At 65.9% G+C, this 163,846-nt stretch carries 122 protein-coding genes, 2 pseudogenes and 1 riboswitch; of the genes and pseudogenes, 46 read left to right on the plus strand and 78 right to left on the minus strand.

The features are described from left to right. Positions 1 to 219 precede the first annotated feature (219 nt). The 7 genes from infB to EVC45_RS02580 all read right to left on the minus strand — a co-directional run bounded on the left by infB (position 220) and on the right by EVC45_RS02580 (position 11,407). Positions 220 to 3,141: a translation initiation factor IF-2 gene (gene infB / locus EVC45_RS02550; protein WP_129956466.1), complete on the minus strand. Its 2,922-nt coding sequence runs from the start codon at positions 3,139 to 3,141 to the stop codon at positions 220 to 222. A gap of 94 nt (positions 3,142 to 3,235) precedes the next feature. Continuing rightward, entirely contained in the window at positions 3,236 to 4,711 is a 1,476-nt protein-coding gene (gene nusA / locus EVC45_RS02555) for a transcription termination factor NusA (protein WP_129956467.1), read from the minus strand. Continuing rightward, positions 4,708 to 5,166: a ribosome maturation factor RimP gene (gene rimP / locus EVC45_RS02560; protein WP_006052964.1), complete on the minus strand. Its 459-nt coding sequence runs from the start codon at positions 5,164 to 5,166 to the stop codon at positions 4,708 to 4,710. The genes nusA and rimP overlap by 4 nt, the downstream gene beginning before the upstream one ends. Positions 5,167 to 5,807: 641 nt before the next feature. Further along, positions 5,808 to 7,610 (minus strand): 23S rRNA pseudouridine(2605) synthase RluB, encoded by a 1,803-nt coding sequence (gene rluB, locus EVC45_RS02565; RefSeq protein WP_129956468.1) that lies wholly within the window; start codon positions 7,608 to 7,610, stop codon positions 5,808 to 5,810. Between the two features lie 63 nt (positions 7,611 to 7,673). After that, the gene (scpB, locus tag EVC45_RS02570) at positions 7,674 to 8,720 is read right to left on the minus strand and encodes an SMC-Scp complex subunit ScpB (protein WP_129956469.1); all 1,047 of its coding nucleotides are present in this window, start codon (positions 8,718 to 8,720) and stop codon (positions 7,674 to 7,676) included. A gap of 374 nt (positions 8,721 to 9,094) precedes the next feature. Next, positions 9,095 to 10,315 carry a pyridoxal phosphate-dependent aminotransferase gene (locus tag EVC45_RS02575; protein WP_129956470.1) on the minus strand — a complete coding sequence of 407 codons (1,221 nt, stop codon included), beginning with the start codon at positions 10,313 to 10,315 and terminating at the stop codon, positions 9,095 to 9,097. Positions 10,316 to 10,504: 189 nt separating this feature from the next. After that, a complete protein-coding gene (locus EVC45_RS02580; RefSeq protein WP_129956471.1) occupies positions 10,505 to 11,407 on the minus strand; it encodes a LysR family transcriptional regulator in 903 nt (300 codons plus the stop codon). A 410-nt stretch (positions 11,408 to 11,817) separates the two neighbouring features. On the opposite strand from EVC45_RS02580, the pseudogene EVC45_RS02585 reads away from it, so the two are divergent. Together EVC45_RS02585 and EVC45_RS02590 are read left to right on the plus strand one after the other, a co-directional pair. Beyond that, positions 11,818 to 12,213, plus strand: a pseudogene (locus EVC45_RS02585) (transposase); the annotation flags it as partial. A gap of 337 nt (positions 12,214 to 12,550) precedes the next feature. Beyond that, positions 12,551 to 12,802, plus strand: a complete 252-nt coding sequence (locus EVC45_RS02590; protein ID WP_129956472.1) for a hypothetical protein — start codon at positions 12,551 to 12,553, stop codon at positions 12,800 to 12,802. A gap of 367 nt (positions 12,803 to 13,169) precedes the next feature. Here EVC45_RS02590 and EVC45_RS02595 read toward each other — a convergent pair whose 3' ends face one another. Beyond that, positions 13,170 to 13,493 (minus strand): hypothetical protein, encoded by a 324-nt coding sequence (locus EVC45_RS02595; RefSeq protein ID WP_129956473.1) that lies wholly within the window; start codon positions 13,491 to 13,493, stop codon positions 13,170 to 13,172. A gap of 265 nt (positions 13,494 to 13,758) precedes the next feature. Between EVC45_RS02595 and EVC45_RS02600 the strand changes: the two genes are divergently transcribed. From EVC45_RS02600 to EVC45_RS02610, 3 genes are all read left to right on the plus strand, one after another. After that, positions 13,759 to 14,478 carry a YdcF family protein gene (locus EVC45_RS02600; RefSeq protein ID WP_373682972.1) on the plus strand — a complete coding sequence of 240 codons (720 nt, stop codon included), beginning with the start codon at positions 13,759 to 13,761 and terminating at the stop codon, positions 14,476 to 14,478. A gap of 295 nt (positions 14,479 to 14,773) precedes the next feature. Further along, positions 14,774 to 15,013, plus strand: a complete 240-nt coding sequence (locus EVC45_RS02605) for a hypothetical protein (protein WP_129956474.1) — start codon at positions 14,774 to 14,776, stop codon at positions 15,011 to 15,013. Positions 15,014 to 15,251: 238 nt separating this feature from the next. Beyond that, entirely contained in the window at positions 15,252 to 15,509 is a 258-nt protein-coding gene (locus tag EVC45_RS02610) for a hypothetical protein (protein ID WP_008923870.1), read from the plus strand. An 80-nt stretch (positions 15,510 to 15,589) separates the two neighbouring features. On the opposite strand, the gene EVC45_RS02615 is transcribed toward EVC45_RS02610, so the two are convergent. Next, positions 15,590 to 15,880 (minus strand): putative quinol monooxygenase, encoded by a 291-nt coding sequence (locus EVC45_RS02615; protein ID WP_129956583.1) that lies wholly within the window; start codon positions 15,878 to 15,880, stop codon positions 15,590 to 15,592. 634 nt (positions 15,881 to 16,514) lie between these two features. On the opposite strand from EVC45_RS02615, the gene EVC45_RS02620 reads away from it, so the two are divergent. Next, positions 16,515 to 17,810 (plus strand): EAL domain-containing protein, encoded by a 1,296-nt coding sequence (locus tag EVC45_RS02620; RefSeq protein ID WP_129956584.1) that lies wholly within the window; start codon positions 16,515 to 16,517, stop codon positions 17,808 to 17,810. Positions 17,811 to 17,820: 10 nt separating this feature from the next. Here the strand turns inward: EVC45_RS02620 and arfB are convergent, their stop codons facing one another. Then, positions 17,821 to 18,225 carry an alternative ribosome rescue aminoacyl-tRNA hydrolase ArfB gene (arfB, locus tag EVC45_RS02625; RefSeq protein WP_129956475.1) on the minus strand — a complete coding sequence of 135 codons (405 nt, stop codon included), beginning with the start codon at positions 18,223 to 18,225 and terminating at the stop codon, positions 17,821 to 17,823. A gap of 178 nt (positions 18,226 to 18,403) precedes the next feature. Between arfB and EVC45_RS02630 the strand changes: the two genes are divergently transcribed. After that, complete coding sequence (locus tag EVC45_RS02630; protein WP_129956476.1) at positions 18,404 to 19,045, plus strand: VC0807 family protein; 642 nt, start codon at positions 18,404 to 18,406, stop codon at positions 19,043 to 19,045. A gap of 55 nt (positions 19,046 to 19,100) precedes the next feature. Here EVC45_RS02630 and EVC45_RS02635 read toward each other — a convergent pair whose 3' ends face one another. Genes EVC45_RS02635 through recC form a run of 3 tightly spaced genes read right to left on the minus strand, consistent with a single transcriptional unit; the run spans position 19,101 to position 28,311 of the window. Next, a complete protein-coding gene (locus EVC45_RS02635; protein ID WP_129956477.1) occupies positions 19,101 to 21,200 on the minus strand; it encodes an AAA family ATPase in 2,100 nt (699 codons plus the stop codon). After that, on the minus strand, positions 21,197 to 24,922 hold the full coding sequence (recB, locus tag EVC45_RS02640) for an exodeoxyribonuclease V subunit beta (RefSeq protein ID WP_129956478.1): 3,726 nt from the start codon (positions 24,920 to 24,922) through the stop codon (positions 21,197 to 21,199). Before recB ends, EVC45_RS02635 begins: the two co-directional genes overlap by 4 nt. After that, on the minus strand, positions 24,919 to 28,311 hold the full coding sequence (recC, locus tag EVC45_RS02645) for an exodeoxyribonuclease V subunit gamma (protein WP_129956479.1): 3,393 nt from the start codon (positions 28,309 to 28,311) through the stop codon (positions 24,919 to 24,921). Before recC ends, recB begins: the two co-directional genes overlap by 4 nt. 213 nt (positions 28,312 to 28,524) lie before the next feature. On the opposite strand from recC, the gene EVC45_RS02650 reads away from it, so the two are divergent. Beyond that, on the plus strand, positions 28,525 to 31,041 hold the full coding sequence (locus EVC45_RS02650) for an FUSC family membrane protein (protein ID WP_129956480.1): 2,517 nt from the start codon (positions 28,525 to 28,527) through the stop codon (positions 31,039 to 31,041). Between the two features lie 20 nt (positions 31,042 to 31,061). On the opposite strand, the gene EVC45_RS02655 is transcribed toward EVC45_RS02650, so the two are convergent. Together EVC45_RS02655 and EVC45_RS02660 are read right to left on the minus strand one after the other, a co-directional pair. Next, positions 31,062 to 31,271, minus strand: a complete 210-nt coding sequence (locus EVC45_RS02655) for a hypothetical protein (RefSeq protein WP_129956481.1) — start codon at positions 31,269 to 31,271, stop codon at positions 31,062 to 31,064. A 333-nt stretch (positions 31,272 to 31,604) separates the two neighbouring features. Then, positions 31,605 to 32,090: an Lrp/AsnC family transcriptional regulator gene (locus tag EVC45_RS02660; protein ID WP_129956482.1), complete on the minus strand. Its 486-nt coding sequence runs from the start codon at positions 32,088 to 32,090 to the stop codon at positions 31,605 to 31,607. Between the two features lie 138 nt (positions 32,091 to 32,228). On the opposite strand from EVC45_RS02660, the gene EVC45_RS02665 reads away from it, so the two are divergent. Then, a complete protein-coding gene (locus EVC45_RS02665) occupies positions 32,229 to 32,897 on the plus strand; it encodes a cysteine dioxygenase family protein (protein WP_129956483.1) in 669 nt (222 codons plus the stop codon). Between the two features lie 150 nt (positions 32,898 to 33,047). Here EVC45_RS02665 and EVC45_RS02670 read toward each other — a convergent pair whose 3' ends face one another. From EVC45_RS02670 to EVC45_RS02690, 5 genes are all read right to left on the minus strand, one after another. Continuing rightward, complete coding sequence (locus EVC45_RS02670) at positions 33,048 to 35,852, minus strand: mechanosensitive ion channel family protein (protein ID WP_129956484.1); 2,805 nt, start codon at positions 35,850 to 35,852, stop codon at positions 33,048 to 33,050. Between the two features lie 152 nt (positions 35,853 to 36,004). Further along, positions 36,005 to 36,652, minus strand: coding sequence for an NAD(P)-dependent oxidoreductase (locus EVC45_RS02675; RefSeq protein WP_129956485.1), 648 nt, complete (start codon positions 36,650 to 36,652; stop codon positions 36,005 to 36,007). A gap of 180 nt (positions 36,653 to 36,832) precedes the next feature. Beyond that, complete coding sequence (locus EVC45_RS02680; protein ID WP_129956486.1) at positions 36,833 to 37,282, minus strand: Rrf2 family transcriptional regulator; 450 nt, start codon at positions 37,280 to 37,282, stop codon at positions 36,833 to 36,835. A 93-nt stretch (positions 37,283 to 37,375) separates the two neighbouring features. Further along, positions 37,376 to 37,840, minus strand: coding sequence for a hypothetical protein (locus tag EVC45_RS02685; RefSeq protein WP_168991388.1), 465 nt, complete (start codon positions 37,838 to 37,840; stop codon positions 37,376 to 37,378). Positions 37,841 to 38,061: 221 nt separating this feature from the next. Further along, positions 38,062 to 39,825: an ATP-binding protein gene (locus tag EVC45_RS02690; protein WP_129956487.1), complete on the minus strand. Its 1,764-nt coding sequence runs from the start codon at positions 39,823 to 39,825 to the stop codon at positions 38,062 to 38,064. Positions 39,826 to 40,257: 432 nt separating this feature from the next. On the opposite strand from EVC45_RS02690, the gene EVC45_RS02695 reads away from it, so the two are divergent. After that, positions 40,258 to 41,445 (plus strand): ammonium transporter, encoded by a 1,188-nt coding sequence (locus EVC45_RS02695; protein ID WP_129956488.1) that lies wholly within the window; start codon positions 40,258 to 40,260, stop codon positions 41,443 to 41,445. 77 nt (positions 41,446 to 41,522) lie between these two features. After that, positions 41,523 to 41,584, plus strand: a riboswitch (Fluoride riboswitch). A 72-nt stretch (positions 41,585 to 41,656) separates the two neighbouring features. After that, positions 41,657 to 42,037, plus strand: coding sequence for a fluoride efflux transporter CrcB (gene crcB / locus EVC45_RS02700; RefSeq protein WP_129956489.1), 381 nt, complete (start codon positions 41,657 to 41,659; stop codon positions 42,035 to 42,037). A 16-nt stretch (positions 42,038 to 42,053) separates the two neighbouring features. Here crcB and EVC45_RS02705 read toward each other — a convergent pair whose 3' ends face one another. Next, complete coding sequence (locus EVC45_RS02705) at positions 42,054 to 43,457, minus strand: amidase family protein (protein ID WP_129956490.1); 1,404 nt, start codon at positions 43,455 to 43,457, stop codon at positions 42,054 to 42,056. A gap of 274 nt (positions 43,458 to 43,731) precedes the next feature. Here EVC45_RS02705 and EVC45_RS02710 point away from each other — a divergent pair, with 274 nt between their 5' ends. The 5 genes from EVC45_RS02710 (at position 43,732) to EVC45_RS02730 (ending at position 55,022) form a co-directional block, all read left to right on the plus strand. Continuing rightward, complete coding sequence (locus EVC45_RS02710; RefSeq protein WP_129956491.1) at positions 43,732 to 44,898, plus strand: MFS transporter; 1,167 nt, start codon at positions 43,732 to 43,734, stop codon at positions 44,896 to 44,898. 972 nt (positions 44,899 to 45,870) lie between these two features. Continuing rightward, positions 45,871 to 46,716, plus strand: a complete 846-nt coding sequence (locus tag EVC45_RS02715; RefSeq protein ID WP_129956492.1) for an IclR family transcriptional regulator — start codon at positions 45,871 to 45,873, stop codon at positions 46,714 to 46,716. Positions 46,717 to 47,127: 411 nt separating this feature from the next. Next, a complete protein-coding gene (locus tag EVC45_RS02720) occupies positions 47,128 to 48,525 on the plus strand; it encodes an MdtA/MuxA family multidrug efflux RND transporter periplasmic adaptor subunit (RefSeq protein WP_129956493.1) in 1,398 nt (465 codons plus the stop codon). A 23-nt stretch (positions 48,526 to 48,548) separates the two neighbouring features. Further along, positions 48,549 to 51,683 carry an MdtB/MuxB family multidrug efflux RND transporter permease subunit gene (locus tag EVC45_RS02725; protein ID WP_129956494.1) on the plus strand — a complete coding sequence of 1,045 codons (3,135 nt, stop codon included), beginning with the start codon at positions 48,549 to 48,551 and terminating at the stop codon, positions 51,681 to 51,683. A gap of 3 nt (positions 51,684 to 51,686) precedes the next feature. Next, positions 51,687 to 55,022 (plus strand): efflux RND transporter permease subunit, encoded by a 3,336-nt coding sequence (locus EVC45_RS02730; RefSeq protein WP_129956495.1) that lies wholly within the window; start codon positions 51,687 to 51,689, stop codon positions 55,020 to 55,022. Positions 55,023 to 55,039: 17 nt separating this feature from the next. On the opposite strand, the gene EVC45_RS02735 is transcribed toward EVC45_RS02730, so the two are convergent. The 3 genes from EVC45_RS02735 to EVC45_RS02745 all read right to left on the minus strand — a co-directional run bounded on the left by EVC45_RS02735 (position 55,040) and on the right by EVC45_RS02745 (position 57,620). Beyond that, positions 55,040 to 55,504 carry a hypothetical protein gene (locus tag EVC45_RS02735; RefSeq protein ID WP_129956496.1) on the minus strand — a complete coding sequence of 155 codons (465 nt, stop codon included), beginning with the start codon at positions 55,502 to 55,504 and terminating at the stop codon, positions 55,040 to 55,042. A 78-nt stretch (positions 55,505 to 55,582) separates the two neighbouring features. After that, positions 55,583 to 56,146, minus strand: a complete 564-nt coding sequence (locus EVC45_RS02740) for a peroxiredoxin (protein ID WP_129956497.1) — start codon at positions 56,144 to 56,146, stop codon at positions 55,583 to 55,585. A gap of 172 nt (positions 56,147 to 56,318) precedes the next feature. Then, positions 56,319 to 57,620: an EAL and HDOD domain-containing protein gene (locus tag EVC45_RS02745; RefSeq protein ID WP_129956498.1), complete on the minus strand. Its 1,302-nt coding sequence runs from the start codon at positions 57,618 to 57,620 to the stop codon at positions 56,319 to 56,321. Between the two features lie 354 nt (positions 57,621 to 57,974). On the opposite strand from EVC45_RS02745, the gene EVC45_RS02750 reads away from it, so the two are divergent. After that, a complete protein-coding gene (locus tag EVC45_RS02750) occupies positions 57,975 to 59,789 on the plus strand; it encodes a bifunctional diguanylate cyclase/phosphodiesterase (protein WP_129956499.1) in 1,815 nt (604 codons plus the stop codon). Positions 59,790 to 59,884: 95 nt separating this feature from the next. Continuing rightward, positions 59,885 to 61,342, plus strand: coding sequence for an HDOD domain-containing protein (locus EVC45_RS02755; RefSeq protein ID WP_129956500.1), 1,458 nt, complete (start codon positions 59,885 to 59,887; stop codon positions 61,340 to 61,342). Between the two features lie 100 nt (positions 61,343 to 61,442). Here EVC45_RS02755 and EVC45_RS02760 read toward each other — a convergent pair whose 3' ends face one another. The 15 genes from EVC45_RS02760 to EVC45_RS02830 form a co-directional block, all read right to left on the minus strand. Continuing rightward, complete coding sequence (locus EVC45_RS02760; RefSeq protein WP_129956501.1) at positions 61,443 to 62,819, minus strand: EAL and HDOD domain-containing protein; 1,377 nt, start codon at positions 62,817 to 62,819, stop codon at positions 61,443 to 61,445. A 302-nt stretch (positions 62,820 to 63,121) separates the two neighbouring features. Then, complete coding sequence (locus EVC45_RS02765; RefSeq protein WP_129956502.1) at positions 63,122 to 63,916, minus strand: ABC transporter substrate-binding protein; 795 nt, start codon at positions 63,914 to 63,916, stop codon at positions 63,122 to 63,124. 146 nt (positions 63,917 to 64,062) lie between these two features. After that, the gene (gene astE / locus EVC45_RS02770) at positions 64,063 to 65,145 is read right to left on the minus strand and encodes a succinylglutamate desuccinylase (RefSeq protein WP_129956503.1); all 1,083 of its coding nucleotides are present in this window, start codon (positions 65,143 to 65,145) and stop codon (positions 64,063 to 64,065) included. Next, positions 65,129 to 66,469 carry an N-succinylarginine dihydrolase gene (astB, locus tag EVC45_RS02775; protein ID WP_129956586.1) on the minus strand — a complete coding sequence of 447 codons (1,341 nt, stop codon included), beginning with the start codon at positions 66,467 to 66,469 and terminating at the stop codon, positions 65,129 to 65,131. The genes astE and astB overlap by 17 nt, the downstream gene beginning before the upstream one ends. A gap of 12 nt (positions 66,470 to 66,481) precedes the next feature. Next, positions 66,482 to 67,945 (minus strand): succinylglutamate-semialdehyde dehydrogenase, encoded by a 1,464-nt coding sequence (astD, locus tag EVC45_RS02780; RefSeq protein WP_129956504.1) that lies wholly within the window; start codon positions 67,943 to 67,945, stop codon positions 66,482 to 66,484. A gap of 2 nt (positions 67,946 to 67,947) precedes the next feature. Then, on the minus strand, positions 67,948 to 68,985 hold the full coding sequence (gene astA / locus EVC45_RS02785; protein WP_129956505.1) for an arginine N-succinyltransferase: 1,038 nt from the start codon (positions 68,983 to 68,985) through the stop codon (positions 67,948 to 67,950). Next, complete coding sequence (aruF, locus tag EVC45_RS02790; protein WP_129956506.1) at positions 68,982 to 70,034, minus strand: arginine/ornithine succinyltransferase subunit alpha; 1,053 nt, start codon at positions 70,032 to 70,034, stop codon at positions 68,982 to 68,984. The genes astA and aruF overlap by 4 nt, the downstream gene beginning before the upstream one ends. Before the next feature lie 76 nt (positions 70,035 to 70,110). Then, positions 70,111 to 71,346: an aspartate aminotransferase family protein gene (locus tag EVC45_RS02795; protein WP_129956507.1), complete on the minus strand. Its 1,236-nt coding sequence runs from the start codon at positions 71,344 to 71,346 to the stop codon at positions 70,111 to 70,113. Positions 71,347 to 71,663: 317 nt separating this feature from the next. Continuing rightward, positions 71,664 to 72,707 carry a GlxA family transcriptional regulator gene (locus tag EVC45_RS02800; protein ID WP_129956508.1) on the minus strand — a complete coding sequence of 348 codons (1,044 nt, stop codon included), beginning with the start codon at positions 72,705 to 72,707 and terminating at the stop codon, positions 71,664 to 71,666. Between the two features lie 26 nt (positions 72,708 to 72,733). Then, on the minus strand, positions 72,734 to 73,525 hold the full coding sequence (locus tag EVC45_RS02805) for an ABC transporter ATP-binding protein (RefSeq protein ID WP_129956509.1): 792 nt from the start codon (positions 73,523 to 73,525) through the stop codon (positions 72,734 to 72,736). 88 nt (positions 73,526 to 73,613) lie between these two features. Beyond that, entirely contained in the window at positions 73,614 to 74,327 is a 714-nt protein-coding gene (locus tag EVC45_RS02810) for an ABC transporter permease (RefSeq protein WP_129956510.1), read from the minus strand. A 5-nt stretch (positions 74,328 to 74,332) separates the two neighbouring features. Beyond that, positions 74,333 to 75,022, minus strand: coding sequence for an ABC transporter permease (locus tag EVC45_RS02815; RefSeq protein ID WP_129956511.1), 690 nt, complete (start codon positions 75,020 to 75,022; stop codon positions 74,333 to 74,335). Between the two features lie 381 nt (positions 75,023 to 75,403). Further along, a complete protein-coding gene (locus tag EVC45_RS02820) occupies positions 75,404 to 76,357 on the minus strand; it encodes a patatin-like phospholipase family protein (protein ID WP_129956512.1) in 954 nt (317 codons plus the stop codon). Positions 76,358 to 76,416: 59 nt separating this feature from the next. Next, positions 76,417 to 76,968 (minus strand): outer membrane protein assembly factor BamE, encoded by a 552-nt coding sequence (gene bamE, locus EVC45_RS02825; RefSeq protein WP_129956513.1) that lies wholly within the window; start codon positions 76,966 to 76,968, stop codon positions 76,417 to 76,419. Between the two features lie 538 nt (positions 76,969 to 77,506). Beyond that, positions 77,507 to 79,108 (minus strand): rhodanese-related sulfurtransferase, encoded by a 1,602-nt coding sequence (locus tag EVC45_RS02830; protein WP_129956514.1) that lies wholly within the window; start codon positions 79,106 to 79,108, stop codon positions 77,507 to 77,509. 317 nt (positions 79,109 to 79,425) lie between these two features. On the opposite strand from EVC45_RS02830, the gene EVC45_RS02835 reads away from it, so the two are divergent. Then, on the plus strand, positions 79,426 to 80,421 hold the full coding sequence (locus tag EVC45_RS02835; protein WP_129956515.1) for an LLM class flavin-dependent oxidoreductase: 996 nt from the start codon (positions 79,426 to 79,428) through the stop codon (positions 80,419 to 80,421). A 122-nt stretch (positions 80,422 to 80,543) separates the two neighbouring features. Here EVC45_RS02835 and EVC45_RS02840 read toward each other — a convergent pair whose 3' ends face one another. Next, positions 80,544 to 81,335 carry an SDR family NAD(P)-dependent oxidoreductase gene (locus tag EVC45_RS02840; protein ID WP_129956587.1) on the minus strand — a complete coding sequence of 264 codons (792 nt, stop codon included), beginning with the start codon at positions 81,333 to 81,335 and terminating at the stop codon, positions 80,544 to 80,546. Between the two features lie 73 nt (positions 81,336 to 81,408). Further along, a complete protein-coding gene (locus tag EVC45_RS02845; protein ID WP_129956516.1) occupies positions 81,409 to 82,173 on the minus strand; it encodes an SDR family oxidoreductase in 765 nt (254 codons plus the stop codon). A gap of 140 nt (positions 82,174 to 82,313) precedes the next feature. Between EVC45_RS02845 and EVC45_RS02850 the strand changes: the two genes are divergently transcribed. Next, positions 82,314 to 83,237, plus strand: coding sequence for a LysR family transcriptional regulator (locus EVC45_RS02850; protein ID WP_129956517.1), 924 nt, complete (start codon positions 82,314 to 82,316; stop codon positions 83,235 to 83,237). Position 83,238: 1 nt separating this feature from the next. On the opposite strand, the gene EVC45_RS02855 is transcribed toward EVC45_RS02850, so the two are convergent. After that, positions 83,239 to 84,363: a sensor histidine kinase gene (locus EVC45_RS02855; RefSeq protein ID WP_129956518.1), complete on the minus strand. Its 1,125-nt coding sequence runs from the start codon at positions 84,361 to 84,363 to the stop codon at positions 83,239 to 83,241. A 241-nt stretch (positions 84,364 to 84,604) separates the two neighbouring features. On the opposite strand from EVC45_RS02855, the gene EVC45_RS02860 reads away from it, so the two are divergent. Continuing rightward, complete coding sequence (locus EVC45_RS02860) at positions 84,605 to 85,105, plus strand: DUF305 domain-containing protein (protein WP_129956519.1); 501 nt, start codon at positions 84,605 to 84,607, stop codon at positions 85,103 to 85,105. After that, positions 85,102 to 86,580, plus strand: coding sequence for a YncE family protein (locus tag EVC45_RS02865; protein ID WP_129956520.1), 1,479 nt, complete (start codon positions 85,102 to 85,104; stop codon positions 86,578 to 86,580). The genes EVC45_RS02860 and EVC45_RS02865 overlap by 4 nt, the downstream gene beginning before the upstream one ends. Positions 86,581 to 86,661: 81 nt before the next feature. On the opposite strand, the gene EVC45_RS02870 is transcribed toward EVC45_RS02865, so the two are convergent. After that, entirely contained in the window at positions 86,662 to 86,883 is a 222-nt protein-coding gene (locus EVC45_RS02870) for a DUF3079 domain-containing protein (protein ID WP_129956521.1), read from the minus strand. 310 nt (positions 86,884 to 87,193) lie between these two features. On the opposite strand from EVC45_RS02870, the gene EVC45_RS02875 reads away from it, so the two are divergent. Beyond that, entirely contained in the window at positions 87,194 to 87,394 is a 201-nt protein-coding gene (locus EVC45_RS02875) for a hypothetical protein (protein ID WP_129956522.1), read from the plus strand. A gap of 37 nt (positions 87,395 to 87,431) precedes the next feature. Here EVC45_RS02875 and EVC45_RS02880 read toward each other — a convergent pair whose 3' ends face one another. Further along, positions 87,432 to 88,985 carry a phospholipase D family protein gene (locus EVC45_RS02880; RefSeq protein ID WP_129956523.1) on the minus strand — a complete coding sequence of 518 codons (1,554 nt, stop codon included), beginning with the start codon at positions 88,983 to 88,985 and terminating at the stop codon, positions 87,432 to 87,434. A 468-nt stretch (positions 88,986 to 89,453) separates the two neighbouring features. Here EVC45_RS02880 and EVC45_RS02885 point away from each other — a divergent pair, with 468 nt between their 5' ends. Further along, positions 89,454 to 91,115 (plus strand): sialidase family protein, encoded by a 1,662-nt coding sequence (locus EVC45_RS02885; RefSeq protein ID WP_129956524.1) that lies wholly within the window; start codon positions 89,454 to 89,456, stop codon positions 91,113 to 91,115. 160 nt (positions 91,116 to 91,275) lie between these two features. Here the strand turns inward: EVC45_RS02885 and EVC45_RS02890 are convergent, their stop codons facing one another. Next, the gene (locus EVC45_RS02890; RefSeq protein WP_129956525.1) at positions 91,276 to 92,376 is read right to left on the minus strand and encodes an alpha/beta fold hydrolase; all 1,101 of its coding nucleotides are present in this window, start codon (positions 92,374 to 92,376) and stop codon (positions 91,276 to 91,278) included. Positions 92,377 to 92,844: 468 nt separating this feature from the next. Here EVC45_RS02890 and glgC point away from each other — a divergent pair, with 468 nt between their 5' ends. The 5 genes from glgC to EVC45_RS02915 all read left to right on the plus strand — a co-directional run bounded on the left by glgC (position 92,845) and on the right by EVC45_RS02915 (position 99,039). After that, entirely contained in the window at positions 92,845 to 94,110 is a 1,266-nt protein-coding gene (gene glgC / locus EVC45_RS02895; RefSeq protein WP_129956526.1) for a glucose-1-phosphate adenylyltransferase, read from the plus strand. A 137-nt stretch (positions 94,111 to 94,247) separates the two neighbouring features. After that, positions 94,248 to 95,708 (plus strand): glycogen synthase GlgA, encoded by a 1,461-nt coding sequence (gene glgA, locus EVC45_RS02900; RefSeq protein ID WP_129956527.1) that lies wholly within the window; start codon positions 94,248 to 94,250, stop codon positions 95,706 to 95,708. A gap of 266 nt (positions 95,709 to 95,974) precedes the next feature. Continuing rightward, positions 95,975 to 96,841, plus strand: a complete 867-nt coding sequence (pdxY, locus tag EVC45_RS02905) for a pyridoxal kinase PdxY (protein WP_129956528.1) — start codon at positions 95,975 to 95,977, stop codon at positions 96,839 to 96,841. 144 nt (positions 96,842 to 96,985) lie between these two features. Then, a complete protein-coding gene (locus EVC45_RS02910) occupies positions 96,986 to 97,447 on the plus strand; it encodes a hypothetical protein (RefSeq protein ID WP_129956529.1) in 462 nt (153 codons plus the stop codon). Between the two features lie 440 nt (positions 97,448 to 97,887). Then, positions 97,888 to 99,039: a branched-chain amino acid ABC transporter substrate-binding protein gene (locus EVC45_RS02915; protein WP_129956530.1), complete on the plus strand. Its 1,152-nt coding sequence runs from the start codon at positions 97,888 to 97,890 to the stop codon at positions 99,037 to 99,039. 58 nt (positions 99,040 to 99,097) lie between these two features. Here EVC45_RS02915 and EVC45_RS02920 read toward each other — a convergent pair whose 3' ends face one another. Both EVC45_RS02920 and EVC45_RS02925 read right to left on the minus strand, forming a co-directional pair. Continuing rightward, positions 99,098 to 101,056 (minus strand): DUF3857 and transglutaminase domain-containing protein, encoded by a 1,959-nt coding sequence (locus tag EVC45_RS02920; RefSeq protein ID WP_129956531.1) that lies wholly within the window; start codon positions 101,054 to 101,056, stop codon positions 99,098 to 99,100. A 241-nt stretch (positions 101,057 to 101,297) separates the two neighbouring features. Further along, a complete protein-coding gene (locus EVC45_RS02925) occupies positions 101,298 to 101,960 on the minus strand; it encodes a hypothetical protein (RefSeq protein WP_129956532.1) in 663 nt (220 codons plus the stop codon). A 341-nt stretch (positions 101,961 to 102,301) separates the two neighbouring features. Here EVC45_RS02925 and EVC45_RS47560 point away from each other — a divergent pair, with 341 nt between their 5' ends. After that, positions 102,302 to 102,436 carry a hypothetical protein gene (locus EVC45_RS47560; protein WP_267939618.1) on the plus strand — a complete coding sequence of 45 codons (135 nt, stop codon included), beginning with the start codon at positions 102,302 to 102,304 and terminating at the stop codon, positions 102,434 to 102,436. 338 nt (positions 102,437 to 102,774) lie between these two features. Here the strand turns inward: EVC45_RS47560 and hutG are convergent, their stop codons facing one another. The 8 genes from hutG to EVC45_RS02965 all read right to left on the minus strand — a co-directional run bounded on the left by hutG (position 102,775) and on the right by EVC45_RS02965 (position 112,279). Further along, on the minus strand, positions 102,775 to 103,587 hold the full coding sequence (hutG, locus tag EVC45_RS02930; protein ID WP_129956533.1) for an N-formylglutamate deformylase: 813 nt from the start codon (positions 103,585 to 103,587) through the stop codon (positions 102,775 to 102,777). Between the two features lie 59 nt (positions 103,588 to 103,646). Next, on the minus strand, positions 103,647 to 105,032 hold the full coding sequence (locus tag EVC45_RS02935; protein WP_129956534.1) for a formimidoylglutamate deiminase: 1,386 nt from the start codon (positions 105,030 to 105,032) through the stop codon (positions 103,647 to 103,649). 15 nt (positions 105,033 to 105,047) lie between these two features. After that, positions 105,048 to 106,277: an imidazolonepropionase gene (gene hutI, locus EVC45_RS02940; RefSeq protein ID WP_129956535.1), complete on the minus strand. Its 1,230-nt coding sequence runs from the start codon at positions 106,275 to 106,277 to the stop codon at positions 105,048 to 105,050. Between the two features lie 84 nt (positions 106,278 to 106,361). Beyond that, a complete protein-coding gene (locus tag EVC45_RS02945) occupies positions 106,362 to 107,006 on the minus strand; it encodes a HutD family protein (protein ID WP_129956588.1) in 645 nt (214 codons plus the stop codon). A 29-nt stretch (positions 107,007 to 107,035) separates the two neighbouring features. Then, positions 107,036 to 108,724, minus strand: coding sequence for a urocanate hydratase (gene hutU, locus EVC45_RS02950; protein WP_129956536.1), 1,689 nt, complete (start codon positions 108,722 to 108,724; stop codon positions 107,036 to 107,038). Between the two features lie 61 nt (positions 108,725 to 108,785). Further along, positions 108,786 to 109,481, minus strand: coding sequence for a histidine utilization repressor (gene hutC / locus EVC45_RS02955; protein ID WP_129956537.1), 696 nt, complete (start codon positions 109,479 to 109,481; stop codon positions 108,786 to 108,788). A gap of 25 nt (positions 109,482 to 109,506) precedes the next feature. After that, positions 109,507 to 111,027, minus strand: coding sequence for a histidine ammonia-lyase (hutH, locus tag EVC45_RS02960; RefSeq protein ID WP_129956538.1), 1,521 nt, complete (start codon positions 111,025 to 111,027; stop codon positions 109,507 to 109,509). Positions 111,028 to 111,355: 328 nt separating this feature from the next. Further along, positions 111,356 to 112,279, minus strand: a complete 924-nt coding sequence (locus tag EVC45_RS02965; protein ID WP_129956539.1) for a LysR family transcriptional regulator — start codon at positions 112,277 to 112,279, stop codon at positions 111,356 to 111,358. 221 nt (positions 112,280 to 112,500) lie between these two features. Between EVC45_RS02965 and EVC45_RS02970 the strand changes: the two genes are divergently transcribed. Next, positions 112,501 to 113,415 (plus strand): NAD-dependent epimerase/dehydratase family protein, encoded by a 915-nt coding sequence (locus EVC45_RS02970; protein ID WP_129956540.1) that lies wholly within the window; start codon positions 112,501 to 112,503, stop codon positions 113,413 to 113,415. Between the two features lie 131 nt (positions 113,416 to 113,546). Further along, a complete protein-coding gene (locus tag EVC45_RS02975) occupies positions 113,547 to 113,729 on the plus strand; it encodes a hypothetical protein (RefSeq protein ID WP_129956541.1) in 183 nt (60 codons plus the stop codon). A 102-nt stretch (positions 113,730 to 113,831) separates the two neighbouring features. On the opposite strand, the gene EVC45_RS02980 is transcribed toward EVC45_RS02975, so the two are convergent. Together EVC45_RS02980 and EVC45_RS02985 are read right to left on the minus strand one after the other, a co-directional pair. Beyond that, positions 113,832 to 114,578, minus strand: a complete 747-nt coding sequence (locus EVC45_RS02980) for a thioredoxin family protein (protein WP_129956542.1) — start codon at positions 114,576 to 114,578, stop codon at positions 113,832 to 113,834. 208 nt (positions 114,579 to 114,786) lie between these two features. Further along, positions 114,787 to 116,112 (minus strand): annotated as a pseudogene (locus EVC45_RS02985) (NCS2 family permease); the annotation flags it as partial. A 514-nt stretch (positions 116,113 to 116,626) separates the two neighbouring features. Here EVC45_RS02985 and EVC45_RS02990 point away from each other — a divergent pair. The 7 genes from EVC45_RS02990 (at position 116,627) to EVC45_RS03025 (ending at position 122,796) form a co-directional block, all read left to right on the plus strand. Next, positions 116,627 to 117,715, plus strand: coding sequence for a PRC-barrel domain-containing protein (locus EVC45_RS02990; protein WP_248295014.1), 1,089 nt, complete (start codon positions 116,627 to 116,629; stop codon positions 117,713 to 117,715). Continuing rightward, on the plus strand, positions 117,712 to 118,980 hold the full coding sequence (locus EVC45_RS02995) for an MFS transporter (protein ID WP_129956544.1): 1,269 nt from the start codon (positions 117,712 to 117,714) through the stop codon (positions 118,978 to 118,980). Before EVC45_RS02990 ends, EVC45_RS02995 begins: the two co-directional genes overlap by 4 nt. Positions 118,981 to 119,294: 314 nt before the next feature. Next, positions 119,295 to 119,669, plus strand: coding sequence for a hypothetical protein (locus EVC45_RS03000; RefSeq protein ID WP_129956545.1), 375 nt, complete (start codon positions 119,295 to 119,297; stop codon positions 119,667 to 119,669). Positions 119,670 to 119,673: 4 nt separating this feature from the next. Next, a complete protein-coding gene (locus EVC45_RS03005) occupies positions 119,674 to 120,021 on the plus strand; it encodes a hypothetical protein (protein WP_129956546.1) in 348 nt (115 codons plus the stop codon). 24 nt (positions 120,022 to 120,045) lie between these two features. Continuing rightward, complete coding sequence (locus EVC45_RS03010; RefSeq protein ID WP_129956547.1) at positions 120,046 to 120,537, plus strand: lytic transglycosylase domain-containing protein; 492 nt, start codon at positions 120,046 to 120,048, stop codon at positions 120,535 to 120,537. 389 nt (positions 120,538 to 120,926) lie between these two features. Then, the gene (locus tag EVC45_RS03015) at positions 120,927 to 121,535 is read left to right on the plus strand and encodes a TetR/AcrR family transcriptional regulator (RefSeq protein WP_129956548.1); all 609 of its coding nucleotides are present in this window, start codon (positions 120,927 to 120,929) and stop codon (positions 121,533 to 121,535) included. A gap of 259 nt (positions 121,536 to 121,794) precedes the next feature. Continuing rightward, a complete protein-coding gene (locus EVC45_RS03025; protein WP_129956590.1) occupies positions 121,795 to 122,796 on the plus strand; it encodes an NADP-dependent oxidoreductase in 1,002 nt (333 codons plus the stop codon). A 179-nt stretch (positions 122,797 to 122,975) separates the two neighbouring features. Here EVC45_RS03025 and EVC45_RS03030 read toward each other — a convergent pair whose 3' ends face one another. Next, positions 122,976 to 123,620 carry a hypothetical protein gene (locus EVC45_RS03030; protein WP_129956549.1) on the minus strand — a complete coding sequence of 215 codons (645 nt, stop codon included), beginning with the start codon at positions 123,618 to 123,620 and terminating at the stop codon, positions 122,976 to 122,978. Positions 123,621 to 123,829: 209 nt separating this feature from the next. Here EVC45_RS03030 and EVC45_RS03035 point away from each other — a divergent pair, with 209 nt between their 5' ends. Continuing rightward, positions 123,830 to 124,144, plus strand: coding sequence for a helicase (locus EVC45_RS03035; RefSeq protein WP_129956550.1), 315 nt, complete (start codon positions 123,830 to 123,832; stop codon positions 124,142 to 124,144). 450 nt (positions 124,145 to 124,594) lie between these two features. Here the strand turns inward: EVC45_RS03035 and EVC45_RS03040 are convergent, their stop codons facing one another. Further along, on the minus strand, positions 124,595 to 126,010 hold the full coding sequence (locus EVC45_RS03040; RefSeq protein WP_129956551.1) for an MFS transporter: 1,416 nt from the start codon (positions 126,008 to 126,010) through the stop codon (positions 124,595 to 124,597). A gap of 60 nt (positions 126,011 to 126,070) precedes the next feature. Further along, the gene (locus EVC45_RS03045; RefSeq protein ID WP_129956552.1) at positions 126,071 to 127,243 is read right to left on the minus strand and encodes a M20 aminoacylase family protein; all 1,173 of its coding nucleotides are present in this window, start codon (positions 127,241 to 127,243) and stop codon (positions 126,071 to 126,073) included. A gap of 118 nt (positions 127,244 to 127,361) precedes the next feature. On the opposite strand from EVC45_RS03045, the gene EVC45_RS03050 reads away from it, so the two are divergent. Next, a complete protein-coding gene (locus EVC45_RS03050; protein ID WP_129956553.1) occupies positions 127,362 to 128,312 on the plus strand; it encodes a LysR substrate-binding domain-containing protein in 951 nt (316 codons plus the stop codon). Between the two features lie 41 nt (positions 128,313 to 128,353). Here the strand turns inward: EVC45_RS03050 and EVC45_RS03055 are convergent, their stop codons facing one another. After that, positions 128,354 to 129,247 (minus strand): LysR family transcriptional regulator ArgP, encoded by an 894-nt coding sequence (locus tag EVC45_RS03055; RefSeq protein WP_129956554.1) that lies wholly within the window; start codon positions 129,245 to 129,247, stop codon positions 128,354 to 128,356. A 117-nt stretch (positions 129,248 to 129,364) separates the two neighbouring features. Here EVC45_RS03055 and EVC45_RS03060 point away from each other — a divergent pair, with 117 nt between their 5' ends. Continuing rightward, positions 129,365 to 129,994, plus strand: coding sequence for a LysE/ArgO family amino acid transporter (locus EVC45_RS03060; protein ID WP_129956555.1), 630 nt, complete (start codon positions 129,365 to 129,367; stop codon positions 129,992 to 129,994). Positions 129,995 to 130,010: 16 nt separating this feature from the next. On the opposite strand, the gene EVC45_RS03065 is transcribed toward EVC45_RS03060, so the two are convergent. The 9 genes from EVC45_RS03065 to bcsB all read right to left on the minus strand — a co-directional run bounded on the left by EVC45_RS03065 (position 130,011) and on the right by bcsB (position 145,153). Then, positions 130,011 to 130,256, minus strand: a complete 246-nt coding sequence (locus tag EVC45_RS03065; RefSeq protein WP_129956556.1) for a hypothetical protein — start codon at positions 130,254 to 130,256, stop codon at positions 130,011 to 130,013. Then, positions 130,253 to 131,824 (minus strand): cellulose biosynthesis protein BcsG, encoded by a 1,572-nt coding sequence (gene bcsG / locus EVC45_RS03070; RefSeq protein ID WP_129956557.1) that lies wholly within the window; start codon positions 131,822 to 131,824, stop codon positions 130,253 to 130,255. The genes EVC45_RS03065 and bcsG overlap by 4 nt, the downstream gene beginning before the upstream one ends. A gap of 50 nt (positions 131,825 to 131,874) precedes the next feature. Then, positions 131,875 to 134,406: a UDP-forming cellulose synthase catalytic subunit gene (bcsA, locus tag EVC45_RS03075; RefSeq protein ID WP_129956558.1), complete on the minus strand. Its 2,532-nt coding sequence runs from the start codon at positions 134,404 to 134,406 to the stop codon at positions 131,875 to 131,877. Continuing rightward, the gene (bcsQ, locus tag EVC45_RS03080) at positions 134,406 to 135,188 is read right to left on the minus strand and encodes a cellulose biosynthesis protein BcsQ (RefSeq protein ID WP_129956559.1); all 783 of its coding nucleotides are present in this window, start codon (positions 135,186 to 135,188) and stop codon (positions 134,406 to 134,408) included. The genes bcsA and bcsQ overlap by 1 nt, the downstream gene beginning before the upstream one ends. Continuing rightward, positions 135,185 to 135,397, minus strand: coding sequence for a hypothetical protein (locus EVC45_RS03085; protein WP_129956560.1), 213 nt, complete (start codon positions 135,395 to 135,397; stop codon positions 135,185 to 135,187). Before EVC45_RS03085 ends, bcsQ begins: the two co-directional genes overlap by 4 nt. Further along, the gene (gene bcsE / locus EVC45_RS03090) at positions 135,394 to 137,424 is read right to left on the minus strand and encodes a cellulose biosynthesis protein BcsE (RefSeq protein ID WP_129956592.1); all 2,031 of its coding nucleotides are present in this window, start codon (positions 137,422 to 137,424) and stop codon (positions 135,394 to 135,396) included. Before bcsE ends, EVC45_RS03085 begins: the two co-directional genes overlap by 4 nt. 77 nt (positions 137,425 to 137,501) lie before the next feature. Beyond that, positions 137,502 to 141,449, minus strand: coding sequence for a cellulose synthase subunit BcsC-related outer membrane protein (locus EVC45_RS03095; RefSeq protein WP_129956561.1), 3,948 nt, complete (start codon positions 141,447 to 141,449; stop codon positions 137,502 to 137,504). After that, positions 141,428 to 142,768 (minus strand): cellulose synthase complex periplasmic endoglucanase BcsZ, encoded by a 1,341-nt coding sequence (bcsZ, locus tag EVC45_RS03100; protein WP_248295015.1) that lies wholly within the window; start codon positions 142,766 to 142,768, stop codon positions 141,428 to 141,430. Before bcsZ ends, EVC45_RS03095 begins: the two co-directional genes overlap by 22 nt. Positions 142,769 to 142,771: 3 nt before the next feature. Further along, positions 142,772 to 145,153 (minus strand): cellulose biosynthesis cyclic di-GMP-binding regulatory protein BcsB, encoded by a 2,382-nt coding sequence (bcsB, locus tag EVC45_RS03105; protein ID WP_129956562.1) that lies wholly within the window; start codon positions 145,151 to 145,153, stop codon positions 142,772 to 142,774. 395 nt (positions 145,154 to 145,548) lie between these two features. On the opposite strand from bcsB, the gene EVC45_RS03110 reads away from it, so the two are divergent. Both EVC45_RS03110 and EVC45_RS03115 read left to right on the plus strand, forming a co-directional pair. Continuing rightward, positions 145,549 to 145,998 carry a diacylglycerol kinase gene (locus EVC45_RS03110; protein WP_129956563.1) on the plus strand — a complete coding sequence of 150 codons (450 nt, stop codon included), beginning with the start codon at positions 145,549 to 145,551 and terminating at the stop codon, positions 145,996 to 145,998. Positions 145,999 to 146,213: 215 nt separating this feature from the next. Beyond that, positions 146,214 to 146,375: a DUF1328 domain-containing protein gene (locus EVC45_RS03115; protein ID WP_013089029.1), complete on the plus strand. Its 162-nt coding sequence runs from the start codon at positions 146,214 to 146,216 to the stop codon at positions 146,373 to 146,375. 210 nt (positions 146,376 to 146,585) lie between these two features. On the opposite strand, the gene EVC45_RS03120 is transcribed toward EVC45_RS03115, so the two are convergent. From EVC45_RS03120 to EVC45_RS03155, 8 genes are all read right to left on the minus strand, one after another. Beyond that, positions 146,586 to 147,215 carry a GNAT family N-acetyltransferase gene (locus EVC45_RS03120; protein WP_168991386.1) on the minus strand — a complete coding sequence of 210 codons (630 nt, stop codon included), beginning with the start codon at positions 147,213 to 147,215 and terminating at the stop codon, positions 146,586 to 146,588. A gap of 99 nt (positions 147,216 to 147,314) precedes the next feature. Beyond that, complete coding sequence (gene rfbC / locus EVC45_RS03125; RefSeq protein WP_129956564.1) at positions 147,315 to 147,866, minus strand: dTDP-4-dehydrorhamnose 3,5-epimerase; 552 nt, start codon at positions 147,864 to 147,866, stop codon at positions 147,315 to 147,317. A 116-nt stretch (positions 147,867 to 147,982) separates the two neighbouring features. After that, entirely contained in the window at positions 147,983 to 148,975 is a 993-nt protein-coding gene (locus tag EVC45_RS03130; RefSeq protein WP_129956565.1) for a GlxA family transcriptional regulator, read from the minus strand. Between the two features lie 792 nt (positions 148,976 to 149,767). Next, positions 149,768 to 155,704, minus strand: a complete 5,937-nt coding sequence (gene uvrA / locus EVC45_RS03135; RefSeq protein ID WP_129956566.1) for an excinuclease ABC subunit UvrA — start codon at positions 155,702 to 155,704, stop codon at positions 149,768 to 149,770. Positions 155,705 to 155,923: 219 nt separating this feature from the next. Then, positions 155,924 to 157,441 carry an amino acid racemase gene (locus tag EVC45_RS03140; RefSeq protein ID WP_129956567.1) on the minus strand — a complete coding sequence of 506 codons (1,518 nt, stop codon included), beginning with the start codon at positions 157,439 to 157,441 and terminating at the stop codon, positions 155,924 to 155,926. 180 nt (positions 157,442 to 157,621) lie between these two features. Beyond that, entirely contained in the window at positions 157,622 to 159,046 is a 1,425-nt protein-coding gene (locus tag EVC45_RS03145; RefSeq protein WP_248295016.1) for an MFS transporter, read from the minus strand. Between the two features lie 108 nt (positions 159,047 to 159,154). Continuing rightward, on the minus strand, positions 159,155 to 160,414 hold the full coding sequence (locus tag EVC45_RS03150; RefSeq protein WP_129956568.1) for a CaiB/BaiF CoA-transferase family protein: 1,260 nt from the start codon (positions 160,412 to 160,414) through the stop codon (positions 159,155 to 159,157). Then, entirely contained in the window at positions 160,411 to 162,177 is a 1,767-nt protein-coding gene (locus EVC45_RS03155; RefSeq protein WP_129956569.1) for an acyl-CoA dehydrogenase family protein, read from the minus strand. The genes EVC45_RS03150 and EVC45_RS03155 overlap by 4 nt, the downstream gene beginning before the upstream one ends. Before the next feature lie 110 nt (positions 162,178 to 162,287). On the opposite strand from EVC45_RS03155, the gene EVC45_RS03160 reads away from it, so the two are divergent. Then, the gene (locus EVC45_RS03160) at positions 162,288 to 163,190 is read left to right on the plus strand and encodes a LysR family transcriptional regulator (protein WP_129956570.1); all 903 of its coding nucleotides are present in this window, start codon (positions 162,288 to 162,290) and stop codon (positions 163,188 to 163,190) included. A 429-nt stretch (positions 163,191 to 163,619) separates the two neighbouring features. Next, positions 163,620 to 163,846: hypothetical protein (locus tag EVC45_RS03165; protein WP_129956571.1), on the plus strand; the 227-nt coding region annotated here is incomplete at its 3' end.

The raw sequence follows: 163,846 nt of genomic DNA on the forward strand, positions 1-163,846 counted from the left end.
GTGTTGTGTGCTCCGCTATGACGGATGCAAAAAATGGTTCGCGCGAGCCGTGTTTGTTATCCATTCGATACGACGGCGTCGCGATCGTCGCGGCCTGTGAGGGCCGATTCACGACGAACGCGGCAACGAAGCCATCGACAAACTCGACGCAGCGGGCTCAAAAACAACGGGCGGAGCGGGCGTCAAGCCCGTTCCGCCCGCTGTGCCGTGCCGCGTGAATTACAGCGTACGCGCGACTTCGGTGACCTCGAAGACTTCGAACTGATCGCCTTCGACGATGTCGTTGAAGTTCTTGATCGACATACCGCACTCGAAGCCCTGACGGACTTCCTTCACGTCGTCCTTGAAGCGCTTGAGCGAATCGAGTTCGCCCGTAAAGATGACGACGTTGTTGCGCAGCACGCGCACCGACGACGAGCGCTTGACGAAACCGTCCGTGACCATACAACCGGCCACCGAGCCGACCTTCGGCACCTTGAATACCTGGCGCACTTCGACCGTACCCGTCACGACTTCGCGCTTCTCCGGCGCCAGCATGCCCGACATCGCCGCCTTCACGTCATCCACGGCGTCGTAGATGATGTTGTAGTAGCGGATATCGACGCCATTGGCTTCCGCGAGCTTGCGAGCCTGCGCATCCGCGCGGGTGTTGAAGCCGATGATGACAGCCTTCGACGCCGTCGCGAGGTTGACGTCCGACTCGCTGATGCCGCCGACCGCGCCGTGCACGATCTGCACGCGCACTTCGTCGGTGGAGAGCTTCTGCAGCGACTGCACCAGCGCTTCCTGCGAACCCTGCACGTCGGCCTTGACGATGAGCGGCATGTACTGCACTTCGCCTTCGCCCATCTGCTCGAGCATGGTCTCGAGCTTCGCGGCCTGCTGCTTCGCGAGCTTGACGTCGCGGAACTTGCCCTGACGGAACAGGGCAACCTCACGCGCCTTGCGCTCGTCCGGCATCACGATCACTTCTTCGCCAGCCTGCGGCACTTCCGACAGACCCTGGATTTCGACCGGGATCGACGGGCCAGCGGACTTGGTCGGCTTGCCGGTTTCGTCGAGCATTGCACGCACGCGACCGTAGGCGCTGCCTGCCAGCACGACGTCGCCGCGGTTCAGCGTACCCGACTGGACGAGAATCGTTGCGACCGGACCCTTACCCTTGTCGAGCTTCGCTTCGATCACGAGGCCCTTGGCAGGCGATTCGACCGGCGCCTTCAACTCCAGCACTTCGGCCTGCAGCAGCACGTTTTCGAGCAGATCGTCGATACCCGCGCCGGTCTTCGCCGACACCGGCACGAACGGCGAATCGCCGCCGTACTCTTCCGGCACCACGCCTTCGGCGACGAGTTCCTGCTTTACGCGCTCCGGATTCGCATCCGGCTTGTCGATCTTGTTGATCGCGACGACGAGCGGCACGCCGCCGGCCTTCGCGTGGGAGATCGCTTCCTTCGTCTGCGGCATCACGCCGTCGTCGGCGGCGACCACCAGAATCACGATGTCGGTTGCCTTCGCACCGCGGGCACGCATGGCCGTAAAGGCTTCGTGACCCGGCGTATCGAGGAAGGTGATCACGCCACGCGGCGTTTCGACGTGGTAAGCGCCGATGTGCTGCGTAATGCCGCCCGCTTCGCCCGCGGCGACCTTGGCGCGGCGGACGTAGTCGAGCAGCGAGGTCTTGCCGTGGTCGACGTGACCCATCACGGTGACGACCGGCGGACGCGGCAGCGCTTCGGCGTCGGTTACTTCGCCCTCGACCAGCATCGCTTCGGGATCGTCCAGCTTCGCCGCAACCGCACGGTGGCCCAGTTCCTCGACGATGATCATCGCCGTTTCCTGGTCCAGCATCTGGTTAATCGTGACCATCTGGCCGAGCTTCATCATCACCTTGATGACTTCCGAAGCCTTCACCGCCATCTTGTGCGCGAGATCCGCGACCGTGATGGTTTCCGGCACGTGCACTTCACGCACGATCGGTTCGGTCGGCGCCTGGAACGTGGTGGCCTGTTCCTGATGCTTGCCACGACCCTTCGGACCGCCACGCCAGCCGCGGTCGACACCGCCACTCGAATCGCCGCGCGTCTTGATGCCACGGCGCTTCGCTGCGTCGTCCTGCCAGCCGCTCTTACCGCCGCCCGGCTTCTTCTTGTCGCCCACAGACGGCGCGCTCGCGGGCGCCGGAGCCGCGGCGGTCGCCGGCTTCCTGGCAGCCGGCCGTGCCGGTGCTTCGCCAGCCGGACGCGCCGGCTTGTGCAGCGTACCCTTGGCTTCCGCCGCCTTCGCCGGCTCGGCGGGCTTCGGTGCCGGTTCCGGCGCCTTCACCTGCGCCTTGCGCGGCGTGTTCATCATTTCGCGAATCGCGCGCGCTTCGGCTTCGGCCGCCGCACGGCGCTTGGCGATTTCTTCCTGTTCGGCGCGCGCCTTTTCGGCAGCCACACGTGCAGCGTCTTCCGCTTTCTTCGCGGCTTCGCGTTGCGCGGCGCGTTCCGCTGCCGCGCGTTCGTCGTCCTGCTCGCTTGACTTCGCGGCAGCCGGTGCGGCAGCTTGCGCCGCCGCCTGCTGGGCCTTCTCGCGAGCCGCCGCCTCGGCCGCAGCCGCTGCGCGCTTCTTCGCTTCACCCTCAGCACGCTGACGCTCGGCTTCTGCAGCCTGCTCGCGCGCCTGACGCTCGGCCTCTTCGCGCTCGAGCTGGTCCTGGCGCGCCTTCAGCTCCTGTGCCTGCTTTTCGAGCAGTTCAGCTTCGTGACGTGCTTCTTCCTCACGACGCTGCAATTCGAGATCTTCGGCGTCCGCGTTTTCGGCCACATGATTCGATGCATCCCCGCCTTCCGCGACGGCCTCGTCGCGGCGGACGAACGTGCGCTTCTTGCGCACCTCGACCTGAATGGTGCGAGCTTTACCCGTCGCATCGGACTGCTTGATTTCCGACGTATGCCGTTTCGTCAGCGTGATCTTGCGCTTGTCCGCGTCAGTCGAGCCGTGAGACTTGCGCAAGTGGTCGAGCAGACGCGCCTTGTCCGCCTCGGACAGGTTGTCGTCTTCGCTCGCTTTTGTGACGCCCGCCGCCTGCAGCTGCTCGAGCAGCACGCCTGCAGGCATTTTCAGTTCCGCGGCAAATTGGGCTACGTTGTTACTCGCCATTCATTCCTCTTAATGCAAGGACCGATTCCTTGCGGTTAGCATCGTGTCATGCGGCCTAACGGCCGCGTTCAATTTAGTGCGCCATGGTCATTTCTCACTGGAACCAGTGTTCACGTGCTTTCATGATCAACGCCTTAGCGGCATCCTCTTCCACTCCGGTCATCTCGACCAGTTCATCCACGGCCAGCTCGGCGAGTTCGTCGCGCGTCTGGATCTGATGTTCGGCAAGCTTCGAGAGCAGGTCGGCGTCCATGCCGTCCAGGCTCTTCAGGTCGAGCGCTACATTTTCGACCTTTTCTTCGTTCGCGATCGCCATCGTCAACAGCGCGTCGCGCGAGCGGTTGCGCAGTTCGTGAACGGTGTCTTCGTCGAATGCCTCGATTTCGAGCATTTCGTTGAGCGGCACGTAGGCGATCTCTTCGAGGCTCGTGAAGCCTTCGTCGATCAGGATGTCGGCGACTTCCTCGTCGACATCGAGACGCGCCATGAACAGGTCGCGCAGGACACCGCGCTCCTGATTCTGCTTCTGCGCAGATTCGTCCGGCGTCATGATGTTGATCTGCCAGCCGGTGAGCTCGCTGGCCAGCCGCACGTTCTGGCCGCTGCGGCCGATCGCGACCGCGAGTTCGTTCTCGTCGACGACGACGTCCATCGAATGCTTTTCTTCATCGACGACGATCGACTGCACGGCTGCCGGCGCGAGCGCGCCGATCACGAACTGGGCGGGGTCTTCTGACCATAGCACGATGTCGACGTTTTCGCCACCGAGCTCGTTACGCACGGCCTGCACGCGCGAGCCACGAATACCGACGCAAGTGCCGATTGGATCGATGCGCTTGTCATACGCGACCACGCCGATCTTGGCACGCACGCCCGGGTCGCGCGCCGCCGCTTTGATCTCGAGCAGGCCCTGCTCGATTTCCGGCACTTCCATCTCGAACAGCTTCATCAGGAATTCCGGCGCCGTACGCGACAACTCGATCTGCGGGCCACGCGCGGTGCGATCGACCTTCGCGATGTAGGCGCGCACTCGGTCGCCGACGCGCAGGTTTTCCTTAGGAATCAGCTGGTCGCGGCGCAGCAGCGCTTCGACGCGCCCCGATTCGACGATGAAGTTGCCCTTGTCGACGCGCTTCACCGAGCCGGTCATGATGTGTTCGCCGCGCTCGAGGAAGTCGTTCAGGATCTGCTCGCGCTCAGCGTCGCGCACCTTCTGCAGGATCACCTGCTTGGCTGCCTGCGCGCCGATACGGCCGAATTCGATCGAAGGCACCGGCTCCTCGATGAACTCGTCGAGCTGGATATTGGGCTGCTGCTCGCGAGCCTCGAACAGCAGGATTTCCTGATCCGGCTCCTGCAAACCAGCCTCGTCCGGCACCACCTTCCAGCGGCGAAACGTTTCGTGCTCACCGCTTTCACGGTCGATGTGGACGCGGATATCCGCATCTTCTTCGAAGAGTTTCTTGGAGGCCGAAGCGAGAGCCGCTTCGAGCGCGGCAAATACCACGTCCTTGTCGACATTCTTCTCGCGTGCCAGCGCATCCACCAGCATCAACACTTCGCGACTCATTGTTTGCGGCTCCTAAAGTCAACTTTCGGAACAAGGCGCGCCTTGTCCATGTCCGCGAGCGTGAAATCGAGCATCGCGGCGCCTTCTTTTCCTTCAAATTCCAGACCGATCGTCTCGCCCTGCGGGGCATGCAAGATACCCCGGTACGATTTCCGACCGTCCAATGGCTTTTTCAGTGTGATAACCGCTTCGCTGCCCGCGAAACGTTCAAAATCCGCCAGTTTTTTCAGCGGGCGGTCGAGACCGGGCGACGACACTTCGAGCCGCTCGTAGTCGATATTTTCAACCGTCAGAACGTGCTGGAGCTGACGCGTGACCTTCTCGCAGTCTTCGATTGCGATGCCGGCCGGCTGGTCGATATAGATACACAACATGCCGCGCCCGGTGCGCTCGAGATCGACGAGCTCGTAGCCGAGTCCCACGACCGTGGTTTCAATCAGTTCCGTCAGTTGCACAGTGCCCTCTTAGATGTTCGCGCAGCGAGCCTCGCCTCTTCTGCAAACAACCAATGCGGGCCGCGCGCCAAGCCGGCGCACGTTGGTGCGAACCCGAGATGCCGAACCACGATGAACTGAGCGGCAAAAAAAAATGGGCTGAACGCCCATCATCTTATTGCCGGTGGTCGCACCTGAGCCGCACATGAAAACCGTACGCCCAGCGACTTCGCGATTGTAGCCATTTTTCGGCCCAAACGCAATCCGCAGAACGCCGGGCGATACGCATTTCCGCTTGATTTGATAGGAATCTTTCGACGATGTGGCGGCAAATCCGGGCTTTTGCACGGTCGCCCAGGCGATCCAAAAAGGGAGCCGGACGGGCTACATCGACACTTTGCGGCGAATCGTCGGTTTACTTTTCGTCGCCGCTTCGCACGGTGTTTGACGCGTCGGAAAGCCACTCGAACGCGGAAAACGCGAGGTGGCACGAGTCATCAAAAACGATCAACGGCTCGCCGGCAAGCGCTCGGCATTGATGATGCGCGTCGCGATTGCTGAACGAGCCGTCTGGCTCGACCGCTAGCCTGGCAGGTCATGCGAACTTCACAAAGCGTATCGCCGTTCAACGGCCGCCCGTCAACCCCGGTTGAGCACCCCGCTCAACGGCCACGCGAGCGACCGCGCGCCGAACCGCCACCACGATTCGCACCGCCCGGACCCGCGTTACCGCCGGCACGGTTGGCGTTGCCGCCACGATTGCCGCCCGGCCCGCGATTGCCGCCGCCGGTGCCCGCCGGCGCGCCGGCACGCTTGCCGCCAGTGCGCGCACGGTTACCGTTGGGCGACGGCGCGCGATTGCCGTCGACGTCGCGGCCGCGCTGCCCCCCGGTGCCACGATTGCCCGCGCCGGCCCCGAAACCAGTGCCACTCCCCATGCCCGCGCCGAAGCCGCCGCCCGCCGCGCCGCGGCGGCCCTGTCCGCGCGGCTGCTGCTCGAAGCGGCTGTGCGACATCAGCACCGGCTCGCGGTTGATAAAGCCCATCGACGTCTGCATCGGATCCGGCTGACGACGCTCCGGCGCCGCATTGCGGCTGCCGCGCTCCTCGGTCGGCGCCTTCAGGCCGACCGATGCCATCAGCGCGCGCACCTGATTGTCCTCGAGCTCTTCCCAGCGGCCACGCTTCAGACCACGCGGCAGCGAGATCGGGCCGTGGCGCGTGCGAATCAGCCGGCTGACCATCAGGCCGGCCGCTTCGAACATGCGGCGCACTTCGCGATTCCGCCCTTCGGCGAGCGCGACGTGGTACCAGTGATTGGTGCCTTCGCCACCGCCGTCGCGGATACGCAGGAAGTTGGCCGGACCGTCCTCGAGTTCGACGCCATGCAACAGCTTCTGACGCATACCCTCGGCGAGTTCGCCGACGACGCGCACCGCGTATTCGCGCTCGACGCTATAACGCGGATGCATGAAGCGGTTTGCGAGATCGCCCGAGGTGGTCAGCATCAGCAGACCTTCAGTGTTGAAGTCGAGACGGCCGACCGCGAGCCACTTGGCGGTCTTCATCGGCGGCAGCTTGTCGAACACCGACGGACGGCCTTCCGGGTCCGCGTGGCTGACGATCTCGCCGGTCGGCTTGTGGTACAGCAGCACGCGCGGCGGCTTGCTGGCGAGCTTGCGCTTGACCGGCTTGCCGTTGATGCGAACCTGGTCGGTCGGCATGATGCGCTGGCCAATGTGTGCCGGTTCGCCGTTCACCGATACGCGGCCGGCGATGATCAGCTCTTCCATGTCGCGGCGCGAGCCCATGCCCGCCTCGGCGAGCACCTTGTGCAGTTTCGGCGCGTCCTCATCGGGCGACAGCACGCGCTTCGGGCCCGCTGCCTTGCCACGGCGCAGCATCGGCGCGCGTACGCCGCCAGTCGTGGTGTTGTCGGCATCGAATGCGGGCGACGTCACGTACGAGAACAGATCGTCCTGAGCCGACTCCGGGGCTGCGGCCGCATCGGCGCCGCGACGGTTCTGGCGCTGGCCCTCACGCTGACCTTCACGCTTGCCGTCGCGCGGCTGACGCTCGCGCTGGCCTTCGCGTGACGCACCCTCGCCCTCGCGCTTCGCACCTCCGGCATTGCGACGGCCGCCCTGTTTCGCGCCCGCGTCCTTGCGCGGTGCGCGTACCTGGCCGACGACCTCACCGTCCGGCGGGGTTTCGGCGACCACCGGCGCGCCTTGCTCGGGCGTGCCTTCGGCTGCCTTCGTCTTCGCGCCGGCGCGGCGTCGCGCGATCAGGCTGCGCGGCCCGCGACGCAGACCGCGACGGGGGCGCTCTTCGCCCTCTGCTTCGGCGCCATGAGCCGGGCGCTCGCGCTCGCCTGCCGACGCTTGCGTAGTGCGTTCGTCGGTCCGCGCCGACGGCACGGGGCGCTCGGATTCGGACGAATCGGTGTCGTGGGTATGTGTCAAAACAACCTCAAAATGTCAGGTCGCGCGCGCCCATTGCGGGCGCGGCAAAAAAGTTCGGTTACGTCAGGCGCTGCGCGACTCGGTTTCGTCGTCGGTCAGAAAACCTGCGTCCTGCGCGGCATCGCGGCGATCTTCGGGATCGTCGTGCGCCGCCTCGATCGGGTTCGGCTCGGCGGCGTGCTTCGTATTGCGAGCTACGCCCGAGTCGTGCGCGGGTGTTGCCGGATCGGTCTGGGCGACCGGATCGTGATGCTGTGCCGAGCCGGCGACGCTGGTCTGCGCGGCCATGGGTGCCGGTTCGGGCTGCTGCTGCGTGTCGTGCGGCGCGCTCGACGCGTCCGACGGACTCGACGCATTTGTCGTGCCGGCCTGCACGGCTGCTTCCGCGTGGGGCTCCGACTCGAAGGTCGACTCGACTACGATCTCGCGCGGCTCTGCTTCCGATCCCGACACGAAGTGCTGTGCCGCTTCCGGCGAAGAAGGCTCGCCAGCCTCACCCGCCGTGTCGTGCTCCGCATCCTGTTGCTGCACGCTTTGGGCGTCGCCCTCGGCAAACTCGATCGCATGCTGACCTAGCAAATCCGCGTTCAGCTGTGCGGACGGATCGGCAAGCGGTGGCAGCTCGTCGAGCGCCGTCAGGCCGAGGTCGTCGAGGAACTGACGCGTGGTCGCATACAGCGCCGGCCGCCCCGGCACGTCGCGATGACCGATCACCTCGATCCAGCCGCGATCCTCGAGCTGCTTGACGACCTGTGTATTCACGGTCACGCCGCGAATTTCTTCGATATCGCCCCGTGTCACCGGTTGCCGGTAAGCAATGATCGCGAGCGTTTCGAGCACCGCACGCGAATATTTCGGCGGTTTTTCCGGATGCAGCCGATCCAGATACGAACGCATCGCGGGCCTGCTTTGAAACCGCCAGCCCGACGCCAGCCCGACCAGCTCCACACCGCGCCCAGACCAGTCCCGCTTCAGGTCTTCGAGCAAAGTCCGAACAGTGTCTGCCGACACGCCGTCGGCAAAGAGCTTGCGCAATTCGACGAGCTTTAACGGCTCCTGCGCGCAGATCAAGGCAGTCTCGAGGACGATCTTCGCCTCTTGGGTATTCATGCAGCTAGGTCAGACCCTGTGGTCAAAGAACCGGATCAAACAGACGATGTGGAACTGAAGACGCGCTCGCCCGATTCTGATCGGTCATATTGATGGGAGCACGCACCGGGGGGCGGCGAACAGACTTATCGAGCCAGACCCAGCCGGACGGAGCGGCGATATTCCTGAAAGGAATCGCGTGACTGAGCGCCATATTACGCAAAAACGACCGGGGCGTAAAGCCGCGATCCCCCGTGCATCTTCTGCTGCACCACCGACCAGTGTCCCCGCGCCCGCCCGGGCGGAGTCGCCAGAAAGAAGATTTTTACGATTCGCGGCTTTTTGGCGCTCGCGGCGCGTAAGAAGCAGCCGGGCGGGCACGCCAAGGCGGGGCCTCAGGCGCCGGCGTGGCGCGCCAGAAACCGTGTCAACCGCTCGACGCCGGCATCGAGCCGAGCCGTATCGCACGCATAGCACCACCGCACGAACCCCTCGCCCTGCGGCCCAAACGCGCTGCCGGGGGCCACGCCGAGCCCGACCTCGCGCACCATCGCCTTGCACAAATCGAGACTGCGTATTGAGCCCGGCATCGAGAAGAACAGATACATCGCGCCCAGCGGAGCCTTCACGTCGACGCCGGGAACCGCCGACAGCGCGCGCACCAGATGATCGCGCGACGTCCTTAGGTCGCGCACCAACTGCTGAGTGAACCGCTCGCCCTGCTCGAGCGCCGCGATGCCCGCCTGCTGCACGAACGACGGTGCGCACGACGTGTTGTACTCGACCAGCTTCGCGAGGTCCTCCATCAATGCGGTCGGCGCGACGATCCAGCCTAGCCGCCACCCGGTCATCAGCCACGCTTTCGAGAACGAATTCACGCAGATCACGCGTTCGTCGCGCGTCGCGAGGTCGAGAAAGGACGGCGCGGTGCGGCCGCCGGCCGCCTGAGCGTCGTCATCGCCGGGATAGTAGAGCCGCTCATAGACCTCGTCCGCGACGATCCAGATGCCGTGACGTCGGCAGTGTTCGAGCACGGTGCGCTGGTCGTCGCGATTCATCACCCAGCCGGTCGGATTGTTCGGCGAGTTGATCATCAGCATCTTCGTGTCGGGCGTCAGCGCGGCCAGCAATTGCTCGACATCGAGCTCCCAGCCGCGTTCGCCGTAGCCGAGCGAGACCGTTTCGACGTGCGCGCCGAGAATCTTCGGAATCTCGACCAGATTCGGCCATAGCGGCGTCACCGCAACCACCCGATCGCCCGCACCGACCACCAGCTGCGCGGCGAGCATCAGCGCGTTGACGCCCGCGCTCGTAACCGCGACGTGCTCGGGCGACGTCGCGCCGTGCAACTCGCTGACGTAGCCGGCGAGTGCCGCGCGCAACGGCGCGATGCCGAGGTTGTGCGTGTAAAACGTCGCGCCGGCGGCGAGCGCCGCGCTCGCGGCGTCGCGGATGAATGCGGGTGTTACTCGGTCGGACTCGCCGAACCAGAACGGCAACACGTCGTCGACGCCGAAACCGGCGTTCGCGACTTCACGGATTTGCGATGGACGCAGCGCGCGTACGGCGTCGCGCGCATTCGGGATGGAGGGCACGGGCAGGTCCAATTCGCTCATCGAGGCTTCCGGGTGGGTGGAGGATAACGGGCTCGGGGCGCAACCGCGAAGGCGTGCGCGATGAAGGCGCTAGTTTAGCGCGCCGGGTGACCGGGCAGCGGCGAAGCCAGTGGCGGTAGGTCCGGATGCGCGGCGGGCCGCGCCTCGCGCCTACTCACCGTTGGGACAGACCGCGGGCGATCATGCCCGTCAATTCAATTCCTCGGCCCGCCCCGGCAACTGCCGGATCAGATTCCACACCGCCTCGGCCGCGGGCGACAGCGACCGGTCGCGCCGCCGCACCAATTCGACGCGACGCTCGGCGCGCGGCACCAACGGACGCGCGACCAGCGACGCACCCGCCGGCAGCGGCAGCGCGAGCCATGGCAGCACGCTGATCCCGACGCCCGCCTCGACGAGCCCGAACACGGTCGCCGAATGGCCGAGTTCCTGCACCACGGTGGCGTTCACGCCCTGCGCTTGCATCACCGCGTCGATGATCGGGCGGCTGCCGGACGCATAGTCGAGCATCACGAGTTGCTCGCCGTCGAGGTCCTTCCACGTAACCTGCTTGCGCGCGGCGAGCCGGTGATCGTCCCGCGAGACGATGCAGAACGAGTCGGTCATCAACGTTTCGCTGAGCAGATCGTCGTCGGAAAACGGACCGATGATCACGCCGAAGTCCACCTCGCCCGACTTCACCTTGCGCACTACGTCGCTTTGCACGTCGTCGCGCAGGCCGAGCGTCACATAAGGAAATTGCTCCCCGCACGTCGCGACCACGCGCGGCATCAGCCGGCACGCGACGGTCGGGCTCGCCGCCACCACCACGCGGCCGCGGCGCTGCTCGCCGATTTCGCGGATCTCGCGCAACGCGTCGTCGAGATCCGACAGCAGCCGCGACACGCTCGAGACGAGGTTGCCGCCGACGTCGGTTAGTTGCACTTCGCGTGTCGTGCGATCGATGAGCTTCAGGCCGATCTCGCTTTCGAGCTCGCGCACGCAGCGACTGACCGCCGACTGCGTGAGGCCGATTTCATCGCCGGCCCGGCTGAAGCTTTGCAAGCGCGCCACCTCGATGAAAACCCTGAGCTGCCGCAGCGTCACATTCATTTGCCCACCTCATCAATAGCGCAATTTAATGCGCATTGTACGGCGAAATCCAGGCTGCATAGCGCATGTCAAGGCGGTCGTTGCAATGCAGCAAAAAGGCGCGAACGCACGCTGGCCGGGCCTGCCTGCACAAGATTGGTGATTGTCCCGATTTGCGAGATAGGTTTTTTGGATTCTTATACGGCCCTGGTTGGCGCCCGCGTTGGCCCGCCGCTACGGGGATTTCAGACAATCGGTATCAGATTGGCACACTTCATGCGTTGAGAGACGCACAGGGTCGGCGCCATGGTTTCCGGTTGCACAGGCAATCCGTGGCAAGCCCGTCCCCTTTGGCACTCGCCTATCGAGTGCGTGAAGAGTGCGCGGCGCGGGGCAGCGCACCGGAGTTAGCTTCGCTGAGGTGAAACATGATGCTGTTCGACGATTTGAGAGATAACGAGTGGGCGCTAGTCGAGGCTTTGTTCTGTGCCGAGCCGGCGCGCAGCGAACGGCGCGGTCGACCGCGCGTGGAAGCTCGGGCGGTGGTCAACGCCGTGCTTTGGGTGCTGTCGACGGGCGAAGGCTGGTCCAAGCTGCCGGGCCGCTATCCGTCCCCGCCGACTTGCCGCCGCCGCTTCGACGAGTGGCAAGCCGACGGCACGCTCGCTGAGATTGTGAAGCGGCTTGGCACGAGCGGCCGCGAAATCTCGCTGCGTGGCCGGATCGGCGCAACCGCCGCGAAACCGCCGGCACCGCCGAGCCGCGACCGCCTGCGCGGCGCGTTCTGGACCAATCCGGAATCGTGGCGTGCGCCGGTCAAGATGGCCTGACGCGAAACTACGTTGTCACCGGGCGCCTGCGGGCGCCCGGTTTTTTGTCCAGCCGACTCATCCACGATCGCGCGCACGCCAACGACCCGCCAACCTTTGCCGGTCGCCCCGCGAGACGCGGCCTTCTCTGCCTCGCGCGCCCGTTCCGGCGCGCCGTTCGTACGCCCCCTTCGCGCTCCGTGCGAGCAGCCTCAGACTCCCCAACCGCCCAATAGCTCCGGGTGAAACATCCATTTACTATTAATTACAGCGTCCTTTCTTACCCCGGCATACCTTAATACTTATGCAAACAGGCCTTGAGTCGACGGGCTCGAGGTTCAGGGGGATTTCGGAAATGAAACCAATGTCACTGCTGTTGTGCGGCATTGTGATTTCATCGATAGCCGCACCGGCATTCGCGCAACAACGTCCGCAAGGTTGGAACTGGCGCCCGGACCGTCAGGCCACGCTGGAAGCGTGGCAGCAAAGCGAGGCCCGCAATCGCGACTTCACGCCGCCGACGCCGCGTGGCGATCTGCGCGGCGATATCGCCAGCAATGTGCGGGCACGTCCGGATGCGCCGCGCGAGGATCAGCGGCGGCGATGATGTGGCGAGTGGCCGCCGGGACAGCGCGTCGTGCGACGCGGCGCCTGGCCTCTCGCATTGAGCGTGCACGATCGGGGAACCACCGGACGCGGGACCAGTCTGACTCAACGCCATTAGCACAGCGTGGCAGTAGTAATTCCGGTATGCCCGTATCTTCGTGATACGGGCTTTTTTTCGCCCTCGCGGCGTTGATGGCGCCAAACGCGCGCACGGGCAACGGCCGGCGCGAATTGCGTCGCTACTTCGTCGATGGGGAAGCCGAGATTCGCCCCCGGACGCGCACGGCGACCGGTCGGCGGTAGAGACGGCCCGCCGAGGGGTGACAGGCCCGGGCGGACAGTGATTGAGAAAAGCGATGAACCTTAAGCTAAGGCCTGACTTCAGCTGTCGCGGCGGTCTGCGGTTCCGCCGCGCCGAGTGCATAGTCGTTCATGCGTTGCGCGGTCCATGTGAGCAGACGCTCGTCGTGCTCGAGCCGCGCGAACTCCGCTCTGCCGCGCTCGGTGAGCACGGCGATGTCGACGGGGGCGTGAAAGCCCGGCGCCGGTGCGACGGTTCGCTGACGAACGGTGTCCATCAGCCCCAGCGCGCGAAGATATTGGAAGACACCCGGCCTTCTGGCCCAGGGAACCTGACGATATTGCGCTCGCCGCAGCGCTTCAAGTACCGCTTCGTTGGAATACGTGGTCATCTCACTTCTTTCTTAAAGTGCAGCTATGACACATTCATGCCCCCGCGTCGCTGCGCCACCGGCGACGCGCGTAGCACCCGCTCCTGGTCAGAAGCTCGCCGCCTGTACGACAGCGGAATTCCGCCAGGTGCTGCCTGGTCTCGTTTTCGGAACCCCCGTCAGAACGGCATGTTAGCGTTCTCCCCACGAACCGACGATGCAACCGCCGCGGCGCGATGGCTGGCCCGTGGATTTGTCCCGAAAGACATACGTTACCCCATTTAAATTGATTCTATTCACTTTATTAGCGCTTTTTTTTGCAGCAATCGTGCTATGGAAGCGCGCCCGCCGGCCGCTCACCGTCTGCATGATCGCGCTGTTCTGGCTGCTGGCCGCCGGCTGGCTGACCGCACCACTGCTCGATCTCGCGCAACCGCAACGACAGAGCGCCACGGCAGCCACCTTCGCGCCACGCACGGCGATCGTCCTGCTCGGCGGCGGCACGATCTACGACCACGACCACGTGCTGGTTCCGCCGCACGACGTGCTCTCGCGCATCGAGGTCAGTGCGCAGAACTATGCGGCCTGCAAGCGTACGGCGAGCACGTGCCAGGTGATCGTGAGCGGTGGCAATCCACAGCGCCATAGCGCGACCGAAGCTGACACCTACCTGCCCTACCTGCTGCGTCAGCAGGTGGCGCGCTCGGACATCGTGCTCGAGAAAACCAGCCGCACGACCTACGAAAACGCGCGCAACGTCTCAGCTATTGTCGGTCAGTCACATTACGACACGTTGATACTCGTCACCTCCGCGTATCAGATGCCTCGTGCGCTGCTCGACTTCCAGCGCTTCGGCATCGAGCCTCAGCCGCAGATTTCGAGCGCGCGGCGCGTGCGGCTCGGCGTGCTGCCACGCTTCGATAATCTCAAGGCCGCGGAGATCGCGTTGCACGAACTGGGCGGTCTCGCGCAATTTCATCTGTATCGCGCGATCGGCTGGTTCTGACAAACGACATGGGCCGATCCGCTCTCGCCTGTCCAAGGCAGCGCGCTTCATGCAACCGGGCGAACTGACAGTTCGAACACGGCCGGGCGGCATCCGCACACCACCGGCACCTAGGGTGCGCGCGCATCGTATAAGCTGATTCCATAGCCGACCCGGTTGACCTATTACAAAACGTAACAAATGTTGAGCGCGGTTACAAAGGCATCGGCTGGAGCAGAGTTTGCTCGATAGAATGGATTGTCTTTCCCACTGGACAGGCAATAATCGGGTCCACCACCACTCTACGGAGGTAACGATGAAGAAAGTGTCCCTGGCGATCCTGGTTTCCCTGAGTGCCGCAGCCGGCGCGGCTTACGCGCAGGACAACGGCATCACGACGAGCACCGATCCGGCCAAGGCCGCCGACATCGAGCAGCGCGCGCAGGATTTGCAAAATCGCGAGCAGTCGATGGGAAGCGCACCGGCCGCCCCGGCCAAGCATCACAAGATGGCTCCGCATCATCCGAAGAAGGGTGCCGACGCATCGGGCACCTGAGCGAGACTTCGCGGATCCTCGCCTCGCGGCCTCGTCGTGAAGGTGAAAAAGCCGAAGCTGGCAGCGCCGGTTTCGGCTTTTTTATTTGCGTGATCGGCTCGCTGTCTACGCAGCGCTTCGAGCGCGCACCGGCCCGGCAAAGCCGCCGGCGCCCGGCTTTCTGTATGCTAAAGTCGCGCACCGACCGGCGAGCCGCCGGCCTCCCCTAACCCGTGCGCACCTTGGTGCGGAGGACAGCATGAGCAACATCCAGCTTGATATCGAATGGACCGAAGCAGCATCTCGCAAGATCGAAAAACTGATGCCGCGTGGCGGTCAGGAAGCGTACCTCGCGCTGCCGCCCGTCGAATGCCTGCCGATGGAAGGCGACGTGTTGTTTCTCGGCCCGGCTGGCAAGCAGCAGCCGTTTATCGTCGCGGAGCGCCAGTATCACCATGACGGCGACGCCGACTGGACGATCATTCTGATTCTCGATGTCCCGCAAGCGACCCACTGATCGCTGACCGCGCGCCGGCGGCCTAAGGGCCGCCCGACCTGTTCAGCGTGTCCGCGCGAGGTTGACACCCGCGCCCAAACTCAGGCGATCTTCGACACCACGCGAATCTCCGCGTGCTCGATCCAATCCGCGGCAGCCTTCTTATAGGCCTGGATATGCGCGGATTTCGCATGCGCCGCGAGCGCATCCTGGCTTTCCCACCGCTCGACGAATACGAACCGGCGCGGCTCCTGCACGTCGCGGTGCAGGTCGTACTGCAGCACACCTGCTTCTTTGCGTGTCGGTCCGACGATGCCTTCGAGCGCCTCGCGCAACCGCTCCTCATGCCCCGGTTTCGCCACCGAAATTGCGACCACCGCGATTTCCGCCATGCCTGATCTCCCCTGTTCACGAAAATCAGCAGCATACCCGCCGATCGCTGAACCTGCCGGCCAGCTGACCAGCGCGCCGGCCAGCATGGCGACGCACGAATCTCGCCTCCGCCCGCCATGCCGCACCGCCGTCGCGTCAAGCCAGAACCCGCCCGGCATAGCAGCGTCAAGCCCCGCGCCCGAACGGCCGCCCCACCCCCAACGCCAGCACTAACATGTGAGCACCGTCGGCGCCTGGAGTTTGGCGGGCGACCACTGGGCGCCCTGCTACCCTCGGCGTGGTACGGCACCTCACTGCGATTGACAATCGGTTTCGCGCACGGCAAGCGCGCGAGACGCTCCGGCGAATGACCGCAAAGGGTTGCCGCACGGCTGTAGGCAGCGGTTTTGCGGACAATTTTCCCGCCCATGCGTTTGTGATTACCCGCACATTGTCGCGCGCTGCAAACTGCTAGACTCATTTTGACCAATTCGCCGGAGTCCAGCGTAGCTGGTACCGCCCTCCGTGTTCGCGGGACGCATCCGTTTCGTCCCGTCGACGCCTCGGGTGTACGAGCGCTGCGCGCCGAATGGGTTTGCGTGCCCCTTCACCCCTTGCCGCAACGACCCCATGTCAGCTCTCATGCCCGCCTCTATGCCATCCGTCGGTGATTTGACCGTGAGCGGCCTGCTCCCGCACCTGGTCCGTGGCGAATCGGGCTGGACCGCGACCTGGCGCGCGTTGACTTTGCACAGCGTGTTCCAGCCGGTGCTGTCGGTCACGCATCAGTGCGTGGTCGGCTACGAGGGGCTATTGCGCGCGTTCGATCCGGTCGGCCTGCCCGTTTCGCCCGAAGTGCTGTTCTCCGGCACGCGCTCGGCCGCCGAAGCGCGCGAGCTCGATCGCATCGCGCGCTGCCTGCACGTGGCGAACTTCATGGAGCAAGGCATCAGCACCGGTTGGCTGTTTCTGAACACGCGCCCGCAGGTGTTCGAAACCGGCTGGCCGCAGCGCGCGTTCATCGACGAGTTGTCCGCGCATTTCGGGTTGCCGCAGGAGCGCATCGTGATCGAAGTGCTCGAGCAGCCCGCCGACGACGAATCCGCCGTCGCCAGCATGCTCGCCGCGTCGCAGCCGCGCGACTTCCTGATCGCGATCGACGACTTCGGCACCGGCTTCTCGAACTTCGACCGCGTGTGGCGCTTCCGCCCCGACATCGTCAAGCTCGATCGCTCGCTCGTCGCGCGCGCGGGCAAGCGCGAGGGCGACGAATCGATGATCAGCCATCTGATCGCGATGCTGCATCAATCGGGCACGCTGGTGCTCGCCGAAGGCGTCGAAACCGATGAGGAGCTGATGATCCTGATGCAGGCCGACGTCGATTTCGTGCAGGGCTTCTGGTTCGGTCAGCCGAAGAGCAGCGTGCGGGCCGCGTGCACGAAGGTGCCGGCGCTCGTCGCGTCGATCTGGAGCAAGTTCGCCGAGTACGAGCGCGCGCACGCCGGCCATCAGCGGCTCGGCTTCGAGGGCTTCGCGGAAGCGGTGCTGGCCGCCGCCGACACCTACAAGGCGACCGGCGACCTCGAACAGGCCGCGCAAAAGGTCTGGCATCTGCCGGAAGCTCGCCGCGTGTTCCTCACCGACGGCCTGGGCGAGCAGACCCAGCCTTCGGTGACGGCGGCGTCGGTCCCGCCGCCTCCGAAGCGGCTCGCGCCGCTTTATGCCGAAACGCGCAGCAACTGGTCGCGGCGCGCGTATTTCCGACACGCGCTCGCGGCGCCGGGCCGCGTCGCGATGATGGGGCCGCATTATTCGCTCGCCGATGGACAGGACTGCTACACCGCCGCGATCGCATTCGAGCGTGACGGCACGCACGTGCTGTGCGTCGACTTCGTGCCGGAAGCGGCGCCGCCGAACGTGAGCACCGGCAGACGCGGCGCGAGGCGTTAGCGGCCCGCGCCTATTCGTGCACGCGGCCACGCCCCGACTTGACCTCGCCGCGCTTTGCCTTGCTGTCGAGCCGTCGCAGGTTCGACGCGCGTGTCGGCCGCGTCGCGACCCGATGCTTGCGTGTCACGCTGACGCTTTCGATCAGTTCATCGAGGCGCGCGAGCGCCGCCGCGCGGTTCATCTCCTGGGTCCGATGCTCCTGCGCCTTGATGACCACGACGCCGTCGCGCGTGAGCCGGTGGTCGGACAGCGCGAGCAGTCTCATCTTCAGCACTTCCGGCAGCGACGAAGCGCGCACGTCGAAGCGCAGATGGATCGCGCTCGACACCTTGTTGACGTTCTGACCACCCGCCCCCTGCGCTCGCACGGCGGTCAATTCGATTTCGTTCGGGGGGATCGGATAGCGGAATGTCATGGGTGATGGGGAAAGAAGATGCATCAGTGTACAAGCGCGCGCCGCGCGATGCCCGAGGTCGCCGAAGGGTCCGGTGCGGCCTCGTCGATACCGTTTCGCGAACGCTACGAAAAAAACCATTTGCGTCGGCGCAACCGGTTCATCGATACTGACTCTTTCGCTTACGGCGTAAATTCATATGAAAATCCGTCCCGGTTTCGTGCTCGAACTGGCCGTCAACTTTCTGCTGCCGTGGCTCGCTTACCGGCTCGCGCTGCCGCGTGTCGGCGAGACCGGCGCGCTGATCGCGTCCGCGGTGCCGCCGCTCGTGTGGAGCGCGATCGAGCTCGCGCGCTTCAGGCGTGTCGATGCGCTCAGCGTGATGGTGGTGGCGGGCATCGTGCTGTCGGTCGCGGCCATGGCGCTCGGCGGCAGTCCGCGCATGCTGCTGTTGCGCGAGTCGCTGGTGTCCGGCGCGGTCGGTGTCGCGTTCCTGCTGTCGCTGCCGATGCGTCGTCCGCTGATCTTCTACCTCGCGCGCGCGACGGTCGCGCGCGAAATGGAAGGCGGCGCCGCGCATTTCGAGGCGCTGTGGCGCGAACGCCCCGGTCTCGCCACCGCGATGCGAACCATGACGCTCGTGTGGGGCATCGGCCTCACCGCCGAAACCGCGCTACGCGCGTGGATGGCGCTCACGTGGCCGATCGAACGCTTCCTCGTCGTGTCGCCCTTTATCGGCTACGGCATCTACGTGGGACTCGCGCTGTGGACGCTGTGGTATCGCAAGACGATGCGCGGCCGCGTCGAGGCCATCGAGCGGGCCGGCGGGATGGCCGGTTGAACGCCGCTCGCACGATAAGTCCCCCACTCCTCTTGTCTTGCCTGCTATCGCGCGATCAACGCGATGCCTCCGCAATCCGCGCGGCCAGCCCCGAATCGCGCTGCGTCGGCGTCGCGATCGCCTGCGCGAGCACGGCCCGCGCGCCGATCACCTCGACCCGTTCGCGCGCGCGAGTAATCGCCGTGTACACGAGTTCGCGCGACAGCACCCGGCTGAACACGGACGGCAGCACCAGCACCGCGTGCTCGAACTCCGAACCTTGCGACTTGTGGACCGTCAGCGCGAACGCGGTGTCGTGCGGCGGCAGCGCGGCCGGCGACACCGCGCGCACACCGCCGTCGCCGGTGCGAAAGTACACGCGCAACGCGCCGCCTGCGCCCGGCAGTGCAATGCCGATGTCGCCGTTGAACAGTCCCAGCGCGTAGTCGTTGCGCGTAACCATCACCGGACGTCCGGCAAACCACTGCGCGCCGACCGCTAGCGTGACACCCACGGCGCGGCGCACCTGCGTCGCCATCGCCGCGTTGACCTGATCGACGCCACGAGGTCCGAGCCGCGTCGCACAAAGGATGCGGAAGCGGTTGAGCGCGTCGAAGAGCGGCAACGGATCGGGTGCATCGGCGGCGAGCGCCGCGGCGAGTGCGTCGGCATACGGCGCGAAGCCAGCGGCAAGCCTTGCGATCGTGCGCTCGGCCAGAGCCGTGTGCGTATCTTCCTGCAGCGCCGCGGCGCAGACGTCGGTCGGGTCGATCTCCAATACGTCGAGCGCCGCGCTCGGTGAGCCGTTGCGAATCGCGACCGACAAACGGCCGATCGGCGACTCGAGACCGAACCGGTAGTTGCGCTCGAGCCAGACGACGCAGTCCGCGAGCGGGTTGCGTTGGTTCGCCGGTCGCGCATCGGGGTCGACCTGCCCGTCGGTCGCCGATGCCGCCTCGTCACCGAACAGATCGCCCGACGGGGATGGCTCGAACGCCTGCAGCGCCTCGGGCGGCACGAAGAAATCGTCCAACGGCAGTTCGCCGTCCCGACTCGACGCCCGCGGCAACGCCCGCGCGAGCCGCGCCTCGTCGATGTCGAGCGCCTGCGCGACCCGTCGCAATCCGCTCGCGCTCAACGCCGGCCGCGCGCTCAGTTCGGCGAACACCGCGCCGGCTTCGACCGCGGCGAGCTGGTCCTTGTCACCGAGCATCACGAGCCGCGTTTGCGGCCCGATCGCGTCGAGCAGATGCGTGGCCATCGCGACGTCGATCATCGACGCCTCGTCGATCACGACCACGTCATACGGCAACGGATTATCGCGATGATGCCGGTAGCGTCCGCCCGGCCCCGACCCCAGCAATCGATGCAGCGTGTACGAGGTCTGCGGCAAACGGGCGGCGAGTTCGGGCGGCAGCTCGCCCGCGCGCGCGAGCAACGCTTCCTGCATCCGTTGCGCCGCCTTGCCGGTCGGCGCCGCGAGCGCGATGCGCAGATCGGCATGCGCATCCAGCAGACACGCGAGCACGCCGACCACGGTCGTGGTCTTGCCGGTCCCCGGGCCGCCGCTGACGATCGTCAGCCGCCCCGACAGCGCCATCACGGCCGCAACGCGTTGCCAGTCGACGTCGCCGTCTTTCGGCGGGCCGAAGTAGCGCAGCAGGCGTTCGCGCAAAACGGCCGGGGCCGTGTCGGCGTCGGCATTCGCGTGGCTCGCCTCGCCCGTCGCATGCGCGACCAGCGCATGGGCCAGACGCCGCTCGTAGTCGAAGTAGCGCGCGAGATAAAGACGCCCCTGCGCGTCGATCACGAGCGGGCGCAACGCCGCCGCGCCCGCCGCGTCCACCGCGTCCGTTGCGCCGTCGCTTGCCATGCCGCTCGCGAGCAACGCCGCGCGCACTTCCGCGACCGATGCGTCGAAGCGGCGCGCGAGCGTCGCGAGCGGCACGCACACGTGCCCTTCGGCGGTCGCGCGGCTCGCGGCAAACGCGCCGCGCGCGGCCCACTTCACCACTTCAGTCGATGCGCCACCGCGCCGCGCAAGCATGCCGATCCGGCGCGCGAACCCTTCGGCGAGCGCGATGCTGAAATCGGCCGGCGCGGGCAGATTGACGCCGATGTCTTCGAGCCCGAGCGGCGCGGCCGCGCGCTCATCCAGCGTGCCGGACGTGCTCATGCGCCACCTCCGATCATCGCCGCGTCGAGCAGCGCCACGAGTTCGAACGGCGCGCGCCGCCGATGCACGCCGGCGGCGCCGTCGACATCGCGCCAGTCGGGCCGCACGCCGCGCACGAACAGATACAGATAGCCGCCGATATGCGTGTCGTACGCGTAATCGCGCACGCGCGTCTTCAGATAGCGGTGCAGCGCGACCGTATAAAGCAGCGCCTGCAGGTGATACGCGTGGCTCGCCATTGCCGCTTCGAGCGGCGCGGCCGCGTAGTCGGCGGCGGTGTCGCCGAGATGGTTCGATTTCCAGTCGACGATCCAGAAGCGGCCGTCGTGCTCGACGATCATGTCGATAAATCCTTTGACGAACCCGCGCAGCACGCCGGGCTCCAGCGCGACGTCGGGATAGCCGTAGTCGATCAGCAGCTCGCGCAGCGCCGGAAAATCGAGCGACGGTGCCGCGAACAGAAATTCGAGCTCGTTCAGGCGCCGACGCGGATCGAGCCGCGCGAGCGTCATGCCGGGCGTGAGTTCGGTCGCGACGACGTCGGCGATCAGCCGATGCATCATCGCGGGCAAACGCGCCGCGAGCTCGGGCGCGGCCGGCGCCGGACGCTCGCGCAAAGCGCCGCGGATCGCGTCGGGCCAGCTGCGCGCGTCGCTGAAATCGGCGAGTTCGAACATGCGATGCAGGCATTCGCCGGCCGCCGCCCCGCGCGGGAACGCGAGGATGTCGTCGTCGGCATGCGCCGGGGTGTCCACCACGGCGAGCGGCGCGAGCAGCGGCGCGGCTTCGAGCGCATCGGCGATTTCGTCGTGATCGGGCCGCACGTCCTCCTGCGGCGCGGGCGCGTGCGCCTCCCCGCTTCTGCCGCCTGCCGCGATCAGCCCGCTGAAGCTCGCCATGCGCCACTGATCACGCAACGGCCGCCGATTCGCGCGCGCGTGCAAACGCGCCCCCCGATCCTGCAGACTTTCGAGCGGCACGCGGCGCGTCACTTCGGGCAGCGACTGCAACGTGACCGGTCCGCCCGCGAGCGCGTGCCAGCTCGCCGCGAGCGCGGCTTCGTCGGGCGGCTCCGCGAGCCATGCGTCGAACGTTTGACCGTTGCCGCCGACGAGCCAGTTCAGCACGCTGCGGCGCGACTCCTTCGTCGATCGCGAGGACAGATAGGTGCCCGCGACCAGGTAGCAGCGATACACCGCGCGCGTGAGCGCCACATAGACGAGCCGCGCGCGTTCCGCCGCCTGCTCGCGCACCGCGTAGCGCGACGCGCGCTCGGCCTCCTCTTCGTCGCTGCCGTAATGCAGCACCGCGTCGCCGCTGTCGTCGTGATACTCGCGCGCATCGGGCAAGCCCGACGACGGCGGTTCGCGCAAGCCACCGTCGTTCAGGAACGGACAGAACACGACCGCGTATTCGAGTCCCTTCGATTTATGGACCGTGACGATCTGCACCAGATTGCGATCGGACTCGAGCCGCAGCTGAGCCTCTTCACCGCCGCCCCGCTCGCGCTGCGCGGCGAGCCAGCGCAAGGTCGGCGCGATGCCGGGCTGGGTGGCCGCGCGCGCCTGCACGAGCTCGGCGAGATGGTTCACGTTGGTCAGCCGACGCTCGCCGTCGACACCCGCGACGAGCCGCTGCGCGACGCGCAGCTCGCGCATCAGCGTGCGCCACATCACCGCGAAGCCGCGTTCGTGCCACAGCATCCGGTAGCGCGAAAAACGTTCGACCCAGCCCATTGCGTCGGCGGGATCGAGTGCCGGCGCGGTTTCATCCACGGCCGCGGCTGCGGGCGCCTCGGCGACCTGCGTGAGACGCCACAGCGCGGCGGCATCGAGCCCGAGCCAGTCGGTGGCGAGCGCGGCGCGCAGACGGCGCAGATCGCCGGGTGTGTCGATGGCGGCCAGCACGCGCTCGATCTGCTCGGCGTCGAGCGTCGCGAACACCGACGCCTGCGCAAGCTCCACGCTGCCGACGCCCCACGCCGCGAGCACGCGTTTGACGAGGCTGCCCTGCTTGTGCGTCTGCACGAGCACCGCGATATCGCCCGGCGCGAGCGGCTCGTCGCCGATCGTCACGACGCCTTCGCGCGCCCCTCGCAACAGCCGCACGATCTCGGCTGCGCACGCTTCGCTCGCGGCGCGCTGGGCGTTGCGTTTGTCCAGCGTGGCCTCGCCTCGCGGCAGCGTCCAGATGCGGAAATCGCCGCCGCTCGCGGCGGGATCGGCGAACGGTGCACGCCGCCGCTCGCCCGCGCGCACCGGCTGATAGTCGAGCCCGTCGAGCACGAACGCCTGGCGGTTCGCTTCGAAGATCCGGTTGCACGCGTCGACGATCGGCGCGGTCGAACGCTGGTTGACCGCGAGCGTGTAGCACGCCGATGCCGACCCGCGCGCCGCGAGGTACGTATGCAGGTCCGCCGCGCGGAAACTGTAGATCGCCTGCTTCGGATCGCCGACCAGGAACAACGGTCCCGACGGCGCGAAAATCCGGCTGAAAATCGCGAACTGCAGCGGATCGGTGTCCTGGAACTCGTCGATCAGCGCGGCCGGATAACGGCTGCGCAATGCATCGGCAAGCCACGAATGCGCGGCGAGCGCGCGATACAGATTCGCGAGCAGATCGTCGAACGACACCACGCGGCGCGTGCGCTTGCGCGCCACCAACTCGTTCGGCGCGTAGTCCAGCCACGTCTGCACGAGCGCGAGCCAGCGCGCGCGCTGCGCGGACTCGGCGGCGACTACGGCCGCGGCCAGTGCGTCGGCATGCTCGAAGAACGGATGCGCGGGCGGCTCGAACTTGACCTTGGTCGCCTTCTTCAATGCCGAGGCCGTCAGCTTCAACGCGGCGCGCGGCGGCGGCGCATGGCAGTCGCCCTGCGCGAAGTAGTCGGTCCACGCGGCGATCGCGGCGCTCACGTGATCGGGCTTGTGCGTGGTCTTGCTCAGCCGCTCCTGTGCCTCGGTGAGCAGCGCGACGATCGCATCGCGTTCGGCCTGCCAGATCGCGGACCCGGCATCGAAGCCGGCCTGCGGATCGGCGCTTGCGCCGTCCGCTTCGACGCTGCCCCAGCGCAATTGCGCGAGCGGCTTTTTCAGGCGCCGCGCCAACTGCTCGTCGAGCGACCCGGGACCGGCGCGCTTGGCCACCAGCCACGCGGCGAACGCCGGATGCGCATGCGCGACCGGCTCGACCTGCTCGCGCCAGAAATCGGCGGCGAGTTCGAAACGCAGTGCCGCGTCGTCGGCTTCCATCTCGAACTCAAACGGCATCGCGGCGGCGAACGGCGCTTCCTGCAACGCGCGCTGACAGAACGCGTGGATCGTGTGAATCGCGGCCTGATCGAACGTGCGCAACGCGCGGCGCACGACCTTCAACGCGGCCTCGCGCTCGATACCGCTCTGTGGTGCAAGCGTCGTTTCGAACAGCCGGCGGATGAACGGATCGTCGCCGTCGTCGTCCATCTCGATCGCGCGATGCAGTTCCGCGAGACGGCCGCGTATGCGCTCGTGCAACTCCGCGGTCGCGGCCTTCGTGAACGTGACGACGAGAATCTGATCGGCGTTCAGGTTCTTTTCGAGCAGCAGCCGCACGTACAGCGCGCAGATGTTCCAGGTCTTGCCGGTACCTGCGGACGCTTCGATCTGATTCACGCCGTCGAGCGGACAGGCGAACACGTCGAGCTCGTCGGCGACGAGACTTTGATGGCGCAGCGCGTCGCTCATGAGGCGCTCCGCAAGTGCTGGATCAGTGGCTTGAAGACGATCGCGGCGAGGCTGCCGAACGGTTCGTCGAGCGTGAGCTGGGTGCCGCGCAGCGCGATGCGCAACGCGGGGTCGTCGGATTCGCCGCGCACGCGGTCGTTGATCCACACCCCTTGCGCGGCCGATTCGCTTTCGCTGACCCTCGCCCATGCGCTTTTCGGGAAGAACCGTAATGGCAGCCGGCGGCCGGCATTGAAGAGCGCAGCCAACGGCGCGAGCTCGTCGAGCGGCGCCGCGACGGGCGCGAGCTCGAAGCTCTCGCCGCTGCCGTGCCACACGGTGCGACGCGGGCCGTCCGGCTGCGCCGCGCAATAGACCAGATGCGCGAGCCACGCCGACAGATAGTCGCGCGCGCTGGCTTTGGCATAACGAAAAATCACTTGTCCCGTTCCGGTCAGCAGGTTCAGCGTGCCGCGCAATTGCAGCGGCGTTTCGGCGGACTCGCGCAGCAGCGCGTCATGGCCGCCGAACAGGGAGACCGCGCTATCGATGCCATCGCCGCCTTGCGGCCAGCGCGGGGTGACATCGAGCACGAACGGCAAGCGTTCGACCCCGGCGGCCACTTCACGCCGCACGCTTTGCGCCAGTCGCCGCAGCGCGGATACTTCGCGCGCGCGCCACACCGCGCCGGTTGCGCCACCGGGCAGCTCGGGGCTCGCCTCGGCGACGCGCTGCACGCGGCTGAAGATCAGGTCGTCCGCGGTGTCGGCGTCGAGCAGCACCGGCAGCAGGCGCTCCGCGAGCGCGTCGCGGCCTGCGTAGTCGAGATCGAACGGCTCGGTGTCGAGCAACTCGCCCTGCGCATCCGACAACGCGATACCGAGCCGGTCGCGCAGCAGCGCGCGCGCCGGATGACGCCAGAAGCGCACGAAGTCGTCGAAGCCGATCTCGCGCAGGTCTTCCGGCGGCAGCGGTTGATCGAAGAACGGCGCGGCGGCGGGATGCTGCGGTTCGGCGAGCAGCGTGGCGAGCTCGGCGCGATCGGCGTCGTAGGTGAACAGGTCGGGCTTCGCCGCGAAGTAGTCCGACGCGAACGCCTGCAACGGATGCTCGACGACGAACTCGCGCCGCGCGGCGTCGACCTCGGCCGGACTCGCGTGCTCGCCCGCCGACACCTGGGCGAGATGATCGAGCAGTTCGTCGACGAGCGCGGCAGGAGGCAGAGGCGCGTTGTCGCGAATGCTGCGGCCCGTATAGGCGATGAAGAGCCGCTCACGTGCGGCTAGCAGTAGATCGAGAAACAGATTGCGCTCGTCGTCGCGGCGCTGACGGTCGCCGGCCTTGCCGAATGCGGCCATCAGATCGAATTCGTCGGCACGCGCGAGCGACGGCAGAACGCCGTCGTCCATGCCGAGCAGGCAGACCACACGGAACGGCAAACCACGCAGGCTGGTCAGCGAAGAAAACGTCACGCTGCCCCAGGGCACACCGCCGCGCGCGGGGTCGTCGAGCGCTTCGGTGAGCGCGGTGCGCACCACCGACGCCGGCAGCAATACATCATGCGCGCCGGCCTGCATCGCGGCGCTCATTGCATCGAGCGCGTCGCGCACGGCCGCAAGCGAATCGGCGAACTCGACGCCGCCGTCGAAGCACTGGCCGAGCGTTTCGAGCAGCAGTTGCAACCAGTCGGCCGGCGCGCGCTCGATCGCGCAGTTCGCCGCGAAGCTGTCGATATCGTCGACGAAGCGCGACAGACGGCCGAGCAATTCGGCGTCCGAACCGTCCGCGCCTTCGACCGGCAGCCACGCATCGACCGGCTCGCCGCCGGCCGGCATCGCATAGCCGAGGAAGAGGCGCGTCAGCGCATCGGCGAAGGTATGACGCGCGACCGGCACGTGCTCGCCGACCGGTTCGAGCGGCGCGAGCCCGCGCCGCGCGCCGGCGGCCGCGAGCCATTCCTGCGCCGCTTCGAGCGAATTCGCATCGATGCCGTAACGCACCGCGACCGCATCGACGCGCAGCCATTCGATCAGATCCGGCGCGCCGACGCTGCGCTCGGGCAGCGCGAGCCAGTCGAGCAACAGCCGCGCGACCGGATTGGCCTGCGAAGGCGGCAGGCCGGTAATGCGGTACGGGATGCGGCGCGTGTCGCCGGCGGGCGTGGTGCCGAACACCGCATCGATCAGCGGGCCGGCCGCCGCGAGATCGGACACGGCGACCAGCACGTCGGACGGCTGCAGATCGTCGAACTCGTCGAACCAGCCGAGCAGGCGATCGTGCAGCACTTCGAGCTGCCGCGACAGGCTATGGCACACGTGCACCTCGATACCGCGCTCGAGTGGAGGCTCGTCGGCGTCGGCTTCGTCGCGCAGCTCGAGGATGCCGTTCTGCACGGCGGCGAGCCAGCTCGGCTCGGGGTTCTCGGTAAACTCGCCGGTCTCGGCCGAGGCGGCGCTTTCGGTCAGCTCGTGCAGCATATGTAACTGCGCCTGAGTCTGACGTCCCCATTCGGCGAGCAGCGGATGGCCGACTTCCTGATAGTCGAGTTGCCCCGCCGCATCGAGTGCCTGCACGCGCCCTTCGCTGACCACGTCGAACCAGAACTCGCGGCACGGGTTCATCACGTACAGACGCACGTCGATCCAGCGCGACAGCGCACGCAGCAACGCGATATGCAGCGGCGGCATGGTCGGCAGCGCGAACACGCTGACCGCCTCGGGCCATTGCGCGTTCGAGATCGCCTCGAGATCGAGCCCGGCGATTTCATCGAGGAACCGATACGCGGGCGGCAGCGCGGCCGCGGACGTCTGCGCATGACCGCCGGCTTGCGCAAGTTCCGCGAGCACCGCGCGCCACAGCGCCGCCTGCCAGCGCTCGTCCTCGCGCGCCGCGTCGCTCGCGCCGGTTAGACGCGGACCGGTGTCGTCAGCAGCGCCGCTCGCGAAGATCGAGCCGCCCTTCTGCCATTGCAGCAGCCACTCGGGCCGATAAGTCAGATAGTGATCGAGCACGGTCGCGACCCGCCGCGCGAGTTCGTAGCGCATCGACGCGTCGGCGGCATCGAGATAGGTGCGCAGACGCGGCGACGCGTTCCACGGCTGCCCTTCGTTCGAGTCGTCAAGCAGCCGGTAGCAACGCCACACGAGCCGGTCCGGTGCGAACGGCGAATGCTTCGGCACCTCGATCACGCCGCCGATCTGCGCCCACAGCCATTGCGCGAGATAACCAAAGTTCACGTTCGCGCAGATACCCTGGCGCGCGGCGATATCGAGCTCGAGCCGCCGACGCACGGCCGCGCTCGGCACGATCACGGGCCGTGCGGTCCACGGGTCGGACGGCGCTTGCGCGAGGTCGTCGAGCAGCGCGCCGACCAGCGTTTCGTAGCGGTTCGAATAGAAGAGCTGAAGCATGGATTCCAGATGGCATTGGGCACGCGGATGACTCGCGAGCGTTGCGCGCGGGCCTCGGCGGACATTGAAGCGACAGCATAACAAACGATCCCCCAGGGCATAACCTGGCAGAATGGACGAGGTCAGAACGCGCACAAAATCAGTTAGACTCGACGGCAGTTTCGCGCTGTCTTTCCAACTGCGGTTTTCTCGGTGAATGGATTCAGGTAGTCGATGCGCTATTCGGTCGAAATAAGAAAATTCCTCTATAGCCAGTACTTTTATGGCGGCCTGCGCATCGCGGTCGGCGTGTCGTTGCCGGCCATCCTGTGCCTGATCGTGTTTCACGATCGCGAGCTCGGCTTCACGATCGCGACCGGCGCGCTCGGCGCCTGCGTCGTCGACATGCCCGGCCCGCTCAAGTACAAGCACAACGAGATGCTGGCCTGCACGGTGATCGGCTTTCTGTCCGCGCTCGCCACCGGCCTCGCCACCGTCAATCCGGTCGCGCTGTGGTGCACGGTCGTGCCGCTCACCTTCGTGCTGTCGCTGATCGTCGTGTACGGCAACCGCTGGCCGCAGATCAGCTTCGCGACGCTGTTCATGATGATCATGACGCTGGAGGAGCACTTCACGCCGCTGCAGGCGCTCGTCAACGCGTCGTGGATCCTGCTCGGCGGCCTCTGGTACACGTACTGGTCCACCTTCGTCAGCCACTGGATGATGCATCGGATCGAGCAGCAGGCGCTCGCCGAAAGCGTGTTCGCATGCGCGGACTATCTGCTCGCGCGCGCGGCCTTCTACGATCTCGACAACGATCTCGACGAGTGCTATCGCAACCTCGTCGACAAGCAGATCTCCGCGGTCGATCGCCAGGACGCCGCGCGCGACATCGTGCTGCGCAATCTGCCCAAATTGAAGCGCGGCAAGCTCGAACCACGCCGCGCGATGCTGTACAACCTGTTCATCAATACCGTCGATCTGCACGAGCTGTTCGTCGGCGCGCAAACCGATTACACGCTGGTGCGCAGCACGTTCGGCGGCTCCGATCTGCTGGTGTTCTATCGCGATCTGATCCGCAAGGCGGCCGAAGATCTCGAGGAGATTGGCCTCGCGGTGCTGCAGAACCAGGCGCCGCGCAGGCGCGTGAACGTGAAGGCGGAATTGCGCGCGATCGAGTATGAAATCGAACTGATGCGCAAGCAGGAGTTGCCGACGCAGAACCCGGAGGCGTATTCGGCGGTGTCGTCGAATTTCCGCCGCATCTGGAGCGCCACGCGGCTGATCGACAAGATGCGCCGAAGCCTCACCACGGAGCCGAGCGCGACCGAAACCGAACTGCGCATCGACCAGGCGCTGAGCCGCTTCGTGTCGAGCCGGCGCGTCCCGTTCGGGCAGATCTTCTCCAATCTGACGATGGCCTCGCCGAGCTTTCGCCACGCGTTGCGCGTGACGATCGCGGTCGCCGTGGGCTTCTGGCTCGGCCGCCTGCTGCCGCTCACGAACGCGTACTGGATCGTGATGACCACCGTGATCATTCTGAAGCCCGGCTACTCGCTGACCAAGCAGCGCAACGGGCAGCGGATCATCGGTACGCTGATCGGCTGCGCGGCGAGCATCGCGCTGATCATCTTCGTGAAGGAGCCGCACATCCTGATGGTCGTGATGTTCGCGTCGATGGTGATGAGCTACAGCCTGCTGCTGTTCAACTACACGGCGAGCGTCGTGTTCACGTCGTCGTATGTGCTGCTGCTGTTCCATCTGCTCGCGCCGGGCAGCATGCGCATCATCGGCGAGCGCGCGATCGACACCGTGGTCGGCTGCGCGATCGCGATCGCGGCGAGCCACCTGTTCCCGTACTGGGAATACCGGTTGATGGGCAAGCTCGTCAACAACATGATCAGCGCAACGCGGCAGTACCTCGAAGCGAGCTGGTGGTGGAGCGGCAAGCCGGCCGCGGCGGTGGTCGCGACGGTGACCGAAGCGGGCGCGCGTGCGCCGACGGCGGCGATGGCGGACCCGGCGATCGGCTTTGGCGGGCCGGCGCTCGCCATCGCTGGAGCCGAAGCTGAACTGGAGAGCGGCGGCGGTGCTCGCGGCGCTGGGCGCGCCAGCGCGGCGCAGCCGGTCGCCGACGCGGGGGTCGATGCGACCGCCGGCGAAGCCACCCAGGACACCACCACGATCCGCAACGCGACCGCGCGCCCGGCAAGCGGTGGATCGGCGGCCGCCGCCGCGGCGGCGACCGCGCTCGACCGCGATTACCGTTATCGGCTCGCGCGCAAGAACGTCCACGTTGCGTTCGCGAATCTCGGCCAGGCGTTCCAGCGGATGATGCTCGAACCGAAGTCCGCGCAAAAGTTCGTGCCGGAGTTGAACGGGCTGCTGGTGCGCAGCCACGTGCTGGCGTCGCAGATCACGGCCGCCGCGCCGCTGTTGCGCACTTCCGCGCAACAGCAGCAACAGGTCGAGGACATCTCGCTACAACCGCTGCAGCGCGCTTTGAGTCTCGTGCGCGACAACCTGAGCGCCGCCGAAGCCGGCACCGCGTTGCCCGCCGAGCAGAGCGAACAGATCAAACTGATGAGTCGCGAACTCGATGTGATGGTCGTCGAAGCCGAGAAATCGCCCGACTATTCGGCCGATGCCGTGCACGACACGAAGCTGCTCGCGCATCAATGCAAGCAGATGCTGGCGGCGTCCGCGCAGATTCGCAAGGATGCGAGCATGATCCGGCTGCCGGAGGAGTGAAGCAGCAAACGCGGTGGCGTTTATTGCGCGGCGCCGCTCGCCGGTTTCATCGCGTTGGCGGCCGCGGCCGCCTCCGAAGTCACCGACGGCGCCTGCGCGTTCTGGCTGTCGAACTCATGCTTTTCGCGGATCGCGTTGTAGAACAGCGTGGCGATCACGAGAAGGATCGCCACCACGATAAAGACGGCGATGCCGAAGGTCGGGTTCTTTTTGCGCGGCGGTTTGGTCATGAAGCGGGCTCGGTTCGCGAAGCAGTCGCGGATGGGTCGGGAAGGCGGCATTCTACGCCCAGTGGGCTTGCATGCGGCTTGCAGCCGACGGGAGCGGTAGGCATCGATTCGCGGCGGCGGGGCGCCCGCTTTGGTGGCAGCAAGCGGCGCACCCGGCGGTATGCGATTTGTCGCTTGCTGCCTGTGATTTTCGTTCGGTAATCCGGCGTTCGGAAAAGGCACTACAAGCGCCGTCACGAAGCGCGCCTGCGCCCTTCTTCAATCACGCGAGCCGATGCTCCTTGAGCCAGTCACGCAGCGCCGACAGTTGGAGCGACGATCATATGACGCGCGTCAGCCGTCATTTGTGACAGTCACGGCCGGCCGCACCGGCAACGCCGTCGAATACTTGATCTGCTCCATCGCAAAGCTCGAACTCACGTCGTACAGCGGCACGGCCGTGATCAACTGCTTGTAGATCCGGTCGTAGTCGTCGATATCGGAGACCACCACGCGCAGCAGATAGTCGGTCTCGCCGCTCATCCGGTAGACCTCGACCACTTCGGGAATATCGCGCACCGCCTGCGTAAACGCGGCGGCCCATGCCTCCGTGTGCTGGTTCGTGCGCACCGCCACGAACACCGTGGTGCCGACGCCGAGCTTGCGCGCGTCGCACAGCGCCACCTGGGCGCGAATCACGCCCGCCTCCTTCAGGCGCTGCAGGCGCTTCCAGCATGGTGTCTGTGACAGGTTCACGCGCTGCGCGAGTTCGGCTATCGGCATCGTCGCGTCTGCCTGCAGCAGTTCGAGCAGTTTCCGATCGATGATATCCATACCCATACCACCACCTCTTATAGGAAATTATTCTACTTTTCTGACGGTCGAGGAAATTATATGGAAACTCTTTCTCCGGGCAAACCGGTATAAATATCGATACCGAAAATTGCCGACCAGCAGCGCCCACGCTGCATCAAAACCATGAGCGACGACCTCCGCGCCACCGTTTTCGAGCACCTTCCCGACTACCTGAAGTCGCTGCCGGACCCTGCCCGACTTGAAGCCGCGACGCCGCCGACGCACACGCTGGGCGATCCCGCGCGCACGCCGCTCGAGCGCCTGCGCAACACGCTCGACGCGATGTTCGAAGCGTGCGCGACATTCCCGGAACCGTCGCATTCGACGTACTTCGCGCGCACCATGCGGCTCGCGCTCGCCGACGCGGCCGCCGACCCGGCGTTGCTCGCCCCGATGCAACGCGAAGGCTGCGCCGATACCTATCGGCGTCATCTGCTCGTCGCCGATCCGCAAGGCCGCTATGCGATTGCCGCGCTAGTCTGGCAGCCGGGCCAGGCGAGTCCCGTGCACGGGCATCACACGTGGTGCGGTTACGCGGTGGTCGAAGGCAAGCTGAGCGAAACGGTCTTCGAATGGGACGACGCGCGGCAATGCGCGAGCGCGCTGCGCGTCCAGGCACGCAAGCGCGGCGCGGTGTCGTTCGTACGCAGCGGCCGTGCCGCGATTCATCGGCTCGGCAACTGCAGCGATGCGCCGGCCGTGTCGCTGCATATCTATGGCGTCGAAGGCGCGCGGATCGGCACACACGTGAACGACATCGTGCGCATGGCCGACACGGCGGAGCTGGTTTGACGGCTGCGCGTCACGACGTGACATGAGATGACGCACCGTCACGTATTCGCGCGATGACTCACTAACGCAGTAGTCGCGCAATAGGAGCGCAGTAACGCGAACACAAAAGGACATTGCCGTCGTCGCACGGCCGCGAGGCAATCCCCCGCCTCAACTCTTCCCACTCGCATCGCCCGCCGTCGGAATCTGCGGCGGAATCGGCGCGGTCTGTCCGGTCGTCGGCGGCGCCGGACGCGGTTCGTGCGATACGTCACGCGCGGGCGCAAGGGGCACATGGGTCGACGCGCGCGCCGACGGGCCGGCCACGCCGACTTCATACTCAGCTTCGCGCGGATACTCGTGCGCCGCTTCGCGGCTTCTTTCGTGCGCGGGTTCGTGCGCCCTTTGAGGGGCTTTACCGTACCCGCCGTCGCGCGCCCGCTGATGCACCTCGCCGTGCGCATGCCTGATGTCATCGGCACCGGCATCCACCGGTGCGACGAACCCGGTCATCTCATCGTCGCGCAACGGCTCGCCCTCGCTATCCTTCGACGACGTGTACACCCGCATCTGCGCGACCGGAATCTCGATGCCCGCCTCGTCCATCTTGCGCTTGAGCCGCAAATTGAACGCCCGCGCGACACTCCATTGCTGCAGCGGCCGCGTCTTGATCTGCCCTTTGACGACCATCCAGTTCGGATCGAAGCGGTCGAGCCCCCACACCTCGATCGGCCCCAGCATCTCGCGCCGGTAGCGGAAATCGGCCATCAACTCCGCACCGACTTCGCGGATCAACTCCGTGATCTCGTCGACATCGGTCGAGAACGACATGCGCACCTCGAACACCGCGTAGGCGAAATCGCGCGACAGGTTCTTCACGATCTTGATCTGCGAGAACGGAATCGCGTGGATCGCGCCCTGTCCGTCGCGCAGCCGCACGGTGCGGATCGACAGATGCTCGACCGTGCCCGCATGGCCGCCATCGACGTCGATCCAGTCGCCGACCGAGATCGTGTCCTCGATGATGATGAACAGCCCGGTTATCAGGTCGGTCACGAGCGACTGCGCGCCGAAACCGATCGCCAGACCGATCACGCCCGCGCCGGCGAGCAGCGGCGTCACGTTGATGCCGAGATTCGCGGCAGTGACGATCCCGCCGATCGTCATGATCGTGACCAGCAACACGTTGCGCACCAGCGGCAGCATCGTGCGGGCGCGCGTGCTCGGGCTGCGCGCCTTGTTGCGCGGGCTGCCCGGATTGAGCGTCTCGGTGATCGCGGTGTCGACCAGAATCCACAGCAGCCACGCGATGAACACAGTGGCGACGATCGCCGTCATCGCATGCGCGATGCCGCGCGCCGCCACGTTCCTCTCGATCACCGCGGCCAGCGACACGCCCCACAGACGCGCCGCGAATTCGAAGAAGAACAGCCAGATGAACAAGGTCAGCAAGGTGCCGCAAAAGCGCAGCAGCCGCGTCAGATACGGCGAGCGGCGCCGCGCGCGGGCGCTGCGCGGGCGCGTCATGCGCAGCACGATCGCCGACAGGAAGAACGCCAGCACCAGCAACAGCGCGGTGACGATCGAGATCTGCAGCACGTTTTCGCTGGAGCCGGAGCCGCCGAGCGTAGCGACCACCGATGCGGCCGCGAGCACCAGCACCGGCACGTGCCACATCGCCGCGAGCACCTCGAACGCATCGGTCGCGGCCTTGTGGTCGTTGCGCTGTTCGTACGGCCGGTTGCGGATCAGGTGCGCGACCGGCCGGCGGAACGCCAGCGCGAAATAGCCGGTCAGCACGGCGGCCGTCATGTTGGCCGCGGTCGAAATCAGCGCGGCGAGGTTCGTGCCGAGTTGATGCTCGACGTCGTAATTGACGGCCGCGTCGCCGAGCGCGCCGCACACGCCGATCACGAACAGCACGCGGCGCGCGTGATCGATCAGCTGGCGCACCGCGACGCGCCGGTGGCCCGAGCCGAACAGTGAAAACATGATCAAACAGATCGCGGAAAACACCGCGCCCGCGACGATCGCATATGCGACCACCATGCCGAGCGTGCGGCCGAGCGAATCGGGCATCGCGCGCATGAACAGCAGCGCCGCGATGAAAGCGATGATCCACGGACCGACGCGGCGCAACGCGAAGATCAGCAGCTCGCGCGTGGTGGGATTGGGCCGCAGCACGAATTCGATGCCGAAGCGCCGGTGCACGCGGTGCTGCAGATAGATCAGCGCTCCTGCACAGGCGCCCCAGCCGGCCAGCATCCCCAGCATGGCCAGCAGGATCGTGCCGATACCTTCGCGTCCCTGGCCCGAGACGATCGTATACAGCTCGTTACCGGCCGCGGTCACGCGCCCGCCCCAGTAGCGCACCGGCGTGCGGCCCTGATGCACATCGGATTCGAACGACGCGATGCCCGACGCGATCGCGCCGAGCAGGCCCGGGCTAGGTTGTACGGACGCGGGCGCGGGCGGCCCGACGGTTTGCGCGGCGCTTTGCGATACGTCGCGCAGCTTTTTCAGCTGGGCGACCAGCGCGCTGCGCTGACGGTCGTTGTCGAGCGTGGTGATCACACTGTCGAGCGAGCGCGCAAGCTCCGCCTGGCTGGCGGGCGACGGCGCTGACGCCGCCTCGGGCGCCGACGCACCCGAGGCCGCGGACGCGGGCGTCGCGTTCACCGTCGCGCTGTTGATCAGGCTCTGCAACGCCGGAATCACCGGCGTGCCGCCGCCGACCGCGGGACCCGCGGCTTGCGCGATGCGCGGCAGCGCGCCGAGGCACAGAAGCAGCGCGACGCACAGCAGTGCGGTGAACCAACCGACGGTATTTGCGCCTGCGCGCGGACGGGCGTCGCCGCTGGCAGTGTCGCGAACGGTGTGATCGGAGGAAAGATGGGGGGCGGTGAGAATCGCCGGCTGCTGCCCGCCGCCAGACGGCGCAGCCTCGGACTCACGCCGCGACGGGCATGACTGCATGGCAATCCGTGAGAAAACGGCAGACGCCAGTGTAGCCGCAGTTTCGCCCGGCGCGCCCGAACATGCGTAACCGAATGTTAGTACGCTTGCGCGCCCGGCGAATTCGACGGCCGGCGCTCCGGCGGCCGGCGCTCCGGTACGCGGGTCGCCAGTCAGTACGCGACCGTCGCGATCTGGCGGATGAAGCGGCCCTGCTCCAGTTCGTCAACGAAGGCGACAGCGTAGTCTTCGGCCGAAATGCGGCTGTTGCCACCCGCATCCGCGATCAGCGTGTTCGCGCCCGTGCGGAACTGGCCGGTGCGCTCGCCCGGCGCGATCAGCGCGGCCGGCGCGAAGAAGGTCCAGTCGAGATCGGTCACGCCGCGGTAGTAGTCGAACGCGTCGCGGTGCGCGAGCGCAATGCCCTTGTACGCGTCCGGAAAACCGTCGGTGTCGACCAGTTGCTTGCCGGGCGCGACTTCGAGCGAGCCCGCGCCGCCCACCACGACGACGCGTTTGACCCCCGCCGCGCGCACCCCTTCGACCAGCGCGCGGGTGGCTTGCGTCAGCGTGGCAAGATCGCCTTGCGGCGGTGCGTACGCGCTTGCGACGACGTCCTGCCCGCGCACCGCCGCGCCGACGCTCGCGGCGTCGAGCAGATCGGCCTGCACGGCGCGCAGATTCGCGACGCCGGCCGGCACGCGCGCCGGATCGCGCACCAGCGCCGTGACCTGATGCCCGCGACGCGCGGCTTCCGCGGCAATCCGCGAACCGATCATGCCGGTCGCGCCAAACAAGGCGATCTTCAGTTGCTTGCTCATATCAGCGTACTCCTCAGGTTGTCTTATATGTAACTCTTGTAGTTACATATAACGAGAAAAAAAGCGGGGTGCTCACCCCGTTCGTTTGTTATGCAAGCATGCCGGAACCATTCGTCCCGCGCGCTGCGACATTGCGCTTCTTTCGTTCACTGCCGACGCGTGTTGCGCGCGAAGTCGCGCTCAAGCGCGACGTTTGCGCTCGCGCTGCTTCTCCGAGCGGACCACGTCGGCGGTCGCGTCGGCGAGCGTGCGTGCCGCCAGCGCCGCTTCCATCGCCTGCTGCGCTTCGTCGATGATGCCGCTCAGCACGCTCTGGATATTGCGCCCCACCATGCACGCGGGATTCGGCTCCTCGCGATGCAATGCGAACAACTGCGCGTCTTCCACGGCGCGATAGACGTCGAGCAGCGTGATCTGCTCCGGCCGCCGGGCGAGCAACGCACCGCCACCGGCGCCCATCTGCGACGTGGTGAGACCGGCGTCGGCGAGCATGGTCAGCAGTCGCCGAATCAGCGCGGGATTGGTGTTCACGCTGCCCGCGATCATCTCCGACGACAACGGCACGCCGCCCTGTAACGACAGCAGCGCGAGCACATGCACGGCAAAGGCAAACCGGCTACTGGTGTTCACGGCAGATCCGTCCCGCAACGACAATGTGTAAGCATCGTAATTACATATAGCTCAAAAGTCAAACTGCGGAAGCCGGATCGAACGGCGCGCGGGTCATTTATCCATCTGCTTCTGCGCGTCGGACGAATCGGTCGACGCGGTCGACGAAGCCGGCGAGCCCGCATTCTGCGCCGACCACGCCTGCAGCTTGCGCCCCGCCGTTTCGAGGCCCTGGCCCGTGATCGACGCGGCCTTGCCGAGCTGCGCGTTGGCGGCGCTCGCCGCGTTCTGCAGGTTGGCCTGCGCGGTCGATGCGAGCGCGGACGGGTCGATCCTGATTGACGGCGCGGAGGCCGAGTCGAGGTTCTGCTGCGCGGCGTCCTTGGTCGCGTTGACCTGTTGGCCGACATAGCTCGCGGCCTGGTCGAGCTTCTGACCGGCAAGCTGCGCGGCGTCGTTGAGCTTGCCCGCGACCTGGCCGGCCGACGCGTCGTTCTTCTGGCACGCGGCCAGCGCGCCGAACACGAGGACCACGACCGCCGCGCGGCGCACTAACGATGAGGAAGGAGATGAAATCATGATCAGGAAGGAGCCGCATCGGGCGGCTCGCAGATGCGAAGACGTACCCATGATACCGCCGTTGCGCCGCGCGGCCGCTTCGAATCGCCCCGATAGACTCGCCGGGCAATGACCGGCATCCATCAGCATCTCAGTGTCCCGTTGATCGACTGGAGGCATGCGATGACGGCTATAGGAAATCTCGCCGTCGGCGTCATCCGCGCCGCAAGATCGAACGCTCGCTAGCGCGTACTGATTCCTCGCACCGCGTCGATCGAAGCCACGGGCGACCCGCCGCCTGCGCCCAGGCCAGACGCCGCAGCGCCCTGCACGCTCTCACGCGCACCGCGCACCGCTGGAGCCGGAGTTGGACCCGCAGCCGCGAGCTCAGGCGCACGAACCACCGCCGGTTCGGCGCCCGCGGCACCCGCCTCCGGAAGCGACAGATAGAACGTCGTGCCCATCCCTTCCTTCGATTCCGCCCACACGCGGCCGCCGTGCCGCTCGACCATCCGTCGCACCAGCGCGAGGCCGATGCCCTCGCCGGCCGCCGCAGTGCCGTGCAAGCGCTGGAACGCGGTGAACAGACGCGGCAGCGCGATCGCCGGAATGCCGAGGCCGTTGTCGCGCACGTAGAAGATCCGCAGCGAATGCACGCCCGGCGGCGCGGGCGTCGTGCCGATTTCGATGCGGCCCTCGCGCGCCGGATCCAGATAGTTGACCGCATTGCCGAGCAGGTTCGCGAAGATCTGTTCGAGCGCGGTCGGATCGCCCCATACCGCGGGCAGTACGCCCACCGTCACGCGCGCGCGCCGCGCGCGGATCGAGCCCTGCATCGCATCGACGACGCGCTGCACGATGTCGCGCACATCGACCTTCTGGCGCCGGTACTCGACACGTCCGACGCGCGACAGGCGCAGCAGCGCGTCGATGATGTGCGACGCGCGCAGCACCGCGGTCTGCAGATAATGCAGCGCCTCGCCGATGTCCTCGTCGACGATCCGCTCGATCCGTTCGCGCGTGCTGATCGCGAGCGACGAGTCGCGCACCGCCTCGCGCAACTCGTCGCCCGCGCGGATCAGCTCCTTCGAAAATCCCTGCAGGTTCACGAGCGGCGCGCGCAGGTCGTGCGACACGCTGTAGATGAACATTTCGTTTTCCTGAGTCTGCTGGCGCAGCGTCTCGTTGATACGCACGAGTTCGGCGGCGCGGCGCTCGAGGTCCGCGTGAAAGCGCGCCTCGATGCGCTCGGCTTCGAGCAGACGGCGGCTCGTCTCGTGCAAGGTCAGATCGAGTCGCGCGATTTCATCGCGGCCCGCGCCGAGCGGCGCAAGCGGCTCGTTGCCGGCGAGCCGGCCGGCGTTGTCGGATAGCAGCGCGAGCCGGCCGCGCACGCCGCGCGTGAACATCCAGATGGCCAGCGCGACGAACAGCAGCGAGCCCAACGCGGCCGCGACGATCAGCGTCTGTTCCCGTTCGCGCACGGCGGCGACGGCGCTCGAGCGCGAGGTATCGAGGCGGCGCTCCTCCGCCTGGAACGAGGTCACCTCCAAACGGAAATGATCGAGCACGTCGGCCTGGGCGAGATCGTGGAAGCGCGCGAGAATCTCGCCGCGCCGCCCGGCGTGCAGCAGGTCCTGGATCCGGTCGGACCACTGGCGGTACGCCTGCACCGCCTGGCGCATCTCGACCGCGCGCTCGACCTGCGCGGGGTTGTCGGCGACGAGTTCGGCGAGTTCGTCGATGCGTCGGTCGACGTCCACCCATACCGCGACCGGCGTCGTGAAGTGCGCGTTGTTGGCGAGCACCGCGCCGCGCAGCGCGACCGATTCGGACAGCACCGGATCGAGAATCGCCGTGGTCTGGCGCAGCACCTCCTCGCTATGCATCGCCCAGCGCTCGGCCGACGTCGCATCGGCCTGCGCCTTCACGAGGCCGGTGAGCAGCGCGAGTTCGAAGACGGCCGGGATCGCGATCAGCAGCAGGCCTTTAGTGGTCAGTCTCATGCGTGCCCATGGGAGGGGTTGGCCGGCGGATCATGCACGGAGTCGGCACATTATGTCGGCGTTTGCGCGGGAAAAGAAAGAGGGGCACGAACCCGCCAACGGCCGCCTCCCCCGCTCGCGGACGACGCGCCAGGATTGGGCATCAGCGCGTCGAGCCAGCGTCTCATCGCGTCAGGAATCCGAATGAAGATGTAATTGAAATCGAATATTTCGCCCTCGTCTGGGTCATCCCGCGCCGATGCGTCGATTCGTGCACTTTTCTTGTGCTTTCGATGTCTGTTTCGGTGCATGACGCGCTCGGGCGGCGCACGCTTCAAAATCATTCGAATTCCCATCCCGGTGCCGATTGCACCGCATCGACGCGCGTCGCACAACTTTGGCCCGCTTCTTGCTCACATAGCGCACCTTTTTTGGCATAAGCGGGACATATCGATGGAAAGTCTGAAATACGGCGCCGATACCGAGTTTCTTCTGATCGGCGCCGCCATGGTGCTGGCGATGCACGCGGGGTTCGCCTTCCTTGAGCTCGGCACCGTGCGCAAGAAGAATCAGGTCAATGCGCTGGTCAAGATTCTGGTGGACTTCGCGGTCTCGACGATCGCGTACTTCTTCATCGGCTACACGATCGCCTACGGCGTGCAGTTTTTCGGCAACGCCGCGACGCTCGCCGAGCACAACGGCTATGCGCTCGTGCGCTTCTTCTTCCTGCTGACGTTCGCCGCGGCGATCCCCGCGATCGTGTCGGGCGGCATCGCCGAGCGCTCCAAATTCAATCCGCAGCTGTTCGCGACGTTCGTGCTGGTCGGCTTCGTCTATCCGTTCTTCGAAGGCATCGCGTGGAATGACCGCTTCGGCATTCAGGACTGGCTGACGCAGGCGTTCGGCGCGCCGTTCCATGACTTCGCGGGCTCGGTGGTGGTGCACGCGTTCGGCGGCTGGGTCGCGCTGCCGGCCGTGCTGCTGCTCGGCGCGCGCCACGGTCGTTATCACCGCGACGGCGGCATCGCCGCGCATCCGCCGTCGAACATTCCGTTTCTCGCGCTCGGCGCATGGGTGCTGACAGTCGGCTGGTTCGGCTTCAACGTGATGAGCGCGCAGACGCTCGACAAGATCAGCGGCCTCGTCGCGGTCAACTCGCTGATGGCGATGGTCGGCGGCACGCTGAGCGCGTGGTTCGCCGGCCGCAACGACCCGGGCTTCACGTACAACGGCCCGCTCGCCGGACTCGTGGCCGTATGCGCGGGCTCGGATCTGATGCATCCGCTCGGCGCGCTGGTCACGGGCGCCATCGCCGGCGTGCTGTTCGTCTATATGTTCACCTGCGTGCAGAACCGCTGGCGCATCGACGACGTGCTCGGCGTGTGGCCGCTGCACGGCCTGTGCGGCGCGTGGGGCGGCATCGCGGCCGGCATCTTCGGCATGCATGCGCTGGGTGGGCTCGGTGGCGTGTCGTTCGCCTCGCAGGTGATCGGCACGCTCGGCGGGATCGTGGTGTCGGGCGTCGGCGGCACGATCGTGTACGGCGTGATCCGCATGACGGTCGGTCTGCGACTCGACCAGGAAGAGGAATACAACGGCGCCGATCTATCGATTCACAAGATTTCGGCAACGCCGGAGTGAACCAGGGCTGCGCGAGCGGAAAACGGGACCGGCGCGGGCTCCGCGCCTGTCCCCAAATCGACGCGCCGATGCTAGACTTCGCGGCTGGAGATGGCATTCTCCATTAACCGCCCTTGGGGCTGATGATGCCTGCTACGCCCGGTCATGCGGACGCGGCATCAACTCGCCCGCATCGACCGGTTTGTCGACATTCCGGTTTCGATCCTCTTCCATGTATTGGTCTCTTCTAGCTGTCGCGATTGGCGGCGCACTCGGCTCGCTGTTTCGCTGGTTCCTCGGCTTTCGGCTGAACGCGATCTTTAGCGACCTGCCGCTCGGCACGCTCGCCGCCAACGTGATCGCCGGCTACATCATCGGCGTGGCGGTCGCGGGCTTCGCGCGGGTGCCCCAGCTCGCGCCGGAATGGCGGCTGTTCGTCATCACCGGTCTGATGGGCGGCCTGTCGACGTTCTCGACGTTTTCCGCGGAGGTCGTGCAGCGCCTGCAGGACGGCCGGCTCGGCTGGGCCGCCGGCGAGGTGGCGATTCACGTGAGCGCGTCGCTGATCATGACGATTCTCGGCATCGCGACGGTTTCGCTGCTGGCGCGCTGAGACCCGCACGTGAGCTTTAGCCGGCTACCGGATCGACTGCCGATACCGGGGCGCTGCGCGCTTCGATCGCAAGACCGGCCTGCAGACACAGGTCCTCCCTGAAATGCGCGGCAACGATCTGTACGCCTACCGGTACTCCGTTCACGAGATCGGTCGTGACCGTGAGGCCCGGCAAGCCCATCGCCGGTAGCGCTCGCATGGTGAGTTGCGACTCCCACACACGCTCGAAGCCGTCGATTCCCTCGCGATCCAGATCGTCGGGAAACGGCAGTTCCGCCGATACCGGCAGGATCAGAACCGCATATCGATCGAGGAAGGTCCGCCACTGCCGCATCAAGGTCGTCCGTCTCACCAGCGAGTCCTTGATCACGTCGGCTGGCAGATCGACTACCTTGAGCCGAGCCGCGGCGACGACCGCAGCCGCGCCCGGGTCGCCATCGCACTCCACCGAGCGTGCCAGCGCATCGAATCCATCTCCTAGCCACAGCCGCTCCTGAACTTGCGCCGCGTCGCGAATCGGGGGCGTGTCGTCGATTTCGTCGACGCTCCAACCGGCATCGACGAGTTTGCGCGCGGCTTCGCGCAGCGCCGCTTCGACTTCCGCAGCGATCCGCAAACCGCCGGGACGCAGGCACAACGCCGCGCGCTTCGGCGCCTCGGCGCCGACCAGCGGCATCGGCACATACCAGGGATCGCGAACGTCCGGCGCCGCAAGCGCCAGCAGACCCAGACGCAGGTCCTCGATGGTTCGGCCCATCGGACCGGCCGCCGACATCAGCTGAGCCCCGATCGTACGTTCGGGCCACGTTGCGTTGTACGCCGGCACGCGTCCCAGGCTTGGGCGAATCCCATGGATGCCGCAGGCGTACGCGGGATAGCGGATCGAACCGCCAATGTCGGTGCCGATCGCGAGTTGTCCGATACCCGCCGCAACGGCGGCAGCGCCGCCGCCCGATGACCCACCGGGCGTGCGCGACCGGTCGCGGGGATTGAAGGTCTTGCCGTGCACCTGGTTCGACGTGAACCAGCGCAACGCGAAGGTCGGCGAGTTGCTGCGGCCCAGCAGCACCGCGCCCGCCTTTTCGAGGTTGTCGACCAGCGGGCTGTCCTCTTGAGCGACGAGGTTTTCGTGGCTCCGCGCTCCGTTCGTCGTCGCGAAGCCACGCTGGTCGATGTTGATCTTCACCGTCACCGGCACGCCGGCAAGCGGCCCCAACGTCTCGCCGCGAGCGCGCGCGCGGTCCACCGCCTCGGCCTGCTGAAGCACCGCTTCCGGCCGGTATGCAACGATTGCATTCAGCGCCGGATTCACCGACTCCAGACGTTCCAATGCGGATTGCGCGGCCTCTTTGGCCGATACGTCGCCGTTCCTGATCCGCGTCGCAAGATCGTTTGCACTCAGGCGCCAAAGCTCGGTCATGGTTCCTCCAGCAACTCGTGGTTAGTCTTCGCTGATCCGAACGATGGCTTCGCCGCCGCTTCGGATTCATCGGTCATACACGCATGGCGTCATTTAGCACGCGCTTTGTATCCGCATGTTGTCTGATACCGCATTATTTGTAACCGAACTCGGAACCTTCCGAGCGCCGGCTGGCGGATTACTATGTCAGCCGGTCACACGACTGCGCGCGAGGTAGCATTTCGACCATTCACCCGGGCAGGCGCTGCCCTTGTCGATCAACAGAGTCCGGCGCATGCCACCATTCCATGCTCTTTTCGTTCTGCTCGGCACGCTGCTCGCCGCAAGCGGTTATGGGGCGACGTTTCTGCTCTCGATGCATTTCCGGTCCGTGGGCGGAACCGACCTGAATACCGGCGTCGCGTTCGCGCAAGCGGTGATCGGCACGTTCGTGAGCTTTCCGCTGGTGGACTGGTTCGCGCCGCGCGTCGGCGCGGCGCGATTGACGGCGATCGGGGCGCTATGCCTCGGCGCGGGTGTCGCGGCTTTCACGGTAGTCGCGCCCGAGAATGCGATCGGCTTCGTTCCCGGGTTCCTCGTCGGTTTCGGCTGGGGTTCCTTCAGTCTCGCCGCACCCATGGCGCTGGCCGAACGAACCACCAATACCGATCGTGGCTCATGGTTGATGCGGTTCGGCACGATACAGATGCTGGGCATCGGCGCCTGTCCGGCGCTCGCCGCGTTCGCGATCCGCTCGCTGCACTGGACCGTCGCAACCGTGCTGCTGGTCGTCGCAGGCCTGTGCATGATCGCATCGTTGATGCTGGAAGTTTTCGCGCGGCTGTCGCCGAATCCCGCAACGCACCTGCAAAGACCATGGGCACTCAGTTCCGGCGCCATTCTGCGCACGCGCGCGGTTTATTCGATCGCGATGATCGGCTTGTGTGCCTGCGTTTTCTCCGGCTTGTTGACGTTCCAGATGGCGCTGGTTCAGGGGACGGGATCCAGCGCCGGTACGTTCTTCAGCGTCTACACCGTGACGGTCGTTGTCGCGCGCTGGCTGCTTGGACGGCTCGTGATCATTTCGCCGCGTGAAATCACGACGAAACTCGTGCTGCTGTTGATGCTGCTCGGCGTCGCAGCCATGTTCGCCGTTCCGTATCACACGCTGTTTCACCCGACCAGCGCCGTCCTGTTCGGAGCCGGCTACGGGCTCGCCTATCCTGTGATCCAGGAACAAGCCGTCAACGATTCCGATTCGATTTATCGTCATGCCGCGCTGACATGGTTCATCGTCGCCTACTCGCTCGGTGCGTTCGGCTTTCCCGCCGTCGGCGGATGGGTGCTCGTGCACGTAGGAAGGAGCGCGTTGATTGCGCTGATCGCGATGTGTGGCACGTCGGCGCTCGCGCTATCCGTACTGCGCGATAAGCGACACCTCACTACAAAAATCGGTTCGTGAGCGCGAGGCGGGATCATAATCCAACGCTCAGCGTCAGCGTAGTAATGTGAATCGGATAGATATCACTAAAACGCCTTCAGTTATTTCTTATTTTCCTTGTACGGAAACACCGCCTCATTGAGCTTCCATTCACTTTTTATCCGACTTACTTTATTGATTGAAAGTTTTTGCGCGACTCGATGTGCGGAGCATGATTCGTGGACGCGTGGTCAGCCTTATGCGTCCTTTTGCGCCTATTGCCGCTGCAAACCGCTTTGGACACGCATTGCCGGAACCTGTAAAAAGTCAAAAACCAATCAGCAGCCGGTAATTTTTGCGTGTAGCCTTTGGCGTGAGTGACAGTCTTGATGCTTTCAATGCCTTCTTTCGGGATGCCGTTTTTGCGAAGTTTTTCGGATCTGGCTGCGTGGAATTTTCCGATGAAAATGGAGGCCAGCGTAGTTATTACGCAAGAATATTGATGTGGCGATTACCGAATCCACCCGTGAGCGCATAGCGTTTTGCGAGTATGCGAATCACGTATCACCGCGGCACGCGACGCAGCGCCGCTGACAGTCAAGCTTCCGCTGTTGTGCGCTGATAGATGAAAAAAAAGGCGTCGCGTTGCCGCGACGCCTTAAAAAGTTCTAGCCATTCCGAGGGCCGTGCTAGAACCTGAGAGAAGGTATTCGAAAGGCGCAAGCGCATTGGGCCGACAAATCGATCCTGCAATCCGGGATTATTCCGCTCGCATGCACCAAAACGCAGCGGTGAAAAGCGACTTTCGAAATTAGGTTCCATTTTTTATGGTTATGCTGACTAAGTCAAGCAAAAAGATATAGTCGCCCATGAATCGGCAATTTCTTCCGATACAATGAGTTCCTTAAAGATATCTGAAAGGGATGCCCCGGTTTGGAGATGCTCCCGCCCTCTATGAGCGGCCGTCAACAGCTTGTCGAACGAACAATTTGAAATACCGTTCCAAAAAAACGCATGAACCGATCTACACCCAACCAGACCGTCGCCGCCAGGGTCCCCGCCAGCAAAGACCGGGAGGGCCCGGGCGATGAAGTCACCGCGCTCGCGCGCGGCCTGACCGTACTGCGCGCCGTCGCCGCCGCGCACGCCCCGCTGAGCAATCGCGAACTCGCCGAGTTGACCGGCATCCCGAAACCCACCGTGTCGCGCATCACCGCGACCCTCGTGGGCGCCGGTTTTCTGCTGCGACTGCCCGACAGCGAGCGCTTCGTGCTGACCTCGTCGGTGCTCGAACTGAGCAACGGCTTTCTGCGCAACTTCGACATCCGCTCGCGCGCGCGGCCGTTTCTGATCGAACTCGCGGAACGCACCTCGTTGTCGGTGCACCTCGCGGTGCGCGATCGCTACGACATGGTCGTCATCGACGCGATCCGGCCGCGTTCGGCGGTGCTCGTCTCGCGGCTCGAAATCGGCTCGCGTATGAGCCTGACGCGCACGGCCGTGGGCCGGGCGTACCTCGCGGCGCTCGCGCAGCCGGAACGCGACCGTCTGCTCGTCGGCCTGCAGACGGCCGAAGGTGACGATTGGGGCTATATCGGCAGCCGTCTCGTCAGCGCGATCCAGGACACGCTCGAGCGCGGCTTCGCGATCGCCACCGGCGAGTGGTACAACGGGCTGAACGCGATCGCGCTCGGCTTCGTCGGGCCGTCGGGCGAGCGCTACGCGGTCAATTGCGGCGGCTCGGCCGACCAGTGTCCGCGCGATTGGCTGATCTCGCACGCCGCGCCCGCGCTGCTCGAGTGCATCGACAAGATCGTGCAGGAGATCGGCGGCGCACCGGGGCGCCGGCTCGACGAATAGGTCGTCGGCAATATCGTGCGCCAAACGGCGCCATCCCGACTTCGATCCACGCTGTGGCGATCGCATGCCGCCCTCACCCGACAATTCGCCAACATCCTGTAACCTTCGTAATCAACCGAAAAATACGCGGCTGGACTGTTACGGACGCCGCAACGTACGATCACGCATCCCGTCGCGGGACCGCGCGCGGCGAGCCGCGAGCGCCGTCGAAACGGCCTCGCCCATCCGTGTGATGATTCCGCATTGCGTTAACATCTCTGTCCCGCGCCTCGGATAGCATCGCGCTGAACATTGCGCGGCGCCCACCGCCACGACCGCCTGACCTGCCGCCCATGTACCGGCCACCGTCCTTCGAACGGCGGCGAGCGCATCGGCGGCTCACATCACAAAGCCAGCCACCTGACCGAACCGATGGACGAACAACAAAAGCACCCGGAAACCCAACGCCCTACCGCTTCCCAGCCAGCCGCGAGCGGCGCGCAATCGAGCGCGCCCGGCACGGTGAAACGCCATCGCGGCCGCACCGTCGCGCTGATCGTCGCGGCGCTGGTGGTGCTCGGCGTCGTGCTGTGGCGCTGGCATCCGTGGGGCGGGCCCGGCAGCGGCGCGAGCGCGCCGGCTGCCGCGAGCGGCGCGCGCAGCGGCCGCTTCGGCCGCGGCGGCGCGAACGCGATGGCCAACCTCGCGCAGCCGGTGCACGTCGCCGCCGCGACGCAGGGCGAGATGCCGGTCGTGCTGACCGCGCTCGGCACGGTCACGCCGCTCGCCACCGTCACGGTGCTGCCGCAGTTGAGCGGCGTACTGCAGGACGTCTATTTCAAGGAAGGCCAGATGGTCAGGAAGGGCGACGTGCTGGCCCAGATCGACCCGCGCCCGTATGAGATTTCGCTGCGCAACGCCGAGGGCACGCTGGTGCGCGACGAGGCGCTGCTCGCGACCGCGCGTCTCGATCTGAAGCGCTATCAGACGCTGCTCGCGCAGGACTCGATCGCAAGTCAGCAGGTCGACACCCAGGCGTCGCTGGTGCGGCAATACGAAGGCACGGTGAAGTCCGATCAGGCGAACATCGACAGCTTCAAGCTCGACCTCGTGTACGCGCGCATCACCGCGCCGGTGTCGGGACGCGTCGGCCTGCGCCAGGTCGACCCGGGCAATTACGTGACCTCGGGCCTCACCAACGGCATCGTCGTGATTACGCAGCTCGATCCGATCAGCGTGGTGTTCACCACTTCCGAAGACAACCTGCAGCAGATCATCCAGCACACGCAGAACGGCGAGTCGCTGTCGGCGACCGCGTACGACCGCAGCAACACGCATCCGCTCGAAGTCGGTTCGCTGAAGACGATGGACAACCAGATCGACACGACCACCGGCACGATCAAGCTGCGCGCGATCTTCGCGAACAAGGACAACGGCCTGTTCCCGAACCAGTTCGTCAATACGCGCCTGCTCGTCGATACGATCAAGGACGCGGTGATCGTACCGACCTCGGCGGTGCTCAACGGCTCGATGGGTAGCTTCGTGTACGTCGTGAAGGCCGACAACACGGTCACCGTGCGCCAGGTCAAGGTCGGCCCGGTCGACGGCGAGCGCACCAGCATCCAGTCGGGCCTCGCGGTCGGCGAGCGCGTCGTGATCGACGGTTCGGACCGGCTGCGCGAAGGCGCGAAAATCACGATTCCGGCCGAGCGGCCGCGGGGCGCATCCGGCGCATCCGGCGCGCACGGCGCGAGCGCGCCGGCTGGCGCCTCGGCCGCCTCGGGCGCGCACGCGCATCACGGCCGGAAAGCGTCGCAGGCATCGCAATAAAGTAAAGGCTCGGCACTTACCGCATGAATCCATCCCGCGCTTTTATTCTGCGTCCCGTCGGCACCGCGCTGCTGATGGCGGCGATCATGCTGGTCGGTCTCGTCGCGCTGCGCTTTCTGCCGCTGTCCGCGCTGCCCGAGGTCGACTATCCGACGATCCAGGTGCAGACCTTCTATCCGGGCGCGAGCCCGGACGTGATGACCTCGTCCGTGACGGCGCCGCTCGAGCGGCAGTTCGGGCAGATGCCGTCGCTCAACCAGATGTCGTCGCAAAGCTCGGCCGGCTCGTCGATCATCACACTGCAGTTCAGCCTCGACCTGCCGCTCGACATCGCCGAGCAGGAAGTCCAGGCGGCGATCAACGCGGCGGGCAACCTGCTGCCGTCCGACCTGCCCGCGCCGCCGATCTACGCGAAGGTGAACCCGGCCGACGCGCCGATCATCACGCTCGCGATCACGTCGAAAACGCTGCCGCTCACGCAGGTGCAGGATCTCGCCGACACGCGTCTCGCGCAGAAGATTTCGCAGGTCGCGGGGGTGGGTCTGGTGAGCCTGTCGGGCGGCCAGCGCCCGGCGATCCGCATTCAGGCGAACCCGCGCGCGCTCGCCGCGTACGGCCTGAATCTCGACGACCTGCGCACCACGATCTCGAACCTGAACGTCAATACGCCGAAGGGCAACTTCGACGGCCCGACGCGCAACTACACGATCAACTCGAACGACCAGTTGACGAGCGCCGACGAGTACCGGAGCGCGGTGGTCGCGTACAAGAACGGCCGTCCGGTGATGCTGACCGACGTCGCGAGCATCGTGGCGGGACCGGAGAATACGAAGCTCGGCGCGTGGGTCGACAACACCCCCGCGATCATCCTGAACGTGCAGCGCCAGCCGGGCGCGAACGTGATCCAGGTGGTCGACAGCATCAAGACGCTGCTGCCGCAACTGCAACAGTCGCTGCCCGCCGCGCTCGACGTCGAGGTCGTCACCGACCGCACCACGACGATCCGCGCGTCGGTGCGCGACGTGCAGTTCGAACTGGCGATGTCGGTCGTGCTGGTCGTGCTGGTGATGTACCTGTTCCTCGCCAACCTCTACGCGACGATCATTCCGAGCCTGTCGGTGCCGCTGTCGCTGATCGGCACGCTCGCCGTGATGTACCTGTGCGGCTTCTCGCTGGACAATCTATCGCTGATGGCGCTGACCATCGCGACCGGCTTCGTCGTCGACGACGCGATCGTGATGATCGAGAACATCGCGCGCTACGTCGAGGAAGGCGACACGGCGCTCGAAGCCGCGCTGAAGGGCTCGAAGCAGATCGGCTTCACGATCATCTCGCTGACGGTCTCGCTGATCGCGGTGCTGATTCCGCTGCTCTTCATGGGCGACGTGGTCGGGCGCCTGTTCCATGAATTCGCGATCACGCTCGCGGTGACGATCGTCATCTCGGCGGTCGTGTCGCTGACGCTCGTGCCGATGATGTGCGCGAAGCTGTTGCGCCACACGCCGCCGCACGAAAGCCACCGCTTCGAGGCGAAGGCGCACCGCTTCATCGACTGGGTGATCGCACGCTACGGCGTCGCGCTCACCTGGGTGCTGAACCGTCAGCGCTCCACGCTGGTCGTCGCGGTGCTCACGCTGGTGCTGACCGGGCTGCTTTACGTGTACATACCGAAAGGCTTCTTCCCGGTGCAGGACACCGGCGTGATCCAGGCGATCACGCAGATGCCGCAGTCGGTGTCGTTCGCGTCGATGGCCGAGCGTCAGCAGGCGCTCGCCGACCAGATCCTGAAGAATCCGGACGTCGAAAGCCTGACCTCGTTCATCGGCGTGGACGGCAGCAACATCACGCTGAACAGCGGCCGCATGCTGATCAACCTGAAGCCGCGCGACGACCGCAACAACACCGCGAGCGACGTGATCCGCCAGTTGCAGAAGGACGTCGCGCACATTCCGGGCGCGTCGCTGTACATGCAGCCGGTGCAGGACCTGACGATCGACTCGACCGTAAGTCCGACGCAGTATCAGTTCATGCTGACCGATCCGAACATCAGCGAATTCACGACATGGGTGCCGAAGCTGGTCGACCGCTTGAAGCAGTCGCCCGAGCTCGCCGACGTCGCGACCGATCTGCAGGACAACGGCCGCTCGGTGTTCATCGAGATCGACCGCGCGACCGCCGCGCGCTTCGGCATCACGCCGGCCACCATCGACAGCGCGTTGTACGACGCGTTCGGCCAGCGCATCGTGTCGACGATCTTCACGCAGTCGAACCAGTACCGCGTGATTCTCGAAGCGCAGCCGACGATGCAGCACTACACCACGTCGCTGAACTCGATCTACCTGCCCTCTTCCACGTCGTCGGGCGGCCAGGTGCCGCTGTCGTCGATCGCGAAGTTCATCGAGCAACCCGCGCCGCTGCTGGTCACGCACCTGAGCCAGTTCCCGGCCACCACGGTGTCGTTCAACCTCGCGCCGGGTTCGTCGCTCGGCGCGGCCGTGCAGGCGATCGACCAGGCCGAGAAGGACATCGGCCTGCCCGCATCGTTCCAGACGCGCTTCCAGGGCGCGGCGCTCGCATTCCAGGCGTCGCTCGCGAACGAATTGTTCCTGATCCTCGCGGCGATCGTCACGATGTACATCGTGCTCGGCGTGCTGTACGAGAGCTTCATCCATCCGATCACGATTCTGTCCACGCTTCCGTCGGCCGGCGTCGGTGCGCTGCTCGCGCTGCTGATCACCGGCCACGATCTCGACATCATCGGCATCATCGGCATCGTGCTGCTGATCGGTATCGTGAAGAAGAACGCGATCATGATGATCGACTTCGCGCTCTACGCCGAGCGCGAGGAAGGCAAGCCGCCGCGCGAGGCGATCTACCAGGCGTGTCTGCTGCGTTTCCGGCCGATCCTGATGACCACGCTCGCCGCGCTGCTCGGCGCGCTGCCGCTGATGCTCGGCACCGGCGCGGGCTCGGAGCTGCGCCGTCCGCTCGGTATCGCGATCGCCGGCGGTCTGATCGTGAGCCAGCTGCTGACGCTGTTCACGACGCCGGTGATCTACCTCGCGTTCGATTCGCTCGGCCGCCGGCTGCGCGAGCGCTTTCACCGCGGCGATTCGTCCGGTAGCGCCACGCCGCCCGCCACCGATGCCGGGAACTGAGCGATGAATCTGTCGCGTCCGTTTATTTCCCGCCCGGTCGCCACCACGCTGCTGGCGATCGGCATCGCGCTGTCGGGCGTGTTCGCGTTCACCAAGCTGCCGGTGGCGCCGCTGCCGCAGGTCGATTTCCCGACCATCTCGGTGCAGGCGACGCTGCCGGGCGGCAGTCCGGAGACCGTCGCGACGAGCGTCGCGAGTCCGTTGGAACGGCATCTCGGCTCGATCGCCGACGTCAGCGAGATGACGTCGCAAAGCTCGGTCGGCTCGACGCGCATTACGCTGCAGTTCGGTCTGAACCGCAACATCGACGGCGCCGCGCGCGACGTCCAGGCGGCGATCAACGCGGCGCGCGCCGACCTGCCCGCCAGCCTGCGCAGCAACCCGACCTATCACAAGGTCAATCCGGCCGACGCGCCGATCCTGATTCTCGCGCTGACGTCGAGCACGCTCACCGCCGGCCAGCTCTACGATTCGGCCGCCACGGTGCTGCAGCAGTCGCTGTCGCAGGTGCAGGGGGTCGGCGAAGTGGACGTCAGCGGCTCGGCGAATCCTGCCGTGCGCGTCGAGCTGGAACCGAACGCGCTGTCGCATTACGGCATCGGCCTCGAAGACGTGCGCGCGGCGCTCGCCGCGGCCAACGCGAACAGCCCGAAGGGTTCGATCGAGTTCGGCGAAAACCGCGTGCAGCTGTACACGAACGACCAGGCGAGCAAGGCGTCGCAGTACAAGGATCTCGTGATCGCCTATCGCAACGGCGCGCCGGTCAAACTCTCCGATATGGGCGAGGTCGTCGATTCGGTCGAGGATCTGCGCAACCTCGGCCTCTTCAACGGCAAACGTTCGGTGCTGGTGATCCTGTACCGGCAGCCGGGCGCCAACATCATCGAGACCGTCGACCGTGTGAAAGCGATGCTGCCGCAACTGCACGCGTCGCTGCCCGCCGACGTCGACATCTCGCCGACCTCGGACCGCTCGACGACAATCCGCGCGTCGCTGAAGGACACCGAGCGCACGCTCGTGATCGCGGTCGCGCTCGTCGTGATGGTCGTGTTCCTGTTCCTGCGCAACTGGCGCGCCACTTTGATTCCGAGCGTGGCCGTGCCGATCTCGATCATCGGCACGTTCGGCGCGATGTACCTGATGGGCTTCTCGATCGACAATCTGTCGCTGATGGCGCTGACCATCGCGACCGGCTTCGTCGTCGACGACGCGATCGTCGTGCTCGAAAACATCTCGCGCCACATCGAAGACGGCGTGCCGCGCATGAAGGCCGCGTTCCTCGGCGCCCGCGAGGTCGGCTTCACGGTGATGTCGATCAGCATCTCGCTGGTCGCCGTGTTCCTGCCGATCCTGCTGATGGGCGGCATCGTCGGGAGGCTGTTCCGCGAGTTCGCGCTGACGCTGTCGCTCGCGATCGCGGTGTCGCTGGTCATATCGCTGACGCTCACGCCGATGATGTGCTCGCGCCTGCTGCGCGAGCCGCACGAAAAAGAACAGGAAAGCCGCTTCGGCCGCTGGCTCGAACGTGGCTTCACGTCGATGCAGCGCGGCTACGAGCGCACGCTCGGCTGGGCGCTGCGGCATCCGCTGCTGATCGTTTTCGTGCTGCTGCTGACCATCGCGCTGAACGTCGCGCTCTACATCATCGTGCCGAAGGGCTTCTTCCCGCAGCAGGACACCGGGCGCCTGATCGGCGGCATCCAGGCCGACCAGAGCACGTCGTTCCAGGCGATGAAGGGCAAGTTCTCCGAGATGATGGCGATCGTCGGCAAGAACCCGGCGGTCGACAGCGTGGTCGGCTTCACCGGCGGGCGGCAGACCAATTCGGGCTTCATGTTCGTGTCGCTGAAGCCGAAGAGCGAACGCAAGATCTCCGCCGACCAGGTGATCCAGCAACTGCGCGCGCCGCTCGGCGACGTGGCCGGCGCGCGTACCTTCCTGCAGGCGGTGCAGGACATCCGCGTCGGCGGCCGGCAATCGAACGCGCAGTATCAGTTCACGCTGCTCGCCGACTCGACGCCCGATCTGTACAAGTGGGGGCCGAAGCTCACCGAGGCGCTGCAGGCGCGCAAGGAGCTCGCCGACGTGAACTCCGACCAGCAGCAAGGCGGTCTCGAGGCGATGGTGACGATCGACCGCGCCACCGCCTCGCGTCTCGGCATCAAGCCCGCGCAGATCGACAACACGCTGTACGACGCGTTCGGCCAGCGCCAGGTGTCGACGATCTACAACCCGCTGAACCAGTATCACGTCGTGATGGAAGTCGCGCCGCGCTACTGGCAGAGCCCGGAAATGCTGAGCCAGATTTACGTCAGCACCTCGGGCGGCAGCGCGAGCGGCGCGCAGACCACCAATGCGCCGGCCGGCACCGTGACGTCCAAAGCAACCAGCACCGCCAGCACGGCCAGCACGACGAGCGCGGCAACCGGCGGCACGGCCGCCACCACCGCGACGAGCGCGGCCAGCATCGCGGCCGACTCCGCGCGCAATCAGGCGATCAACTCGATCGCGGCGAGCGGCAAGTCGAGCGCTTCTTCGGGCTCGGCGGTGTCGACCGCGAAGGAAACGATGGTGCCGCTGTCGGCGATCGCCAGCTTCGGGCCGGGCACCACGCCGCTGTCGGTGAATCACCAGAGCCAGTTCGTCGCCTCGACGATCTCGTTCAACCTGCCGCCGGGCGTGTCGCTGTCCACCGCCACCCAGGCGATCTATGACACGATGGCCGAGATCGGCATGCCGGGCACGATCCACGGCAGCTTCCAGGGCACCGCGCAGGCGTTCCAGCAGTCGATGTCCGATCAGCCGATCCTGATCCTCGCCGCGCTTGCCGCCGTGTATATCGTGCTCGGCATCCTGTACGAGAGCTACATCCACCCGCTGACGATCCTGTCGACGCTGCCGTCCGCGGGCGTCGGCGCGCTGCTCGCGCTGCTGCTGTTCAACACCGAGTTCAGCATCATCGCGCTGATCGGCGTGATCCTGCTGATCGGCATCGTGAAGAAGAACGCGATCATGATGGTGGACTTCGCGATCGACGCGTCGCGCAAGGGGATGTCGTCGCGCGACGCGATCCACCAGGCCTGTCTGCTGCGCTTCCGGCCGATCATGATGACCACCTTCGCCGCGCTGCTCGGCGCGCTGCCGCTCGCGTTCGGCAGCGGCGAAGGCGCGGAGATGCGCGCGCCGCTCGGTATTTCGATCGTCGGCGGGCTGATCGTCAGCCAGATGCTGACGCTCTATACGACGCCGGTCGTGTATCTGTACATGGATCGCATCCGCGTGCGCTGGGAGGCGAGAAAGGCGCGCCGCGCGGGTGGCGCGGCGCCGACGTCGTCATGATGTAGCGGCGGTGGCGCTTATAGCTTCTGCTCGATGGCCAGCGCGAAAATCCGCTGCCATTGGCGCGCCACCCGTTGATTCGACATCGGCACGAGCCACTCGCCGTGCCGTGTGTCCTTGACCTTCAGTGCGAGCCGCGCCTCAGCGTCGCGGCCCTGGGCTTCGGCCGCGAGCAGGTCGGCGAAGATATACGCGCCGTGCTCATCGCCGACGCGAATCTCGCAGAACCGCTTGGCCGCCGCGAGCCGCACCGAACCCCAACTGCCCTTCAGCTCATGCGTCCAGTCGCCGTCGCGCACGTTCGGCGCGACTTCGCGGCGCCGCTGCCGCCAGTACGCGAGCGCACCGGCGATCAGCAACGCAGCCAGCACGGCCACACCCTCGGCCACCGCCAGACCGAAATCGGCCCGCAGCGCATCAAAGGCGCGCACCGCGCCGTACCCCAGCGCGATCAGCGCGATCAGCGCAACGACAATCGGCATCGCAAGCTCATCCGGCAAAAAGTTCTAGAGGCCTCGCGCGGACAAACGCGACGCCAAGCACGGCCTTTCACTGCCCCTTCACTGCCCCTTGTGCGCGGCCGCCCACTCCTTGAGCGCGTTCAGCGTGTTCTCGACATGCTTGTCGGGCGACAGGCTCGTGTACTCGTAGATGATCTTGCCGTCGGGCGCGATCACGTACGACACGCGATTCGCCATGCCGGCCTTCAGCGGCATGGCCGCGTCGTACGCATTGATCACCTTCGCGTCGGCGTCGGCGGCGACCGGGAATTTGCTGCGGCATTCGCTGACCGAAAACTTCGTCAGCGTGTCGATGTTGTCGTGCGACACGCCGATCACCGTCGCGTTGTACTTCTTGTATTCGTCGACCGCATCGGCGAACTCGTGCGCCTCGATCGTGCAGCCCTTCGTGAACGCGGCCGGATAGAAGTACAGCACGACCGGGCCCTTCTTCAGTTCGTCGGCCAGCGAATACGTGTAGCTCTTGCCGCCGAGCGAGGCCTCGGCGGTAAAGGTCGGCGCGGTATCGCCGGGCTTCAGGGTTGCCGAAGCGAGCGGCGAATGCATTGCGAATCCGAACGCCATGACGGCGGTCAGTACCGCCGGTAGGTGTTTTAACTTCATCTGCTCCTCCATGCGTGAGCGCACGCGGCTGATCCGGTCCATCGAAGAGAGCTTCGGCCGGCGTTACGGGCCGTCGCTGAACGCCTTATTGGACCACGGATGCGCCCGCGGCGTCGGTCGACGCCCCGGACCACAAGCGAATCGAAAGGATGCGGCGCGCGAGCTCAGCGCATCAAACGCCCAACTCCGCCACGTGCGCGCCGAACCACGCGGCCGCCGACAGGTTCAGCTCCGACAGCACGTCGGGCGTCAGCGCGTGGAAACCCGCCGCCGTCGCGACCGGCGCGGCGTCGCCGCCCTCGCCCGCGACCTCGGCGATCAGCAGCAGCGCGCCCAGTTCGCCCTTGCGCGCGACGATCGCCTCGCGGATCTGCGGCGCGAGGCCGAGCTTTTCGAGCACGGTCTCGGGCGTGCTGTCGAGCACGATGTGCACGAGCGAAAAAATCCCGGTCATGAACGCGGCGTCGGCGAATTCGCCGTCGGCCGGATGCAGCCAGTTCGCGGCGAGCTCCATGAAGCGCGAGCGCGTCGCGGCCAGTTGCACCAGCGGATCGGCGCGCCACGGCAGATCGCCGGTATCCGCGTACAGCAGCAATTGCGCCCAGCGCGCAATCTGCCGCGTGCCGGTCGCGATGATCGCCTCGCGCAGCGACGCGATGTTGCGCCCGAGGCCGAACGCGCTCGAATTGACCAGCCGCAGCAGTTGCACGACCACGCCCGGATTGACCTTCAGCTCCGCCTCGAGCTCGACGATGCCGGCGTCGCGCGACAGCAGCGCGAGCAGCCGCAGCAGGCCCGGGCGCAGCGAACGGTTGCGCGGCGCGGCCAGCACCTGCGGCCGCGCGAAGAAGTAGCCCTGGAACAGATCGAAGCCGAGATCGTGGGCGAGCGCGAAGTCCTCGCGCGTCTCCACCTTCTCGGCGAGCAGCGTCTTGCCGTGGCCGCGCAATATCTTCGCGAGCTTCACGACCATGCGGTGCGGCGTCTGCAGGAAATCGATCTTGACGATGTCGGCGTACGGCAGCATCGCGCTCAGCTCATCGGTCAGATCGTGCACGTCGTCGAGCGCGACCTGGAAGCCGGCGCCGCGCAGCTCGTCGAGGCGGCGTGCGAGCGACGCGTCGTAGCGTACGGTTTCGAGGATTTCGAGCACGAAGCGCTCGGGCGGCATCAGATGGACGATGTCGCTAAAGAGCAGCGCGCGGTCGATATTGACGAATCCGCGATGCTGGCCGAGCACGGCCGGCACGCCGATTCCGCCGATCGTGCGCGCGACCACCTGCGCGGTGGCCTGCGCGTCGTCATTGATTTCGGCGTAGTTGTACGTTCCGGCACGGAACAGCAGCTCATAGGCGTGCAGCGCGCCAGTGCGATCGAGAATTGGCTGACGGCCGACGTAGACGTACTGCGGGACCGCGTTCGGGTGCCCGTGTTCACGATAGCCGGTCGACGCGCCGGCGAATACATCACGCACCTCGACGTCCCGCGGGACGGGCCGTGGGGGTCAGGCAGACCTGACGACGGGGCGTTCGGACATGGATCATCGGTGCAAGGCTCGGAAAGTCAACGCTACGCGACGTCATGAGCGTCGCCAGATTAGGGGAGATTCGCCGTGTTAACGGTCACCAGGCGGCGTCACTTTAACCGAATCGTCCCGGCGACGGCACCGGGCTTCTCCTTACCAGATGTTTTTCTCCGCGGGCCGCTAAAGATTTCGCCGTAAGCGTCGTTATCTCGTTCTGATGGGGCGGCCTGATATCTCCCGGCCGCCCGGACCGGCGGACAAGCAGCCCCGCCCGCGGACGAACCCAGGTTGCCAGCGACAAACATGGAAGCGAACACGATCACCGCGCCCCGCCGGGGCTCCTTGCGTACGGTCATCGACCGGCTGCGGGCGTTCGGCCGGCGCGAGGACCACGACCGGCCGAGCAGCACGAACCGCCCGCCCCCACTGGAACAGGTGGTGGGCGCGGTCGACCTGCTCGCGCACGTCGACGACGCGTTGCGCTTCGTCTATGTGTCCGACGCGAGTCTGCGCTTCATCGGCTATCACCGCGAATACCTGAAAACCGCGACGCTGCACGATCTGGTCGCGCCCGCCGACGTGCCGCGCCTCGACGCGCTGCTCAAGCACGCGGCGGCCTCGGGCAACGTCGAGAAAGCGACCCTCGGGCTCGTCAAGTCGCTGACCTACCCGATCACGGTCGAACTGCGGGTCGTGCGCAGCAGCCACGACGGCGTCGACGGCTACGCAATCGCCGGCTTCGACGTGTCGTCGTGGCGCGCTACCGAGGAGCGCCTGACCCAGGCGTTGCATCTGGACCGGCTGACCAGCCTGCCCAACCAGTCGGGCCTGCTGCACGCGCTGCTCGACGCGCAGCACAAGGCCGACGCGCACGGCACGCCGGTCGCGTTGCTGCTGCTCGATCTCGACGACTATCAGCGCGTGAACCGCGCGCTCGGCTACGACGCCGGCGACGAGATGCTGCGCGACACGTCGCGGCGCCTGTTGAACATGACGAGCCCGAACGAAACGATCGCGCGCGTCGCCAGCGACGAGTTCGCGATCCTCGTCAAGCCGGCCGCGAGCCGCACCGACGCGGCGGCCGCCGCCGAAGCGCTGGCGCGGCGCCTGTTGACCGCGATCCAGCAACCGTACGTGTTCAAGGGTCAGCAGGTGCACCTGTCGGCCAGCATCGGCATCGCGCTGTATCCGGACGTGCGCCACGCCAACGACACCGGCGGCCACGACACGCACCTGCTGCGCTGGGCCGACCACGCGCTGTTGCAGGCCAAGGCCGCGGGCGGCAACACGCTCGCGTTCTACGTGCCCGACGACAATCCGGCCGACGCCGAACGACTGAAGCTCGAGGCCGACCTCTACGACGGCGTACGCAACGGCGAGTTTTCGCTACACTTCCAGCCGATCACGAGCAGCCGCACGCGGGGCGTGGTCGGTGTCGAAGCGTTGATCCGCTGGTCGCATCCGGTGCATGGCCTCGTGCCGCCGTCGATGTTCATTCCGCTCGCCGAGTCGATCGGGCTGATCAACTTCCTCGGCAACTGGGTGCTGAAGGTCGCGTGCATGCAGCTGATCCAGTGGGACGCGAAAGGCATCCCGCTGCAGTACGTGGCGGTCAACGTGTCGCCGCAGCAGTTTCGCGATCCGCGCTTCAAGGACTCGGTGCGCGAGGCGATCGAGCTGACCGGCATCGATCCGCGCCGCGTCGTCTTCGAGATCACCGAAAGTCTGCTGATGCACGACCCGGCGCACGCCAAGGGCTTGCTCGAAGACCTGACGGCGATGGGCATCCGCTTCGCCGTCGACGACTTCGGCACCGGCTATTCGAGCCTCGCGTACCTGCAGCGTTTTCCGCTCGCGAAGCTGAAGATCGACCGGAGTTTCGTCGAGAATCTGCTAACCTCGCGAAACGATCAGGCAATCGTTAGCGCTGTCGTCGGCCTGGCGCAGACGCTCGACCTCGAACTGGTTGCCGAGGGTGTCGAGACGGAAGCGCAACGCGCGCTGCTCACCGAGATGGGCTGCGATCACATTCAGGGCTGGCTCGTCTGCAAGGCGCTGCCGTCCGAAGAACTCGCGCAGCGCTTCGAGACGCGCGAGCTGCAGTTGCACGGCGCGTAACGGGCGATGCGGACACGACGCCCACGCAGCGGAACAAGCCGGCTCACGACCGGCATGGCATTCACTGGAACACGTATGGCTTTTGCGGGACTCACATGGTAAAGGCGGCAGTGCTCGACCGGCTCTGGACGCGAATGAGCGAGCGCGGCGATTTCCCTATGCTGTCGCAATCGCTGCGCACCACCATGGCAGCAGTGACCAACGACGACCTCGACTTCACCGGCCTCGTGCAAGTGGTGCTGTCGGACTTCGCGCTCACGCAGAAGGTGCTGCGGCTCGCGAACTCGGCGATGTACATGGCGTTCGGCGGCAACATCACGACCGTGTCGCGGGCGCTGATGGTGCTCGGCATGGATGCGGTCGGCCATCTGGTCGTCGGCCTGAAGATCGTCGATCACTTTCATCACAGCGCGCCGCGCCGCATCGACGCGAAACTCGAACTGAACCGTACGCTGCTGTCGGGCTGCGTCGCGCGCAAGCTGACCGAGCGCGGCGACCTGCGTGCCGGCGAGGAGGCGGTGGTCTGCACGCTGATGCGGCAGATCGGCAAGCTGCTGGTCGTGTTCTATCTCGACGCCGAGTGGGACCAGATTCGCCGCCATATCGACGGCGGCACGCAGGAAGCCGATGCGTGCGTGCTGGTGCTCGGCGTCACGTTCGATGAAATCGGCGCCGAAGCCGCGGTGCGCTGGCGCCTGCCCGACACGATCCGCTCGGGCATGGGCGAGTTCGATCCGGAAGATGTGACGCAACCGCGCCAGGTGCAATGGCTGCGCGCGATCACCAATTACTCGACCGCGGTCGCCGACGTGCTCGCGCAGCAGAACATGCCCGAGGGGGAGCGCGAGGAGCGCATCGGCGGGCTTGCGCACGAATACAGCGGCGCGCTGAACACCGACCCCGAGGTGCTGCTGCAGATGAGCGTCGCGCTCGCGCGCGAGGATGGCGGCGACGGCGTGATGCGCGAAATCGTCGAGTTGCGCGCCAATGCCGATGCGATCGCGCGCGAGGCGATGACGCCCGAGGCGCGCATCCAGGTTGGGGTGAAGGATCTGCGCGGCCTGCCCGAGGGCAGCCCGCTCGCACCGGCGCTCGGGATGGCCGCCGAGACCGTGCTCGCGGCACTCGGCTTCGCACGCACCGTGGTGTACGTCAAGCATAGCAACGGCACGTTCAGGGCGCGTCTCGGCTTCGGGCCGAAGATCGACGCGGCGCTGCCGCGGCTTGCGTTCAGCACCGCGTTCGAACCCGACGTGTTTCATCTGGCGATCGCGAACTCGGTGGGCATCTTCATCGAGAATGCGCGCGATCCGAAGATGGTCGCGCGGCTGCCCGAGTGGTTCCGGCGCTCGTTCGACGACGCCCGCGCGTTCGTGCTGCTGCCGATACTCGACGAAACCGATCAGACCGTCGCGCTCCTGTACGGCGACTGGTCGCATACGCAGGAGGCACGTCGCATCTCGCAAAAGGAGATGAGCGTGCTCAACGAAATGGCCCAGGAGTTAGGACGTTTTTTCGGCCAGGGGCAGATGCGGGAAATGGAGATGATGTGAAGACCTGGCGTGATCGTTGATCACTCTGCTTCACTTCGATCCTTGCCGTGTTTGCCCGAAAACGATTTTATCCGGGCACCATGTGGGGCTTTCGTCCCACTCAATCCTCGATTCGCTCCAGCCCTTCCGCGCTGCGATCCGCGACGCCGGCCCATGCGCCGGCCGCGAGACCCATCTGCGCGACCTCTTCCACCGTCAACGGCGCAAGACGCTCGCATAGCGTGGCGATGCGCTCCCATGCGCCGCCTTCGAGCGCTTCGACCGCGCTCAGCAGCAGACCCAGCCTGCCCTCGCGATGCAGGATCGCGGCCTGGATCGGCCGCGACAGCGTGAGGATGTTCAGCGTTTTTTCGAGCGAGCCGCCGAACACCGCATCGACGAACGAGAACACGCCGGTCAGGAAGGCTGCGTCGGCTTCGTCGCGGCCCGCCTCGGGCATGCGCTCGATCGCGAGCTCCATGAAGCGCGCGCGGGTGGCCGCGAGTTGCAGCAGCGGATCGTCCTCGAGCGCGACCTTGCGGCCGTCGGCATAGAGCAGCAGCTGCGTCCAGCGCGCGATGCGGTCGGTGCCGGTCGCGTTGATCGCGTCGCGCAGCGTCGTCACCTTGTGACCGACCGCGAGGCCGCTCGAATTCGCGAGCTTCATCAGATGCATGACGAGCACCGGGTTCATCTTCAGCTCGGCTTCGAGCTGCGCGACCGTCGGGTCGCCCGCGAGCAGTTGCAGCAGATTGAGCAGCGCGTGGCGCGGCGCGCTGACGCGGCGCGTCGCCGAGCTTTGCGCACGCGCGAAGTAATAGCCCTGGAAGCGGTCGAAGCCGAGCTCATGCGCGGTTTCGAAGTCGGCCTGCGCGTCGACAGCCGATGCGAGCAGCAGCTTGCCCGCCGACTTCAGCACGCTCGCGAGCTTCGGCAGCAGCGCGCGCGGCGTGCGCGTGACGTCGATCTTGACGACTTCGGCGTAGGGCAGCAGCTTCGCGAACGTTTCGTTGGGCTGCGTGACGTCGTCGAGCGCGAAGCGGTAGCGGCGGCCGTGCAGATACACAACACGCGCGATCAACGCGTCGTCGACTTCGAGCGACGAAGGCAGCTCGAGCATGAAGCGCTCGGCGGGCAGTCTCAGGATCGCGTCGTCGAGCAGCAGTTCGCGGTTCACGTCGACGTAGGCCGGATGGCCGGTCAGCGCGCCGCGTACGTCGGCCTGCACGAGCCCGCGCACGATCGCGCGCGCGACGCGTTGCGCCGGCGTGGGCGCGCGGCCCGGCAACGCGTCGGCGTCGGCTTGGGAATGGGGATCGGCGTGCGGTGCGTCCTGATCGGCATCGGCGAGCGGCAGCTCGGGCGCACGCACCTTGATCTCGTAGCCGCACAGCATGCCGTCCCGATTCAGAATGGGCTGCCGCGCGTAGCTGGCGACGAGCGACGCGTCGTCGTTCGTGCCGCTGTGGCTCAGAGTCTCGATTGCGATGGTGGTCATTCCGGTCCCCGCTCGGCGCCGCTGGCGCCTGGCCGCTATGTTCTGTTTTTCGCTGCACGTAGGCGCGTTTCTTTGACGTTGAAAGCTGCGTCGCGCGTGGCAGAGTGCGTCGCAATTTTATCGCAGCGTCATTGGGCGCGAACAGGCTTACGAGGCAATATCTCGAAATATTGTTGAACGTTTGCGACACGCGCGCGAAAAAGCAGAACGGCCGCATTAGCGGCCGTTTTGCATCGCGAGTCATGAATCGCTCGCGGCACCCGTTGCGCGTCACTGGCGACGCGCAACAGATCGATGCATCGTTACTTCAGCACGACTTTCACGTCGAAGTACCTGGCGGCGAGGCGGTCGATCGTGCCATCCGCCTTCAGTTCCTTCAACGCGCCGTTCAGCGCGTCCTTCAGCGCCTTGTCGTTCTTGCGCACGCCGTAGCCGACACCCGCGCCGAGCAGCTTCTCGTCGCTGACGGCCGGACCGGCGAACTCGAAGCCCGCGCCCTGCGGCTTCTTCAGAAAGCCCTTCGATGCCGCTTCGGCGTCCTGGAACGACGCGTCGAGACGGCCCGACGAGAGGTCCGCGTAGATCTGGTCCTGCGTTTGGTACGGCACGACGTCGACGCCGGCCGGTGCCCAGCGCGCCTTCGCGTAGGTTTCCTGGATCGTGCCCTGCAGCACGCCGACGTGCTTGCCCTTCAGCGACGCGGGCGTCGGCTGCAGAGTGCTGCCCTTCTTCGCGATCATCTGGTTCGGGATCGTGTAGATCGGATCGGTGAAGTCGATCGCCTGGCGACGCTGGTCGGTGATCGTCATGTCGGAGTTGATCGCGCTGAACTTGCGCGCTTCGAGCGCCGGAATCAGGCCGTCGAACGAGTTCTCGACCCACACGCACTTGACCTTCAGCTTCGCGCACACGGCATTGCCGACGTCGATGTCGAAGCCCTGCAACTCGCCAGCGGGCGACTTCGATTCGAACGGCGCATACGACGCCTCGACGCCGAAGCGCACTTCCTTGATCTCAGCCGCCGACGCGGTGCCTGCCGTCAACGCCGCCGTCGCGAACAGCGCGAGCGCGGCCAGCTTGGGCCAATTCATCTTCATTACGGGTGTTCCTTTACGGTGTGGACTGAAACGGAGCCGATCCGGCACGTGCAGGCGGGTGATGCCCGCCGTGCCTCGGACTCGCGCGGCCGGCGTGACCGGTAGGTGCGGCAGCCGCGAAGCGCGCGATTGTACACGGAACCTGTCTAGACAAGCTTGGACAGCGTCTCGGCGGTGGTGTCGACGACGAGCAATCCGGCGCGCAGGCCGGGCTTGACGCTCGGGTTCGGAAACACGATGCGCTCTTCGTCGCGCTGCACCGTGTACTGATAGTCGCCGTCGCGCGCGAGCACGCTGCCCTTGGCGAGCGGCGTGAAGTTCGGCACGTCGGAGGCCAGCAGCAGTTCGAACGCGTCGCTTTGCTTGGTCAGCTGATCGACGACGGTGAACACACGCGGCAGAGCGTCGTGGTCGTCGGCTTGCGTGTCGGCTGGCGAGCTCACGCGCAAGCCGGCCAGCAGCGCGCGCACCGCGAGATCCGCGCCCTCGAAGCGTGTCAGGTCGTTCTCACCGAACGGCCGCACCTTGCCGAGTTCGAGCGTGACCGCATCGGCGCCACACGCTTGCGCGGTGAAGTGCGAATAGGTGTTGCCCTTCGTGGTATGCAGCAGCACCGCGCTGATACGCGCGTCGCCGAGCCATTCGAACATCGCGCGCGAAAACGGCTTGCCGGTATGCGGCAGCAGCGCGAAGCGTTCGAACACCGACGCGCGAATCGCCGTATGCATGTCGATATGCCAGCGCGCGCCGGGTGCGGCCGACGCGTCCGCGAAAAAGCGTGTCGCCGCCTGTTCGAGCGCCGCCGCGCGAGGCGCTTCATGACTGTGCGGCAACTGCAGATGACGGCCGCTGAACAGCCGGTTCAGATCGTCGTCGCGATAGCGGCCGCCCTCGCGCATCGCGTCGATGTTGCCGAGAATCACGAGCAGCCGGCACGCGAGCGCGGCACGGCCCTGCGCGATATCCGCGATGATGCGCGACAGCAGTTCGATCGGCGCGGTTTCGTCGCCATGCACGCCGGCCGAGACGAGCACGCTGCGTCGGTCCGCATGCCGCTGCGCGGGCTCGATGACAAGCACACCGTCGCCCCGCCACGTCCAGCGCACGCCGTTCGCGCACACCCCTTGCGCCTCCTGCGCGCCTGGCCGCGAACCCGCGAGCGTCCACGCGAGAAAATCGTCGAGCATCGCGCTCGGGGCCGGCATCGCGTGTTCAGCGCTGGAAGTCATACAGCGAGCCCAGAGCGAGGATTTGCGTCAATTCATCGAGCGCGGTGCGCGATTCGACCAGCAGCTGCGGATCGGTCAGATCGGCCGGCGCGAGACGATCGCGATAGTGCTTTTCGATCCACGCATCGAGACGGCCGAACAGCGTGTCGTCGATCCACACGCCAGGTGCGACCGCGGCGCGCTCGGTGTCGTCGAGCACGACGCGCAGACGCAGACATGCGGGGCCGCCACCGTTCTTCATGCTCTCGCGCAGATCGAACACCAGCACTTCGTCAATCGGACCGCTGTGCGCAGTCAGCCCATCCAGATACGCGGCCACGCGCGGATTTTCGCGGCACTCCTGCGGCACGACCAGCACCTGCTTGCCATCGGGCCGAGTCAGCAGCTGGCTGTTGAACAGATACGACGTCACCGCGTCGGCGACGCTGACCTGCGCGTCGGGCACTTCGATCACGTTGAAGCCGGCTTGCAGGCCCGCCAGCTTCGAGCGCAGCTCGTCGTACACCGCGTGCTGCTCGACGAACGCGAGCTGATGGCAAAACAGCGTGTTGCGATTGCCGACCGCGATCACGTCGTTATGGAACACGCCCGCGTCGATCACTTCCGGGTTCTGCTGCGCGTATACGGTCGCCGCTTCCTGCAAGCCGTGACGATGCGCAACCGCGCGGCTCGCCTCGAAGGTCTGGCGCGCCGGATAGCGCTTCGGCTCCGGCCCGCGACGATACTCGCTGCGGCCGTACACGAAGAATTCGACGCCGCGCGCCCGGTACTGCTCGCAAAAGCGGGTGTGATTCGCGGCACCTTCGTCGCCGAGCGCGGGCGTGCCGGGCAAGGCCTCGTGCACGACGAAGCGGTCGGTGTCGCTGAACATCGCGCGCAGCGTGCGACGCGTCGATTGATGCTCGATCGCGCGATGCAGCTTGCTGCACAGATTGGCCGGCGTGAAATGCACGCGGCCGTCGTGCGTATCCGCGGACGGGCTCACCGTCGCCGCGTTCGCGGTCCACATCGCCGAGGCCGAACTGGCCGCCGCGAGCAGCTCGGGCGCGTCCTTCGCGACGCGCGCGATCACCGACGCGTCGTCGCCGGAAAAACCGAGCTCGCGCAACAGCCGCATCGACGGACGCTCCTGCGGCGGCAGCACGCCCTGATGGAAGCCGAGGTCCGCCAACTGCTTCATCTTGCGCAGACCCTGGCGCGCGGCGGCCTTCGGATTCGCGACCGACTTCTCGTTGTTCTGCGACGCAACGTTGCCGAACGACAAACCCGCGTAGTTGTGAGTCGGGCCGACCAGGCCGTCGAAATTGGCTTCAGTGGCTTGCAGCATCGTCGATCCTTAGAATTGAAGGCCCGGCGAGACGCTCGCGGGCATGTTCAGTTGCGCGCTCTCGACGGAGGCCATCGGGTACGCGCAGTAGTCGGCCGCATAGAACGCGCTCGGCCGATGATTGCCCGAGCGGCCCGGCCCGCCGAACGGCGCGCCCGACGAAGCGCCGTTGGTCGGCCGGTTCCAGTTGACGATGCCCGCGCGAATCGTGCGCTGGAAATGCGCCCACAGCGCTTCGTCGTCGGCGAGCAGCCCCGCGGAGAGACCGAACTCGGTGTCGTTCGCCTGTTCGAGTGCGTCGTCGAAGGTGCGGTAGCGGATGATCTGCGCGAGCGGGCCGAAGTGCTCCTCGTCGGGCAGATCCTTCACATCGGTCACGTCGAGGATCGCGGGCGTGACGAAGCCGAGTTGCGGGTCGCGCTGCTCCATCTTCAGAAGCGCCTTCGCGCCGCTCGCGAGCAGACGCTCCTGCGCGCTCATCAGGCGCGAGGCCGCGCGCGCCGACACCACGGCGCCCATGAACGGCTGCGGCTCGGCGTTGTATTCGCCGACGCCGATGCGCTTCGTGACTTCCGTCAGGCGTGCGAGGAACCGCTCGCCGAACGCATCGTCGGGCACGAAGATGCGGCGCGCGCAGGTGCAGCGCTGCCCCGCCGACAGAAACGCCGATTGAATCGTGTGATGCACGGCGGCATCGAGGTCCGCGACCGGGCCGATCACGAGCGGATTGTTGCCGCCCATTTCGAGCGCGAGCACGATCTCCGGCCGGCCGCCGAACTGCTTGTGCAGCAATGTTCCGGTATCCGAACTACCGGTGAAGAACAGGCCGTCGATCTGCCGGTGATTCGCGAGCGCGATGCCGGTATCCTTCTCGCCCTGCACGAGGTTCAGCACGCCGGCGGGCAGCCCCGCATCGCGCCAGATTTGCACGGTCAGCGCCGCGACGCCGGGCGCGAGTTCGGACGGCTTGAACACGACCGCGTTACCGGCGATCAGCGCGGGCACGATATGCCCGTTCGGCAGATGGCCGGGGAAGTTGTACGGCCCGAACACCGCGACCACGCCATGCGGACGATGCCGCAGTACCGCGGTGCCGTCGGCCATCGCCGAGCGCTTTTCGCCGGTGCGTTCGTTGTACGACTGGATCGAAATCTCGACCTTCGCGGCCATCGACGCCGCTTCGGTGCGCGCTTCCCACAGCGGCTTGCCGGTCTCGCGGCCGATCGCTTCGGCGAGCGCTTCCTTGCGCTCGGTCACGAGCGCGGCGAAGCGGCGCACCACCGCACAGCGCTCGTCGAGCGTCAGCGCCGACCATGCGGCGAACGCACGGCGCGCGCTGCGTACCGCGCGATCGACGTCGTCCGCCGACGCGCTGTTGCCTTGCCACACCACCGCGCCCGTGCCGGGATTGTGCGATGCGAATACGGGTCCTGTGCCGGCGGCCCATTCGCCGTCGATGAAAAGCTCGCTCATGATCATCCTTGTTTGTGTTTCACCGGCAGCACCCGCAGCGGGTCGCCTGCCTTCACGTCGAGCGCGGCGGCCTCGGCCGCGCTCAGGCGGAATACACCGTTGCGCGGCACCCCCGCCACGACGCCCACGCGAAAATCGCCGAGCGACGTGTTCGATACCATCGACTTCGGTCCGTCCTGCGCGGCCGGCTCCGCTGCCTCGCCGATCTCGGCCGTCACCAGCACGCTCTCGCGCACCGTGCGCAAATCGGCGATATGGCATTCGAGCACCGGACCCGCGTCGAAAATATCGACGTGGTTCTCGTAGCGCAGCCCCTCCGCTTCGAGCATGCGGCGCGCCGGAATCGTGTCGTTGTGCGTGAGGCCGACGCAGCGCTGCGCCTCTTCCGGCAGCAGTTCGACGTACACCGGATAGCGCGGCATCAGCTCGGCGAGAAACGCCTTGCGGCCGTGCGAGCTCAGATAGTCGGCCGCGTTGAAATCGATCTGGTAAAAATGCGAGCCGACCGCGCGCCAGAACGGCGACGTGCCCTGCTCGTCGAAATGGCCGCGCAACTCCGCGCACAAACGCTGCGGAAAACGCTCGCGAAACTGTGCGAGAAACATGAAGCGCGAGCGCGACAGCAAGCCGCCGACGCCGCTCGTGCGATAACGCGGGCTCAGGAACAGCGAGCACACTTCCGCATAGCCGGTGAGGTCGTGCGAGATGTTCAGCGCGTGCATGCGCGTCCAGATGCCGAGATCCTGGCTCGCGTGCACGACCGTGCTCACGCGATAGTTGTAGAACGGCTGCTGCAGACCCACCGCCGTTTCGATACCGCACACACCTGCCACGTCGCCGGTCGCGGTGTCTTCCATCACGAAGAAATAGCCGGCCTCGTGCGGCTCGGCCTGATCCTCCATCGTGCGGCGCGCGCGTTCGACCCGCGCCGCGAGCGCATCGCGATCGGGCTTGAAGGTGGTCAGGCCCGGACCGGTTTCCTGCGCGAGCCGCATCAGCGCATCCACATCGCCTCGTTGTACTACGCGAACGACGATCATTGCGCGTCTCCCGATTGTTCATCCTGCGGCTGATGCAGCGGCACGCAGCGCACCGCATCGCCTTCCCCTACGCCGAGCGCGGCGCGCGCCGCCTGCGACAACACGGCGCCCGACTCCTTGCCCGGCGCGAGATCGCCGAGCACGCAACGGAACTCGCCGGCGGCGCCGTTGTGCGCGATCAGCCAGGTTTCGCCGCGCGGCGCCGGCGCTTCGCGCACCACGCGCGTTTCGTTGTGCTTCACGCTGACGCTGCGATCCATCTGCGCGGTCAGCACCGGACCCGCGTCGAAGATGTCGACGTAGCGATCGGTCTCGAAGCCTTCCTCGAGATGAATCTCGTACGCGAGCAGCGCGTTCGAGTCCGGCTCGCCGAGCACGCGCTGCGCCGCTTCGGGCAACAGCGGTACATACACGGGATAGGTCGGCATCACTTCGGCGATGAACGTGCGGCTGCGGCCGCCCGATTCGACCTCGATGTCGGCGAAATTGCGGCCGAAGAACTTGCGGCCCACCGCTTCCCAGAACGGCGACACGCCGTTTTCGTCGGTGACGCCGAGCAGCAGCGAGAACACCTCGGGCGTGAAGCGCTTGCGATTCGCGGCGATGTATATCATGCGCGCGCGCGACATCAACTGCGCGGCGGCGTCGCCGCGCAGCGACGGGTCGATGTAGTAGCCCGCGAGCCGACTTTTGCCGGTCAGTTCGTGCGACATCGTCAGCGCGTGAATCTTGCGATTCACGTGCAGCTCGCGCGACGCATGAATCAGCGCGTCGTTGCGAAACACGTAGAACGGGTCCGCGTAACCGGCCGCCGCGACGATGCTCGCGGTGCCCATCAGCTTGCCGGTCTCCGAGTCTTCGAGCACGAACAGATAGAACTCCTCGCCGGGGAAGTCGACCTCCGCGCGAAACGAGTCTTCCGACAACGCGACGCGCGCTTCGAGCGCGCGCCGGTCGTGCGGCAGGGAATGCAGCACCGGTTGCGCGGTGCGCGCCATATGCTCGAGCGCGTCGAGATCGGCGAGGCGGGCGGGACGTACGAAGTACATCATCGTTCCTGTTGAATGTGACGCATGATCCGCTGCATCAGCGTGGGCAGGCGTGCGGGACTGGACTGCCTGAACATCAATGCGACGCCGCCTGCGCGCTCGCGCCGACGAGTTCGCCGAACGCCTTGTCGAGACGCGCGAAGCCTTCGGCCATGTCGTCGAGCGGCATGATCAAGGACGGCACGAAGCGCAGCACGTCCGGGCCCGCCATCAGCATGATCACGCCGTGCTGGCCGGCCGCCGTGACGAAGTCCTTCGCACGGCCCTTGAACGCATCGTTCAACTCAGCGCCGATCAGCAGACCCTTGCCGCGCACTTCGGTGAATAGGCCGAAGCGCTCGTTCAGTTTCGCGAGGTGGCCCTTCAGCACTTCGCTGCGCGAGCGCACGCCTTCGAGCACCTTCGGGTCGCTGACGAGTTCGACCACTTTCTCCGCGATCGCCGAGCCGAGCGGATTGCCGCCGTACGTCGTGCCGTGCACGCCGACCTTGAAGTGCGCGGCGAGCTCTTTGGTGGTCAGCATCGCGCCGATCGGGAAGCCGTTGCCGAGCGCCTTCGCGGTGGTCAGGATGTCCGGCGTCACGCCGGTGTCCTGGTACGCATAGAAGTAGCCGCTGCGGCCCACGCCGGTTTGCACTTCGTCGAAAATCAGCAGCGCGTTGTGCTGGTCGCACGCTTCGCGCAGCGCTTTCAGGAACGCCGGATCGGCCGGAATCACACCGCCCTCGCCCTGGATCGGCTCGACGATCACCGCGCAGGTCTGCGCGCCGATCGCCTTCTTCGCCGCTTCGATGTCGTTGTACGGCAGATGCGTGATGCCGGCCGGCACCGGGCCGAAGCCTTCCGAATACTTCGGCTGGCCACCGACGCTGACGGTGAACAGCGTGCGGCCGTGGAACGACTGCGTAAACGAAATGATTTCGTCCTTCTGCGCGCCGTGACGGTCGAACGCGACGCGGCGCGCGAGCTTCAGCGCGGCCTCGTTCGCTTCGGCGCCCGAGTTCGCGAAGAACGCGCGGTCGGCGAACGTCAGGCTTTCGAGGCGCTTCGCGAGGCGCAGCACCGGCTCGTTGGTGTAGCCATTGCCGATATGCCACAGCTTGCTGCCCTGCTCGTGCAGCACCTTCAGCAGCTCGGGATGCGCATGACCGAGCGCGGTGACGGCGATGCCGCCGGCGAAGTCGATATAGTCGCGGCCTTGCGTGTCCCACACGCGCGAGCCGAGACCGCGATCCGGTACGAAGGCGGCGGGGGCAAACACCGGCACCATGACTTCGTCGAAGGTCTGGCGTGTCACAGTCAGGTCGTTCATGGCAAATCCTTTTACGGGTGACAGGTAATACACCTAGTGTAGGAAACCGCGCGCGGCACGTCTTGCGCATACGCGACGTTTTCTATGAGGTTCCGCGCGTCGCGGCCGCGGCGGGTGCTTTTCGTGCAGGCGTTTCGTTCGTACTCTGTGAGTGGTTCGTGTCGGGTTTGTGTCGGGCTCGTCTCGGGCATGCCGCGCGCGGGTCTCGCGCTTCAGCAGCGCAGCTGTCGAGCCCGGCAGCGGGCCTGCCCCGGCTTCGCTTTCAGACGGCTTCCAGCTCGCGCACGAGCCAGGCCGGCCGGGCGCGCCGCCTTGCGTCAATCGATCTCGGGCGGTTCGATCAGCGCGGCCGGCCGCGGCTCGCTTGCACCGCCGTGCGCGCCGGTCTGCCGGTCGATCCAGTTGCGGCGATCCTCGCGCGGCGTGACGCCGAAGCGCTCGCGATACGCATTCGAAAAATGCGCCGCCGATGAAAATCCGCACGCGAGGCTGATCTGCACGACCGATTTGCTGGTGCGCTGCAATTGCGTGCGCGCCTTCGACAGCCGCAGCCCCAGGTAGTACTTGGACGGCATCGAGCCGAGATACTGGCGAAACAGACGCTCCAGCTGCCGCCGCGAGACGCCGACGAGGCCGGCGATTTCGTCGGTGGTCAGCGGGTCCTCGATATTGGCTTCCATCAGCAGCAGCGCGTCGTTCAGGCGCGGATGACGCTCGCCCGGCGCGGTCACGAACGGAATGCGCTGACGCTCCTCGCCCGCGCGCAGCACCCCGACGCCGAGCGTATCGGCGATGCGATCCGCCAGTTCGGGCCCGTGCTCGCGGCCGATCATCGCGAGCATGAAGTCGACGGTCGCCTGACCGCCCGCGCAGGTCGCGCGATCGCGATCGATTTCGAAGATCTGCTGCGTGACGATCGAGCGTTCGAACTGTTCGGAGAACTGCTGATAGGTTTCCCAGTTCACGCTGACGCGATAGCCGGACAGCTGCCCCGCCATCGCGAGCCACCACACGCCGTGGTGAATGCCGGTGACGAGCGGCGTGCGCTGGCCGACGCGCGCGAGGCTCGCGAGAAACAGACGATAGTCGGCGAACTGCTGGAACCGCTCGCTGACGATGATCAGCCAGTCGCACGCGATCGCGTCGCCGAACGCGGCATCGGCCGGCCATTGCGCGCCGCCCGCGAGCGGCACCGCACGGCCGTCCCACGAACACACCTGCACGCGATACAGCGCACGGCCGTCGATTTCATTGGCGAGATTGAGCGCGTCGACGATCGGCCCGACGCCCGACATCGACACGGGCGGCAGAGCGACGATCGCGACCTGCGTCGTGCGAGCCGGGCTGGACATGCGGGCCATCGGGTGTCCGTGAAAAGCGGGCCGCGTTACTTCAGGCTGCCGGAAAGGAACTGCTTCAGGCGCTCGCTGCGCGGCGCGCTCAGCACCGTGGCCGGATTGCCCTCTTCCTCGGTGCGGCCCTGATGCAGGAACATCACATGGTTCGACACATTGCGCGCGAAACCCATTTCGTGCGTGACCACGATCATCGTGCGGCCTTCCTCGGCGAGCTTCTGCATCACCTTCAGCACTTCGCCGACGAGTTCCGGGTCGAGCGCGGACGTGGGTTCGTCGAACAGCATCACGTCCGGGTCCATCGCGAGTGCGCGAGCAATCGCGACGCGCTGCTGCTGGCCACCCGACAGATGCGACGGGTACTGCTTCTCCAGACGCGGCGCGAGCCCGACCTTCTCCAGGTATTCGCGCGCGCGGTCTTCAGCTTCCTTGCGCTTCAGGCCGAGCACGTGGATCGGCGCTTCGATCACGTTCTCGAGCACGTTCATGTGCGCCCACAGGTTGAAGTGCTGGAACACCATCGCGAGCTTGGTGCGGATGCGCTGCAACTGCTTGTGATCGGCGACTTCGAGGTTGCCGGCGCGATCGGTCCTGGTCTTGACCGCCTCGCCATCGACGACGATCTGCCCCGCGTTCGGCCGCTCGAGAAAATTGATGCAGCGCAGGAAGGTGCTCTTGCCCGAGCCGCTCGCGCCGATGATGCTGATCACGTCGCCCTTGTTCGCGTTGAGCGACACGCCCTTGAGCACTTCGTTGTCGCCGTAACGCTTGTGGATGTCCTGTACCGCGAGCTTGCAGGCTTCGGCTTGAGTGGTATGGAGCACGATGCTCTCCCAGTGAGAATACGGATCGGTCTGGTGCGGACGCCGCCGCGCGCTTGCGCGCGGCGCCCGCGGCAATGTCAACGCTCGCTCAATGCGTGCGCACCGCGAGATACGCGAGCCAGCGACGCTCGGCGCGCCGGAACAGCGCAACCAGCGCAAACGACACCACGAGATAAATCAGCGCCGCGAGCCCGAATGCGTTGAACGACTGATAGGTCGCCGAGTTCGCATCGCGCGCGACCTTCAGGATGTCGGGCACCGTGGCCGTGAACGCGACCGTGGTCGCGTGCAGCATCAGGATCACTTCGTTACTGTACAACGGCAACGCGCGGCGCAGCGCGGACGGTATCACAATGCGCCGGTACATCGTGAACCAGCTCATGCCGTAGGCGCGCGCCGCCTCGACTTCGCCGTGCGAGGTCGAGCGGATCGCGCCCGCGAAAATCTCGGTCGTGTACGCGCAGGTGTTCAACGCGAACGCGAGGATCGCGCAGTGAAAGCCGCTGCGAAAGAACGCGTCGAGCAGACTGTGCGAGCGCACGAACGCGAGACTGTACACGCCGGTGTAGATCAGCAGCAGCTGCACGTACAGCGGCGTGCCGCGAAATACGTAGGTGTACACACGTACGGGGGTCGACAGCCAGCGCTTCTTCGACACGCGCGCGACCGCGAGCGGTATCGAGCACACGAAGCCGATCGAGATCGACGCGACCAGCAGCCACAGCGTGACCGCGAGACCCGACAGGCGCTGGCCGTCCCAGAACAGGTACGCCTTCCAGAATTGATTGAGGATGTCGATCATGGCGTTCAAAGCTCCGCGTGTCGCACGCCGATCGAATAGCGGCGGTTCAGCCAGATCAGCGCGAGGTTCGAGACGGTGGTGATCGCCAGATAGATCAGCGCCGCGACGAGGATGAAAAAGAACATGTTGAAGGTGCTCTTGCCCGCGTCCTGCGCCGCCTTGACGACGTCGGCGAGACCGATGATCGACACCAGCGCGGTGGCCTTCACGAGCACCTGCCAGTTGTTGCCGATGCCGGGCAGCGCGAAGCGCATCATCTGCGGGAACAGGATGCGGGTGAACACGCGCACGCCGCTCATGCCGTACGCGCTGCCCGCTTCGAGCTGGCCGCGCGGCACCGCGAGAAACGCGCCGCGAAACGTCTCGGTGAAGTACGCGCCGTAGATGAAGCCGAGCGTCAGCACGCCGGCCACGAACGGATCGATGTCGAACTGCGGCAGATCGAGCGCGTCGGTGACGTCGTTGACCGCCATCTGGATGCTGTAGAACAGCAGCAGCATCAGCACGAGGTCGGGCACCGAGCGGATCAGCGTCGTATAGCCGGTTGCGATGGCCCGCAAGGGCCGGTTGAACGAGAGTTTCGCCGCCGCGCCCGCGAGGCCGAGCAACACAGCGGCCGCCAGCGACAGAACGGACAGTTCGATCGTCTGAATCGTGCCGGCGAGCAGCACGGGACCAAAGCCGTATAGGAACACGCGTGTCTCCATCCAGGTTTTGTTGAATTGGCGCGGATGGCGGCGGCTTCGTGGGCTGCTCGCTGCTCCGGCATGGCGCGGAGTCTCGCAAGCGGAAATCAATTTCTCAAATACCAGGCGGGTGGCTTGCTGCGACGCAACATTGCAGCTCGACGAGCAGCTAACCGCTCGCAGCGCTTGGTTTAACGAGGGTTATCGTTTTGTCAGGCGAGCGAGGCGCGCGTGGCCGTGCTGCGATTTCGCAAGTTTCGGGTCGCTTTTTCGATAGGCCGCGTGGGCGGTGTTGGCGACCGTCGGTGGAGCGGAGATGATTCCTATATGAGTCTTAAGAGCCCTTCGCGGCTCATGAGTCACGCATCGTTTCGCCCACCTGAGCCGCGCTCATTCGAGCGTGAGCCGCGCGCGGATCGCCGGCAGCATGTGCTCGACCGCCGCGCGCCCTTCCTCGATGGCCGGCGCCGCGCGATGAAAATCGAAGATGCCCATGCCGCCCAGGCGCGGCTGGATCAGGATATCGGCCGGTTCGCCCGCGAGCCGGCTGCGCGAGATGCGCACCTGCATGATGTCGATGCTTTGCGCGATCGAACTCAGCATCGACGGCACTTGCGCGCTCGGTTTCGGCGGCACGCGCACGTCGTCGGTGGCGCTCGCTTCTGCTGGCGCGAGCCAGCGCGGCCACGGCTTGCCGTTGCGGCGCAGCGCGACGGGCTGCGGCGCGGTGGGATCGAGCGCGGGCGTTTCGATGACCGGGCCGCCGAAGTCGCGGCCGTTCAGGATGTCGTTGTTCAGATCGATCGCGATCACGCAGTCCGCGCGCATGCCGCGCGCGACCGACACCGGCACCGGGTTGCTGAGGCCGCCGTCGACGAGCCACACGCCGTTGTGCCACACCGGCGTGAAGATGCCCGGAATCGCAATCGACGCGCGCACCGAGTCGATCGTGCTGCCGTCCTGCAGCCAGATTTCGCGGCCCGTGTCGAGTTCGGTCGCGACCGCCGCGAACGGGATGTCGAGTTGCGCGATCGAGCGGCCGCCGAATTTGTCGGCGAATAGCTGGATCACCTTGCGCCCGCCGAGCAGGCCGCCCGAGATGCGCAGATCGAGCAGCCGCACCACGGTCTGCCACGTGAGACGCGACACCCACTCCTCGAGCCAGTCGAGATCGCCGTTCGCATAGACCGCGCCGACCAGCGCGCCGATCGACGTGCCGCACACGACGTCGGGCTTGATGCCCGCGTCCTGCAGCGCGCGAATCGCGCCGATATGCGCCCAGCCGCGCGCGGCGCCGCCCCCCAACACCAGCCCGATCCGGCTGTATCGACGTCGACGTATCATACCTACCCCGCTCTGTCGGACCGCTGATGCGGCCGCCTTCTGATCGAAATTTCCCCCGCCTATCGCCCGCGAATCACGTCCGAGCGCGACGTGGTGTACACCCTCTGGCTCTGGTCGAAGTGAACGTTGAAGATGCCCTCTTCGGTCACGCCGCCCTCCCGCCACTTCCAGCTCCACACGGTTTCCGGCTTCAGCGGAAACACCGCGACCTGTCCAGGTTTGCCGAGCAAGCGGCGCACCTCGTCCTCGGTCATGCCGGAGCGGATCTTCGCGAAGTTGGCTGCGGTCAGCACCTGCGTGATCGCCTGCAGCTTGCCGTCGCGATCGACGTCGACCATGTAGGTGTTGAGGCCCTGCGGACCGCGCGGATATTCGAAGCGCTTCGAGCCGTCGGTGAAGGTGCGCGCGGTTTCGGGCTTGCCCATCTGGTCGACGATTTGCGCCTCGGTCGTGACGCCGGGCGTCAGGTCCTTGAGCAGCAACGCGTCCGGTTTGACGGCGTTGAAAAAGTCCTTGAGTTTTTGCACGGCTTGATCGCTCTGCTGTTGGTCGCAGCCGGTCAGCGCAAAGCACGCGATCAGCAGCGTGACGCCCAGCGGTTTGAGGCTCACTTCGGTTCCTGTCCGGATGCGCGGGATCTGCCTTCGCCGCGCATGGCCGGTCTGTAGTGTGTACTACAAGGATAACCGCGCCCGCGGAAAACCGCGAGTCGCGCAGACACGACAAGTGCGGCTACGCACGTAACGTGTTGCGCGCAGCGCTAAACGATCGACAGGGGATCAAGCGGGATGGTGGGTACGCCAGAAGCAAAAAGGCGACGCTGTTCACAGCGTCGCCATGTCGGTCGATATGATCAACCGGAAGTGACGGCGGCCCTCGTTGGCCGCCTTGCGCGAAGCACCCTGGACGACGCGCAGCGGTCTGTTCCAAACGAAGCGATGAGCAACCTTGGCTGCTCACCTTGCGCCATCGCCGAATGACAAACCGCTGCCTTTTATGGCCGCCCTGGTCCCTCGATAAGCCTTCCTGATCTCGCTAATTTAAACGCATTGGCGGCATTCTACGAGAGCGCGTTTACACCGAATCGGCAGAAGATTCTGCGCGCGGCAACAGGGGCGCCGGACCGCCGGATCCCCGGATGCCGCCTGGTCAAATCACGCGAAAGCCGTGCGTGCCGTCGCGCGCGAGTTGTGCGACGAGCCCATGCTCCCATTCCAGATACGCGCTCATCGCTTCGCGTGCGTTCTCCGTGCCCTCGTACGGCCGCTGATAACGATCGATGCGTGGCGACGCCATTCGCGTGCCGCCCGACTCCACGGGCAGGCCCGCGTCGATCCACGCGATCGTGCCGCCGCGCAGCACCTGCACCGGCCGCCGGGTCGCCGCGGCGAGTTCCGGCGCGACGAAGCGCGCGATCACGTCGCTGCCGCAGGTGAGCACATAGCGCTTCGCGTCGGGCAGCGTACGCAGCGCATCGGCGAGCTGGCTGCGAATCACGAACCACGCGCCCGGGACATGCCGCGTCAGATAGTCCGCGCTGCTCGTGAAATCGAGCACCACGGTACCCGGCGACTGCAGCAGCGCGGCGAGCTCGGCCGGCGCGATGTCGTCGACGTCGGGCGGCGTGACCGCGTAACGCGCGGGCGGCGCCATGCCCTTCTCGGCGAAATCGGCCGCCGTCAGGCCGTCGACCACGTACGCCTCGACGTTCATCTGCGCGAGCCACGACGCGGTCATGTTCGCGCGCACGCCGTCGTTGTCCGCGAGGATCACGCGCGCGCCGCGCACCGTCACGAACAGGTCGGTTTCCTGCACGAGCTGGCCGCCCGGCGCACTGCGAAAACCAGGCACGTGGCCCGCCTCGTATTCCTCGGGCGTACGCACGTCGAAGCGATACACGGTGCGCACCGCTTCGTCGGCCCAGCGACGCGCTTCATCGCGCGAGGTGCGGCGCACGCGCGCCCGATCGGCGACCGCGCGCGCGCCTTCGGCCGCGGCGAGACGGGAAGCGTCGTCGACCCCGCCTTCGACGCGCCGCGAGCTGCCATGAGCGAGCGGCTGACCGGCGAGCGTCCAGCCCATCGTGCCGTTGCGCAGCGCCGCGACTGGATTCGGCACCCCCGCATTGATCAGCGACTGCGCGCCGATGATGCTGCGCGTGCGCCCCGCGCAATTGACGATGATGCGCGTGGCCGGATCCGGCGCGAGCTGCCGCGCGCGCAACACCAGCTCCGCGCCCGGCACGCTGATGCTGCCGGGGATGTTCATGGTCTGAAACTCGTCGAAGCGGCGCGCGTCGAGCACGACGACATCGGCCTCGCGATCGAGCAGCGCCTGCACCTGCTGCGCGGACAGCGACGGCGTATGACGCACGCTTTCAACCAGTTCGCCGAACGCCTTGCTCGGCACGTTGACGTCCCTGAACAACTCGCCGCCCGCTTCGCGCCAGCCTTGCAGGCCGCCTTCGAGCAATGCGACGTTGGTATAGCCGAGTTCGGTGAGACGCTCGGCCGCGCGCCTCGCGAGGCCCTCGCCGGCATCGAACACGACGATCGGCAGCGCCGGGCGCGGCAACCGAACCGGCGCGTCGAGTTCGAGCCGCGACAGCGGCAGATTGGCGGCAAACAACGGATGGCTGCGCGCGTGCGGATCTTCCTCACGCACGTCGACGAGCGCGATCTCCTCGCGGTCGAGCAAGGCGTGGCACACGTCCTGGTATGACCGGGTACGAAATTCTTTGACGACATTCATGGGATCAGGAACTCCTTCGCTTCATTCCAGATTTCCGGCAACGGGTCGCGTTGCCGCGTCGATACTTAACCGTACACTCGAATTCCGATTGGCGCACGGTCACTCGCTGGATTACTTATTCGAGCGCACTGCGAATGCGATGCACCTGCCGCTCGAACACGCTACGCAAGCGCAATTTCCGCGCCACGCGCCGCTCCTTACCAAATCTTGCCGACCCTTCGGCCGACATGGGCATCGCCGCGCCGCCAGCAGAAATGCCGTCGCTTTGCCACAATGCCCCATCGCGCGAAAGCGCCGCTCATCGCAATCAACAGACAATGATCCCCTTCTCGGTTCTCGATCTCTCGCCGGTCACCGCGGGCGCCACGCCTGCGGACGCATTCAGGAACACACTGTCACTCGCGCAACACGCGGAAAAGCTGAACTACAAACGCTACTGGCTCGCCGAGCATCACAACATGACCGGCATCGCGAGCGCGGCGACCTCGGTCGTGATCGGCTACGTGGCCGGCGGCACCAACACGATTCGCGTCGGCTCCGGCGGCATCATGCTGCCGAACCATGCGCCGCTCGTGATCGCCGAACAGTTCGGCACGCTCGCGTCGCTGTATCCGGGGCGGATCGATCTCGGCCTCGGCCGCGCGCCCGGCACCGATCAGACCACTTCCCGCGCGCTGCGCCGCGATCTGCAGGCGAGCGCGGAGACCTTCCCTGACGACGTCGTCGAACTGCAACGGTATTTCGCCGAACCGGTCGCGGGCCAGCGCATTCGCGCGGTGCCGGGCGCGGGCCTCAACGTGCCGCTGTGGCTGCTCGGCTCGTCGCTGTACAGCGCGCAACTGGCCGCGGCGCTCGGGCTGCCGTTCGCGTTCGCGTCGCACTTCGCGCCCGATTACATGATGACCGCGCTGCAGGTGTATCGCTCGCAGTTCCGGCCGTCCGCGACGCTGGCGAAGCCCTACGCGATGGTCGGCGTCAATCTGTTCGCCGCCGACACGAACGATGAAGCCGCGCGGCTGTTCACGTCGCTGCAGCAACAGTTCATCAATCTGCGGCGCGGCACGCCGGGGCAATTGCAGCCGCCGGTCGAGCGGCTCGAAGCCTCCGAGATGGAGTTGAACAACGTCGCTCGCGCACTCTCGTGCACCGTGCTCGGCGATCGCGACGCAATCCGCGAAGGTCTGCAATCGATCATCGAGCAGACCGGCGCGAACGAGTTGATGCTGACCGCACAGATTTACGATCACGAAGCGCGGCTGCGCTCGTTCGAGATCGGCGCCGAGGTGCGCGATGAACTGATGGCGGCCAACTGAGCGGTTCGCGAACCGATCGGCCGACACGGCAACGCACGAAAAAAGGGCGGCTCATCGCGAGCCGCCCTTGTCTTTTTGCACCGAGTGGGGTCAGGCCGGACGCTTCGGCCCCGGCGTGAGATCTAGAAGGCGCTCTTTATCACGCCCCCGTCGGCCCGCAACGCAGCTCCCGTCGTGGCCGACGAAAGCGGACTCGCGATATAGGCCACGAGCGACGCGACTTCCTGCGGCGAACCAAATCGCTTGATCAGCGATGTGGGACGGACCTTCTCGAAGAACTCTTTTTCGAACGCTTCAAACGATTTGCCGTCGGCCTTTGCAAGGGTCTCGACGAATTCACCCACGCCGCGCGATTTCGTCGGCCCCGGCAGCACGCTATTGACGGTGATGCCCGTGCCGGCAACGGCTTCGGCGAGCCCGCGCGAGACCGCCAGCTGCGCGGTTTTCGTCACACCGTAGTGGATCATTTCGGCTGGAATCTGCACCCCGCTCTCGCTCGAAATGAAAATGATGCGCCCCCAGTTGGCCCGCTTCATCGCGGGCAAAAACAGGCGAGCGAGGCGTACCCCACTCAGCACATTGACGTCGAAGAACCGCTGCCAGTCCGCGTCGGGGATCTCCTCGAACGGCTTGGGCTCGAAGATGCCCAGGTTGTTGACCAGTATTTCCACGTCCGGATAGCGTCGCGCCAGTTCTTCCGCTGAAGCGGCGGTGCTTAGATCGCCCGCAAATCCCAACACGTCGCCGCCCGTCTCCGCTTTCAGCTGCGCGACCACGTCGTCCACAGATGACTGGGAGCGGCCGTTCACGATCACACGAGCGCCCTCCTGCGCCAACGTGCTGGCGATAGCGTGACCGATGCCGGCCGTGCTGCCGCTCACCAGTGCGAGTTTGCCTGTCAGATTCAGGTCCATGGGTGATTTCCTTTCAATGGATGAAGTAAGAGCGGCGGCAGCGGGTCTTGAACGCCGCATGCCGCCAGCAGGTTCACGTGCGGGTAATCGATGCGCCACCATCGACCAGTGAGGCGGTGCCGGTCACGAAGGACGAATCGTCCGACGCGAGATACAGCACCGAACGCGCCAGTTCTTCCGGCCTGGCGACGCGCTTGAGCGCATGCAGCCCGGTCACGAATGCCTGCGATTCGTGGCTGTCGTTCATGCCGCGATACATCTCCGTGTCCACCGCGCCCGGCAACACCGCGTTGACGCGCACGCCTTGCGCGCCGTACTCGGCAGCGAGTGCCTGCGTGAGGCCGATCAGGCCGGACTTGCTCGCCGCGTAGGCCGCAGTGCCGGGAAACGCGAACGAGTAACCGACGAACGTCGACGTGAAGATGATCGATCCACCACCTTGCTTCAGCATTTCGGGAATCTGGTGCTTCGCTCCGAGGAAGGCACTGGTCAGATTGGTCGCCAGCGCGGCGCTCCAGCCGGCTTCGGAAATGCCGGTGCTCGGGCCCATCTCGCCAAGCGTACCGGCGTTGTTGTAGGCGATGTCCAGACGGCCGAAGCGGCTCACTGCGAGTGCGACCAGCGCCTTCGCGAAGTCCTCCGATTGCACGTCGCCGGCGAGATACACGGCTTCGCCGCCTTCGCTGGCTATCTCTGCGACAAGGGTTTCGAGTTCTGCCGCGCGGCGCGCCGCGATCACCACCTTGGCGCCTTCCTTCGCGAACAGCTTCGCGGTAGCGCGGCCAATTCCTGAGCTTGCACCCGTCACGATGGCGACCTTTCCCGTCAAGCGTTGCATGTTCTTCTCTCCTGATCCATTTGGTTGGCCAGTGCCCTATGCGTTGGCCGGTGAAAGGAATATAGGCTTCAGTCCTGATGGCGGAAAGGTCAAAAACATGGTCCTATCGGTCAGCTTTTGTGAACGATAGGAGGGCTTGCATGGACCGCCTGCGCGCCTTCGAGGTTTTCGTGACGGTGGTGAGCCGTGGTGGTTTTGCGCGCGCAGCGGATGCGCTCGGCACGTCGCCCGCCAACGTGACCCGCTATGTGAACGAGCTGGAAGCGCACCTGGGCACGCGCCTGCTGAATCGAACGTCGCGCACGCTGTCTCTGACCGAGGGCGGCGAGACCCTTTACGCCCGCTGCAAGTCCATCCTCGACGATGTCGCCGAGACCGAGGGGCTCGTGTCATCCGCGTCGGTCGAACCACGCGGACGCCTGCGCATCAATGCGCCCGTGAGCTTTGGGATTTTGTATCTGGCGCCGCTATGGCCCGAGTTCATGCGGAAATATCCTGGCATCGAACTCGACGTGGGGCTGATCGACCGCGTCGTCGATATCGTCGATGAAGGCTACGATCTCGCCATTCGCATCTCGCGCGCCGGCTCGACTAGCCACGCGGCGCGTAAGCTCGCGACATCGCAAAACATTCTGTGCGCGTCGCCGGCCTATCTGGCTCGCGCCGGAGTTCCGACGGCGCCTACGGACCTGATCGGGCATCGCTGCATCGGGTACACCTATGCGGCCACCGGCGACGAGTGGCAACTGATCGACGCTGGCGGCAAGACTCACGCGGTGAGGGTGGACTGTCGCATGCATACGAATAACGGCGATACGGCGCGCGCGGCAGCGCTCGCCGGGCAAGGCGTGATCTGGCAACCCACGTTCCTGATCGGCAACGATCTACGCGCCGGCACGCTGGTTCAGGTGTTGCCTGAGTATCGCCTGCCCGACATCGACATACTCGCCATGTACCCGAGCCGTCGACACCTGAGCGCCCGAGTGCGTGTGATGATCGATTTTCTGGTCGATGCGTTTGGTGGGGTGCCCCCTTGGGATCGGCATGGCAACGGCCCGCCCTGAGTCACGGTTCCGCGCGCGGGAGTAACACTGAAAAAATCGTCTCCGTCTCATCGGAGCGCGTTTCGATTGCACCGTGGTGGGCCTTGGCGATTTCGCTTGCGATGTACAAACCCAGTCCAAGGTTGCCCGCCATCTCGTCTTCGTTCTGGCGGTTTGGCCCCCGAATCAACGGATCGAAGATGTGAGCCAGGGTTGCGGACTCGATCGCCGCACCATGGTTGCAGACGTCGATGCGGACCTGTGTTGCATCACCGGTCACCGTCACGCGCACAGGAGTGTCCGGCGCCCCATACTTGATGGCATTGAGCACAAGGTTGCCCAGCAATTGCTGCAGGCGCTGGCTGTCCCAGACCCCCTTCAGATCACCGGTCACCTGTAACTCGATCTGCCTGTCGGGGTGAGTGGCACGCAACGCGTCCAGTTCGTCAGAAAGCACATCCGCGAGATTGACATGCGTGGGCGCGACGCTGATGCCCAAGCCCAGTTGGGTTCGGTTGAATTCGGTCAGGTCATCGAGCAATGCCTGCATCCGGGCCCCGCTGCGGATCAGGCGGCCAGCCGCCGTGGATACCTGCTCTCCGGCATTCAGAGCGGCCAGATACGATGCGGTGACCTTGATCGCCTGCAGTGGGCTGCGCATGTCGTGCCCCAGCATGCCAAGCAGGAGGTTACGGTTCTGCTCGATCTGCGCATTGAACGAGGTGACCGATTCGGCCAGCGCCTGATCGATCGCTTCATTGAACCGAATGACATCATCGAAGTGCGGAGCTTCGGGCACGCAATCGTCCATCCACAAGCGCAGCACGCTTGCACGCAGCGCGCGATATTCGGCGGCGAGCTGGTTCACACTGAAGCCGGCACGAGCCCTCAGAAATCCATGCGTTCGCGCGGCTGATTCGGTCACGCCGACGAGACCGGAGCCTTGGCCCCATGACTTTGCGTGTTGGGCGTCCCGGCTTTGCGGTGTTTGCAAGTCTGTTGCTACGGCGAGCAGCACTTGCTGTGCCTCTTCGCGTAGCTCCATCGATCCCATTCTTGTCGCCGCTGGCGTGAGGGTGGCGGCGAACGCCTCCCAGTGCTCGAGTATCGGCTCGATGTCTCGCAAGATAAAGTCTGCAAGTCGCACGTCCGCGTCTCCAAACGGTAAATGGGCGGCTGCCGGAGGCAATCAGCCAAGCTATGTTACGCGCAAATGGGTGACGGACTTGAATCGAAGGAGCGTTCCAGATGACGACGGGCGATGTCGCGGCAGCCCACTCCGGCTTCGAACCGGCATCTGCTTGAAATCTGTGTGGGACCCGGAATAACCTCGCATCTGACGGGTTCACTCCAACGAGACACCTGTTCGTCACAACGGGAGAACGATCTTGCGTACCCCAAGTCCTCGTAGCGTGCGGACGATCCTGAGCGTCGTCGTTGTCCTGGCGATCTCCGCGTTTTGCGACTCGCCTGCCGTCACTGCCGGCATACAGACCGACGCTACGTCCAACGAAGCTCCATTCCTGGCGGAGAACGATGCCGCCATGACAAGGATGATGGATGGCATGTCGACGAGACCGACAGGCGACGTCGATCGCGATTTTGTCGAAATGATGGTGCCTCACCATCAAGGTGCCATCGACATGGCGCAGGCCGAACTGCGTTACGGACACAACGAACAGTTGCGCCGCATCGCGCAGGAGATCGTCGTCGAGCAACAACAGGAAATCGTCGCGATGCGCGTCGCACTCGGACAACCATTGCCGCCACCAGCCCCCGCGCCGGACCAGCAAAAGCCCGCTTCTCTCCCGGCTGCCCCTGCCCACCCCGCATCCGACCACGGCATGCAAATGAACATGCCGAACCCCATGCAAGAGGAGCAACCATGAAACGCTCATCGAGAATCACCATCGGGTTGTCTGCAGCCGCGCTGATGGCAGCGCAGTTCGCCTGGGCTGGGCAGGCCCCTGGATCGCAGTCCGATCCTGACATTCAAGTCAGCCACCACGATCGCGTGTACGCGGCCGAGCAGTTTTCGAACACGGTGTCGGTGATCGACCCGGCCGACAACAAGCTGCTCGGCCTGATTCGCCTCGGCGATCCGTCGCCGGGCAATTTCAGTCCGTTGTACAAAGGTCAATTACTCGTGCATGGCATGGGATTCTCGCCGGACCATCGCACGATTGCGGTTGTCTCGATCGGATCGAACTCGGTTTCATTCATCGACACGCAGACTAACGCCGTCAAGCACGTCACCTACGTCGGCCGCTCGCCTCACGAGGCCTTCTTCACTCCCGATGGCAAGGAGGTCTGGGTGACCGTGCGAGGCGAAAACTATGTGGCGGTACTCGACGGGAACACGTACGAGGAGAAAGCACGCATTACCGTCCCGGCTGGCCCCGGCATGCAGATATTCTCACCGGACGGGAAGTATGGTTATGTCTGTTCGTCCTTCAACCCGGAGACTGAGGTGGTGTCCGTGGCCGACCACAAGATCGTCGGCACGGTCAGGCAGGGCAGCCCCTTCTGTCCCGACCTGGCGGCGACGCCCGACGGCAAGCAGGTCTGGTTCACGCTCAAGGACACCGGCAAGGTTCAGGTGTTCGATGCGAGGCCGCCATTCGCGCTCATCACTACACTGGACACGGGCCCGATCACGAATCACGTGAACATCGTGCATAACGCCAATGGCACGTTCGCGTACGTCACCGTTGGTGGCCTGAATGTGATCAAGGTGTTTCGAACCGATAACTTCTCGCAGGTCGCGACGATCCCTGTCGGCAACCTGCCGCATGGGCTATGGCCGTCGGGGGATGGCAGCCGCATCTATGTCGGGCTCGAGAACGCCGATGCGATGACTGCGATCGACACACTGACCAACACGGTCATCGCGACTGTGCCCATTGGCCAGGCGCCGCAGGCTGTCACCTATGTGCCGAACGCGGTGCCGGAAGGTGATGGTACGCAGAACCTGCAGGCACTCGGTCTGGCTGGTCAGAGCGTCCACATCGCACTGGTTCCGGTGGGGTCGAACAGGACGGCGGATGCCGCCAACCCACCTACGACTGTCGCGTTGTTCGACCAGGGGCTCGTGCAGGTTCTCCAGGCCGCTGTGACCGGTCTGCAACCGAAGCAGCCCTACGTACTCGGTCTTGCTGATAAGCCGGATGGCTCGGGTGACATCCAGGTGCTTGCGAATTTCATGTCCAATCCGGCCGGCTCGGCGATCGTCAATGCTCTCGGCCAGATTCGCCAACTGGTCACACCGGGAGTGAGCACCGCCGCAGACAAGCGCCGCTATCTCGTGGTCGCCCCCCAGGTGGCGGGTAAGCCAGGGGCTCCCGTGCAAGTGCAGTCGCTGTAAGCGGGTCCGTCGTTAGACTGGCCGGTTCCTGAGTGGAACCGCCGCCCGAACGTCTGAGCCACAGTGCGAACGAACGACGCTTCATGGCCGCACTGAGCAGGACGGCGTGACGCTTTTACCCGACGCGTCGACCTCGATCCCCCAGTCGCCGTGCTCGAGCCAGTCATCACCGAGCAGTTCCATCGGATGCTGGGCGCGGCTCTGTCCGTTGCCGCAGCGCATATCGTCGGCCGGGCAGTAGTGGTCGCAGCCCCAGCACACGCGTTCCGGGTGCAGCGGATGAATGGGAAATTTCTTGGCCATGATGTCGTCCCCGGGCGATCACGGAAGCTCGCCCAGCCACAATTGTCTTCTTTGCGCGGCCCAGTAACAGATGGCAGAGTGTCGCGGCCCGCGCTGAGCGTTGCGACTGGAGGCGAAAACAAGGCGATGTCAGCGATTTTCCAACTTCGTTCGGCTAAGTGATGGCCGCGCCCAAACTCGCATGATCGCGATTCACGTGGGAATGCGCTTTACGCAGATCACGTCCGAATGGCATGACATCTGCATAGTGTGCTGCAAGCAGCCGGCCGCTTGAATGCCTCTACAACCCTTTCCTTCAAGGAGACACGCCATGAACACGCTGACCATCAACGACATCCCAAACTCAGCCGAGCTCGATCACGAGGAGATGACCCAAATTCAGGGCGGCCGGATGAAACTACCCGGCCAGCACGTCGGCTCGATCCTCACGACCGCTGATGGCGACCCGGTCGGCGTCTATGTCGACGGCGTGCTGCAAAACTCCGTTACCGACGGCTTCTACCACGGCTGACAGCAACGAGGCGCGCAGCTCTGCGCGCCCGCTGCACTCATAGCTCCGATTCGATCGGCAGCAGGCCCAGGAACCAGATGCTTGCACGCTGCGTAAATGAAGTCCCCGGCTCCGTGTCGAATTCCGTCACCGTTCCGTTCTCGGCTGTATCGATCCAGACGATGTGGTGCCTGCCGTTCGCATCGGTACGTTGCTCGACTCGCCAGGCAATCACGTCCAGGTTCGGCTCGACGTCATCGATCACCTGGCCGGCAAGCGCCGGACTGTAGCAAAGCACGCCTATCTCCGTATTCAGATGGCTCGAGCGAGGATCGAGATTCATCGAGCCGATGAAAACGCTTTGTCTGTCGAAGACATACGTTTTCGCATGCAACGAGGCCTTTGAAGAACCGAAGTACCTGTGTTGCGCTTTGGCCTTGCCCGAACCGGTCGGCTTCAGCTCGTAAAGCCGTACGCCCGCCGTCAGCAGATCCTCGCGATAGTGTTGATAACCCGCATTCACTGCGACGACGTCGGTGGCGGCCAGCGAGTTGGTCAACACCGTAACCTTGACCCCGCGCGCGGTCTGTTCGCGTATCCATGCGACGCCCGCTTTCCCTGGCACGAAGTAAGGCGAGATGATCAGCATTTCGTGCTCGGGCTTGAGGTTCAAGGCCGCAAACCGCGTCATCAGGTGGCCCTCCGGATCGTTCGGATCACGGGTGACCTTGGCCGGATCGTCGTACAGGAGCGTGGCTTGTCCCCATGAGAAATCGACGTTGCCCGCTGCGAGCATCCTGGCCATCCGCTGCCGGGCTTCAATGATGTATGGCGAGTCATGCTGCGATTTGATGTACTCGTTCAATTTCGCGCGGTAGCCCGCCAGCGCGGACGGATCCGCCTGATGTCCCATCAGTTGCTCGATCGCATACGACGATTGCGCATTCCAGAACTGGTCGAAGGCATGGGAAACGTCGCGGACAACCGGACCGTGCACCAGCACGTCGAGATCGCCCATCACGACGACCTTCGATGCGCCGAAGTATTCGTCGCCGATATTGCGTCCGCCGAGAATGGCGGCTTCGTTGTCCGCGATCATCGCCTTGTCGTGCATGCGCCGATCGACGCGGGAAAATTCGAGAGCAGCCGCGAGCGACTTGAAGTGACGGCTCGCGACCGGGTTGAACAGCCGTATCTTCATGTTCGGATGCGAGCTGAGTGCGAGCAGAACCTGATCGTCGGCGTTCGTCCCGAGGTCGTCGAGCAGGACGCGCACACGTACGCCCCGGTCGGCCGCTGCGAGCAGCGCTGCCGCGAGTTCGCGGCCCGTCAGATCGTCGTGCCAGATGTAGTACTGAAGGTCGAGCGAGCGCTCGGCCGCTTCGGCGAGCACCACGCGCGCCACGATCGCGTCGACCGGGTCCTCCAGCAGATGAAATGCGCTATTGCCCGGATGGCTTTGCTCTTCGGGCGTGAAGATCACGCCGAGCCGGGTGGATTCCGTGTTTTGAAGCGCAAAGGTGGGAGTGCGGTTGCTCTGCGGCGGCAGACTCGCGCACGCGGCCAACAGGAACACGAGAACACTTGCGGCGAGACCCTGTAGCTTTGTCATGTCCACACTCCGTCGAGATGTCGATCGGGATCAGGCTTGGTGTCGTGGCGCAGCATGCGGTGATGGAGCGGCTGGCTCACGTGGTTTTCAAATCGCTCGCTCTGTGATTCAGGTGCAATCCTGCGTGATTCTCACCTCCGATGCGCTATAGAAGAGCGGGAGAAAGTTGGGAGAGTGTAATTCCTGGGGCGCGGTTGCGATTCACTCGACAATGCGCTCACGGCAATAGCGCGGTCCCCTACTTCTGCAAGCAGCTACATGCAGATCCCGCGTTCCCTTGGCAAGTGCTATGCCATGTCAATAGCGGCGGCACCTCGCGCGATGGCTCGACAGCTGTAACAAAGATTCCTCACAAAAATGCATGCCGGGGACTATTTTCCATGTGCAGAGTTCGGCGGCAGCGAGCGCTGGTTTTGCGGTCGGGCCAGCTGAGGGCAAAAGCGGCTTATCCCTTTTCGCGAGGCGCATATGACATCCATTTTCAAACGACTATCGCGTTCTGCTTCCCGGGGCTTTGCAAGCGGCAGTGTCATCGCGCTCACTTGCGCGATCGTCCCAGGCGCCCAGGCGAAACCGCCGCTCGGCCCCCTGGTCCAGGTGGCCGCGGGTGATCCGTTCAGCGGATGCACTGCCGACCAGCTCAACGCGCAGCAATCCGCATTCGGAAGCGTCCTTTATCCAGCCACATTGATAGAGCCATGGGTCGCGGCCGACCCGACCGACACGTCGCGCCTCCTCGTCGGTTACCAGCAGGACCGCTGGGACGACGGCGGCTCACGCGGACTCGCCGGCGTCGTTTCCACGGATGCGGCCGGCAGTTGGACCAGTTCGATCCCAACCGGCGTGACGAAGTGTACTGGGGGTGCATTCCGTCGTGCCTCCGATCCCTGGGTCGACTTCGCTCAAGACGGCACGGCCTTCTTCCTGTCGTTGGTGTTGGACCCGATGAAGCCGACAACTCCGTTTGGGGCGCGCAATAGTGCGCTGCTGGTTAGCCGTTCCGTCGACCACGGCGCGACCTGGCAAGCTCCGGTGACGCTGATTCGCACCAACTCGCCGCATGCGCTCAACGACAAGGACTCGCTCACCGCCGATCCGACGGCGAACGGTTACGTCTATGCAGTGTGGGATCAACTGAGCGTTTTCCCGCCCAGCCAGGCCGGCGATCAGTTGCTCGCGGGAAACGATGGTGTCGAAATCGCGCGCCAATTACGTAACGGTTCAGCGGGCGGCGCCCCGTCCTTCAAGTTCAATTTCACCGGCCCCAGCTTCCTCTCGCGATCCACCGACAACGGCGTGACATGGAGCACGGCCGCTCCGATCTACCAACCGGGCACGAATGCGCAGACGATCGACAATATCGTACGGGTGTTGCCCAATGGGACCCTGCGCGACTTCTTCACTGCGATCAATGTCACATCGTTCGGTCTCAGCATCGGCTATATATCGTCCAGCGATAAGGGCGCGAGCTGGAGCGCGCCGACGTTCGTCAACGATATCCACGTGCGCGCAGCGGGCGTGGTCACTCCGGACACCGGCCAGCCGATACGCGATGCCTCCATCCTCTACAGTGTCGCTGTCAACCCGGTCTCGGGGGCAATCTATCTCGCGTGGCAGGATAATCGCTTTTCGACAGCCACCTGCACCACGCCCGGTGCGGGATCCATCGCGATCGGCGGGATCGTCTTCAGCGAGTCGGAGGACGGTGGGACCACCTGGTCGACGCCGGTGATGATCAACCAGACGCCGGTCAATGCCGCGAATCCGTGCCGTCAGCAAGCCTTCATCCCCGCGGTGGTGGCGTCGGGCGACGGCAGTACGGTCGTGGTGACCTACTACGACTTTCGCAACGACACGAATACGCCTGCCGGCTTCGAGGCCACGGACTATTTCGCGGTCTTCTGTCCGGCCTCGTCCAATTGTAAGAGCGCCGCTGACTGGGGCAACGAGGAGCGACTGACCACGGCCTCGTTCAACATACTCAATGCTCCCGTGGCGCGCGGCCATTTCCTCGGCGATTACATGGGTCTGACCGCTAGCGGGTCCACGATCGTGTACCCGGTTTTCGGCGTAGCCACGGGTCCCAACGTGACGGCCGAATTCACCCGACAGATCTCAGGCTTGCCTTGAGCGCAACCGGCGGCGGCCTAGGGGTCGCCGCCTCGGTTGGCAATTGCCGTTGAGTCCGAGCAGCAAATAGGCCGGCCACGGGTCGCCTCAGTAACAGCGATCCTCGATAGTGGCGAGCGACGCAGGAACAGGCTCGCGGGACAGAATCCCGTTTGAACGATCAACGGTTCTCCGGTACCGCTGCCAATCCGTCCAGCAGCGCCTTATGAAACGCGTCCGGGTCCTGCATCTGCGGCGCGTGTCCGAGCCCCGCGAATTCCACAAGCGTCGCATGCGGAATCGCCTTCGCGGCCGCGCGGCCCAGTTCCGGGTAATGACCGAGCTTCGCGCGCACTTCGGGCGGCGCGGCGTCCTTACCGATCGCGGTGGTGTCCTTCTGGCCGATCAATAGCAGCGCCGGCATGCTGAGCTGCCCAAGCTCATAAACGACCGGCTGCGTGTAAATCATGTCGTACAGCAGCGCCGAATTCCACGCGACGATCTGCTTGCCCGGCCCGCGGTACATGCCCGCGAGCATCTGCACCCACGGTTCGTAGTCCGCCCGCCATTGCCCCGCGTAATAGGTCGCCTGTTCGTAGCGGCGGATACCATCGGCGGTGGTCTTCAGTTCCCGCTGATACCACTGGTCGACCGATAGCGACGGCACGCCCTTCGCCTTCCAGTCCTCGAGTCCGATCGGGTTCACCAGCACCAGTTGCTGCGTTTCGCGTGGATACATCAGCGCATAGCGGACGGCGAGCATGCCGCCGGTCGAATGGCCGACCACCGTCACGTCGCCAACGCCGAGCGAGGCGAGCAGCGCGTGCGTATTGCGTGCGAGTTGCTGGAAGCTGTACTGGTAATGCTCGGGCTTGCTCGATTTGCAAAAACCGATCTGATCCGGGGCGATCACCCGATAGCCGGCATCGCTCAGCCGTCGAATCGTCGCGTCCCACGTCGCCGAGCAGAAATTTTTGCCGTGCAGCAACACCACGGTGCGGCCGTTCGCATGCGCCGGCTTCACGTCCATGTAGGCCATCTGCAAAGACACGCCCTGCGACGTGAATTCGAAGCGTTCGACCGGCGCCGGATAGTTGAAGCCCTGCAGTTCCGGACCGTAGGCCGGGCCGGCATCGTCGGGCGAGGACGCGGCCGCGGCGCTCGCGGCAGCCGGGCTCGCTTCGCTCGCCGGCGTGGCGGCCGCCGCGACAGACGCCGCGCACAGCAAGGCACAGGCGCAGACACTCGACAGGGCAAGCAGGAACGGGCGGCGAAGATTCATCGGGATGCTTTGAAAAAAAACGCAACAGGGAACGCGCGGAGCGCACGATTCTACGATGCACCGCCGAACTCTGGCGCCAGCCGCGCATCGCGGGCCGGCGCCCGGCCGCGGCAATGTGGCACGCATATTGCGCCGTCCCGGATCGGGGCCCCGTTCGCGTACGACCTGGCGATCAATGTGTTGCGCCGCACCGAAAAACGCGCCGTAACAGGCGATCGTTCGGGATGGTCCGCTACGCGGCCCCCGCAATAAACATTATTCGCTCGCGTCCAATCGGTGCTAGAACTGACTGACGAACCCGCGAAAACAGGCAGCGAAGAACGGCAACGCGGCACGACTGCCAGGCAGCCCAAATCATCAGCGGAGAGGACGCGACCAGATCATCCGGGGGTATACCAATCAGGCAACCATCTTGCATAAGATCGGCGTGAGTGCTGACGGGCCCACGCCGATCGACAGGAGACAAATATGAATACTCCGGCACGGCTGAACGACTTACAGCGCACTACCCTCGCGATCGTCCTCGCCGGCGGACGCGGCACCCGGCTCGGGCCGCTCACGAACAAGCGCGTGAAGCCGGCGGTGCACTTCGGCGGCAAATACCGGATCATCGACTTTGCGCTGTCCAATTGCCTGAATTCCGGCATCCGCCGCATCGCGGTGGTCACCCAGTACAAGGCGCATTCGCTGCTGCGGCATCTGCAACGCGGCTGGAGTTTCCTGCGCGGCGAGATGGGCGAGTTCATCGACCTGTGGCCCGCGCAGCAGCGCGTCGAAGGCGCGCACTGGTATCGCGGCACCGCCGACGCGGTGTTCCAGAACCTCGACATCATCCGCTCGATCCGCCCGAAATACGTGGTCGTGCTCGCGGGCGACCATATCTACAAGATGGACTACACGCGCATGATCGCCGATCACGCGGACAGCGGCGCCGACTGCACGGTCGGCTGCATCGAGGTGCCGCGCATGGACGCGGTCGCGTTCGGCGTGATGGCGGTCGACGAAAATCGCCGCGTGACCGGCTTCGTCGAAAAACCGGCCGACCCGCCGGCGATCCCCGGCCGCCCCGACACGGCGCTCGCCAGCATGGGCATCTACGTGTTCAACGCCGACTACCTGTACACGCAGCTCGAAGAGAACATCGCCGCGATCGATACCGATCACGACTTCGGCAAGGACATCCTGCCGCGCGTCGTCACCCAGGGCGTGGCGATCGCGCATCCGTTCAGCATGTCGTGCGTGTCGTCGGACCCGAGCGTCGAGCCGTACTGGCGCGACGTCGGCACGATCGACGCGTACTGGGCCGCGAACCTCGACCTCGCGTCGACGATCCCGACGCTCGACCTGTACGACGAGTCATGGCCGATCTGGACCTACCAGGAGCAGTTGCCGCCCGCGAAGTTCGTACGCGACATGAAGGGGCTGCAGGGCTCGGGCAACAATCTGATCGTCTGCGGCGGCTGCGTGATCTCGGGTTCGCAGATTTCGCGCTCGGTGCTGTCGTCGAACGTGAAAGTGAGTTCGTTCTGTAATATCAATGAGGCAGTCTTGTTGCCGCAGGTCACGGTCGGCGCGAGTTGCCGGCTGCAGAAGGTCGTGATCGACCGTGGCTGCACGATTCCGGAAGGTACGGTGATCGGCGAAGACCCGGCGCGCGACGCCGAGCGCTTCTATCGCACCGACGAAGGCGTCGTGCTGGTCACCCAGGAGGCATTGCGCAATCATCCGAAGTAGCGCGTGCGCCGCAGGCCCGCGCCGGCGGTCGCGCGCCGCCGGCCGCGCGTGGCCTCGCTTCACCCTGCTTCACCCGCATCACCGCGGAGTATTTGCCAACCCCGAGCAACCCTGCCACCCCGACAGAGACCCGGCCTATGACGATTCGCGCCCTGCACGTCGCAAGCGAGCTGTATCCCCTCCTCAAAACGGGCGGTCTCGCCGACGTCGCCGGCGCGCTGCCGTCCGCGCTGATCGAGCGCGGCGCCGACGTACGGGTGCTGCTGCCGGGCTTTCCGGCCGTGCTCGCCGGCCTGCACGATCTGCAGCCGGTGGCGCAACTGGGCAGCCGCTTCGGCGCGCCGAACGTGACGCTCGAACGCGGCACACTGCCCACCAATGGGCTCGCCGTCTACGTGATCCGCGCCGCGTCGCTGTACGACCGGCCCGGCAACCCGTATCTGAACGACGAACACGTGCCGTATCACGACAACGCGCAGCGTTTCGCGCTGCTCGGCTGGGTCGCCGCGCAACTCGCGCAGCAGTTGGACCCGACGTGGTCGCCGCAGATCGTCCATGCGCACGACTGGCACGCGGGGCTCGCACCCGCCTATCTGAAGGCCGCCGAGCGCGAGCACGGCCGCGCACTCGCACGCAGCGTGTTCACGATCCACAACCTCGCCTACCAGGGGATCTTTCCCGCGCATCAGTTCGGCCTGCTCGGCTTGCCGCACGATTTCTTCAACATGCACGGCGTCGAATTCTATGGACAGCTGTCGTTCCTGAAGGCGGGGCTCTACTACAGCGACCGCATCACGACCGTCAGCCCGACCTATGCACGCGAAATCCAGACGCTGCTGCACGGCGGCGGGCTCGATGCGCTGCTGCGCCATCGCTCGCACGATCTGAGCGGAATCCTGAACGGCGTCGATTACACGGTGTGGAATCCCGCCACCGATGCACTGCTCGCGTCGCGCTACAACGCATCGCGGCTGGCCGGCAAGCTCGCCTGCAAGGAAGCATTGCAAAAGCGCTTCGGCCTCGCGCAGAAAAGCGACGCGCTGCTGTTCGGCGTGGTGAGCCGGCTGACCGAGCAGAAGGGCCTCGATCTGCTGCTCGGCGCGGTGCCCGAGATCGTCAAGCGCGGCGGTCAACTGATCGTGTTCGGCACCGGCGATCCGGCGCTCGAGAACGGCCTGAAAATGGTCGCGCAGGCGCATCCGGAGTCGGTCGCGGTCGAGCTCGGCTTCGACGAAACGCTCGCGCATACGATCATCGCCGGCAGCGACGTGGTCGCGGTGCCGTCGCGCTTCGAGCCGTGCGGGCTCACGCAGCTCTATGCGCTCGCCTATGGGTCGCTGCCGCTCGTGCACTGCGTCGGCGGTCTTGCGGATACGGTCGCCGATGCGTCGCTCGAAAACCTCGCCGACGACTTCGCCACCGGCTTCGTGTTCGAACGCTTCGATCCGAAGGGACTCGCGGGGGCGATCCGCCGCGCGTTCGCGCTCTACGCGCGCCGCACCGAATGGAAGGCCACGCAGCGGCGCGCGATGCGCCAGGACTTCCGCTGGGGCGCGTCGGCCGAGCGCTATCTGGAGTTGTATCGCGAGCTCGTCTGAAGCATCGGCCGCGGGCGGAACTGTCAGGATTCGTCAATCTTCAGGCGCGTTTGATGGTTCGACGCAACAGCACGGGGACGGATCGACTCGCGGCCGTGAAACTCCTGTATCGTTTGCTGACTTGCCGACTATGCAGTTCGTGTGTTTTTCCTGCACCATCTGTATCAGGCATGTCTGCCGCGCGGCGCCAGGGCCATCGGCTCGCACGCGCGGGCCTCCCCTTCCTGATTTGTTGATCGCGCATGACCGGTTGCGCGAGCCTTACCATGACGAAAAACGTTCTGAGCATTCAGTCCCATGTCGTGTTCGGTCACGCCGGCAATAGCGCGGCCGTGTTTCCGATGTGCCGGCTCGGCGTCAACGTGTGGCCGCTCAACACCGTGCAGTTCTCGAATCACACGCAATACGGGCACTGGAGCGGCAGCGCGATCGAAGCCTCGCAGATCGAAGAGCTCGTCGACGGCATCGGCGCGATCGGCATGCTGCCGCGCTGCGACGCGGTGCTGTCGGGCTATCTCGGCACGACGGAACAGGCGCGGGCGGTGATCGAAATCGTCAAGGCGGTGAAGGCGGTCAATCCGCGCGCCTGGTACTTCTGCGATCCGGTGATGAGCGCCGCGGGCGGCTACAAGGCCGAGCCGGGCATCCAGGAATTCCTCGTGCGCGAGATGCCGGCGGTCGCCGACGCGATCGCGCCGAATCACATCGAATTGCAGCGCCTCGTCGGCCGCGAGATCGAGACGTTCGAGGAAGCGGTGACCGCGTGCCGTGAAATACTCGCGCGCGGACCGAAGCTCGTGCTCGTCAAGCATCTGCTCGATCGCAACAGTCTCGCCGATCGCTTCAACATGCTTGTCGTCACCGAGCGCGAAGCGTGGATGGGACAGCGCCCGCTCTATCCGTTCGCGCGCCAGCCGGTCGGCGTCGGCGATATGACGAGCGCGGTGTTCGTCGCGCGCACGCTGCTCGGCGATTCGATCCGCGAGGCCTTCGAGCACACGCTCGCCGCGGTCAACGCGGTCGTCAAGGCGACCTGGCAGGCCGGACGCTATGAACTCGAACTCGTGGCGATGCAGAATGAAATCGCCCAGCCGCGCGAGTGGTTCGATGCGTGGGTCGCGGAGACGGCGTAGTTTCCGTCAGCGCGTCGCCCCCTGGTGAGCGCTCTGGCCAGCGCCGCGCCGGCCGCCGTCCTATAATGCGTGCCGCGTGGACCAGGGCTTGCGCCCGCGCTCCACGGCATTTTCAGCATCCGGCATATAGCAGACGAGGCATCGATGGACGGTCATATCCGCAGCGAGCGGGAAGAATTTTTTGAGCAGTTGTGCATCAGCGTCGATGCGGACGAAGCGCACGAACAGGAAGCGATCGAGTACTTCGAGAACCAGTTCGACCAGCCCGACTTCGATCCCGCGCAATGGCTCGATATCGCGCTCTACTACTCGCCCGCGGTCGCGAGCGGCATCGTCGACATGGTGACGGCCGACGACAAGGCACGCAGCAATATCGCCGAAATCATCGCCGACAATCTCGACATCTCCTACGGCGAGGACGAGTGCCAGCAGTTCGCCGAGACGATCGAATTCGCGCTGAACAACGGCGTGCCGGTCGATCTCGACGTGGTGCTCGACGGCTGCCAGCGCGCGATCGATGATCTCGACACGTGGGCCGACGAAGACACCAAGGCGCCGCTTTTGCGTCTGCGTGAAGAACTGCTGCGGCAGCAAGGCGAGCGCTAGGCAAACGGCTCGAATCTCTCCGCGCATAACGCAACAACCCCGCAACCCGCAACTCCGCACCACCGGCCGGCGCGCTCGCGCCGGCTTCTTAAGCATATGCCGTAATCCGCAGCACAGGCGGACCTTCGCACGGCACGCCAGCTTGCATCCCTCACGCACGCTCCATGTGCACGTGGGGCACCTGTCGCGGCCTATGCCGAAATGCTCATCCAAAACGCCACGAATTGCCAAGACGACGGCAATTTGGCTTTCTATATTCGCCCCAGATTGATCGCGTGAACACGCTGCGAAGCGCAACGCCAATGGGCGTATTCCAGCATTGTGAGCGGCGAGAGATCCTTCGTAGCCTTGCGATGCGCGAGGGCTGTGCCCGGCCTCCCGTGTCGTACCGCATTGCTGTCGTACCGCTTTCATAACAACCGTCGATGCAAGGAGAGACCATGAGTCTTCGCAACACGCTCAAACCGCTGGCCGTGCTCATGGGTGCGATGTTTGCCGTCGCGCCTGCCGCCAGTTTCGCCGACGACCTGCCGGTCAAGATCGGTTTTGCCGCGCCGCTGACAGGCGCCAACGCCGGCTACGGCAAGGATCTGGAAAACGGTGTGCGGCTCGCGATCGACGAAGCCAACGCGCAGAAGATCAAGATCGGCGGCAAGGTCGCGCACTTCGAGATCGTCTCGCAGGACGACCAGGCCGACCCGCGCGTCGGCGTGCAGGCCGCGCAGAAGCTGGTCGACTCGGGCGTCGCGGTGGTTGTCGGCCACTTCAACTCGGGCACCACGATCCCGGCCTCGCAGGTCTACGAGCAGGCCGGCATTCCGGTGCTCGACCCCGCCGCGACGAACCCGATCATCACGGGCCGCGGTTTCGCCAACACCTTCATGGTGATTTCGACCGACGCGCAGAACGCCGGCAACGCGGGCGTCTATGCGGTCGACGTGACGAAGGCCAAGCGCATCGCGATCATCGACGATCGCACCGCGTTCGGCCAGGGCGAGGCCGACGAGTTCGAGAAGGCCGTCAAGGCGCACGGCGGCACGATCGTCGCGCGCGACTACACCGACAACCACGCGGTCGATTTCAGCACGCAGATCACCAAGTTCAAGGGCGCCAATGCGGACCTCGTGTTCTTCGCCGGCCTCGACAGCCAGGCGGCGGGCTTCGCGCGGCGCATGAAGCAGCTCGGCCTGAACGCACAGCTGGTCGGCGGCGGCGGCGTGATGGACGAGGACTTCATCAAGCTCGCGGGCGATGCATCCGACGGCGCGATGGCCTGGGAATACGGCCGCCCGCTCGCGCAACTGCCGGGTGGCAAGGACTTCAACGCGAAGTTCAAGAAGCGCTTCGGCGCGGACGTGCTGTCGTATGCGCCGTTCGGCTATGACGGCGCGTGGGTCGCGATCAAGGCGATGCAGCAGGCCAAATCCGACTCGCCGAACGTGTACCGTCCGGTGCTCAAGACGATCGACTACGACGGCGTGACCGGCAAGATCTCGTTCGACAGCACCGGCGCGTTGAAGAGCGGCGCCTCGACGCTGTATCAGGTGAAGAACGGCGCATGGGTGCCGGTCGTGACGAAGAGCGGCACCTAAGCTCCGCGTCCGCTGAAGCGTAGCGGCCCTGCCCGGCTTGCGGCCGGCGCGGGGCGCGCTACGGCCTTGCGCTCGCCGCCCTGACGACCACCTCGGCATCGAGATCGCGCTCGATGCGCATGAGGTCGTCGCGAATCGCCGCGAATTCGTTCGGCGTACACATCTGATGGCCGAACGCGGCGCGCAGATGCCGGTTGACCTGCAAGGTGCGGGTCGCCGGATCGAAGACGTAGCGTGACGCAAACGTCAGCAACGGGTCCTCGACCCTCGTGTCGGTCGGCAGGTCCATCACGCGCACGAAGCGCGGCAAGCTCATCTCCAGCGTTTCATCGAACTCCCCGCCGATGCACGCCCACGGCTCGGTTCTGACCGGCTCCGCGAGCCATGTCTCGACCTGCGAGCCCATGCCGCCGGCGAAGCTCGTCAGCGCCGGCACCGCGGTCGTGCCGTCCGGCCAGATCAGATGCGGCACGCTTCCTTGCATCGAGGTCGCGAACGGTCCGCCGGTCACGGCGACGTCGTCGGTCTGCAATTGCGCGGTGCCGTGCAAGCCCGTTAGCAGCAGACGGCTCGCGGCAAGCTGCTGCGCGCCCTGACGCGTCGCGCGCCGGAACGTGTTGCGTTCGAGCTCCGCGGTATAGCCCCGATCCTCGACCCGATATGCGTAATGCGCGGTGCCGTTTTCATCGATGTCGATCTGCACGCGCGCGTTGCGTTCGCGCCGTTGGGTCGCCGGCGTGCGCGCGAGCACACCTTCGTCGACCAGCAGCACCGGCCGGTCCATCACGCCGCCAGGCAGGTAGCCGAACGCGGTGCCGCCCGCCGACGTGTCCGCGAATTGCGCCAGCTCAGGAATCCAGATGATCGCGTGATTGATCGCGCTCGCGCCGTAGCCGGGCACCTCGGGCAACGAGTAGTACGGGCCGAGATTGAGCAGCACCGGTTCGCTGCGAATGCCGGCCGCCGCGAGCAGCGCGCCGTACAGCGCGACGTGGTCCTTGCAGTCGCCGTAGCGGTTGCGCAGGATGTCGGCCGCCTTGTGCGGGATCGCCGCCGTCTCGCCGAGAAAAAGCGCCACGTAGCGGATGTTCAGACGCATCCAGTCGTACAGCGCGCGGGCCTTGTCGCGAGGATCGGCGAGGCCGGCCGTCAGTTGCTGCGCAAGACTCACGATCGCGGGATCGTCGCGGGTCGCGTCGTCGTCGGCGGGACCGCGATAGCGCGCGGCGAAGCTTGTAAAGTCCGGCACCGTCGACACCATCAGCCGGTCGCCCCAGTTCGCGTAGCCGACCGCGCCCGCTTCGAGCCGCGCATACGGACCGTGGTGGTAGTCGAACTCGTAGCGGGTGCGGCCGTTCGCGGTGACGGGCGGCACCGCGACATAGCCGCGTGCGTCCGCATAGAGCGGCACGTCGGCGGGCAGATCGAAGATCAGACGCTGCTCGTCGACGGGCTCGAGCGTCGGTTCGACCAGATACGCGAAGGTGCCCGCCTGCAGCGCCTTCGCGCGCGTCTTGCGAAACGCGAGATGCACGCGCGAACCGGTCTGCACGCCGGGGAAGATCACCGTGCGCAACACGCCGTCCTCGAAGCTCGGGGCGCCGGCCGAGCGCGGCTCCTGCACGTCGCGGATCGCCTCGGGGCCGACCGCATGCGTGGTGCCGTCGGGATCGATCGTTTCGGCGGTCAGCAGTTGCACCTGCTCGATGTCCTTGTTGAACCACACGTAGCGTTGCGCGATATCGTCGACACCGCTGGCCGTGTCCGCGCGCATCAGCGTGTCGTCGTGTTCCTGGATGGAGCCGTCTTTCTGGATCACGAACAGGTGGACGTCGCGCTCGATCGTCGCAGGGGCGCGGTCGTCGGCGGAGGTTGCGATCTCGCCGGCGGCCGCGCAAAGAGGCCAGGCGATGCCGCTGGCGGCAGAGAGCGCGGCAAGCAACGCCGCGGCGCGCATGCGGCGCTCGCGGCGCGCGAGCGCGTCGATGCACGCGACGAGCCCGCGCGTGCGCGTCATGAGCGACGCGCCCCGCTCCATGCATGCCATTCGCGGCACGCGAGCCCGATCCCCGCGATCGACGTGTGCGCCAACATGACGACGCTGTTTCCCAAGATTGACTCCGCTCAGGTTCGTGTCGTCGTTGTAGCACATCGCCGGCCCGTGCGTGTCGGGGCCGGGGCCGGTATTGCCGCGTCGGGATCGGGCGGCCCTCGCGTCAGCGGCAAACCCGCAACGCAGCGGCCGCCGTCACTCGCGCTCAGTCGCCGTTGTCGAGCTGACTCAGCAACGCCTGCAGCTTTTCCACGTGCCGCAGCAGCATGTGCCGGTGCTTGTCGATCTGTTCGAGCCGGCCTTCGAGGTCGGCCTGAATGCGATCGTCGAGTTCGGCCGCGGCCATCACGTCCTCGACCTTCGCGCGCATCGCCGCGAGCTCCACCGGCGCATGCAGCAGATGACGCTCGAAGCGCCGCACTTCCTGCGTCGCGAGATCGCGCACCTTGCGGAAGTGCGCTTGACGGCGGTGCGCTTCGACATCGAGCGTTTCTTCCTCGACGCGTCGCGCGGGCCCCGGCTGGCCAAAAATCGGCTCGGGCCGCAGCACCGTCTTCTTGCGCACCGGATGCGCGGTGCCGCGAAAGCGCGCGAGCGGCTGCTCGTTGTCGATCGCTTCGCGCGCGTTCGGCGGGATCTCGTGGTCGGTATGCGGCACGTTCATCCAGCCGCCCGGCAGACCGGTGACGGCCTCGACGCCGCGCACGAATTCCTCGCTGAATTCACGCTGGCCGGACAGCATCAGCTTCAGATAGCTCGCGGAAAACGTCATCATGCGCGCGAGCCGGCTCGCGGCGCCGACCTCGCTGGTCAGCAACACCAGGTTCGCGCGCCAGATTGGCAGCAGCAATTCGTCGGAATCTTCCATCGCTGGGTCTTCCATCTTTTCGCCTGATGAATCGATGAACGCGACGCGCACGTCATCGTTTTGAAAGGGTAGTCGTCTCGCGGTGTCGCATGCAATGCCGGTATGTTGCTTTGCGTGCGGTGCGACCCAGTGCCGAAGGTACTCGCACGACCCCGCCCGCACCGGCGAATTCAGCGCAAAGCGCATTAAAACAGGGCTTACGACACATCGCGTGTTGCATTGACACACGTATTCGCGCGCCGTTCCTACCAGCGGCCACGTGATGTGGCATGCTTACACGCCGATGCGGCACGCGTCGTGCTGCATGGGTCGCTCCACAACACTGACTTAAGGGTTTTGTAATGAAGAAAATCGTTCTCGCCATCGCCGCAGCCGTCGCCACCCTGAGCGCGATCGCTCCCGCTCAAGCTGATGAGCATCACCACGAATGCCACAAGGTGAAGGTTCATCATCATTGGGAAAAGCGCTGCCACTAATGGCGGTGAAATCGCGTCCAAGGGGCGCGGTGCACATCAAAAAGCCCCGCTTCCGCGGGGCTTTTTTTCATGGCGCGCCGCGTCGTGAAACAGCCGGCGCACGATACGCTGTGCGCGCTCGACGCTCAAACCATTCCATATGAACGCGCCGGCACGCAATCACGGACACATGCTGTTACACCTTCGCGAGACGCTAACCGATGCAGGCCGACGCGGACCGAGATGCCGCGCATTCCTGCAGCGATCGTGATCCGCGTGGTGACAGAGAAGTAGAAGAAGCGAAGCCGCGCGTTTTCGTCGTGGACCGTCTTCGCGGCGCCTGTCAGGGCGCCTTTGCGTCACGCTGCTTTCACGCGGGCGAGAGCTGTCGTCAGCAGCGCTTCGAGTAGCGGCGTGACCTTCGCGGCGAGGTCTTCATCGTACGCATAAGGCAAGTGCTCTTCCATGTACGTGATCTGCGACAGTTCGAGTTGCACCGCATGCACGCCCTGCTCGGGCTGCCCGTATTGCCGCGTGATATAGCCACCCTTGAAGCGGCCATTCGCGACCGCCGTGTAGCCGCCGTGGCGCTCGACCAGCGCGGCCAGTTCGTCGGCGATGCCCGGCGCCGCGCTCGCACCGTTCGACGTGCCGAAGTTGAAGTCCGGCAGACGTCCGTCGAAAAAGCGCGGCACGTGCGAGCGGATCGAATGCGCTTCCCACAGCAGCACCTTGCCGTGCTTCGCTTTCAGCGCCGCGAGCTCGCCGGCGAGCGCGTCGTGATACGGCTTCCAGTACACGTCGCGACGGCGCGCGACTTCGGCGTCGTCGGGCAGATGGCCGTCGCGATAGAGCGGCTCCTTGTCGAACGTATCGACCGGCAGCAGACCCGTGGTGTCCTGGCCCGGGTACAGGTTCGCGCCGTCGGGCGGACGGTTCAGGTCGACCACGTAGCGCGCATAGGTCGGCGTCAGGATCGACGCGCCGAGGCGCTTCGCGAATCCATACAGGCGATCGAGGTGCCAGTCGCAATCGTCGGTGCGTGGCGCGACCGGCGTCATCGTCGCGGCGATGTCGGCGGGGATCTGCGTGCCCAGATGCGGGATCGAGATCAAGAGCGGCAGGCTTCCCTGATGCAGCGAGAAAACCGGCGTGAGGTTCGAAGCAGTCATGTCAGTCCGGAATCAGTGGGATCGGAGAATCGGTTCGGCGCTTCAGCACATCGGCGCCGTTATTTGAGCAGTTCCGCGAGCGCCGTGCGATAGCGCGCATAGGCGCCCTCTTCGTCGCGATGCCGGCGGTTGTCGACGACCTTGACGCCGCCCGCATAGACGTCGCGGATCGGCGTGTCGCCGTGCTCGCAGAATACGACACCCGACAGCCACGCCTCCGGCGCATGCTCGGCGATGCTCGAATGATCGGCGTCGAGCACCAGCCAGTCCGCGCGATGGCCGGCCTGCAACGCGCCGACCGCGCGGCCGGTCGCGTGCGCGCCGCCGTCGAGCGCGGCTGCGTATAGGCGATCCGCGACATGCGTGGCGTCTGCCGACGCCAGCACGTTGCGCTGCCGGCGCGTCAGACGCTGGCCGTATTCGAGCAGACGCAGCTCCGCGCGCCAGTCGACGCCGATATGGCTATCCGAGCCGACGCCGATGCGGCCGTGCGCGTCGAGATACTCCTGCGCAGGGAAAATGCCGTCGCCGAGATTGGCCTCGGTGGTCAGACACAAACCCGCCACCGCGCCGCTCTGCGCGAGCGCGAGCGTTTCGTTCGCATCGACATGGGTCGCGTGCACGAGACACCAGCGGCTGTCCACATCGAAACGATCGAGCAGCCATTGCACCGGCCGCGCGCCTTCGGTTTCGATGCACGCGTCGACCTCGGCGGTCTGTTCGGCGATATGGATATGCACGGGCGCGCTGGCATCGATACCGCCAAGCAGCGCGCGCAACGACGCCTCCGACACCGCGCGCAGCGAATGCGGCGCGACGCCGTAACGCAGCGCCGCATCTTCGGGGCGCGCGGCGCGCAGCGTGCCGAGCAGATCGAGCAGGCTCTCCGGCGTATTGATGAAGCGCCGCTGATCGTCGCGCGGCGCACGCGCGCCGAAGCCGCTGTACTGATACAGCACCGGCAGCATCGTGATGCCGATGCCGCTCGCCGCTGCCGCATCCACCACGCGCTGCGCAAGCTCGGCCTGATTCGCGTAGCGCTGGCCGTCCTGCGCGTGATGCACGTAGTGAAATTCGCACACCGACGTATAGCCCGCCTTCAGCATCTCGATGTAAAGCCACTGCGCGACGCTCGCGAGGCCTTCCGGTGTGATGCGCGCGGCGAAGCGATACATCAGGTCGCGCCATGACCAGAAGTTATCGGTGGCGTTGGCGCGATATTCGGTGAGGCCCGCCATCGCGCGCTGGAACGCGTGCGAGTGAAGGTTCGGCATACCAGGCATCAGCGGGCCCGCCGCCTTCGGCACACCGGCCGGCGCTTCGGCTTGATTCGGCGTGACGGCGCTCAGCGTGCCGTGCGCGTCCCATTCGAGCAGCACGTTGCGGCGCCAGCCTTCGGGCAGATATGCGTGTGCGGCGAACAGCGATTGATTGGATTGGGTCATCTCTCAGGCTCTGGTTCAGATCACACTCGACTCGCGCCGCGTATAGACGGTTTCGCCCGCGCGCACGACGCGCGCGCACAGCGGCCGGCCAATCCAGTAAGCGAGCTCGGCCAGCGAATCGACCGACCACACCGCGAAGTCGGCCGCGCGCCCCACTTGCAGCGCACCGTGCTCCCCGGCTTTGCCGAGCGCACGCGCCGCATGCGTGGTAACGCCTTGCAGCACCTCGGGCACGGTCATGCGAAACAGCGTGCTCGCCATGTTCATCATCAGCAGCAACGAAGTCGCCGGTGACGTGCCCGGGTTGCTGTCGGTCGAAATCGCGATCGGCACCTCGTAGCGCCGCAGCAGTTCGAGCGGCGGCAACTGCGTCTCGCGGATGAAGTAATACGCGCCCGGCAGCAGCACTGCAACGGTACCCGCTTCCTTCATCGCGGCGACGCCGGCTTCGTCGAGAAACTCCAGGTGATCCGCCGACAGCGCGCGATGCCGCGCCGCGAGCGCGGTGCCGCCGCCGTTCGACAACTGCTCGGCGTGCATCTTGACCGGCAGCTTGTAGCGCGCGGCCGCGTTGAACACGCGCTCGCTTTGCTCCAACGAAAAACCGATGCGCTCGCAGAATACATCGACCGCATCGACGAGGCCTTCGTCCGCGAGCGCGGGCAGCATCGTATTGCAGACCTCGTCGATATACGCGTCCGCGCGGCCCGCAAATTCGGGCGGCAGCGCGTGCGCGCCGAGAAACGTCGTATAGACCGTGACCGGATAGCGCTCGCCGAGTTGCCGCGCAACGCGCAGCATCTTGCGCTCGCTCGCGAGGTCGAGGCCGTAGCCGGATTTGATTTCGAGCGTGGTCACGCCTTCGGCGAGCAGCGGTTCGAGCCGCGCGGCCGCTTGGCGGAACAGCGACGCTTCGTTCGCCGCGCGCGTCGCGCGCACCGTCGACACGATGCCGCCGCCCTGCCGCGCGATTTCTTCGTAGCTGACGCCCGCGAGCCGCTGCGCGAATTCGTCGGCGCGCTGGCCGCCATACACGAGGTGCGTATGACAATCGATCAGGCCCGGCGTCACCCACGCGCCGCGCAAATCTTCGCGCGGCCATGCGGCGTATTGCGCAGGCAGTTCGCTCGCAGCGCCGAGCCACGCGATGCGGCCGTCTTCGACCGCGATCGCGGCATCGGCGAGCGTGTGGTGAGGATCGCCCTGCGGGCACAAGTTCAAGTGATGCCAGACGGTTTGCTTCATCGCGTGCTCTTTGCCGCTGGTTGCGTGTCTGTGGATGGGTTGTCCGTGATGGAGCGCGTGCGATGCCCGATCACGGTTGATTCGTCATCGCGTGTAGCGGATGGTGATTGCGAGCACCGCGCCGTCGCCCGTTAGCGTGCAAGCGAGCGCGTTCGGCCCGTCGATACGCAACGTGTCGCCGGTGTCGAGACGCAGGGCTTGCGCGTGGTCCGCCGCCAGCGCGACCGTGACCGCGCCGCCCGCGCAAAACAGCAGCGCCACGTCGCCGTCGAGTACGCGCGGCGCATCGGCGCCCGGCGCATCCGGCTGCGTGCCGGCGCGCCACACGTTCAACTCGCCCTGCGCCACGTCGCGCCGCACCATCAGGTTGAAGTCGCGCGTCGCGCCGTCGACGAGCCGCGCGTCGATGCGCGTCTCGCCGTGAAAGCGCGCGAGGTCGAGCGGTTGCTGCAACACGTGCGTCGCGACGACGCCCGCATCGCCCAACTCATCCAGCAGCATGCCCGCGCCGGAAAGCAACACGAGCGTCCGGTCGACGCCGTCAAAGCGCGAGAAAGGCCCGGCCTGCGCGACATCGGCGACGCTCACGCGCCACACGAAGTCTCCGCTCGCCGCGCCCTGCCCGCCGCTCGGCGGCGGAAACGCGGCGACCTCGCGCGTGACGCCGCCGCCGTTTTTCCACGGCGCCGCCACGAGATCGACGCCGCGGATCAGCGTGACGCTTGCCATGCTGCCCGCGTCGTTGGCAATGCTCACGATCAGCGGCCCAGCATCGGCAGGTTGAGACCGGCCTCGCGCGCCGTTTGCTGCGCGAGTTCATAGCCCGCATCCGCGTGACGCATCACGCCGGTGGCCGGATCGTTCAGCAGCACGCGGCCGAGGCGCTTGTGCGCGGCTTCCGTGCCGTCCGCGACGATCACGACGCCCGAGTGCTGCGAGAAGCCCATGCCGACGCCGCCGCCGTGATGCAGCGAGACCCACGATGCGCCGCCTGCCGTATTCAGCAGTGCGTTCAGCAGCGGCCAGTCGCTGACCGCGTCCGAGCCGTCCTTCATCGATTCGGTTTCGCGGTTCGGGCTCGCGACCGAACCCGTGTCGAGGTGATCGCGGCCGATCACGATCGGCGCCTTCAGTTCGCCGTTCTTGACCATTTCGTTGAACGCCTGGCCGAGGCGATAACGATCCTTCACGCCGACCCAGCAGATCCGCGCCGGCAGACCCTGGAACGCGATACGTTCGCGCGCCATGTCGAGCCAGTTGTGCAGATGCGGATCGTCGGGAATCAGTTCCTTGACCTTCGCATCGGTCTTGTAGATGTCCTCGGGGTCGCCCGACAGCGCGACCCAGCGGAACGGGCCCTTGCCTTCGCAGAACAGCGGGCGGATATACGCCGGCACGAAGCCCGGGAAATCGAACGCGTTTTCCACGCCCATTTCGAGCGCCATCTGACGGATGTTGTTGCCGTAGTCGAGTGTGGCCGCGCCGCGTTCCTGCAGCGTCAGCATCGCCTGCACCTGCTTGGCCATCGACTGCTTGGCCGGCGTGACGATGCTTTCCGGCGCGGTCTTCATGCGCTCGCGCCACTCTGCGACCGTCCAGCCCTGCGGCAGGTAGCCGTGGATCGGATCGTGCGCGCTGGTCTGGTCGGTCACGCAGTCCGGCGTGATGCCACGCGCGACGCACTCGGCGAACACGTCGGCGGCATTGCCGAGCAGACCGACCGAGATCGGCTTACCGGCCTTTTTCGCTTCGTCGAGCATCGCGAGCGCTTCATCGAGCGTCTTCGCTTTCTTGTCGACGTAGCGCGTCTTCAGACGGAAGTCGATGCGCGTCTCGTCGCATTCGACCGCGATCATCGAGAAGCCCGCCATCGTCGCGGCGAGCGGCTGCGCGCCGCCCATGCCGCCGAGACCGCCGGTCAGGATCCAGCGGCCCTTCGGGTCGCCGTTGAAGTGCTGGTTCGCGACCGCGAAGAAGGTTTCGTAGGTGCCCTGCACGATGCCCTGGCTGCCGATGTAGATCCAGCTGCCCGCGGTCATCTGGCCGTACATCATCAGGCCCTTGCGGTCGAGTTCGTGAAAATGTTCCCACGTCGCCCAGTGCGGCACGAGGTTCGAGTTCGCGAGCAGCACGCGCGGTGCGTCTGCATGCGTGCGGAACACGCCGACCGGCTTGCCCGATTGAATCAGCAGCGTTTCGTCTTCGTTCAGGTCCTTCAGCGACGCGAGGATCTGGTCGAAGCAATCCCAGTTGCGCGCGGCGCGGCCGATGCCGCCATACACGACGAGCGCGTGCGGGTGCTCGGCCACTTCGGGGTCCAGATTATTCTGGATCATCCGGTACGCGGCTTCCGCGATCCAGGTCTTGCAGGTCTTTTCCGCGCCGTGCGGTGCGCGGATCGTGCGAGTCGGATCAAGACGCGGATCGATGTGTTTCGGATTGTTCATGGTGTTCCTCGGAATGCGTGAAAGACGTTCGATAAAGATTCGGCGAAGACGAAAAGCGAATTCAGAAATGCCCAGTGAAGCGGTAACGGGTGCCCGGATGCCACAGATTCGCGATCGAGGCGACCTCGCCTTGCGACCACGTGCGCCGATGCAGCACCAGACACGGCTCGCGTTCATTCATGTTCAACTGCTCGCGCGTCGTGTCGTCGGCGGCGAGCGCCTCGATGCGGTACTCGACGCGCTGCAGCGGCGCGACGCGCACGAGGTACTGGTTCGGCGTCGTGTTCGTAAAGTCCTGCAACGCATATTCGGGCGCGACAGCCGGATTGACCCAGCGTTCCTCCAGCTGCACCGGCTCGTCGTTTTCGAAATGCAGCAGGCGCGAATGAAACACGGGGCTGCCCGCGCTCACCTGCATCTCTTCGGCGAGCGCCGCATCGGCGATGCTGGCGCCGACGTTCAGCACCTTCGCCTGATAGCGATGACCACGCGCGACGATTTCATCGGAGATGCTGCGGATCGCCACCAGCGTCGACTCGTACTTGGGACGGGCGACGAAAGTGCCCGAGCCCTGGACGCGTGTCAGCACCTGCTCCGAGGTCAACTCGCGCAATGCGCGGTTGACCGTCATGCGCGCGACGCTGAACTCGCGCGCAAGCTCGTTTTCGGAGGGCACCTGGTCGCCTTCGGCCCATTCGCCCGCATGAATGCGCGCGAGGATGAAGTCCTTGATGCCCTGATAAGCGGGTGCGTTCATCGGTGTGATCCGCGCTCTCGACAACTTACTGTTCCGACGCGAACGAGAACGGGGCCAGCTTCGCGACAGCGCCAGCCTGCACGAGCTTCGTGACCGCCGCGATGTCCGGTGCGAAGTAGTGATCGAGCTCGTAGTGCGGCACGTCCTTGCGCACGAGGTCCATCACCTTCTGCAGGCTCGGGCTGGTCTTGTGCGGTGCGCGCAGATCGACGCCCTGGGCCGCGGCCAGCAGTTCGATCGACAGGATGTTCGCGGTGTTGTCGGCGATATCGCCGAGCTTGCGCGCGGCGAACGTCGCCATCGACACGTGGTCTTCCTGGTTCGCCGACGTGGGCAGCGAATCGACCGAAGCCGGATGCGCGAGCGTCTTGTTCTCCGACGCGAGCGCGGCAGCCGTGACGTGCGCGATCATGAAGCCGGAGTTCACGCCGCCATCCTTGACGAGGAACGGCGGCAGGCCCGACAGCGTCGCGTCGATCAGCAGGGCGATGCGACGCTCGGCGAGCGCGCCGATTTCCGACACGGCGAGCGCGAGGTTGTCCGCCGCGAACGCGACCGGCTCGGCGTGGAAGTTGCCGCCCGACAGCACTTCGCCGGTGTCCGGGAAAATCAGCGGATTGTCGGAGACCGCATTAGCTTCGAGCAGCAGCGTTTCCGCGGCCTGACGCATCTGGTCGAGACACGCGCCCATCACCTGCGGCTGGCAGCGCAGGCTGTACGGGTCCTGGACCTTGTCGCAATCGGCGTGCGCCACGTTGATCGCCGAGCCTTGCAGCAGCGAGCGATAGGCCGCCGCCGCGTCGATCTGGCCTTGATGGCCGCGCAGCTCGTGAATGCGCGCATCGAACGGCTTGACCGAACCCATCGCCGCGTCGACCGACAGCGCGCCGGCGACGAGCGCCGTGCGATACAGGTCTTCGATCGCGAACATGTTGTACAGCGCGAGCGCGGTCGAGGCTTGCGTGCCGTTCAGCAGCGCCAGACCTTCCTTCGCCTGCAGCGTCAGCGGCTTCAGACCGACCAGCGCGAGGCCTTCGGTGGCCGGCATGCGCTCGCCCTTCGCGAACACTTCACCGACGCCGAGCAGGGTCGCCGACATATGCGCGAGCGGCGCGAGGTCGCCCGAAGCGCCGACCGAGCCCTTGACCGGGATCACCGGCAGCACGTCGGCGTTGAACAGCGTGATCATCGCTTCCATCACTTCGCGGCGGATGCCCGAGTGACCGCGGCCGAGGCTCGACAGCTTCAGCGCCATCAACAGACGCACGACCGGGCGCGACATCGGCTCGCCGACGCCGACCGCGTGCGACAGCACCAGATTGCGTTGCAGCAGTTCGAGCTGATCGCGCGGGATGTGCGTGCTGGCGAGGCGGCCGAAGCCGGTGTTGATACCGTAAGCCGGCTCGCCCTTGGCGGTGATGTCGGCGACGGCCTGCGCGCACGCGTCGATAGCGGCGTGGCTCGCGGGATCGAGTTGCAAGGTGACCTGCTCACGCGCGATCTGGCGCAGTTGCGGGAGGGTCAGGTAGCCGGGCTTCAGAATCATGGTTGTCTTCCTGTCTATACAAGTTCAAATAAGTCTAGCTGGCGCGCCTTGTATATACAACTTATTTTTCGCGATTTCGTGCCTGGGGATTTCCATTATTCGGCACGTGGTTTGACGAAAGATCGGCAGGCGTGGCTGGGGGCCGTAGGCGGCGGGTGTGGGACGTATGGGCCGGCGCGGCCGTCGTGGTTTGGCCCATAGTTGTCTATACACCTTCGCGGCGCGGGTCGCCATCTGGGCAAACCCGGCGCGCTCCCGGTGGCGGGAAGCCGGACATGCCGGCTCGACCGATATCTGAGTTATAGGAGAGAAGGCGTGGCGGCGCGGATCAGAGCCTGACCCTGGCCGCGATGAAATCCAGAAAGCACTGCACGCGCCCCGCGAGCGATGCGCTCTGGTAGTACACCGCATGCACCGGCTGCCGTTCGTCGACGAGCAGGTTGCCGAGAATCGGCACGAGGCGCTTTTCGCGCACGTCGGCGGCGCTCATGAAGTCGGCCAGACAGGCGATGCCCCAGCCGGACAGCGCCAGTTGCCGCAGGGTTTCGCCGCTCGACGCGGTGATCGACGGTTCGATTTTCAGCAGCGCGGCTTCGTCCCGTGGCCCGTTGGCGCGCCTGGTTCCCCTGCCCCCTTCTCTGAGCGGCCAGCGATTTAGATGCTCCGGCGCCGTAAAGCCGATCAGCCGATGCGCGCGCAACGCATCGAGCGTGGTCGGCTCGCCGTGCTCGGCCAGATACGCCGGGCTCGCGAGCACGCGCAGCCGGCTCTCACCGAGCGCGCGCGCATGCAGCGTCGAATCCTGCAGCGCGCCGATGCGAATCGCGATGTCGACCTTCTGTTCGAGCAGGTCGACGATCCGCTCGCTGCTGGTCAGTTCGAGCCGGATCTCCGGATACAGCGCCGAAAACGCGGTCATATGCGGCGCCACGCAATGCAGCATGAACGGCGACGCCGCGTCGACGCGCAAGCGTCCCGACGGCCGCTCGCGGCCGCGCGCGACCGACTCCTCGGCCTCTTCGAGCGCGTCGAGAATCGCGCGGGCGCGCCGCAGGAACGCGTCGCCCTCTTCGGTCAGATGCAGACGCCGGGTCGTGCGGCGCACCAGCGCGGTGTCGAGCTTCTGCTCCAGACGCGTGAGCGCGCGGCTCACGCCGGACACGGTCTGCCCCAGCTTCTCGGCCGCCGCCGTGATCGAACCGCTGTCGATCACGGTGACGAACACCAGCAATTCGTCGGTGGAGGTTTTCATTGTTGATTTGAAGTCAAGATTGATTTGAGACTAACACGCTTTTTGCGAGAATCCGCGCGAGCGATACTGCATGCCTGTCGACCGGAGTTGGCGCTTTAGCTGTCGACCGGTGTTGGCGCTTTAGCGCCTACTTCGGTCCCATGCAAAGCTCCTACTCCGGTCCCATGCAAAGCTCTTGCATGCAAGAGATTGCGGTCATGCAATTCCCTCAGGAGAACGTCTTGAAGATTTTCGTTACTGGCGCAAGCGGTTTTATCGGCGGCTCGATCGCGGCGCATCTGGCGCGCGCCGGCCATCAGGTGCGCGGGCTGATCCGCAAGCCCGAACACAGCGCCGAGTTGCAACGCCTGGGCATCGAGCCGGTGTCCGGCACGCTCGACGACCGCGCATTGCTGATCGCCGAGGCGCAAGCGGCCGACGCCGTCATCAACGCCGCGAGCAGCGATCACGAAGGCGCGGTGCGCGCGCTGATCGACGGACTCGCGGGTTCGGGCAAGGTGTTGCTGCACACGAGCGGGTCGAGCATCGTCGGTGATGCGTCGGGCGGCGAAGCGGGTGAAGCGCGCATCTATCACGAAGACGCGCTGCCCACCCCAACCGCCGACAAGGCCGCGCGCGTCGCGATCGATCAGCTGGTGCTCGACGCCGCGCAACGCGGCGTGCGCTCGGCCGTGCTGTGCAACACGCTGATCTACGGTCACGGCGCGGTGGCCGGCAGCGCGAGCGTGCAGTTGCCGCGACTGGTGCGCCAGGCGCAGAAAAGCGGCGTGGTGCGTCATGTGGGCAGCGGCGGCAACATCTGGTCGAACGTGCATATCGACGACGTCGCCGAGCTGTATCGGCTCGCGCTCGATAAAACCCCTGCCGGCACGTTCTATTTCGTCGAAAGCGGCGAAGCGTCGTTTCGCGACATGAGCGCCGCGATCGCGCGCGCGATGAAACTCGACACGCCGCAGGACTGGCCGCTCGAAGACGCGAAACAGGAATGGGGCTACGAAATGGCCTCTTACGGTCTCGGCTCGAACAGCCGCGTGCGCGGCGAACGCGCGCGCAAGTTGCTTGGCTGGCAACCGCGGCGCACGTCGGTGATCGAATGGATCGAACGCGACATGATGGTGCCGCAAAGCGCCGTCTGACGCGGCTTTGCGCGCCGCGCGCCGTAAGCTGTGTAAGCGCGGGCGTTGCGAATCCGTAAGCTCTCTTCGATAAAATGATATCGACCCGACGGTGCGATTCGCACCGTCGCACATGAGCCCGGATTCGACCGATGACCCTCGCGCTGAACTTCTACTGGCTGACGAACTTCCTCGCGATTCTGTTCGTCGTCGCCTGTCTGTACGACACGCGCTACGACGAATATGGCGTATTGACGCTCTCCGCTGCGGCGATGAGTCTGATCGTGATGGCGATCGAGGTGTTTCTCAAGCCCGCCTTCGAAATGGCGCTATAGCGCGCTCGCGCGGCCGCTCATGCGGTACAGAGGCGGCGCGCCTGCCAGTGCGGCGCGCGCCCCTCGCTCTCTTCACTCTGTTCAACTACCCGCCTCACCACTTCACACCGTGTACGATCCGCACGCCGGGCAAGCGCCGCGCGCGTGGTCGTCATAGCGGTCGTGAAGCCTGACCCAGTCGGTCAGATTGCTCTCCTCATTGCGGCCTTTCGGCGCGATATCCAGCAGCGCGTAGGTGTTCACGAAGCGCTCGTCGCCGCGCCCGTAGCACGAGTACGTGTGGTACACGTCGCCGTTCTGGTCCTTGTAGAACACGCTGTGGCCATGCTGTTCGTCGATGCCGACGTCCTGCTCGGTGAAGTTGTAGAACGCCTTTTTGCTCGCCAGCTGTTCGGGTGTGAACGACACGTGGTAGTCGAAATTGAAATCGCTGCCGCTCGACGACACCCACGGAAAGGTCCATCCCATGCGCCGTTTGAACGCGTCGATCTTGTCGATCGGCGCGTGGGACACCGTCACATAGCTGACGTCGTGATGGACCAGGTGCGTGAGAATGCCGGTCATATGATCCGACAGGAACGAGCAGCCGACACACCCCTCCTCCCAGTCCGGGCCCAGCATGAAGTGATAGACGATCAGCTGGCTGCGGCCGTCGAACAGCTCCGCGAGCGTCTTGCGGCCTTCCGGCGTATCGAACGTATAAAGCTTGTCGACCTTGACCCACGGCAATTCGCGACGCTTGCGCGCGAGTTCGTCGCCGGCGCGCATATGCGCTTTTTCGTCGGCGAGCAGCGCGCGGCTCGCGGCGAGCCACTCTTCCCGGCTGCCGATGTGATGTTGCGGTTCCATCTGCGTCTCCTTTCCTGCGGATGCAGGACTTGACCATAAGGTTATGGTTTAGAAACGCTGGCGCGAAAGTCAAGGACAGGTGGGCGCTTTCGTGAAACGTGCCGATCGCGCGCAAAGCGCGTGGCTAAAAAAAGATACGCGGCACACCGCGGATCGATCCGCGACGCGCCGCGTCAAGGTGGAGACCAACGACTACCCGCAACGAAACTCAGATCGCCCAGCCGCCGACATAAAAGCCGACCAGCACCACCGCGATCGCCACGGTGCCCACATTGAGCTTGCGATACTCGCCGCTGACCACGCGGCCGATCACGAGCGTCGCGAAGCCAAGCATGATGCCGGTCACGATGTTCGCGGTCAGCACGATGAACACCGCGCACACGAGCCCCGCCATCGAGTCGACCATGTCGTCCATATGCAGCTTGCTGACGTTCGACAGCATCAGCAGCCCCACGTACATCAGCGCGGGCGCGGTCGCATACGAAGGCACCAGCGCGGCGAGCGGCGAGAAGAACATCACGACCAGAAACAGCAGACCGACGACCGCCGCCGCCATCCCCGTCTTCGCGCCGGCCGCGACGCCGACCGTCGACTCGATATAGGCAGCCGCCGGCGCGCCGCCGAGCAGGCCCGAGAAGATCGAGCTCAGCGAATCGGCGGTCAGCGCACGGCCGCCGTTGATGATGCGACCGTTCTCATCGAGTTGCCCGGCCTGGCCGGCGACCGCGCGGATCGTGCCGGTCGCGTCGAACACGGCGGTCATCACGAGTGCGAGCACGCTCGGCAGCACCGCCATCGACAGCGCGCCCTTCACGTCCATCGCGCCGATCAGCGACGCATGACCCGGCGCGCTCAGCGAAGGCACCGCGAACACGCCGTGAAACGCCACGGCCGGATCGATCGCGAGGGCGATCGCCGAGATCGCGACGATCACGATCAGGATCGAGCCCGGCACACGGCGCCGCACGAGCCCGAAGATCGCCGCGAGACCCGCGACCGACATCAGCGCCGGCAATGCCGTGATATTGCCGAGCGACACCGGCAAGCCCGCACCCGGATTCTTGACGACGAGGCCGACGTCGTTGGCGGCGATCAGCAGCAGGAACAGGCCGATGCCGATCCCGGTGCCGTGCGCGATGCCGGTCGGCAGATTGCGCAGGATCCACGAGCGCACGCCGGTCACCGAAATCGCGGTGAACACGACGCCCATCAGGAACACCGCGCCGAGCGCGACGGTCGGATGCAGGCCCTTGCCGAGCACGAGGCCGAACGCGGTGAACGCGGTCAGCGAGATCGCGCAGCCGATCGCGATCGGCAGACGCGCCCACACGCCCATCAGCAGCGAGCCGAACGCGGTGGTCAGACACACGGCGACGAACACCGCGCTGGTATCGAAGCCCGCCTTGCCGAACATGCCCGGCACGACGAACACGGAATAGACCATCGCGAGGAAGGTCGTGATGCCCGCGACGATCTCCTGGCGCTGCGTGCTGCCGCGCGCGGAAATGTCGAAGTAGCGGTCGAGAAAGCCCTTACCGGGTAGCGATTCAGTGTCGAACGATTCGCTCGCGACGTCGGAATTCGCGAGGGCCTGGGGTTCCATCATGATGAGTGCCTCCTTTATCAGCTTGCTGAAACGGCCGCTATCGCGGCCGTCATCAGGGTTCGTCTCGTGGATTTGTTGGTGTGGGTAACGCTTTTCTGAGTCGAAATGTAGGTGAAGAGAACTATGTGTCCAATCGCATGAATGGCATGCCGGACATGTCGCGCGACTTATAACTTTTACGCGACGGCCGCTCGCGCGAGCGCTGCGCGCGTTTACACCTACGGCATTCGAGCGGCCGCAAGACGCGCCGAACTCGCTTCGGCGCTGGCATGCCAGGCACGCGGCGTGCAGCGCAATCCCGCCAGAGCATCGGCGAAACCGCCTTCCACGAAGCCCGCGAAAGCCTGTCCGCGCGGCCGCGCGGGTTAAACTCTGGGCCGTACCCCATCTAACCGCGGCGGCTCAACGCGCCCGTCCGCACCTGCTCGTGGAGTTTTTCCTGATGACTGGCGGTTTTCCGCGCCCCGCCCGGCGCCTGCCGATTGTCCCGCTTGGACCGCTTGGACCGCTTGGATCGCTTCGCCCGCTCGATTCGCCTGATTCGCTCGCTGTGCTTCGACTGTTGCGCTGGCTGTGCACCGTGGCCGCGCTGTTCGCGCTCGCCGCGCTGTCCGGTTGCAGCAGCCTGCTGTGGGGTACGCAGCAGGCGCCGATCGTCGACGCGACGGTGATGCCGGTCGAGCCGGCGAGCGCGCCGGTCGCCGCGTCCGCGCCGGAACCGGTCGAGACCGAGGCGAACACGGGGCCCGAGGAGCCGAAGAAACCGAAGAAGCCGGTCGTGAAGCCGCACAAGGTCGAGCCGCCGCCGCCCGTCGTCGCGCCGGCCCCGCCGCCGCCCCCGCCGCCGCCGCCGCTGATCGTGCTGCGCACGATCGAGCGCAGCGACGCGCACACGCTGCTCGACAGCCAGGTGCAGAAGCCCGACGGCAAGGTGGTCGGCCGCGCGATCGACATGACCGCCGATGCGGCCGGCAAGCCGCGCGAGATGATCGTCAATCTGCAGGGCTTCCTCGGCGTCGGCGACCGCAAGGTGAACTTCCCGTGGGGCGCGTTCCATTTCACGCCGTCCGCGAAGGGCGCGCCGATCACGCTGAACGCGGCGGCAGTGCCGGCCGGCGCGAACAAATCGAACGCGCTGGAACTGCCGCTGCTCGATGCGACCGTCGAGCGCGCGAACGGCGCCAAGGTGGGCCGCGTGGTCGACGTGCTGATCGACGGCAACGCGCAGCCGCAAGCGGTCGTGCTCGACGTCAGCGGCATGGTCAGCACCGACCGGCGCACGATCGCCGCGAACTGGTCGGCGCTGCGCTTCGTCACGCGCGACAAGGAACTGCATCCGCAGATCGATCTGAGCGACGCGCAGATCAACGCGACGCCACCTTACGCGAGCGACAAGCCGATCCGCGCGGTGTCGCCGGCGCCGCCGCCTGCTCCCGCTCCCGCTCCCGCTGCGAGCGCCGCGCCTGCCGCCTCGGCGCCGCCGACGGCGTCGACCGCCGTCGCGGTTTCCAACGCACGGGCGGTCCGATGACGGTCCGCACGATGGTCACGGCGCGAAGTCTGCGCGCGCTCGATTGGCTCAACTTCTTCGTCGCCAACGTGCAGACGGGCTTCGGGCCGTTCATCGCGTCGTATCTCGCGTCGCACAAGTGGACCCAGGGCGAGATCGGCATGGTGCTGTCGGTCGGCACGATCAGCGCAATGGTCAGCCAGGTGCCCGGCGGCGCCGCGGTCGACGCGCTGCGCAACAAGAAGGCCGCGGCCGCGTGGGCGATCGGCGCGATCATCCTGAGCGCGATGCTGCTCGCGATCAGCCCGACGGTGTTGCCGGTGATCGCCGCCGAGGTGTTCCACGGCTTCGCGAGCTGCATGCTGACGCCGGCGCTCGCGGCGATTTCGTTCGCGCTGGTGGGTCGCGCGAATCTCGGCGACCGGCTCGGGCGCAATGCGCGTTGGGCGTCGATCGGCAGCGCGGTCGCGGCCGGTCTGATGGGACTGTTCGGCGAGTACTACTCGCCGCGCGCGGTGTTCTTTTTGACCGCGGGCCTTGCGGTTCCCGCGCTGATCGCGCTCGCGATGATCCAGCGCACCGACACGATCGAGCTGCCGCAAGCGGCGCCTACCCCCGAGCAGCTCGAGCGGCGCGAAAGCCTGCGCGCGTTGCTGCGCGACAAGCGCATGCTGCTGTTCGCCGCGTGCATCGTGCTGTTCCATCTGTCGAACGCGGCGATGCTGAACCTGGCCGCCGGCGAAGTGACGGCCGGCATGGGCGACAACGTGCAGCTCGTGATCGCGGCGTGCATCATCGTGCCGCAGGCGATCGTCGCGATGATGTCGCCGTGGGTCGGGCGCTCGGCCGAACGCTGGGGCCGCCGGCCGATCCTGCTGCTCGGCTTCTCCGCGCTGCCGATTCGCGCGCTGCTGTTCGCGGGCATCAGCAGCCCTTACCTGCTCGTGCCGGTGCAGATGCTGGACGGCTTGAGCGCCGCGGTGTTCGGCGTGATGCTGCCGCTGATCGCCGCCGACGTCGCCGGCGACAAGGGCCGCTACAACCTGTGTATCGGCCTGTTCGGGCTCGCGGCCGGTATCGGTGCGACGCTGAGCACGACGGCGGCCGGCTTTATCGCAGATCGTTTCGGCAACATGGTGAGCTTCTTCTGCCTCGCGGCGGCCGGTGCGCTCGCGGTGCTGCTGGTGTGGGCGGCGATGCCTGAGACGCGCGACGCGGCGACGGCCAGCAACGGCGACGGCAATGACGCGACGGTGCCCGGTCGCGGGAAGTCGGCGGCGAGGTGAGTCGCGTGAGCTGGATGAGCCGGGGCGTGATCTGACCGTCACAGTCGGATCACGTCGCAAGTAGCTTGACCGTTCCGCAGGCTGAACGGGCAAGCGCGCCACTTGCCGTCTTACGGGCCTACATGACTGCGGCTTTACCCGACAGCGCAAGAAGTTCTTTGCTCGAAGGCGGCGGTGCGCGCAGCGACTTTCCAGGAAGCGGCACCGCGAGAGCGAACTCTTTTCTTTTTCGCAAACGTTTGCCTTCAGGTATCAAGTCTCAGCCTCCCAAGCCGAAAACCCGTACATCGCCACGAAACTTTGGAGACTCCGACGTGACGCGCGTTGTGCTCTTACTTGCCGTAATGTTGATAACAGGCTGCGCACAACTGCCGCAGCCCACTACGGCTCAAGCCGAGAAACCTGCGGTGTCGAACGTGATCATGAAGTTCGACATTCCCGCCGATGCACTCGGCGCGCGCGATCCGCAATTGAGCACGGTGCTCGCCAAGGCGGGCGCACTCGCCGCCGCGCAGAAGCAGCCCACGGTGATCCGCGTGACCGCGCTGGGCCAGGACTTCAAGTACATCAACCAGGCGATCTGGCGGGGCGTGCCGCAGCAGGGGCTCAAACCCACGCTCGAAAATCTGACGACCGGCGCGAACCAGACGTACAGCGTCTCGATCCAGCCGCTACATGCGGGGAGCTGACACGATGCGCCTGATTGCTTTCGCCGCGGCATCGCTATGCTTGAGTTCGGCCGCATGGGCGGCCCAGCCCGCCGCCGGCGCGCCTGCAACCGCGGCCGCCGCTGCCCCCACGGCCACCACGGCCTCCGCGGACAAGGTCTACCCGCCGCTGCCCACGCTCGCGATGCTGCCGCCCTCCACCGGCGACGACGACGACCTTCCCGCGCCGCGCTCGACGTCGCGCAACAAGAAGAAGACGCGCCAGCACGATTGCCACTGCGCGATGCCGACGCCGCGCCTCGTCGTCTCCGATGAGTCGCGCACCTATCTGAAGGACATCGAGCGCCAGCTCGATTCCGCGCTGGCACAGTAAAGCAGTACCTGGAGCCCTGAACCCATGCATGAGCACAAGGCCAATGCCTGCCGCTTTTTGCGATCGTGGACGATATGCGCCTGGGCGGCGCTGCTGGCGCTCGGCAGTTCGGCCGCGCAAGCCGCGCCGTCCGCCGACGATTGCTTCGACAGGGCCGGCGCTTACCAGGGCGTCAATCCGCTCGTGCTGCGAGCGGTGGCATGGCATGAGTCGAAAGGCGACGCGAGCGCCATCAACCGCAACGCCAACGGTTCGATCGACGTGGGACAGTTGCAGATCAATTCGATCCACTTTCCGGAACTCAAGAGCCAGGGCATTCCGCACCGCGCGCTGACGGACCCGTGCGTGAATATTTTTGTGGCCGCCTGGCTACTCAAGCAGAAGATGGTGCGGTATGGAAATACCTGGCGTGCGATTGGCGCGTATCACTCGGAATCGCCGCACGAGCGCGACGCTTACGCGCATAGCATCCAGACGATTCTCGTGAGTTGGGGATTGTTGCAGCCGGAGCGGTGAGGGTCTTGCAGGCTGTTGAAAAGCGCCCCGTCATGATGACCGACACTATGTTCAGGAGGCTGGCGAGTGCGATTTTCCGCTGAATTACCGGTTTGCCACGCCATCTGCGCGGGGCATGTTCACGCATGCAGCCTATCTGCCGTTTGGTCCCGCGTAGCCTTCACGTCTGCTTCCAAGCCGAAGCGGCCACACCAGAGGGGGTGTTAGTTCCTGTCCTCACGGGTGCTAACCGGGAAGCGCGCGACAGCGATACCTTTTAGGACCGTCGATATGAAACGCCGGGCTCGAACTCGGTGTTTTGAAGAGAGTTGCGCACGCTGGCGCTGCATCGCGGAAGCCATGATCTCCATCGAGCTTGCTCCGTGCAGCCAACTGTGCCAGATTGGTATATGATGGCCATCATGCAAAAGCCATCAATCAATCGGAAAACCGCCAGTCGTAAGGAAATCACGCACGAGCGCATCGTCGAGGTTGCCACACGTGCGATTCGGCGCAGTGGCTACGACGGGACCGGAGTGGCCGACATCATGAAGGAGGCTGGCCTGACGCATGGCGGCTTCTACGCGCACTTTCCATCGCGGGACGTGCTGCTTGCCGAAGTGGCCGACCGCGCCGGTGCTGAAGCCGTCGCCAAGTATGAGCATATCGCCGCTTCCGTGCCGCTGGAGCAGGCATTGCCGTCAATGGTGCGCGCCTATCTGTCGAAGGAGCACCGTGACGCCACAGAGACGGGCTGCCCGATCTCCGCCCTTTGCTCGGAGATGCCGCGCCAGGCGCCGGTTGTGCGCCGCGCGGCCACCCGTCGCATCAAGGAGATGATCGACGTCGTTGCGCGCCAATTGCCCGATTGGGGTCAACCGGGCGCGCATGAACAGGCGCTTCTCACCGTTGCAACGATGGTCGGCACCATGGTGCTGGCGCGCGCCGTCGACGACCCCAAACTGTCGGACAGTTTTCTTGAAGCAGCATTGAAAAAATTCGCACCGACTGATGAGTAATTCCGCTTGCCCGGCGGGCGCTGTGGCTGGGCCTAAAATATGATGGTCATCATATTTTGGCGGGCGAACGGTCGTCTAACTATATGAAGACATGGTACTAACCGGCGCGGTGCACAAGCCGGCCAGCGGACCTTCGAGATGCTACGCAGATTTGCGCCTGCGGGCCTGGTGGACACCGGCATTCGCAAAGATGTGCGCCTTACAAAGTAGGCAGTATGACTACACGCAATGAAAAACTGACAAGGAACAATGACGCATGATGAAGGCATTTGTCGTAAATCGATATGGACGCAAGAATGGCGCGCGAGCCGGTGATATGCCGGTTCCGGAACTACGTGAGGACGACGTATTGGTCGAGATTCACGCCGCTGGCGTGAATCCGCTCGATGCAAAAATCAGGGATGGAGAGTTCAAGCGGATTTTGCGCTATCGTTTGCCGCTGATTTTGGGCAACGATCTGGCTGGGATTGTCGTCCGCGTCGGGTCGCGCGTGCAGCGATTCAAGGTGGGCGATGAGGTGTATGCGCGACCGCCCAAGGATCGGATCGGTACTTTCGCGGAATTCATTGCGATCAGGGAAGACGCGGTGGCGCTCAAGCCTGAAGCGCTCAATATGGAAGAAGCGGCCTCAATCCCTTTGGTGGGCCTGACTGCGTGGCAGGCGCTGGTCGAACGAGCACAACTGAAGAAAGGGCAGAAGGTGCTCATACACGCTGGTTCCGGCGGCATCGGTACCTTTGCCATTCAATTGGCGAAGCATCTGGGCGCGACCGTCGCCACGACAGCGAGCGGCGCAAATGCCGAATGGATGAAGCAGCTCGGTGCCGACATTGTCATCGACTACAGGAAGGACGACTTTGCCGCTGTGTTGAAAGACTTCGATGTGGTGCTGGATACGCAGGGCGGGAAGACACTCGAAAAATCACTGCATGTGCTCAAGCCCGGAGGCAAGGTCATCGGGATCGCCGGTCCGCCCGATCCTGAATTTGCCACGCAGGTGAATGCCTCCTGGTTCCTGAAAATGGCGGTGCGCTTTCTAAGCCATCGCATCCGCAAGGAGGCAAGACGTCGTGATGTCGACTATTCATTCCTCTTTATGCGTGCCGACGGAGAGCAACTAGCTCGGATCGCCAGGCTCGTCGACGCAGCTGTAATAAAGCCTGTGATCGATCGAATTTTCCCGTTCGAATCAACGCAAGAGGCATTGGCTTACGTCGAAAGCGGACGTGCAAAGGGTAAGGTCGTTATCAAGATTCGATAGAAGGAGGGAAATCCGTCAGAGGGCGAAGCGGACCTTCAAACGTCCGCAGAATGACCAGAAGGAACGGCCGTTGATGAGGCCGAACGCGGAAAACCAACCAGGCGGTGCCCCTCGCTTTCCGCTTTCGCCTTCGTCAAGCCCGGTCAAGCAGACGCGAAAACAACCCCGCCCAAAGCCGCTCAATTCCGAATGTTTTCCTCGCAATCTTCCCAGTACCGAAGCGGGTCGAGATGGTGTGGATAGCGCGACTTGAGCCACTCCGACAGCCTGGCCCAATCTGGATGGTTGGTACCCGTTTGAGCAGACCACGTCGACGACCTTTCAAGAACATGGCCGTTCCCGCGGTCACGGACCAGCAAACTGCCTAGTCCGCTCAAACTGTTCGTCTGCGTCTCAACCAGATACCGTGGCAGAATCCTGAGTTCAGCATCCTCGGCCCATCCGTATAAGGCGCGGACCACTCCGGAGGGATCTCGCAGCTCTGTGGGTCCGCTTTGCGGGCGAATGGCCGTCCATCCTTCAGGGAACTCGGTGACAACCTCGTTTTTACCTTCCCTCACCCACCTCACGCGCCATGCGCGCACCAGCGACTCGCGCATGCGAGACACCGACTCGTAGCCAGCAGGCAACTCGATCGCCATCGGAAGAGTAATGAGGTTGTCTTTCCAGAGTTTGGTTTCGTCGTCGACGCGCTCAACCACCTCGAACATCCCAGGCTCAAACGGGTTCTCGGGCCGGCTGGATACTCTCGCCTTCCCTTCGGGCAATCCTTCGAAAAGGCGCTCAGCATCATGCCGGGTAAGTTTCGTCTTTCCTTTTTTCATTGTGTCTCCCTACAGTAAGGATGTCGCTAGTGCCTGGGCCCTCACGGCCGAAATCAGGCACCACTTTCTCTCACGCGCTTGAACAGGCTCGTGATCTTATTCTGCGCCATTCGCTTGTTGTTGGATGAACGGAGGGAGTAAGGTGGGCGTCCGAAGCCAGTCCGTTACACCCACTGTTAGAATCGCGAACTTTTTCCCGGGAGCGACGAATGTCTTGGTTCATCTATGAAGTGCCTGAATACAACGAAGACGGAGCGCGCATCGAACCCTTCAGCGACCTTCGAAGCCGCGTTCTGAAAGTCAGCGGGCAGGCAATGGCTGACGAACTGGAAAGCGTCCGCGAGAACGCCGCGACGACAGCGGACACGCCCACGCGCCCGCTCCGCGCCCCGGAAAATCCTCACGTATTTCCAATCCCCTATGCCGACTCCATGATCCTGGTCGGCTTCATTTTCGAACTGAAACGTGAGTTGCGACATCTGGTGGTGTCACCCGTGGAAATGCCTTGGCTGAAAGACGCGTAAAAAACGGGACGATCGAGGCGGCCCCAAACCTGCGAGGCAAACTGCACAGCCGGCGGCGTCATGTCGCGAAGCGGTTTCCATGCATTCTGGACACCTGATCCCGATGCTTCAGTTCTGTCACCGCATGGCTTAATGTTGCTTTCCAGTCGTTCCGACATGCTCGACCGCGAATGTCTCGTTCACTGTCAGCGGATGGGTACTTTCGTGAAGGTTTATTCGACGCCTGCCGACACGCGCGGAGGCATTCACATTCCTGCGGCCGATGGCAGGCATCGAATAAACCTTCACGAACTAAGCCAGACGCTCCAACGTCGCATGTCCGATCCAGTCCACACTTCCAAAGGCGAGCGATGCTGGCGTTCGTTCGAACGCCACATGGCAAATGACAAAAGAGGCGCGATCTAAAAAAATCGCGCCTCTTTTTTTCAGCCGACCGCGGCCGCGGTCACATCAATCAATCGCCCTACCCGCGGTCTCGCGCATAAACGGCAACGGCAGCAACGACACAACACTACAGCCGATCAGATACCAAGCCGGCGCAAGATTACTACCCGAAATCTGAATCAACCACGTCGCGAAAAACTGCGCGAACCCACCAAAAATCGACACCCCAAGGCAATACACGATCGACATACCCGTCGCCCGAATCGCGCGCGGAAACAACTCGGGCAGCATCACGATATTGGGCACCGCGGTGAACGTGACGAGCAGCGCGAGGCCCGCGACCACCGCGAGCAGCACCGGAACCGTCGGCGACGCGTTGATCGTCATGAACGCCGGGTAGACGGCAAAAATCAGCAGCACGCGCGACACCCACAGCACACGCTTGCGGCCGATCCGATCGGACAGCGCGCCCGCGAACGGCGAGCAGATCACCGTGACCACCGCGCCGGTCCACGCGGCCCACAGCGCGGTCCCCATCGGCAGATGCAGAATGCGGATCGCGTACGTGGACAGATAGAACAGCACGATGTAGTTCGCCGCGGTGCCGCCGATCGTCGTCAGCACACCGGTCGTGATCGAGCGCGCGTGATCGCGGAACAGGTCGCGCACCGGCAGCGACGGAGCGTGCGCAGCGTGCTGCACAACGGCCTTTGAAGCAGCCTGCCCAACAGCGCCGCCAGCCGCTGCCGCGCCATCTTCAACACCCGGCAGCGTCTCGTCGAGATGCCGCCGGATATAGATGCCGATCGGCCCCATCGCCATGCCGATCACGAACGGCACGCGCCAGCCCCAGCTTTCGAGCGCGGCCGGCGACAGCGTCGCGGCCAGCGCTACGCCAAGAAGCGACCCCACCACCGTGTTCATCCCCTGGCTCACGAACTGCCAGCTGCCGTAGAAACCGCGCGTGCGATCGCTGCCGTATTCGAGCAGCAGCGCCGTCGATGCGCCCACCTCGCCGCCCAACGCGAAACCCTGGATCAACCGCGCGAGAATCACCAGCAGCGGCGCCGCGACGCCGATCGCCGCATAAGTTGGTGCGAACGCGATGATCGCGGAGCCGAGCGTCATCAGCCACAGCGTCAGGCTCATCGCGGCCTTGCGTCCCGCGCGGTCCGCGTAGCCGCCCAGCACGACGCCGCCCACCGGCCGCATGATGAAGCCGACTCCGAACGTGCCGACCGCGAGCATCAGTTGCACGAGCTGACCTTCGACCGGGAAATACAGCTTGCCGATGATCGTCGCGAAGAAGCTGTAGATCGTGAAGTCGAAAAACTCGAGGCCGTTGCCGAGCGTGATCGCGGCGATCGCCTTCGCGTGACCGAGGCGCTTTTGAGGCTGATCGGCGAGGCGTTGCGCATCGAGCGCTTCGAGCGCTTCGATCCCATTGGCGCTTGCGGGACGCGGTGTGGCGGAATAGTCCATCTGTGTCTCCATCGTAATTGTGTTGCTGCTACGACGGCACGCGAGCGCGCCGCCGCCGCGTCAAACGAGGAACGTCTGCGCGAGCTTGACCCAGTAGGCCGCGCCGGTCGCGAGGCAAGCGTCGTTGAAGTCGTAGCCGGGGTTGTGCACCATGCAGCCGCCCTCGCCGTCGCCATTGCCGATGATCAGATAGCTGCCCGGGCAGCGCTCGAGCAGGAACGCGAAATCTTCACTGCCGGTCAGCGGCTGCATGTCGCGAATCAGTCCGTCTTCACCGAGCCAGTCCACCGCGACCTGCCGTGCGAGCGCGGTCATGGCGGCATCGTTGACGAGCACCGGGTAGCGGCGCTGATAGTCGACCTCGGCACGCGCGCCGAACACGGCGGCCTGGCCGGTCGCGACCTCGGTGATGCGCTGCTGCAGATGGTCGCGCACCTCGGGCCGCAGCGCGCGCACCGACAGGCGCATCTCGGCGGTTTCGGGAATCACGTTCGGCGCTTCGCCCGCGTGAATTGCGCCGACCGTGATGATCGACATATCGAGCGGCGCGATGTTGCGCGACACGATCGACTGCAGCGCGAGCACGATCTGCGCGCACACGACGACCGGATCGACCGCTTTGTGCGGCACCGCGCCATGACCGCCGCGGCCGATCACCTTGATGATCACCGTATCCGACGACGCCATGAACGATCCCGGCATGAAGCCCAGCTTGCCGGTCGGAAAGCCCGGCATGTTGTGCATCGCGAACACGGCGTCGCAGGGAAACTGCTCGAACAGGCCGTCGTCGAGCATTTTCTTCGCGCCGGCGAGCCCTTCCTCGGCCGGCTGGAAGATCAGATTCAGCGTGCCGTCGAAGCTTTTGTCGCGCGCCAGATGCTTGGCGGCGGCGAGCAGCATCGCCGTGTGGCCGTCGTGACCGCATGCGTGCATCTTGCCGGGTAGCTTGCTCGCGTAAGGCAGCCCGGTGGTTTCGTGGATCGGCAGCGCGTCCATGTCGGCGCGCAGACCGAGCCGGCGCGCACCGTTGCCGAGCTTCAGTTGCCCGACCACGCCGGTCTGGCCCAGGCCGCGATGCACGGTATAGCCCCACTCCTCCAGCCGTTCGGCGACCAGATTGCCCGTTGCGAACTCCTCGTAGGCCAGCTCCGGGTGGGCGTGGATGCTGTGTCGCAGCGCGATCATTTCCTGTTCGACTTCGGCGATGCCCGCCGGAATGACCATCGTGTTCATGCCGTCTCTCTCTCCATGTCAGCGTGAATCGAGCATAGTCGCGCCGATATTCGAGCGGCAGGCGTTAGAATCGTCGTGGTGGCAACCCGTGGTTGCCTCTTGCATGCGGCTTATCAAGATGAAACTGCATCAGCTCAATACCTTGGCGGCGATCGCGGATACCGGAAGTATCCGGGCCGCCGCCCGCTCGCTCGGACTCTCGCCGGCCGCCGTGACCAAGGCGATGCGCGAGCTCGAAGCCGATCTGCACGCGCCGCTGATCGTGCGCAGCGCGAGCGGCGTCGCGTTCACCGAATTCGGTCGCGCACTCGTCGTGCATGCGCGGCTCGTGCTCGGCCAGTTGCAGCGCGCCCAGGCTGAGATCGAGGCGTTGCGCGGCGCCGCGGCCGGCAAGCTGTCGATCGGCGTCACGCCATGGATCGCGCTGACCTTTCTGCCGCCCGCCGTGCAGCGCTTTCGCGAGCGGATGCCGGAGGTGCAGTTGGAATTCTTCGAAGGCCTGCTCGCGGTCGTGCAGCCGCGTCTGCGCGACGGCAGCCTCGATTTTTCGATCGGCCGGCCGCCGCCCGCGTCGCCGCAGTCGGAGTTTCAGAACGCGCCGCTCTTTTCGACGCATGCGGCGGTGGTCGCGCGGCGCGACCATCCGAAGGCCGGTTGCCGCACGCTGCTCGACCTTCAGGACGAGGAATGGATCCTGAACTGGGACCCGGCGAGCCGCGAATCGATGTCGAACAATCTGTTCGTCAAGCGCGGCATGCGAGTGCCGCACACGATCGTGCTCGCGCATTCGCTCGCGATCGTATTGGGCCTGCTCGCGCACACGGACATGGTCAGCATCTTTCCGTGGCCGCTCGTCGAGGTGATACGCGCGAAAGAAAACCTGTGGGCGCTGCCGCTGCGCGAAACGCTGGACGAAACCATCATCAGCATCACGTCGCGGCGCGGCGCGCCCACCAGCCCGGCGGCCGCCTGCTTTCTCGACTGCCTGCGCGAGACGATCGACGCAGGCGCGCGCTCGCAGGACCCCGAGCAGCGCCGGCTGTTTCATTCGATCGAACTGTTGCTGTAGCGGTTGGCGTGCGCGTTCATGCATACGGCGCCGACACGCAGTCAATCGAGAAACTCCCCCGCCCGCTTTCTGAGCATCGCGCTGAAATCGTCGAGCCAGCCGATCGACAGCCGCCAGCTCTGCCAGTACAGATCGACGTCGATATGCTTGCCCGGCGCGACCTCGACCAGCTCGCCGCGCGCCAGATGCCCGGCGATCATCCGCTCCGGGCACATGCCCCAGCCGAGGCTCATCACGCACGCGCGCAAGAAGCCGGCGACGTGCGGAATCCAGTGCAGCGGCGGATCGAGTTCCGCGCGCGTGATGCGCCGCATGAAGCGCTTTTGCAGCTGATCCTTCGGATTGAAGTCGACGCACGGCGTGCGCCGCAGGCTGTCGCGCGTGACGCCATCGGCGAAATAGCGCGCGTAAAACGCCGGCGAGCACACTGCGAGGTAGCGCATGCGGCCAAGGCGCGTCGAGCGGCAGCCCTGCACCGGTTCCGCCTGGGTCGTGATCGCGCCCTGCACGCTGCCGTCGCGAATGCGCTGCGCGGTGTAGTCCTGATCGTCGATCACGAGGTCGAGCAGCATCTCGCGTTCGACGCAGAACGGCGCGACCGCGTCGATGAACCAGGTGCCGACGCTGTCGTCGTTGACGGCGACGCGCAGCGCCGGCCATTGCTCGACCAGCGCGCCGGGAAGTGCCGGCAGGCGGCCGTTCAGCTCCGCTTCGAGCAATTGCACCCGCTCGGTATGGCGGCACAGCAGCGCGCCCGAGGTGGTCGCGACGCACGGCTGACCGCGTTTCACGAGCACGCTGCCGACGCGCTCCTCGAGCAGCTTGACCCGCTGCGACACCGCGGACGGCGTGATATTGAGCTCGCTCGCGGCACGGTCGAACGAGCCGTGGCGGACCACGGCGGCCAGCGCGTCGAGCAAGGCGTAGTCGAGCATTAGCGTTCCTTAATCGGCATTAAGTAAATTAGCTTCTCTTATGAGATGCCAACACGCAGACTAGCGCTGTTGGATTTTCCCGTCTATCCCCGCTGCTTCCCTTTTTCCGGACCCTTTATGAACTGGTTGTCTTTTTCCCACGGCGCGGCGCTGTGCGCGTCGCTGATCGTGACGATCGGCGCGCAGAACGCGTTCGTGCTGCGGCAAGGCATCATGCGCTCGCACGTCGGCAAGATCGTGCTGTTGTGCACGCTGTCGGATTTCATCCTGATCGGCGCGGGCGTCGGCGGCGCCGCGGTGCTGATGGAACGCTTCCCGAACTTCGTGCACGCGATGCTCTATGTCGGTCTCGCGTATCTCGCCTGGTTCGGCATCAGCGCGCTGCGCCGCGCGGTGCGGCCCGGACACGCGGTGCTCGATGCGTCGAGCGGCGCGCCCGCCGATCAGGCACCGCCCACGCAACGCGCGCTGCCGATCGTTCTGATGACGCTCGCGTTCACGTGGCTCAATCCGCACGTCTATCTGGACACGTTCCTGCTGATCGGCACGGCTGGGGCACGCGAGCCTGAAGGCGCGCGCGTCGCCTTCGCACTCGGCGCGATGGCGGTCAGTACGGTGTGGTTCGTCGGACTCGGTTATGGCGCGCGCATGCTTGCGCCGCTGTTTCGCCGCGCAAGCGCATGGCGTGTGCTCGATGGTGCGATCGGCAGCATGGTGTTGCTGCTGGCGGTCACGCAGTTGCGTTGAGTCTGCAACCCAGCGCTCATTTCACTTCAGATTCATGCGGCGCAGCGCGCGCCGCTTGCGCATCGGCTGCGTCGCGCGGCACCAGATTCATCAGCCGCGCGAGCACCGGCCACTTCAGCAGCGACTGCTGGTAAGCCTCCTGCGCCTGAGCATCGAAATAGCGGCGCGGCTCGACCTCCGGCAGACGCAGCGCAAGGCCGCTGATGTCGTCGACGGGCCAGCCCCGCGCGGCGTTTTTCGACGGGTTCCGAGCGCTCGTCATTTGCCGTCCACCCACACGCCGTCCGGCGTCTTCACCACATAGCCGGACGCGGTCTTCATCGTCACGGTCCCCTCGTTTTCGCCAACCATCTGCGTTTGCGGCAGGTTCGTCGCGTACTGCGACAGGCTCACACCCGGCTTGAACGGACTGTTCGACACGAGATTCGACAGCAGCTGCGCGAGCGCGAGGAAGCTCGACGGATTGTCGATCACCGTGGTCGCCCCATGACTGCCCTGGAAGCCGACGACGCGCACGCCGACCGGACCATGCACGATGCGCGGCGTCGGAATCTCGCGCAGGCCCGCGATCTGGTTCGTGTCGCCGCGCAGCGCCGCGCCGTGCTCGGGCACGAACACGATCACCGCGCGCCGCCCCGACGACGCGATCAGATCGGCAAAGCGGTCGAAGTCGCTCATCAGCTTGTTCACGCGCAGCGGATACGAATCGATACTCGACAGGTTGTTGTTCGGCAGCCGGTTGCCGTCGTGCAGGCTGATCGTGTTGTAGTACAGCGCGACCGGTCCCGCGATGCTCGCGCGCTGCGCATACCACGCCGCGAGCGTCTCGTAGTCGTCGCGGATCGGCGAGCCGTCGAATGCATGCATCGCGACCGGCACGCTCGTGTTCGGAATCAGCGGTACGTTCGGCATGCCGGCGTTGTCGCGGATCAGTTCCAGGAAGTTGTCGAAGTGGCCGTCGTGGTTCAGCATCGTCTGCGGCGTGTAGCCGGCCTGCGCGAGATCGGCGAGCAGATAGCACTGCTGCGGCGCGTTCTTGTACAGGTCCGCGTGCGCCTGCTGCCCGCAGCTCGCGCGCAGCACGCGAATCGCGGCCGGCCCGCTATAGCTCGCCGCGGTGCTGAAGTTCGTGAACAGATAGTCGAAGTGCGACAGCAGCGGATGGTTGCGCGCCTTCGCGACATCGAGATCGTCCCACGACAGCGAACAGATATGCAGCACGATCACGTCGAATTGCGTGTTCGGGTCCGCGGCGAGATGGCCGAAGCTGACCTGCCGTTGCGACTCCTGGGTGCGGAACGCGGCGAGCGTCGCATTGTGGTCGAGCGGCTGCGCGGCGAGCGGGTTGTTCGTTCCATTCGCGCCGGGATTCGTTGCCCCGTTCGCCGCTGCACCGCGCAGTTGCGCGAGTACCACCCCGCCTTCGTGCCACAGCGGAATCGCGACCAACGCGATCAGCACGAAGGTCGCGACGCGCACCCAGCGATTCACGATCAGATAGCCGACCAGCGCGCCGAGCGCCGCGAGCAGCAGCATCGGCGGCAGGAAGCGCTGCGCCAGTTCGAGCCAGTAGCCGAAGCTGAAGGTGGTCAGATTGCCGAACTCCTCGGTCAGACGCGAGAACGGCGGCACGTTCGCCTCGTGGTACATCAGCGGCACGCCGAGCGCGAGGCCGACCAGGTTGCGCACGATGCGCAGCGCGCGCCGGCGCAGCGTCGAGCTCGCGACGAGCGCGAGCGCCAGGCCGAGATTCGCGAGCCACAGCGGCTGCAGATGGCCGCCCGCGAACAGGTACAGCTTCAGAATGAAATACAGGTTCCACAGAGTCATCAACGGGTTCTCTCATTGGCCTGCGCGCGACACGACTCGCGCAGGCGCCATCAATAGCGGGTCCGGTCGAGCGCGAGCAGCGTCTGGCAGGCACGCGCGAGCCCGCCCCACAGCCGCGAATAGCCTTCGACACCCATCGCGAGCACTTCCTTCAAGCCGCGCAGCGGCGCGTCCTCGGTCGTTTGCTCATCCCAGTCGAGCCACGCGTCGGCGCGGCCGAACGTGCATTGCACCAGCTGCCGCTCCTGTTCGAGCGTGAGGCCGTCGAAGCGCACGCCGAGGTGCCGGCCGGCGCAGCGGCTCACGTACACCGGAAAATGGAACTGGCGATCGCCGCGGCTCAGGCACACGCCGAGGCTGTCGCCGGGCGCGAGGTTCAATCCCGGTTCGACGTCGAGACCGAGGCCGCCGGTCGAATAGTCGCTGGTCGTGCACGCGAGCGTCGTGCCGTCCGCGAGCAGCAGCGTCGCCGCCGCACGCATCGCGATCCGATGCGTGACGCGCACCTGCTTCGCTTCGCGCGCGACGCTCGCGGCCGCGCCGAGCATCACGAGGTTGTAGAGCGTCCAGAACACGTTCATCAGGATCGTCGGCGTCTCGCCGCCCTGCCCGAACGTCAGCCGGTATACGCCGGCGGCGAGCGCGCCGGTGTTCAGCGCAAGCAGCACCAGATACGGTTTCGAGGTCGACCAGTCGAAGTAGCCCTCGCTGATGCGCCCGCCCTTGTCGGTCACATTGAACTTGCCGTGCTTCGGGCTGAAGAACGCGACCGTGGTCGGCAGCGCGATGTACCACGCGAGCACCGACTCGTAGACTTCGGCCCAGAACGAGTGACGGTACTTGCCCTGCATCCGCGAGTTCGCAATATTCGCGAGCACGATGTACGGCAGCACGAACCCGGCGATCGTCGTCGCCGATGCGTTGATGAAGTACATCTGGAAGAACAGGTACGCCATCGGCATCGTCAGGAACACGAGCCGCGGTACGCCGTAGAAGAAATGCAGCATCGCGTTGCCGTAGCACAGCCGCTGAAAAAAGCTCAGCCCGCGGCCGACGAACGGATTGTCGATGCGGAAAATCTGCGCCATGCCGCGCGCCCAGCGCGTGCGCTGCCGGATATGGCTCGCGAGGCTTTCGGTCGCGAGACCGGCGGCCTGCACGGTCGGCAGATAAGCGGTCGTGTAGCCGCGCCGGTGCAGCTTCAGCGCGGTGTGCGCGTCTTCGGTCACGGTCTCCACCGCGATGCCGCCCACCTGTTCGAGCGCCGAGCGTTTGAGGATCGCGCACGAGCCGCAGAAGAACGACGCGTTCCACAGATCGTTGCCCGACTGCACGAGCCCGTAAAACAGATTGCCCTCGTTCGGCACGCGGCGGAACGTGCCGAGATTGCGCTCGAACGGATCCGGCGAGAAGAAGTGATGCGGCGTCTGCACCATCGCGCAGCGCGCGTCGCGCAGGAACGTGCCCATCGTGGTTTGCAGGAACGAGCGCGTCGGCACGTGATCGCAATCGAAGATCGCGATGTACTCGCCTTGCGTGCTGGCGAGCGCGCTATTGATGTTGCCGGCTTTCGCATGACGGTTGTCGTCGCGCGTCAGATAGCCGATGCCGCAGGCCTGCGCGAAGGCTCTGAATTCCTCCCGGCGGCCGTCGTCGAGCAGAAACACGCGCAGCTTGTCGGCGGGCCAGTCGATACCTTGCGCGGCGAACACGGTCGGCCGCACGACGGCCAACGGCTCGTTATAAGTCGGGATATAAATGTCGACGCTCGGCCAGCTCGACGTATCGGCGGGCAGACTGGCGACCGCGCGCTTCAGCGGCCACGCGGTCTGCACGAAACCGAGCAGCAGAATCACCCACGTATACGCTTCCGCGCCGAACAGCAGATAGCCGAGAATCGCCTCGCCCGGGGTCTGGAACGACAGCGTCTGCGTGACGCGCCACCACACGTAGCGCACCATCGCGAGCAGCGCGAGCGTCGTCAGGATCAACACCGGCATGCGGCCCGGAAAGCGTCGCACGATCAGCGCGACGACCACGAGGACCGCGAAGAACTCGAACTGACCTTCGGATTGCAGCGGCGACGTGCCGATCACCGCCCACAAACCCGCACCCGCGACCACCACCAGCGGCAGCAGCCAGCGAATGTGGCCGACCCGCTGTGTCGCATCTTCGAGCCGCGTGCCCCAGCGCTGCCACGGCAAGCTCGCCAGCAGCGCGTCGATGCGCTCGCGCCCGCGCCGGCCGAGCAACCAGAGCGGCACGAGCCAACGGTCGATCCAGGCGGCCAGCGCCCGTACCGTCGCCGTCGCGCTTCGCGACGACGAACGTGGTGCGCGCACGAACGCGCGCCATAGCCATGCGCGCAGTCGATGCGGTTCGAGCACACCCCATTGCAGCGCGAAATGCAGCACGGCCGCGCGAATCCAGCGACGTGCGTAGTCGGGCTTGCCCGGCGCGGGCGGCTGGAAGAACAGCCGCACGAACCAGTCGAGCGGCGTGCGCGTCGCGGGCACGCCGAGGCCGCGTGCGAGCCAGTCGAGCGCACGCTCGCGCAACGGACGGGTTTCGCGCGCGCTCATCACGCGCCGTCCCGCCGCTCGAGCGGCGCCGCGGCCTCGGCGAGCCACGCGTCGAGCCAGTTCGCGAGCCCCTGCAGATCGTGCGATGCCTGCGAATGCGGGGCGTCGTCGAACGGCCACGTGCCGCGCGCGAACGACTCGGGCAACGCGACATCGAGATGCACGCGCTGCGCGAGCGGCAGGTTATCGCCGAGCGCCGCGCCGAGCATCGCGAGCACATCGCGCTGCATATCGCGCGCGGGGTTCAGCCGGTTCACGATGACGCGCAACTGCGCGCAAGCATCGCGCAGCGCCGCGAGCCGCGCGACCAGCGTCGCGCAGGCGGCCGGCTCGGGCGGCGTCACGCACAGCGCGAGGTCCGCGCAACGCAGCGCGTGCTCGGCCTGCTGCGACGGATAGCGCGCGGTGTCGATCAGCACGACGCCGTCGCGCGGCAGATCGAGTTCGGCGAGCGCGTCGGCGAGCCAACGCGGCTCGGCGGCGAGACGCGCGTCGCATTGCGTGCTTTGCGCGGCGGATACCGCGCCGTACGGCACGAACAGCACGCCGTCCGCATTGCGCCACGTGTACGCATGCCATGCGGTGTCCGCATCGAGCAGCGCCTGCGACAGACCGGTCGCCGCGAGTCCGTCGATGCCGAGCTGCGCGCCGAGCATGTTCTGCGGATCGAAGTCGAGCGCGACGACCTGGCGGCCGCGGCGCGCGAGCAATACCGCGAGCGTGGCGGTCAAGGTGGTGCGGCCCGTGCCGCCCGCGGTGGAGACGACGGCGATCGTTTTCATCGCGCCACCTCGTCCGGCGGCGTATCGAGCGCGGGCAGCAGACGCGCGCGCAGCGCAACCGGCTCGATCCCGCACGGCACCGCGTCGCGCGGATCGAAGCCGCGCATCGCCGCGAGACCGCGCCGTGCGCCGACGCGCTGCCAGACGATCCACACCGGCAGCGCGACGACCATGCCGGCCACGAAACAGATCAGAACCAGTTCGATCATTCGATGCTCCTCGCGCGCACCGGCATCGCGCTGGGTTCCGCGCGACGGCGCGCGGGCGTGGGTTGGGATGGCGGACGCAGCGTAGCCAGCGGCTTCGCTGTCGTTAATTCGACGTGCCTGGCAGTTGCGTTCGTCGGCGCGGGCGCGCGGGGCGCCAGCTCGGCGTCGGCTTCGTGTTCGGTGCGCGCATGAACCAGCGCTTCTTCAACCTGCGCCAGATGCACGGCGGCCACGTGCGCCGCTTCGCGCGCGGCGTCGTCCGGCGAAGCGGCGAACGGTGAGCGCACAGGCACGCCGTCACGCGCGGACGCCGCAAGCGCGGATGCCGCACGCGCGGACGCCGCGAACATATCGCTGTAATCGGCGATCCGCGTGCGCCGGTTGGCCGCGTCCAGCGCGTCGAGTTCGGCGCCGATGCTCCCCTCCGCCAGATGCACCAGCGTATCGGCGAGCCGTTCGACCGGCACATCGATGATCCGCGCCAGCGCGGCGTCCGCATCGGCGAGCCGGCAGGCGAACAGGAACACGTACAGATGCGACCCGTCGACGGTCAGCACGTCGCCCGCGCGGCGCGGCACGCAGTGCTTCAGTGCATCGACGTGCGCGCATTGCGGCAGCAGCGTCAGCTTCACGAGCACATGCGGCAACTGCAGCACGGCGCTGCGTGCCAGCACGAGGCGCACGCGCTCGCAGAACGCGCCGGCCGGCAGATAGCCGCGCACGTCGTCGCTCAATGCGGCGCTCAACGCGCTGCGATAGTCGGCGGCGACGGGTCGCGTATGGAGCTGCCCCTGCAACGACTGCAGCAGCGACTGCATGCGCGAGAACGGCAGGTCGCGGCCGAGCACGAGGTTCGCGCCGAGCGTCAGCACGAGCAGCTCGTATTGATGGCGCAGCACTTCTCCCCGCTCGACGACGACGATCTTGAGCGCGCGCCCGGCCTGGCGGCGCAGCGCATGAATCGCCGCGCACAACGCGTCGAGCTGCGCGCCGCCCGCGTAATCGAGCACCACGGTGGCGGCCTGCGCATGCGCGCACGCGCTCAGCACCGCGGCCTGATCGGCGCACACTTCCCAATGCGGCGGCAGCCACGCCTCGTGACCGCGCACCACCGCGCGGCTCACGACGACCCGCTGCTCATCGCGCGCAAGCAGGCGTTCGCCGCGCGCGACGCCGCCGGCCGGCGCAGCGGGCGCGACGCTCAGGCGACCGCTATCGGTAAAGCGCAGCGAGCGGACTTCGCCCGTCACCAGCGTGCGATCCGCGCGCCAGAAGTCGGCATGCCACAGCAGCTCGCCGTGCGTGCGCTCCATCCGCGCGACGCCCGCGCATGCCGCATTGAAAGCGTTGCGGCGTGGCGCATCGGCGACGCCATTCGCTGCGTCGCGCGTGTCGGGTGAATCGTCGTCGCCATTTCCATCGACGCCGAGCAGCAACACCAGCGTGATACCCCTGGCTGCGCACCAGTTCGCGAGCATGCGGCCTTCGTGCGCGAGCGCGGCGGCGTCGTGCCAGTTGAACCAGCGTTCGGCGCCTTCGATGAAGTACAGCGAGCGCGCACGAAAACCGAAGCGCTTCAAAGCGCGCAGACCGCCGAACAGTTTGCCGTGCGTCGCGGCGCCGTCGGCGTGCTGCTCCGGCGCTTGCGAGTCAGCGGCGGGCGGCATCGCAAGCACGTTCAGATTGCGCGGCCAGCCCGCGGCTGGCGCGCCGGCGCTAAAGCCCAACTCGCGCAAACGGCGGGCAACGGCCGCGCGCTCACGCGCGAGCACGAGCGTCACGTCGCGTGTGAACGCGGCGCGCGCGCTTTCCCATATCAGTGTGTCGACGCCCGACGTGTCGACGCCCGGCGTATCGGCGCCCGGCGTGTCGCCCTCTGGTGTGCGCGGTGCCGCGTAAATCGCATACAGCTTGCCCGCTTCGAGCGCGGCCCATTCGTCGGGCAATGCCTCGATCGCCAGACGGCCGACCTGCTGCGCGCGACGCTGCGCGGCGCTGCCGCCGAACACGCGCAGCCAGCGGCGCATCAAAGCGCGCGCACGCGGTTGGGTTGGATTCGAAACGGTGTTCACGTCTGCTGTCCCCGATCTCGTTGCATCGCCGTTCAATAGCTCGAATAAAGCCGTACCGGCTGCGGCGACAGACGGTTGTCCTGCTTGCGCGCATCGAACGTGTAGCGCAGATAGACGAGCGCGGCGCTCGGTGCGTAGTCGTGCGAACGGTCGATGCTCAACTGCGCGCCCAGCACCAGATGCGGATCGCAGCGATACTCGACGATGCCCGCGAGTCCGTACGAAAACGCGACGCCGCGTGTCGAGCTGCCCGCGTTGACGAGACTGTCGAGCCCCGGCGCCGCGCCGAGCCCGGCCGGCAGACCGTTCGGGTAGTACGGCGAACTCCTCTCGTACGAGTTCGACACGCCGACGGTCGCGCTCAGATCCCACTTCAGCGCGCCGCTGCGCCCCAGCCATTCGACCGGCACGCCGAGCGACAGATAGCGCTGCGGACTGTAATAGCCGCCCTGCCCGAACGAATAGAAGCGCAAATTGTTCGTGTAGTGCCACGCGTTGCCGACGAGGCCGGTGCTCACCAGCGAATTCGCGCGCCGGTACACGGGCATCGTGAAGCCGGTGCGCAGCGTCAGTTCCTGATTGCCGGCGACGTTGCGCCCGGTCAGCTCGCCCGCGCCAAGATCGGCGAACAGGTTCGCCGCGCCGACATCGAACGACGAATGCAGATCGATGCCGTCGCGGCGCACGCCGCCCCACACCGTGCCGGTCACCGGATCGTGCATGCCTGCATACGACAGCTGACTGCCCGTTTCCGGACGGCGCGAGCCGCTCAGCGAAAAGCTCGCCGGTCCCGCATCGAACCGATAGCGCACGCCGCCGACGAGGTAAGACACGGGGAATCCGAGCGGCGTCGTGCCGAAGTCGAAGCGCCACGCATCGGATGTATAGCCCGCGCCGAGCGCGACGCCGGTAGCGGTCTGATGCAGATAAGGCAGGCTCGCGGCCAGCGTGGCGAGTTGCTGCGGCGTGAAGCCGAGCGACGTCCCCAGTTTGTCGGCCGCCGCGAAGGTACCGAAGGTATCGCGCGTGAACGCATTGGCGTCGCTGACGTCGAGCGTGCCGGCATCGAGACGCACAGTGTCGATGTGCGCGAAGAAATGGCCGTCGTAGCGATATGGCATCTGCACGTACACCGGCACCTGCCACGCGCGCAGCTGCGAAATGCCCGCGTCGCCCGACTTGTACGCGGGCAGCCAGCCGGTCTCGATCGACGGATTGCGGCGCTGTTCGAGATCGTCGAGCGCGGCCCGCGCGGGCGTGCCATCGGGTCCCGCGCTCACCCCCGCCGAGCGTTCCTGCGCGAGCGACAAACGGTAGAGCGAAGCGGCATCTTCGTACTGCCCGAGGTCTTCGGCGATGCGGCCGCTTTGCACCGTCACGTCAGGCCGCGTCGGATACGCGACGCGCAGCGCCGCCGTGACCTGCTGCGCGTCGCGCGCCTCGTTCAACGCGGCGAGCCGGCGCGCGGCGGACAGGCGCGTGTCGACGTCGTCGGGCGCGGCGCCATCGAGCACGTCGTGCACGATCCGCAGAGCGGCACCGCGCTCGCCGCTCTGCTCCAGCACGCGGGCCAGCGCGAGCCGCGCGTCCGCATCGTTGGGTTGCGCGGCCAGCAGTGGCGCCAAGGTTGCCCGCGCGGCCGCGTAATCGCCCTGCACGCGCTGCAGATCGGCGAGTTCGAGCGCGTAGCGTTGGTCACGCCGACCGGCCGGGCTCACCGCCGCGAGTCGCTGCCCGGCCGCCTCGTAGTCTCCACGATCGATCGCGTCGTCGGTTTGCCGCAACGCCACGCGCAGCGCCTGATCTTCGAGGCGCGCACTTTGCGCGGCGTCCAGCTTCAACTGCTGATCGTCACGCAACTGCTGAAGCCACGCGGACAGTTCCGCGTCGCGTCGCGCGCTGCCGAGCAGGTCGCCATAGCGCAGCCACACGTCCGCGTCGGCCTCGTGCGGATGCGCGTCGATCCAGTCGCGCAACAACGCGAGGCCGCGCCCGGCGTCGCCCGCGTCGATCCACTGCGCGCCGACCGACGCGAGCAGACTCGGATCGTCGCCGGCCATAATTCGCGCCTCTTCGAGCAGGCGCACCGCGTTTGCGTGATCGTCGCGTGCGAATGCGGCGCGCGCGTCGGCGAGCCTTCGTTGCGTTTGCAGATTGCGATCGAGCGCGCGCATCCCATCGGTGCGGTCTTGCTCCGGGATCAGCGCGAGCACTGCTTGCGCGCCGCTCAGGTCGTCGAGCGAATTGCGGTAGAGCGCGCTCGCGTAGCGCATCTCGGGCGACGGTGCGTGCGCGAGACCTTCGTCCATCACGTTGCGGCCGAGTTGCGGCAGGCCCAGATCGCGGTACAGACGCGCGAGCGCGAAACGCGTCCACGGTGCGTCGGGCTCGGCGCGCAGGGCCGCTTCATAGCGCTGCGCGGCAGGCCCGCGCTCGCCGCCGGCGAGCAACTGGTCGGCCTGTCCGGCGAGCAGATCGGCACGCAGACGCGCGAGGCTCTGGCGATCGTCGGCAGCCGTGAAGCGGCTTTGCAGTGCGTCGATCAACGGCTCGACCTGCGCCGCACGGCCGGTGTTTTCGTAAAGCGTCTGCGTGCTGCGCAGCGCCGCGACACTCGGCGCATGGCCGTTCAGCATGTCGCGCAGCAGCGGTTCGGCCGCGCTCCAGTCGTGCTGCGCGAGCAGCGCGTCGGCGAGCATCAGCTTCGCGTCGGCGTTCTCCGGCTCCATCGCGAGCGCCGCGAGCGCCGCCCGCTCCGCGTCCTGCGCGTGGCCCGCCGCGGCGGCCGCGCGGCCTTGCGCGAGCGTTCCCCAGAATTGCGCGGTGCGCGCGAGGCTTTGCCACTTGGCGCGATTGTCGGGCGAGAGCGCGGCCGCGCGCAGAAACAGCGTGTGCGCTTCGTCGTGCCGCCCGGCCCGCATGCGCGCGACACCGAGACCGCCGACCGCGTCGGCATCGTCGGGACGCGCGCTCGCCGCGCGCGCGAGCAGCGGCTCGGCGGCCGCCAGATCGTTGCGCGCAAGCGCCTGTAGGCCGCGCTGCTGCGCGATGTAGTCGGGGTTGCGTTCGAGTTGGCGTTGCGCGTCGAGCTGCGCTTCGAGCGTGGCGACGCGCTCGCGAAACTCGGTGTCGTCCGGAACGAGTTGCAGATACGCGCGCAACGCCGGCAGATACGCGAGGTCCACGCCCGCCGATTGCAGCACGTGACGCCACGTGTCGAGCGAGGCCGTGCGATCGGAGTCGGGCCGCGTCGCCAGATTCCACGCGATCCGGTTAGCCTCCGCGCGCGTATCGCCGCGCGAGTTCAGCAGATTCGCGAGCACTAGCGCGGCACCGACGTCGGACGGATCGGCGGCGACCCGCCGATGCAGCGCGACGAGCGCCCTCTCGCGGCCCTCGGGCGTACCCGCGAGGATCTGGTAGTACTCGACGCCGAGCGAGCCCGACGGCGCGCCGTGCGGAAACAGCAGCTGCAGGCGCCGCGCCGCTTCGGCGGATTGGCCGCTACGCGCGAGCAGACGCACCGTCGCGAATTCCTCGCGGCCGTTGGTGGCGACGCGGTATTCGTCGTCGAGCTGCTGGATCACTGCACTGTTGGGCGCTTTGGCGCGCAAGCGCGCAAGCGTCGTCTGCGCGGCTTGCGCATGGCCGAGACGCAATTCGATGCGCACCTGCTCGGCAAGCAAGGCCGGATCGCCGGGCGCGGCGAGCAGCGCCTTGTCGATCGCCTGCAACGCAAGGTCGTCGCGATGTTTGGTCGACCACATGCGGGCGGTCGCGAGCAGCCGTTGCGCAGCGGCGTTTTGCGGTGGCGCGATGGCTGGAGAAGCAGCGGGCGTCGCCAGCGTGCCAGCGACTGACGGGCGCGCCGCTTCGGATTCCCTGGTGTTGCCGTATGCGGGTCCCGTCATCGCCGCGGCGGCCGCGCACGCGAGCACGCCGAAACGCGCCGCGCGCGTCACTGCGGGGCGGCGCGGCACGACATGCTCCAGTGCGGATCGAGGGTGCCGTCGGCCGCGAAACGGTAGCGGCCTTCGCGCCAGCCGAGCGCGAACAGGCTCAGCACGCTCGTGTAATAGCCGGCGGCCGTCTCGCGATCGAGCGCCGCGACGCGCGCGATCTGCGCATCGGCGAGCGCGCGTTGGCCACGCGCATCGAGAAACGGCACCGCCGCCGCCGAGAAACCGGCGTTGCCCATGTTGATGTCGGCACGGCCATTCGTCGCGTCGACTTTCTCCGGCGGCGCACCGTGCGCCGCGATGAAGCTCGCGAACGGCGCGAAGCGCGCGAGCAGGGTCGGCGCGAGCGGATCGCGCCGGTCGAGCATGCCGGCCCACAGGTACACGCGAATCGCGTTATAGGCGCTCTCGGCGTGGGTCTGCGCATCGGGCGCGAAGCCGCGGTTCGCGCGGTACAACGCCCAATCCGGCGAGAAGCCATGCGGCGCGGTATCGATCAGGATGCGGCTCGCGCTCGCGAGCAGGCGCGGCCAGCGCGGATCGTCGGGCAGCCGCGTGGCGAGACCGCGCAGCACTTGCGGCGGCGTGTAGCTCGGGTTGACCCGCCACACGTCCGCGTCCGGATGAAAGCCCACCGGGCCCGGCAGCAAGGTCAGGCCGAGCCCCGGCGCGTTGGCCGTTTCCTCGTCGAGCACGCGCCGGGCGAGCACCGCGCCGCGCGCCGTGTAGCTGCGCTCGCGCCACGCGTCGCCCGCTTCGAGCAGCGCATAGGCGATCCACAGGTCGGCGTCCGACGACGCATTCGCGTCGAGCACCGCCCAGTTGCCATCGTATGAGCGGCCCCACAGCCACGCCGGCAGCCGCGCGGTCAGATCGCCTTGCGCGAGATGCTGCTCGGTCCAGTGCAGGATCGTGTCGAAGGCCGCGCGGTCGTCGGCGACCAGCGCGAAAAACAGTGCATACGATTGCCCCTCCGACACCGTGCGCTCGTCGGGCGAGCCGACATCGATCACGCGGCCGTCGGCGGAAAGGAAATCGCGCTTGAATTGCTGCCAGCGCGGCCAGGGCGTCGCGGTGCAAGCGGCGGCGTCGGCGCGGCTGGGCTCCTGCGCTTGCGTGGCGAACGCGTCGTCACTGCCGGCGAGCGTCAGCATCGTGGCAAGTACCGCGGCCGGCACGCTTGCGACAAGCACGCTCGCCGCTGTTCGCACGAGCCCGATCGCAAGCCTCGCGTGCAGACCTGCTCGGCTTTCAACGCCCACTCCCTCGCGCGTAGCGATTCGCACGCCCACCCCGCCGCGCGCTCCCCACCGCGGCGCCCCGCCCTTCGCCTGACTCATCGATCAGACTCCCCGGCGCCGCGCGGCCAGTTCCTGCAACGCCGTGAACGCGCCGATCGCGAGAGCCAGGCCGGCGAGCGCGCCGAGCACGCCGAGCAGCACCGGATGCTGGATCGCCTTACTCCACAACCGCGCATACCAGGGCACGTAGCCGACCAGATAGGTATCGCCGACGCGCATGCTGTCGACCTTGCCATCGCGCAGCAACGCGACGTCGCCCTGCAATTGCGCGACGCGGTCGGGCTTTTCGAGCATGTCGAGCAGTTGCGACAACTGCTGTTGATCGGTGGCGCTCAGCGCAACGACGCTGCGTCCGTGGCTGCCCGGCAGTTCGAAGCCCATCAGCGCGGCGAGCGGTCCGTCGCGTTCGATGCGCGCGCCGCCGTCCGAGCGATGCGCGTCGTTGCGACGGGCGCCGCCGCGCCACTGCTCGTCGACCGCGAACGCGGCGCGCGCGAGCGGGCCGGACGCAGCGGTGCCCGGCGCAGCGGCGCCCGACGCAGCGGCGTCGCCCGACTGGGCACCGATCGTCAGCGGCAATGCATGCGGCCAGCGGGCGAGCCACGGCGCCGAGCCGTTGCCGCCGATCACGAGCAGATCCTTGCCGCTCAGCTGCGCGAGCTCGCGCGGCCGCGCAACCTGCACGCGCAGCGCCGGATAGCCGGTCCACTGCCCCATGTGACCGAGCATCGTCAGCAGGCTTTCGAGCTCCTGCGGCGCGGGATGCTCGGGAATCACGACGGCCGTCTGCGACAGGTCCGCGTAGCGCGTGAACGGAAAGCCGCTGTTCGCGAAGAACGCGAGGTTCGGCATCTGCGCGAAGTGGACGAAGTCCGAGAAGTCGATCGTCGAATCGGGATCGACCGCGGCCTGCACCGGATTGGTCGCGACGCCCTGGCATAGCCCGGTCTTCTGCGAATCGAGATTGAAGCGCAGTTGCAGCTGGTTCGAGCTGCCGACGCGGAATGCCGGAATGTCGAGCGCGCTCGTCGCACGGTTGCCGTTGTTCGACAGCACCGGCAGTTGCAGGCGGCCCTGCGCGTCGTCGGCGCTCGCGAGCGCGAGGCGGTACGACTTGACCAGCTGATCGTTGATCTGCACCGCGAGCGCCGAATTGTTCTGCACGGTCGGCGCGGTGTAGCGGTACTTCAGACTCAGCGGCACGCCCGCACCGTTCCACGAGTACAGATCGGCGGGCACGCGCAGGTTCAGGCGGATCGCGTCCGGCGCGCTGCCGCGCACCTGCAGTTGCGACGGATCGTCGATCAGCTCCTTGAACGCGACCGGCCGGTCGACCGGCAGCCAGCGCGGCGCGTCGTAGGGCTTCCTCGGCGCGCCGGCGGCGAGCTGCGTGATGCGCACCGCGGGGCCCGCGAGCGCGGTCGTGCCGAGCACGAGCGCGGTGCTCGCTTCGTCGACTTCGGCGGCGCTGCGGCCGGTCACGATCAGCAGCTTGCGGTTGGGCGCGACGGGATTGTCCGCGACGATCAGCATCGGGCCATTGACCGGCGGCAGCGTGAGGCCGGCGGGCAACTGCTCGCTGCGCGCGACGACGACCGCGTGCGAGTCGGTGGGCAACGTCGACAGCGCCGGAAAGCGCGCCTGCCGGTAGTCGGCCTGCGCGCCGAACCACGACGCGAGCACGCCCGCGCTGCGCAGGGTCGCGTTGTCGGCGGCGGCCGGCAGCACGAACGGCAGACGCAACCGCGACGCATCGCGGTGATCGAAGAACGGCGCGGGCAGCAGCGCGAGGTCGTCGGGCAAACGGATCGGCGCGGTATCGACGATGAATTCGCTCGACGGACTCACGTCGGCCCACAGCGCCGAGTTCTCGGGGTCTTCGCAATGCTCGAGCGTGTAATGCGCGATCAGGCGCAGACCGATCTGGTTGTAGTCGGTCAGAAAGCGCGGATCGAGCGCGATGTCCTGCGTGACGAGCTTGCCGGCGTGCTCGCGGTCGAACGGCACGGTCGCGACGACTTCGTTGTTGACCGACACCTTCAGATGCGACATCGCAAACACGAGCGACGGCGAATACGTGTAGCGCAAGCGCAGGCGCGCGGCCGTGACCACGCGATCGAGCCGCACGCCGAGATTGACGGTGCGGGCGTCTTCGACGCCGCGCAGCGTCAGCGGCTGATACGCGCCTAGCGTTGCGAACGAAACGCGCGACGCGCTGGAGCCGGATGCGGGCGTTGGGATGGCGTCGTTGTCGACGTAGTTGGCGTTGGCGTTGGCAGCACTCGCGCTAACGATGGTCGACGCGGCCGGCGCATTCGCCGCCGCGACGGCGACAGGCATCGACGGCGCGGCTCCCGACACAGCCGCGTATAGCGCGCCGACGACGGCGGTCAGCGAAAGGCACAACGACACAACTGGTTTCATGAACAACTCAGCTTGTTGGACCTCGACCGTGCGCGCCCGAGCGCGCCGATGACGGTGCGAATCCGGTCTGCCGCGCGAGCGCGCGAAGTGGGAAAACGGATTGCCGGGCGCACGCCACAGCAGAGACAGGCGGCGGCACACCATGCCTCGTATACGGAAAATCCGGCGAAACCTTGAGCGGAACGAGCGACGGGGATGGCCAGCACATGAGCGCAAGCGGCAGCAGCCCTAACCGGTTATGCGTTCTGTTTGTTTTTCCGAAGCCGGTCGGTCAGGCGAGAAGGTGCCAGGTGCCTGCCGCTGTTGGGCGGCGCCAAGATATCACAATTTGCAACGTTATTGACATCTTGTAACATTTACGGTCATTTGCTGCACTTCAAAAGTCACCCCGAACCATGCAAGAACCGGCCGATTCCCCCGCGTCACCCCGCAGCGCGCGTTCCCCCGCTCACTCCATCGCGCCACCCGCGAAGCGCAGCGGCCCGCTGCGCGGGTTGTTCGCGTTGCGGCATTCGTACGCCGGCGTCGTCGCGACATTGCGCGCGGAAAGTGCGTTCCGTCAGGAAGCCGCGCTCGCGGCGATCCTCGTGCCGGTCGCGTTCGCGATACCGGTCGACCCGATCGCGCGCGTGCTGCTGATCGGATCGGTGCTGCTCGTGCTGCTGGTGGAGCTATTGAATTCGGCGATCGAGGCCACCATCGACCGGATCTCGTTCGAACGGCACGAATTGTCGAAACGAGCGAAAGACTGCGGCAGCGCGGCCGTGACGATCGCGCTGCTCATCTGTGTGCTGAGCTGGGGTGTGCTGTGCGGGCCGCTGGCGTATCACTGGCTACGCGGGTGAGGTGTGGCGCGTTCCACCGTTCTGCGTAGTCCCTGCCATGGTTGGTGTGTTGCGGGTCCATGGACGCGGGTGCAAACGCAAACGTTGGCGGCGACAAAACAATGGCACGTCTATTGCTAAATTCCGCTCGCCGGCATCTCACCCGCGAAGCCGCGTGACGTACGCAACGGGGCGCCGTTCAAGCGTCATTTCAACCATCCACCGGTGGAGGCACCATGCTTCGATACGCTGTGATTTTCTTCATCATCGCCATCATCGCCGCAGTGTTCGGCTTTGGAGGCATCGCCGCGGGCGCGACCGAAATCGCCAAGGTATTGTTCTTCATCTTCCTGGTGATCTTCCTCGTCACCCTGCTGATGGGCGTGATCCGACGCTGACGGCTGCACACAGCGTTCGGAGAATTCACGCCTCGCCCGATGCGAACCGGTGGCGCCGCGGTGGTGCCACGTCGCGGTTTGCACTGCCGTTATCGCCATTGCAATACTTGCCGCAGCATATTGCAATTGTTGCCGACGCATCGGGCGCTTCACCTCTGCTCCCGCTCCGCTTCTTTTCTTCGCATGCCGCAAAGCCGGGCGGCATTGCTTTCAGGCCGCACGCGCAATCGGCGGCGTCGCGTGTAGACGGCGCGACCAGTTCGCGAGCGTGCGCATCGCAACCGGCGGCTTGCTCAGAATCGCGCTGTCGTAGCGCTTGCCGGCGAAGCGCACGAAATCGACGATACGAAACCCCTGCCCGCGATAGAACGCAATCTGCCGCGCGGCCGGTTGCGGCGTATCGAGCGCAAGTTGCGCATAGCCGCGCGTCGCGGCCCAGTGTTCGGCGAACGCGATCAGCAACGTGCCGATGCCGCGTGCCTGCCACGCCGGATCGACCGCGAACTGCCGCAAGCTCGCGACATCGCCGTGCCGGTACAGCTCGCAAGATGATTCGCCATCCGAAGCATAGAGCGTCATCGTGCCGACGATCTGTCCTTCGCATACCGCGACATGGCAGTCGCCGCGCAGCACGCGTTCACGGGTCGTCCCGATGGTCTGATCGACGCACGTGCAATTGAGTCCCTGCGCGCCGAGCGGTGCGAACGCGCGATGCAGCAGCGCCGTCAACGCGACGAACGAATCGCGCGACGCGTCGAAGCGTCTGAGTTCGACGTGGCTGGCACCACGATACACATAGCGGACGGGAACGGCTTGCGGACGGCTTGTGCGACGCTTCACGTTGAGCACCTCGTGCTGACTGGATGCCCGAAGTGTAGGGATGGCCCGTGAGCGTCTCAAGAAAAAATGTCGTAAATACTCAGGCCGCTCACCGGTCGTTCACGAGATGTTTTCCGCTTCGTACAGACGGCGGCCGGCCGCGTCCTTGCTGCCGAGGATCGGCTGAAAGTCGATCGGCCACTCGATGCCGATGTCGGGATCGGACCATAGCAGGCAGCGCTCCAGCTCGGGAAACCAGTACTCGGTGGTCTTCCACACGCACTCGGCGACATCGGACAGCACGACGAACCCGTGCGCGAAACCGGGCGGCACCCAGATCTGCCGCTGGTTGACTTCGCCCAGATACTCGCCGCACCATTTGCCGAAGCTCGGCGAGTTCAGGCGCACGTCGACCACGACGTCGAAGATCTCGCCGCGCACGACGCGCAGCAGCCGTCCCTGCGGACGCTGCACCTGGTAGTGCAAGCCGCGCAGCACGCCATGCACGGCGCGCAGATGGCGGTCCTGCACGAAGTTGAAACCTTGCGCGACGTCGTCCGCAAACTCGTCCGCGCTGAAACTCTCGAAGCAGAAGCCGAACTCGTCGACGAACACTTCCGGCTCGATGAGTTTCACCTCCGGCAATGCCGTCGCCATGACCCTGTTGCCCATCGCCACTGTGCTCGTAAAAAGGCTGGCCAGCGAAGATACGGCCGCTTTCGCGACCGAGTCCGACAGACGAGGCGCACCCGCGACGCGGGCGCACTATCGCGTGCTAAAGCGACATCCTACGCCTCAGTGGCCGCCCTGCTACGGGCGCGATACTCGGTTGGCGACAATGCCATGCGTTTGCGGAAGATTTTCGCGAGACGATCGCCGTTGCCGGTGCCGCTGCGACGCGCGATCTTGTCGACCGGCAATTCGGTCTCGGTCAGGAAGTTGCAGGCGATGCGCAGCCGCACCTGCAGCAGGTAGTCCGACGGCGTGACCTGCATCTCATGCTTGAAACGGCGCAGGAAATTGCGCTCGCTCATTGCGGCGACCTGCGCGGCATCGGCGACCGAGACCGGACGGTCGCAGTTCGCCTCCATCCAGCGCGCGGCCGCGCGAATCTTCTCCGCGACGCTCAGCGTGCCGCCCTCCGCCGGCAGCGGCACCCACGTCGCGGCCATGCCGGGCATCACGCGATCGGCGACGCTGCGCGCAAGCTCGGCGCCCAGGTCGCGCTTGATGAACATCAGCGCGCTGCGGGCGCAGTCGTGACGGTCGTTGGCCGCGCTGAACGCGCCTTCGCTCGCGCTCGCACCCGGGTAGCGGCTCATCAGGCCGTCATGCTCGGTCGGGCCGGCCGCTTCGAGCACGAGGCGTCCCTCGCCGATCGTTTCGATCGCGCGCGTGCGCGATTGCACCGCGCGCAGCCAGTTCAGCAGACGTTCGTCGCGCGCGGCCACATGGGCGCCATAGCCGCCGGCGATGAACAGCACGTCGAAACCACCGCCAAAGCGCGTGTCGATGCGGTCGGTCCAGATGCGCGCCGACGACGAGCTGGCGACATTGCCGCCGTCCATCGACAGGAACTGCACGTCGTAGGGCGGATCTTCCCCGTCTCGCGTGCCGGCGAACTCATTGGCGGTCTGGAACATTTCGACGACGGTACCCGGGCCGAGCAGCCAGAACCCATCGAACAGCAGAATGCCGATTCGCCGCGCTGCAGTACGGACGTTCAAGGCGGGCGTGTGCAGCCACGTAATTCTCGTAGTATCAAGGTGCATGTGCGGCATGATCTATCCCCAAACGGTCATACGTTGCGGACCCCGATTTGCCTCGTCATCAGACGAAACAAGAGAATGCAGTTATTACGGCGGAAAAAGAGACTAACGCCGCATAAAGGATTAAGCGTGATGTTAGCGGAATGGATCGCTATAGTAAATTTGAAAAGCAAATTTCATCATGACGGCCCTTGTCTGAGGAAAAGTTGTTATTGAGCGATTGATATGAGCGCTCGACAAGTCAAACAACTATGCCAGGCCGCGTGAAGAGCTTATCGATATCTTATCGCAAAGCCTTGATGGACGGCACTCTCGCGCATTCCGGCAAAGTTACCGATAATGCGAAGAACGTGATTGCGCGTTACCGAGTACGTTTCTTGCGCGGTTCAAAAATGTTTCAATTGTGAACTGCTTATCGCCGGGTTAATGCCGATGCTATTCGGTATTTTATTCGCAAAGCGTAAATTTATTGCCCGTCGTATTAGGCATTTCGACGGCATTCGTTCCGCACCTCAAATTAATATCCAAATGCAGATTTATTGCGGGTTCTAAAAATGTTTCGATATTGAAACATCAACGGCGCTTTTCGTATGATTTAAAGATCGCCTGCGCCGCTCCTGTCGAATCCGGAATGATTGGATGCAGTGCAGCAATCACATCTGACGAACTCGCCAGAAGGCGCGCGCGTTGCAACCTGCGAGGTTGCAACGGCACATCTGAAGCGCGCGAGGAATGCGGCAAGCCGCCGGCTGGTGAGCGGAATCGCGGCGCGCCACTGCCGCGCCGCCGCTCGTCACCCTTGTGTCAGCCATTCGTACCTTCGCCGGCCAGCGTCGCCGTAGCCGACGTGCGCGCGAGCACCGGCCGCAAGGCCGCGCCCGTATGGCTCGCGGCCACCCGCGACAGGCTTTCCGGATCCGTTGCCGCGACGATCGTACCGCCACCCACGCCGCCCTCCGGACCGAGGTCGATGATCCAGTCCGCCTCGGCGATCACGTCGAGATCGTGCTCGATGACGACGACGCTATGCCCGCCATCCACGAGCCGATGCAGCACGCGAATCAGCTTCGCGACGTCCGCCATGTGCAGGCCGACCGTCGGCTCGTCGAGCACGTACAGCGTGTGCGGCGGCTTCTGGCCGCGCCGCGTGATGTCGTCGCGCACCTTGCTCAACTCGGTGACGAGCTTGATGCGCTGCGCCTCGCCGCCCGACAGCGTCGGCGACGGCTGGCCGAGCGTCAGATAGCCGAGCCCGACGTCCTTCATCAGCTGCAGCGGATGCCCGATGTTCGTGATCGACGCGAAGAACTCGACCGCCTCGTCGATTTCCATCGTCAGCACGTCGCCGATGTTCTTGCCGCGCCACGTGACCGCGAGCGTCTCCGGATTGAAGCGTTGGCCGTGACAGACGTCGCACGGCACCTTCACGTCGGGCAGGAAGCTCATGCCGATCGTGCGCACGCCCTGGCCCTCGCACGCGGGGCAGCGGCCCTCGCCAGTGTTGAACGAGAAACGCGACGCGGTATAGCCGCGCGCGCGTGCCTCCAGCGTGCCCGCGAACAGCTTGCGGATCGCATCCCACACGCCGATGTAGGTGGCGGGACACGAACGCGGCGTTTTACCAATCGGCGTCTGATCGACTTCGAGCACACGGTCGATGCTTTCCCAGCCGGTGACCGAATCGCAGCCCTGCCACGCGTGCGTGACGTTCAACGGTGCGCGCGGCGCCGAGCGCGCGAGCACGCTCGAACGGCGGTTGGCGGCCGGCTTCTGCTCGGCCGCCGCCCGCGCGCGCCGCGTGGCCGGCGACGACAACACCGAGCGCCCGACCGCATCGAGCAGATTGGTCATCAGCACGTCGCGCGCGAGCGTCGATTTGCCGGAGCCGCTGACGCCCGTCACCGCGACGAGCCGCGCGAGCGGAATGCCGACCGTCACGTCGCGCAGGTTGTGCAGCTTGCCGCCGTGCACGGTCAGCCAGTTCTCCGGCACCGCGGCTGCGCGCTTGCCCGGCGCGACCACCTCGCGGCGCGGCTGCAGCGGGTGCACGATCGGCTGCGCGAGGAACCGCCCGGTCAGCGAATCGGGCTGCGCGGATAGATCAGCGACGCTGCCCTGCGCGATCAGCGTACCGCCGCGCTTGCCCGCGCCCGGCCCGATATCGATGATGTGATCGGCGCGCCGGATCGTGTCCTCGTCATGCTCGACGACGACGAGCGTATTGCCCTTGTCGCCGAGCTTGCGCAGCGCGTTCAGCAGGATCTGGTTGTCGCGCGGATGCAGGCCGATGGTGGGCTCGTCGAGCACGTAGCACACGCCCTGCAGGTTGCTGCCGAGCTGCGCCGCGAGCCGGATGCGCTGCGCCTCGCCGCCCGACAGACTCGGCGCCGCGCGATCGAGGCTCAGATAGCCGAGCCCGACTTCTTCCAGGAACTGCAGCCGGCTGCCGATTTCGCTGACCACATCGCGCGCGATTTCGGCGTCGCGGCCCGTCATGTGCAGCGTATCGATCCACCCGCGCGTGTCGGACACCGTCCATTGCGCGACATCGACGATCGCTTGTGAATCGAACGTGACCGCGCGTGCGACCGGATTCAGACGCGTGCCCGCGCAATCCGGACACGGCTCGTCGACGAGCCCTTCCGGTTCCTGCTCCTCCGACGGCAAGCTCTGTTCGCGGCCGCGATTGTCGTCGACGACGATCGTGTCGTCGTACGCGGCGCGCTGTTCGCGCGTCAGCGACAGGCCCGTGCCGACGCAGCTCGTGCACCAGCCATGCTTGCTGTTGTACGAGAACAGGCGCGGATCGAGGTCGGGGTAGCTGGTGCCGCACACCGGGCACGCGCGCTTGGTGGACAGTACCTTCACGTCGCCGAGCTTCGCGGTGGACCGGCCGCCGTTGATCGCATCGTGCAGACCGTCGAGCGGCGTGAGCAGATGCATGATGCCTTTACCGATGTCGAGCGTCTGATCGAGCGCTTCACGCAGCTCGGCTTCATGATCGGCCGAGATGACGAGGTCGGCGACCGGCAGCTCGATCGTGTGCTCGCGGAAGCGATCGAGCTTCGGCCACGGATCGACCGGCACGAACTCGCCGTCCACACGCAGATGCGTATTGCCGCGCGCTTTCGCCCATTTCGCGAGATCTGTATAGACGCCCTTGCGGTTCACGACGAGTGGCGCGAGGAAGCCGACATGCTGGCCCTTGTGATCGCGCAGCAACTGCGCCGCAATCGATTCGGCGCTTTGCGACGTGACCGGCGTGCCGTCGTGAATGCAGTGCTGCAAGCCGAGCTTCACGTACAGAAGACGCAGGAAGTGCCACACCTCCGAGGTCGTCGCGACGGTACTCTTGCGGCCGCCGCGCGAGAGCCGCTGCTCGATCGCGACGGTCGGCGGAATGCCGTACACCGCGTCGACTTCGGGCCGGCCGGCCGGCTGCACGATCGAGCGCGCGTACGCGTTCAACGATTCGAGGTAGCGCCGCTGACCTTCGTGGAACAGGATGTCGAACGCGAGCGTCGATTTGCCCGAGCCCGACACGCCGGTGATCACGTTGAACTTGCCGTGCGGAATGTCGACGTCGAGCGCCTTCAGGTTGTGCTCGCGCGCGTTGACGATGCGCACGACGTCCTCGCCCTCGATCGCGCGACGCGCACGGGCCGCGCTCAGCGCCTTTTGCAGCGGGATGCCCTGGGGCTCCGCTTCGGCTGCGCTGTCCATCGCTCGGTCGTATTGCAGCAACGCCTCGCCGGTATGCGACTCGGCGCACGCCTTCACTTCGTCCGGCGTGCCGGCGCACAACACGCGGCCACCGCCGTCGCCGCCTTCGGGACCGAGGTCGATGATCCAGTCGGCTGCGCGGATCACGTCGAGATTGTGCTCGATCACGATCAGCGAATGACCGCCCGCAAGCAGCTTGCCGAACGCCTGCATCAGCTTCGCGATGTCGTCGAAATGCAGACCCGTGGTCGGTTCGTCGAACATGAACAGACGCTTCGCGACCACCTGCTTCGCGCCGCGCGTACTGCGCGCCTGCGCCGATTCCGCGAGAAAGCCCGCGAGCTTGAGCCGCTGCGCCTCGCCGCCCGACAGCGTGGGCACCGGCTGGCCGAGCTTCACGTATTCGAGCCCGACGTCGACGATCGGCTGCAGCACGCGCAATACTTCGGCGTCCTTGGCGAAGTACGCGGCGGCTTCGCTGACGGTGAGTTCGAGCACGTCGGCGATGCTCAATGCGCGCGCGGGCTCGCTTCGCTCGATCTTCACCTCGAGGATTTCCGCGCGATAACGGCGCCCATCGCAATCGGGGCAGCGCAGATACACGTCGGAGAGGAACTGCATTTCGATGTGCTCGAAGCCCGAGCCGCCACAGGTCGGGCAGCGGCCGTCGCCCGAGTTGAAGCTGAACATGCCGGCGCTATAGCCGCGCTGCTTCGCGAGCGGCGCCTTCGCGAACAGCTTGCGGATTTCGTCGAACGCGCCGACGTAGCTGGCCGGATTCGAGCGCGCGGTCTTGCCGATCGGTGACTGGTCGACGAATACGACGTCCGTGACCTGGTCCGCGCCCTTCAGCGCCTTGAACGCGCCCGGTGCTTCGGTGGCGAGGCCGAAGTGGCGCGCCATCGCCGGATACAGCACGTCCTGCAGCAGCGTCGACTTGCCCGAACCCGACACACCGGTCACGCAGACGAGCCGCTGCAATGGAATTTCCACCGTGACGTCGCGCAGATTGTGCTCGCTCGCGCCTTCCAGCACGATGCGCGGCGTGCTTGCGTCGACCGTGCGACGCGACCAGTGCGCGGCATCCGCGACGTGACGCCGGCCGCCGAGGTATTCGCCGGTCAGCGTGCCAGTGGAACGGATCGCTTCTGGCGCGCCGTCGAAAATGATCGAGCCGCCGCGCTCGCCCGGTCCCGGTCCCATGTCGATCAGCCGGTCCGCCGCGAGCATCACCGACGGATCGTGCTCGACCACGACCAGCGTGTTGCCCGCGTCGCGCAGCCGGTGCATCGCCTCGACGATGCGGTTCAGGTCGCGCGGATGCAGGCCGATGCTCGGCTCGTCGAGCACGAACAGCGTCTTGGTCAGCGACGTGCCGAGCGCGGTGGTCAGGTTGATACGCTGCACCTCGCCGCCCGACAGCGTGCGGCTTTGCCGGTCGAGTGTCAGATAGCCGAGGCCGACGTCGCAGAGATACTTGAGGCGTGTGCGCACCTCGGCGAGCAGCAGCTTGAGCGCGTCGTCGAGCAACGTGCTCGGCAGCGTGATGTCGTCGAAGAAACGGCGGATGCGCTCGATCGGCATCAGCATCAGGTCGTGCACGGTCAGGCCCGGCAACGCTTCGAGCTGCGCGCGCGACCACTGCACGCCGCGCGGCAGGAAACGCTGCGCCGGCGCGAGCACTTCGTTCGCGTTGGCCTTGCTGCCAAGGCGCCACAGCAGCGATTCGGTTTTCAGACGCGCGCCGCCGCAGGTTTCGCAGGGCGTGTAGCTGCGGTACTTCGACAGCAGCACGCGGATATGCATCTTGTACGCCTTCGATTCGAGATAGTCGAAGAAGCGTTTGACGCCGTACCAGTGCGTCTGCCACTTGCCGTTCCAGTCCGGCGAGCCGTTGATGACCCAGTCGCGTTCGCGCTCGCTCAGTTCGCCCCAAGGCGTGTCGCGGCGAATATCGGCTTTCGCCCCGTAGCGCATCAGGTCGTCCTGGCACTCCTTCCACGCGGGCGTCTGCATCGGCTTGACCGCGCCTTCGCGCAGCGTCTTGCGGGCGTCCGGAATCACCAGACCGAGGTCGACGCCGATCACGCGGCCGAAGCCGCGGCAAGCGTCGCACGCGCCATAGGCCGAGTTGAACGAGAACAGCGCCGGTTGCGGATCGGCATAGCGCAGATCGCTTTCGGGGCTGTGCAGGCCGGTGGAAAAGCGCCAGATGCGCGGCTCGGCGGCTTCGCCCTGCGGTTCGTCCGAGGTAGCCGGCAGCACGTAAATATTGACGCGCCCGCCGCCGCGCTTCAGCGATGCCTCGATCGCCTCGATCGCGCGCGCTTTATCGACCGAGCGCAGCCGGAAGCGGTCGGCGACGACGTCGAGCAGCTTGCGCTTGCCGGTGGGCGAATCGACTTCGCGCTGCGCCTGCACGCGCGTATAGCCGCTTGCCGACAGCCACTGCTCGACCTCCTGCTCGGACGCCGACTCCGGCAGCTCGACCGGGAACGTGACGACGAGCCGCGGCTCCTCCTGCGCGGTGCGCTCGAGCAGTTCCGCGTAGATCGTCTCCGGCGTGTCGTGCCGCACCGGATGCGCGCTCTGGCGGTCGAACAGCTCGGCCGCGCGCGCGTACAGCAGCTTCAGGTGGTCGTTGAGCTCGGTCATCGTGCCGACCGTGGAGCGCGAGCTGCGCACCGGGTTGGTCTGGTCGATCGCGATGGCGGGCGGTACGCCGTCGACGCGGTCGACCTGCGGCCGATCCATCCGGTCGAGGAACTGGCGCGCGTACGCACTGAAGGTTTCGACGTAGCGGCGCTGGCCTTCCGCATACAGCGTGTCGAACACGAGGCTCGACTTGCCCGAGCCCGACGGCCCGGTGACGACCGTCATTTCGCCGGTGCGCACGTCGAGGTCGACGTTTTTCAGATTGTGCTGGCGGGCGCCGCGAATGCGGATCGTGCCCTGGATCTTGATGCTGCTCGGGTTACCGCCGTGGGGAGTGTCAGGGGTTGCGTCGTTGGAGGACAATTTTTCCGACCGTCTGAAGGAGTGGGTCACCTCTCACGGCCGGCTCTCGCGACCGCGCAAGTTCGGTGCAGCCGGGTCGGCGCGGGGGCGCCCGGAAGCCTGGCTGTAGGGGGATACTATACTGTATGTTTATACAGTTTTCCATGACCGGCGCGAGCGCGCCTCGGGTCTGGACCGGCGGGGATCCGCAAATCGCCGCGCCGCGGCCAGGACGGCCGGCTAGCCGAGCGCGCTTTCCAGCGGCGACGGGTACCCTGTCGCCGCCAGCATGGCCGGGCCCGCCTGCGTGTCGCGCGCGGCAGCGTCGCCGAGCGCATGCGCGACGCAGCGCCTCGCCAGCACGTCGGTCGGATCGACGAGCCGCACCATCCGCCCGCCCGGATACGCGAGCGCCGGCTCGCGCAACAGCAATGGCAGTTCGGTGCACGCGAGCACGATGACCTGCACACCCTGCGCGACCAGATCGTCGACGGCCGCCGTGAGGTCGTCGCAGCATTGGCCCGACGTATGACCGGCCTTCGCGCCCTGCGGCCCGTAAATCGCGTTCATCAGACGCGCCTGCGCGGCCGCGCGCGGCACGATCTGCGCGAACCCGCGCGCGTCGAGCGCCTGTTCGTAGACGCGGCTCGCGAGCGTGCCCGAGGTGGCCAGCACACCCACTTCGCGCAGACCCGGCAAGGTCTCGCGTAGATAGTCGGCCGTGCAACTGAGCATATTGACGATCGGCACGCGCAGCGCCGGCTGGAGCCGCTCGACGAACGCATGCGCGGTATTGCACGGAATCGCAATCAGATCGGCGCCGCCCTCCTCGAGCGTTTTGCAGGCCGCGTACAGCGCGAGCGTCGGGTCGTCGCCGCGCTCGAGCAGCGCCGCGGTGCGATCGGGGATCTGCGGATTCTGCTCGACCATGATCCGGAGATGGTCCTGGTCGCGCACGCCCGGCGTGTTGCGCACGACCTTGGCAAGGAAATCGACGGTCGCGGCCGGCCCGATGCCGCCGACCACGCCGAGCCGGAACGCCCGCTCCGGCTGCGTGTACTGCGCCTGCGCGACGTAGCGCGCGTACACCTGGTTCGTATCGACGAGCGGCACCTCGATGCGCCCGAGCGCGCGTTGCACGAGGCCGATTTCCGCCAGCCCCGGCACGATCACGTCGACGCCCTGCGCGACCAGATCCGCGCACGCCGCGCGCAGCAGTTCGAGAGGACGCCCGTGCAGGCGGCCATCGCGAATGCCCTCGTCTCCAAATACGGCGCTCGTCACACAGTCGACACCGGTGTTATTGCGCGGATGGCACACGTCGAACCGACTGGCTTCGAAGTAACGCTCGAACAGGCCGTTCGCGCGAATCGCCGCCGACGTCAGCACGCCGATGCGCCGGGCCGACGGATAGCTGCGTCGCACGTGCGCCGACAGCGCGGTCATGATGTTGGCGACCGGCACGGACACGTTGGCCGTGAGTTCGTCGATGAAGGTGTGGCTCAGAAAGCATGGCAGCACGATCGCATCGACACCGCGTTTTTCGAACGCGCGCATCGTGTCGAGCATGTGGACCTTGAACTGTGCGCTCGTCGGATCGGGTGCGGCGGGCCCCTGCCAGGAGCGCGGTTCGAGGATCAGATCGAACGGGCGCGCTGCGCCTGGCCGGTGCGACGCCGTGCTCATCCGGCTGAGGATGTCGGCGCTGGCGAACTGCGCCGCGCCAGCCGCCACACCCAGCGAACGAAATCGATTCATGATCAGATCCCCCGGTCGTTCTTTGCGTCCACCCTCGATCTCGGGTGGCTTTCTGCGCGCTTGAGAATGACATTATGCGAGCGGCAGATGTTCTGGGGTTAACCACGAAATAGCATTACCTTGCGTTCGCGCAGGCGCATGGCCGTCACGGCCCCGCGACGGCACCGGCGACGGCGGCACTCAAACCGCCTCGGCCACCCCCGGCGCCGGATCGCGCTTGCGTCGCTCGAGCGTGCCGATGCAGACCAGCGACACCCCGGCGAGGCACGTATAGAACACCGCGAGCGGCCACCACGCGCCCGGATACTGATGCGCGAGCAACGCGCCGATCAGCGGCGTCAGACCACCGGCCAGCGCCGCGCACACCTGATACGACAGCGAAATCGCCGAATACCGGACCCGCACCGGGAACGCGGTCGACATGAACCCGGCCATCACCGCGTACGAACTCGACATGCACATCACCGCGAGCGCAATGCCGACGACGATCGCCACCGGCCGCCCGGTCGACACCAGCGCAAACATCGGATACGGCGACAGCATCGCGAGCGCGGCCGCGCCCTTCAGAAAACGTCCGGTGCCGATGCGCTGCGCGAACCAGCCGGAGCCGAGCTGCGTGAACAACTGGATGAACGCGACGACGAACAGGCAATCGAGAATCAGCGAACGGTCGAGGCCGAGCGTCTGGGTCGTGTAATTGAGCATGAACGTATTGACGAACCACGCGCCCGCCACGCCGATCACGTTCGCGCCGAGACACAGCAGCACGGTGCGCCATGCGTCGCGCAGCACCTCGGCGATCGGCAACGCGGCGACGCGGCGCTGCTCCTTCACCGCGCTGAATTCCGGCGACTCGCTGACGCCCGCGCGGATCACGAGACCGACCAGCAGCAGCACCGCGCTCGCGAGAAACGGCAGACGCCAGCCCCAGCTGAGAAACACGTCTTTATCCATCGATGCGACCGCGCGAAACGCGAGCAGCGACAGGATCAAGCCCGCCGGGCTGCCCAACTGCGCGAACGACGCGAAGAACGTGCGCTTGCCCTGCGGCGCGTGTTCGCTCGCCATCAGCACCGCGCCGCCCCACTCGCCGCCGATCGCGATACCTTGCGCGACGCGCAGCAGCACCAGCAGAACCGGCGCCATCACGCCGGCGCTCGCGTAGGTCGGCAGAAAGCCGATACCGACCGTGCCGACGCCCATGATGATCAGCGTCGCGACGAGCGCCTTCTTGCGGCCGATGCGATCGCCGAGGTGGCCGAATACGAGGCCGCCGAACGGCCGCGCGAAGAAGCCGACCGCGAACGTGCCGAACGACGCGAGCGTCGCGAAGAACGGATCGCTGCCTGGGAAGAACAGCTTGCCGAAGATCAGCGCGGACGCGGTCGCGTAGATGTAAAAGTCGTACCACTCGATGGTGGTGCCGACGAACGCGGCGGCGGCCGCGCGCGTCGGTTGCCGCGCGTGTTGAACGTGTTGAACGTGTTGAACGTGTTGAACGTGTTGAACGTGTTGAACGTGTTGAACGTGTTGAACGTGTTGAACGTGATGGGCGTGATGGGCGTGATGGGCGTGCTGGGCGTGGTCGTCTGGCTCGCGATGCATGTCTGTGTCTCCTGTCCGCGGCAACGGGATTGCCGGGTCCTGCTGATGAATGGCGCGGCTTCTGTGTGCCGTCGCCGGAAAAAACGCGGCGTGCGCCGCGGCGAGGCGTCAGGTTTTGAGCGCGTCCGCTGCGGCTTCGGCCTCTTCAGCCGACAGCGCCGACTTCAGCACGCCCGCTTCGAACAGACGCCGCTGCGTGTCGCCATCGATACCGAGCGCATCGAGCACCTCGCGCGTGTCGGCGCCGAGCATCGGCGGCGCGCTGCGGTAGGTGGCCGGCGTGCGCGACAGCTTGATCGGCGACGCGGTGCCTCGGTACGCGTCCATCTCGACCACCAGACCGCGATGCAGCGTATGCGGATGCTGCGCGACGACGTCGACGGTCTGCACCGGTCCGCACGGCACGCCGAGATGAATCAGCTGCTGCGCGAGCGGCTCGCAATCGTGCTGCGCGAGCAGGCTTTCGAGCGCCGCTTTCAGCGGCTCGCGATGCGCGCAGCGGCTGCGGTTGTCGGCGAAACGCGGATCGCCGGCGAGTTCGGGCGCACCCAGATGCGCGCACAGCTTGGCGAACTGCCGGTCGTTGCCCACCGCCAGAAAAATCGGCGCGCTCGCCGTGCGGTAGCTGTCGTACGGCGTGATGTTCGGATGCGCGTTGCCGGTACGCTGCGGCGTGCGGCCCGAGCCGAAGTAATTCGGCAGATGCGGATGCAGCAGCGACACGCCGCAGTCGTACAGCGCGATATCGATCGACTGGCCGCGCCCGCTGTTCGCGCGCTCGGCGAGCGCGAGCAGGATGCCGGCGAGCGCATTGAGACCGGTGACCATATCGACAACCGGCAGGCCGACGCGCGTCGCGGGCCCGTCGTGCTCGCCGTTCACGCTCATCAGGCCGGTCATCGCCTGGATCGCCGCGTCATAGCCCGGCAGGCCGCCGAGCGGGCCGTCGGGGCCGAAGCCCGATACCGCGCAATGAATCAGCTTCGGGAAGCGCTCGCGCAGCACGCCTTCGTAGTCCATGCCCCAGCGCTTCAGCGTGCCGGGCTTGAAGTTTTCGACCAGCACGTCGGCATCTTCGAGCAGCTTCCACAGAATCTCGCGGCCTTCATCGCGCGACAGGTCGACCGCGATGCCCTGCTTGTTGCGGTTCACACCGGCGAAGTACCACGCGGTGTCGCCGAAGAACGGCGGGCCCCAGCCGCGCGTTTCGTCGCCGTCGGGCGGTTCGAGCTTGATCACCCGCGCGCCGTGATCGGCAAGTGCCTGGGTGCAGTACGGGCCGCCGAGCACGCGGCTCAGGTCGACCACCTTGATGCCTTGCAGCGCGCCGTCGCAACGCTGCTTGCCGTGATTCATCGAGGCGGTCATCGCGCACCTCCGGCCGGCAGCAGACGCAGCGCCTGATCGAGCGTGACCGGACGGTCGTTGACGAGCGCGTCGACCACTTCGACTTCATCTTCAGCGCCGCGCAGATCGAGCGGATCGTAAGGCAGCAGCTTGTGCCGCACGACCAGATGCGCGAGCGCGAGACGACGGTAGTCGGGACCGAGTTGCGCGCCTTCGCACGCCATCAGCACGGCGGTGCTTGCGTTGTAGAGTGCCGAGCCGGCCTGGCGCACCCATTCGTCGCGGCCTGAATCGGCGACACCGGCGAGCGCGTCGCAGGCGCGTGTCAGCGTCGAGCGCAGCAGTGCGAGGCTTGCCGCGGGCAAGCCAGCCGCGCCGAGCAGGTCTTGCAGATACGCGCGCAGCGGTTCGAGCGCGCCGTCGCGCTTCGCGGCGCGCGCGATGTCGAGCGCGACGATATTGCTCGTGCCTTCCCAGATCGAGCCGAGGTGCGCATCGCGCACCAGCCGCGCGTCGCTCCACTCCTCGATGTAGCCGGTGCCGCCGCGGACTTCCATCGCGTCACCGGTCACCCGGCGCGCATCGCGGCACGCACGGAACTTGATCAGCGGCGTGAGGATGCGCACGCACTTCGCGGCCTGGCGATCGCCCGCATCGGCCTGTTGTAACAGCAGCGCGATGCGCATGAACATCGAACGGGCCTGCTCGGTGGGCAGCATCATCTTCGTGAGCTGCCGCTGCATCAGCGGCATCGTGATCAGCTTGCGGCCGAACGCCTCGCGATGGCGCGCGATGTGCAGCGCCTCGGTCAGCGAGCGCCGCATCAGACCGGCCGCGCGCACGCCGTTCGACAGCCGCGACATGTTGATCATGTCGGCCATCTGGTGGAAGCCGCGCCCCACTTCGCCGATCAGGTACGCGCGCGCGCCTTCGAGCACGATCTCGCCGCTCGCCATCGAACGGCTGCCGAGTTTGTCTTTCAGACGCACGATCCGGTAGCGGTTGCGCGAGCCGTCCGGCAGTGTCTTCGGCAGCAGGAACAGACCGAGGCCATTGATGCCATCGGGCGCGCCCGCGGGGCGCGCGAGCACCATCGCGAGATCGGCATCGGCGTTCGAGCAAAACCATTTGTCGCCATACAAACGCCACTGCTTTTCACCGTGCGCGTCGGCTTCGAGCGCGGCGCGCGTGGCAATGCGCGCGACATCGGAGCCGGCCGCCTGCTCGGTCATGAACATCGCGCCCTGGTACAGCGTGTCGAAATCGCGCGATGCGAGCATCGGCAGAAAGCGTGCGACCAGTTCCGGCGCGCCGAACTTGCGCAGCGTGCGCGTCAGCGAATCGGTCATGCTGACCGGGCAGCACAGGCCGAACTCGGCCTGCACGAACAGGAACGTCAGCGCATATTTGACGAGCGGCGGCGGAGTCTGTTTGCCGTTGTACGTTTCGTGGCTCATCGACGCAAGGCCAAGCTCGGCATAGGCGACGCGTTCGAGCGCGACGTAGTCGGGATGCTTGTCGATGCTTTGCAGCGCTTCGCCGCGCCGCGTGCGGTGGCGCAACGTGGGCGGGTTCTTGTCAGCGGAGAGCGCCCACAGGTCGAGTTCGTCCGACGCGCGCTGGCCGAGCGAGACGAACTGGCTTTCGAGTTCCCGGTAGAGCGTGTCGCCCAGATGCAGCCTCAACAGGCGCGCGAGTTCGGGGTCGCTGGAGAAGAAGTTGATGCCGCGGCTATCGGGGATGTTGGACGAGCCGTGGGCCGGCTCGGCGATGATTTCGCTCATGCTTGTCTCCATTTATTGAAGCCAGCATAGGAGCGGCTTCGATAATCGTCTAATACAACTTATATCCGGTACGATAAGTGGCACTTATCGATAAAAGAACGGAGACGACGATGGATCTGAAGCAGTTGCGCTATTTCGTGGCGGTCGCCGAAGAGCTGCATTTCGGGCGCGCGGCGAAACGGCTGTTCATTTCGCAGCCCGCGCTCAGTTTCGACATCCGCAAGTTCGAGGGGCAGCTAGGCGTCCAACTGCTCGCGCGCACCAACAAGTCGGTCGCGCTCACCAACGCGGGCCAGGCGCTGCTCGGCGAAGCGCACCGGCTGCTGCTGCAGGCGAGCGAAGCCGAGCGCATCACGGTGCGCTCGGCGCACGGCCTCGCCGGCCGGCTGCGGATCGGCTTCGTCAACTCGATGCTGTATCGCGGCATGCCGCAGGCGGTGAGCCGTTTCGAGGCCGATCATCCGGGCGTCGAGATCGTGCTGAAGGAAATGAACACGAGCGAGCAGGTGCAAGCGATCCAGCGCATGCAGATCGACATGGGCTACGCGCATTGGGGCAACTTCCCGTCGGACGTGACGTCGACGACGGTGTTTTCGGAGCCGTTCCTGTGCTGTCTGCCGGTCGATCACGCGCTCGCGCGCAAGCGCAAGGTCGATCTGCGCGCGCTCGCGCAGGAGCCGTTCATCCTGTTTCCGCGCACCGTGTCGCCGCATTATCACGATCTGATCATCGCGCAGTGCGTAGGCGCGGGCTTCAGTCCGCTGATTCGTCACGAGGCGCGGCTATGGCAGACCGTCGTCACGATGGTCGGCTTCGGCATGGGCGTCGCGCTCGTGCCGTACACGCTGCGGCAGATCCACGATCCGCGCGTCTGCTTTCTGCCGCTCAATGGGCCGACGCTGCTGTCGGAAGTGCTGCTGTTGCGGCGGAGCGGCGATACGGAGCCGGTGGCGAATCGCTTTATCGAGTATCTGCGCGAGGCGGGGCATCGCGCGCCGGCGCGCTCAGCCTGAGCGCGCGGTGTCGCCCAGCGGGTCTACATAACATACTGCATGTGCGGTATCAGATAGGCTTGCGGGTCTCTGAGCCGGTCCTGCTCGGTTTTGACTGCCGCCGATATCGCAGGCAAGTCAGTTTGGCATCCCGGAAATGGTTTGCTGGGTCACGCCAAAACAATACGCGGCCTTAAGGTCGGCCTCAATTGGCGGTTGTAGGGCCTGCGCATGGGCCTCCGCTACTGTCAGCGTCGCTACGTGCATGAATGTCATTCGGACTTGCATACACTGCTCCCGCCGATCTGTCATGCCTGCTGTGCGCTGATCATAGCAGCACGCTACCCGAGTGCTGGGGCGGGCGCGCAAATGTCAAGGATGGTCAGGTTAGACCGCGAAGCTACAAAACCGTGTTCGTATACCGCGATCTCCCTGGAGTGAGGCGAGCGCATGTTCTACACATTGCAAATCGAGATATACCCCGATCTCGAATGCCAATTATTTGTTGAGCCGGATTACCGGGCATACGATGCATCACCTGCACGACAGGCGTTATCCGCAGAGCAAAAGCGTCAGCAACGACAGCGCGACAGCGCTCTGTGCGGCGGCTCCGGTTTTTCTGGACACAGAGTTGGGGTAAAACGTGTGATCCAAACTGGAGTAGTTGATGTTGAAGA

The organism is Paraburkholderia sp. UYCP14C (assembly GCF_004197395.1).
Taxonomy (GTDB): domain Bacteria; phylum Pseudomonadota; class Gammaproteobacteria; order Burkholderiales; family Burkholderiaceae; genus Paraburkholderia.

Excerpts from the sequence above, each read along its gene's own strand:
- infB (WP_129956466.1), bottom strand. The coding sequence starts at position 3,141 with ATGGCGAGTAACAACGTAGCCCAATTTGCCGCGGAACTGAAAATGCCT.
- nusA (WP_129956467.1), bottom strand. The coding sequence starts at position 4,711 with ATGAGTCGCGAAGTGTTGATGCTGGTGGATGCGCTGGCACGCGAGAAG.
- scpB (WP_129956469.1), bottom strand. The coding sequence starts at position 8,720 with ATGAATACCCAAGAGGCGAAGATCGTCCTCGAGACTGCCTTGATCTGC.
- EVC45_RS02575 (WP_129956470.1), bottom strand. The coding sequence starts at position 10,315 with ATGAGCGAATTGGACCTGCCCGTGCCCTCCATCCCGAATGCGCGCGAC.
- EVC45_RS02580 (WP_129956471.1), bottom strand. The coding sequence starts at position 11,407 with ATGAATGTGACGCTGCGGCAGCTCAGGGTTTTCATCGAGGTGGCGCGC.
- EVC45_RS02590 (WP_129956472.1), top strand. The coding sequence starts at position 12,551 with ATGAAACCAATGTCACTGCTGTTGTGCGGCATTGTGATTTCATCGATA.
- EVC45_RS02595 (WP_129956473.1), bottom strand. The coding sequence starts at position 13,493 with ATGACCACGTATTCCAACGAAGCGGTACTTGAAGCGCTGCGGCGAGCG.
- EVC45_RS02605 (WP_129956474.1), top strand. The coding sequence starts at position 14,774 with ATGAAGAAAGTGTCCCTGGCGATCCTGGTTTCCCTGAGTGCCGCAGCC.
- EVC45_RS02610 (WP_008923870.1), top strand. The coding sequence starts at position 15,252 with ATGAGCAACATCCAGCTTGATATCGAATGGACCGAAGCAGCATCTCGC.
- EVC45_RS02615 (WP_129956583.1), bottom strand. The coding sequence starts at position 15,880 with ATGGCGGAAATCGCGGTGGTCGCAATTTCGGTGGCGAAACCGGGGCAT.
- EVC45_RS02620 (WP_129956584.1), top strand. The coding sequence starts at position 16,515 with ATGCCATCCGTCGGTGATTTGACCGTGAGCGGCCTGCTCCCGCACCTG.
- arfB (WP_129956475.1), bottom strand. The coding sequence starts at position 18,225 with ATGACATTCCGCTATCCGATCCCCCCGAACGAAATCGAATTGACCGCC.
- EVC45_RS02630 (WP_129956476.1), top strand. The coding sequence starts at position 18,404 with ATGAAAATCCGTCCCGGTTTCGTGCTCGAACTGGCCGTCAACTTTCTG.
- EVC45_RS02635 (WP_129956477.1), bottom strand. The coding sequence starts at position 21,200 with ATGAGCACGTCCGGCACGCTGGATGAGCGCGCGGCCGCGCCGCTCGGG.
- recB (WP_129956478.1), bottom strand. The coding sequence starts at position 24,922 with ATGAGCGACGCGCTGCGCCATCAAAGTCTCGTCGCCGACGAGCTCGAC.
- recC (WP_129956479.1), bottom strand. The coding sequence starts at position 28,311 with ATGCTTCAGCTCTTCTATTCGAACCGCTACGAAACGCTGGTCGGCGCG.
- EVC45_RS02650 (WP_129956480.1), top strand. The coding sequence starts at position 28,525 with ATGCGCTATTCGGTCGAAATAAGAAAATTCCTCTATAGCCAGTACTTT.
- EVC45_RS02655 (WP_129956481.1), bottom strand. The coding sequence starts at position 31,271 with ATGACCAAACCGCCGCGCAAAAAGAACCCGACCTTCGGCATCGCCGTC.
- EVC45_RS02660 (WP_129956482.1), bottom strand. The coding sequence starts at position 32,090 with ATGGGTATGGATATCATCGATCGGAAACTGCTCGAACTGCTGCAGGCA.
- EVC45_RS02665 (WP_129956483.1), top strand. The coding sequence starts at position 32,229 with ATGAGCGACGACCTCCGCGCCACCGTTTTCGAGCACCTTCCCGACTAC.
- EVC45_RS02670 (WP_129956484.1), bottom strand. The coding sequence starts at position 35,852 with ATGCAGTCATGCCCGTCGCGGCGTGAGTCCGAGGCTGCGCCGTCTGGC.
- EVC45_RS02675 (WP_129956485.1), bottom strand. The coding sequence starts at position 36,652 with ATGAGCAAGCAACTGAAGATCGCCTTGTTTGGCGCGACCGGCATGATC.
- EVC45_RS02685 (WP_168991388.1), bottom strand. The coding sequence starts at position 37,840 with ATGATTTCATCTCCTTCCTCATCGTTAGTGCGCCGCGCGGCGGTCGTG.
- EVC45_RS02690 (WP_129956487.1), bottom strand. The coding sequence starts at position 39,825 with ATGAGACTGACCACTAAAGGCCTGCTGCTGATCGCGATCCCGGCCGTC.
- EVC45_RS02695 (WP_129956488.1), top strand. The coding sequence starts at position 40,258 with ATGGAAAGTCTGAAATACGGCGCCGATACCGAGTTTCTTCTGATCGGC.
- crcB (WP_129956489.1), top strand. The coding sequence starts at position 41,657 with ATGTATTGGTCTCTTCTAGCTGTCGCGATTGGCGGCGCACTCGGCTCG.
- EVC45_RS02705 (WP_129956490.1), bottom strand. The coding sequence starts at position 43,457 with ATGACCGAGCTTTGGCGCCTGAGTGCAAACGATCTTGCGACGCGGATC.
- EVC45_RS02710 (WP_129956491.1), top strand. The coding sequence starts at position 43,732 with ATGCCACCATTCCATGCTCTTTTCGTTCTGCTCGGCACGCTGCTCGCC.
- EVC45_RS02715 (WP_129956492.1), top strand. The coding sequence starts at position 45,871 with ATGAACCGATCTACACCCAACCAGACCGTCGCCGCCAGGGTCCCCGCC.
- EVC45_RS02720 (WP_129956493.1), top strand. The coding sequence starts at position 47,128 with ATGGACGAACAACAAAAGCACCCGGAAACCCAACGCCCTACCGCTTCC.
- EVC45_RS02725 (WP_129956494.1), top strand. The coding sequence starts at position 48,549 with ATGAATCCATCCCGCGCTTTTATTCTGCGTCCCGTCGGCACCGCGCTG.
- EVC45_RS02730 (WP_129956495.1), top strand. The coding sequence starts at position 51,687 with ATGAATCTGTCGCGTCCGTTTATTTCCCGCCCGGTCGCCACCACGCTG.
- EVC45_RS02735 (WP_129956496.1), bottom strand. The coding sequence starts at position 55,504 with ATGCCGATTGTCGTTGCGCTGATCGCGCTGATCGCGCTGGGGTACGGC.
- EVC45_RS02740 (WP_129956497.1), bottom strand. The coding sequence starts at position 56,146 with ATGAAGTTAAAACACCTACCGGCGGTACTGACCGCCGTCATGGCGTTC.
- EVC45_RS02750 (WP_129956499.1), top strand. The coding sequence starts at position 57,975 with ATGGAAGCGAACACGATCACCGCGCCCCGCCGGGGCTCCTTGCGTACG.
- EVC45_RS02755 (WP_129956500.1), top strand. The coding sequence starts at position 59,885 with ATGGTAAAGGCGGCAGTGCTCGACCGGCTCTGGACGCGAATGAGCGAG.
- EVC45_RS02760 (WP_129956501.1), bottom strand. The coding sequence starts at position 62,819 with ATGACCACCATCGCAATCGAGACTCTGAGCCACAGCGGCACGAACGAC.
- EVC45_RS02765 (WP_129956502.1), bottom strand. The coding sequence starts at position 63,916 with ATGAAGATGAATTGGCCCAAGCTGGCCGCGCTCGCGCTGTTCGCGACG.
- astE (WP_129956503.1), bottom strand. The coding sequence starts at position 65,145 with ATGACTTCCAGCGCTGAACACGCGATGCCGGCCCCGAGCGCGATGCTC.
- astD (WP_129956504.1), bottom strand. The coding sequence starts at position 67,945 with ATGAGCGAGCTTTTCATCGACGGCGAATGGGCCGCCGGCACAGGACCC.
- astA (WP_129956505.1), bottom strand. The coding sequence starts at position 68,985 with ATGATCGTCGTTCGCGTAGTACAACGAGGCGATGTGGATGCGCTGATG.
- aruF (WP_129956506.1), bottom strand. The coding sequence starts at position 70,034 with ATGTACTTCGTACGTCCCGCCCGCCTCGCCGATCTCGACGCGCTCGAG.
- EVC45_RS02795 (WP_129956507.1), bottom strand. The coding sequence starts at position 71,346 with ATGAACGACCTGACTGTGACACGCCAGACCTTCGACGAAGTCATGGTG.
- EVC45_RS02800 (WP_129956508.1), bottom strand. The coding sequence starts at position 72,707 with ATGGCCCGCATGTCCAGCCCGGCTCGCACGACGCAGGTCGCGATCGTC.
- EVC45_RS02810 (WP_129956510.1), bottom strand. The coding sequence starts at position 74,327 with ATGATCGACATCCTCAATCAATTCTGGAAGGCGTACCTGTTCTGGGAC.
- EVC45_RS02820 (WP_129956512.1), bottom strand. The coding sequence starts at position 76,357 with ATGATACGTCGACGTCGATACAGCCGGATCGGGCTGGTGTTGGGGGGC.
- EVC45_RS02830 (WP_129956514.1), bottom strand. The coding sequence starts at position 79,108 with ATGAATGTCGTCAAAGAATTTCGTACCCGGTCATACCAGGACGTGTGC.
- EVC45_RS02835 (WP_129956515.1), top strand. The coding sequence starts at position 79,426 with ATGATCCCCTTCTCGGTTCTCGATCTCTCGCCGGTCACCGCGGGCGCC.
- EVC45_RS02840 (WP_129956587.1), bottom strand. The coding sequence starts at position 81,335 with ATGGACCTGAATCTGACAGGCAAACTCGCACTGGTGAGCGGCAGCACG.
- EVC45_RS02845 (WP_129956516.1), bottom strand. The coding sequence starts at position 82,173 with ATGCAACGCTTGACGGGAAAGGTCGCCATCGTGACGGGTGCAAGCTCA.
- EVC45_RS02850 (WP_129956517.1), top strand. The coding sequence starts at position 82,314 with ATGGACCGCCTGCGCGCCTTCGAGGTTTTCGTGACGGTGGTGAGCCGT.
- EVC45_RS02865 (WP_129956520.1), top strand. The coding sequence starts at position 85,102 with ATGAAACGCTCATCGAGAATCACCATCGGGTTGTCTGCAGCCGCGCTG.
- EVC45_RS02870 (WP_129956521.1), bottom strand. The coding sequence starts at position 86,883 with ATGGCCAAGAAATTTCCCATTCATCCGCTGCACCCGGAACGCGTGTGC.
- EVC45_RS02875 (WP_129956522.1), top strand. The coding sequence starts at position 87,194 with ATGAACACGCTGACCATCAACGACATCCCAAACTCAGCCGAGCTCGAT.
- EVC45_RS02880 (WP_129956523.1), bottom strand. The coding sequence starts at position 88,985 with ATGACAAAGCTACAGGGTCTCGCCGCAAGTGTTCTCGTGTTCCTGTTG.
- EVC45_RS02885 (WP_129956524.1), top strand. The coding sequence starts at position 89,454 with ATGACATCCATTTTCAAACGACTATCGCGTTCTGCTTCCCGGGGCTTT.
- EVC45_RS02890 (WP_129956525.1), bottom strand. The coding sequence starts at position 92,376 with ATGAATCTTCGCCGCCCGTTCCTGCTTGCCCTGTCGAGTGTCTGCGCC.
- glgC (WP_129956526.1), top strand. The coding sequence starts at position 92,845 with ATGAATACTCCGGCACGGCTGAACGACTTACAGCGCACTACCCTCGCG.
- glgA (WP_129956527.1), top strand. The coding sequence starts at position 94,248 with ATGACGATTCGCGCCCTGCACGTCGCAAGCGAGCTGTATCCCCTCCTC.
- pdxY (WP_129956528.1), top strand. The coding sequence starts at position 95,975 with ATGACGAAAAACGTTCTGAGCATTCAGTCCCATGTCGTGTTCGGTCAC.
- EVC45_RS02910 (WP_129956529.1), top strand. The coding sequence starts at position 96,986 with ATGGACGGTCATATCCGCAGCGAGCGGGAAGAATTTTTTGAGCAGTTG.
- EVC45_RS02915 (WP_129956530.1), top strand. The coding sequence starts at position 97,888 with ATGAGTCTTCGCAACACGCTCAAACCGCTGGCCGTGCTCATGGGTGCG.
- EVC45_RS02920 (WP_129956531.1), bottom strand. The coding sequence starts at position 101,056 with ATGACGCGCACGCGCGGGCTCGTCGCGTGCATCGACGCGCTCGCGCGC.
- EVC45_RS02925 (WP_129956532.1), bottom strand. The coding sequence starts at position 101,960 with ATGGAAGATTCCGACGAATTGCTGCTGCCAATCTGGCGCGCGAACCTG.
- EVC45_RS47560 (WP_267939618.1), top strand. The coding sequence starts at position 102,302 with ATGAAGAAAATCGTTCTCGCCATCGCCGCAGCCGTCGCCACCCTGAGC.
- hutG (WP_129956533.1), bottom strand. The coding sequence starts at position 103,587 with ATGACTGCTTCGAACCTCACGCCGGTTTTCTCGCTGCATCAGGGAAGC.
- EVC45_RS02935 (WP_129956534.1), bottom strand. The coding sequence starts at position 105,032 with ATGACCCAATCCAATCAATCGCTGTTCGCCGCACACGCATATCTGCCC.
- hutI (WP_129956535.1), bottom strand. The coding sequence starts at position 106,277 with ATGAAGCAAACCGTCTGGCATCACTTGAACTTGTGCCCGCAGGGCGAT.
- EVC45_RS02945 (WP_129956588.1), bottom strand. The coding sequence starts at position 107,006 with ATGGCAAGCGTCACGCTGATCCGCGGCGTCGATCTCGTGGCGGCGCCG.
- hutU (WP_129956536.1), bottom strand. The coding sequence starts at position 108,724 with ATGAACAATCCGAAACACATCGATCCGCGTCTTGATCCGACTCGCACG.
- hutC (WP_129956537.1), bottom strand. The coding sequence starts at position 109,481 with ATGAACGCACCCGCTTATCAGGGCATCAAGGACTTCATCCTCGCGCGC.
- hutH (WP_129956538.1), bottom strand. The coding sequence starts at position 111,027 with ATGATTCTGAAGCCCGGCTACCTGACCCTCCCGCAACTGCGCCAGATC.
- EVC45_RS02965 (WP_129956539.1), bottom strand. The coding sequence starts at position 112,279 with ATGAAAACCTCCACCGACGAATTGCTGGTGTTCGTCACCGTGATCGAC.
- EVC45_RS02975 (WP_129956541.1), top strand. The coding sequence starts at position 113,547 with ATGACCCTCGCGCTGAACTTCTACTGGCTGACGAACTTCCTCGCGATT.
- EVC45_RS02980 (WP_129956542.1), bottom strand. The coding sequence starts at position 114,578 with ATGGAACCGCAACATCACATCGGCAGCCGGGAAGAGTGGCTCGCCGCG.
- EVC45_RS02990 (WP_248295014.1), top strand. The coding sequence starts at position 116,627 with ATGACTGGCGGTTTTCCGCGCCCCGCCCGGCGCCTGCCGATTGTCCCG.
- EVC45_RS02995 (WP_129956544.1), top strand. The coding sequence starts at position 117,712 with ATGACGGTCCGCACGATGGTCACGGCGCGAAGTCTGCGCGCGCTCGAT.
- EVC45_RS03005 (WP_129956546.1), top strand. The coding sequence starts at position 119,674 with ATGCGCCTGATTGCTTTCGCCGCGGCATCGCTATGCTTGAGTTCGGCC.
- EVC45_RS03010 (WP_129956547.1), top strand. The coding sequence starts at position 120,046 with ATGCATGAGCACAAGGCCAATGCCTGCCGCTTTTTGCGATCGTGGACG.
- EVC45_RS03015 (WP_129956548.1), top strand. The coding sequence starts at position 120,927 with ATGATGGCCATCATGCAAAAGCCATCAATCAATCGGAAAACCGCCAGT.
- EVC45_RS03025 (WP_129956590.1), top strand. The coding sequence starts at position 121,795 with ATGAAGGCATTTGTCGTAAATCGATATGGACGCAAGAATGGCGCGCGA.
- EVC45_RS03030 (WP_129956549.1), bottom strand. The coding sequence starts at position 123,620 with ATGAAAAAAGGAAAGACGAAACTTACCCGGCATGATGCTGAGCGCCTT.
- EVC45_RS03035 (WP_129956550.1), top strand. The coding sequence starts at position 123,830 with ATGTCTTGGTTCATCTATGAAGTGCCTGAATACAACGAAGACGGAGCG.
- EVC45_RS03040 (WP_129956551.1), bottom strand. The coding sequence starts at position 126,010 with ATGGACTATTCCGCCACACCGCGTCCCGCAAGCGCCAATGGGATCGAA.
- EVC45_RS03045 (WP_129956552.1), bottom strand. The coding sequence starts at position 127,243 with ATGAACACGATGGTCATTCCGGCGGGCATCGCCGAAGTCGAACAGGAA.
- EVC45_RS03050 (WP_129956553.1), top strand. The coding sequence starts at position 127,362 with ATGAAACTGCATCAGCTCAATACCTTGGCGGCGATCGCGGATACCGGA.
- EVC45_RS03055 (WP_129956554.1), bottom strand. The coding sequence starts at position 129,247 with ATGCTCGACTACGCCTTGCTCGACGCGCTGGCCGCCGTGGTCCGCCAC.
- EVC45_RS03060 (WP_129956555.1), top strand. The coding sequence starts at position 129,365 with ATGAACTGGTTGTCTTTTTCCCACGGCGCGGCGCTGTGCGCGTCGCTG.
- EVC45_RS03065 (WP_129956556.1), bottom strand. The coding sequence starts at position 130,256 with ATGACGAGCGCTCGGAACCCGTCGAAAAACGCCGCGCGGGGCTGGCCC.
- bcsG (WP_129956557.1), bottom strand. The coding sequence starts at position 131,824 with ATGACTCTGTGGAACCTGTATTTCATTCTGAAGCTGTACCTGTTCGCG.
- bcsA (WP_129956558.1), bottom strand. The coding sequence starts at position 134,406 with ATGAGCGCGCGCGAAACCCGTCCGTTGCGCGAGCGTGCGCTCGACTGG.
- bcsQ (WP_129956559.1), bottom strand. The coding sequence starts at position 135,188 with ATGAAAACGATCGCCGTCGTCTCCACCGCGGGCGGCACGGGCCGCACC.
- EVC45_RS03085 (WP_129956560.1), bottom strand. The coding sequence starts at position 135,397 with ATGATCGAACTGGTTCTGATCTGTTTCGTGGCCGGCATGGTCGTCGCG.
- bcsE (WP_129956592.1), bottom strand. The coding sequence starts at position 137,424 with ATGCGCCGCTGGCTGCGCGTGTTCGGCGGCAGCGCCGCGCAGCGTCGC.
- bcsZ (WP_248295015.1), bottom strand. The coding sequence starts at position 142,768 with ATGAGTCAGGCGAAGGGCGGGGCGCCGCGGTGGGGAGCGCGCGGCGGG.
- bcsB (WP_129956562.1), bottom strand. The coding sequence starts at position 145,153 with ATGAAACCAGTTGTGTCGTTGTGCCTTTCGCTGACCGCCGTCGTCGGC.
- EVC45_RS03110 (WP_129956563.1), top strand. The coding sequence starts at position 145,549 with ATGCAAGAACCGGCCGATTCCCCCGCGTCACCCCGCAGCGCGCGTTCC.
- EVC45_RS03115 (WP_013089029.1), top strand. The coding sequence starts at position 146,214 with ATGCTTCGATACGCTGTGATTTTCTTCATCATCGCCATCATCGCCGCA.
- rfbC (WP_129956564.1), bottom strand. The coding sequence starts at position 147,866 with ATGGGCAACAGGGTCATGGCGACGGCATTGCCGGAGGTGAAACTCATC.
- EVC45_RS03130 (WP_129956565.1), bottom strand. The coding sequence starts at position 148,975 with ATGCCGCACATGCACCTTGATACTACGAGAATTACGTGGCTGCACACG.
- EVC45_RS03140 (WP_129956567.1), bottom strand. The coding sequence starts at position 157,441 with ATGAATCGATTTCGTTCGCTGGGTGTGGCGGCTGGCGCGGCGCAGTTC.
- EVC45_RS03145 (WP_248295016.1), bottom strand. The coding sequence starts at position 159,046 with ATGCATCGCGAGCCAGACGACCACGCCCAGCACGCCCATCACGCCCAT.
- EVC45_RS03150 (WP_129956568.1), bottom strand. The coding sequence starts at position 160,414 with ATGACCGCCTCGATGAATCACGGCAAGCAGCGTTGCGACGGCGCGCTG.
- EVC45_RS03155 (WP_129956569.1), bottom strand. The coding sequence starts at position 162,177 with ATGAGCGAAATCATCGCCGAGCCGGCCCACGGCTCGTCCAACATCCCC.
- EVC45_RS03160 (WP_129956570.1), top strand. The coding sequence starts at position 162,288 with ATGGATCTGAAGCAGTTGCGCTATTTCGTGGCGGTCGCCGAAGAGCTG.